164 protein-coding genes and 5 pseudogenes (1 of these 169 cut by a window edge) are annotated in these 219,098 nt (G+C 47.3%); 81 read left to right on the forward strand and 88 right to left on the reverse strand.

Annotated features, from left to right (window positions below):
- On the reverse strand, window positions 1-627 hold the 5' portion of the coding sequence (locus NDI33_RS04900) for an MFS transporter (protein ID WP_190414658.1). 555 nt of this gene lie to the left of the window's left edge; only the first 627 of its 1,182 coding nucleotides appear in the window; the start codon lies at window positions 625-627; the stop codon falls past the left edge of the window.
- Between the two features lie 188 nt (window positions 628-815).
- On the opposite strand from NDI33_RS04900, the gene NDI33_RS04905 reads away from it, so the two are divergent.
- The 5 genes from NDI33_RS04905 to NDI33_RS04925 all read left to right on the forward strand — a co-directional run bounded on the left by NDI33_RS04905 (window position 816) and on the right by NDI33_RS04925 (window position 7,334).
- A complete protein-coding gene (locus tag NDI33_RS04905) occupies window positions 816-1,919 on the forward strand; it encodes an aromatic ring-hydroxylating dioxygenase subunit alpha (RefSeq protein ID WP_190676950.1) in 1,104 nt (367 codons plus the stop codon).
- A 285-nt stretch (window positions 1,920-2,204) separates the two neighbouring features.
- A complete protein-coding gene (locus NDI33_RS04910; protein ID WP_190676952.1) occupies window positions 2,205-3,485 on the forward strand; it encodes an aminotransferase class I/II-fold pyridoxal phosphate-dependent enzyme in 1,281 nt (426 codons plus the stop codon).
- Window positions 3,486-3,554: 69 nt separating this feature from the next.
- Entirely contained in the window at window positions 3,555-5,132 is a 1,578-nt protein-coding gene (locus tag NDI33_RS04915) for a B12-binding domain-containing radical SAM protein (protein WP_190676954.1), read from the forward strand.
- An 82-nt stretch (window positions 5,133-5,214) separates the two neighbouring features.
- Entirely contained in the window at window positions 5,215-6,366 is a 1,152-nt protein-coding gene (locus NDI33_RS04920; protein WP_190676956.1) for a hypothetical protein, read from the forward strand.
- On the forward strand, window positions 6,363-7,334 hold the full coding sequence (locus tag NDI33_RS04925; protein WP_190676958.1) for an NAD-dependent epimerase/dehydratase family protein: 972 nt from the start codon (window positions 6,363-6,365) through the stop codon (window positions 7,332-7,334). Before NDI33_RS04920 ends, NDI33_RS04925 begins: the two co-directional genes overlap by 4 nt.
- Window positions 7,335-7,351: 17 nt before the next feature.
- On the opposite strand, the gene NDI33_RS04930 is transcribed toward NDI33_RS04925, so the two are convergent.
- A complete protein-coding gene (locus NDI33_RS04930; protein WP_190677103.1) occupies window positions 7,352-8,026 on the reverse strand; it encodes an ABC transporter ATP-binding protein in 675 nt (224 codons plus the stop codon).
- Window positions 8,027-8,173: 147 nt separating this feature from the next.
- Between NDI33_RS04930 and NDI33_RS04935 the strand changes: the two genes are divergently transcribed.
- A complete protein-coding gene (locus tag NDI33_RS04935; protein WP_190676960.1) occupies window positions 8,174-9,415 on the forward strand; it encodes an FtsX-like permease family protein in 1,242 nt (413 codons plus the stop codon).
- Window positions 9,416-9,483: 68 nt separating this feature from the next.
- Here NDI33_RS04935 and dnaG read toward each other — a convergent pair whose 3' ends face one another.
- A complete protein-coding gene (gene dnaG, locus NDI33_RS04940) occupies window positions 9,484-11,493 on the reverse strand; it encodes a DNA primase (RefSeq protein ID WP_190528154.1) in 2,010 nt (669 codons plus the stop codon).
- A gap of 227 nt (window positions 11,494-11,720) precedes the next feature.
- On the opposite strand from dnaG, the gene NDI33_RS04945 reads away from it, so the two are divergent.
- The 6 genes from NDI33_RS04945 to ftsY all read left to right on the forward strand — a co-directional run bounded on the left by NDI33_RS04945 (window position 11,721) and on the right by ftsY (window position 19,158).
- Window positions 11,721-12,827, forward strand: a complete 1,107-nt coding sequence (locus NDI33_RS04945) for an adenylate/guanylate cyclase domain-containing protein (RefSeq protein WP_190676962.1) — start codon at window positions 11,721-11,723, stop codon at window positions 12,825-12,827.
- A gap of 587 nt (window positions 12,828-13,414) precedes the next feature.
- Window positions 13,415-14,221: an HpsJ family protein gene (locus NDI33_RS04950; RefSeq protein WP_206753522.1), complete on the forward strand. Its 807-nt coding sequence runs from the start codon at window positions 13,415-13,417 to the stop codon at window positions 14,219-14,221.
- A gap of 272 nt (window positions 14,222-14,493) precedes the next feature.
- On the forward strand, window positions 14,494-15,393 hold the full coding sequence (locus NDI33_RS04955; RefSeq protein WP_190676964.1) for a glycosyltransferase family 2 protein: 900 nt from the start codon (window positions 14,494-14,496) through the stop codon (window positions 15,391-15,393).
- A gap of 305 nt (window positions 15,394-15,698) precedes the next feature.
- Window positions 15,699-16,421: a DUF502 domain-containing protein gene (locus NDI33_RS04960; RefSeq protein WP_190414695.1), complete on the forward strand. Its 723-nt coding sequence runs from the start codon at window positions 15,699-15,701 to the stop codon at window positions 16,419-16,421.
- A gap of 154 nt (window positions 16,422-16,575) precedes the next feature.
- Window positions 16,576-17,214 carry a transcription antitermination factor NusB gene (nusB, locus tag NDI33_RS04965; RefSeq protein WP_190434112.1) on the forward strand — a complete coding sequence of 213 codons (639 nt, stop codon included), beginning with the start codon at window positions 16,576-16,578 and terminating at the stop codon, window positions 17,212-17,214.
- Window positions 17,215-17,277: 63 nt separating this feature from the next.
- Window positions 17,278-19,158, forward strand: coding sequence for a signal recognition particle-docking protein FtsY (gene ftsY / locus NDI33_RS04970; RefSeq protein ID WP_190676966.1), 1,881 nt, complete (start codon window positions 17,278-17,280; stop codon window positions 19,156-19,158).
- A 122-nt stretch (window positions 19,159-19,280) separates the two neighbouring features.
- Here the strand turns inward: ftsY and NDI33_RS04975 are convergent, their stop codons facing one another.
- Window positions 19,281-19,778, reverse strand: coding sequence for a pentapeptide repeat-containing protein (locus NDI33_RS04975; protein ID WP_190536536.1), 498 nt, complete (start codon window positions 19,776-19,778; stop codon window positions 19,281-19,283).
- A 276-nt stretch (window positions 19,779-20,054) separates the two neighbouring features.
- Here NDI33_RS04975 and NDI33_RS04980 point away from each other — a divergent pair, with 276 nt between their 5' ends.
- The 3 genes from NDI33_RS04980 to NDI33_RS04990 all read left to right on the forward strand — a co-directional run bounded on the left by NDI33_RS04980 (window position 20,055) and on the right by NDI33_RS04990 (window position 22,628).
- Window positions 20,055-21,410, forward strand: a complete 1,356-nt coding sequence (locus tag NDI33_RS04980; RefSeq protein ID WP_347275922.1) for a glycoside hydrolase family 10 protein — start codon at window positions 20,055-20,057, stop codon at window positions 21,408-21,410.
- A gap of 34 nt (window positions 21,411-21,444) precedes the next feature.
- On the forward strand, window positions 21,445-22,059 hold the full coding sequence (locus NDI33_RS04985) for a hypothetical protein (protein WP_190676968.1): 615 nt from the start codon (window positions 21,445-21,447) through the stop codon (window positions 22,057-22,059).
- Between the two features lie 278 nt (window positions 22,060-22,337).
- Window positions 22,338-22,628 (forward strand): glutathione binding-like protein, encoded by a 291-nt coding sequence (locus NDI33_RS04990; protein ID WP_199291947.1) that lies wholly within the window; start codon window positions 22,338-22,340, stop codon window positions 22,626-22,628.
- 73 nt (window positions 22,629-22,701) lie between these two features.
- Here NDI33_RS04990 and NDI33_RS04995 read toward each other — a convergent pair whose 3' ends face one another.
- The 4 genes from NDI33_RS04995 to tig form a co-directional block, all read right to left on the reverse strand.
- Entirely contained in the window at window positions 22,702-23,619 is a 918-nt protein-coding gene (locus NDI33_RS04995) for an alpha/beta hydrolase (protein WP_190676970.1), read from the reverse strand.
- Window positions 23,620-23,733: 114 nt separating this feature from the next.
- Window positions 23,734-25,074, reverse strand: coding sequence for an ATP-dependent protease ATP-binding subunit ClpX (gene clpX / locus NDI33_RS05000; RefSeq protein WP_190414672.1), 1,341 nt, complete (start codon window positions 25,072-25,074; stop codon window positions 23,734-23,736).
- A gap of 9 nt (window positions 25,075-25,083) precedes the next feature.
- The gene (gene clpP, locus NDI33_RS05005; RefSeq protein ID WP_190414673.1) at window positions 25,084-25,776 is read right to left on the reverse strand and encodes an ATP-dependent Clp endopeptidase proteolytic subunit ClpP; all 693 of its coding nucleotides are present in this window, start codon (window positions 25,774-25,776) and stop codon (window positions 25,084-25,086) included.
- Window positions 25,777-25,933: 157 nt separating this feature from the next.
- Window positions 25,934-27,388: a trigger factor gene (gene tig, locus NDI33_RS05010; RefSeq protein ID WP_190676972.1), complete on the reverse strand. Its 1,455-nt coding sequence runs from the start codon at window positions 27,386-27,388 to the stop codon at window positions 25,934-25,936.
- Between the two features lie 467 nt (window positions 27,389-27,855).
- On the opposite strand from tig, the gene NDI33_RS05015 reads away from it, so the two are divergent.
- The 3 genes from NDI33_RS05015 (at window position 27,856) to NDI33_RS05025 (ending at window position 31,924) form a co-directional block, all read left to right on the forward strand.
- Window positions 27,856-28,899 carry an aspartate-semialdehyde dehydrogenase gene (locus NDI33_RS05015; RefSeq protein WP_190414675.1) on the forward strand — a complete coding sequence of 348 codons (1,044 nt, stop codon included), beginning with the start codon at window positions 27,856-27,858 and terminating at the stop codon, window positions 28,897-28,899.
- Between the two features lie 106 nt (window positions 28,900-29,005).
- Window positions 29,006-29,890, forward strand: a complete 885-nt coding sequence (gene dapA, locus NDI33_RS05020) for a 4-hydroxy-tetrahydrodipicolinate synthase (RefSeq protein ID WP_190414676.1) — start codon at window positions 29,006-29,008, stop codon at window positions 29,888-29,890.
- A gap of 204 nt (window positions 29,891-30,094) precedes the next feature.
- Window positions 30,095-31,924, forward strand: a complete 1,830-nt coding sequence (locus NDI33_RS05025) for a ribonuclease J (RefSeq protein WP_190429051.1) — start codon at window positions 30,095-30,097, stop codon at window positions 31,922-31,924.
- A gap of 154 nt (window positions 31,925-32,078) precedes the next feature.
- On the opposite strand, the gene NDI33_RS05030 is transcribed toward NDI33_RS05025, so the two are convergent.
- Entirely contained in the window at window positions 32,079-35,276 is a 3,198-nt protein-coding gene (locus tag NDI33_RS05030; protein ID WP_190676974.1) for an efflux RND transporter permease subunit, read from the reverse strand.
- A gap of 109 nt (window positions 35,277-35,385) precedes the next feature.
- Window positions 35,386-36,777: an efflux RND transporter periplasmic adaptor subunit gene (locus NDI33_RS05035; RefSeq protein WP_190676976.1), complete on the reverse strand. Its 1,392-nt coding sequence runs from the start codon at window positions 36,775-36,777 to the stop codon at window positions 35,386-35,388.
- 228 nt (window positions 36,778-37,005) lie between these two features.
- Here NDI33_RS05035 and NDI33_RS05040 point away from each other — a divergent pair, with 228 nt between their 5' ends.
- The 5 genes from NDI33_RS05040 (at window position 37,006) to psbM (ending at window position 40,792) form a co-directional block, all read left to right on the forward strand.
- Window positions 37,006-37,572, forward strand: coding sequence for a PadR family transcriptional regulator (locus NDI33_RS05040; protein WP_190676978.1), 567 nt, complete (start codon window positions 37,006-37,008; stop codon window positions 37,570-37,572).
- 259 nt (window positions 37,573-37,831) lie between these two features.
- Window positions 37,832-39,523 (forward strand): TolC family protein, encoded by a 1,692-nt coding sequence (locus NDI33_RS05045; protein WP_242033193.1) that lies wholly within the window; start codon window positions 37,832-37,834, stop codon window positions 39,521-39,523.
- 127 nt (window positions 39,524-39,650) lie between these two features.
- Entirely contained in the window at window positions 39,651-39,950 is a 300-nt protein-coding gene (locus NDI33_RS05050; RefSeq protein ID WP_190676980.1) for a 2Fe-2S iron-sulfur cluster-binding protein, read from the forward strand.
- Window positions 39,951-40,277: 327 nt separating this feature from the next.
- Window positions 40,278-40,418: a hypothetical protein gene (locus NDI33_RS05055; RefSeq protein WP_190414682.1), complete on the forward strand. Its 141-nt coding sequence runs from the start codon at window positions 40,278-40,280 to the stop codon at window positions 40,416-40,418.
- A 257-nt stretch (window positions 40,419-40,675) separates the two neighbouring features.
- Window positions 40,676-40,792: a photosystem II reaction center protein PsbM gene (psbM, locus tag NDI33_RS05060; protein ID WP_190414683.1), complete on the forward strand. Its 117-nt coding sequence runs from the start codon at window positions 40,676-40,678 to the stop codon at window positions 40,790-40,792.
- 111 nt (window positions 40,793-40,903) lie between these two features.
- Here psbM and NDI33_RS05065 read toward each other — a convergent pair whose 3' ends face one another.
- A complete protein-coding gene (locus tag NDI33_RS05065) occupies window positions 40,904-41,749 on the reverse strand; it encodes a universal stress protein (RefSeq protein WP_190414684.1) in 846 nt (281 codons plus the stop codon).
- A 292-nt stretch (window positions 41,750-42,041) separates the two neighbouring features.
- The gene (locus NDI33_RS05070) at window positions 42,042-44,012 is read right to left on the reverse strand and encodes an adenylate/guanylate cyclase domain-containing protein (RefSeq protein WP_242033194.1); all 1,971 of its coding nucleotides are present in this window, start codon (window positions 44,010-44,012) and stop codon (window positions 42,042-42,044) included.
- A 514-nt stretch (window positions 44,013-44,526) separates the two neighbouring features.
- Between NDI33_RS05070 and NDI33_RS05075 the strand changes: the two genes are divergently transcribed.
- The 7 genes and pseudogenes from NDI33_RS05075 to coaE all read left to right on the forward strand — a co-directional run bounded on the left by NDI33_RS05075 (window position 44,527) and on the right by coaE (window position 57,144).
- Window positions 44,527-45,975, forward strand: coding sequence for a folate/biopterin family MFS transporter (locus NDI33_RS05075; protein ID WP_190676982.1), 1,449 nt, complete (start codon window positions 44,527-44,529; stop codon window positions 45,973-45,975).
- Window positions 45,976-46,248: 273 nt separating this feature from the next.
- The gene (locus NDI33_RS05080; RefSeq protein WP_190676984.1) at window positions 46,249-47,769 is read left to right on the forward strand and encodes a carotenoid oxygenase family protein; all 1,521 of its coding nucleotides are present in this window, start codon (window positions 46,249-46,251) and stop codon (window positions 47,767-47,769) included.
- A 175-nt stretch (window positions 47,770-47,944) separates the two neighbouring features.
- A pseudogene (locus tag NDI33_RS05085) lies at window positions 47,945-48,838 on the forward strand (glycosyltransferase family A protein); the annotation flags it as partial.
- A gap of 941 nt (window positions 48,839-49,779) precedes the next feature.
- Window positions 49,780-53,772 carry a PAS domain S-box protein gene (locus tag NDI33_RS05090; protein ID WP_199302509.1) on the forward strand — a complete coding sequence of 1,331 codons (3,993 nt, stop codon included), beginning with the start codon at window positions 49,780-49,782 and terminating at the stop codon, window positions 53,770-53,772.
- Entirely contained in the window at window positions 53,765-54,208 is a 444-nt protein-coding gene (locus NDI33_RS05095; protein WP_190413703.1) for a response regulator, read from the forward strand. Before NDI33_RS05090 ends, NDI33_RS05095 begins: the two co-directional genes overlap by 8 nt.
- 147 nt (window positions 54,209-54,355) lie before the next feature.
- On the forward strand, window positions 54,356-56,557 hold the full coding sequence (locus NDI33_RS05100) for an EAL domain-containing protein (RefSeq protein WP_190676988.1): 2,202 nt from the start codon (window positions 54,356-54,358) through the stop codon (window positions 56,555-56,557).
- Window positions 56,554-57,144, forward strand: coding sequence for a dephospho-CoA kinase (gene coaE, locus NDI33_RS05105; RefSeq protein WP_190676990.1), 591 nt, complete (start codon window positions 56,554-56,556; stop codon window positions 57,142-57,144). The genes NDI33_RS05100 and coaE overlap by 4 nt, the downstream gene beginning before the upstream one ends.
- A gap of 142 nt (window positions 57,145-57,286) precedes the next feature.
- Here coaE and NDI33_RS05110 read toward each other — a convergent pair whose 3' ends face one another.
- From NDI33_RS05110 to NDI33_RS05125, 4 genes are all read right to left on the reverse strand, one after another.
- Window positions 57,287-58,684, reverse strand: coding sequence for a TldD/PmbA family protein (locus NDI33_RS05110; RefSeq protein WP_190434077.1), 1,398 nt, complete (start codon window positions 58,682-58,684; stop codon window positions 57,287-57,289).
- Window positions 58,685-58,882: 198 nt separating this feature from the next.
- Complete coding sequence (locus tag NDI33_RS05115; protein WP_190676992.1) at window positions 58,883-59,443, reverse strand: DUF1269 domain-containing protein; 561 nt, start codon at window positions 59,441-59,443, stop codon at window positions 58,883-58,885.
- A gap of 248 nt (window positions 59,444-59,691) precedes the next feature.
- Window positions 59,692-60,210 carry a BON domain-containing protein gene (locus NDI33_RS05120; RefSeq protein ID WP_190425946.1) on the reverse strand — a complete coding sequence of 173 codons (519 nt, stop codon included), beginning with the start codon at window positions 60,208-60,210 and terminating at the stop codon, window positions 59,692-59,694.
- 78 nt (window positions 60,211-60,288) lie between these two features.
- On the reverse strand, window positions 60,289-60,972 hold the full coding sequence (locus NDI33_RS05125; protein WP_242028870.1) for a general stress protein: 684 nt from the start codon (window positions 60,970-60,972) through the stop codon (window positions 60,289-60,291).
- A gap of 519 nt (window positions 60,973-61,491) precedes the next feature.
- On the opposite strand from NDI33_RS05125, the gene NDI33_RS05130 reads away from it, so the two are divergent.
- The gene (locus NDI33_RS05130) at window positions 61,492-63,054 is read left to right on the forward strand and encodes a hypothetical protein (protein WP_190676994.1); all 1,563 of its coding nucleotides are present in this window, start codon (window positions 61,492-61,494) and stop codon (window positions 63,052-63,054) included.
- A 67-nt stretch (window positions 63,055-63,121) separates the two neighbouring features.
- Here the strand turns inward: NDI33_RS05130 and NDI33_RS05135 are convergent, their stop codons facing one another.
- Entirely contained in the window at window positions 63,122-64,771 is a 1,650-nt protein-coding gene (locus NDI33_RS05135; protein WP_190676996.1) for an alpha/beta hydrolase, read from the reverse strand.
- Between the two features lie 210 nt (window positions 64,772-64,981).
- Window positions 64,982-65,194 (reverse strand): annotated as a pseudogene (locus tag NDI33_RS05140) (phytochelatin synthase family protein); the annotation flags it as partial.
- 138 nt (window positions 65,195-65,332) lie between these two features.
- Here NDI33_RS05140 and NDI33_RS05145 point away from each other — a divergent pair.
- Both NDI33_RS05145 and NDI33_RS05150 read left to right on the forward strand, forming a co-directional pair.
- The gene (locus NDI33_RS05145) at window positions 65,333-66,130 is read left to right on the forward strand and encodes an Rpn family recombination-promoting nuclease/putative transposase (protein ID WP_190676998.1); all 798 of its coding nucleotides are present in this window, start codon (window positions 65,333-65,335) and stop codon (window positions 66,128-66,130) included.
- Window positions 66,131-66,311: 181 nt separating this feature from the next.
- The gene (locus NDI33_RS05150; RefSeq protein ID WP_199302510.1) at window positions 66,312-66,614 is read left to right on the forward strand and encodes a Dabb family protein; all 303 of its coding nucleotides are present in this window, start codon (window positions 66,312-66,314) and stop codon (window positions 66,612-66,614) included.
- A gap of 132 nt (window positions 66,615-66,746) precedes the next feature.
- On the opposite strand, the gene aspS is transcribed toward NDI33_RS05150, so the two are convergent.
- Together aspS and NDI33_RS05160 are read right to left on the reverse strand one after the other, a co-directional pair.
- Complete coding sequence (gene aspS / locus NDI33_RS05155; protein ID WP_190667424.1) at window positions 66,747-68,552, reverse strand: aspartate--tRNA ligase; 1,806 nt, start codon at window positions 68,550-68,552, stop codon at window positions 66,747-66,749.
- 373 nt (window positions 68,553-68,925) lie between these two features.
- Window positions 68,926-69,231, reverse strand: coding sequence for a hypothetical protein (locus tag NDI33_RS05160; protein WP_190528200.1), 306 nt, complete (start codon window positions 69,229-69,231; stop codon window positions 68,926-68,928).
- A gap of 207 nt (window positions 69,232-69,438) precedes the next feature.
- On the opposite strand from NDI33_RS05160, the gene NDI33_RS05165 reads away from it, so the two are divergent.
- Window positions 69,439-69,960 carry an orange carotenoid protein N-terminal domain-containing protein gene (locus NDI33_RS05165; RefSeq protein ID WP_190413679.1) on the forward strand — a complete coding sequence of 174 codons (522 nt, stop codon included), beginning with the start codon at window positions 69,439-69,441 and terminating at the stop codon, window positions 69,958-69,960.
- A 107-nt stretch (window positions 69,961-70,067) separates the two neighbouring features.
- On the opposite strand, the gene NDI33_RS05170 is transcribed toward NDI33_RS05165, so the two are convergent.
- The 3 genes from NDI33_RS05170 to NDI33_RS05180 form a co-directional block, all read right to left on the reverse strand.
- The gene (locus NDI33_RS05170; RefSeq protein ID WP_190434062.1) at window positions 70,068-70,832 is read right to left on the reverse strand and encodes an ABC transporter ATP-binding protein; all 765 of its coding nucleotides are present in this window, start codon (window positions 70,830-70,832) and stop codon (window positions 70,068-70,070) included.
- Window positions 70,833-70,907: 75 nt separating this feature from the next.
- Window positions 70,908-72,125, reverse strand: coding sequence for an ABC transporter permease (locus tag NDI33_RS05175; RefSeq protein WP_190676999.1), 1,218 nt, complete (start codon window positions 72,123-72,125; stop codon window positions 70,908-70,910).
- A gap of 87 nt (window positions 72,126-72,212) precedes the next feature.
- Window positions 72,213-73,799 (reverse strand): efflux RND transporter periplasmic adaptor subunit, encoded by a 1,587-nt coding sequence (locus NDI33_RS05180; RefSeq protein WP_190413673.1) that lies wholly within the window; start codon window positions 73,797-73,799, stop codon window positions 72,213-72,215.
- A gap of 404 nt (window positions 73,800-74,203) precedes the next feature.
- Between NDI33_RS05180 and NDI33_RS05185 the strand changes: the two genes are divergently transcribed.
- Complete coding sequence (locus NDI33_RS05185; RefSeq protein WP_348245621.1) at window positions 74,204-75,004, forward strand: tetratricopeptide repeat protein; 801 nt, start codon at window positions 74,204-74,206, stop codon at window positions 75,002-75,004.
- Between the two features lie 242 nt (window positions 75,005-75,246).
- Here the strand turns inward: NDI33_RS05185 and NDI33_RS05190 are convergent, their stop codons facing one another.
- Window positions 75,247-75,480 (reverse strand): Nif11-like leader peptide family natural product precursor, encoded by a 234-nt coding sequence (locus NDI33_RS05190; protein WP_190677001.1) that lies wholly within the window; start codon window positions 75,478-75,480, stop codon window positions 75,247-75,249.
- 95 nt (window positions 75,481-75,575) lie between these two features.
- Between NDI33_RS05190 and NDI33_RS05195 the strand changes: the two genes are divergently transcribed.
- A complete protein-coding gene (locus NDI33_RS05195; protein ID WP_190677002.1) occupies window positions 75,576-76,109 on the forward strand; it encodes a hypothetical protein in 534 nt (177 codons plus the stop codon).
- A gap of 451 nt (window positions 76,110-76,560) precedes the next feature.
- Here NDI33_RS05195 and NDI33_RS05200 read toward each other — a convergent pair whose 3' ends face one another.
- Together NDI33_RS05200 and NDI33_RS05205 are read right to left on the reverse strand one after the other, a co-directional pair.
- A complete protein-coding gene (locus NDI33_RS05200; protein ID WP_190536968.1) occupies window positions 76,561-76,779 on the reverse strand; it encodes a hypothetical protein in 219 nt (72 codons plus the stop codon).
- A 162-nt stretch (window positions 76,780-76,941) separates the two neighbouring features.
- On the reverse strand, window positions 76,942-77,373 hold the full coding sequence (locus NDI33_RS05205) for a nuclear transport factor 2 family protein (protein WP_190677003.1): 432 nt from the start codon (window positions 77,371-77,373) through the stop codon (window positions 76,942-76,944).
- 277 nt (window positions 77,374-77,650) lie between these two features.
- Between NDI33_RS05205 and NDI33_RS05210 the strand changes: the two genes are divergently transcribed.
- Window positions 77,651-77,980, forward strand: a complete 330-nt coding sequence (locus tag NDI33_RS05210; protein ID WP_190413787.1) for a phosphomannose isomerase type II C-terminal cupin domain — start codon at window positions 77,651-77,653, stop codon at window positions 77,978-77,980.
- A gap of 420 nt (window positions 77,981-78,400) precedes the next feature.
- On the opposite strand, the gene NDI33_RS05215 is transcribed toward NDI33_RS05210, so the two are convergent.
- From NDI33_RS05215 to NDI33_RS05225, 3 genes are all read right to left on the reverse strand, one after another.
- On the reverse strand, window positions 78,401-79,048 hold the full coding sequence (locus tag NDI33_RS05215; RefSeq protein ID WP_190677004.1) for a Uma2 family endonuclease: 648 nt from the start codon (window positions 79,046-79,048) through the stop codon (window positions 78,401-78,403).
- A gap of 66 nt (window positions 79,049-79,114) precedes the next feature.
- Window positions 79,115-81,724, reverse strand: coding sequence for a bifunctional aconitate hydratase 2/2-methylisocitrate dehydratase (gene acnB / locus NDI33_RS05220; protein ID WP_190677005.1), 2,610 nt, complete (start codon window positions 81,722-81,724; stop codon window positions 79,115-79,117).
- Window positions 81,725-82,172: 448 nt separating this feature from the next.
- The gene (locus NDI33_RS05225) at window positions 82,173-82,598 is read right to left on the reverse strand and encodes a DUF4278 domain-containing protein (RefSeq protein ID WP_190439948.1); all 426 of its coding nucleotides are present in this window, start codon (window positions 82,596-82,598) and stop codon (window positions 82,173-82,175) included.
- A 434-nt stretch (window positions 82,599-83,032) separates the two neighbouring features.
- On the opposite strand from NDI33_RS05225, the gene NDI33_RS05230 reads away from it, so the two are divergent.
- The 4 genes from NDI33_RS05230 to NDI33_RS05245 all read left to right on the forward strand — a co-directional run bounded on the left by NDI33_RS05230 (window position 83,033) and on the right by NDI33_RS05245 (window position 88,429).
- Window positions 83,033-83,677, forward strand: a complete 645-nt coding sequence (locus NDI33_RS05230; RefSeq protein WP_190677006.1) for a hypothetical protein — start codon at window positions 83,033-83,035, stop codon at window positions 83,675-83,677.
- A gap of 201 nt (window positions 83,678-83,878) precedes the next feature.
- Complete coding sequence (locus tag NDI33_RS05235) at window positions 83,879-85,786, forward strand: DNA cytosine methyltransferase (RefSeq protein WP_242028949.1); 1,908 nt, start codon at window positions 83,879-83,881, stop codon at window positions 85,784-85,786.
- Window positions 85,787-85,790: 4 nt separating this feature from the next.
- Window positions 85,791-87,104 carry a hypothetical protein gene (locus tag NDI33_RS05240; RefSeq protein WP_190677007.1) on the forward strand — a complete coding sequence of 438 codons (1,314 nt, stop codon included), beginning with the start codon at window positions 85,791-85,793 and terminating at the stop codon, window positions 87,102-87,104.
- Window positions 87,105-87,151: 47 nt separating this feature from the next.
- The gene (locus tag NDI33_RS05245; RefSeq protein ID WP_190677008.1) at window positions 87,152-88,429 is read left to right on the forward strand and encodes a Mur ligase family protein; all 1,278 of its coding nucleotides are present in this window, start codon (window positions 87,152-87,154) and stop codon (window positions 88,427-88,429) included.
- Window positions 88,430-88,497: 68 nt separating this feature from the next.
- Here NDI33_RS05245 and NDI33_RS05250 read toward each other — a convergent pair whose 3' ends face one another.
- Window positions 88,498-89,061 (reverse strand): adenylate kinase, encoded by a 564-nt coding sequence (locus tag NDI33_RS05250; protein ID WP_190677009.1) that lies wholly within the window; start codon window positions 89,059-89,061, stop codon window positions 88,498-88,500.
- Between the two features lie 303 nt (window positions 89,062-89,364).
- Here NDI33_RS05250 and NDI33_RS05255 point away from each other — a divergent pair, with 303 nt between their 5' ends.
- The 3 genes from NDI33_RS05255 to thyX are packed head-to-tail and all read left to right on the forward strand — an operon-like array spanning window position 89,365 to window position 91,274.
- Window positions 89,365-89,901, forward strand: a complete 537-nt coding sequence (locus NDI33_RS05255; protein ID WP_190413785.1) for a P-loop NTPase family protein — start codon at window positions 89,365-89,367, stop codon at window positions 89,899-89,901.
- A gap of 56 nt (window positions 89,902-89,957) precedes the next feature.
- Window positions 89,958-90,539 carry a dCTP deaminase gene (dcd, locus tag NDI33_RS05260; RefSeq protein WP_190537077.1) on the forward strand — a complete coding sequence of 194 codons (582 nt, stop codon included), beginning with the start codon at window positions 89,958-89,960 and terminating at the stop codon, window positions 90,537-90,539.
- Between the two features lie 12 nt (window positions 90,540-90,551).
- Window positions 90,552-91,274, forward strand: coding sequence for an FAD-dependent thymidylate synthase (gene thyX, locus NDI33_RS05265; protein ID WP_190439963.1), 723 nt, complete (start codon window positions 90,552-90,554; stop codon window positions 91,272-91,274).
- A gap of 24 nt (window positions 91,275-91,298) precedes the next feature.
- On the opposite strand, the gene NDI33_RS05270 is transcribed toward thyX, so the two are convergent.
- The 7 genes from NDI33_RS05270 to NDI33_RS05300 all read right to left on the reverse strand — a co-directional run bounded on the left by NDI33_RS05270 (window position 91,299) and on the right by NDI33_RS05300 (window position 100,043).
- Window positions 91,299-92,798, reverse strand: coding sequence for an NAD(P)/FAD-dependent oxidoreductase (locus NDI33_RS05270; RefSeq protein ID WP_190677010.1), 1,500 nt, complete (start codon window positions 92,796-92,798; stop codon window positions 91,299-91,301).
- A 97-nt stretch (window positions 92,799-92,895) separates the two neighbouring features.
- Complete coding sequence (gene cobD / locus NDI33_RS05275) at window positions 92,896-93,972, reverse strand: threonine-phosphate decarboxylase CobD (protein ID WP_190677011.1); 1,077 nt, start codon at window positions 93,970-93,972, stop codon at window positions 92,896-92,898.
- Window positions 93,973-93,998: 26 nt separating this feature from the next.
- Window positions 93,999-94,280 carry an HU family DNA-binding protein gene (locus NDI33_RS05280; RefSeq protein ID WP_190413637.1) on the reverse strand — a complete coding sequence of 94 codons (282 nt, stop codon included), beginning with the start codon at window positions 94,278-94,280 and terminating at the stop codon, window positions 93,999-94,001.
- 372 nt (window positions 94,281-94,652) lie between these two features.
- Complete coding sequence (locus NDI33_RS05285) at window positions 94,653-97,301, reverse strand: AMIN domain-containing protein (RefSeq protein ID WP_348245622.1); 2,649 nt, start codon at window positions 97,299-97,301, stop codon at window positions 94,653-94,655.
- A 45-nt stretch (window positions 97,302-97,346) separates the two neighbouring features.
- A complete protein-coding gene (locus tag NDI33_RS05290) occupies window positions 97,347-98,138 on the reverse strand; it encodes a hypothetical protein (RefSeq protein WP_190677013.1) in 792 nt (263 codons plus the stop codon).
- Entirely contained in the window at window positions 98,135-98,935 is an 801-nt protein-coding gene (locus NDI33_RS05295) for a PilN domain-containing protein (protein ID WP_190413631.1), read from the reverse strand. The genes NDI33_RS05290 and NDI33_RS05295 overlap by 4 nt, the downstream gene beginning before the upstream one ends.
- Before the next feature lie 4 nt (window positions 98,936-98,939).
- Window positions 98,940-100,043, reverse strand: coding sequence for a type IV pilus biogenesis protein PilM (locus NDI33_RS05300; protein WP_190413781.1), 1,104 nt, complete (start codon window positions 100,041-100,043; stop codon window positions 98,940-98,942).
- A gap of 229 nt (window positions 100,044-100,272) precedes the next feature.
- On the opposite strand from NDI33_RS05300, the gene NDI33_RS05305 reads away from it, so the two are divergent.
- The gene (locus NDI33_RS05305; RefSeq protein WP_190677014.1) at window positions 100,273-101,553 is read left to right on the forward strand and encodes a sugar ABC transporter substrate-binding protein; all 1,281 of its coding nucleotides are present in this window, start codon (window positions 100,273-100,275) and stop codon (window positions 101,551-101,553) included.
- Between the two features lie 157 nt (window positions 101,554-101,710).
- Here the strand turns inward: NDI33_RS05305 and NDI33_RS05310 are convergent, their stop codons facing one another.
- From NDI33_RS05310 to NDI33_RS05345, 8 genes are all read right to left on the reverse strand, one after another.
- Complete coding sequence (locus NDI33_RS05310; RefSeq protein ID WP_190677015.1) at window positions 101,711-103,069, reverse strand: ATP-binding protein; 1,359 nt, start codon at window positions 103,067-103,069, stop codon at window positions 101,711-101,713.
- Between the two features lie 579 nt (window positions 103,070-103,648).
- Window positions 103,649-104,563 carry a PAS domain S-box protein gene (locus NDI33_RS05315; protein WP_190677016.1) on the reverse strand — a complete coding sequence of 305 codons (915 nt, stop codon included), beginning with the start codon at window positions 104,561-104,563 and terminating at the stop codon, window positions 103,649-103,651.
- A complete protein-coding gene (locus NDI33_RS05320; protein WP_190677017.1) occupies window positions 104,560-106,419 on the reverse strand; it encodes a CheR family methyltransferase in 1,860 nt (619 codons plus the stop codon). Before NDI33_RS05320 ends, NDI33_RS05315 begins: the two co-directional genes overlap by 4 nt.
- 461 nt (window positions 106,420-106,880) lie before the next feature.
- Window positions 106,881-108,545: a chemotaxis protein CheB gene (locus NDI33_RS05325; RefSeq protein WP_190677018.1), complete on the reverse strand. Its 1,665-nt coding sequence runs from the start codon at window positions 108,543-108,545 to the stop codon at window positions 106,881-106,883.
- A 270-nt stretch (window positions 108,546-108,815) separates the two neighbouring features.
- Complete coding sequence (locus tag NDI33_RS05330) at window positions 108,816-111,512, reverse strand: ATP-binding protein (RefSeq protein ID WP_190677115.1); 2,697 nt, start codon at window positions 111,510-111,512, stop codon at window positions 108,816-108,818.
- A gap of 127 nt (window positions 111,513-111,639) precedes the next feature.
- A complete protein-coding gene (locus NDI33_RS05335) occupies window positions 111,640-112,068 on the reverse strand; it encodes a response regulator (protein ID WP_190413616.1) in 429 nt (142 codons plus the stop codon).
- 60 nt (window positions 112,069-112,128) lie between these two features.
- Window positions 112,129-115,020, reverse strand: a complete 2,892-nt coding sequence (locus tag NDI33_RS05340) for a PAS domain-containing protein (RefSeq protein ID WP_190677020.1) — start codon at window positions 115,018-115,020, stop codon at window positions 112,129-112,131.
- 629 nt (window positions 115,021-115,649) lie between these two features.
- Complete coding sequence (locus tag NDI33_RS05345; protein ID WP_190677021.1) at window positions 115,650-117,833, reverse strand: PAS domain S-box protein; 2,184 nt, start codon at window positions 117,831-117,833, stop codon at window positions 115,650-115,652.
- A gap of 748 nt (window positions 117,834-118,581) precedes the next feature.
- Between NDI33_RS05345 and NDI33_RS05350 the strand changes: the two genes are divergently transcribed.
- From NDI33_RS05350 to NDI33_RS05360, 3 genes are all read left to right on the forward strand, one after another.
- Window positions 118,582-119,304: a response regulator transcription factor gene (locus NDI33_RS05350; protein WP_190413611.1), complete on the forward strand. Its 723-nt coding sequence runs from the start codon at window positions 118,582-118,584 to the stop codon at window positions 119,302-119,304.
- 347 nt (window positions 119,305-119,651) lie between these two features.
- The gene (locus tag NDI33_RS05355; protein ID WP_190427441.1) at window positions 119,652-121,400 is read left to right on the forward strand and encodes a SpoIIE family protein phosphatase; all 1,749 of its coding nucleotides are present in this window, start codon (window positions 119,652-119,654) and stop codon (window positions 121,398-121,400) included.
- 4 nt (window positions 121,401-121,404) lie between these two features.
- Complete coding sequence (locus tag NDI33_RS05360) at window positions 121,405-121,833, forward strand: anti-sigma regulatory factor (RefSeq protein ID WP_190413607.1); 429 nt, start codon at window positions 121,405-121,407, stop codon at window positions 121,831-121,833.
- Between the two features lie 320 nt (window positions 121,834-122,153).
- Here NDI33_RS05360 and NDI33_RS05365 read toward each other — a convergent pair whose 3' ends face one another.
- The gene (locus NDI33_RS05365; protein ID WP_190677023.1) at window positions 122,154-122,588 is read right to left on the reverse strand and encodes a ketosteroid isomerase family protein; all 435 of its coding nucleotides are present in this window, start codon (window positions 122,586-122,588) and stop codon (window positions 122,154-122,156) included.
- A 167-nt stretch (window positions 122,589-122,755) separates the two neighbouring features.
- Between NDI33_RS05365 and queG the strand changes: the two genes are divergently transcribed.
- A complete protein-coding gene (queG, locus tag NDI33_RS05370; protein ID WP_190677025.1) occupies window positions 122,756-123,769 on the forward strand; it encodes a tRNA epoxyqueuosine(34) reductase QueG in 1,014 nt (337 codons plus the stop codon).
- A 67-nt stretch (window positions 123,770-123,836) separates the two neighbouring features.
- Complete coding sequence (locus NDI33_RS05375; protein WP_190413601.1) at window positions 123,837-124,487, forward strand: HAD-IA family hydrolase; 651 nt, start codon at window positions 123,837-123,839, stop codon at window positions 124,485-124,487.
- A 72-nt stretch (window positions 124,488-124,559) separates the two neighbouring features.
- On the opposite strand, the gene NDI33_RS05380 is transcribed toward NDI33_RS05375, so the two are convergent.
- The 3 genes from NDI33_RS05380 to gyrA all read right to left on the reverse strand — a co-directional run bounded on the left by NDI33_RS05380 (window position 124,560) and on the right by gyrA (window position 129,403).
- Window positions 124,560-125,201: a restriction endonuclease subunit R gene (locus NDI33_RS05380; protein ID WP_190677027.1), complete on the reverse strand. Its 642-nt coding sequence runs from the start codon at window positions 125,199-125,201 to the stop codon at window positions 124,560-124,562.
- 176 nt (window positions 125,202-125,377) lie between these two features.
- Window positions 125,378-126,709 carry an ATP-binding cassette domain-containing protein gene (locus tag NDI33_RS05385; RefSeq protein WP_190677029.1) on the reverse strand — a complete coding sequence of 444 codons (1,332 nt, stop codon included), beginning with the start codon at window positions 126,707-126,709 and terminating at the stop codon, window positions 125,378-125,380.
- Between the two features lie 162 nt (window positions 126,710-126,871).
- Window positions 126,872-129,403 (reverse strand): DNA topoisomerase (ATP-hydrolyzing) subunit A, encoded by a 2,532-nt coding sequence (gene gyrA, locus NDI33_RS05390; RefSeq protein WP_190677031.1) that lies wholly within the window; start codon window positions 129,401-129,403, stop codon window positions 126,872-126,874.
- 165 nt (window positions 129,404-129,568) lie between these two features.
- On the opposite strand from gyrA, the gene NDI33_RS05395 reads away from it, so the two are divergent.
- Entirely contained in the window at window positions 129,569-129,964 is a 396-nt protein-coding gene (locus NDI33_RS05395) for a response regulator (protein WP_190413592.1), read from the forward strand.
- Between the two features lie 576 nt (window positions 129,965-130,540).
- A complete protein-coding gene (locus NDI33_RS05400) occupies window positions 130,541-130,939 on the forward strand; it encodes a response regulator (RefSeq protein ID WP_190413779.1) in 399 nt (132 codons plus the stop codon).
- A gap of 362 nt (window positions 130,940-131,301) precedes the next feature.
- On the opposite strand, the gene NDI33_RS05405 is transcribed toward NDI33_RS05400, so the two are convergent.
- A complete protein-coding gene (locus NDI33_RS05405; RefSeq protein ID WP_190677033.1) occupies window positions 131,302-131,649 on the reverse strand; it encodes a hypothetical protein in 348 nt (115 codons plus the stop codon).
- 213 nt (window positions 131,650-131,862) lie between these two features.
- Between NDI33_RS05405 and NDI33_RS05410 the strand changes: the two genes are divergently transcribed.
- Window positions 131,863-132,792 carry a DMT family transporter gene (locus tag NDI33_RS05410; protein WP_190677035.1) on the forward strand — a complete coding sequence of 310 codons (930 nt, stop codon included), beginning with the start codon at window positions 131,863-131,865 and terminating at the stop codon, window positions 132,790-132,792.
- A gap of 221 nt (window positions 132,793-133,013) precedes the next feature.
- Here the strand turns inward: NDI33_RS05410 and NDI33_RS05415 are convergent, their stop codons facing one another.
- Window positions 133,014-133,196: a hypothetical protein gene (locus tag NDI33_RS05415; RefSeq protein WP_190413584.1), complete on the reverse strand. Its 183-nt coding sequence runs from the start codon at window positions 133,194-133,196 to the stop codon at window positions 133,014-133,016.
- 142 nt (window positions 133,197-133,338) lie between these two features.
- Entirely contained in the window at window positions 133,339-134,253 is a 915-nt protein-coding gene (locus tag NDI33_RS05420) for a LysR family transcriptional regulator (protein ID WP_190438908.1), read from the reverse strand.
- 400 nt (window positions 134,254-134,653) lie between these two features.
- Between NDI33_RS05420 and NDI33_RS05425 the strand changes: the two genes are divergently transcribed.
- Window positions 134,654-134,956 (forward strand): hypothetical protein, encoded by a 303-nt coding sequence (locus tag NDI33_RS05425; RefSeq protein ID WP_190677037.1) that lies wholly within the window; start codon window positions 134,654-134,656, stop codon window positions 134,954-134,956.
- A gap of 196 nt (window positions 134,957-135,152) precedes the next feature.
- On the opposite strand, the gene NDI33_RS05430 is transcribed toward NDI33_RS05425, so the two are convergent.
- On the reverse strand, window positions 135,153-135,359 hold the full coding sequence (locus NDI33_RS05430) for a hypothetical protein (protein ID WP_190677039.1): 207 nt from the start codon (window positions 135,357-135,359) through the stop codon (window positions 135,153-135,155).
- Window positions 135,360-135,392: 33 nt separating this feature from the next.
- A complete protein-coding gene (locus NDI33_RS05435; protein WP_190677041.1) occupies window positions 135,393-136,055 on the reverse strand; it encodes a class I SAM-dependent methyltransferase in 663 nt (220 codons plus the stop codon).
- A gap of 86 nt (window positions 136,056-136,141) precedes the next feature.
- Here NDI33_RS05435 and NDI33_RS05440 point away from each other — a divergent pair, with 86 nt between their 5' ends.
- Both NDI33_RS05440 and NDI33_RS05445 read left to right on the forward strand, forming a co-directional pair.
- Window positions 136,142-136,549 carry a hypothetical protein gene (locus NDI33_RS05440; protein WP_190525017.1) on the forward strand — a complete coding sequence of 136 codons (408 nt, stop codon included), beginning with the start codon at window positions 136,142-136,144 and terminating at the stop codon, window positions 136,547-136,549.
- A gap of 211 nt (window positions 136,550-136,760) precedes the next feature.
- A complete protein-coding gene (locus NDI33_RS05445) occupies window positions 136,761-137,531 on the forward strand; it encodes a hypothetical protein (protein WP_190677118.1) in 771 nt (256 codons plus the stop codon).
- Between the two features lie 370 nt (window positions 137,532-137,901).
- On the opposite strand, the gene NDI33_RS05450 is transcribed toward NDI33_RS05445, so the two are convergent.
- Complete coding sequence (locus NDI33_RS05450; protein WP_190532952.1) at window positions 137,902-139,239, reverse strand: N-acetylmuramoyl-L-alanine amidase; 1,338 nt, start codon at window positions 139,237-139,239, stop codon at window positions 137,902-137,904.
- 208 nt (window positions 139,240-139,447) lie between these two features.
- Between NDI33_RS05450 and pgl the strand changes: the two genes are divergently transcribed.
- The 6 genes from pgl (at window position 139,448) to trpA (ending at window position 144,411) form a co-directional block, all read left to right on the forward strand.
- Window positions 139,448-140,173 carry a 6-phosphogluconolactonase gene (pgl, locus tag NDI33_RS05455; protein WP_190428697.1) on the forward strand — a complete coding sequence of 242 codons (726 nt, stop codon included), beginning with the start codon at window positions 139,448-139,450 and terminating at the stop codon, window positions 140,171-140,173.
- Window positions 140,174-140,283: 110 nt separating this feature from the next.
- On the forward strand, window positions 140,284-141,063 hold the full coding sequence (locus NDI33_RS05460; RefSeq protein ID WP_190677043.1) for an FHA domain-containing protein: 780 nt from the start codon (window positions 140,284-140,286) through the stop codon (window positions 141,061-141,063).
- Between the two features lie 464 nt (window positions 141,064-141,527).
- A complete protein-coding gene (locus NDI33_RS05465; RefSeq protein WP_190677047.1) occupies window positions 141,528-142,019 on the forward strand; it encodes an FHA domain-containing protein in 492 nt (163 codons plus the stop codon).
- Between the two features lie 897 nt (window positions 142,020-142,916).
- On the forward strand, window positions 142,917-143,129 hold the full coding sequence (gene ndhL, locus NDI33_RS05470; RefSeq protein ID WP_190413562.1) for an NAD(P)H-quinone oxidoreductase subunit L: 213 nt from the start codon (window positions 142,917-142,919) through the stop codon (window positions 143,127-143,129).
- A 24-nt stretch (window positions 143,130-143,153) separates the two neighbouring features.
- A complete protein-coding gene (locus NDI33_RS05475; RefSeq protein WP_190413560.1) occupies window positions 143,154-143,465 on the forward strand; it encodes a DUF3007 family protein in 312 nt (103 codons plus the stop codon).
- Window positions 143,466-143,613: 148 nt separating this feature from the next.
- Entirely contained in the window at window positions 143,614-144,411 is a 798-nt protein-coding gene (trpA, locus tag NDI33_RS05480) for a tryptophan synthase subunit alpha (RefSeq protein ID WP_190428699.1), read from the forward strand.
- A gap of 94 nt (window positions 144,412-144,505) precedes the next feature.
- Here trpA and cheB read toward each other — a convergent pair whose 3' ends face one another.
- The 6 genes from cheB to NDI33_RS05510 all read right to left on the reverse strand — a co-directional run bounded on the left by cheB (window position 144,506) and on the right by NDI33_RS05510 (window position 158,701).
- Entirely contained in the window at window positions 144,506-145,558 is a 1,053-nt protein-coding gene (cheB, locus tag NDI33_RS05485; RefSeq protein WP_190677120.1) for a chemotaxis-specific protein-glutamate methyltransferase CheB, read from the reverse strand.
- Window positions 145,559-145,612: 54 nt separating this feature from the next.
- A complete protein-coding gene (locus tag NDI33_RS05490; protein WP_190677122.1) occupies window positions 145,613-148,168 on the reverse strand; it encodes a hybrid sensor histidine kinase/response regulator in 2,556 nt (851 codons plus the stop codon).
- 259 nt (window positions 148,169-148,427) lie between these two features.
- Complete coding sequence (locus NDI33_RS05495; protein WP_190428700.1) at window positions 148,428-150,008, reverse strand: methyl-accepting chemotaxis protein; 1,581 nt, start codon at window positions 150,006-150,008, stop codon at window positions 148,428-148,430.
- Between the two features lie 797 nt (window positions 150,009-150,805).
- Complete coding sequence (locus NDI33_RS05500) at window positions 150,806-151,864, reverse strand: chemotaxis protein CheW (RefSeq protein ID WP_190677049.1); 1,059 nt, start codon at window positions 151,862-151,864, stop codon at window positions 150,806-150,808.
- A 5-nt stretch (window positions 151,865-151,869) separates the two neighbouring features.
- Window positions 151,870-153,450 (reverse strand): CheR family methyltransferase, encoded by a 1,581-nt coding sequence (locus NDI33_RS05505; RefSeq protein ID WP_190677050.1) that lies wholly within the window; start codon window positions 153,448-153,450, stop codon window positions 151,870-151,872.
- A gap of 124 nt (window positions 153,451-153,574) precedes the next feature.
- Entirely contained in the window at window positions 153,575-158,701 is a 5,127-nt protein-coding gene (locus NDI33_RS05510; protein ID WP_190677052.1) for a PAS domain S-box protein, read from the reverse strand.
- 887 nt (window positions 158,702-159,588) lie between these two features.
- Here NDI33_RS05510 and NDI33_RS05515 point away from each other — a divergent pair.
- Window positions 159,589-159,990 (forward strand): response regulator, encoded by a 402-nt coding sequence (locus tag NDI33_RS05515; protein ID WP_190437667.1) that lies wholly within the window; start codon window positions 159,589-159,591, stop codon window positions 159,988-159,990.
- A 222-nt stretch (window positions 159,991-160,212) separates the two neighbouring features.
- Here NDI33_RS05515 and NDI33_RS05520 read toward each other — a convergent pair whose 3' ends face one another.
- Window positions 160,213-162,831, reverse strand: coding sequence for an adenylate/guanylate cyclase domain-containing protein (locus NDI33_RS05520; RefSeq protein WP_242033197.1), 2,619 nt, complete (start codon window positions 162,829-162,831; stop codon window positions 160,213-160,215).
- Window positions 162,832-162,986: 155 nt separating this feature from the next.
- Window positions 162,987-164,861, reverse strand: coding sequence for a DNA repair protein RecN (gene recN / locus NDI33_RS05525; protein ID WP_190677054.1), 1,875 nt, complete (start codon window positions 164,859-164,861; stop codon window positions 162,987-162,989).
- Window positions 164,862-165,140: 279 nt separating this feature from the next.
- Between recN and NDI33_RS05530 the strand changes: the two genes are divergently transcribed.
- Window positions 165,141-167,234 (forward strand): AarF/ABC1/UbiB kinase family protein, encoded by a 2,094-nt coding sequence (locus NDI33_RS05530; RefSeq protein WP_190532972.1) that lies wholly within the window; start codon window positions 165,141-165,143, stop codon window positions 167,232-167,234.
- 301 nt (window positions 167,235-167,535) lie between these two features.
- Entirely contained in the window at window positions 167,536-168,315 is a 780-nt protein-coding gene (locus tag NDI33_RS05535; protein WP_190677056.1) for a PRC-barrel domain-containing protein, read from the forward strand.
- Between the two features lie 48 nt (window positions 168,316-168,363).
- Here the strand turns inward: NDI33_RS05535 and NDI33_RS05540 are convergent, their stop codons facing one another.
- The 7 genes and pseudogenes from NDI33_RS05540 to NDI33_RS05570 all read right to left on the reverse strand — a co-directional run bounded on the left by NDI33_RS05540 (window position 168,364) and on the right by NDI33_RS05570 (window position 176,459).
- Window positions 168,364-169,686 (reverse strand): ATP-binding protein, encoded by a 1,323-nt coding sequence (locus NDI33_RS05540; RefSeq protein WP_190677058.1) that lies wholly within the window; start codon window positions 169,684-169,686, stop codon window positions 168,364-168,366.
- Window positions 169,687-170,945: 1,259 nt separating this feature from the next.
- Complete coding sequence (locus tag NDI33_RS05545) at window positions 170,946-171,599, reverse strand: hypothetical protein (RefSeq protein WP_190677061.1); 654 nt, start codon at window positions 171,597-171,599, stop codon at window positions 170,946-170,948.
- A gap of 12 nt (window positions 171,600-171,611) precedes the next feature.
- Window positions 171,612-171,743 (reverse strand): annotated as a pseudogene (locus tag NDI33_RS05550) (DUF4351 domain-containing protein); the annotation flags it as partial.
- Between the two features lie 69 nt (window positions 171,744-171,812).
- Window positions 171,813-173,339 (reverse strand): ferredoxin:protochlorophyllide reductase (ATP-dependent) subunit B, encoded by a 1,527-nt coding sequence (gene bchB, locus NDI33_RS05555; RefSeq protein ID WP_190526583.1) that lies wholly within the window; start codon window positions 173,337-173,339, stop codon window positions 171,813-171,815.
- A gap of 247 nt (window positions 173,340-173,586) precedes the next feature.
- The gene (gene rph, locus NDI33_RS05560; protein WP_277878912.1) at window positions 173,587-174,315 is read right to left on the reverse strand and encodes a ribonuclease PH; all 729 of its coding nucleotides are present in this window, start codon (window positions 174,313-174,315) and stop codon (window positions 173,587-173,589) included.
- Window positions 174,316-174,463: 148 nt separating this feature from the next.
- Window positions 174,464-175,360: a 16S rRNA (cytosine(1402)-N(4))-methyltransferase RsmH gene (rsmH, locus tag NDI33_RS05565; protein WP_190677062.1), complete on the reverse strand. Its 897-nt coding sequence runs from the start codon at window positions 175,358-175,360 to the stop codon at window positions 174,464-174,466.
- A gap of 436 nt (window positions 175,361-175,796) precedes the next feature.
- On the reverse strand, window positions 175,797-176,459 hold the full coding sequence (locus NDI33_RS05570) for a DJ-1/PfpI family protein (RefSeq protein ID WP_190677064.1): 663 nt from the start codon (window positions 176,457-176,459) through the stop codon (window positions 175,797-175,799).
- Between the two features lie 114 nt (window positions 176,460-176,573).
- Here NDI33_RS05570 and NDI33_RS05575 point away from each other — a divergent pair, with 114 nt between their 5' ends.
- From NDI33_RS05575 to NDI33_RS05590, 4 genes are all read left to right on the forward strand, one after another.
- Window positions 176,574-177,347, forward strand: coding sequence for a LuxR C-terminal-related transcriptional regulator (locus NDI33_RS05575; RefSeq protein ID WP_190677066.1), 774 nt, complete (start codon window positions 176,574-176,576; stop codon window positions 177,345-177,347).
- A gap of 253 nt (window positions 177,348-177,600) precedes the next feature.
- Window positions 177,601-178,785 (forward strand): NAD(P)H-quinone oxidoreductase subunit H, encoded by a 1,185-nt coding sequence (locus NDI33_RS05580; RefSeq protein WP_190413521.1) that lies wholly within the window; start codon window positions 177,601-177,603, stop codon window positions 178,783-178,785.
- 201 nt (window positions 178,786-178,986) lie between these two features.
- Entirely contained in the window at window positions 178,987-179,427 is a 441-nt protein-coding gene (cynS, locus tag NDI33_RS05585) for a cyanase (RefSeq protein WP_190677068.1), read from the forward strand.
- 122 nt (window positions 179,428-179,549) lie between these two features.
- Complete coding sequence (locus NDI33_RS05590) at window positions 179,550-179,729, forward strand: PCP reductase family protein (RefSeq protein ID WP_190413517.1); 180 nt, start codon at window positions 179,550-179,552, stop codon at window positions 179,727-179,729.
- A gap of 207 nt (window positions 179,730-179,936) precedes the next feature.
- On the opposite strand, the gene NDI33_RS05595 is transcribed toward NDI33_RS05590, so the two are convergent.
- Complete coding sequence (locus tag NDI33_RS05595; RefSeq protein WP_190677070.1) at window positions 179,937-180,581, reverse strand: hypothetical protein; 645 nt, start codon at window positions 180,579-180,581, stop codon at window positions 179,937-179,939.
- 395 nt (window positions 180,582-180,976) lie between these two features.
- Window positions 180,977-183,808, reverse strand: a complete 2,832-nt coding sequence (locus tag NDI33_RS05600; RefSeq protein WP_190677126.1) for an NACHT domain-containing protein — start codon at window positions 183,806-183,808, stop codon at window positions 180,977-180,979.
- Window positions 183,809-183,954: 146 nt separating this feature from the next.
- Between NDI33_RS05600 and NDI33_RS05605 the strand changes: the two genes are divergently transcribed.
- Window positions 183,955-184,212, forward strand: a complete 258-nt coding sequence (locus tag NDI33_RS05605; RefSeq protein WP_190430305.1) for a hypothetical protein — start codon at window positions 183,955-183,957, stop codon at window positions 184,210-184,212.
- Between the two features lie 142 nt (window positions 184,213-184,354).
- On the opposite strand, the gene NDI33_RS05610 is transcribed toward NDI33_RS05605, so the two are convergent.
- The 10 genes from NDI33_RS05610 to NDI33_RS05655 form a co-directional block, all read right to left on the reverse strand.
- Window positions 184,355-185,674, reverse strand: a complete 1,320-nt coding sequence (locus NDI33_RS05610) for a 3-isopropylmalate dehydratase large subunit (RefSeq protein WP_190677072.1) — start codon at window positions 185,672-185,674, stop codon at window positions 184,355-184,357.
- Window positions 185,675-186,122: 448 nt separating this feature from the next.
- A complete protein-coding gene (gene nuoK / locus NDI33_RS05615) occupies window positions 186,123-186,434 on the reverse strand; it encodes an NADH-quinone oxidoreductase subunit NuoK (RefSeq protein ID WP_190413505.1) in 312 nt (103 codons plus the stop codon).
- Between the two features lie 15 nt (window positions 186,435-186,449).
- On the reverse strand, window positions 186,450-187,082 hold the full coding sequence (locus tag NDI33_RS05620; protein WP_190413503.1) for an NADH-quinone oxidoreductase subunit J: 633 nt from the start codon (window positions 187,080-187,082) through the stop codon (window positions 186,450-186,452).
- A gap of 93 nt (window positions 187,083-187,175) precedes the next feature.
- A complete protein-coding gene (ndhI, locus tag NDI33_RS05625) occupies window positions 187,176-187,760 on the reverse strand; it encodes an NAD(P)H-quinone oxidoreductase subunit I (protein WP_190435723.1) in 585 nt (194 codons plus the stop codon).
- A gap of 95 nt (window positions 187,761-187,855) precedes the next feature.
- On the reverse strand, window positions 187,856-188,974 hold the full coding sequence (gene nuoH, locus NDI33_RS05630; protein ID WP_190430307.1) for an NADH-quinone oxidoreductase subunit NuoH: 1,119 nt from the start codon (window positions 188,972-188,974) through the stop codon (window positions 187,856-187,858).
- A gap of 240 nt (window positions 188,975-189,214) precedes the next feature.
- Window positions 189,215-189,340, reverse strand: a complete 126-nt coding sequence (locus NDI33_RS05635; RefSeq protein ID WP_199292304.1) for a DUF4351 domain-containing protein — start codon at window positions 189,338-189,340, stop codon at window positions 189,215-189,217.
- Window positions 189,341-189,510: 170 nt separating this feature from the next.
- Window positions 189,511-190,647 (reverse strand): citrate synthase, encoded by a 1,137-nt coding sequence (locus NDI33_RS05640; protein ID WP_190430309.1) that lies wholly within the window; start codon window positions 190,645-190,647, stop codon window positions 189,511-189,513.
- Between the two features lie 94 nt (window positions 190,648-190,741).
- On the reverse strand, window positions 190,742-191,233 hold the full coding sequence (gene sixA / locus NDI33_RS05645) for a phosphohistidine phosphatase SixA (RefSeq protein WP_190677074.1): 492 nt from the start codon (window positions 191,231-191,233) through the stop codon (window positions 190,742-190,744).
- Window positions 191,234-191,290: 57 nt separating this feature from the next.
- The gene (locus NDI33_RS05650; RefSeq protein ID WP_190413491.1) at window positions 191,291-192,583 is read right to left on the reverse strand and encodes a bifunctional oligoribonuclease/PAP phosphatase NrnA; all 1,293 of its coding nucleotides are present in this window, start codon (window positions 192,581-192,583) and stop codon (window positions 191,291-191,293) included.
- Between the two features lie 465 nt (window positions 192,584-193,048).
- The gene (locus NDI33_RS05655; protein WP_190413489.1) at window positions 193,049-193,546 is read right to left on the reverse strand and encodes an HNH endonuclease; all 498 of its coding nucleotides are present in this window, start codon (window positions 193,544-193,546) and stop codon (window positions 193,049-193,051) included.
- Window positions 193,547-194,438: 892 nt separating this feature from the next.
- Between NDI33_RS05655 and NDI33_RS05660 the strand changes: the two genes are divergently transcribed.
- Entirely contained in the window at window positions 194,439-195,797 is a 1,359-nt protein-coding gene (locus NDI33_RS05660) for a hypothetical protein (protein ID WP_190435712.1), read from the forward strand.
- 405 nt (window positions 195,798-196,202) lie between these two features.
- Here the strand turns inward: NDI33_RS05660 and NDI33_RS05665 are convergent, their stop codons facing one another.
- Both NDI33_RS05665 and NDI33_RS05670 read right to left on the reverse strand, forming a co-directional pair.
- Window positions 196,203-197,876 (reverse strand): sodium:solute symporter family protein, encoded by a 1,674-nt coding sequence (locus NDI33_RS05665; protein ID WP_190413485.1) that lies wholly within the window; start codon window positions 197,874-197,876, stop codon window positions 196,203-196,205.
- Window positions 197,877-197,884: 8 nt separating this feature from the next.
- Window positions 197,885-198,139, reverse strand: a complete 255-nt coding sequence (locus tag NDI33_RS05670) for a DUF4212 domain-containing protein (protein WP_190677076.1) — start codon at window positions 198,137-198,139, stop codon at window positions 197,885-197,887.
- A 395-nt stretch (window positions 198,140-198,534) separates the two neighbouring features.
- On the opposite strand from NDI33_RS05670, the gene NDI33_RS05675 reads away from it, so the two are divergent.
- On the forward strand, window positions 198,535-200,613 hold the full coding sequence (locus NDI33_RS05675; protein WP_190677077.1) for a PAS domain-containing sensor histidine kinase: 2,079 nt from the start codon (window positions 198,535-198,537) through the stop codon (window positions 200,611-200,613).
- A 62-nt stretch (window positions 200,614-200,675) separates the two neighbouring features.
- On the opposite strand, the gene NDI33_RS05680 is transcribed toward NDI33_RS05675, so the two are convergent.
- Complete coding sequence (locus NDI33_RS05680) at window positions 200,676-201,110, reverse strand: DUF2358 domain-containing protein (RefSeq protein ID WP_190677128.1); 435 nt, start codon at window positions 201,108-201,110, stop codon at window positions 200,676-200,678.
- A gap of 457 nt (window positions 201,111-201,567) precedes the next feature.
- On the opposite strand from NDI33_RS05680, the pseudogene NDI33_RS05685 reads away from it, so the two are divergent.
- The 7 genes and pseudogenes from NDI33_RS05685 to lysS all read left to right on the forward strand — a co-directional run bounded on the left by NDI33_RS05685 (window position 201,568) and on the right by lysS (window position 215,713).
- A pseudogene (locus tag NDI33_RS05685) lies at window positions 201,568-203,506 on the forward strand (PAS domain S-box protein).
- Between the two features lie 469 nt (window positions 203,507-203,975).
- Window positions 203,976-207,230: an EAL domain-containing protein gene (locus tag NDI33_RS05690; protein WP_190677079.1), complete on the forward strand. Its 3,255-nt coding sequence runs from the start codon at window positions 203,976-203,978 to the stop codon at window positions 207,228-207,230.
- Window positions 207,231-207,448: 218 nt separating this feature from the next.
- On the forward strand, window positions 207,449-208,069 hold the full coding sequence (locus tag NDI33_RS05695) for a cytochrome b N-terminal domain-containing protein (RefSeq protein ID WP_190677081.1): 621 nt from the start codon (window positions 207,449-207,451) through the stop codon (window positions 208,067-208,069).
- A gap of 36 nt (window positions 208,070-208,105) precedes the next feature.
- A complete protein-coding gene (locus NDI33_RS05700; protein ID WP_190677083.1) occupies window positions 208,106-209,587 on the forward strand; it encodes an FAD-dependent monooxygenase in 1,482 nt (493 codons plus the stop codon).
- Between the two features lie 58 nt (window positions 209,588-209,645).
- Window positions 209,646-210,518: an alpha/beta hydrolase gene (locus NDI33_RS05705; protein ID WP_190677085.1), complete on the forward strand. Its 873-nt coding sequence runs from the start codon at window positions 209,646-209,648 to the stop codon at window positions 210,516-210,518.
- A gap of 507 nt (window positions 210,519-211,025) precedes the next feature.
- Complete coding sequence (locus tag NDI33_RS05710; protein ID WP_190677087.1) at window positions 211,026-214,049, forward strand: DUF4365 domain-containing protein; 3,024 nt, start codon at window positions 211,026-211,028, stop codon at window positions 214,047-214,049.
- A 143-nt stretch (window positions 214,050-214,192) separates the two neighbouring features.
- On the forward strand, window positions 214,193-215,713 hold the full coding sequence (gene lysS / locus NDI33_RS05715; RefSeq protein ID WP_190677089.1) for a lysine--tRNA ligase: 1,521 nt from the start codon (window positions 214,193-214,195) through the stop codon (window positions 215,711-215,713).
- Between the two features lie 162 nt (window positions 215,714-215,875).
- Here the strand turns inward: lysS and NDI33_RS05720 are convergent, their stop codons facing one another.
- The gene (locus NDI33_RS05720) at window positions 215,876-216,478 is read right to left on the reverse strand and encodes a glyoxalase-like domain protein (protein WP_190413462.1); all 603 of its coding nucleotides are present in this window, start codon (window positions 216,476-216,478) and stop codon (window positions 215,876-215,878) included.
- A gap of 461 nt (window positions 216,479-216,939) precedes the next feature.
- Here NDI33_RS05720 and NDI33_RS05725 point away from each other — a divergent pair, with 461 nt between their 5' ends.
- The gene (locus NDI33_RS05725; protein WP_190677092.1) at window positions 216,940-217,611 is read left to right on the forward strand and encodes a sigma-70 family RNA polymerase sigma factor; all 672 of its coding nucleotides are present in this window, start codon (window positions 216,940-216,942) and stop codon (window positions 217,609-217,611) included.
- On the forward strand, window positions 217,601-218,710 hold the full coding sequence (locus NDI33_RS05730; protein WP_190677094.1) for a tetratricopeptide repeat protein: 1,110 nt from the start codon (window positions 217,601-217,603) through the stop codon (window positions 218,708-218,710). Before NDI33_RS05725 ends, NDI33_RS05730 begins: the two co-directional genes overlap by 11 nt.
- A gap of 79 nt (window positions 218,711-218,789) precedes the next feature.
- On the opposite strand, the gene NDI33_RS05735 is transcribed toward NDI33_RS05730, so the two are convergent.
- The gene (locus NDI33_RS05735) at window positions 218,790-218,918 is read right to left on the reverse strand and encodes a hypothetical protein (protein WP_347275924.1); all 129 of its coding nucleotides are present in this window, start codon (window positions 218,916-218,918) and stop codon (window positions 218,790-218,792) included.
- Window positions 218,919-218,998: 80 nt separating this feature from the next.
- Window positions 218,999-219,098, reverse strand: a pseudogene (locus NDI33_RS05740) (IS982 family transposase); the annotation flags it as partial.

Consider the following 219,098-nt stretch of genomic DNA (forward strand, 5'->3'; position numbering starts at 1 on the left):
CTGCAAGGCGTGGGGCTGTCCGATGATTTTACCCAGCTTTTGGTTGGAATCGGTGGCGCGTTCTTTAACCCGAAGCTTCGGTGGCTTTTCTTTCAAAATTAAAGCAACCAAAAACGCTAGCGGCAACCCTAGCCCATACAGATAAAAAGCATATTGCCAGTGAGTGGCACCAACCCAGCCCCCTAAAAGCGGAAAAGCAATACCAGTCAGAGTTAGGGTACTGGTTGCGTAACCTAAAGCTTGCGATCGCGCTTCGCCTTCATACAGATTCCCCAGCAAGCCCAGACTCGCCGCGGCAATCCCCCCACTCGCGATACCCAGCAACCCCCGCATCACTAACAGCGGCGTCAGCGTTTGCATGAAAGCTCCTGCCGTGCCTAACACTGCGTAGAGAATTAGGGAAGGAATTAGCACCCGTAACCGACCAACTCGATCTGCCAAAATCCCTAGCAGTGGGCTGAATAGGGCAATCGTCAGGCAATGAAGGCTCACCAAATTACCGGCAAATGCAGGATCGAGGTGAAGTTGTTGTACCATTTCTGGCAAAATTGGCGCAATGACTCCCCCCGTCATGGTAGTCAGGGAGCCTGCTGCCAGCAGCACTAACAGTCTGCGATCGCCCAACATAAGCCAGAAACCTGCAATTTTTGGTCATCATAACCTAGATAGGTGGAAATCAACTTATTTTGGGCTGTTCTGGGTGATGGGTGATTCATCATTTGAAAAATCCCAAAAGACAAAACAAATTGATATTGACTTATCGGCGACTAGGAAGCTAAATATTGTCACAGAAACAGGCAACAGAGGCACAATTCATGGAACTGGCTACAACGCTAACCAGCCAGACCGTTCAGAATGCTGTTCGAGAGGTGGGCATCAATGGGAATCACTGGTATCCGGTGGGTTGGGCAGACCAACTGAAGCCCGGTGATATCATGCCTGTCGTCATTTGGCAGCAAGCGATCGCAATTTTTCGCGATACTCAAGGGAATCTCCATGCCTTAGAGGATGCTTGCCCTCACAAAGGCATCGCACTGCACAAGGGCACCGTCCAAGGGTGTAACTTGGCGTGTGCTTATCATGGCTGGGAATTTGACGGTGAAGGTCATTGTGTCAGCATTCCCTATCTTCCCGACACCCAAAAACTTCCCCGCGCCCAAGCCCGCAGTTATCCAGTGCAAGAAAAATATAATCTTATCTGGATCTTCCCTGGCGATCGCGCCCTTGCCACCACCTGTCAGCCACCGGATATCCCTGAATTTGATGAGCCAGATTGGTTAATGGTGCCCGTGAATGCCCACTTCCAAGCCCATTTTTCCATCTGTAATGAGAACACGATGGATGTTTTTCATGGTTTTCTGCACCAAAAATTGCAGGGTTGGTTCGATCCGGTGCTAACGAGTCTGCGGGAGACAGACGCGGCAGTCTGCGCCGAATACAATGTTTCCTACAAAGGTCGTATGGCTCAGTTTCTCGGATTGAGCGATCGCGCTGACCAAGTTACCACCTTGCCGATCTCAATTCAGTATCGCTACCCTCATTTTTATACCGTTCTCCAGGGAGTTTCCGCCCTATACTTGATGCGATTGCCCGTCGGCTTAACCGAGAGCCGCTCTTTTGCCTTCTTCTTTTTCAAAGTCCGCCTGCCCAAATGGGTACTCAACCCGCTCAAGCCTTTGTTACAAAACCTGCTGCCGCGCTTTGTGTTGTTGAAATTTCTCGCCCAAGATATCGAGATGATCGAAAGCGAGCAGCGAACCTACTTAGCCGATCCCCAGCGACGTTATGTAGAAATTAACCCAGCAATTATTGCTATCCAGCGGCTAATTGTCCGGCAATATGAGAAATTTGTGCAAGAATCTAGTCAATCGCAAAACAATCATCAGGGGAAGTCAGAAAAGTCTATTTCTCTCTCGTGAGGCGAACTGACTTGTCAGCGCTAGGCTAACGCGATCGCAAGAGAGCCATCTGAACTAACCCAAGAAAATTCAACTCGGATGAAGGCAATTTCAGCAGCGGCGTATCCTCTAGCCCTTTTTCAGTCCTACGGTCAAGTGAGCTGGAGCAATATATTTATAAACACTATTAGGTCTTCTTCCTTCGGGCGTTTCGTCAGACCTGGATAGCAGAAACCGAGTCTGGCAAATATTACTGTTGAGCCAGAGGCGATCGCCGATCTGGTAAAAGCTGAGAGGAGTCAACTTGTGCAAATTGTCAAAGAATATGTCCAGCATTGGTACGAGAGCGGACTTGACCCCGATGAATATATCTGTCATCAGAAGCAGGGGAATACCGTCGAGATTGAAGACACGGCGACGGGTGAGCGTCAAACCGTTCTCAGCTTCTGCACCAATGATGTCTTAGGGTTAGTTCACGAAGAAGCCGTTAAGCAAGGTGCCATTGATGCCATCTTGAAATACGGAACGTCAAACAGCTCCTGCTCCGTCTTGAGCGGTCGAATCGATCTGCATCGACAGCTAGAGGACGAGATTTCAGCCTTTAAGCATCTGCCCCATACCCAGCTATTTCTGAACGCTTGGATGGCGATGCAAGCCTTAATGGATGCCTTCTGCCACCTGGCAATTCCCGTGCCGGGATTTCAGAACACCCGCGAAACTTTAATTCTCACCGATGTCCTCAATCATGGCTGCATTGTCTCAGCCGTCGTCAATGCGGGGACTCGTTCTGGAAAAGTGTTTGGCAATAGCCCCCGCACCCGTGTAAAAGCTTACCGCCATTGTAATGTGGAGGATTTAGCGCGGAAACTCCATCGATATGCCCGACCTGGCGATCGCATTCTGGTTGTATCCGATGCCGTATTCTCAATGGATGGGGATATCGCGCCGCTGCTCGACATGATCGGTGTCCTGCAAAAATACGAGGGCAGCGTGCTGGTAATGGATGAAGCTCATGCCAGCGGTGCCATTGGAGCCACGGGAAGAGGGATCTACGAGCATTTTGGCATTTTGCCCAGTTATGCGATTGAGCGGGGCGTCGTGCCGCTGATTATGACGACTTTCTCTAAGTTTGCCGCCTCAGCCGGAGCCGCCATTAGCAGCCACGTCGCAGAGTTAAAACCTCTGTTGAATGTTTCTCCCACCTCAATTGGAACCATTTCTTTACCGCCCCCAACCACGGCTGCTGCCTTAGAAAGCATCCGTATCGTTCGCCAACAGCCAGAACGAGTCCAAAAGCTACAGGAAAATACCCGATACTTGCGATCGCGCTTAGCTGAAAATGATTTTGCCGCAATTGGCGAGACCAACGTTGTCCCAGTCATTTTACAGTCGGAGATTAATCCCAAGGTCTTTGGCAGACAACTTTTGCAAGAGCGCGGTCTTTGGGTCTCTCCGATTTGGTTTATTGCCAAACCCCGCCTCCGCATTACCGTCAACGCTCTCCACACTCACGAGGAAATGGATCGTTTGGTGGCAGGAATGGTAGCCGTTCGGGACTTATTGTATAAACCAACGATTAGTGCATAGCAATACCAGGCTTAAGCTGAGATTGCCCTATGACTAGCCGTTTGCTTAACCCCTTTTTTGGAGTGCGTGATGCGTGTACTGCTCCTCTATCCACAATTTCCCAAATCGTTCTGGTCTTTTGACAAAGCGCTAGAACTAATCGGACGGAAGGTATCGCTTCCTCCGCTGGGAATGATTACAGTCGCAGCGATTCTGCCCCAAACTTGGGAGTTCCGCTTAATAGACCGCAATGTTCGATGTGAGACTGAAGCAGACTGGGCTTGGGCAGACCTCGTCATCATCTCCGGGATGATTGTCCAGAAACCCGATATGCTACACCTGATCCGCGAAGCGAAGCAGCGCGGCAAATTGGTAGCGGTCGGTGGTCCCTACGTTACCTCAGTTCCAAATGCGGCACAGGAAGCCGGAGTAGACTTTCTGGTTTTAGACGAAGGCGAGATTACCCTGCCGCTCTTAGTCGAGGCTTTAGAACGGGGTGAAACCGAGGGGGTATTCCGTTCCAATGGCGAAAAGCCGGATGTCACGAACACACCCATTCCCAGATTCGACCTGCTGGATCTAACTGCCTACAACGATATGTCGGTGCAGTTTTCGCGGGGTTGCCCGTTCCAGTGCGAGTTCTGCGACATCATTGTTCTCTATGGGCGCAAGCCACGCACGAAAACCCCCGCGCAACTGCTCGCTGAGTTACAAGCTCTGTATGATTTAGGCTGGCGGCGCTCTATTTTTGTGGTTGATGACAACTTCATCGGCAACAAGCGCAACGTCAAGCTCTTGCTGCGCGAACTCGGTCCCTGGATGGCAGCTCGCGGCTACCCCTTCCGCCTTTCGACGGAAGCCTCGGTAGACTTAGCACAGGATGAGGAATTGCTGGATTTGATGGTCGCTGCCAACTTCAGTGCAGTGTTTTTGGGCATCGAAACACCGGACACAGAGAGTCTGGCTCTGACTCAAAAATTCCAAAATACGCGCAATTCCCTGATGGAATCGGTTCAGAAAATCAATCGGGCGGGTTTGCGCGTGATGGCTGGTTTCATCATTGGTTTTGATGGTGAAAAGGCTGGAGCAGGTCGTCGGATTATTGATTTTGTGGAAGCGACAGCAATTCCTCAAGCACTGTTCAGTATGCTTCAGGCTTTGCCCAATACAGCGCTGTGGCATCGACTTCAAAAAGAGGGTCGTTTGCTGGAGGGGAGTGAAGAGGCGAATATCCACCAGACAACGCTTACCAATTTTATCCCCAGTCGTCCTTTAGAAGAATTGGCTCGTGAATACGTCAGTTGCTTCTGGGAACTGTATGAACCAGCTCGCTATCTGGCACGAGTCCATCGACACTTCCTAGAAATGAAGCCGACTCCTCACAAGAAGAAGTTCCGAATGCCGGGATTCACAGATATCAAGGCATTATTTATTATTTGTTGGCGACAGGGGCTGAAGCGCAATACACGCTTCCAGTTTTGGCGTCAGATGTTCTCTATCATCCAGCACAATCCGGGTGTATTTGAGTCTTATTTAATTAATTGCGCCCATATTGAGCATTTCATCGAGTACCGTCAAATTGTGCGCGACGAAATCGAAGCTCAGCTTACCGAATATCTAGCGAACAAAGGAACAGAAACTCCTCAAGAAAAGGTTCTGGCAAGCTAAGTTATTTAATGAATTGACTTTATCAAGGAATTCGGAAAGCTAAATAAAAGTTGTTTCATTAGACACTTTTACAACTATAAAAATGGTGGGAGAGCAAACAACAAAGGTTAAAATTCAAGCGGTAACAACTCCGGAAGAAACCAAAATGTTTCTGGATGTTCCGGAGCGGGTTTATGCGAATGACCCTCACTGGGTAGCGCCAATTCGCAGCAGTATTGCTAAGCAGTTCACTCCTAGTAATCCGTTCCTTCAGTACGGGAAACTACAACAGTTTATTGCTATCTCTGAGGGAGCAAATAGTTCTCAGGCGGTAGGACGTATTGTTGCCGCAGTCAATCATCGGTTGATTGAACGAGAAGGGCAAAATGTTGGGTTATTCGGTTTTTTTGAGTGTGTCCAAGATTTTGCGATCGCGCAATCCTTATTTGAGACTGCCTGCAACTGGTTGCGGGAGCAAGGCATGACGGTTGTTCGGGGTCCAATCGACCTCTCAACTCACAATAATTGTTTATTTTTAGTAGACGGATTTGACTCGCCACCAATGGTGATGATGCCCTATAATCCGTCCTACTATCCAGAATTTATAGAGAAAGATGGCTGGCATAAAGCTAAGGATGCTTACGCCTATAATTTTTCTTTAGATAAACCCTTATCAGCAGAATTTGAGAAAGCTTATCGGATTGCTTGTAAATCAGGTGTTACCTTTCGTCCGTTAAGAACAAAAGGAGAAGGATTTGAGCAAGATTGCATCAGCCTTTATCATCTTTTTAACCGCGCTTTCGCTAATAACTGGAGTTCAACCCCGCGCAGCCAGGAAGAATTTTTAGAAGAAGCGAAAGAACTACAGACTTTAGTAGATCCGGATGTCTTTCCAATTGCCGAATATAACGGGGAAATGATTGGGTTTTGGATGGGATTACCCGACTACAATATCCCTCTAAAACACGTCAATGGAAAGTTAAATTGGCTGGGAATTCTTAAGTTCCTTTGGTATCGCCGTCAAATTGATCGAGGACGAGTAATTGCCATTTGTTCGCTGCCGGAATATCGCCGAAAAATGGTGCCTCTCGCCTTGATTTATTTGGGAATGCAAGGGGGAATTCAAAAAGGTAAACCCTATAAGCAAGCGGAACTTTCCTGGGTCTATGAAGATAATTTTCCCTCCCGCAAGCTAATTGAAGCAGCGGGGGGCAAGATTTATAAAACTTACCGCATTTACGAAAAAGCATTATGAAGGCGCTAGTTACTGGAGCCAGCGGATTTACAGGTTCTCACTTAGTGCAGGCTTTAGAGCAGCAGGGTGACTTTGTGGTGGGGCTAGTCCGAAAATCGAGCAATCTAGCGCGTCTTTCTAATTGCAACGTGCAGTTGGTTTACGGAGATATCACCGACCGGGATGCCCTACGAAGGGCAATGACTGGGGTAGATACAGTTTTTCACACGGCGGCTTATGTAGAACTGGGCATCGTTGATGAGGCAGAAATGGAGCGGGTAAATGTGGAAGGAACCCGTTCGGTTTTAGAAATTGCCCAAGCCGCTGGCGTCTCCAAAGTCGTCTATTGCAGCACCATTGGCGTGTTTGGCGATACGGGGGGCAAACTTGTAAATGAAACTTTTAAGCGGACACAGACTAACTTTTCCTCTGCCTACGATCGCACCAAATACCAAGCGCAAGAATGGGTGGATCGATTTGCGACGCAAGGGCTTCCGGTTGTGAGTCTTCTGCCTTCTGGGATTTTTGGGGCGGACGATCCCCATTTTGGCCCCGTGATGCAACAATTTCTCAAAGGACGGCTAAAGGTGTGGGCAGGAGGCGATCGCATTACTGGCATTGTCCATGTGGATGACTTAGCTGCGGCGATGATTCTAGCAGCAGCAAAAAGCCAACCTGGAGAACACTACATTATTTCTGCTGGTGAGCTGACTACCCGCGAAATGTTCGAGATCTTCAGTCAGGAAACCAATATTCCTGTCCCCGCCGAAGCTCCTAAGCCGGTCGTGAGATTTTTGGGAAATTTACTCGATCCAGTCGGACGCCTTTTCAAATGGCAGCCACCCCTCAGTCGGGAGCGCGTTCACTACATTTACGACCGCTGCGTCCGGGTAGATGCCACCAAAGCTTGTCAGGAACTCGGTTGGCATCCCCGCTCAGTATCACAAACCTTGAGTGAGATTGTCCGAACCATGCAAGCTGCATCGTGAATGTTGCCCGATTTACACTATTCTTTCTTGAGAACCCCATCTTCCAGATAAGCGACTCGGTCGGCAACATCGACAATCCGAGGATCGTGCGTCACCATCAGTACCGTGCAGCCGCCTTCCTTCGCTAACTGACGCAGTAACTCAATCACAGTATGCCCACTATGGGAGTCTAAGGCAGCGGTTGGCTCATCTGCCATAATCAATTGGGGATTGCCTGCTAAAGCCCGCGCGATCGCTACCCGCTGTTTTTGTCCGCCAGACAAATCACCCGGCTTCTGGTTCGCTTTATCCCCTAATCCCACCTGTTCCAACAAAACTTTTGCTTGCTGTCGGGCGACCCTATCCCAAATGCCTTTAACATTCAGCACGATTTCAATATTTTCAGATGCTGTCAGTGCCCCGAACAGGTTGAAACCCTGAAAAATAAAGCCGATATTGTGTAGTCGGAACCGTGCTAGCTTTGCCCTAGACATTCCTGTAATCTCGTCTCCGAGTAAGTACACCTTTCCAGCAGAGGGTGTCAGCAGCCCAGCTAAGATTGACAGCAGAGTGGTTTTTCCCGATCCAGACGGCCCCATCAAGAGTTGGATATCGCCCCTACAGATTTCTAAGTCAATCCCTTTAAGAACTTGATAAGACTGTTGCCCTGAAGGGAATGCCATCTCTACCCCTTTGGCAACAATCGCTCCCATTTGACGATTATTAAATTCTCTTGCGGTAGAATCATCCTGGATTCGGCTCTTTTTAAACACAGTAGAGTTAATTTGAGAAGCACTTATCCGTTTAAGTCTTTAGCCTAACTTTCGGTCAAACTTGCAGGTAATCGTCAATCTTTTCTTATGGTTTCACTGGCTCGGAAGCACTTGCTCGAAGACATTCCTCGTTTACTTGTGGCTCAGGCAGGGATTATGTTTGCCGTTAGCCTGGTAACAATTCAAACGGGTATCTTCAATGGCTTTAGTCGCTCCGCTGCTAAATTAATTGACAATTCCCAAGCCGATATTTGGGTGGCATCAAAGAGTATGGTGTACCTTGACTTGACGTTGCCCATCCCCCAAGCGCACGTCGTTCTGGCTCAAGAGGTGGCAGGCGTAGAGCGAGCTGAAGCACTCATTGCTAGGGGTTCCGTATGGCGTCATCCCTCAGGTGAGATTGCTCCAGTGAGAGTCATCGGATTTAACCCAAACGGACAATTGTTTGTACCAACAAATATCACCCAAGGAAGTGTGAGTGCCCTAAAAGAACCTTACACCGTAATGGTGGATGTAACGAACCTAGATGCCTTAAAGGTACGAAAGATCGGTGATGTCGCTGAAGTGGGTACTTTACCGGCACGGTTAGTTGGCTTTACCCAAAGAAATCGCTCAATTGCATCGAATGCTTATATGTTTACCTCCTTGGAGAGTGCCAACGCTTACTTAAGTTCCGGTCAGACTTCTAATTTGTCTTGTCGATTGCAATCAGGATCGAGGGGAATCCAATGTACCAACACTTATGAGAAGCTCGATCCCACTGCTACTTCTGTACCCAAACCGTTAGCCGCATCAGACCCCATCACTTATGTGTTGATTCAAGCCAAGCCGGGTCAGGATTTAGAGGCACTTAAGCAGAAGTTAGAAGCCACTTTACCAGATACCCGTGCGTACACTCACGCCGAAATGATTGAAATGACTCAGACTTACTGGCAAAAGCGAACTGGAATTGGGTTCCTTCTGGGTCTTGGTGCAGCGGTGGGTATCATTGTTGGGGCGATCGTTGTCGGTCAGATCCTCTACTCGTCAGTATCCGATCACATCAAGGAATTTGGCACTCTCAAAGCGATGGGCGCGTCCGATTGGGTTATCTACTGTGCAATCATCGAACAGGCGCTGTGGATGGCAATTCTAGGCTATATTCCCAGCATGGTTCTTTGCTTAGGAGTGGTAGCCTGGACATTTTCCAGTCAGGGAATCATTATTTTAATCACTCCGGCGACTGCGATCGCTGCCTTGGGAATCACGGTTGTCATGTGCGTCGGTTCTGCCATCTTTGCCATTCAAAAAGTCACTCGCGTTGATCCCGCGATCGTCTTCAAGGCGTAATTCCTAGAACCGTTAACCTGACCATAGCAGCTACGCCGTCTGTTGCCGTCCTCGCTTCGCACGCTTAATTAACGATAAAAATACGAAAATTGCAGTTGCCCATCTAACTCTTTGATCCGCTGTTTAGCCTTATAAAATTCTTGGCAGTAATATTCTCTTTTTTTAGGGTCGATAGAGGTGTCGGGGTTTTTCCATAAATCCAAAAAGCGGCGGGCGATGTTTTCACACATTACCCGTTCCATACAAGCGGCAGCTGATTTAATCAATTCAGGAGAAAGAATATCTTGCTGTGTATTCTCGTCGAGATGAAACAGTGGAGATACCTGAGCCAAATCGTCAGGAAATTCAATCAACAAGTTTTGTAGGGAAGATATCAGTTCTGGCGCTTCTATTCTAGATGCCTCAGAATGCCTTTGTATATCTAAAATTTTTAGCCATAAAAATCGGTAGTGGGGAAGGCTAAAGAACAAATCTCGTTCTTCTAACACATCAATAACTGCCTGCCGATATTCGGGGCAATGGACGTAAAAGCGCAGGAGTAAAGCTTCTGATCGTTCTAAAAGACTGCGTTCCGAAGAACCCGGTACAGATGACTGTTGGAGTTTATTATTGCTACCAGTACGGCGCGGCTGGAAACGTTTATTCTGATTAGGCTTGGTTTGCTTGAGAAGATTGTTAATTAGCAGCGGCACCTGTAGGGAATTATCTTGATTGAGGAGTTCTTCCCAGTGACGAACAACTTTATTGAGAAGATTATCTGATAGCAACCCTACCCGCCGAGAATCCCCCTGACTCAGGATTTCCGCACAGTGATTGATGTAATAAGTAATTTGATCGTCGTTGGTGAGGTTGTTGAGTAACTTCACCAACTCTCCCGTAACTTGCTGAAATTGATCTGCTTGTTTGAGGCTTTTTCCGACTAAGATTTGCTGAATCTGCCAATCAAGCCACAGCGGGGCATTGAGCAGCAGTTCCCGATAGGTTTGAGTGCCGCCTTTGCGGATAAATTCATCAGCATCTTTCCCATCTGGAAGGTTGAGAATTCGGAGATTAACTTGTCCTTGGTAAGCGAGATTGGCAATTTCTCCAATCGCTCGTTGAGTTGCTTTTGTCCCCGCGGCGTCGGCGTCGAAGTTAAAGATAATCTGCTTGGATTCGGTGTACCGCAGCAACAAGCGCACCTGTTCTATGCTGAGGGCGGTGCCAAGAGAAGCGACGACGTTAGAAATGCCTGCTGCATGGAGAGCGATCGCATCAAAATATCCCTCTACCACGACGGCTTGATCCTGCTTGCCAATCGCGTCGCGAGCTTTATCCAACGCAAATAAAGTTTTGCCTTTATGAAATAACTCAGTTTCGGGGGAGTTGAGATACTTGGGTTGCTCATCCCCCAAGGTTCTGCCACCAAAGGCAATGACGCGCCCTTGGCTGTCGTGGATCGGAATCATCAAGCGATCGCGGAATCGATCTACATAACCGCCGCCCGTCTTCCGAGGAACAATCAACCCCGCTTGTTCTACCAACTGCACCGGGTGGTGTTTCTGTTCCACCAAGTAGCGATAGAGGGTTTCCCAACCCGCTGGTGCATAGCCTAGATGAAATTGTTGGATGGTTTCTTCCGAGAGTTGCCGCTTCGAGCGTAAATACTCTAAAGCCACCTCTCCTTGAGCTTGCCGGAGGGCGTGCTGATAAAAGCTTGCAGTCACTGCCAAAATCTCATGCAGCTGCTCTCGCAGCGTAATTTGGCGCTGCAATTCCTGTCGCTGTTCTGGTTCCAGCATCTGCACCGGCACTTGGTAGCGCCGCGCCAAATCCAGCACGACTTCGCCCAGAGAACGCTTAGAATGTTCCTTCAGGAAGGTAATTACATTTCCCCCAGCTTGACAGCCAAAGCAGTAATACATCTGCTTGCTGGAACTGACGCTAAAACTAGGGCTTTTTTCCTCATGAAAAGGGCACAAACCCACAAAATCTTTGCCCTGTTTCCGCAATAGGACGTATTCCGAGATGACATCTACAATGTCAGCCCGTTGCTTTACTTCCTCAATCGTGTCTGGATGCAGCCGGGGAATTTGCACAGCTTAGTTTTTTGTATTGAGAGAACCAATTGTGATTGGTGTTTTTTTCTAAACAAAGACAAAGGGGTCTTCCTAGTAATGTTCTAAGCTGGTACTAAGATAACTCTTGGCACCCATTCATCTTGCTAAAACTGAATCGCTAATCATCATTGTATTGGGATTACACTCAGGGTCGCACGCTACCAAAATTCTCAATCAACCTAGCGATATAGAGGATAAACCGGGCAGTGCTTAACTTTTTTCCTAGACGCCAAAGCGCGATCGCCAAAGCTGCCGCTACATTGGAAGCTTATGGGGTTAAACCAGCAGTACGGCAGCATCTGACGGCATTTTTGCAGGAAAGCGACAGCCGAGAACTCTACCATGCTAACCCCCGCCGAATTGCCGAACGATTGCACTTAAGCGAACGGGAGGCGCTGCGAGTTTTAGTCACTGCTCTGAAAGAAGGCATCCTATCTCTCAACTGGGACATTCAATGTCCCATGTGTCGGGGCATCGACTTCAAGCCGAAAAGTCTGTACGATCTGCGGACAAACCATACCTGCCCACAGTGTCACACTGTCCACGCCACTGATGCTGATGAGCAGGTGCGGATTACGTTTAGTATTGATGAACGATTGCGCCGCTTGGGAAGGGACGCGGACGATCCGAATTTCCGCGCTAAAGTCGATGCTCAATATGGGGTAGTTTCCGGACACCAGATGCTGACGCTGCAAACTTTCCGCGACTTTTTTCCCCGCGAGACGATTCCGCCTAATGAGAGTTTGACGATCCGGCGGGTAGCAATTTTATTTTCGGATCTGGCTGGTTCGACAGCACTCTACGCAAGGCGAGGAGATTCGCGGGCTTATCATCTAGTACGCCGACACTTCGAGCTGCTGTTTCAGGTAGTAGATTCCCACAATGGTGTGTTTGTCAAGACCATTGGGGATGCGGTGATGGCAGCATTCACTGCGCCTGCTGATGCGACGAGAAGCGCGATCGCCATGCATCAGCAGATGGAAGCTTTGAATCAACAGTTGCAACTAACCGCAGAAGATCGGCTCATCCTCAAAATTGGCATTGATGTCGGCCCTTGTATTAGTGTCACCCTAAACGAGCGGCTTGACTACTTCGGCACGACGGTGAATACAGCAGCACGGGTGCAGGCGACAAGCCAAGGCAACGACATTGCTTTTACCGAAACTGTACTCATGGACGCAGACACTGCCAGTGCTGTCAAGGATTGCCCCCGGCTGGGTAACGCAATGAATCTTAAAGGATTGGATGCACCGATTCTGGTTTATCGGATTGAGTTAATGAAGGCAATTTGCAGCAAAGCAAGTGATGTCTGAACTTTTCTCTCTCCGAACTCAAAGGAGTAGCGGGAGCAATTTTTACATTGACATCGTCAATGTATTTTTCTTATAAATTTTATTTTTCTGTTAACTCGCTTTCCGGAAATATTATTATTTTTTTTAGCCTTGCATTCTTCGATAGCCATCTTTAAAAAAAACGGCTAAGATTTATTAGAGCAAAAGCAAAACAACTGATTTTTAACAGTTCCTCACGCTCTGGACGCGAATTTTTTGGACGATGAACATAAAGATTGCGATGCTTACAAAATTTTATAATTTTAGTTGCAAATTGTGATTATTTAACACTGATAGACCCAGTTGATGTAAGATATGGAACTTGCTAAGAAAGTCTCTGGAAAATCAGCAGCTTTAAACTGAAGATAATCACGGCGTACCAACAACTGAGTAGAAGTCCTCTGGGTTAACTTCCCTGAAGCCAACGGGTGAATCTAAGAAAACTTCCCTTCCTTTACTGAGTCTTCTAAACCTTGATAAATGCGTAATTATCCGGTGGGCAGATAGGTCACTCAGTATGTTATTCAGTTAAGTTTGAAGTAAAAAATTCATAACTCACGACGAAAACCATGAAAGCAGCTAATAGCCGTCAACCTTCCTCCGTTGCCTCCAAAATCCTCAAGTTGGTCGGAGTGATCCTAATTGTGTCCTCACTGGTTGACTATGCGGTTTTTCTAATTCCGCCAAATAGACCTAGTGGCGTGGACGATCCACAGTGGCGGCTGAACTTCCTACAGTGGCAACAGGGCGTGACAGGGCAGCTAATTGACAGAGGGGTGATTCCAATGGTAGGTCTGGCGCTGCTGTTCGCTGGATATTGGATTGACAATAACTCTGGAGTAGCTCGAAAAGGGTGGGAAGATATAGTAAGAATCGGAGCGTTGATACTCTCTGTTATTTTAGGTTTGAGCTTCCTGCTGCCAGTTCCCTTACTGAACATCAATAGCCTGCGTCTGCTGAACCAGGAAGCGCTCGCCCGAATTAACCAAAGAGCCACTCAAGTTGAAACTCAAATCGCCAGCCAGTCAGCCCAAGTTACCGCCTTGCTTGAAGATAGTAAGAAGCTTGCGGAACTAGATCAGGCGCTCAAGAGCGGTCAAGTTCAAGGGGAGCAACAGGCGAGATTGCAAGCACTCAAAGATCAACTACAAAAGTTAAAGCAAGACCCAAAAGCTTTGAACGCACAAGTCGATGCAGCTAAAACCCAAGTTCGAGGCGGCAAACTAGAAGCCCAAAAACAAGCTCAAGGCGAGTTATTGAAGACGAGTATCCGGAATGGTCTGAGCAGTTTACTCTTAGCGATTGGCTACCTTAGCATTGCGGCACTGGGGTTGACAGGTTCGGGAGGAAGCCGTCGGAAAGCTCAGGCGCGGTAAGAAATCGCGAGTTGTGAGGGGTTAGGGGTTCAGTTGCCGAAAAAGCTGTAGGCTTTCCCCTCGGCGAAGTGGTGGCGAAGCAGCTGCCTGTTGAGTAGGCTAGGATGAAGGCTGCGATTTCTCATCCTTCATCCGGCGAAGAAAGCATCCACGAACAGACTTCTACTCTTTGAAGTCACAACGCCCCAAGGAACCCAACGCGATTGGGATTTCCCTTTCTGAAGTGCATCCTAAAGCAGGGATTGGTTATTTCCTCTCACGAACGGCATCGCATGTTTTCAATTTACATCCTGACCTATAACGAAGAAATTGATATTGCCGCTTGTATTGAGTCGGCAATGTTATCGGATGATGTGATTGTGGTGGATTCGTACAGTAGCGATCGCACCCTCGAAATCGCCAGTCGCTACGATGTGCGCATTGTGAAGCATCGGTTTGAAAGTCACGGACGACAAAGAACCTGGATGCTTCAAGAAGTCCCCGCCAAACACGAATGGATTTATATCCTCGAAGCTGATGAGCGGATGACAAAAGAGCTGTTTCAGGAATGCCTGGAAGCAATTAAAACGACTGAATATATCGGCTACTATGCAGCAGAGCGCGTCATGTTCATGGGCAGTTGGATTCGCCGCAGCACCCAGTATCCCCGCTACCAGATGCGTCTGTTAAAACCGGGCAAAGTCTGGTTTAGCGACTACGGTCATACCGAACGGGAAGTTTGCGAAGGAGCTACCAGCTTCTTGAAAGAAACCTATCCCCACTACACCTGTAGTAAGGGATTGAGTCGCTGGATCGACAAGCACAACCGCTATTCTACAGACGAAGCCGTTGAAACCCTGCGTCAGTTAGACAAAGGAATTGTCAACTGGCGAGAATTATTCTTGGGTCGTTCGGAAGTAGAAAAACGCCGCGCCCTCAAAGATTTGTCTTTAAGGCTGCCCTTCCGTCCGCTCGTGCGCTTCGTATATATGTATTTCTTTCTGGGTGGCTTTCTGGACGGGCGAGGAGGATTTGCCTGGTGTACTTTGCAGGCATTCTATGAATATCTCATCTTACTCAAGGTCTGGGAGCTTAAGCATCTTCCCCAGTCCCCGCTGGATGACCCAAGTCAGCCAATTCCTCCAGACGATACGAATGTGGATGCGACGACAGTCAGTTCCTCTCCTCGATAAAGGTAACGGACTTGTAAATGCTAAAGTGTAAAGTGTGATACTAGATCCCTGGGGAGTTGCAACAATTCTTCACAAGTCTTACAAATAAAGATAGAAAAGAAACAATTCCAGAATCAAACCTACGCTGTTGCGGCAGGTAAGTCATGCATGAAGGAGCAGCAATCTTTTAGAGAATGCCCGGTTCCAATTTTGCAGGCGTGTCTTCTGGGGTTGATTGACGAACTTTTTCAGCCAACACTCACCGAGTGAGATTGGTATCCCGATATAAAGAAAGCACCGCCAGTTGTAAGGAGATTGGGCAATCTGTGATCCAACGCTTCAAGCAGGACTTAAAGAATGACCTGATTGCAGGTCTCCTGGTTGTCATTCCTTTGGCTACCACAATCTGGCTGACAATTACAATTGCCAGCTGGGTGATCAACTTTTTGACCCGCATTCCAAAGCAGGTAAATCCCTTCGATGGCCTGCATCCCATCCTGGTGAATGTCCTAAATCTGCTGGTGGGACTGGCAGTTCCATTGCTGTGTATTATGCTGATTGGCTTAATGGCACGCAATATTGCGGGACGGTGGCTTCTAGATTTTGGGGAGCGACTGTTGCAAGCGATTCCATTAGCCGGATCGGTTTATAAAACGCTCAAACAATTACTAGAAACGATTCTAAGGGATACAAACGGCAAGTTTCGCCGCGTCGTTTTGGTAGAGTATCCTCGTCGAGGAGTCTGGGCGATCGCTTTTGTTACAGGTGTGATGAGCAGCGAAATTCAATGTCAGATGACTCGTCCCATGCTCAGCGTTTTTATTCCAACCACGCCCAACCCAACCACTGGCTGGTATGCGGTTGTCCCGGAAGAAGAAGTGCTGAACCTCTCCATGTCGATTGAAGATGCCTTCAAGGTCGTGGTTTCAGGAGGAATTGTCAGTCCCAATCCCTTACCCTTAGTGCCGGTTCCGACTGGTAGCGATCGCCAACTAGAACCCCTGGTTTCTGAAGGAAGATGGCAGGTTTTACCTACAGAGGAAGATTAAAAAATCACGAGGGAATGAGTAATCGGTAATTGTTAGTAGTTATTAGTCCTTAGTCCTTGTTTCGTTACTACTGGCTAATGACCAATGACGAATGAGCTTTTGACCAACGACCGATTACCGATTACCCATTCCCGATTACCCATTAGAATTTGTCATGCAAAACCGCCAACCCCGCCGAATTGCCCGTGAATTAGCTCTCCTCAGCCTTAGCCAGCTTAGTGGGACTGTAGAACGACTGGCGACCCAGCAAATATCCAGCTTAGTCACTGCTGCCATCCGCGCCCTCAGCTCTGAAGTTCAAGAGACTTTAGAAGTTGCCGCAGCAGAAGTTCAACGCTCCAGCGAGCGCTTGCTCAGTAGCGAAACCCGCGCCTCGGATGTTCAGAGTGCAAAGGCGATGATCAACGAAGCCATTGAGCTAACTCAGGCAGCCATCAACCGTGTGGGAACTGCGCTAGAACTGCCAGAATTTATTCAACTGTCAAACCAGCAGGAAGTTCGCGCCTACGCCTTAGAAATTATTACCAAAGTCAACGCCAAGCGGGAAGAGATCGATCAACAGCTCGACGAAGCAATGGTGAATTGGCAGTTAAACCGCCTGCCTCGGATTGACCGAGATATCTTGCGGGTGGCAGTGGTAGAAATTATGTATATTGGCGTGCCAGACAGAGTTGCCGTCAATGAAGCGATAGAGTTAGCTAAACGGTACAGTGATGAAGAAGGGCATCGGTTTATTCAAGGCGTCCTGCGCCGAGTCACTGACCAGCTTAAGGCTCAATCGCCCACGACGTAGAAAAGTTCTCTATAGTTAGTAGCAGTAATAGCTCCTGAATTGCTGCTGAGTTTTGTAGGTGCAATGGTTTTTAATTGGTTCCGTCGTCAGTTTAGCGATAAAACAAGTGATTCCCAAGTTGAACGGGAAAAAACCGATGTAGAGACGCCAGATATTGCGTCTCTACAACCGGAAGCCGAAACCCAAACGTCAGAATCAACAACAGAGGCTCAGTCACAGCAGGTTGCTGAAGACCTGCTCAGCTACGCTAAGGCAGCCTACAAAAATATTCAGCAAAAACAGCAACAATCCCAGGTGGAAACGGCTCCAGCGGTAACTGAGTCACCCGCCACTTCGGCAGCGGAACCCAGCAAATTAGAGACTGTTGCAGAAACGGCAGAAGTAGAAACGACAGAAGTCAGCGTGGAGGCTGAAACGGCTCAATCAGTTGAAGCACCCGCGACAACGACGGTTGAAGCTGAGGCACCAGAAACTTCTGAAACTCCGACACTAGCGGAAGCATCCCCGGTAGAAACAGCCCAAGAAACAGAAGCAGAACCGACTCAAACGCCTGAACCTGTAGTCGAGGCAGAAGCACCGACAACAGATGAGTTTGGGGAGCCAGAAGTCGCGACAGCGATCGCCCAAACCGGGATTGATTTAGAAGCCGCCCCCCCAGAATTAGAGTCAGCGCAACCAGAGGTCAAGACAGCGATCGCCGAAACCGGCGTCGATTTAGAAGCTGTACCCTCAGAGGCATCACCAGAGCCAGCAGCGACTGAATCCCAGACAGATGAGACTGCCACTGCCCCGGTGCCTTTCTGGGCACGGGAAGACCGACAGGCGCGGCTAGAACGCCTCAAGGCAACAGCGATAGAGACGCAAGAACCAGACCCTGCCAGGGCACCCGTGCAGCCAGCAGCGGCAACCGTAGAGACTGGATCGATACCCGGACTTACCTTCGATGAGGGCTTCATGTGGTCAGCGCAAGTGCTGGCAGCTCAAGGGCGTCGGGTGGAGGATGTTTCAATTGAAGAAATTACTTGGCTGAAGCGACTGCGGCAAGGCTTGGATAAAACTCGTCGCAGCTTGATCAACCGGCTGAAGGCAATTGTCGGTCAAGGGCCGTTGAATCAAGACGCGGTGATGGAGATTGAGGCGCTGCTGTTGCAGGCAGATGCTGGCGTTGAGGCGACAGACTCTATCATCAATACGCTCCAAAAGAGGCTGCGAGATGAGGTGTTACCGCCAGAACAAGCGATCGCCTACCTCAAGCAAATCCTGCGCGACTTACTCGACCAACCCATTCAGGAATCCTACAGCCCCACCTTTGTCCCGACAAAAGACACCCTGAATATCTGGCTGATGACTGGGGTGAATGGTGCAGGTAAAACAACCACGATTGGTAAAATTTCCCATTTAGCCCAAAAATCCGGCTATAAGTGCTTAATTGGCGCTGCCGATACGTTCCGGGCTGCTGCGGTAGAACAGGTCAAGATTTGGGGACAGCGTAGTGGTGTTGAGGTAATTGCCAACCCAGGGCAGAATACCGATCCGGCTGCTGTTGTGTTTGACGCGATCGCAGCAGCCCAGGCACGGGGTACAGAATTACTCCTCATCGACACCGCAGGGCGTCTCCAGAACAAGAAAAATCTGATGGACGAACTGAGCAAAATCCGCCGCATTGTCGATAAAAAAGCTCCCGACGCCCAAGTAGAAGCCCTCCTGGTGCTTGATGCTACCCTCGGACAAAATGGCTTACGTCAAGCACAAGTCTTCTCAGAAGCCGCAAAACTCAGCGGCGTCGTCTTGACAAAACTAGATGGAACTGCGAAGGGAGGCGTGGCTCTAGCGGTAGTGCAACAGCTTGGCTTGCCCATCCGCTTCATCGGTGCAGGGGAAGGTATAGAAGATTTACGTCCCTTTTCTAGCTACGAATTTGTAGAAGCCCTGCTGAGTGGCTGATAGTCTGCTAACCTAATTTTTTAGCTTGAAAGACCCGTTTTCTTTAAGAAAACGGGTTTTTGATTTGTCAGCAAATTTGTGTATGAAAACCGATAGCCCCGAATATCTAGATAAACAGGTTTTTACCGACAGCCTAAAGATTCGCGAGTTACCACTTTCGTCTTTGAATTAACACCTGTTGCTCTGGCACACAGTTTTTTTACTTGGACACCATCTAAAATCGCATTAGAAAAATCGGCACCTGTGATGTCCGCATCGTTAAAGCGCGATCGCAACATCATCGCGTCTTCAAACACTGCATCAGTTAAATCTGCATTCGTGAAGTCAGCTAAATAGGCGATTCCATTGGTAAAGTCTGCTCCATGTAGATTCGCCTTGCTCAACACTGAACCATTAAACACCACACCCCGTAAGTCGGCATTGCTAAAGTTAATATTTTCCAGGTTGGCGTTGGAAAACTCAATTGCTTGTAAGTTTTGACCGGAGAAATCCTTACCCGTAAGTTCCCCTTGACTAGCTGAACGGGAAATGGAAGAAGAGCTAGCGGCGAGTGCTGAAGGGGAAAAACAGATAAGCACGAGTGCCAAAACCAATGCTGTTAGTCGGAGAAAATGCTTCATACTAGATCGATTTTTCACGAGCCGCTTGAAAAACTACAACGCTGTTTCGAGAACAGTCAAGTTCGCGATAATTAGATTAATCATGCCATGACTGGCTCAATGCTAGGTGATTGGATATTAGAGTTCCCGATCAGGCATTTTAAATTCGGATTTACTCAGCAAATGGCAGCGTTGCGGTTCAATTTCAAATTTTTGAACAAAAATTCAGATGAGGTGGACTTAACTTATGCCATTTTGGATGTTGGATTGACCGAAGCAATCTAGCAGGTATTTTTCGTGGTTAGAAATTATGCAAGTTCAAAGCCCAATGGTTTAAGGAGGTCGCGCCGCCGACAAAGGAAGGGGATTCATACCTGGTTCATTTCTTTGCTCTGTTTGGGGCTAGCGATCGCGTTCTCCATTTATTCTCCCCAGTTTAGAGCCAATTCCCCGCCTTCTGTAGCTTCCACTGAATTGCGGGGCGTTTGGTTGACCAATGTTGCGAGTTCCGTGCTATTTATGCCCTGGGGAGTCAACCGGGCGATGCACCAGCTATCTCAACTACATTTCAATACCGTCTACCCTGTAGTCTGGAATCGGGGACACACTTTTTACCCCAGCACTGTGGCAAGACGGAAGACGGGTCGCCCTCAAGACCAAGGGTTAGAGCTTCTGGGGCTGGGGCGAGATGTCCTCGCTGAGATAATCAAGCAGGGAAATCGACAGCAAATTCGAGTGATTCCTTGGTTTGAGTATGGGTTTATGGCTCCTGCGAGTTCAGAACTGGCGAAGCGCCACCCAGACTGGATCTCGCTTCGTCAAGACGGTACCAAGAATATCTTGCCGGAGATTTTGGAACAGGGCTTGCGCGACCCGGCAAAGCCAAATGTTCAGCCTGCTTCTCGAAAAGTAGAACAATTTATCCGCAACCAGTTTGCCAGGAAAGTCGTATGGCTTAACCCCCTGCATCCAGAAGTGCAGCAGTTTATCCTAAATCTGATGGTTGAAGTCGTCACTGAGTATGATGTAGCTGGCATTCAGATGGACGATCACTTTGGCTTGCCGGTTGAGTTTGGCTACGACCCTTTTACAGTCGAGCTTTATCGGCAAGAACACCAGGGTAAAAGCCCTCCCACCAACCCCAAAGATGCTGAGTGGATGAGCTGGAGAGCAAACAAGATTACTGATTTTATGCAGCGCCTCTTTCAGTCTATTAAGTCTGTCAAACCTGGCTGCTTGGTGTCTTTGTCTCCTAACCCCTACTCTTTTGCCTACAGATTCTATCTTCAAGATTGGCAGACTTGGGTACAACGGGGTTTGGTGGAGGAGTTGGTACTGCAAGTGTATCGAGATGACCTAAAAAGTTTTTTGGCTGAATTGTCGCAACCCTCTGTGCAGATGGCGCGTCGTCAGATTCCAGTGGGTGTCGGGATCTTATCAGGCTTAGTGAGTCGTCCGGTTGACATGAAGCAGATTCAGCAGCAAGTTCAGGCGGTGCGCGATCGCGGTTTTAGTGGGGTATCCTTCTTCTACTGGGAAAGCTTGTGGGGTTATATGTCTCCAGAGCCACCAAAGCGACGCCGAGAGGCATTCCGGGCACTTTTTCCTGCCAGCGCTACACGACCCCAGGTTTTGCCATCCGGTAATCGGTGATGAACAATTAGCAATTAGCCATCCGCAATTAGCAATGACCAATGACCAATCGCCGATTACCAATTACTACATTTTTTGGTTCCAGTGGGTATCTGTCACCCTCGTAGGATTTTTAGTCAGTTTGTTGTGGATTGAGGTGGGTGAAAGACCCGATATTGGCGTTGTAGAGGGTGCAATCGGCGGGGTTGCGGTTGGTTTGGCACAAGCGTTAGTTCTCAGACAACGAGTTGAGGTGGGCAAAGGGATGCCAAATGCGATCGCGGGTTGGTGGGTACTCACTAGCGTACTGAGTTGGGGCTTCATTGGCGGCAGTGGTATCGGAGCCATCGGCTGGGTGGCACCCAAAACCTTACTATTTGAAGCCAGGATAATCTTTGGAATCCTAAATGGGGCACTGGCAGGCGCTTTGCTGGGACTGCTGCAAGGGCTTGTCCTGTTTGAGCAGGCGCAAAAAGCTTGGATATGGATCTTGGTCAGTTCTGTCAGCTGGGCGATGGGGCTAGGAATGGGTTGGGCTGTTGGCGGACTATTGCGCGAAGCGACGCGCTTATTCGTTAGTGAGGTAGTCGGTTTAGCCGTGGCATGGCTTGTTGTCGCTGCCATTACAGGCGTTGCCCTAATTGGCTTGCTGCGCTTTAAACCTGGCTGAGTTTTCTAGAATCTGTATCCGTAGATTAAATAATTAAAAGCGGTTAACTTAACTTTTTTTGCTTTCTTTCGTTTCTCAAAAGTGCCTACTAAATGTTGGTAATCTAATACTAGGAAGAAAGTAGTTTTTATCAGCAACTACAGCAGGTTGCGACGTAATGAAGTACAACCTGCTGTGAATTTTCAACCTACACACGCGCTCTTTCAACTGGCACAGGCAATAATTTTGGCTCTCCTGAATTGAAACGTCAGTGTTGAGACACTTTTATAACAATTCAATTGAGTATAGGGTGTAAGATTGGCAATGCCAGCCCTACTCATAAAGCTGTGAGGTTTTCTCATGCTGGCGATCGCTCTTACTTTGGTAGTCCAAACCTAACTTTAGCCGAGGTTGTTGCTGGAAGTGTAATACCCTGGTTGCCGAGAGGGGGCGTATCCTTGAGTGACTATCCAAAGCTGAGTGCTTGGTGCGATCGCCTAATCGCACGAGAGACGTGGCAAGCGACTGAGGCTACACCAGAGCTAATGGAAGCGTTCAAGTCTCGCATGGCAGAGCGAATGGCACAGTAGAATGCAGTTTGAAAATTAAGGTAAACTGTTCAAAATCATCTCCTGCGATCGCCAAAAAGACAGAATGCGTGTTCTATTCATTTAAAGCTGGGGTTCCCAGAAACTCTCGCACTACCTTCAGGTAAGCTTCCGGTGCCTCTAGCATGGGGAAGTGAGCGGTATCGGGAATCTCAACATACTCGACTTTCTCACTTAATCCTGCTGCTTGTCGCCCCATTGCTGCGGGAATGATAATGTCGTATTCGCCAGCAACTAAAAGTGTTGGAACGGTAAGCTTGACGAACTCATTAGGCATCACTTCAGAAGCTTTTTCGCTAACTGAGGTAATCATGGTGCCTACAGCAGCTTGGTAATCTGCCATGAGAAAATCGTCTAAGAAAGCACGACTGATAGCACTAGGTAGAGGGCGATGCAAGAATCGCGCCATAAACATTCGGTCAACAAACGGAAGTTGATACAGCCAACGGGGACGGAATTTAACGACGTAACCGCCAAATTTATGAAAGGCTTTAAATGATTTTTCGTCGTATTCAAAAACGCCGCTACAGGTTAAGATTGCCTTGAATACTCGTTCTGGGTAGCTGTTTAGAAAAAAGACGCCGACAGATGCGCCCATAGAATGAGCATTGATGTATACGCGCTCCAGTTCTAAGGCATCTAATAAGCTTGCTAGGTCATCTGCGTATTCTTCCATTTCGTAAGTAAACTCTTCCGCTGTCGCAGGTTCGTCTGCTAGTGGAGACGAGATTTCTTCTGCTAAGGCGCTACCGTTCCCCACAGGCGAAAGTTTACGCGATCGCCCGAATCCTCGCATATCGTACAGCAAACAGTCAAACGTATCTGAAAGGCCTTTTGCAGGACTTTCCCAGTATCGAGAAGACCCCCCCCAGCCGTGTACGAAGACCATCACCGGCTTATTTTTACCTTCCTCGCTGGGTGTCTTAATCCACTCGTAATAATGGGCGATGCCGCGAACTTGAATATGAGCCATGTTGAAATTTTTGAGTTTTGAGTGATGCTTATTATGTAAAAAACCCGTCTTCGAGAAAGAAAACGGGTTTCTATATTATTTTCAGCTTTTTTGTCCCTAGGGCGAATACAAGCTTTAGGCAGATTCGGGCTTTGGCATCGAGGAGGGATGTACGATGAGTTCGGCAGTCGATCGCTTCTCGACCATTTCCCGCGTAATCATGCAGCGAGTCACATCCTTGCGGGACGGCAACTCGTACATCACATCCAACATCAGTTCTTCAACAATGCCTCGCAGCGCTCGTGCGCCTGTTTTCCGCCGATACGCTTCTTGCGCGATCGCTCGCAGCGCATCCGGCTTGAACTCCAGTTGCACGTTATCCATCTTCAGCAGCTTCTGATACTGCTTCGCCAAAGCATTCCGAGGCTCTGTCAGAATTGCCATTAGCGCCTCTTCATCCAGCGGATCGACGACCGCCACCACAGGCACCCGACCGATAAACTCTGGGATCATCCCAAACTTCACCAAGTCGTCCGGCTCCAGGTTCCTCACAATATCTGCTGTCCGCTTTTCTCGCGGTTGACCTTCGCCACCTTGGACAAAGCCTATTGACTTTTTACCAGTTCTCTGCTCTACTACTTTTTCCAGACCGACAAAAGCACCACCACAAATAAACATGATGTTGCTGGTGTCAATCTGGATGCAGTCCTGGTAGGGATGCTTGCGTCCACCCTGCGGCGGCACATTCGCAATCGTCCCTTCCAACATTTTCAGCAAAGCTTGCTGAACGCCCTCACCGGAAACATCTCGCGTAATTGAGGGGTTCTCGCTCTTTCGGGCAATCTTATCAATTTCATCTATGTAAATAATCCCCCGTTGGGCTTCCTCAACGTCGAGGTCTGCCACCTGTAGCAGTCGCAGTAGGATATTTTCTACATCCTCCCCCACATACCCCGCTTCTGTAAGCGTGGTAGCATCTGCTACTGCAAAGGGCACATCCAGAATACTCGCCAGCGTTTGCGCCAGCAGAGTTTTCCCGCATCCCGTCGGCCCAATCAGAAGAATGTTAGATTTTTGCAGCTCTACTTGATCTTCCTGCCCACCTTTGCCACTGCCTTTAGACTGGATAAAACTCAGGCGCTTGTAGTGGTTGTACACCGCTACAGAAAGCACTTTTTTGGCTTCATCCTGACCAATGACGTGTTCATCGAGATACTTTTTCAGTTCTCTCGGTTTGGGAATTTGACTTAAAGAAATATTCCCCGAACGGGTTCGACGCTTCTGGGGAGGTTCGGCGCGAGGTACTGGTTGGGGTGCGGGTGCCCCAGAGTCCAGCAACTCCTCATCTAAAATTTCATTACATAGGTCAACGCATTCATCACAGATGTAGACTCCCGGCCCTGCAATTAACTTGCGTACCTGTTCTTGGGACTTGCCGCAAAATGAGCATTTTAGATGGGAGTCGTACTTAGACATACTTGCCTCTTACCTGAGTGAAGTAACAGTTGCTTCCGAGTGGGGAAGGTTCTGTCTGGAGATGACCTGATCGATCAAACCGTAATCTTTTGCTTCAGCAGATGACATGAAGAAGTCGCGTTCGGTATCTGCCGAAATTTTATCAAACGGCTGACCAGTATTTTGAGCTAGTAGCTCGTTCAGCTTTTGCTTATGATAGAGAATTTCTCTTGCTTGAATTTCTATATCAACCGCTTGTCCCTGAGCGCCTCCCAGGGGCTGGTGAATCATAATCCTGGAACTGGGCAAAGCCATACGCTTACCCTGCGCTCCACCTGCTAGCAAAAACGCACCCATACTGGCTGCTAAACCATAGCATATGGTAGCAACATCAGGGCGTATTTGTTGCATCGTGTCATAGATCGCCATCCCAGCGGTCACTGACCCTCCGGGGGAGTTGATGTATAGCTGAATATCTTTTTCTGGGTCTTCGGCGTCTAAAAAGAGCATCTGAGCCACAATCGAGTCAGCCACATTATCATCAACCGGCGTCCCCAAGAAAACGATGCGCTCTCGCAATAGCCGCGAGTAGATATCAAACGCCCGTTCCCCCATTCCGGACTGTTCCACCACCATAGGGACGACGTTGCTGGGGAGTTGCGAGTAAATATTACTCTTCCTCAGGTTTGTGATTTCGTAATTCCGGGACAGAGATAAATCCATAACGAGCGAAACTTATATTTAAACGCTGCACTATCAGGTGAACTGGCGAGTGGCTTGTCACCACATACTTCCGTTATATCCGAATCCGCTGTATTTGACCATTCAGGACTGCGTGTGCAGATGTTGGGGCAATTTTTAAATTGCCCCGACACAAGGTTTATTCAACCTCAGACACCTCAGCTTCTAGTACGGATTCAGTAGCGGTTACTTCTACTTCCGAATCTTCCGCTTGCGCCGCTTCTAGTGCTTCTGGAGTGTTTGTTTCAGCCTGTTCCTCCGTCTCCTCAGGTGCGAGAGAGCCTTGGGGAACCAGTTCAATCGTGGCGTGTTCTTCCAGCCACTTAATCGCTTTTTCTTTGAGAAGATCGCCTTCGACAATGGTACGCAACCGTTCTAGGTCGATCTCTTGATCGGGGAACTGCTGGAGTAGCTCATTGACTCTGTCTGTCACCTCTTGCGGCTCGGTTTTGAGGGATTCGCGCTGAGCAATCTCCTCAAGTGCCAGAGTTTGTTTGATCCGCTCGATGGCTTCCGGACGCGATCGCACGCCCATTTGTTTTACCATGTCGGGAGTAAACACTTTCTTGACATCCATCCCCATCTGCCCCATCTGGATGATGGTTTGACGAAGCATGGTTTCAACTTCCCGCTGAATCAGGGTTTCCGGCAGGTCAATTTCAACTCTTTTCAAAAGTTCCTTGACAAGTGCTTGCTCTTTATTGGCTGACATTTCTTGATCGGCCTTCTCTCGGAATTTCTTCTCTAAGTCAGCTTGCAATTCAGCCAGGGTTTCAAACTCGCTGACTTCTTGGGCAAAGTCATCATCCACCGCCGGTAACTCTTTTTCCTTGAGGTCTTTGAGCGTGATGGTAAACATCGCTGTGCGACCGGCTAAATCTTGGCGATAATCTTCCGGAAACTTTACTTCTACTTCTTTGCTGTCTCCGGGATTCATTCCCACAATCCCATCGATAAATTCCCTCAAGAACCGCCCTTCTAACAGCTCTATTTGAGCGTCTTCTGCCTGACCCCCACTAATTTCTTCCTGTGCTTCATCTTCTTGTTCGCTGACAAAGCGGCTGGTATAATCGACTACCGCAACATCCCCCATCTGTGCCGGACGACCTGCCACTGGAATTAACGTAGCTTGCTCGACGCGACGCTCTTCTAAAAACTTCTCTATCGCACTGGAGTCATAGGGGACTTCTTCGGCTGTGATAGAGAGGTTGTTGTAATCGCTTAGCTGCACCTGCGGTTGGACATCTACCGCAGCTAAGAAAGTGATAGGTTCTCCAGGTTTAAACTGGCTGACTAATTCCTCGAAGTCAGAACGCAGCTCATAGTTACCAAGCGCCTCAATTGCTTCTTGCTTGAGAGCCTGCTGGAGACCATCTTGAATCAGTTCTTCCAAAGCAGTTGCTTTAATTCGGGTCGTTCCCAGTTGCTGTAGCAGGATCTGGCGAGGCACCTTTCCTTTGCGAAACCCAGGAATATTGGCTGAGCGTGCGAGCTTTTGAATCACCTGCTCGTAGGCATTTTTTGACATATCGGCTGGAATTTCAATTTCCAAGCCAATCTTGCTGGCGGGAAGCTTTTCCTGGGTAACTTTCATCAGTTAACTTCTCTCAAAACTCAGAGCGACAAGGTTGATAACAATTCGAGAGGGCGGGTATTGCAGACGTTTTCGGACGGTCGGTTCAAGCCAAATGGATACAATTTCTGTCTCAACCCCGTGATATCCTAGTTTTGCAACAGTTGGAGCTTTGGTAAATAAAACCTTACCTATCCCTCTCGTTGACATATTTGATGATAGTACATTGACTAAGCCATCGCTCTGTTGCGAATTCAATTTAGCTTGTTCGGGACTGGAAACTTCGACAAAGTCGGTGCTAAGCTGTGTAAAATTTCTTTAGAGATATTCGTTATATAACAAGCAACAGTCCATAAAAAGCGTCTTCCCGTACAAGCTCAAATTTCACGAAAAAAAATATTTAACTGTTTTGGCTCACTCTCATTAAAGCTTTTGACACCTACTATAGCTTTTGACACCTACTATGTATTCAAGAGGAGGAACCATCTTTGTCTGATTCCTATCGCGTTGCCATTCTGGGAGCAACGGGTGCGGTGGGTACGGAGTTGCTAGAACTCCTAGAATCCCGTAACTTTCCGGTTGCTGAGTTGAAACTCTTGGCTTCTCCCCGTTCCGCCGGTCGAACTTTGCAATTTTTAGGCGAAGATTTGCCTGTAGAAGCAGTGGGCGATCGCTCGTTTGATAATGTGGATGTCGTGCTAGCTTCTGCCGGTGGCTCTACTTCTAAAGCTTGGGCATCGAAAGCAGTAGACGCTGGGGCAGTGGTGATTGATAACTCCAGCGCCTTTCGACTCGATCCTGGGGTGCCTCTCGTGGTTCCAGAGGTAAATCCAGAAGCAGCAGCAACTCATCAAGGAATCATTGCCAATCCCAACTGCACGACGATTTTGTTGGCAGTGGCGGTTTGGCCCCTGCATCAAGTGCAGCCAGTCAAACGCATTGTTGCCGCTACGTACCAATCGGCAAGCGGTGCGGGGGCGAGGGCAATGGAAGAAGTAAAAACCCACACTTCAGCAATTTTACGGGGAGAAGACCCGAAACCAGGCATTTTTCCCTACACCTTAGCGTTTAATTTGTTTCCCCATAATTCCCCGATGACCGATCTGGGTTATTGTGAGGAAGAGCTGAAAATGCTTAACGAGACGCGCAAAATTTTCGGTGCGCCCGATCTGCGAGTGACAGCAACCTGCGTGCGGGTTCCCGTACTCCGCGCCCATTCAGAAGCGATTAACCTAGAATTTGAACAACCCTTCCCGGTAGCAAAGGCAAAGGAAGTGTTAGCGAATGCTCCTGGCGTTAAGTTGGTCGAAAACTGGCAGACCAATTATTTCCCGATGCCCATTGAAGCCAGCGGTCGGGATGAAGTGTTAGTGGGTCGGATTCGGCAAGATATTTCTCATCCTTGTGGGTTAGAACTGTGGCTGAGTGGAGACCAAATTCGCAAGGGAGCGGCTCTTAATGCCATCCAGATTGCCGAATTATTGGTAGAACGGCATCTACTGAAACCAACAACCCCAGCTTTTTCTAAATAGTTTTTTAAGCGATTTACAACAGTAGGGGGCACAGTCGTTGTGTACCCCTACCAACAAACAACCCATCACAAAACTAATCACGAAAACAGGGAGGAGTTCAAAGAGTGTGGTAAATTTTGGGCGCGTTCTCACCGCAATGGTGACGCCGTTTAAAGAAGATGGCAGTGTGAATTACGCTGTTGCAGAGCAACTGGCGGCTCATTTGGCTCAAAATGGCAGCGATGCCTTAGTAGTATGCGGCACGACGGGGGAATCTCCGACGCTAACTTGGGATGAGGAATACGAGTTATTTCAGGTAGTGCAGCGGGCGGTAGCTGGCAAAGCGAAGGTAATCGCAGGTACGGGGTCAAATTCAACCAAAGAAGCGATCGCAGCCACCGAAAAAGCCGCTAAACTAGGATTAGATGGATCTTTACAAGTTGTTCCCTACTACAACAAGCCCCCGCAAGAAGGGTTGTATCAGCACTTCCTCCGCGTCGCCCAATCCTGCCCAGACCTGCCCCTGATCCTCTACAACATACCCGGTCGCACCGGACAGAATCTCCAGCCAGAAACCGTGACTCGTTTAGCAGAGATTCCGAATATTGTGGCAATCAAGGAGGCCAGTGGCAACTTAGACCAAGCGAGTCAAATTCGACGCACTACCCCCGCAGAGTTTCAGATATACGCTGGGGATGATTCCCTGACGCTGCCTTTATTAGCCATTGGGGCTGCGGGAGTTATTAGCGTTGCCAGCCATCTGGTAGGGACTCAGCTCCAACAGATGATCCAAGCCTTTGAAAACGGTCAACCTCTGGTAGCAACCGAGATTCACCTGAAACTTTTTCCCTTATTTAAAGTTTTGTTTTGTTCAACCAATCCTATTCCCGTCAAAGCGGCTCTACAACTGCAAGGTTGGGATGTAGGGGCCACTCGTCCACCACTGTGCCATCTCTCAGAGTCAGATAGGCAAATGGTAGAGGCTGTAATGACTCAGATGGCTTTGATGTAAGGCGACGGTTTTTTGGAAAACTGAATACGTCCACAAAGGCAAGAGTAAAAAGGCAAGCGGCAAAAAAAGACAAAGTAAAAAGACCAAAGACACAACCTTCTCTTTTTACTTGGGGCTTTTTACGTGCCAAAGCTGCCCTATCTTATGCAAATTTTCAACGATTTTGTATTGATTGACATTGATTGACTTAATAGAAGGAAACAAATGACTAAGAACGAAGTATCTGCACCCATCCTGAATAAGAACGAATCATCCGCACCCATCCTAAATAAGAACGAATCATCCGCACCCGCCCTGAAAGTGATTCCCCTGGGCGGGCTGCATGAAATTGGAAAGAATACTTGTGTTTTTGAATACAACGACGAAATTGTTCTATTAGATGCTGGATTGGCTTTCCCTAGCGATTCAATGCACGGCGTCAATATCGTCCTGCCCGATATGACTTATCTGCGAGAAAATCGCCACAAGATTAAGGGCATGATCGTCACCCACGGTCATGAAGACCACATTGGGGGAATTGCATATCACCTCAAACAATTTGATATTCCAGTAATCTATGGTCCCCGCCTTGCAATGGCGTTGCTAGAAGGCAAGTTAGAAGAAGCGGGCGTTTTAAACCGCACCACGCTCAAACGGGTAGGGCCCCGCGACATGGTGCGAATAGGCGCTTCCTTCTTCGTCGAATTTATCCGCAACACTCACTCCATCGCGGATAGCTTCACCGTCGCTATCCATACTCCAGCTGGCGTCGTCATCCATACGGGTGACTTTAAGATTGACCACACACCCGTAGATGGCGAGTTTTTTGATTTACAGAGGCTGGCTGAATACGGCGAAAAAGGCGTTTTATGCCTGATTAGCGACTCTACAAACTCGGAAGTACCAGGGTTCACCCCTTCTGAGCGCTCAGTTTATCCCAATCTTGAGCGCTTTATCAGTCAAGCAAAGGGACGGGTGCTATTGACGACTTTCGCTTCGTCCGTCCACCGGATCAATATGGTTTTGGAAATCGCCCAAAAACACGGACGGGTGGTATCCGTTGTGGGTCGTTCGATGCTGAATGTGATTGCCCAAGCACGCAATTTGGGTTATATCAAGTGTTCGGACAATCTCTTCCAACCTTTGCAGTCGATTCATCAGCTGCCTGAAGACAAAGTGCTCGTTCTAACTACAGGTTCGCAGGGGGAGCCAATGTCAGCAATGACGCGGATTGCCAACGGCGAACACCGACAAATTAAAGTCCGTAAGGGTGATACGGTGATCTTCTCGGCAAACCCGATTCCGGGAAATACCGTTGCAGTGGTTAACACCATTGATAAGCTGATGATGCAAGGTGCGAATGTCATCTATGGTCGTGATAAGGGGATTCACGTTTCCGGTCACGGCTGTCAGGAAGACCAAAAGCTGATGATTGCTTTGACTCGTCCGAAATTCTTCTTGCCAGTTCACGGCGAGCATCGGATGTTGATTCAGCACTCCAAGACTGCCCAGAGCATGAGCATCCCTGCGGAAAATATGGTGATTATTGACAATGGGGATGTCGTGGAGGTGTCGGAAGATGGCATCCGCGTCAAAGGTAAAGTTCCTTCTGGCATTGAGCTGGTAGATAATTCTGGCGTAGTGAAAGCCAATGTGCTGAAGGAACGGCAGCAGTTGGCTGAGGATGGAATTGTCACGATTGCAGCAGCAGTGAACTGGGAAGGCAAACTGAGTGCTAAGCCGGAAGTTCACCTGCGCGGTGTTGTGACATCAATGGAACGCGATCGCCTACAGGGAATTGTCCGCGAAACCCTAGAATCTCTTTTGAGCGATCGCTGGTCAGAATTCGCCCGCACCTTGGATGATGAACTTTTAGAAGTTGACTGGATAGGGCTGCAAACTCAAATGGAGTCTGCCCTCCAGCGATTGATCCGCCGCGAATTCCAGTCTTCTCGCCCGTTGCTCGTCTTCTTACTGCAAACTCCGGAAGAAGAGCCACCTGCGAAGGCTGCCGGAAGACGCCGCCGCCGTTCGACTGCGAAGGTCGCATCCTAATCAGGCAGATAGGGAGCTTGAGGATCGTTAATGTAGGGCGATCGCGCAGAGCTTCCCTAACGCTAGAAAAGATAACAGTGCAAAATTGTAGTTGGGAATAAAATTCCCTTAGAACTGGCGATCCTTTCTGGATCGCCAGTTTGAATTTGTGCGCTTAGTGATGGTGCAAAATATCAGCTTCTCGACTCGGTTCTGGTTTTTTAGTTAGTTTAGACTTTCCACCGGGTTTTTTTCCACCACCTTTTAAGCGATCGCGTGCCGTCACAATTACGATATACAGAACTGGCACAATGAATAAACTTAAGACAGTGGAGACAATGGTACCGCCTGCGATCGCAGTTCCTAGAGAACGTCGGCTGGCGGCTCCTGCTCCTTCGGGATTTACCAGAGGAGCAATACCCAAGACAAAGGCGAAAGTAGTCATCAGAATTGGTCGCAAACGCTCTTGGGAAGCTTCAACCACCGCCTTGGTTGCTGACATCCCGCTTTCTCGGAGTTGGTTGGCAAATTCTACAATTAAAATTGCATTTTTACTCGCCAAACCAATCAACATTACTAGACCAATTTGGCAATAAACATCATTAGACAATCCGCGCAATGATTGAGCTGACAATGCCCCTAGAATGGCCAGCGGAACTGAAAGCAGAATAATGAAGGGGTCAACATAATTTTCATACTGAGCAGCCAGCACCAAGAACACAAAAATAAGTCCCAAACCAAAAATTATTGGTGCTTGACCGCCAGACTCAATTTCTTCTAGTGAAGTCCCCGACCATTCATAACCTAAACCAGCTGGTAAAACCTCTTTGGATACCCGATCCATTGTCTTAATTGCTTGTCCTGAGCTATAGCCAGGAGCAGCAGAACCAGTGATTTCAATCGAGCGATATAGATTGTAGTGATTAATAGTTTGCGCTCCAGTCGTTGGAGTAACTTTTACCAAATTGCTCAAAGGAATCATCTGATTTTGTTGGGAGCGGACGTAGAGATTGCCAATATTTTCCGGGTTAGAGCGAAACTGTTTGTCTGCTTGCACGTACACTCGATAATTTCGCTGCTGTAAATTGAAATCGTTTACATATTGCGAACCCAACGATGTTTGCAGTGTATTAAAAATATCGTCTACCGAAACTTGCAACGCTTTAGCTTTGTTGCGGTCAACTTCGATTAGTAGCTGTGGCGTATTTGCGGCAAAAGTGCTAAATACTTGTTGCAATCCAGGTGTCTGGTTAGCACGACCTAATAGTTGACCCATTGACTGAACTAAAGACTCTAGGGGACTATTCCCGCGTTGGTCTTGCAACTGATATTGGAAGCCGCCAAAACTGCCCAAACCTTGAATTGATGGAGGATTAACGGGTAAGACTCTGGCTTCGGTGATACCTGATAGCGTCCCGAACAAACTGCCAATAATCGCTTGCACTGACTGCTCTTTTTTATGGCGTTCCTCCCAAGGCTTGAGAGTAGTAAATATAATCCCATTGTTAGAAGTATTACCGCTAAAACTAAAGCCACCTACTACGAAAGTTCCGACTACTTCGGGGTTTTTAAGAATTTCTTTTTCTACCTTGTCCATAACTTCGCCTGTATATTGCAGGGAAACGCCTTCTGGCCCTTGGACAAGCGTGATGAAATAACCCTGATCTTCTTCGGGAAGAAACGCTGTAGGTACGCTCAGATAAAGCCAAGCAGTTATTCCCAAAGAAACGATAAACAACCCGACTACAAAGCCTCGAAAGCGTGTAAGGAAGTTAAGCGATCGCTTGTATCCTCTCTGCGTCCAGTCGAGTGCTCCATTAATTCGGTCAAAAATCCAGCCAAGCCATCCTCCCGGCTTTTGTCCCTGACGCAATAACAAAGCTGAAAGAGATGGAGTCAATGTAATAGCAATAAAGGTAGAAATACCAACTGAAAAAGCAATTGTTAAGGCAAATTGTTTGTACAGCGCTCCCGTTGTTCCAGGAAAAAATGCAACTGGAACAAACACCGCCATTAGCACCAGTGAAGTTGCAATTAAGGCGCTAAAAAGTTCCCGCATCGCTTCACTTGCAGCTGCACGAGGGTTCATCCCCTTTTGCTGGATCAAGCGATCGATATCCTCAACTACAACGATCGCATCATCAACCACCAAGCCAGTAGCTAATGTAATACCAAACAGCGACAAGCTATTAATCGAAAACCCAAACACCTTGATAAAAGCAAAAGTTCCTATCAAGGAGATGGGAATTGTCACCGCTGGAATCAGAGTTGTTCGCCAATCTTGTAAGAAAACAAAGATAACCAAGACAACCAAAGCAATCGCTTCAAATAGTGTTTTAACTACTTCTCTGAGCGATTGTTCAACATACAAAGTTGTGTCAAACGCCACCCGATATTGCAAACCAGGCGGAAAGCGAGTAGCCAGTTTTGCCATTTCTGCTTTCACTGCTCTGGCAACATCCAAAGCATTACTACCGGGAAGCTGAAAGATACCCAAACCTACAGCATCATTGCCTCGGAATCGCAGAAAAGAGCTGTAATTTTCCGCTCCTAATTCTGCTCTTCCGACATCCTTAAGTTTGACAAGCGTGCCATCAGTATCCGTATCCGTTTTTAAGACAATTTCCTCAAATTCAGAAGCTTCTGTCAGCCGACTGACTGCACGCAGGTCAATTTGATACATTTGCCCTTCTGGAGCAGGTTCCTGACCGATTCGCCCAGCACCGACTTGTAAGTTCTGTTCTTGGAGTGCGTTGACTACATCTTGAGACGTTAAACCGCGACTAGCAAGCCGATTTGGGTCTAGCCATAAACGCATAGAATATCGGCGTTCGCCGAAAATTTGCACGTCACCAACGCCCTTTAATCTTTTCAGAGCATCTGTTAAATAAAGGTCTGCGTAATTGCTTAAAAATATGTTGTCGTACTCTTTATTTTCGGCGTACAAACCAATTGCTAAGAGGATGTTGCTGGACTGTTTCGTTACCGTGACCCCAGTTTGTTGTACGGCTTGTGGTAGCTGCGGTTGGGCGACGGAAACTCTATTTTGAATATCGACTGCGGCGATATCTTTGTTTCGGGATGAGTCAAAGGTAGCTGTAATTGTACTGGTGCCATCGTTACTGCTGCTCGAACTCAGATATTTTAATCCCTCGACTCCATTTATTTGCCTTTCTAAGATGTTGGTGACAGCGTTTTCTACGACTTCAGCACTAGCTCCGCTGTAGTTAGCAGTAACGTTGATTTGAGTCGGGCTAATCTCTGGAAACTGCGCGATAGGTAGAGTGGGAATACTAATTCCTCCCACTAGCAAAATAACTATGGCGCAGACTGTAGCAAAGACTGGTCGCTTAATGAAGAAATCTGCAAACATATTGTTAGTAATTTGTAATTGGTAATCGGTGGGTATTAAGTATTAGATATTAGGGATTAGTGAAGAAAATTCTCCATTATCTTACCCATTACCTATTACCCATTACTGATTACTTAGACTCAGGAAGAATGGGAGCGCCATCAGATAAATTCTGAAGGCCTGAGACAATAACTTTTTCTCCGGGTTGTAATCCTTCTAACACTTGATAATTATTTTTCTGGATCGCGCCCAACTTCACGGGTTTTTGCTTAGCCACAAGTTTGGGTTGTCCTGGTGGTTCTGGTTGCCCTGGTTGAGGTTGTTGTGTTTGCGCCACAAACACAAAAGTTGCTCCACCCAAGCGAGAAATAGCGCTAGTGGGGATTAAAACTCCCGGACGTTCTTGCCAAATCAGATTAGCTTTGATAAATTGTCCATCTCGCAGTTGTCCTTGTGAATTGTCAAAGCTAGCTTTTGCTTGGATGCTTTGAGAATTGCTCGTTACTCTAGGCGAAATGAAGCTAATTTGACCTGTACCTAGCACCTTTCCTTGAGAATCCTTCCCTTCAACTCTCTGCCCCAAGCGTATATCTGGCCCTCGTTCTAGCGGGATAGATAACCGCAGGTCTAGCGCTTGGTTTTGAGTAACCGTGGCAATCGTATCGCCACTCCTAACGTAGTCTCCTAACTTGACTGGGATAAGTCCGACAACGCCAGCGATGGGGGCGACAATTGTGGCATCTTTCAGTTCTTCATTGGAAAGATTGGCGTTGGCTTCAGCTTGCCGTACCCCGGCTTGCGCTTCAGAAAGGCTGGCTTGAGCTGCCTGAATGCCTTGGTTGCTAGCATTTAAGGCGGCTTGGGCGGCGCGGATATCGCGGGTAACTTGGTCTAGTTGCGCTCTGGGCAACGCGCCTTGCTGTACGAGGGTGGAAGTGCGGCGGAGGTTTTCCTGTTGTAGTTCCACTTCAGCGACACGAGAAGCCCGTTCTGCTTCTAAGGCTTTAATTTGCGAGGCGGCATTGGCACGGGTGGCGCGGGCGGCATTAACAGCCTGGAGGACGCCAGCTAATTCTGCTTGTCTCTTTTCGCGGCTGAGTTGGACTAAGGGCTTCCCAGCCGGAACGCGATCGCCTTCAGCAACAAAAATCTGACTCACTCGCCCGTCAATTTCAGGCTTTAGTACCACTGAACGTTGCGCTTCTAACGCACCGACAAACTCGGAACTTTCCTGAACCGTCGCTGTCTCTATCGTTGATAGCTTGACGGGAACTCCTTGAGGTTGACCCGCCGCCGCCGCATTTGGTGCATCACTAGTACGGCTATGCCACCACCGCCAACCAAAACCTGCACCAACGATTAAAAGGATAATTCCCAGCGCCATAGACCAACGCTGTTTTTTCCGTGGTTGATACCGCTCATTTGCCGCAGACTCATCGTATTCTAGAGCCTGACCGTCGGCTGCGATCGCAGACTGTTCTGTGTCAATTGGAACTGGAGACGGGGAATCAGGATCGGGCATTGTCGTTTCCTCTCCTTTTACTTAAGTTTGATAGCAAACCGCTCTACGCATACAAAGCGGTACTTAAACGACTTTTAACAATGTCGCGATTGGCTTATATAGTTTTCTTAATCGGCTTGCGCTCATCGCCACCCCATCTCAGCTAGAGGATTGCGAGAGAGAAACAGCAGATAACATCTACATATATTAAAATCAAATGCAACAATTAATTGTATCAGATTGATATAGATGCTGGAATTAGCTACTTTAGGTCTACTACAGTGCGAACCGCTACATGGGTACCGCTTAAAACAGCAATTAGAGCTGTTCATGAGTGGTTGTATCAGCGTCAACTATGGAGCTATTTATCCGCTCTTGAAGCGCCTGGAAGAACGGGGTGCAATATCAGTGCTGGTAGAGGAGGAAGGAGAAGCGGGTTCGTTCCGCAAGATTTACAGCATTACGGATCGAGGGCGGGAGCGATGGATGCAAAAGATGATGGAATATCCCCATGAAAGCTGGGTGAATGCTCGCTCTCGCTTTACGATCAAGTTTTTCTTTTTCGGTCACTTAGAACCCGCCAAACGGATTAAGCTGCTGGAGCATCGCCTGATGGTTTGTCGGCTGCGCCTAGAAAGCCAAGAACGAGAACTGCTGCCAGCAGAACCCTACCAGGCAGAAGTTTGGCACAGATGTAAGGCAGTGATTCAAAGCGAAATCGAATGGTTGAACGAACGGCTGGCATCTGAGCGAACCGAACCCTCTCTAAAAAGTTCGGGGCAAAGCGAGGTAGAGACGGGAATCGTTGCCACTTGAAAGACATCGAATACTGCAATCGAACAATGGCAAAGCCATGTTAAGGGAAATACAGGAGCTATCTGCTTTAGGGCTAAGGAAATCAATTATTTCTGGCAGAATGCACCAATATCAGACTTAGGGTTCTGCATTTTCAGATTCTTGCCCTAATTCACAAAAATTCGTTTGCCAAGCACATTCGCAACCCAGTATCCTTCTTAAGGTGCTTGAGCTAAAGAAAAGAAGTTTTTCTAACAGCGCAGACCAAATTCAAAAACTTATGCCAAATTCTAGTCATCCGTTTCACTGGGTAGGAACTGGTTTCATGGCTGCGGGTGCGAGTGCAGCGATCGCCATGAGCTGTGCCAAACTGAGTGTTGCACAAGAAAAGCCTCCTCTAACTCAGCCAAATCGTAATTCAGTTGAAAGTAAGGGAACCCCGTCGGGTGACCCAACCCCAACGCTTCCCGCAATCTCTTCCCAGACGCTAAAGGAAGCCGTTAGCCGAGATGGAGCTAACTCTCCAGACTCAACGGGAGCCAAAACAAGTGTTTCTCAGTCGGCTCCAGCTCAATCGCCACAGGCACCCGCCTCTCTGGATAGCCTACCCCCTGAATACCTTAACCCCAGCGCTAATCCCCTACAATTTCCCACCAAATCTGAGGAAGTGCAAATCCAAAACTTCCAACGAATTACCCTACAACAAGCTTTGGAGCTGGCACGGCGCAACAATCGGGATTTACAAGTAGCGATTCTGACCCTAGAGCGATCGCGGGCATCCGTGCGAGAATTTCGGGCGGCTGAGTTTCCAACAATCGGCGTAGAATCAAATTTTACTAGGTCAGATTCCCCGAATGCTGAGCTACAAAATCGGCGACAACAGTCATCCCCATTAAACCCATTCTTGGGGAATGACGACGATAATACTGTTTCGACATCCTTTGACACCGGCCTGCAAGTGAGTTACGAACTCTACACCTCCGGGCGGCGCGGGGCACGTATCCGGGCGGCAGAAGAACAGCTGCGATTCGATCAGTTAGAAGTAGAACGCCAGTCCGAGCAACTACGCCTGGATGTCAGCAATGCTTACTACGATCTGCAAGAAGCCGACTCCCAAACTGAGATTTCCCAAGCAGCAGTGACAGATGCCGCCAGGAGTCTCCGGGATGCTCAATTGCTAGAACAAGCTGGACTTGGAACGCGATTTGACGTACTGCGGGCGCAGGTGCAGCTGGCAAATGCCGTGCAGGATCTCACTCGCAGCCGGAGTCAGCAGAGCATTGCCCGCAGGCAATTAACGAGGCTGTTGAGTCTAGGGGAAACCGTTGAGGTGGCGGCAGCAGATGAAATTGAGGTCGCTGGTGAATGGAATCTAACACTAGAACAGAGTATTATCCTCGCCGTGAAGAATCGTGCTGAGCTAGAACAGCTCTTGGCTCGACGGAACATCAGCCAAGAGCAAAGGCGCATTGCCCTGGCGGCAACCAGACCGCAAGTCAACCTCGTTGCCAACTACAGCGTTTTAGGGGTATTAAATGACGATATCGGGCCAGCCGATGGTTTAACCCTGGGGGCGCAATTCCGATGGGATTTTTACGATGGGGGAGCCGCCAGAGCGAGAGCCAGTCAGGAAGAAACGAACATAGCGATCGCTGAAACTCAATTTGCCGACCAGCGCAACCAAATCCGCTTGGAGGTGGAACAAGCTTATTTCAACTTAAGGTCGAATGCCGAGAATATTCAAACTGCCTTTTTTGCCGTTACCCAGGCAGAAGAAAGCTTGCGTCTGGCAGAGTTACGATTTAGATCTGGCGTTGGTACCCAGACAGATGTCATTAGCGCTCAAACCGAGCTAACTCGTGCTAGAGTAAACCGTCTTACAGCGGTTCTGGATTACAATCGCTCTCTGGCAGCTCTCGAACGGGCGATCAGCAATCTCCCAGATAGTCAACTTTTCGATCAGCCCCAATAGGGTGAGCGAAGCAAAGCGAGCCTACGGTGTCTCAAAACACCACTGGCATTTCAGTAGAGATCGGCTTTGCTAAATTTGTATAATTTTTTAAGATTTGTTAATAGAAGCGAGGTGAGTTAAAAGGCGGATGGCTAATATTACATTTGTCAATGAAAATCAAGAAGCGATCGCAGCGGATGGGGCTAACTTAAGAGAAAAAGCCCTCCAGAACGGCATTGATATCTATACCTTTAGGGGAAAGATGATGAACTGCGGGGGCTACGGTCAATGCGGTACCTGCATTGTGGAAATTGTGGCAGGTATGGAAAATCTTTCGCCTCGCACTGAGGTGGAAAATCGCAAACTGAAGAAAAAGCCAGAAACCTATCGCTTAGCTTGTCAAACTCTTGTAAATGGCCCAACAAGTGTGAAAACAAAGCCGCGATAAAAAATTGAAGGTTTATTAACGCAAAGATCGCAAGGATTTCGCAAAGTTACGCAAAGGCAATGATAAATTCTCTGCCGGACTCTGCGATTCCTTTGCATCCTCTGCGTTTAAGTTTTCTCGCTCTACTGCCTAGAACAATCCTCCTAGCGGCACTAGCTTGAAAAATTCTTGCTTGACCTTTTGATAAATTGGAATCTTCCCGGTTGGATGTGAGCATACCCGGTCGTACCTAAAAAGTCGTACCTAAAAATAAGGGAACATCTTGAGATCGCATCGCATCGTTTCAGAACTTTACCCAACCGATGCACAGCAGCACCAGAAGCGCCGATGATTGGTCGTGAAATTCGGCAATTATGGGTCGGAAAACCAAGGAAATACCGCATTCTATTTGTGGTCGAACAAGATGTCGTAGCCGTTCTTCATGTTCGGCACAGTCGCCAAGCTTATTTGGGTGACGAGTCTGAGTAAGGTTGTTGCGTAAAATATGCGATCGCTTTTCTCTTTCCTTTAAGAATAAAGCGCGATCGCGAAGGGCCGACCTGTCGGTTCGCTTTTTATATTGGTGAGAGCGCGATCGCCTCAATGTCTGCTCCAGGAGAGCGATCGGGCTTGCATGGGAAAATGCGATCGCTATTTTGGCTTCTTGGGATCGCACTCTCCTCAAGACAGACACCGGATGATATGCTTAAGGGTGGTGCTTTAAAGTTAATTAGAGGCTGGGTTCAATGCAAGTTAACGATCTTGGTTTTGTCGCCAGCATCCTGTTTGTGCTGGTTCCCACAGTTTTCTTGTTGATTCTGTACATCCAAACTGCTAGCCGCGAAAGCAACAAGAATCCTTAATCATCTGTATCAAACAAAATCCCCCCGCTGTAGTATGGACAAGGCTCTTGCCATGTCCTTCTGGCGAGGGGAATTTTTTTACGGTTAGGTTTGGCTTAGGTTTGGCGTTTCTTAGGTAGTCGCCGTGCGTCCTAAGAGAACGGGACAATTTGCATAAACTCGCACGTAGTCGGATAGCGAGGTTCCCAGCAAGCGATCCAAATCTGGTAAACCTTTGGCAATCGAAGGACGGCGATCGGGAGAACCCAACATCAACAAATCAACATTTGATTCCTCTGCCAAACGACAGATTTCTGGGCCTGCCTTCCCATTTCCGGTGACACACTTATAAGAGATGCCTTGTTTTTTAGCGGCAGCGATCGCAGGAGCAAGTACAGGATCTTTTTCAGCGTTAGCGGCTTCTTCAAAACCTGTCCGAGCTTTGTTGACGTGAACCAGAACCAACTGCCCACCCTTTTTATCTCGCAACAGAAACAAAGCCAGATTTAAGCATTGTTGTGCCGATTCTGAGCCGTCCATTGCAACCATGATGCGGTTAATTTTCTTGACGTAAATATCGTCTTTCACCAACAACATCGGGCGGGAAGACAATTGGAAAACATATTGGCTGACCGAGTTTTCTAAAATGGATTCTAGGCGCTTCAACCCCCGCGAACCCATAATGATCAAATCAGCATTTATTTCTTCTGCTACCTGGCAAACCGTATCCTTCGGATCGCCCTGCCTCAGCATGGTGTTAACGTGATTTGGGTCTAGGTTCAGAGTCTGGATGGCTGTAGCGAGAATCCTGCCTCCCTCTTCCCACTTTGAAGTCATGGACTCAGTGGTAATTTGAGAAGGAACGACGTGCAAGATAGTGACTGCTGCCCGTTGGATCGAAGGCAGTTCTATCAAAGCCTTGAGCATCTCTTCAGAATGTCCAGTTCCAGAGTCTGCTAACAAAATTTTTTCAATCATCGAAATGCCTCTTTATCAGAAAAAATCGCTCTGTTTTTATTGCTTTCTGACCCAATGAATCGGGAAGTAGATGTTGATGAAAGTGTGATAACTGCTAACAACAGTAACCGATTTATCTGGGAAGTGAGTTTTTCATCATTCAGCATACTTCTGATAGTGCCGTTAATTTTTAACGATTTATGACACTGCTTTAATAAGCGCAAAAAATATTCATTAATTTTTGTAACCTAATTAATCGGAACACGTCAAAGGAGCATCTACACTCGCTGTTTCTTAGAAAATTTGCTATTCATCAAACTTCTGACGCTTTTTCTCTTTGACGCCCTACAACAAGATAGACATCAACCATTTGCTGTTTGCCCTTCAGTGGCAATGGTCCCCAAGATTCAACCAGAAACTGGTTATCAAGATGAACCAGGGTTTCCTTGCCGATCAGGACGCGGCAGTTGCTTGGTTGGCGGTGTTTCTCGCAACTTTCCAAGCGAGCGGCAGTATTAACGCTGTCCCCAATGACGCCATATTCTAGGCGGTCTTTGCCTCCTAAACTGCCAACGACGACGGGACCCGTAAAAATTCCAATTCGCATCTGGATGACTGGCAAGCCACGAGTTTTCCAGTTTTGGTTCAATTCCTCCAGAATTTCGCCGATTGCTAGAGCGCATTCTATCGAGCGCTGGGCATCAAGAGCGACTTCCTCCTTGTGGATGCGATCCATCGGCACACCAAACACAGCCATGAAGCCATCCCCGGTAAATTTGTTGATAATGCCTTCATGGTCGATGATTTCGTGGGTGACGACATCCAGCATTTCATTTAACCATTCCAGCAAAGCTTCCGGAGGCATTTGTTCGGCAATGGTACTGAAATCTTTGATATCTGCAAACATCATGGTTGCGATTAGCTTAATTCCTGGTAATTTCCCAGATTTGATCAAGCGATCGCGTCCTTTCCAGAGAGCTTTGGCAACTTCCGGTGAAGTATTCTGTCCCAAAAGCTTCATGATAATTTGTTGCTGCTGCTGTGCATCATAAGAGCGGTAGGTGATAACTACTCCGCTGGTGAGGATAAATCCCAGTACGGGAGCCGACAGAGGCACCCATCCTTGCAGAGTAAACAGATAGAAGCAGGTGCCCAACAAAACCCCCAACCCAACGCCGCAGCCCAAAATTAAGACAACGGGATGTCGCAACCACCAAGCCGCGATCGCACCTAGCAGCGTCCATCCGACAATCCATAACACCTCTATCCGTTCATCCCAGAACCAAAATAGGGGTCGCTCCCCCGTGGCAGCGTCAAGGAATTGGCTGACCATCTGGGCATGAACCAAGACGCCGGGCATCTTGGCGATTGTCTTTTCGGCTGGGCTGTAGGGGGTTGAGAAAGTATCTTTGGCGCTGGGTGCCGTTGTGCCAATCAGCACAATCTTATTTTTCACCCAGTTCGGGTCAATCTGTCCCTTTAACACTTGGGTGAGCGTAACTTGCCGCGCTACGTTTGAGGATCGGTAATTTAGCAGAACTTGGTATCCCCGCGGGTCGATGTTGTGATACCCGCCAGAGTTTTGTTGGAGCGGGACAAATACCGCTTTTGCCAGTTGAATATAATCGGGATTTTGTTGGCTGGACTCTGGTGTGATGCCTACACTTTCTAAGTAAGCGATCGCTAGCCGCAGGGAAAACGAGAAATAAGTGCTTGTATCATCCGAGACAAACAATAGATTGCGACGGACAACGCCATCCGGATCGAGCAGCAAATCGTTAAAACCAACTCGATCCTCTGGAAATCCCGGCGGCGGCGACACCAGTTCCAGCTCCGTATCGCCAAATTTCTTAATGGCAAAGATATTTTTTTCCCGGAGTTGCACCTTAAGTTCGGCATTTCCTGGTTGTTGCGGGATTTCCCGATACACATCTAAGCCAATTACTTGAGGCTGCAATGATTGCAACTTTGCCAATAGCTGCGCCATTGTCCGGTCGGATAAAGGCCATTGTTTCTGAGTGCGAATGTCGCCTTCTGTAATGCCCACAACTAAGAGCCGAGGGTCGGGACCTGGATCGGAATGTAACCGCACCAGTTGGTCTAAAGCGACGAGTTCTAGAAGTTGTAGACCGCCCAAATGACGCACTCCTAAAACGAACCCGCTCACAACAAGACTAGCGATCGCTACCACTCGCACACCCGTGAATTCCGACAACGCAATCTTGAGGCGATCGCTTAGATCTAATAGCGTGGATGTTTGGGACTTAAAAAAGCCTTTCATCATCGCCCTAGCCTTAGCGCAGCTAACATGGGGAGAAACAGAGGCAAAGACAGAGCCATAGCATTTTCTACTGTAGCTTTTGGGCTAATTTCGGGAATTGAAAACTGGTAAATTTACCGACTGCTGATTTGGCATTACCACATTATGGCATTTAGATAATGATGGGCTACACCCCTCATTCTTAGTAAACAGTCAGGAATCATGGAAAAAGAAAAAATCGCTAATTTCTAGAAATAGGTTCGATCGAGAGGGGAAAGCAACTGACAAATATCGCCAACCCTATATAAGTCAATGTTTATAGACGACTTCTTTCCCACAACAAGATTACCGAATGCAGTTATTTCCACATTCTCCCCAGAAGCCTCTGAAGTTCCTATCCTGCCTAATCTGTACTCTCTTGAGAGGAAGGAATTAAGGGCTACCAACCACTGCATCATCCCGGCTTTGGACAGACAACACATCCAAAGTGGGAGGTTATCATAGGGTGAATGTTGATATTTCTTAAAAAAAGTTATCAATGCAGTTTTCCCCCTCTGGTATGTCCGAAATCAAGAACTCCGCGATCAAAAAGGTGTTCTTTGGTCATGAGCCGACTCCTGAGTTATGCGCCATTCTAACGGTCTATTTGGTGCAGGGAATCTTGGGTTTAGCGCGTCTAGCAGTCAGCTTTTTTCTCAAAGATGAACTGTCGCTAAGTCCGGCTCAAGTTTCGGCTTTGATGGGCATTGCTGCCATTCCTTGGGTGGTAAAGCCGTTATTTGGTTTTCTGTCAGATGGTCTACCGTTGTTTGGCTACCGGCGGCGACCCTATCTGATTTTATCTGGACTATTGGGAGCGATTTCCTGGTTTAGTCTGGCAACGATTGTGCATACAGCTTGGGCGGCGACAGTGGCGATCGCGCTTTCGTCCCTCTCGGTAGCGGTTAGCGATGTAATTGTAGACTCGCTGGTGGTAGAACGAGCCAGGGCAGAGTCTCAGAGTGATGCCGGTTCCCTGCAATCCCTCTCCTGGGGTGCCTCATCGCTGGGAGGCTTAGTAACTGCGTATTTTAGCGGTTTCCTTTTGCAACACTTCGGGAGCCATGCTATTTTTGCCATTACCGCTGGTTTCCCCTTAATCGTGTCAGCGGTTGCTTGGTTAATTGCAGAAGAGCCAATTAGCGATCGCCCAGATGTCTCCACCGTTGCCAACCAGATCAAACAACTGGGAAAAGCGGTTAGCCAAAAATCAATCTGGCTACCAACCGCCTTTCTGTTCCTTTTGCAAGCCACACCAACCGCAGATAGTGCCTTTTTCTACTTCACGACCAACGAACTGGGATTTGAGCCAGAATTTTTGGGACGGGTACGTCTCGTCACCAGTCTCGCCTCCCTGATCGGAATTGCAATTTTTCAACGATTTCTCAAAGCTGTCCCCTTTCGCACCATTTTCACCTGGACAACGATCATCGCCGCGGGACTCGGAATGACCACGCTGCTGCTGGTGACTCATACCAACCGCTCTTTAGGCATCGACGATCGCTGGTTCAGCCTGGGAGACAGTCTGATCCTGACGGTGATGGGGCAGATTGCTTATATGCCCTTGTTGGTACTTGCGGCGCGGCTATGTCCGCCTGGAGTAGAAGCAACCTTGTTTGCGCTGCTGATGTCGGTGACCAATATGGCAGGGTTATTGTCCCACGAACTGGGAGCCGTCCTCACCTATTGGCTGGGCATCACCGAAAGGAATTTTGACCATCTCTGGCAGTTGGTCGTGATTACGAATCTATCAACCCTTTTGCCGCTGCCACTGATTGGTTGGCTACCCGCAGGCAAACCGGAAACCGAGCCATCTGGGGAGATGCCAAGCTTGCAACCGTCATCAGCCATACATATTCAGTCAGCCCCCATTCAGCATCGGGAACGGTCTTTTGTTCCTGACTTTCTTCCAGAACTCATCCCCACAGTAGAAGAACCCGCTGACTAAAAGAGGAAGGATCGAGAGTAGGCAGTGCTGATTCCACTTCCAATTTCAGAATGGGAACGAGAATCAGATAGCTGCTGCACTCAGTAGGCGGATGCAATGAAATTGAAGATTTTTGTCGGTTGGGACGCCAGGAAACCTAACACCTGCATCGGGTAGCGATCGCCATCCCATCCGACAAATCATTCATCCGTGCGACTTAACGTGCAGCGGCACTAACACGTCTGTCCTAATTCACGATCGCGTCACGAGTTTTTCTAAGCTGAACCGTTTAATATGCAAATACCCACACCAGAACGCTTTCCGGTGCCCACAGAGGTGCCCGATCAACTTCCCTACCACATTAAAAAGTGGCAAAAGGGCTATGAATCTTTGCCGCAAGAATTCGATTATTGGATTGACGACATTGAAGGGGAGATTCCCGCAGAACTAGAAGGGACACTGTTTCGGAATGGTCCTGGGTTGCTAGATGTCAAGGGTCAGCGCATCCATCACCCATTTGATGGCGATGGCATGATTGCCAGGATTGCCTTTTCAGAGGGTCGCGCCCACTTTCGCAATCGCTATGTCCGCACACAGGGCTATGTAGAAGAACAGCAAGCCGGTAAAATTCTCTATCGCGGCGTCTTTGGCACCCAGAAGCCCGGTGGTTGGTTAGCCAATGCTTTTGATGTGAAACTCAAAAATATTGCCAACACCAACGTTATTTACTGGGGGGGAAAACTCCTGGCGCTTTGGGAAGCTGCCGAACCTCATCGCTTAGATCCCAACACCTTAGAAACTCTGGGGAAAGAATATCTAGACGGGGTTTTGCAAAAGGGTGACGCCTTTGCCGCCCATCCTCGCATTGACCCTAGATGCGATCGCCAGGGTGGTGCCCCTTGCCTGGTGAACTTTGCCATTAAACCGGGTCTTTCCAGCACCATCATCATCTATGAATTAGACGCGGCTGGCAAAGTTGTGCAGCAGAACTCTCACAGCGTTCCTGGCTTCGCCTTCATCCACGATTTTGCGATTACGCCCAATTACTGCATCTTCTTCCAAAATCCGGTTTCCTTCAACCCGGTGCCTTTCCTGCTGGGATTTCGCGGTGCGGGTGAGTGTGTCAAGTTCCAGGCGGAGCAACTCACCCGGATTGTGGTGATTCCCCGCAACCCCCAACCAGGGGAAAAAATGCAAATTTTTGAAACTCAGTCGGGTTTTGTCTTCCACCATGCCAATGCCTTTGAGCAAGGGGACGAAATTTGTATTGACTCAATTTGCTATGAGTCTTTTCCAGAAGTTGAGCCGGAATCAGACTATCGGGAGGTAGACTTTCAGGCGCTATCCCCCGGACAAATGTGGCGGTTCCAGTTTAATTTAAAGGATAAAGATAAAACGGTACGGCGGAGGCTTTTAGAAAGCCGTTGCTGCGAGTTTCCCTTCGTTCATCCCGAACGAGTCGGACGCCCTTATCAGTATCTATATCTGGGTGCAGCCCATGCTACCCAAGGCAATGCGCCTCTCCAAGCTATCCTCAAGGTGGATTTAAAATCAGATCGTCGCCAACTCTGGAGTGCAGCACCCCAAGGCTATGTTAGCGAACCGATCTTTGTCCCTCGTCCGGGTGCTACCCGTGAAGATGAGGGTTGGGTGCTGACGTTAGTTTACGACTCTTCTCACCACCGCTCTGATGTCGTTATTTTAGATGCCGCCCACGTCGATCGAGGTCCGGTGGCGCGATTGCACTTGAAGCATCATATCCCTTATGGGTTGCATGGCAACTTTACGTCCCACTGCTTTGCGCCCAGCCACTAGCTCTCTAGTCAGCCAATTTTGGATTTTAAAGCGGTTATGGAGGAGCGATCGCTGCTCTAAAAGCTAAAATTGGCTGACCGTTGTAGTATAAAGCTTTGCCAACCTAGTAATCTCCACCTTCTCTTTTGCATCAAGATAGGATACCTTTGGCTGAAGTATCCCAAGCGGAGCTGGGATGAAATTCAGCATCGTTATTACGACTTATAATCGCCTTTCCTTGCTAAAACGGGCAATTGACACTTCTCTTGCCCAAACATTCCCCTGTGAAGTCATTGTTGCGGATGACTGCTCCTCGGATGGCACCCAAGCCTATGTAAGCGGTTTAGTGGCAGCGCTTCGTGCCAAAGGTGACGAACGCCTCGTTTATCACCGCAATCAGATTAACCTGGGTCACTCGGCGACGATGAATGCTGGAGTGCAGCTTGCTAAAGGCGAGTGGATTAAGCCGGTTGATGATGATGACTATTTAGCACCGAATTTTCTAGAGGAAATGAATCGGGCGATCGCGCTGTGTCCAAACGCTGTCATTGCCTCTTGTCAGGCGGCGCAGGTTGATGTCAACGAGGTCGAACTTTACAGAACCCGACAAATTGGTCCTGGCAGAGCTTTCTCTATTCCCCAAGAAGACCTTCATTTTGGGATGCTACTAGAACTTATCCCTTTTGGTACTCCGATTCAAGTTGTCTTCGCTCGTTGGGCTTTTCTGAAATCCGGCGGTTGGGATTCTAGCTTAGATGCGAACTTTGATGACATTGATTCTTGGATCAAAATTGCCCAGTTTGGAGATGCTGTTTTTGTAAATCAGTGCCTTGCTTATCGCACAATTTGGCCTGGAGCTTATAATCAAAAATTTTCTCTTAAAATTAGGATGGATACTAATATTTTAATGAAGGAGAAAATTTATGCTTTGGTGAGTGAAACTCACCGTTCTAAAACTCCCCCAATTAAAAATATTCAAGATTATCTTAAACTACATTGGAGTCTGGTGGCACTTAAGCAAGGAAAAATCTTAAGTGCCATAAAAATGGCATTTCCCTCAGTTTTTTCACTGAGTGCATGGAAGCTTTTAGTAATTAATAATCTATCGAATCCTCGGCAAGTCTTCTTGGCTCAAAAGCAAGTTGATACCAATAGTTCGCTGTCTAAATCGATTCCTTATTCGGAATCTATTCATGGCTCTATTGTTCCAAAGAATCGGTTTAAAACAGCACAGCTTCAAGAATTACGCATTTCTCTAAAATTCCGCTGTAGCCGGATTGCTTTCAAGCAAGGAGAATTTTTCAGCGCTACTAAAATGGCTGTAAATGGTGTCGTTTCGCTAGGTGCATGGAAGATTTTCGGGATAACGGATTTTCCTCAATCTCTTAGTAAGAAACCCCCGATTCAAAATCGGCTACTAGATAAAAATATTCTAGTGATGGAAAAAATCTATGCTTTAGTTAGCGAAAAACACCAATCTACTATTTCCAACCTTCAAGACTGGCAAGCTTATTTCAAACTGCGTGCAGGGTTTTTAGCGATTCGGCAAGGAAAATTGGCGATCGCGTCTCAAATGGCATTCCCGGCTATATTTTCCTTTGCTGCCTGGAAGTTATTAGTAAAAGTTATCTTATTGCGGCAGCGTCATCACAAAGAACCCTTGATTCGGCGGTTAGTGCTATACAGATTACCTGAAGGCAAAACTAAGGATTGAATGGGGAAGTAGTGCATTTCAAGATTTGGAAAAATATTTTCCTCTGCCCCTCTGCCTCAATCGCCTTTTTTTACTTCTAAATAATATTGCTTGAATCGCTCTTTGATGTTGATATGTTATCGTCTTAAATAATTTGTGAAGCGAGATACCCGACTTTTGTAAAAAAATTGGGTAGCTGAAACACTAGCATCTCAAAACTAAAATAGGATTGCTATATTATGTTTCATCTCACCCCAAGCTTTAAAAAGCCCTTAGCGAAGCGGCAGCCATTCACCGGGGTATAGCCTTGCTCCTGCACAAAAGGAAATTGTTGAAGAATGGGCTGGCCTAAGCGATCGCAATCAAAATTACCGAACTCTGTTGAACCGGGTTTGCGAAAAGCAAAAACATACGCAGTTTCACTGCGATCGCACCTCACCTACCTAGTACTGCTGGTTGTTGTCCTGTTATTGGCGTTGATGTACACAAACTTTGAGGAACGCCGACACCAAACAACTCAAATTCAGGCAGAGGCGCTACAGATGACTAGGTTGGCTACCGCTAACCAAGAGCGCTTAATTGACAGCAAAGGGATAATTTTAGCTCGCTATCCTAACCGCGAAACTTGGGTGGGGCAAGCAGCACCGGAAGCACCTTTAGTTAAAACGATGCTGACGCAAAAAAGGGCAGGCATGATGGAGGCTTCCGGCGTCGATGGTGTAACGCGCTTGTATGCGATCGCGCCCTTGGAGGGCACTTGTAGGAATCAGGGCGATCGCTGCAACCTCTACGTGTTGGCGGGCAGCCCCAAAACCGTCGCTTTTGCGGCTGCCGATCGGCAGTTGTACCGCAACATAGCAGGCATGGGATTAGTCGCCGTGTTAGCGATCGCTGCCACTTGGGTGGGTAGCGAGGTGTTGATGTTGCGTCGGGTGAAGGCGCTCCTGAAGGCAATGCAGCAGCTCTCAGAAGGCGATTTGAGCGTTCGTAGCGGGGTGACTCACGGTTTCGGAGTCAGGGAATTGGCGGGTGCTTTTGACACGATGGCGGCGTCGCTAGAACGTTCTGAGCGCGATCGCCAGTCGGCAGAAACCTCCTTGCAAGAGCAAGAGAAAAAATATCGCTCCTTGGTGAACAGCCTGCCACAGGTGCTATTCCAGACTGATGAAGCCGGATATTGGACATTTCTTAATCCCGCCTGGAAAGAAATTACCGGCTTCGCCCTCGAAGAAAGTATTGGTAAGAATTTAATCGATTTTGTTCATCCGAGCGATCGCCCACAACACCTGGAAGAATTTCGCTCCCTCATTGAACGCCAGCAAGAATCTTATCGGTATCAGGCTAGATATCTGAGTGCAAATGGCGACTATCGTTGGCTGGAAGGACACGGCAAATTAACATTGGCTTCCGACGGAACGATTATCGGTACGTCCGGCACCCTGAGGGACATTACCGATCAAAAACAGGCACAAGAAGCCCTATTAACCACAAATCAAACGCTGCAAACCCTGATCGAAACTTCACCGTTAGCGATCGTGACGCTCGATGTTAATCGGAACGTCACCCTGTGGAATCCAGAGGCTGAAAGTCTTTTTGACTGGAAATCGCCAGAAGTTGTCGGCTATCCGTTGCCGATTTTCCCCCCGGATCAACAGGAAGCGTTCCATGCCTTGCTTCAGGCTGACTTGCAGGGCGGAGGAGATCGTGGTAGCGGTGGCAGGGAATTCCGCAGCCAAAAGAAAGACGGCACCTTGATTGACGTTAGCCTCTGGACAGCCCTGCTGCAAGATGTCAATGGCAAGATGAGCGGCAGCATTGGCATCTTCGCCAATATTAGCGAAAGCCTGCGGCACGCTACGCTACGCGAACGCACTCTGGAAGCGCTGCGGGAAAGCGAAACCCGTTACCGCCTCGTCGCTAAAGCCAGCAACGATGCAATCTGGGACTGGGATTTACTGACAAACCGCGTAGAGTGGAACGAATCCTTGCAAAAACTCTTCGGCTATGCGGAAACTGAAGTAGGTTTTGATGCCAGTTGGTGGTACGAAAATATACATCCAGAAGACAGAGAGCGGGTTGTCAGTGGGATTCATGCTGCAATTGACAGTGGAAGACAAATCTGGTCGGATGAATACCGCTACCGTCGCGCCGATAACTCTTATGCCTTAGCGAGCGATCGGGGATTTATCGCCCATGACGATAAGGGGAATCCAGTGCGGATGATCGGCGCGATGATAGACATCAGCGAAAGCCTACGGCACGCTACGCTACGCAAGCAAGCTGAGGCGCTGATCGCAGGGCAAAAACAGGTACTCGAAATGATTGCCACCGGCGCAGCACTGGGTGATGTTCTAGATGTTTTGGCTCGGTTTATCGAGACACAATCCGGTGAGAGCTTTTGTTCGATTCTGCTAGTTGACGAAAAAGAGAACAAATTACGGCATGGAGCTGCTCCGAGCCTTCCCGAAAGCTACACTCAGGCGATTGATGGTATCGCGATTGGCCCTGGTTTTGGTTGCTGTAGTAAGGCAGCCTATTTCGGTAAACCCGTGATTGTCTCAGATATTGAGAGCGATCGCCTTTGGGCGGATTTCCGAGATTTGGCATTAAGCCATCAACTACAAAGCTGTTGGTCTACGCCTATTTTTTCCAGTAACGGTAAGGTATTAGGCGTTTTTGTAATGTATCATCCCGACGCGAGGCGACCGAATCAGGATGAGTTATATCTGACCGAGATTGCGACCCAAATTGCGGGAATTGCTCTGGAACGCCAGCAAGCAGAGGCAGCATTGCAACAGAGTGAAGATCAACTGCGCTTGATTACAGATGCTTTGCCAGTGCTGATTGCCTATGTCGATTCGGAACAGTGCTATCACTTTAACAATCGGGCTTACGAACAATGGTTCGGCAAATCTCAGGCGGAAGTCATCGGACAGCCCATTAGAAAAATTTTAGGGGACTCGGCTTATCAGGCAATTCAGCCGTATGTCGAGGCAGCATTGTCCGGGCAGGAAGTAACCTACGAAAGCCCTATATCCTATGAATATGGAGGGATGCGTTGGGTCAATGCTACTTACCTGCCACATTTTGGGGAACACGGTGAAGTCAAAGGATTTATTGCCTTAGTCAGCAACATCACCGAACGAAAAGTGGCTGAGGAAGCGTTGCGGCAGAGTGAGGAACGATATCGTTCTTTGGCACGCGCGACCTCACAGATGGTTTGGACTTCCAACCCCCAAGGTGAGGTTGTGACGGATCAACCGGATTGGAGAGCCTATACGGGTCAAAGCGAGGCAGAAATACTAAGCTGGCACTGGCTAGATGCCATCCATCCAGACGATCGCGATCGCATTGCCGAGCAGTGGTCTAACGCTATCCAAACGAAAAGCCTCTATGACACAGAGTTTCGGCTGCGGCGTGCTGATGGTATTTACCGCTACTTCAATGTCCGTGGGGTTCCAGTATTATCAAAAGACGGCGATGTGCGAGAGTGGATCGGCACCTGCACCGACATTACCGAAAAAGTCCAGGCAGAGGAAGCAATTCGACAGTTGAACGCGGAACTTGAACAACGAGTCATCAAACGAACCGCGCAACTGGAAGCTGCAAATCAAGAGTTAGAAGCTTTCTGTTATTCCATCTCTCACGACTTGCGATCGCCCTTGCGTGCTATCAACGGATTTTCGCGGATTTTGCTGGAAGAATATCTAGAACAACTCGATCCGGAAGCCCAACGCTACCAGAAACTGGTGCGGGATAATGCTCAGCAAATGGGACAGCTGATTGATGACTTGCTGACATTTTCGCGCCTTTCGCGCCAGCCACTGAGAAAACAAACTGTAGCGATCGCTGATTTGGTACGTCAAGTACTAGCAGACTTATGGCACGAACAGCAAAATCGCCAATTTGAAATAAATATCGGCAATTTACCCGCCTGCGAAGGCGATCCTGCTTTACTTAAGCAAGTAGTTGTCAACTTGCTGACAAACGCTCTAAAATTCACGCGCGGTCGGGAAGTCGCCCAGATTGAAATTGGCTATCGTCATCAGTCATTTACGAATGACCCAGAACTAGAGACAAATGACTTTTCAACCACTGTCGTTTATTTCGTCAAAGACAACGGCGCAGGCTTTGATATGCGATACGCTCATAAACTCTTTGGCGTCTTCCAACGGCTGCATCGTGCGGAAGATTACGAAGGAACCGGAGTCGGACTCGCGATCGTGCAGCGCATCATCCATCGCCACGGCGGACGTATTTGGGCTGAGTCAGGCGTTAACCAAGGCACAACATTTTACTTTACCCTGGCAGAGGGAAATATTCATGAGTGAGCGCACAGCAGAATGTTTGCTGGTCGAAGACAATCCCAACGACCTAGAATTAGCACTTTATGCTTTGCGAAAGCACAACCTTGGCGATCGCATTCAAGTTGCCCGCGACGGTGCGGAAGCCTTAGACTACATTTTCCGGACAGGTGCCTATCGCGATCGCTATCCGGAAAACTACCCCAAAGTCATTCTCCTCGACCTCAAACTCCCCAGAGTAGACGGCTTGGAAGTCTTGCAACGCCTCAAATCTGACCCCCAAACCCGCATGATTCCAGTCGTCATCCTCACCTCGTCAAACGAAGAACGCGACATCGTAGAAAGTTACCAGTTGGGCGTCAATAGTTATATCGTTAAGCCGGTGAACTTTGAACAGTTTACCGAAGCAGTGCAGCAATTAGGCTTGTACTGGCTGCTGTTAAACCAGCTGCCAAGCCGCTAGCAGCTAGCATTCTTGAGGCTAAAAATTCTAAAAACCGCAATTAAATTTACGCTCAACACCTCATAATTCAGACTGCACGCTCTCTAAAAGCGAACAGTGGTGTAACCCCGCCCACGGCTCAATTCCCTTGCTTACAAGAAGGTCATCATGTCCGCTCCGCTCCAGATTTTACTGCTTGAGGATTCCCTGGCTGATGCTGAATTAACTTTGCACGAACTACGTTTGGCTGGCTTTAAACCCGACTGGCAGCGTGTAGAGACAGAAGCCGACTACCTCGCCCAACTGCATCCCGGTATCGAGCTAATTTTGGCTGACTATAGCTTGCCTCAGTTTGACGCCCTCAGAGCGCTGCAACTTTTGCAAGAGCGCGGCTTAGATATTCCATTCATCGTGATCACGGGTACGGTGAGCGAAGAAGTGGTAGTGGAGTGCATGAAGCAAGGGGCAGCGGATTATCTACTGAAAGACCGTCTGATGCGGCTAGGCTCGGCAGTAGCGCAAGCCCTACAAGCCAAACAAATGCGCGACCAAAAGCGGCAGACTGAGGTGGAAAAAACCAGATTAATCGCCGCTTCACAAGAGAGTGAGCAACGATTTCGAGCGCTGATCGAAAATGCGACTGACATCATCATCATTGTTAACGCCAGCGGTCAAGTGACTTATGTGAGTCCCTCTGTCAATCGGATTCTAGGATACGCACCCGATGGACTCATAGGCAAAAATGCTTTGACATTTATTCATCCAGAGGATGTGCTACTGGTTAAGCAAAGGCTGAAAAATTCGATTCAAAATCCCAATGTGACTCAGCGACTCGGTGAGTATCGCGTGCAGCATCGCAATGGCTCTTGGGGGATCTTCGAGGCAGTCACCACTAACCTCCTGAACGATCCGGCGGTGCAGGGGATTGTCGTCAACTGCCACGACATTACTGAGCGCAAGCAAGCCGAGGAGCAACTGCGACACCATGCGTTCTACGATTCGCTTTGCGGTTTGCCAAATCGGACCTTATTTCTCGAACGTCTTGCCAGCCAGATTAAGCATTCCCAACGATACAAAGATAGTTTATTTGCTGTTCTGTTTCTGGATTTGGATCGCTTCGAGATGGTCAAATATAGTCTAGGACACTTGGTAAGCGACCAACTGCTCATCGCTACAGCTCGCAAACTAATGACCTGTCTCCGTCCCACGGACACCCTAGCTCGGATTGGCACAGACGAATTTGCAATTCTGCTGGAGGATATTCACGATGTTAGCGATGCGATTCGCGTTGTCGAGCAGATCCAGCGGGAACTCAATTCGCCTTTTAACTTGGATGGGCGCGAAGTATTCACCACGACTAGCATCGGGATTGCCTTTGCGGGAAAGGGACAAGAGGGATGGGAGCCGGTTCGGAAAGAATCTGCCCCTATGCCGCTTTGTCCTTCTGCATCCTCTCACAATAACCTCTTGCCTCGTCCGCAAGACCTGCTACGGGCAGCCGACACGGCTATGTATCATGCCCGGTTAGAGGGTAAAGGTCGCTATGTTGTCTTCCATCGGGCCATGCATACCCTTGCCGTGGCACATTTGCAGTTAGAAACGGATCTGCGACGAGCGATTATCGCTACGGAATTTCAACTTTACTACCAGCCAATCGTCGAGCTGGCGACGGGTAAAATTAAGGCTTTTGAGGCTCTGGTGCGTTGGAATCACCCGACTCGTGGCATGGTTCCCCCAAGCGAGTTTATCCCTGTGGCAGAAGATACGGGTCTGATTATTCCCTTGGGTACTTGGGTATTGAACGAAGCTTGCCGTCAGCTAAAAGTTTGGCAGCAGCAGTATTCTACGACTCAGGGTTTGGCAATTAGCGTGAATCTCTCTGGTAAGCAGTTTTCGCAACCAAATTTGATTGAGCAGATTGACCGAATTTTGAGGAAGACTGGCTTAGATGGACACTATTTAAAGTTGGAAATTACTGAAAGCTGCTTGCTGGAAAATGCTGAAGCTGCCGCCATCCTGCTTTGGCAATTGCGAGATCGAAATATTCAATTATCGATTGATGATTTTGGTACGGGTTATTCATCCTTGAATTATCTGCACCGCTTTCCCGTTAATACATTGAAAATTGACCGTTCTTTTGTGAACCGGATGGGAGCGGGTGGCAAGGATGCAGAGATTGTCAAGGCAATCGTGGCGTTGGCTCATAATTTAGGAATGAGTGTGACGGCGGAGGGGATAGAAACGGCTCAACAGTTGGCACAACTCAAGGCATTGCAATGCGAACGAGGACAGGGATACTTTTTCTCGAAACCTGTAGATAATGGGGCTGCGGGACAGTTAATTTTGGCACAGTTGCAAGTTAATTCATGATGCGCGTTATTGGTCTGACGGGAGGCATTGGTACTGGCAAAACGACTGTCTCAAATTATCTTGCCAATCACTACAATTTGCCGGTTTTGGATGCGGATATATATGCTAGAGAAGCTGTAAGAGTAGGTTCGCCGATTCTTGACGAAATTGTTGAGCGTTACGGAACCGATATTCTGCTACCGGATGGGACGCTTGACCGTCGAAAGCTGGGCAATATTGTCTTTAATTCGCCCGAAGAGCGGCGTTGGCTAGAGCAACAGATTCATCCTTACGTGCGCGATCGCATGATTGAAAAAATGCAAGCACTCAACTCGCATCCGACTGTAGTGTTGGTGGTGCCTTTGCTGTTTGAAGTGGGGATGACGGCTCTGTGTACGGAAACTTGGGTCGTATACTGTTCCGAACAACATCAACTTCAGAGATTAATCAAGCGAGATCGCCTAACTTTAGAACAAGCGCAAGCCAGGATTACTAGCCAAATGCCCATTCAGGCGAAATGCGATCGCGCTGATGTAGTTTTAGATAATTCTTCTACGCTTGAAGATTTGCTCAAACAGGTAGATACGCACTTAAAAATTAAAAATTAAAAATGTGGGAGTTGTTAGTGTCATGAGTTTTTTATCGCCTATATCTTGACTTCTTCTCTGTCTCTTGAAAGGAAGAATGCCGAGGTTTAGGTCATTCCAATCGTGAAAACTTCATGACACTGACGAAATTTCTAATTTTTAACTATTCTGCATCGCCTCCCACAATGACATTGCGAATGCGGAGACTTGGCCCACCACAACCAACTGGCAAGCCGTTCTGACCTCCCTTACCGCAGCCGCCGGATTCATCCCAGTAGAAATCATCCCCAATTGCTTCAATATCCGCCAAGGTGCTGAAAACATTCCCCGAAAGCGTCACATCCCGAACGGGTTCGGCAATCTTGCCGTCGCGGATCATCCAAGCTTCAGCGGCGGAGAAAGTAAACATTTCCCCATTTGTCATACCACCCAGCCAGTTACGAGCGTAGACACCTTCTTTGATCCCTGCAAATAAATCCTCCACGGGCGTTGTACCCCGCTCAATCCAAGTATTCGTCATCCGAACAAGGGGGGGATAGTGGTAATTCAGACAACGGGCGTTGCCAGTGGGGGCTTCGCTCAGCTTTCCAGCAGTTTCGCGGGAGTGGAGGCGTCCAACTAAGATGCCATCCTTAATTAGCTGAGTCGTGGTAGCAGGCGTCCCTTCATCATCGTATAAGTAGCTGCCACGATGACCGGGAGGAGCAGCACCGTCAAAGATTTGCAGTTCTTTGGGTCCAAATCGGCGTCCCAGGGTCATCACTTCTAAGATATCCGGGTTTTCATAAGCCATGTCTGCTTCTGAAAGGTGCCCAAAAGCTTCATGGACAAATAAACCGCTGAGAATGGGGTCGATGACGACCGTGTAGGTATTGCCTTTCACAGGAGGCAGAGAGAGGGCGTTCACGGCACGGAGAGCAGCACTCCGAACCTGATCGTCCAAATTTGTTAAGTCTTCGTAGGCTTTGCGGGAGCCAGTCGTTTCGCGTCCAGTTTGCACGGTTTCGCCATTCCGCGCAGTGGCGGCAAAGCGCATTTCCATATCTACCCAAGACTGCTCAATCAGCGTTCCGTCTGAGGTGGCGAGGATAATTCGCTGGGAACTGTCGCTGTAGCGCACAGAGGTGGTGGTGATTGAAGGGCTAGCGCTTTTGAGGATTTCAGTGTAGCGATCGCACAATTGCTTCTTGGTTTCCAGCGATATCTCTCGCGGATCGCTGCCTTCTAGGGGAAGTTGGCAAGTCGCCTGTACTGGCTCAATCGGAGCCAACAGGGTTTCTTCATCGCCAATAATCCGAGCGGCAGCGATCGCTTCTTCAATTCGGTCTGCTAAGGTAGAAAGCTGATTAAAGCTGGCAAAGCCCCAGCCGCCCTGGTAACAAGCCCGGACTTGTCCACCAATGGAGATGCCTTCAGTGAGGGTTTCGACCTTATCGCCGCGCAAAAAGATATCAGTTCCTTCGGCTTCTTCTATCCGAACTGCCAAATAATCGACTTGAGGTGAGTAACGAGCGATTAAGTCGGCGAGCAAGTTTTTGGCATCAGCCAGTAAGGTCGGCATTTGTCTTGCAGCAACATTGATAAACTGCTTCCATTGTGCAATTATTTGGTCTCACCTTGCCACTGGAAGCAGGAAACGAGGAGCGGGGGAGGTTATGGTAATCAATAGAGATACAAAATACGAAAACCCCTTTTCCCTAGGAAAAGGGGTTTTTAAAGTCAGATGCACCTGTTACTACCTGGACAAGAATCTCTAATATTAAAGAGGCATTTCATTGATGGATGGCGGTGGTGATGCCGCAGCATCGTAAATTCTTAATTCTTGGACGTTCCAACGGTTGAGAATTGCTTCAGCTTGACGCACCTCTGCTTCTGTGCCCTCAACGATCAAGAAATAGTCCCCATGATGAATGCGATCGTTGTAAATTGCGGCTTGCTCATCAGGAATCCCGTAGCCAGTCAAGGCACCTAATAAGCCGCCTGCGGTTGCACCAATCACACCACTGGTTAAAGTAGTCGCTAAAGCCGTGGCTGCCACCCCAATAATGCTAATTGGCCCTAATACGGGAATGGCGGCAATGGTGCCTAGTCCCAGCGCCAAACCCAAGACGCTTCCGGCTGCACCACCCGCGATCACGCCAAGGGTCGTTCCTTCTTGCGCTTTAGAAGTCGGTGGCGGGGATACTTGCTCAGGCTCTTTGTTGATTGCAGAAACCTGATTCATTGGAAACCCACCGGCTTTTAATTCCTGAATTGCGCCTTCTGCATCTTGCAAGCTTGAGAACACGCCAAAAGCTCGTTTTGGCTGAGTAAGCACCATTACCCTTTCCTCTCTAACTCTTTAGGAATCTATTCGTGATTTTGCCACAAGCGAAATCAAATTACAGTTTCACCGTTATTACACAGGACTTATCCAGTTGCCCTGAACTAAAGCCCACTAAAGTTCCGGCTTCATCGCTCAAAGCCATGAAATGGATTGGTTTGAGTTCTTTTAGTCAGTTTAAACTGACTTAGGCTTTCAGCCAGGAAATTGATTTCCTGGTTTCCAGGCCCTAAGTCCTAGTAAAGTTAATTTTTCTGGGCTGGCGCAACTTTCGCTTGAACAGCTACTGTCTTAACCCCCTTGATTTCCTTCGCCAACGGTTCTATTTTTGCCACTTGATCTGGCTTTTCTACAGTTCCTACAACTGTTACAGCTCCGTCTTTAGCATCAATTTCTAATTTGCTGCTGGGCAAGTTCGCTTCTAACTTGCTACGAACCTCGCTTTCCAAGTCGCTATCAGCTCTTTTTAGGGGGTCGCCAGCAGCATTATTACGTTGCTCGCGTGCCCGAATATCAGATTCTAGCTGTCTTTTGCGGACATCACTCGATGCATCATTCTTCGCGCCTTGATCGGGTTGTGCTGAAGCATCAGCCGAAGGTGATGCTGGGGCACTGGCATTTGGACTGGCGGCTCCGGTTGCAGCAGGCGAAGAAGTCTGACTTGAATCAGAATCCGCTCCACCAGCCGTTTTCTCATTGTTGTCGCAAGCAGCAACACTGACTAACAAGACGCCACTAAACAGTAATGTTAAAAACTTGTTCATTTTTCAATTCCTCACTTCGAGCAGATAAGAGGTGGAAGTATTTTTCCTTCCACCCCATTCAATCGTTCTCAAATCAGCCTAAAGAGTCTGTTCCCGACGGTCGATAATTTGAACCGGGGTATCCGTGCGTGGAGTTGTATCAACTACTGGAGTTTGATAGGTACCACTGGGATCGGCAATATCAGATGTGCGAGTTGTCGTTGTAGTGGTTGTATTGGTGGCAGGAGCATCGTAGATACCCCAATCTTGAATTCCCCGATGACTGAGAATCGCTTCGGCACGACGGATATCGTCGTCGCTGCCGTCTACCATTACTAAATAATCCCCACGGGATACTCGATCGCTATAGTGTCTGGCTCTTTCTTCAGGAATTCCCAAACCGATTAATGCACCTAAAAGACTTCCTGCGGCTGCACCAATGGCACCGCCAGAAAGGGTTGTAGCAATAGCGGTGCCTGCTGCTCCCGCTAGCATGACAGGGCCAAGTCCCGGAATTGCCAAGGCTCCCAGACCAACGAGCAAGCCTGTTAGACCGCCCAAAGTACCGCCGGTGACGGCACCTGCTTTCGCACCTTCGTCGGCTTTATTGCCAACGCGATCGCTTACATCGGCACCAGCAATGTCGTTTCCTTTGTCCGCGTCACGAGCTACTACGGACACGTTGTCCATAGAAAAACCAGAATTTTTTAGTTCAGTCAGTGCTACTTCGGCGTCTCGATAGTTTGAAAATACGCCAACAGCACGCTTATGTTGTCCTAACATCAGTGTTTTCTCCGATTGCCACTGAACCTAACCAAATTGTGTTACTAACACAGCAGCATTAGTCTGTCAGTAACAGTTCAATTCTTGCTTTTTATTTGACCAAAGCCATCAATCTTCAGATATAACTTCAATCTCCAATTTTCTGTTTTTTTGCAATTCCCCATCTTCCTTAGGAATTAGATCGTTACTAATTGAGGGAGTTGCACTTTGACCGTCTACTCTTTATTAACAATCTTTTTAGGGGTCTTCAACTAGCAAGCACAGTAAGAGTTTGAGAAACAAAAGCTTATTTTCTTAACAAAAAAACATATATTAGGAAACGCTAGTAAAAAGAAAACAAATAGTTAGAGTTCTGTAGACTGTTAAATAGGAAGCGCAAGAAGTGATAGACAAAAAAATTTTTCTCCTATTCAATGATTTTATTAAAAACAGAGGACTTTAATTTTTGGGTCAAAACAGGGAAGTATAAATAAGGTCTACTGGGTTGTTTTATCAAGTTGTCAGATTGAGGAGTTTCAGATGCGGTACTTATTATTAATTTTTGTGTCTTCCCTACTAAGCTTGGTGTCCGGACAGGCGATCGCGCAGGCAGAGTCCCAAAGGCTGGGTGTAAGCCGCCAAATCCCTTCGAGTTCAGCTTCGGATCAAAGTTTCTGGCCCCAAGCTCAGCGATTGGTACAAACTCAAATCAATTTAATTAATCGAATCGAAAGAGCGAGTGGGTCTCCCGAACCCTACCCGGCTTTTGCGGCGGAGGGGCAAATCCTCCTCCACCAGGGAGAAGTAGACCGCTTTCTCAAGAGCCAATATCCCAATCCTGCTTTGCTGTGTACCCGCACGAACGGCGTTACCCCGGCAGGCTCTAATTTAACCTTAGAGCAGGCGCAGGTGTACTGCGCTCTCTATGCTTCGACGCAGCAATTATTGCCCCTGCGTCCGGTGCTAGAACGGCGACAGTCCATTCTCGCTCCTACCAGAGGAAATCCTTTGGCAATTGGTCAACCGTCGATTTTGACCGTACCTCCTCAGCGTTTGGCGGTTCCAGTGCCCAGATTTCCCGCTCCGGAACCGCCAGTCGTTGGTGTAGCGGCAAAGACACCGATTTCTGGCTATCAGCCGCCAATTCAGCCAGCGATCGCGCCCTCCCAGCAAACAGTGACAACCCTACAAACTGCCAAAAAGTTCTTGGGGCAAGCTGTGGCAGCATTTCCCCCCTCCGCCCGTTTTACTGATATCGCGGAAACGTACCAATTAAACGAACGCAACTCTTACGCCCTATATCGGCAAGAGCCAAGCCTGTATAGCGAATTTCTTTCTCAACCCAACACCGGCATTGCCCGCGTTTTACCCTCTGAGGCTTACCGTCAACAACTGAATCCGCTAGGAAATCGCCTCTCGCCCAGCGTAGCAGAGCGTTTCCCATTTCCAGCCTTGCTGCGGGGAGTTGGCGGCGGTAGCGATGAGGAATCTACTCCCTCATCGGTGCGAATTGGTCCTGGGGAAGAATTTACTCCGCGCTTTGCGGTTCGGATGGAAGGGGGCAACTTTGAGATTGCCCAGCAAGGGCTAGATTATGGCTTTATGGTGGATTTGGGAGAAGTCCCCTTAGAAAACCTCGATCCCACCTTGAAGAAAGTCCGCGCCTTATCGCCGCAAACACGCCAGTTTTTCCTGAATTATCGTCCGCAGAATCAATTGGCATCGATTCAGGTAGATCGACAGCGGTTTATCACGGGAAAGCTGGGTCAGGTGGCTTTCAGCGAACCCGTGCAACAGACGAGAGCGATCGCATCCTCGATCGACCGCCTCTCCCCAAATGCACCAGCGATGCTGAACCACACCTACTTAATGCGATTAGTCCAATTCCAGGTGCCGGAAGTGGTTCAGACGGGAGGTATCGTTTCCAGGGAACAACGCCGCTATCTTGACCAAATTTTAGAATTGCCCAGTAGCGATGTCCTGGTCGCCTTCCGTCCCGTCAGCCGCCGTGCTGATGGCAGTTACACGGTTTTATGGCAAGTGCTAACTCAGTTTCCAGATCCCCAGATTGAAGATGTGGAGAAGTACATCAAGTTGCAGTAGTAAGTAATCGGTGATTTTATTTCGAGCCAAGACGCAAAGAAGTTATTCTTTGCGTCTTGCCTTGACATTATTTTTTCCCTTGATTCTGAAGGAAATCGTCAACTACTGCTTGCGCTTGGGGCGGAATTTCCGTGACGAGACGAATCGGGAAAGCATCGGTTGAAGCCAACTGAGCATATTCTGGGGTGAGGAAAATTGCGTACTTGGCAGCATCATCGGTGAGTTGTCCTGCCATTGCCAGCGCGATCGCTTTCATGTAGCTGCGGATGGCAACTGCTTGTTCGCCGACGATTTCCCCGCCCGTGTAAAGTGTATTTGGTTGTCTCGCTTGATCTTGGGTAGTGCTAGGATCTTTCACACTTAAATGGGTGCTTCCCACTACACCCACCAGCCATTTTGGAGCGGGTATTTTAGAAAATCCAATAATTTGTTCGGTTAAAGCCGGAGTCGTCTTATCGGCGGAAGCGGCTTCAATTAAAGTGGGGACTTGCACAGCGCTTAAACCTGTTTCGCCAAAGAGCAAAGACGTGGTGGGATTGAACGCGATCGCTGCTTTGACTCTGGGATCTCGCAGTTGATAGCGGTCTTCTGGAAGTCCGCTCGCAAAACACTGGGAAGCTTCCCCAAGATTGAAGGAAATTACATTCCCTTTACAGCGCTCTTTTAAAGACGCTAATTGCAACTCGGCACCCGCAACCGATAAAGCGGTACTACCCCCCAGAGAATACCCGATTACCATGACGCGATCGGGTGCCAGTTTCCCCTGAAGTTCCCCGGCTTGATTCAGCTTTTCTAGTTCGTCGATAACAAAACTGATATCCTTGGGACGATTCAAAAACTCCTGAGCATCCAATAAGGGAGCTTTGCCTCTAACTACCTGCTTCACATGACTTTCGTTACTCCCAGGATGTTCTAAGGCTGCCACTACATAGCCATAGGATGCCAAATGCTCTGCCAGGTAGCGCATATCAGTGCGAACCGAACCTAAGCCATGCGATAGAACAATCATCGGCTTGGCAGGAGAAGCCGCTTCCGACCAGTAAACATCAAGGGGAATTTCCCGGCGGCGCTGGGTATCATTGAGTTTCAAGTTCAGCACCTGCACGGATGCAGTTCCCGGTAGCGTCGGATCGAAAGGTAAATTAAGTTGGGGGCGCTTGACAGTCAGTTGGGGGGCAATCTCTGCCATAAACCACTGAGTTTGCCAAAAAGCGCTGTTAAAATTTTCGACAACTTTAAACGCCCGACTTAAGTCTATATCAAGCGTTTGACGGGGATAAGCTTCGATAAAGCTGAGTAAAGACAGTCCTTCTGGTGCCCTAGCCCCTAATACGAGTCCCGATCGTACATCTAGCACCCCGACATTATCCTGACGCGATGTTGTGCTAGCCAAAGAAGATGCGATCGCGCTGCCAATCTGAGTATCGAGTAACCGACTCACTTGCACAACATCAATATCAAATTTTGCCCTCAGCGCTGATAGGATTTGGCTTCGTTGTTGAGAAGACAGGTTTCTTGCAAAACTTCTCAGAGACGATGGGGTCGTTCCCGTTTCCGCAAGCTGGCGGAGATCCCCGATATTAATGGATTCAGTAGAGGAGCCTTTCCGAACCACGATGGTTTGAGCGGCTTGTACAGAAGGGGTCGCGCCGCTGATGTAGGCGCAACCACTGAGGACGCTGATAACTGACAACAGCCATCTCAAGCGCGATCGCATGAATATTTCTCCTTTCTTGTGCTTTTTGGCTATCTGCTTGCAATTATTGTAGGGGCGCGCGGCTGTACGCCCCTATAGATGTATACCGTGCAATTTATCCTTCACAGGCACGAAGCGGATGACGTTAGGTTGTCGCCTTTGTCTGTCTGGGTGTGACTTTATTTGCATCTGTGACGAAGAATCGGCGCAGGATTGACACGAACTTGCCTGCACAAACCCTCGCGTCTTATCAGACTCAGAATCGAGTGTCGCCATTGCCTTCCAGAGGTCTTCTGCTTTCACCCAGACTGGAGAGGATTTGTAGCAGGAGACATCCAAAATCAAAAAGCGATCTGATTTTTCGTTGGAAGCAGCTACCGGAGAAATGCATCCTCCCTTTTCCTAACCGATTGCTTTACGCAGGTAGTTGATTAAAACAAAATTTGCCTTCAATTATAGAAGAATCTCATCCTCACCTTATCAGCCTTTTTTATGAGAGTGTAAAATTTGACCTTATGCGGTACATATACTGGGTAGAAAACGATCGCCTTTGTACCACTTGATGCCTTACGATAAGGGTTGATGAAAACCGATACTCTCTTTTATAGCCTTTTCCAAGAATTTCCCAGCATCTTCTTTGAACTAATTGGTCGTCCCTTTGAGGATGCCAACACTTATCAATTTTCTTCTGTTGAACTCAAGCAAACAGCTTTCCGCATTGATGGATTATTTCTCCCCGTTCCCGATTCTCCAGAACGACCGATCTACTTTGTAGAAGTTCAGTTTCAGAAAGATCCAAAGCTATACTCTCGCCTGTTTTCTGAAATTTTCCTCTACCTCCACCAGTCCGTACTAACTAAAGATTGGTGTGCTGTCGTTGTGTATCCCAGACGCAGCTTAGAACCCACTGAGATAGTGCCGTATCGCACATTGCTAGCCAGCGAGCAAGTGCAGCGAGTCTACTTGGATGAATTAGGAGAAGCCGCCGACGAGTCTCTTGGTATCGGCATTGTGCAATTAGTCGTGGAGAGAAAAGCAAGAACTCTTAACAAAGCTAAGCGGTTACTTGAGCAAGCGAGACAAGGGATTGAAGATGAAAACAGCAGGCAAAAGTTTATAGAATTAATAGAGACGATCCTGTTGTACAAATTTACCCAATTGAGTCGTGAGGAATTGGCACAAATGTTGGGAATAGATGACGAATTCAGACAAACAAGGATGTACCAATCAATTAAGCAGGAAGGCAAGTTAGAGGGCAAGTTAGAAGGCAAGTTAGAATCTGTGCCTCAGTTTTTGGCAATGGGATTGAGTATAGAACAGGTAGCACAGGGATTGGGATTAACAATAGAGCAAGTACAACAAGCGGCTCAGAAGCAGTAAGACAATTAAGAACCATTTAGTCTTGCGAGTGAATTTGCTGAAGACAGCAAGCAGTAAAAGCAGCAGGCTTGAGGGGCGATCGCTTGTGACTGAATTTTATTGAGAGCGATCGCATCTGGCTTTGTGTTCTTTCTGTTCCCAGCTAAGCTTTTAGATACTCTACCATCAGTAACCTAAGCAAATGCCTCAGATTCAACACATGGTTCTGCTCAAATTTAAACCAGAAATAACGTCGGAAAAGATTGCAGATTTGTTAAACAAACTGGGTGAACTTCAGCAATTAATTCCAGGCATTACCTACTATGCTGGGGGAGCCTATTCTAGTCACGAGGGGCTGAACCAGGGCTATAACCACGGATTTTTGATGGCATTTGAGAGCGCGGATGCCCGCGATTTCTATCTGCCGCATCCCGAACACGAACGAGTGAAGTCTGCGATATTAGAATGCTTAGATGATTTCATCATCTTTGATTTTGAAGCTTAATAGTCTTTGAAGAGATTGGGACGATAGGGAAGCGATCGCTATCTTTTCCTCACGCCTCTGTTTCCCTTTCCCAAAATTTTAAAGGCGCACAATTCATTGTGCGCCTCTAAATCTTGATTGCGATCGCGCGAGTTACTGCTTGTCTTTTTCGCTGGATTTCGGCTTGTATGTCGAAGCAACGTGCAATTCCTTCAACTGCTTTCCATCAACACCAGAGGGCGCATCTGTCAATAAACAACGAGCCTGCTGTGTTTTCGGGAAAGCAATCACATCCCGAATCGATTCTTCCCCTGCTAAGAGCATCACCAAGCGGTCTAAACCGTAGGCAATTCCCCCGTGTGGCGGCGTGCCGTATTCAAACGCCTCTAGGAGAAATCCAAACTTGGCATAAGCTTCCTCTTTCGCCAAGCCAATAGCTTCAAACACTTGCTCTTGAACCTCGCGCTGGTAAATCCGCCGACTTCCACCGCCAACTTCCACGCCGTTGAGAATCAGGTCATAAGCTTGCGCCCGTGCCGTCTTCAGGTCGTGCAAATCATCGGGATGGGGAGCCGTAAACGGATGATGCAGTGCTTCTAGGCGCTTCTCATCCGCATTCCACTCAAACATGGGGAAGTCTGTCACCCAAAGCAGGTTGTTTTTGTCAGGATCGATGAGTCCCAATTCGCGACCAATCACCTGGCGCAATCTGTCGAGGGTTTTATTAACCGTATTCGTATCGCCCGCACCAAATAGCAAAAGATGACCGGATTTTGCACCTGTGCGACTTAGCAATTCTTGTTTTTGCGCTTCGGTGAGGTTGTCTTTAATCGCGCCAATGGTGTCGAGTTCGCCGTCATCTCGCACGCGAATATAGGCAAGACCCTTAGCACCGGCTTCGCTAGCTTCTTTAAATAGGTCACCGCCTGGTTTAATCCGCACGTTGGAGAAGGCGTCGTTTCCGCCAGGAACGGGCAATACTTTGACGATACCGCCAGAGGCGACAGCGCCGGAAAATACCTTAAACCCAGAATCTTTCAGCAAATCGGAAACGTTGACAAGTTCTAAGCCAAAGCGGGTGTCTGGTTTATCGCACCCGTAGCGATCCATCGCGTCTGCATAAGTCAGGCGCGGGAAGGGACGGGGTAAGTCGATGCCTTTGACCGTTTTGAAGATATGGCAAACTAAACTTTCGTTGAGCTGGAGAATCTCTTCTTGAGACATGAAGCTCATCTCCATGTCTAACTGAGTAAATTCTGGCTGTCTGTCTGCGCGTAAATCTTCATCTCGGAAGCAACGAGCAATCTGGTAATAACGGTCATAGCCGGATACCATCAGCATTTGCTTAAATAGCTGCGGCGACTGAGGAAGCGCATACCACTCGCTGGGATTGACGCGGCTGGGTACGAGGTAATCCCGTGCGCCTTCGGGAGTCGATTTGGTGAGAATCGGCGTTTCTATTTCGATGAAGTTTTCGGTATCTTCTAGGTAGCGACGGATGGCTTTGACGACTTGGTGACGCAACTGGAGGTTGCGAGTCATGCGATCGCGTCTTAAGTCTAGATAGCGATACTTCAGGCGCAAGTCTTCGCGCAGGGATTCTGTGTCTCCCGCCCCTACTTGGAAGGGCAGCTGCTTGTATACCTGATTGAGCAGTTCAATTTTGTCTGCGTAAATTTCAATTTCGCCAGTCGGGAGGCGAGGATTGAGCGAGTCTTCGGGACGTTTGCTGACTCGACCTGTAATTCTGAGGACGTATTCGTTGCGCTGATTTGCCGCCTCTGCGTAAGAGTCAGGCGTCCGCACTGGGTCGCTGATAATTTGAACGATGCCAGTGCGATCGCGCAAATCTAAAAATATCACCCCCCCGTGGTCGCGGCGACGGTCTACCCATCCACACAAGGTGACAGTTTGTCCAATATGTTCGCTTCTAGGTTCGCCGCAGTAATGGGTTCGCATGGTTGCCGATCGAATGCTTGCTGAAAGATTGGGATTTAAAGGTAACAAAATGTGAAAGCTTTGCCCATTATCCTGCATTCTTTGTAATTCTGTTCAAACTGCTAGGGGCTGAACCTAGCGAACCTCTAACAATTCCTGACATTGGTACCAAAATAACTAAAGCTCAACCAACGCTTGGTTGAGCCATATTTTTGCATTTTGAGCGATTGGGATACGTCGCAGTGACCCTAAACTAGGCAAGATCCGAATCATTGCGGCATCGTCTACGCGATCGCTATCCTGATTTTTTTTAGTGAATACGGCTTTACTTCCCTGGTTTACCCAGTCCTATCGCTTTTTCCACGATTTATCGCTTTTATTGGCTGTTTTTTTCTTAAGCTCTAGGATTGACATCCTTCGCCATTTCCCGGAAGTCGTCCGGATTGCTATGAGCCTCTGGTGAGGATTTCATCTCTGTTGGCTGGGGCATTTTCCGGGCAGCACCTGTTGCAGCTTCAGCCGCTTGGGCACCAGCACCACTCTGGTCAACTTCACTAACGCTAAATTCTTTTGATGCTGCGTAGTCAGCGTCGAAATCGACACTTTGCGTTGCTTCTTCACCTGCAACCATGCGTTCGGCAGCTAGCTGGGCATCTTGAGTTGTCGCTTGATTCGGATCGGGTTTCACTTCTTCAGTCATAAGTAACTCCTATTTATTTAGACTTTTTTATCTGCAATTTAGATTTTAAAGGAGCGATCCCCGTTCCTCTGACCCTCTTGAGATAGATCCTTAGCCAACTCTCAATCTGCAAAACCGAGTGAGTCAAACTCTCTCTCTTGGAGGGCGATTTTAACCCACCAAGTTTGCAACTCTTGGAAATATTAACCTCATTCTTGGATAAAGTTTATGACTACAAACCAAAAATCTCAAGCTCTTTCCAGTGAAACTCAAAAAGTGGTTGAGGCTTTTGAAGCGTTGAACACGGATGACAAACTAGCATGGTTTTATTACGTTTATGAAAAGATGGGAGATTCGATTACTCCCGCTGCCCCAACTGCAACCGATCCAGAACTAGCTCCGAAGCTGTTAGGAGAATTTTTTGATTTGGATGACGATCGCCAGTTGGCAATTATGCGAGAAATTGTCAATCGCGAAAACACAGAATATTCCCATGCTTATGGGGCTTTGAAAGAGAATAATCAGTTAATGGTTTGGTATGCTTGGGCGCAGGGTATGGGTGATACGGTCGTAGATGTACCCTCGGACTACCAAGCAAATAACCCCGTTAACGACCTGATGGGTCAAATTGAAGGTCTTGACTTTGAGGGACAAATTTCCATGTTCCGGACAATCGTGAGCAACATGGGCTATACGGACGTGAAGCCAATTCCCTCTCAAGCTGAAACTGGTAAGACTGCCAGCCTGTAAATTATTTCCTTGTGCGATCGCAGGGGCGTATAGCCGTGCGTCCCATGATTTGATCCGAAATGCCATAAAAGAAGAGCGTTCTTGGGATTGAACGCTCTTTTTTGAAATTAAGAAACGGCGACTTTTCCAATATCGCCTGGAGTCAGATGGGAATGCAGCACTTGTCCATCACGAAACCAGACGATGCGTTTCGTGAGACGAGCAACTTCGGGTTCGTGCGTAACCATGACCACAGTGATGCCGCTGGTATTCAGTTCTGTGAAGATGTCCATCACTTCTTCGGTCGTTTTGGAATCCAGTGCGCCAGTGGGTTCATCAGCAAGCAGCAAGACGGGTTTGTTGACAATCGCACGCGCGATCGCGACCCGCTGCTGTTGTCCCCCAGACAGTTGATTCGGTCTGTTATTCAGCCGATGCTCTAAACCAACGCGAGTTAGAGCAACTGTTGCACGTTGGCGTCTTTCAGCACTCGGAATACCCGCATAAACCATCGGTAGCATGACATTTTCTAACGCTGTTAGTTGTGGCAAAAGATGGAATTGTTGAAACACAAAACCAATTTTACGATTGCGAATTCCCGCTAAGTCAGCGTCTTCTAGAGACGATACATCCACGTTATCTAAGTAATATCGTCCGTCGGTGGGTCGGTCGAGACAACCGATAATATTCATCGCAGTGGATTTGCCCGATCCAGACGCCCCCATAATCGCGCAATATTCGCCTTCCTCTACAATTAAGCTCACACCAGCCAGGGCGCGAACTTCTGTATCGCCGACGCCGTAAACCTTGGTAACATCCTCTATACGAATGACGACAGGTTTTTTTGAAGGATTGAGGGCTGAGGACTCAGGAGTGAGTTGTTGATTGCTCATTGAAGGATGGAATAATGGCTAATTGTTCAAAAGCTTTAGCGAGGAACGAGGAATCCTAAACATTGTTCGTGCATTTTAAGCACTCCGCAAAGCCACAATTGGATCGAGTTTAGCGGCTCGTCGCGCCGGGACGACGCCAAAGAATAGCCCAATCCCGCCAGAAACACTGACAGCAATAACAATTGCCACGGGTGAAATGCCAGCTTTCAGAGGGGTGAAAGCGCTGACGAGCGAGATCCCGCCAACGCCAATCAGAGTCCCTAATAAGCCACCCGCCGCTGAGAGAATTACTGCTTCGATGATGAATTGAATCAGGATATCTTGCTCCCGTGCGCCAATCGCCTTGCGAAGTCCGATTTCTTGGGTGCGTTCGGTGACGGAGACGAGCATAATGTTCATGACGCCAATGCCTCCGACAAACAGGGAAATAGCAGCGATCGCGGCTAACATGAATGTCAAGCCGCTGGTAATCGTGTTTACAATGCCCAAAAGGTCTTTTTGACTGCGAACTGTAAAGTCATCTTCACCGTTGATTTTGTGCCGTAGCCGCAGCAGATTTGCCACCTGAAACTGAGCGGCTCCAATGCTGGCTTCGTCTTTGGCGGAGATAGAGATTGCTGTCACTTCAAGACCATAGGGAGACGTATTTCCCACGATCCGATTCGCTAGGGTGGTGATGGGTAAATAAGCCGCTTCATCCGGATTATCTCCCAGCGCCGAACCTTTAGGTTTCATCACACCAACAACTTGAAAGCTGATATTTTTAATCCGCAGTTGTTGCCCAATCGGATCTTGATTGTCAAATAATTTATCTGCTAATTCCGACCCCAGGATGACAATTTGATTACTCCGCTTAATATCAAGCTCGGTAATAAATCGTCCTCGATCCACATCAAAACTTCTCGCTGAGAGATACTCTGGTGTTGTACCGAGAATCAATGTAGTCGTATTTTTGCTGCGGTAGGTAACTAATTGTCTGGAATTGATCTGGGGAGCGACATCTTGGATGGAAGGCACCTGAGACGCGATCGCTCTGGCATCTTCAAGAACTAGCGTTTTCGGCACCTCAAAGGTCGTATTCCGAGTTTTCTGGGAACCAGGAACCACAAATAGCACGTTTGGTCCCAACGACTCAAACTGCTCGGCGGCTAGCCTTTGCGCTCCTTGTCCAATTCCCACCATCGCAATCACCGAGGCATTGCCAATCATAATTCCCAGCATGGTGAGACTGCTACGCAGTTTGTTTGCTACCAGCGTCGTGGCAGCCATTTTGACGCTTTCTACAATATCCATATTCGGTAATCGGTAATTGGTAATCGAGAAGGGGTAATCAGAAACCTGACTAATGACTAATTAGCTATTACCCATTACCAACTCTCCTTATTCCTCTGGCTTGGGTTTGCTATCTTTGGGCAAATCGATGAATACGCGATCGCCTTCGTTGATACCATCTAAAATCTGCGTTTGGTTTTCAATCGATGGGCCAATCGTCACCGCTTTAAACTGCGGTTTGTTCTCCTCATCAGGGACTAACACACCCGTCTTTCCTTTCTCGGTGACAATTGCCACGGTGGGAACGACCAAGGCATTATTCGCAGGTTTCCCCAAAAAAGTCAGGTCAACATTCATTCCCGACCGCAGTTGTTCCTTACCCGTTTCCAGAGCGACCCGCACCTGAAAAGACGTGACATTTTGCTCGACCACCGCTTCCGGCGCAATCAGCTTGACCTTGCCTTTAAACACTTGGTCGGGATAGGCATCTGCCACAATCTCAACCGGCTGTCCCTGGGTAATCTGCCCAACATCTACCTCTGGGACTTTCGCCAGAATTTCTAAATCTCTGGCAATAGCAACAATTGAAGTTGAAGTGGCGGAAGCCGTAGTGGAAGCAGAAGTTGTGGGAGTGACGAAAGCGCCTTCTGTGGCGTATTTCTGCGTCACAATCCCCGAAAAGGGAGCGATGATTACCGTGTCGGAGAGCTGGACTTGCACCGCCTGCATCGAAGCTCTGGCGGCGTCAGCGGCTGCTTTTAACCCAGCAATCTCCTCTCGGCGCGTCCCATTTTCTAACTGTCGTAGAGCCGCCTGCGCTTCTGCGACATCCGCTTCTCGCTGAGAAATTTCCTCGCTGCGACCACCCTTTTGGCTTTGCTGTAAGGCAGATCGCGCTTCTGCTACTGCCGCTTGACGCTGCTGGATTTCTTGGCTAGTGCGGTTTTTGAGTTGCTCCAACCGTCGTTGGGCTTCTCTCAGGTTGGCGCTGGCATTGCGGTACTCTGTCAGCACCTCATCCAACTGGTCTTTAGAAATGGCTCCTTGAGAAGCGAGCTGTTGATTGCGATTGGCTCGTTTTTGTGCCAATTCTACCCGCGCTTCCGCGGCAGAGATTTGAGCTTCAGTCTGGGCAATTTCTTCAGGACGACCAATTTGTACCGATGCTAGATTCGCTTCGGCTTGCTCCAGACGAGCTTTGAATTGGGCAATTTCTTCGGGACGACCCACCCGCGCCGCGGCTAAACGAGCTTTCGCTTGCTCTAGACGGGCTTTTGCCTGATTGATTTCTTCAGGACGGCTCCCAGCTTGAGCTTGTTGCAGTTTGGCTTGAGCTTGCTCCAGATTGGCTTTGGCTTGAAAAAATTGAGCCTGAAGCTGGGAATTCTCCATTTGGGCGATTTTTTGCCCTTGCTGGACTCTATCTCCCTGCTCGACGTATAACTTTGCCAAACGCCCAGATGTTGGAGGGCTGAGATTGACGCTTTGAACGGGCACGACGGTACCGCTAGCGATAATCCGTACTTTCAAGGTTTGCGATTTAACAGGTACGGTCAGGCTCTCAATGTCTAGTTTGGGCGTTGCCCGACCCATGATGAAATAAGTGGTAGAGCCAACTACCAAGATGCTAGACGCTATCAGCCCAATGACCCACCGAGAAGGGTTCTTGACTTTGCTTATTAGTGGAAGTTGCATTCGCGTAGTTTTTAAGTCCGGTAGTACGAATGAACAGACTGCTCAATGAGGGTATTTTTAATGACGATGGGATTCAGCTTTAGCACCAAGGAGTCACACTCAACTGCATTTATCTACAGCAAGTTGCTTATTGTTTCCCTATTTTAGCGAGTTTGAACTTCCTGACGGATCGAACCTTGTTTAGTGTTTCCCGTCAATCCGTTATAGCGATCCCCAAATTGACGTGTAGCTTTGCTCTCGATTTCTGCTACGGTCAGTTAAATTATTGGTAAGGTTGCTGAACATTTCTTCTCTTCGCATTATTTCTTTGAGGCTGCACCGTGCCTAAACGTTTCTCGATATTCCCTCTTCTTGTTTTCCTTGGTTTAGGGAGCGTTGCTCTCCCCGCCTCTGGGCAAGCGCTTGTGCCCTATACGCTACAAATGGAGTCAAAAGAGCTAGAGCAGCAGGGCTTGAACCTGGCACAAGATGCGGCTCAGCTAGCGCGATTCCAACAATACGATTTAGCATTGCCCAGAGCGCGATTGGCGACTCAGCTGGCTCCCACCAGTTATCAAACCTGGTTTTTACTGGGGAGTTTGTTTTTGCAAGCGCAGGAGGTAAATAATGCCATTGATGCCTTGCAACGGGCGAGAACCCTTCAACCCAACGAACCGGGGATTCTATTTGCTCTGGGAAGCGGGCACTTTCAGCAGGAAAAGTATCAGGAAGCTGTTAGTGTTTTGCAAGCTGGGTTAAAGATCAAACCCGATGTCCCGGAGGCTTTGTTTGATTTAGGCAATGCCTATTACAAACTGAAACGGTTTCCAGATGCGATCGCTCAGTACCAAAAGGCGGTTGCTAAGGAAAAGAAATTCTGGCCTGCAATTAATAATATTGGGCTAGTTAAGTACGAAATGGGCGATATAGATGGGGCGCTTGGTCACTGGCGTTCCGCTAGCTCTCTCGATAAGGAGGCGGCAGAACCCCGGTTGGCGATGGCGGTGGCGCTGTATGCGAAGGGCGATCGCGAACAGGGTTTGTCTTTGGGAGAGGCTGCGATTCGGTTAGACAGTCGCTACGCCGATGTAAAATTTCTCCAAGAAAATCTTTGGGGCGATCGCTTACTCACAGAAACGAAAAAGTTCCTGTTAACTCCCAGAATTCAGGAAACAATTGCCCAAAATGACAACGAACCTCGACAACCGCAAAACGCCCCTGAGTGAAGCATGAAGAATAAAGGACGAAGGATAAGATTTTATCCTTCGTCCTTTATTTTTTTGCGGGTAGTTTTAAACGTAAAGGCATAGAAGCTCAAGACAAACCCACAGACACTAGATAGGGTGTAGGGTCTACGCCAAATGCATCGAGAGGCTCAACAGCTTGCTGTTTACTGTGAATGCCCGATTGCTTCGCTGTTTTACTTCCACAGTGCGATCGCGCTTAGGAACATCCCTGCGACAATACACTAAATCCAGTTAACCCTCCGCAGCCAAGGCCAAACGCCTGTCTGCCTTCTCAAGATGACACCTTCACTATGTTCTTTGACGACATCCTTCAATTCTTCAGTGGTCAAGGCGTAGCCTAATTCACGAGCAACTTTTACGAATTCCTCTGGACTAGCTACTTCTTGGAATTTTTCGCGTAAACCTGAATCGTAGGCAGCAGCTTCCAGAAATTGACAGGCACTTTCTTTAGACATTTTGACAATCCCCCTACTCTACTGTGTCTTTTTTAGTTCATGCACTATAGCCATTTTAATCGTGCACTATACTGCTGAAATTCTTTTTTAATCCTATGTTACAGACAGCCGCATCTACCAACCTGAATATTCTTTTAGAAAACCTCCTTTTCCTAGCAATTGTTACGTCTTTTCTTGTCTTTGCGGGTTGGCTTTGGAGACATTCACCTCCCTTCACGATTCCTCAACCACTTCCGCCTTGGTTTAGAGCCTGGTTATTTGTTGTACTGCTAGTGGGAGTGGCGCTTCCCCTAGTAGCAATGGTTCTGTGGGGTGTATGGTGGAATCATCCCAGCGTATTTCAGGTACTGGTGCCGTACTTTGTCATTTTGGGGTTACAAATTTTATCCGAAAGCGTGACAACGAGACGGTTTCAATCCTGTACGTTCGTGATGGTTCCTTGCTTATACCTTCCTTATCGCGTTTGGCAATTATATAGTGGATTGACGCTTCTGAATTGTGAGAGTGGGACAATCTGGATACAGAGATTATTAGTGCTGGAAATTGTCCTTTGGATTTTTAATTACGGCGTACACTTGTCGCAGATTCCCCGGCTTCTTAATTGGGAATTAAAACCTCAAAGTGATTAAAATTTAGCGGCAGTTCTTGAAAGGTAAAAGTATGTGAATAGATGAATTATGGCAGCGTATTCACATCTTAATGTAAGGAATTTATATTAATAATACTTAGTAATTATTTTGATTGGTAGATGAAAAGCACAAACTAGAGTACGATAACGGCTATAGCCGTCCTAAATAATTCGTGAATTATGAGACCTCAACTTCTTAGAGAAGCTGGGGATATGAAGGGTAGCATCTCGCAAATCCAATAGGATTACTATGGATTTAATTAGCAGGAGATTTATAGGATAAATATCAAATTATTATTTTTATAGTATTTATTTTTAGTTTATAAAAAATTCTGGTAAAATTTAATGGCTGCTCTAAATATTCAATGTTGTATATTTGTAGAATCAAAGCGCAGCAAAATACTAAAAAAATTAACAATAAAGTAATAGTAAATTTTAATCACCGGCACTATTTATATTAGGGCAGAAATTTCATCTACAACTTTCAGCCGGTTCTTGCGGACAGCGTAAAGTAGCCGATCAATTGCTCGCTGGTCTTCTTCGCTGATTGCATCTTGCAACAGTGCAGCCATCAGCCCATATCGGTCAGCCAGGGTAATGCTACCAGTGTAGGTAGCTTGAGCAAATAGTTCAGCGATCGCAGAGTCGAGAGGGCAGATTTGAACGGGCATTGTTACGGGTATTAACTCGATACTTCTAATATCAAGCTTTTGCCCGTCTTACTGAGTGATAAACCACTGTAAAAAATGTGACGATACCCTAGATGATCATGCGATCGCGGGTTTAAGTAAAGGTGATGAGCAGCTAATTGCTGAGTGATATAAATCACACAACTAGCCCTGCGGCTGAGACCGATCTGGGTGCGATTCTACCTTGGGCTGAACCACGACCGAAAGATACTCGCGGTAACGACAAATCTTGTCGCCACGAACATCGAAAGCGATCGCCCCTCGGTTTTGATAAGGCTTCCCCCGCAGATGCCCTTGAGAGCGAATCTCGAACACAACGGTCGTCTCGTTACTGGTGAAGCCATCTAGCGTCACCACCAGCTCATTGTTGAAAGCTTCAGACGCATACTCAAAGAAAGCAGCTGCCCGTGCTTTACCGACATTTTCCCCCTGATATTGCCCCACTGGAAACCAGAAGCTAAAGTCATCCGCAAGCATTTCCAAAAACGGTTCCCACTTGCCGGTTCCCATCCCCTGAGTGAAGTGCCCAAATGCACGCTGGGCAGTTTCCATCGTGCTTTGTTGTGTTTGTGCCATGTTTGTAAGCTGCTGCAACTAAATCAATTGTGGCAAAAACAAGCGGAGAGAAGCCGTAGAAATCTCATCGGAACCGCAGGATGCCTGCTTGCACGCTTCGGATGCCGCTACCAGCTACTAGCACCCTCGATATATTGTCCCACCGATAATTAGTGCAGAGGAACTTTCAAAAATGCGGCAAAATTGAGATGCGAATCTTCGGAGACAAGCAGGGATGAATAGCAACCAAAATGAGGGGCAGGCTTCGATTCTGCCCTTACCTGAAGATAGTGACACAATGCGGATACGACCTTGGGGCACAGTCACTGTTTTAGAAGAAGGGCAACGCTACCGGATTAATCGCATTGAACTCAACCCAGGTCATCACATTAGTACCCAAATGCACTATCACCGCAGCGAACACTGGATCGTTGTATCTGGCACCGCCAAAGTGATTTGTGATGGTAAAGAGACAACCTTAATTCAAAAACAGTCAACCTACGTGCCGATGTCTACAGCTCATCGGGTTGAAAATCCAGGGTGTATTCCTCTCGTGATGATTGAAGTCCAAAATGGAGAATACCTTGGAGAAGATGACATCATCCGTTTCGACGACGCGGAAACCTAACATCGCAAAATCAAAGGATATCGTGGTTCTCACTTGAATCAAATACAAGAGCGAACCCCTAGCCTATTCTCTATAAGGGAAGGGGCTAGGGGTTTTATACAAACACAGAAATATAGAAATACTTCTTGAAGGTTCTTTAAAATTGACGAAAAATCTGGATGAACATTACCCTTGCAATTGCAGCTTGACAAGAGTGGAATCCCTCCTATAAACCTTGCAATTGCAGCTTGACAAGAGTGGAATCCCTCCTATAAACCAAAAGGTCTATCACAAATCGTAACTTGATTTGATCTAGCCCTGCCGTCCTGCCCTAGTAAAGATAGCCAAAATCTATTAAATTTGAGGCATTCATTTTAACGAAATTCTGGGAATTTAATTTTTGAAAAAGTCAAGTATTTAATTAAAGTAAAACCTGAAATTTTACGATACTGTAATTTGTTCTCGTATCCAAGTTCTAAAAGCTCTCATTGTCTTATTCCTACCAATAGCTTTTACCTGCCTCAAATACTGAGGAATCACCTCAATAAGCGGTAAATTAGGAAAAATCAGACTAAAATCTGACTCGATATACTTACCGTCTCGTATTATATTAATTTGTAACTTCCCTTTTTCAAATCGCCAAAGCTCAGGCACTCCTAATGCTTCATAAATACTCGGATGAGTGCGAGAAGTTATATCTATCTCTAAGGCTAAATCTGGAGGTGGGTCGATGGATAAGTCTAATTTTTCTTTTCCTCGTACTGCTGCTTCATTTTGAATATAAAAACAGTTATCGGGTTCTATCCCTTTCAGCATATCCCGGTTTTTAAAAGTAGTAGAACCAAGAGGATAAAAATCAATATCTAGTTCTTCTAGAATAATTTCAATAAAGTTGCTGATAAACAGTTTATTGGTTTCATGCTCTGACAAGGGTGTCATGATTTCTAATATTCCATTGTCATAAGCTACTCTTGACGCACGATGTTCGCCTAACTCTTCTAAAATGGTTTCAAATTCTTGCCAGGTTATATCTTCTAGAAAAACTTTATGACCAGGCGGGATATTAAATCGCTTTAATTCCAATAGCATCTTTAAGCCTCATCTTCAATATTAGGAAAGTAAGGTGGGGAATGCCCACCCTACTTTAATTATCGACTAGCGCAACGCACCAGAGGGAATACCCAAAATATCCTCAATCTTGGGCATATCTTCCAAGGAAACTACGCGACCTTCATCCTCAAAATTAGCGATTTGGTCGAAGTTGAGATAGCGATACAAATCACCTGCAAAAGGATGAATTTTCTTCGCCACAATGTCCATGTATTCTTGCACTGTGGGAATGCGTCCTAACATCGCACAAACAGCAGCTAATTCAGCCGAACCGAGATAAACTCGCGCATCTTTGCCCATGCGATTATTGAAGTTGCGAGTGGAAGTTGAAAATACGGTTGTACCGTCATCCACACGCGCCTGATTTCCCATGCAGAGACTACATCCCGGCATTTCTGTACGCGCACCTGCGGCATCAAATACGCTATAAACACCTTCTTCCTTGAGTTGGTGTTCATCCATTCGGGTTGGGGGACAAATCCAGAGGCGAGTTTTAACTGCTGCTTCGCCTTCCAACACTTTCGCAGTGGCGCGATAATGACCAATATTCGTCATACAAGAACCGACGAATACTTCTTGTACGGGGTCATTCTGAACCTCGGACAGCAACTTAACATTATCTGGGTCATTGGGTGCGGCGACGATTGGTTCCTTGATTTCGTTCAAGTCAATCTCGATAATTTCCGCATATTCTGCATCTGAATCGGCTTCCATTAATACGGGATTTGCCAACCATTCTTCCATTTTTGCAACGCGGCGCATGATGGTACGGGCATCTTGATAACCCCGCGCTACCATATTTTTCATCAGCGCTACGTTGGAACGCAGATATTCAGAAACTGTCTCGATACTTAACTTAATTGTGCAGCCTGCACAAGAACGTTCGGCACTGGCGTCGGTAAGTTCAAAAGCTTGCTCAACTTTTAAATTTGGCAAGCCTTCAATTTCCATGATTCGCCCGGAGAAGATGTTTTTCTTATTCTGCTTCTCTGCTGTTAGCAAACCTTTTTGAATTGCTACGTAGGGAATCGCGTTCACAATATCCCGAAGCGTCACACCGGGTTGCAACTCGCCTTTGAACCGCACTAAAACGGATTCTGGCATATCCAAAGGCATCACGCCCAAAGCTGCTGCAAAAGCAACTAAGCCGGAACCGGCGGGGAAGGAAATTCCCAAGGGGAAGCGGGTGTGGGAGTCGCCGCCCGTTCCTACGGTATCGGGTAGCAACATCCGGTTTAGCCAAGAATGGATAATGCCATCGCCAGGACGTAAGGCGACGCCACTGCGAGAGGCAAAGAAATCGGGCAGTTCGTGGTGGGTTTTGATGTCAACGGGCTTCGGATAAGCGGCGGTGTGGCAGAAACTCTGCATCACCAAATCTGCACTGAAGCCGAGACAGGCGAGTTCTTTCAACTCGTCGCGGGTCATAGGGCCAGTGGTATCCTGAGAACCAACCGTTGTCATCAGCGGTTCGCAGGAAGTGCCGGGACGCACACCATTGAGTCCGCAAGCTTTCCCGACCATCTTCTGCGCTAGAGTAAATCCCTTGCCGGTATCGATGGGCGGTCGAGGACGGATGAAGATTGGGCTGGGTTCTACTAATCCGAGGGCAATTCTGGTTTTATCGGTGAGGGTGCGTCCAATCAGGAGGGGAATTCGTCCGCCTGCGCGTACTTCGTCGGTGATGGTATCGGGTTTGAGGCTGAAGGTGGATATCACTTCGCCAGATTCGTTGGTAATTTCACCTTTGTAGGGATGAATGGTGATTACCATGCCGGTTTCCATCTGGGTGACATCGCACTGGATGGGTAATGCACCGGCATCTTCGGCGGTGTTGAAGAAAATCGGCGCGATCGCATTCCCTAATATATATCCCCCTGCCCGTTTATTAGGTACGAAGGGTATATCGTGCCCGATGTGCCACAAAACGGAGTTAATCGCAGATTTCCGGGAAGAACCCGTTCCGACGACATCCCCTACATACGCTACGGGATGCCCTTTTTTCTTCAACTCGACAATCGTTTCCAAACTTCCCGGTTGCCGAGATTCCAGCATTGCCAAGGCGTGCAAGGGAATATCCGGGCGGGTTGTGGCATGGGTTGCGGGAGATAAATCGTCGGTGTTCGTCTCTCCGGGCACCTTGAAGACGGTGACGGTAATCGCTTCTGGCAAGGTGGGACGACTGGTAAACCACTCCGCCGCCGCCCAAGCGTCAATGACTTGCTTGGCATAGGAATTCGTCTCGGACAATTCCAAGACATCGTGGAAGGCATCATACACCAGCATGATTTTGCTTAAAGCTGTTGCGGCGGCTGATGCCAATTCATCGTCAGATTTGAGTAAATCTATCAACGATTGCACGTTGTAGCCGCCTACCATTGTTCCCAGCAGTTCTACTGCATAGATGGGAGTCACTAGAGGGCTAATGGTTTCGCCTTTGGCGACAGCGGTGAGAAAGCCAGCTTTCACGTAAGCAGCTAGATCGACGCCTGGAGGAATGCGATCGCGCAGCAATTCCAACAACGTCTCTTCTTCACCCGCTGGAGGATTTTTCAACAAGTCGCACAATTGAGAAGTCTGCTGGGCATCCAACGGCAGTGGTGGAATTCCGAGTGCCGCCCTCTCAGCGACGTGTTGACGATAAGATTCAAGCATTTTCAAGTCTCCTAATCTCAGCAAAATTTGGGGGCGGTAGCGCTTTTATCGCATCGCTTTTGTGTTCTCAATCGGAAGGATGCGATTCACACGCTTTTGCCCTCGATAGTTAGAAGTCAACACAAGGTATGGCGCTACTACTTAAGTCGCAGATCACCTTTATTAATTATTGTGAAAAAATGGAATAAAATTTGTAGGATTCGCTGCAACTACCCTTACCCGTAACGGTTGATCTGGCAGGATACATTCCCATAAAAAAAGGGCGATCGCTCTCTATCGCCCACGTAGCTTTATAAACCAGGAATCCGTCGTCTTCAGCTTTGAAGATTTCGTGCTTAGATAAGATTTTACACCTAAAGGGGGAGGAGTGCGCTCCTTCACTCTTTACGGTTGAGTCAGCAGTAATTGCTGACTCAACCGCAAGCACAGCCAGATATTCTGGAAACTCCTAGAGGCACAATGTCAGTTGCTTCGACTCTGCTTCTAGAAGACGAATTAGATTTTCATCACCTTTGGCTTTAGCAACCTGTATCCGATGTTCCAGGCTGCGGTGGATATTCGCTAAGTGACTTTTAGCCGCGTTATCCAACACTTTTCGACGAGTTGTATCGGTTGGCAATTTCCGATCGCCTAGAGGTGCGATCCCTTCGCATGAGATTTGCCTCTCTAGAGCATCCCTAGTCGTGCCGGTTTTGCCGATAAAGTAGGGGACTCCCCGATAGTTCAAGTTAACAATCGCATCGGGAACTGCAATATGTCTGGGATATGCAACGTTGTAAGTCTGTCCCCGATACTTACCCACAATCTCGCTTTCGGTTACTTCCAGCGTGGGTGAAGTTTTTTCGTAGCTGACGCCGCGATAAGAGAGTTTCATAAGTTTCGCCTCCGATTGAGTTTCCTGAGTATTTGTGACTAAGCAAGGCACGCTGCTTCGCGATCGCGCTCTACTTTTATTCCCCAGAGCCACTGACGGCTATGAATACTCAGTCAGTGGTGAACTAGCTAATTTATTTCTGTATCTATTTTTACATTTTTCCTTTTAAAGTGTCAATTTTTAAGAGATTTTAAGAAAATCTTTTGAGCGATCGCTAGGAAATCGTCCAACTAGACTCTACTGGCTGCTGATGCCTATTGCTTTACCTGATTTAGTTGCCGGGAGAAGCGAAAAGTAGCTGTACAAATCGGGAAACAATCAATGGTTCATCAACGACACTAAAATTAGTCAAGAACCCTCTATCGGAAGTATTAAACTTCGTCTACCTCCTCAGAAGGATAAACAACTCGATTTTAGTGGTGCCAAGAAAAATTATGAAACCCAAAAGCTTTTCTGCGTTACAAATTTTAATCAAAAGAACCGCCATTCTAATCATTGCGGCTTTCGTGCTGGTTGTGGTTTTTGTGAATCGGGCAAATGCAAACGGGGCGGAGTTCCTGGTAAGTAACGGCAATAATTTCGATGTCAATGAAATTCAATTTAAGCGAGTTGAATATGTCGGACAATGTCCGGGAACTGTGATGAATCCGGGCACTAGAAAAGCTCAGTTTGTTTCCAAATCAACTCCACCCGCACCTAAAAGGAAAGTGACAATCCGAAACGTGACTCAGGGCATGAAGAGTAATCCTTATCCCTACACGAGCAGAGGTTACAGTGAAGGGCAATATTCTCAAGGCGTTGATTTGAGTTTGGGAAATAGCCATCAAACTCGTACTTTTGCAGTTTTAGAAGGCGAAAATAAGTTTGAGTATGAAATTAAAGAAGGAGAAAGAATAATTGAACAAGGCACTTTTACAGCGGAAGTTTCTGTCAAAGATGTTGGAGTTTTTCCCCGCGATACCATTTGTGAGGAAAAATTAGAATGTCGGGACGATGGAGACTGTTACGACAGAAACGGCAAGAAGAGAGGAAGTCGTCAAAGATGCTATACAACGAATACCTGCCATTGTCCTGACTGATGAGACTTATGCAGCTGGCAAGTCACGCAGGAAATAGAAGCGATCGCCTCGCCACTGGTAGATTGACGTTTCAACTCAATCCGTGATGAAAATAGGTATGCAGTTCGATAGATACACATTTGCCAGCACATGCAACAGCTGTCTCTCCCTTTGAATCTACCTGGTATTGAGCCAGACAAGGTTGTTTGGTTTAAGGAAATCTTGCGATCGCTCGGCGTCAGCCGTTGCCCAGCTTGGCCCGATCAATTTGGCAAATCTCTTCATAAATGGTTCACTCAACGAGGAGTTTCTCCCATCAGAACCTTGAGCTTGTTCTCTGGTGGTGGTGGCCTAGATATTGCCTTTCATGACGCCGGGTTTGATATTGTTGAGATGGTTGAGCTTGAAGCCAAATATGTACAGACATTAGAAAAGAACTCGAGGTCAGGGAAATGGCTAGAAAATTCCAAACCAATTTGCACTGATATTAAAGAATTTATTCCTAGCCCCGATCTAAAAGTAGATTTCATCATCGGCGGACCACCGTGTCAAACCTTCTCAGCAGCAGGTCGTCGAGCATCTGGCGTCGCCGGAACGAGCGATTCTCGCGGCACTCTTTTTCAAGAATATGTCCGTTTATTAAAGATGCTTCAGCCAAAAGGATTCCTGTATGAAAACGTCTATGGAATCACTGGAGCGCAAAAAGGAGAAGCTTGGAAAGAAATCCAAAATGCTTTTAAGGAAGCAGGCTATATAATTCATTTTCGCGTTCTTGATGCAGCTGATTATGGTGTTCCGCAACATCGAGAGCGTTTGTTTATTGTTGGAATTCGTGAAGGTAATTATTTATTTCCCTATCCAACTCATGGCCCAGATTCTCCCAATCAAGAACCTTTCTACTCAGCAGGAGAGGCAGTTGAAGGCGCTAATAAAACGGATGTAGACTTAGGTATTGGAGGGCGATACGGACACCTTCTTACAAATATACCACCTGGTCTAAATTACAGCTTTTATACAGAGGAAATGGGGCATCCAAACCCAGTGTTTAGCTGGCGATCAAAGTTCTCAGATTTTCTCTATAAAGCTGATCCTCAGATGCCGGTACGGACTATTAAAGCGCAAGGAGGACAATACACTGGCCCCTTTAGCTGGAAAAACCGTAGATTCACACTTGAAGAGCTGAAGCGGCTACAAACGATTCCTGACGATTATGAAATTGTTGGTAATCGTCAAGTTTGTATTGAACAGATTGGAAATTCTGTCCCGCCACAGCTTGGACGGATTTTAGCTCTCAGTATCTTAGATCAAGTCATGGGTATTAATTTACCTTTTCCCATGCACTACTTACTACAAACTAAACAACTGGGATTCAGACAGCGCAAGCGTCAGCTAACCGACATATACGCTCAAAAGGCTAAAGTGGCGCTCGCTAACTTACATATTGCTGGACAAATTACCTCCACATCCCCAAAAAACTATATAAAGGATGAGCAAGCTGTGCGCTTTTTATCAACAGATTTTTCTTGGGATGAAGAAGAAGCCCCTAACAGCATAAGAATTAATCTGCAATATCATCTAGATCCTTCTTCCTGGATAATTACAGCATCAAACAATCAAAAAAATAAAGATGACAATCAATATGTAATTGAAATATATCCAGCTTGGGATAACCAAGATTGGATTTTAAATACGGGGAAGGTTAAACTATGCGCTAAAAATTTAGATAAAGGTATATTTACAGCTTTATGGAAAGCGTTTGAAGAGAAACTTATTGAACTAACAGGCATGGCTGATTTAGTTCAACTTTCTGGGTATTACCAATACGCCGCCCGAATTACTGGAGTTATTACTTTTAATAGTAGTTTAAATATTGAGCCGTTTTGGCGTGTTGTTCAATGCATTGTTAGAGGAATAGGAGTGGCAACTCAATTACCAGCTCAAGGACTAGCTTGCCAATGGGGAGTTAATAAAGATGATGTGTTTTCTTACCTAGAATCTTTACGCAGCATGGGGTATGAAGTTAGGAACTACAACACCAATCCTCAAATCCCTAAAGGAGAATATTTAATTCCCTATGCGTTTCCAACACTGACGCCCAGAAGTGTACAACTCCGCAAGAACTTGAAATAAGGCAATGAGTGAACTACATCTGCGGGTATTCATTGACAAGAGTGAGCTAGTGCTACCTGATGGTACAACACAAGTTTTCTTAGAAGGAGGTATGAGCCAGACAGCCAAGCTGAAATATCAAAAAATAGCGCTAGAACTCTCTCAGGGTTATCTAGAGAAGCAAATTATTCTCTGTAGAGACAATTTAGCTGCTCTTAACTTATCACAACTCAGTCAAACTCATATAGGGATTCTACATAAACTTGTAGAATCAGTAACCAGTGAAGTTGGAAGAGCGCTGGTAGGTTTGACAGTTCTACAGTTATGTGTAAAAGCGGTGGAGCCAATGCAAAGCATAAGGCTGCATAAAGGTAGTGCAGGTACAAGAGATTTTTCATGGCGTGATGGAATATCAATGCGATCCTTGGATAGGCAGTATATAATCCCAGTGCTACGTAAATACGAGCTGCTTAGGCTGAACGCAGATGGATTTATGATGACGCGCAGTTTAGCAGAAAATTATCCTTACTCACCCGTTTATAAAGCTAATCTCAGAGGCGCTCGTCAAGAATGGCTCAGTATTGTTGAAGGAATTGAGACTAACGAAATAAATCCCGAAGCAGCTCTGCATTACTTACTCTCGCAGCTGCTAAATCAGGCAAATTCTTTCATAAACTTATCTTCCCAAACAATAGAAAATCTCAACAATGTTTTTGAGCAAGCTGAAGAGGTGGATAGGGAATATATTACTAACATCATCTTGAGGCATATCAAGGAGTCTGATTATGCAGCACGAATTATGGAGATCAGTATGCATAGTCTTATGCAAGCAATGCAAGAATGTCAGGTTTTTCCAGATGGAGCATTGAAACCTCTATCACAGATGCGTTCAGCCAATAAGAAACACGGGAATATCGGTGATATTGAAATACTACAAGCTAGACAAATTATTGAATCGTGGGATGCAAAGTATGGAAAAGCTTACTTGCGAGATGAACTTGAAGAACTTGCAGATAAGCTTGCAGCACACTCAACTGTTGCCTTAGCTGGTTTTGTAACCAGTGTAGAACCTGAACGGCGACAAGAGATGTTATATCGATGTCAAGAAATAGAAGATTTATTTGGTATATCTATAGAAATACTGACCTTTAGAGAGTGGATTAAAAAACAATTTAATCGAGCAATGGAAGATGGTCTAGTGACAGAGCAAGAATTAGCTCGCGCCTGGATGACAGCATATACCGAATCATTGGCACAAAGACGCCGAGAGATTGCTCCAATTGATGAGCCTTGTCATCAGTGGCTTACCACTTTAAAAGAAATATTGGAAAACTTGTAAATATCTTACATAACAGTCTGAATAGTCAAGTTAGGATCTGGTTGCTTGTGGATATCAACTCAATTCTTCAACCGTTTCAGCGCTTTGGTGTTCATCTGGGTTTAGAGCGCATTCAAAAATTATTGGCAAATTTGGGCAACCCGCACCACAAAGTGCCAGTGATTCATGTTGCTGGAACGAATGGCAAAGGCTCAGTTTGTGCTTATCTTTCCGCAGTGCTGACTGAGGCAGGTTATCGCGTGGGGCGGTATACTTCCCCTCATTTAGTCGATTGGAATGAGCGCATCTGTCTAAACGAACAGCCGATATCGCTAGAAACGCTAGAAAAATTGCTGCTACAAGTCCAAGCGGCTATCCAACCGGAAGAGGAGTCACCGACGCAGTTTGAAGTCATCACCGCCGCCGCTTGGTTGTATTTTGCTCAAGCTCAGGTAGATGTAGCGGTGGTGGAAGTGGGTTTAGGAGGGCGTCTGGATGCGACGAATGTATGCCCTAATCCTCTCGTCACAATTATTACTTCTCTCAGTCGAGAACACTGGCAGAACCTTGGCCCTACTTTAGCGGATATTGCTAGAGAAAAAGCCGGTATCCTCAAGCCGGGATGTCCTGCTGTGGTAGGGCAGTTGCCAGGGGAGGCAAGAGCGGTGGTACAGCAGCGGATTATTGAACTGGGTTGTCCGGTTGTTTGGGCTGAACCGGCGGTGGAGTTAAGAACCGCGAAGACGCCAAGGACGCAAAGAGAAGAAAGAAGGGTGGAGTATCAGGGGATAAAGTATCCTTTGCCGTTATTGGGAGATATTCAGCTGAATAATTCGGCGTTAGCGATCGCATCTTTCCAAATTCTTCAACAGCAAGGTTGGGAAATTTCCGAAGACGCGATCGCTTCTGGTATGGCAAAAACTCAATGGGTTGGGCGTCTTCAGTGGACAAGTTGGCAAAATCATCGGTTATTGATCGATGGTGCCCATAATCCAGCCGCCGCGATCGCATTGCGTCAATATGTCGATACCCTGGAAACATCACCGATCCATTGGGTGATGGGGATGCTTTCTACAAAAGATCATGCGGATATTTTTAGCGCATTACTCAGAAAGGGCGATCGCTTGTATTTAGTCCCCGTCCCGGATCATAGTTCCGCCGATCCAGAATATTTAGCTACCTTGGCTCAAAATATCTGCCCAGAATTAGCCGATTGTCGCACCTACCCGGATCTCACGGCTGGATTAGAAGCTGCGATTTCTCCAGAAAGTTTATTAGTTTTGTGCGGTTCACTTTATTTACTAGGTCATTTTCTGGAACAAAACCGCTCTGCTGCATCCAAATAATCCTTGTATTTTCAAGGCAGAGGAACGCTAAGGTAAACGCAAAGTAACGCAGAGGAAGAATCCCTGGATTACTCAGCACTCGCCGCCAAGTTTTTGCACAAAATATCGTGCTGCACTTGCTCTGGGGTTTGGTTTCCGTTGACAGTCAACAACCGTTGGCGATGTTCGTAGTATTCCAGGATAGGAATCGTGCGTTCTTGGAATAATTCGAGGCGGCGTTGTACGATTTCTGGTTGATCGTCTGGACGCGATCGCTCTAGGGAACGGCTCATCAACACTGATTCTGGCACCTCTAGCCAAATTGCCCAATCTAGATGTTGCCCCAAATCTTCCAACAAAAAATCTAATTCTTCTGCTTGAAAAGCAGTGCGCGGATAGCCATCTAACAGCCATCCACCCTTGATATCCGACTGTTGGAGACGCTGGCGCATGAATTCGATCATCAGGGCATCGGGCACTAACTCACCCTTTTCTACATAGGATTGTGCTTGGATACCGAGGGGAGATTGGGATGCGATCGCTTGCCGCAAAATGTCGCCCGTGCAAATTCCAGGAATCCCCAGGTGACTACATAGCAATGCAGTCTGCGTTCCCTTACCTGCCCCAGGCCCTCCTAGAATGATTAGTCTCACGGCACCTTGCTCCTGCTGTGATTGAATCAAGCATCGCCGGAAGCTGAACTTTGATCCAGCTTTCAACCAAGCCTATGCTGGCTATTTTGCCATTGATCGGTCGCTCAGCGAGACTGACGAAGCCAAGAACTAATACAAGAACTAATACAGGATAGTCAGCACTTAACGGGCTTGACGGATGGATATATCTAGTGTTTGATTATGAGGCAAAATAAAAAAATACACTACATATCGTTTGCCAACCCAACTCTTCTGGGGCAAGCGATTCGCTCTTCAAGATTCCTCACGATTAAACTTCGCCTTATGGTTGCCCAGCTAGAAACCCCAGCGCTTCATTCAGATCGTCGCCTGCTCCCCACTATTGAAGGACTGGTGCAAGTTTTTACCGGCGCTCACCGCAGCTTTTTTACCGGAGTGATGGCGCAAGCGCTGCGAATTGCCGGTCAAGGAACCTCAGTTTTAGTGATTCAGTTCCTCAAAGGCGGAATCAATCAGGGACACGAGCATCCCATGCGCTTAGGGCAAAATCTAGATTGGGTTCGTTGCGACTTACCCCGTTGCATCGATACCCCGCACCTCGACGAGGCGGAAACTCACTCTTTACTCCAGCTTTGGCAGCATACCCAAAAAGTAATATCCGAAGGCAAATATTCCCTCGTTGTTCTGGATGAATTGAGCTTAGCGATTAACTTTGGCTTAATTCCCGAATCCGAGGTATTGGCGCTGCTCGAAAAACGCCCTGCTCATGTAGATATCATTTTGACTGGCCCAGAAATGCCCCAAGCGCTTCTGGATGTTGCCGACCAAATTACTGAAATACGTCGCAGTCACCGACCGTAGGGAATGCACTCACTTCACGCTATCCTAGTATTCCGGTTGGGATTACTTGTGAACCTGTGATTAAGAACGATATCTGGATTACTGAAATGGCTCAAAAGGGTATGATTTCGCCCTTTGAGCCTAAATTAGTTCGTCGTGTGGACGATTTACCTGTTATCTCATTTGGTCTGAGCAGCTTTGGTTACGATATCAGGCTCTCGCCTGTGGAATTCCACATTTTTAGGCATATTCCCGGCACAGTCGTCGATCCCAAAAACTTTAATCCTGAAAATTTAGAGCCGACAAAACTGCATACCGATGCGAATGGTAGCTATTTCATTCTGCCAGCTCATACCTATGGATTAGGTGTGGCATTAGAAAGACTAGAAGTGCCTGAAAATATTACTGTATTGTGCATTGGAAAAAGTACATACGCACGATGCGGGATCATCTGCAATCTAACGCCTGCTGAGGCTGGTTGGAGAGGACATTTAACCCTAGAGGTTTCTAATTCATCAAATGCAGATTGCCGTATTTATCCCAATGAAGGCATTGTGCAACTGCTATTTTTTGAGGGTAAACCTTGTGAGGTGAGCTATGAATCTCGTCAGGGTAAATATCAAGATCAGCCGGAAAAAATTGTTATAGCACGGATATAAGGAAATACTCAGGTGAAATACTTTCGTGTTGAGGTAGTTGCTGCCACGCCGAATCCCCAACAAGTTATCTGGGCAGCAATGCATCAAGATTACTCTGAAGAGTTGGTTTGGAATAGTTGCGATCGCTGGCCTGATGAGGAGCGAAGCGGCGAACTGATTATTAAACATTTATTATCAGGCGATCGCGGACATTACGGCCCTCTAGAACATCCTCAAATTACTGTTAATGTAGGTTATTTCCCGCATTCAATGATGCAGCAACTCCGCACTCATCGCGTGGGCGTGAGCTTTGATGTACAATCCTTCCGTTATACCGGACAGAGAATTGTTGATGTAGTAGAGGGCAAATTAGATATAGAAGAAGCTTTCTATTTACGTCCGGTTGGTAACTATACGAACCGGCAAGGAAAACGCTATTTGTATTCGGAGGAACAACGTCAGGCTGATTTGCAATGGTGCGAAGAAGCCTGCAAACATTATAAAAAACGCATAGATGAAGGACTTTCAGAAGAACACGCTAGAGGAATTATTCCTTTTGATGCCAGACAGCATTTTGTGCTGAGTTGTAATGTGCGATCGCTCATGCATCTTTTAGACTTGAGATGGAAAAAAGATGCCCAACTTGAAGCGCAAAAGTTTTGCGAATTGCTCTGGGTTCATTTTGAACAATGGACACCGGCGATCGCTCAATGGTATTTGGAAAACCGAGCAAAAAAGGCAAAATTAGCTCCATAGCTTGCCAAAATAAACTTTATATGGTTACGAAGACCATGACCGCCTGAAGTTAAAAAAGCCTTCTAAGAAGTCTTGCAAACGGGTATTTTTCTGAAATCGTTGTTGGTGCCACTCGTTAGCAGTTTGGTGAATAATTTCTGATAGGGTGGGAGAAATGGCAGGCAGTTGGCTGAGAGCATCCACTTTTATTTTCTGTCGCATAGCGAGAGCGATCGCCCCCATTAACTCAGCCGCTTCCATCCCCACCAGCGTTGCGCCCAGAATTTCTCCATTGCGACGCACCAGAATTTTACACAATCCCGTGATTTCCCCTAATATCTGGGCTGCTGCTACTGCCTTGAAATATTGCCGCAACACTAAGACATCTTTACCGTACTGGCGTCTCGCTTGCGCCTCGGTTAAGCCAACCCGCGCCAGCATTGGTTCAGAAAAAACGCCTGTAGGAATGCCACGATAGTCTACTTTGAAAATGGGTGCAAACAAAGCATTTTTTAGGGCGATGCTGGCTTCGTACTTGGCAATATGGGCAGCTTGATAACCCCCAGCAACGTCACCACAAGCGTAGATCCGGGGGTTTGTTGTTTGCAGCTTCTCGTTCAACTCCATCCCACGCCGGTTCATCTTGACGCCAACGCCTTCCAAGTTTAAAGCTGTGACATTCGGTTGCGGTCGAGTACATAGCAAAATTTCATCGGCTTCAATCGCTTTGTTGCCAGCTAGAACCCACTTTTTGCCGTCAATTTGTTTAACTTGCGTCACCTCTGTTTGAGTCAGGACGCGGACACCCTCAATTTCTAGCTGTGCTTGCACCACTCTCGCCGCCTCTGGGTCTTCTTTCGGCAGAATGTGGGAACTGCGTACTACCAGCGTGACATCAGCGCCCAACCGAGATAAAGTCTGCGCCAGTTCGGTGCCAGATGCGCCACCGCCAATAACCACCCAGCAGGGGCGAGGAGATGCGTCTACAGCTATCTGTTCGGGGGATTGCTGCCAAATATCTATCGGCGTCTGATAGCCAGTAGCTTCGAGTCCGTCAATTGCTGCAATCCCCGGACGAGAACCCGTGGCAATCAGGTAGGCACGCGATCGCAATCTCCGTCCATTGACGACAAAAGCGAGGTAAGGTTTACGGCAAAATTCACCTTCCCCAACAATGACATCAACACCCAAAGAAGCCAAAATCGCTGGGGAATGTTGTTCTTCTAAGGTGGAGACGACGCCATCCGCCCACTGGATTGCCTCAGTCAATCGCACCCCTGGAACGGGTTGCTGTTCTGTAGAATCAGCCAGATCCCAGGGAATACCGAATCGATTGAAGTCACTTTGCGGGTGAATCACTCGCCTAACCTGAGTCAAAGCTTTGGTATAGAGAGACCCTAACTGTAAGGACGATTGCCAGCGTCCCTCAGGAGGCGGCTGGGGTTCGACTAAGGCGACGCGGGCTTGCAGGTTGGCAGCCGCAATTGCGGCATGACGCCCTGCCTCCGTGCCGCCTATTACGACTAAGTCGTACTCAACTGCCATGATTTGTTCTTTGTCAGTTGTTAATTGCTGATTGCTAATGGTTTATTGCTAATGGCTAATCGGAAAAAATGAACAATTAGCCATTAACGATTAGCCATTACAAAATTGCCGCTAGACCGTCGATTAGGCGCTGGTTATCAACTTCAGAACGCACCGCGACTCGGAAGTAGCGATCGCCTAATTCTGGAAAGCTCAAGCAGTCACGGATCAGAATTTTACTCTGCTTGAGAAGTTTTTCCTGTACTTGCGAACTGGGTTGTTCTGACTCAACCAGCAAAAAGTTAGCAGCACCCGGTAACGGTTGCAATCCCGGTATTTGCGCCAAACCTTGAAACAGGTGGGACTTTGCCGGTTCCAACCAATCCCAGGTTTGCTGTTGAAATTCTGTATCCTTTACCACAGCGACACCAGCGGCTGCGGCTAAGATGTTGACGGGCCAAGGATCTCGCCACTGTTGCCAGCGCCGCAGGCGGTCTGGGTGAGCGATCGCATAACCTAAGCGCAGCCCTGGCAGACTGTAGAACTTGGTGAGCGATCGCAGAATCACCAAATTTGGGTAGTCTTGCACCACTGGAATGAGGCTTTGCTGCTGGGAAGGCGGCAGAAAATCCATAAAGGCTTCATCCATCACCACCAGCGCAAATTTCTCCAGATAAGGTATTAGAGTCTCCCGCAAAAACATCTGACCCGTGGGATTGTGCGGATTATTCACCAGTAGACCAAGGGGATTTTGGATTTTGGATTTTGGATTTTGGATTGGGAATCGTAAATCCAAAATCGAAGATCGAAAATCGGAAAGCGGGCACTCATGTACGTTGGCGCTAAACGTCCGGAGTGCCCGCCAGTAATCGCCGAATGCTGGTGTCACCAGACACGTTCTTGTCAGTTCTGATAAATCCCAACTTGCCCAGGTTAGTAACTCTGCCGAGCCGTTCCCAGGCAGAATCCAGTCTGGCGGGAGTTGGTGCAGCTGACCCAGAGACACCCGCAACTCGGCATAATCTGGGTCAGGATAGGCACGTAAGCGCTCTAGATGTGCCCCAATCGCCGCGAGTGCCGACTGGGGAGGCCCCAACGGGTTAATACTGGCAGAAAAATCAACAATGAGGTCGGGGGAACAGCCTGCCAGTGCAGCTGCCCAGGCTAAGTTACCCCCGTGAACAGGCCGAGTCAAGGATGATTGCCGCTTTGGATGAGTGGTTAATCTTCGGGCGCAACTTTTTCTTTAAACAACTTACCCGCAGAAAATGCAGGAACCTTCGTTGCGGGGATTTCCATTTTGTCCCCAGTTTTAGGGTTGCGACCCTCGCGGGCTTTGCGTTCCCGCGATTCAAAAGAGCCGAAGCCCACCAAAGTCACTTTATCGCCAGAAGAAACAGCTTCCATGATAGCTTCCAAGGCAGCCGTCAAAACAGCATCTGCTTGCTTCTTAGTGACAGAAGCCTTGTCTGCCACTGCATCAACCAATTCACCTTTATTCATGTTTAGTCACTCCAAATGGTTTGTACGGGCGTGATTATGACTAGCTCTAAAGTCCCAATCGGGGCTTTAGACACGAGCCTTTGAGGGCAATTTAGCCTCAAAAAAGCTGAAACTCTCGCTGTCTCGAAGTTTCACTGCATTATTCTAAAGTCTGCGTGCTGGATATGGATCGTCGAAAGCTTTAAGTTATGTAGATTTGAAGAGTTTTTTGATTAATTTTTCGGCAACGGGCACTTTTTAAGAGTTGCACAGCCTAGTTTCCTAGGCAAAAACTCCGTCTAGGGCACAAATAAGCCCCCTGTCGGAAGTCGAACAGGGGGAAGTTGTGTTTTGTCTCCTGAAGGCTCAATAGCTACTTTTTACTTACGCCCCTTACTTACGCTCCAATATCTGACGCGCATTTTGTCCTGGGGTGTAGCTGTAGCCAAACGCGGAACGCGACGAGTCATCGATAATCTGAGGGGTCAGCAACACGATTACCTCTTGCCGTTGATTCACCTTGTTGGTACTTCTAAACAAGGCACCTAGAAGCGGAATATCGCCCAAAATCGGCACTTTGGATACGGTCGTTCGCTCTGAATCTTGAATAATCCCCGACAGAATCAGCGTCTGACCATCTCGCAGGCGAAGTTGTCCAGAGTTCAGGTTACGCACCGTCAGCAAAGCGATTTGGTTGACATCATCACCAACGACTATATTTTGCTGACCCCCAATTGCAGTTACGGTGGGATTTACCGCTAAAGTGACGAAACCATTATCGTCAATCCGCTCGACTCTGATATTGAGGATTAAACCTGCCTGTTTAATTTCTGCGGTGACGGTTGTATTCGTCGTATTTTCAGTTGTTTCCGTTTCCCGCCGAATATTACCCACAACCTCTTGAGTCAAGTTGACGGTAGCCGACTGTCCTTCCTGGACAACCAGAGTCGGGTCAGTCAAAATCTTGGCGTTGCCACTTTGAATCTGCGCCCGCAATGAGGATAAGAACCGGCTGGGGAACTGCAATAGGGAAGGGAGAGCTGCCGTAACCGTCCCAACGGTTCCCGCTGTTGCAGTGGATGTTACCCTTCCAGTAGCGGGGTCAACGGTTTGAGTAATGATATTGTCTGTAGCTGGAGTAATGGTTACGAAACCACCCTGTAGCGGATTATTTAAATTCACAACAGGTCTAGGAAAAAGCCCAGCTCCTGAATTCTGTGCCCTTGTAACACCATTCGGACCCACTATGATGGTACCTGGTACAGTTCCCGGTACGCTGATGGGATTGTTTGGGTCAAGGAAAACATTGGCTCCGCTAAAGGGATTCGGGATGACAGGGGGGCTAACCTGACTCGTATTCACCTGCTGGTTTGTCGGGGGTCTGACACCGCCGTAATTAAAGGCTGCTGCTCCCTGGTCAACACTGAAGAAGCTATCCCCGATCCCGAAGGAGAAGCTAGTGTTAAAGTCCTTGGTGTTCAATAGGTTGACATCAACGACCTTGACATTCACTGCCACCTGGCGACGACGGGCATCTAACTGGGTCAAGAGGTTTGTCGCAATTTCAACTTTGCGAGGAGAACCAACCAGGGTGATGGCATTGAGTCGCTCGTCGGCTGATACTGCTAACCCTTTGAGTAGTAAAGGGGCATTTCCCTCAGTAGCTCTCAGTGCTAAAATGCTTGGCGTTCTGATTTCTACGGTTCGAGCGGCGGCTCCCTCTCCAATGGTCTGAATTTGAATTTGCTCTGTAGGGATTTGCGTCTCTGCCCCTTGGGTCGTCAAGAAGTTTGCCGCTGCCGTGACAGGGACTTGATTGAGTCGCAGGCTGCGCGTGATGATATTTCGAGCATCGTCGGGCAGTCTGGCACCCACAAAAATTGTTCGTCCAACTCGGTTGGCTTCTAAGCCGCTCAGCTGAAGGACGTAGTTGAAGACATCTTGAACTGGCTCATTTTCGATATCCAGGGAAATCGTAGGTCCCCCCTCGGTAGCACCACCTGGGCCTGGAGCGGCTGCTGGTTGCCCCGGAGTCCCACCTGCTGCCGCGCCTCCCGTAAAGGCAAGGTTGAGACCAGCCGAACGGGCAAGTAGCCCTAAAACTTCTCGGACGGGGGCATCCCGCAACACTAAGCGGGGTACGCGCTCAGCCGTACCGAGATCGATAACAGCGGGGGCAGCATTGGTGTTGGAGGTAGTAATATCGCCGACTGGGGGCGCGATCGCTCTCGGCAAGAAAGGCGGTGCCGGACTGACGGGTTGCACTGTCCCCGCCGCTGGAGCCGGAACTCCGTCAATGGTAATGCGCGGGTTTGGCACCAGAACATCTGGGTTTGGCGGGTTGATGACTGGTTGAGGCTGAACCTCTGGTAGACCGGGCGCAGGAGTTATGCCACTGGGTGCTGGAACCTGAGGGATTTGACCGGGTGGCGTCTGGGGGAATACACCGCCCGGAACTGGCGTTTGAGCGAGCCGGGTTGGAGTCGGTGGCGTCTGTGCCGTTGGTGCAGGTGCAGTAGGAGAAGAATTAACAGGTGCTTGGGAGGAGAGTGTCGGCGGTGTTGCTTCAGTCGGCGGTGCAACAGAGTTAACGTTTAAGGTGATTCCCCCTTCCTTGTTCTGGCTAATCTGCCCGGTCGGTTTGCTGTTAGCAGTGCTGACTGTTACTCGGACGCTATTGTCCTCTCGCTGGCTCACAACGATTGACTGAATGCCAGGAGCCGGATTTTCCTGACGGAAGCTGTCTCCCTCAGGTAAGCTCAGTCGGGCATTCAACACGTCTGCCATTAACTCATTGCCACGGCTGAGTGTGAACATCTGAGGGCGTAGGACAGTGTCCTTGCCGGAGCGATCGCCCTCAGATGTTTTTAGCATTACTTCAACACCGTTATCCGTGGGATTGAGTTGCACAGCGGTTACTTGCGTGGCAGCTGCTAAGACCCGTTGTGTTCCGGGTAGAACCAGTGCTGAACCGAGCAAGATTCCACCCAATATTGATAGCTGTTTCACCGTTTCCTCCTCACACAAAAGCAATTTTTGCACCTGAACAGCTTTCAGGTCGAATTCTCGACACCTACTCGCTGTCTCCTACTGGGGTGGTTGAGCTGCTGCTGCCGCTGCTGCTGCCGCTGCTGCCGCCTCTTTCGCTTCCTGCTCCGATAATGGCAGCAGCACCTCTAACCTAAAAGAGGTATTAATCAAGGTTCGCTCTTTTGGTTTGCCAGTGGGGACAATTTGACCCTGCCGGTTTACCGTAATTTTCTGGCTGGTTGCCGCGTCCTTTAAATCTGATTTCAAGTCTTTTACTACTAGCAGTTGCTGGAGTCGCTCTAGACTTCTCAGAATGGATTGGGTTTGTCCGTAGTCGCCTTCAAAGCTTACATTGTATACCTTACGTTTGAGCTTACCATTGACTTCCGGCCCCAAAGACCCATCAGTAATAATGTCACTACTGCTGGCACCAGCGGCATCGTTTCTTCTTGGCTCATACTTGGTCAATTTACCCTGTCTTGCCTTAACAAAACGATTGATATCTAGCATTAAGGTATCCAGGGTTCTGGAGCTACCAAACATGGAAAGGACAGCAGCTCTTTGCTGTTTTGCCTTGTTTAGGTTTACTTTCGCCGCATCAATTTTTTGCTGGAGTTGTGCCTGTTGTTGAATTTGCTGCTCGGTGTTTTCTACATCAGTTTGCAGTTGTTGATAAGAAGTCCACGCAGGCAACAACAGGTTAGCGACCAAATAAGCTGCTCCTGCTAAACCCAACACTGCCAGCAAGGCACCGCTAACTGTTGGCGTGAAAGTAATACCAAAGGCACTGGGATAGGCAGCTTCATCTTGGCCTTCATCGGATGGTATAAAGTCTTGACTTACCGTCATTTTTGCAGCGCTCCTGTGTTCTGAAGGTTTCTAAGCCGAGTCGCTAATCCCACTGCACCTTTGCGCTCCCACTCTCTAAGTAACTGGGAAGCCGGGGCATCGCTCAGGCTCGTTTTAATGGTGTATTCCACCACTTTTGGCAATTTAATTTCTACTCTAGCGTTGGAATTTCCTTGATCCTGGGGCTGTTGCACCTGAGTTTGATTGTCTTTCAACTCAGCCGCCACAATTTGGGTATCTTCGCTATCGAATAACTTAGATCGCTGTAGCGTTAGCAAAAAGTCGTTCACTTCATCAAAGGAGCGAGCGTACCCTTTGATTGACACGTTAGAACTCGGAGGGGCAGCGGCAGCAGTGGGGCTAGGGGCTGCTGCGGCGGTGGCTGGATCTGGAGCGGTTTGCTCAATGCTGGTGATTTGCAGACCTGGGGGGACGCGATCGCGGATATCCTGCAAAATCGCTGACCACGGAGCCAATTGATTGAACACGCTGGCGAGTGCCTGCGTTTCTCCTTTCACTGCCTGAGTTTCGTTGTTGATTGCTTGAATTTGCTGCTCTTTGGCTTTGCCTTCATTGAGCCGCTGTTCCAATTGAGCTTTTTTGGCGGTCAATTGTTCGGTTTGGTTTTGCAGCAACAACCACAACGCCCCAACTCCTGCTGGCAACAGCAGACCGACTGCCAATCCCGCCAACAGCGGCGTCATGTTTTTATTCCCAGAGGGAGCTTTGGCACCGGGGACATCGCGGCGGATGATGTCCGGGCGATCCTTAAGAAAATTAATATCTAGGCTATACATCGCTTTAAACCTCTCGTAGTCCTAATCCCAATACCACTCCCAATCCCGGTCTTTGCACTGGTGAAATTTCCTCTATCACCTCCAAGGAAAGGGCCGCAACTGGGTCTACTTGTGTCGTTGGCAAGCTCAACCGTTGCGTGAAGAATTCATCCAGTTGTCCAATTCCTCCTCCTGGCCCAGCGAGTAGCAGCTGCGCCACTTCTAAATTTTCGCTCTGATTTAGATAAAAATCGATAGAACGACGCAGTTCGTCGGCAAGCTCTCCCAATACTCTAACCAAAGCCGCCATACCGGGATTGATCCCTGTTGCACCTGTGCGGACATTATCGACGGGGGTATTGGGAATTGTCATCCCTTGCAGGATTTCAGTGTTTCTCGATGTCGGTAAATTCATCGCCCGATTGAGGGCACTCTGTAGTTGATATGTCCCAATCGGCACGGTGCGCGAGAATTGTGGCACCCCATCTACGATGATGGCAATCTCGGTGCTGTCGAACTCAATATCTACCAAAACGGCAGCTTCTTGAGGACCAAATTGCCGCAACTGCTCTCGAATCGTCCGAATCAAAGAAAAACTGCTAATCTCTAACACATCGATTTTTAATCCAGCTTCGCGGAAGGTTTCGATATAGGTATCTGTCACATCCTTGCGGGTGGCAACTAGCAGCACCTGCACCTTCTCGATTCCATCCTCATCGGTGAAAAATCCCAGCTTCTGGTAGTCTACATCTGCTTCCTCCCGTGGAAAAGGCAAGTAGAGACCGGCTTCGTGATCCAACACCATTTCCCGCAACTCTTTGTCATCAAGTTCCGCAGGCACTGGGATAACGCGCACTACGGCTTCGCGACCCGATACGGCAGTGGCGACGTTCTGGACTTTTATCTTACTTTCAGCGATCGCTTCCTTAATCAGTTCTGCTAAAGCTGGGGCATCGATAATCTTGCCTTCTTGAAAAACCCCTTCCGGAACTTCTTTCGAGGACAGCATTGTTAATTTGAATCCTTGTCCCTGCTTGCGTAGCTGAGCAATATTAATTCGTTCAGGGGCAATTTCTATACCAATTCCTTTGGTACGTTTCGATAATAATCCTTTAAATCGGGTGAACATATCTTTAGGTTTGCTGAGGGGAGCAGCCATAGAAACTTTAGTTAGGTAAGAGAGATTGCGTATAGGGAAATAGAGACAGATTCATGGTACCCAATCTAGCTGACAAACACATCGGTAGAGACAAAAATACACCCTGATAGATTCCGTACCATTAGATATACCTCATCAGGTAGGATGAGTTACTGCTAGCTGGGTTACTGCTAGCGCTGAAAGTGGAATTGCAATTTACATGATCCGTAGGAAAACCTGGAGACGATTGGGCATCTGTACCCTATTAGGGTTCATTTTCAGCTGGGTTATCAGCTGTAGCCCTGGATCTGCCCCATCCGGAAAAGGGGAAATTGAGTTCTGGACGATGCAGCTGCAACCGCAGTTTACTGAGTATTTCAACAAACTGATTGCCAACTTTGAAGCGGAAAATACCGGCGTCAAAGTCCGCTGGGTAGATGTACCCTGGAGTGCGATGGAAAGCAAAATCCTGACGGCGGTTTCGGCAAAAACAGCACCCGATGTCGCGAACCTCAATCCGGACTTTGCCTCTCAGTTGGCGTCGCGCAATGCTTGGTTAAATTTAGATACTAAAGTTCCCCAGGCGGTGCGTCAGCAATATCTACCTAATATATGGAAGGCTAGCACGCTCAGCGACCAAAGTTTTGGACTTCCCTGGTATTTAACGACGCGGGTGACGATTTACAACCAGGATTTGTTTAAAGCTGCTGGGGTAAGCAAACCTCCGGCGACTTATGCCGAACTGGCACAAGTTGCTCAACAAATTAAGGAAAAAACCGGCAAGTATGCGTTTTTTGCAACCCTAGTTCCAGAAGATTCGGCTGAGGTGCTGGAATCGATGGTGCAGATGGGGGTTCAATTGGTGGATGCCAATGGAGAGGCGGCTTTTAATACACCCGCCGGGAAAGCGGCGTTTCAGTATTGGGTAGACCTTTACCAGAAGAAGCTGTTGCCCCAGGAAGTATTGACACAAGGGCATCGACGTGCAATTGAACTGTACCAAGCAGGTGAGACGGCGGTGCTAGCAACGGGCGCAGAGTTTATGGCGACGATTGAGAAGAACGCCCCAGCGATCGCGCAAGTCTCCGCTGCGGCACCCCAGATTACCGGCGAAACGGGTAAAAAGAATGTAGCGGTGATGAATCTGGTGATTCCCCGCGACACTCCAAATCCGGATGACGCCCTCAAATTTGCTTTATTTGTCACCAACGATCAAAATCAGCTGGCTTTTGCTAAGGCGGCGAACGTGTTGCCGTCTACAGTTCAGGCAGTGCAAGAGTACCAAAGCCAGATAGCCAGTAATCCGAAGGTATCGCCAGTAGAACAAGCTCGCGTCATTAGTGCCAGCCAATTGACATCGGCAGAGGTTTTAGTCCCGGCGATGAAGGATCTCAACAAGTTGCAGAAGGCAATTTATGAGAATTTGCAAGCAGCAATGTTAGGGGAAAAGACGGTAGACAAAGCAGTTGGAGATGCAGCTTTAGCGTGGAATCAACGCTAGGGATTCACGCTAAAGCTGCCAGACCTAACTCCCAACCCCTTCCTGGAATCGGGAAGGGGAGCAATATTCAAGAGAAATATTCAAAACCCCTCTCCGTTTCGGAGAGGGGTTTGGGGAGAGGTTTGGAGAGGCACTTTTTTCTCTAGATGGGGAGTTATCACACGATTACAGCAGTATTAGAGCTTGATGTGACTTCACGGGGCAACTCTAGGCGGAAAGTTGAACCCTCTCCCGGCTGACTTTCCACCTGTATTTTCCCATCCATCATGCGAACTAATCGGTCAGTAATGGCAAGCCCTAAACCCGTACCCCCATGAGTGCGCGTCAGGCTTTGACTGAGTTGTCGAAATTCTTGAAAAATTTGCTGGACTTCCGACTCCTCGATCCCAATGCCCGTATCTTTGACCGCGATCGCAATTTGGTCGGGTGTCGGTTCGCAAGCATCCACAGTAATGCTACCCGAATCGGTAAACTTAATCGCATTGGAAAGAAGATTAACCAACACCTGCCGCACGCGATTACTGTCATTCACAACACAAGGATTATCAAGACTAACGTGAATATGCACTTCCAGGTGCTTCTGCTGAGCCAAGCTCTGGAGTTCTTCCACCGTTTGCGTGACTAGCTCGACTAAGTCAAATTCTTCCAAATTTAATTCCAGCTTTCCCGCCTCTAGCTTAGAGAAGTCCAGAATATCCTCAATCAGTTTGAGTAGGTGTTTGCCACTATTAAAAATGCGCTCCAGCATATGTATTTGGCTTTGGCCCAGCTGATGCTGAGCTTGGCGCATCAGCAATTGCGAAAAGCCTAGAATCGCATTCATCGGAGTCCGCAGTTCGTGGGACATCAGCGCCAAAAACTGCGACTTCAGCCGGACTTCTTCTTGAAGGCGCAAATTTTGTAAATGATAATAGCGAATTTTCTCCTCCGCTTGCTTGCGGGCGGTGATATCACGTAGCATCCAGCGCAGGGAAGACCCCTTACCTTGCTTATCTGGGACGCTGGCGACAGTCAGCGCAGCATTAAAGAGTTTGCCTTGACGCGATTTTAGTCGCACCTCCCACTCCTGAACTAAGCCTAATTTTGGCACCTGAGTCAGTTGGGAACGAAAGGCTCGACGAGCTTCTTCAGGCACAAATATGATTAGCGGTTTGCCCACTAGGTAAGTGGGCAAGATACCGAGAAGCTCAGCGGCGGCGCGGTTGGCTTCCCGAATCGTTCCCGCCGCATCTGTTACCAGGTAGCCGTCTGGAGCAAACTCGAATAGGTCTAGGTAGCGCTGGCGTTCCGATTCCAATGCTCCCCTCGCCCCTAACAACTCCTCATTCTGCTGGCGCAGTTCTTCTTCGGCTACGTGTAATTCTTCCAAAGCGGTTTTTAATTCTTCCAGCGATCCCGCTAGCAGCTCTGGCTGTTGCTGAGGCGATTCGGTGACACGCTGCTGTAACGCCGCTGCGCGTTGGCGTGCCGTCTCTATTTTCTCGGTAAACCGCTCTCCTTTTAGGTGAAAAGTCATGAAATTCTTGATTACTATCTTTTTTTAAACTTTTGTTAAGCTCTTGAATCACCCATTTTGCTTTTTGAGCAATTTGGAAATCAGATTAGCTGTAAGCGCCCTAAGCAACTAGACAAATCACACAAAGTTTTTAGCTTTTGGCAGCAAGTGCCGTTGAACTTAACTTTAATGAATAAATTCCCGTAACACACAAGGTGTGCAAAATCTTAGTAAAGACACTATGTACATACTTTGAGTTAACTGTAAGAAATTTATGTGTAAATCCTCTTTAAGGCTGATAAGTTAGGTGAAATCCATAAGCCGTAACCAGAGCTTTATCCACATACCTTTCCGTTCCTTCTCGAAACCAAACAAACCCGATCCCCCAGCCTTCTGCCCACTTCACGGTAAGCGTTGCCTGGTTAGAAGAAGAAAAAGATAAAACATTCTAGCTTTTTTTAGGGAGAAAGCGGCTAACTTTAACTTTTTTTTATATTGTCGGATCGAGGTTTAGAAAGCGGTTAGTTTTATACCAGTAGGGTTGAGTTTTTACACATACTTAGAAAAGATATTCCAAGACAGACTGTAGCTTTGAGATTTTTATAATATTGGCATAGCGCTGTGCAATTCTTGCATTAATACAATCACTCCCTGAATATCTTTTTTTAAAATAAATAGAGGCATACAGGTGACTTTACACTGAATTGTCCTCCCACGCCGGTTGATAGCATCTAGCGTTTCTTCGTGGTATTCCAAGTCCCCGGTTAAACAGCTTTGAATCGGCTGTCTAAGCTGCTCTACCGGCAAGCCAATCTTTAAATTTAGAAAGGGCTGTCCCTGGACTTCATCGCTTCGTAGTCCCCACAAATCTTCAGCTTGAGGATTCCAGATTTGGATGTTCAGTTGTTGGTTTAATACGGCAATGCCGCCCGGTAGGCTGGTAAAAATAGATTTGAGAAAGGCGTTGGCTTGGTTAACCTGGTTGCTGGACAGCCGCAGTTTTTCTGTTGTTAGGCGTAGCTCTTCGTTACTTGTATCTAATTGTTCTGATTTTATTTGTAAATCTTCGTTACGCGCCTCTAAGCTATCAGCAGTGGTCTTAATTTGGGCGATCGCGCTTTGCAGGTTTTCGTTGACGACAAGCCAGTCGTGGTTTTTATTTTCTAAGGCGCGATCGCTCTTGGCTAATGCTTCGACAGTCGCTCGCAGTTGCTCATTGAGAAGTTGTAGCCTCTGTTTAGAGTATTGCACCTGGAACTGTCGAGATTGGTTCATGTCTTGGCGATCGCTCTCCATCGCTGCCAAACGCTCGTTGGATTGAGATAGCTCCTCGTGCGCCACCAGCAAGTCTTCCAAGACGAAGCAAAAGTCCTCAAACGCTGCCGTCGCCAACACGATTTGCTGCAAGATTAATGCCTGTAGGGGCGATGAATCAATGGCTAATAAATATTTGTGCAGGATTGCCAAGTGTTGTTGTAGAAGGATTATCTGCTGGGAAAACTTGTCCTCATTCATTCAGGAACTCCTTCTTGCTCCTCCATGAATAAAAGCACTTCTCGAATCTCTCCCTCCTTCCCTAACAAAGGTTTACAAGAGACTTTACACTCAATTGCCTTGCCGCGTCGGTTAGTGGCATTGAGGATAATTTCTTGTAAATCGTTCTCCCCAGCTAGACAGTTGCGAATCGGCTGTTTGAGTTGCTCTACTGGCAAGCCAATATCTAAATTTAGAAAGTGTTGTCCTTGGATTTCATCGCTTCCCAGTCCCCACAACTCCTCAGCTTTGCGATCCCAACGCTGGATATGCATATCTCGCCCGACTACGACGATGCCGCCCCGAAGAGTGCCTAAAATCGACTCTAAAAAGGCGTTTGCATCGTTGAGTGCTTCGCTGCGGCGGTGCATTTCATCGTTAAGAGCCTGCAATTCCTCATTCGTGGATTGTAGCTCTTCGTTCATGGTTTCTAGCTCTTCGTTAGAGGATTGGAGTTCCTCATTTGTCGTCTCTAACTCTTCGTTAGAGGATTGGAGTTCCTCGTTCGTCGTTTCCAACTCTTCATTCGTAGACTGGAGTTCCTCATAAGCCATTTCCAGTTCTTGGTTGGATTGTTGCAGATCGTCCTGTAGCCGTTTGTAGCGGCTGACATCAATGAAGGAAATAGTGACGCCTAAAAGATTGTTGGATACCTCTACGAGCGGTACCACCAGCACGTCTAGAGTAATCGTTTCGCCTTTCGGAGTTTGCCACGGCACATCCCTGACAGTAATCTGTCGGCGCTCCGTATAGGCTTGATCGATACAAGAGCGTAATTCCAGGGGACGATAAGAAATTTCTAAATCTTGCAAGGGGCGACCCAGATCCTTCGGACTCAAGGGAAACATTGCCCTAGCACGTTCGTTCACCAGCACTAAAAAGCCATTGACATCTATCACTATCTGGGATGTTGGGCTGCTGTCGAAGGCGACTTCCCGAATGCGGACATGAGTGGCTAGATTGTTCACTGCCTCCTCGCTGCCAGACTGAGCCATAAGCAACAACCGTTCGCGTATTCCTATTTTATGGGCTTTGGTAAAGATACGCCGCTTCAAATCCACAGGTGTGAAAGTGTGGCTGTGGCTGAGCAACATCTCCGCCTTCCCTAAAAAGATAAAGCCACTGTCATTCAGGGCAAAGTGAAAGCGGGAGAGGATTTTAGATTGAGTTTCGGCATTGAAATACATCAAAGTGTTGCGACACACCAGTAAGTCAATGCGGGAGATGGGAGCATCAATCGTCAAGTTGTGACGCCCAAAAATCACCGAGCGACGCAGATCCTTGCGAAAGTTATAGCCGCGAGCGCATTCCTCGAAGTACTTCTCTACCATTTCCGGAGCCAGATCCGCGACATCCTTCGCTGAATAGGTCGCTTGGCGGGCTAGATTGAGGGCTTCCTCGTCTAACTCGGTGGCATAAATTTTCACCCGTTCTTTGAACTGTTCCACTCCCAGCGCTTCAGCGAACGCCATCGCGATAGTATAAGCTTCTTCTCCAGAGGCACAGCCAGCACTCCAGATGCGGATCGGTTCGTTGATTTGTTTGCGGGCGGCAATGGTGGGAACGATTTCTTCAATAATGTAATCCCAGGCTGAGCGATCGCGGAAGAAGGCAGTTACATTAATCAACAACGTGTTAAACAGGTGAATAAATTCTTCTGGATATACTTCTAGGTAATCCATATAATCGTTGTAGCTTTCCAGTCCTACTATCTGCATCCTTTTCAGGACGCGACGCATCAGAGAGGAACGTTTGTAGCCAGTAAAATCAAAGCCACGGCTGCCTTTAAGATACTCTAGCAGCGCTTCAAATTCAGGGTTGAGGATTGAGCGATCCATAAGTAGTTGTTAGTTATACCAGTTTTCCATAAGTGCAATACGGTTTTGACCTCGCTTCCATTCCTCTAGAAGAATCTGAGAGAGGCTTTGAATTGTCCGCCCACAACCGCGTTGGGAAGAGGGTTAGCGCTTAGGTTTTCTCTGTATATCTTACCCGATCGAAAATGACTATAATAGCTACTCGCTTAATCGAATATTTTTTTACACAACATCAATTAAGTATATTAGCGTAATTAGATATCACGCTTTGGGAGTGGTAGAAAGGTTAGTTGTCAATCGCAGCAAGCTGAGGACTTAATGACTACAGAGGATTTCCGATTCCCAGTCTTCAACAAAGTTACATTGATTGCTCACAGTTTGATTAGCGATTCGTGGTAGATCGCTAGCTTTTTGCCCTATTTTTATTAGCAAACTCTATCTATAAATGATTAAAGTTGGTGACAACAATTTGCCATTTGCAATTAGCTATTTACCAGATTCACCAAAGTAGCAGCAATTTCATTTAAGGGGAGTATCCAATCGACTGCTCCAGTTTCAATTGCGGCTCCCGGCATCCCAAAATACTGCGAAGATTCCCGATCTTGCGCGATCGCGATTCCGCCCATTTGTTTAATCGCTCTGATGCCGGTTGCACCATCCTTACCCGTCCCGGTGAGGACAACCGCGATCGCTCGTTCTTTAAAACTCGCCGCGATTGATTCAAAGAGTAGATCAGCGGAGGGACGGACAAAATGCACCAGTTTCGTCTGGGTGAGGGAGAGAGTAGCGTCAGGGTCGATCAGCAGGTGATGATTCGGCGGCGCGATATAGATTGTCCCCGGACGCATTTGCTCTCTTGGTTCTGCCTGCTTGACGGGTAGAGACGTGCGACGATTCAGGATTTCTGCGAGTAGGCTGGGGTGTTTGGGGTCTAGGTGCTGGACGATGGCGATCGCTGCCGGAAAGTCTTTTGGCAAGCCAGAAATCAATTCGGTGATGGCTTTTATCCCACCGGCAGACGCTGCCACTGCCACGATGGGAAAGGTAATCAAAGGGTGAGAATTTTCTTCGGTTTCTGGGTTCGATCCTGCTTTTCTCCGATTCTCCTTTTCTACCTGCTTCCCATTTTCCGGGTGTACCTCGGTATCTTTCTCTTTGTCCCCATTGCCATTTAAAAGCAGTTGCCGGATGATGGTAGCGTTGTGCTGAGCTTCGTGCGCCTGCTCTTCAAAGCGTTTGGCTGACCGAGTTTGGTTACGATCGCGTGCCCCTTGATGCATCCGACGGGACAAAGCGGCACGTTCTTCTAGTGCCCTAAACGCATTCCACAGTGCCGTCTCTAGTGCCTCAGATTGCTCTGCCAGCAGAGTCTCGCCGGAATAGGCGTGACCCGTGCGGCAGCGGAACCGAAGCAACTGACCGTCGTGCAGTTCCCACAGGGCACCCCCGCAATCTGGACAGCCGAAGCCGGAGGGCGTTCCGGGTCTGTCATCTTTGTGTATGGAAGCCATATTTAATTCTGCGCTCTCGGATTCCATTTCCATCTCATCAGTTACAGGCTCTTTTTCCTCGGCTGTCACTGACTCTTGAGCCAAGCTTACCAGGGTAGGAGCGATCGCTGACAAAGGCAAAATATAATCGACTTCTACGTTCTCGATAGCGCTACGGGGCATTCCGGGAAACAAGGCGTCGTTGGGATCTTGAACCACTGCGACACCGCCTCGCTGCTTCACCGCTGCGAGTCCCGCCGTCCCATCGTCAAGATTGCCTGAAAGCACCACACCCACCACTCGCCGTCCATAGAACTGGGCTGCCGTGCGAAATAGGGGATCGATGGCGGGTCTGTGACCGTTCTCCTTAGGACCACGAGCCAGGTGGATGTATCCGCGTTTAACTAATAAATGGTAATTGGGGGGTGCCACATAAATCCGCCCATATTGAATCGCCTCGCCGTCCTTGGGATGAGATGCTTTCAAAGAGCCGCAGCGATTCAGGATACTTGGCATGGCGCTGGTGCTGTGGGCAGGGAAGTGTATGACGACAAAGATTGCAGCTGGCAAATCCGGCGGCAAAGCCTTGACCAGTTGAGTCAGCGCTTCTACCCCGCCGGCAGAGGCACCGAGGACGATAATATCGTGACCAGACATTTATTTTCTCAATGCAGCGGATGAATTAAATTACCCAATCAAGCGAAGACCGAATTCTCAAAACTCTTTTCAATCGAACAAGTAGCTGAATCATCGCCGCAGACGCTTCGAGATCCTGTATTGGTTACTTTAGGCTAACATCTGTCACTCGTCATCAATCCTCGGCATGAAAGCGCTTACTGAGTGTAGAGCAATTCTATTTGAATTGTGAGGGTGTAGGGCACCCTTGATTGAGAACTGCCTCGACACAACTGATTCGATGAAAACAAGCTAAATACTGACTCGGCGGGGAAATTTTACATTGAAGGTAGATCCGTGACCTAAATGACTTTCCACTGATATTTTTCCATGCATTAATTGCACTAATGAGTGAGTGATGGCAAGCCCTAAACCCGTACCCGGATATTTTTTGGCGAGGGACTGATCGACTTGCCGAAATTCTTCAAAAATATGCTTTAAGTTTTCCTCAGCAATTCCAATTCCGGTATCTTGAACGCTTAGTAACACTTGATCCGGGGAAATTTCTTGTACTTTGATGCACACACTTCCGGTGTCAGTGAATTTAATCGCATTGGAGAGAAGATTTACCAAAATCTGCCGCAGCCGAGCGCTATCATTCAATATCTGAGGGTTTTGTAAATTTGCCTCAACTTGCAGCTCCAAATGCTTTTCTGAAGCAAGCGATCGCAATTCTTCTGCGGTTGTTCTCACTAGCACTGGCAGATTAAATTCTTCCAGTTTGAGTTCCAATCTTCCGGCTTCAATTTTTGAGAGGTCAAGGATGTCATTAATCAGCGTTAGCAGGTGTTTCCCATTGCTGAGGATGCGATCCACCATGTCCAATTGTTGCGGGCTAAGCTGATTTTGCCGCTGGCGCAACAGCAGTTGAGAAAAGCCGATCACGGCATTCATCGGCGTCCGCAGTTCGTGGGACATGGTGGCGAGAAACTGCGATTTCAACCGCGCTGCTTCCATCAATTGCAGATTCTGAAGTTGAATTTGCGTGGAAAGATTTTCGAGTTCCTTGTTTTGCTGAGCCAGGATTTCGTTTTGTAAAGCTAAGCGTTCCTCTCGTTCTTCTAAAGCATTGATCAGACGGGCATTATTAATCGCGATCGCGGCTTGTTCTCCCACCGCCGCCAGCAGATATCGGTCTTCTTCGTCAAACGCATGAGAATTTTCCCAATTACCGATTGCCAGCACGCCCAACCGTCCCGCTTGCGCGGACTCAATCGCCACCACATAAAGTGAAGCTGGCAACTCTGAGGGCTTTACGGTGTCGGATGTCGAGTGGAGGAAAGCGGCTTGTTCCCCTTCGATAAGCTGAGAAATCCCAGTCAAAAACACCTGAGAAAGCAATCCTTCCCCCGAACTAAAACCATCTTCCAGGCGCAATTTTTCCGTACCGATTCCCGCCGTCACCGTCAAGACCAGGCGATTGCACTGGGGGTTTTGCAGCATGATAAAGCAAAACTGGGCACCCGCGATCGCATCGCAAACCGCTTGAACCATCACCCGTAACAAACCGGGTAAGTCACTCAGGCGCTGGTTTAGTAAATTCGTCAGCTGCTGGAGTGTCCGGAGTTGTTGCTGTTGTTCGCCCAGAATAATGATCGCCTTGCGTAAGTTCTCGGTCGCCGCTTGCGCTTCTCGGTATAATTTTCCATTTTCGACCGATAAGGCAGCACGACGGGCAAGTTCCTCTGCCAGAGCCAAGTCCATCGCATCGTAGCGGCGTTTCTCTTGAGTGGACACCAAGGAAATTGCCCCCAACGTGCGATCGCGCACCAACAGGGGCACCACCATGTAAGACTGAAAACCCAGCTCCCGAACGATTTGCAGATGTTCGGCATTGCGGGTCGCAGCTACGAGCATTTCGTCGTCAATTTCAACGGCAAATTTTGGTTTGCCCGTGCGTAATACAATGCTTGCGGGGTGTTCTCCATCCGGGTCGGGGGGGAACAGATGCAGCACCTCTTGCACCAACTTCTCTGGAGAGGGGTTTGGATAAGCCGTCCCCATCCGATGAATTGAGCCGTCCGCTGCCAGAATATCTACTATGCACACGTCGGCTAAGTGGGGCACTGCCAATTGAGCCAGATTCTCCAGGGTTGTTTTGTAATCTAGAGAAGCTGAAAGGACAGCACTCGCTTCTGCCAGAAATCGCTGGTTTTCTAATGCCCGCTTGCGCTCTGTAATATCGCTAATAATTCCAGACATCCGGAAAGGCTTGCCGTTCCCATCTCGCTGGGCTTTGCCTCTGGCAATGCAGTAACGATAATGCCCAGAAGCGTGCAACAGCTTAAATTCCACATTACATTCAACTTGATGCTCCAGGTGATCGCGGATGCTCTGGACGATGCGGTATCGATCTTCTGGATGCAAAAGTTGGCACAATGCCTGGTAATTGCCGACAAATTCTTCACGGGACAAGCCGCTGATTTCAAAACAGCGGTCATTCCAATAAACTGTGTTGGTGGTGATATCCCAGTCCCAAATTCCGTCGTTCGATCCCTCTAGAACAAATCGATAGCGTTCTTCGCTTTCTTTGAGTAATTGGTTGGCTTCTGATGCCTGTCTTTCCGCTCGATAGAGGCGAAGCGCATTGTGCAGGCTGCGAGAGAGACTTTCTGGAGAAACTTTGCCTTTAGAAATATAGTCGGATGCTCCGGCTTTCATCAGTTCGACGGCAGTTTGCTCGTCTCCCTGACCCGTCAAGACGACCAAGGGGATTTTAAAACCAGACGAGCGGATATCCTGAACGAGGGTGAGTCCATCCCCGTCAGGCAAGCGATAGTCGAGGAAGACACAGTCAAAATGGTCGCTGTGTAAAGTAGCGATCGCTCCTTGGCAGTCGCTGGTTTCTACTAATTCCATTTGCACGCCAGCCGTTTTGAGCGACCGGCGAACCGCCATCCGGTCTACTTCATCATCATCGACTACCAGGATTTTTAACTTTTCTTCCATAACCATTCAAGGACGGAATTCGTAAAAAGCTTTGAGTTTTAAATTTTAAGTTTTGAATTAAAGAATTCTCTTGTAACTCACCACTCATCACTCATCACTCTTACAATCCATTACCCATTCTCCAAAATTAGGGCATTTCACTAAGCATCCAATATTGATTGAGCGTTGCCACTACCTCCACGAATTTAGCAAATGTTACGGGTTTGACAATATAACCCGCTACATTGAGATTGTAGGCTTCCACCTTGTCTTTATCTTCATTGGAAGTCGTTAGTACAATCACTGGAATTGCTTTGAGTTCTGGGTCTGCCCGCAATTCACGCAAAAATTCAATTCCACCCATTTTGGGCATATTCAAGTCGAGTAAGACCAGCCGCCGCTCTCGCGGAACCTTTGTTGAATCGTCAGTCCCCCGCAACATAGCCAGTGCTTCTAGCCCGTTATTGGCGACATAGAAGGGATTTTGAATATTATTTTTTTTGAATGCCCGTTTTACGGTCATCACATCAACTTCGTCGTCATCAACTAGCAAAAGGTTTGTCATCTTATCTACCATGATTTAAAAAACTATTGATTATTATTTTTTTATTCATTTTTTTATTAGTGATATCCATATCTAGACAAAAAGCGAATTGTTACTACTGGGTTGTTTGGGCCAGGTAAAGTAGAAAGTTGACCCTTGATTGACTTGAGATTCCAGGCGAATGGTTCCTCCTTTGTTTTCGATGATTTTCTTAACGATGGCGAGTCCCACGCCGGTGTTTTCTACCTTATCTCGTGCCTCCAGAGTTTGAAACATGACAAAAATTTTTTCATGATATTCAGGAGCGATCCCACACCCATCATCTGCCACGGCAAATTCATAGAATGTTTCTTTATCTTGTACTGATATAGTCGCGCTTCCATCCAACCGAGGGTGGTGTTTGAAGGAATTGCTGAGCAGATTTGCAAACACTTGTTCTAAGGGCAAGCGCTCGGTGTGGAAGGTAGGCATTCCGGGCTGGATGGTGATAGCGAACGTGGGTGGAGGTGCAAGCGTGTTGATAACTTCTGCCAGTAAGGTGTCAACGTCCACAAGATCCACAAAGGTCTTAACCCGCCCCACACGAGAATACTGCAAAAGACCGTTGATTAGAGCTTCCATCCGATGAACGCGCCCCCGCAGTAAATTCATATTCTGCTGGGTTTCCGGATTTAGAAAGTCGAGTAGGTCTTCTTCAATCCAAGTGGAGAGGTTAGCGATCGCTCTTAGAGGTGCCTTGAGATCGTGGGAAACAATATAAGCGAAGTGGTCGAGTTCGGCGTTGCGTTTTTCTAAAGCGGCGTTAGTTTTGGTGAGGATGTTACTCAGACGGGCTAATTCCGCCGCGCGATCGCGCAAAGCTTCTTCGGCAAATTTTCGCTCAGTAATGTCAATACACGAGCCAATATAACCCGCAAAACTCCCATCCGCCAAAAATCGTGGCGTTCCGGTATCTAAGACCCAGCGATACTGCCCATCTGCCCGCAATAGACGGTACTCCATTTGGAAATTTTTTTGGACATGAGAAGCCGCCCGATAAGTATCCAAACAGCGCGGCAAATCCTCTGGATGCACGCCTTCTGCCCAACCTTTGTCGAGTTCTTCCTCCAAGGTTCGCCCTCGGAAGCTCAGCCAACGCTGATTGAAGAAATGACATCGCCCATCCCGATCTGCCACCCATAACAAGACGGGGGCACTATCTGCCATCGTGCGGAAGCGTTCTTCGCTTTCCCGCAATGCCGCCTCCGTTCGCTGACGCTCTGCGAGTTCTTGTTGCAGCGTTTTAAACAGACCCGCGTTGTCAACAGCTAAAGCGGCGCGACGGGCAAGTTCGCAGGCAAAGGTCAGGTCAGCTTGACCGTAGCGACGACCCGACTCGGCTGAGGTAAAGGTAATTGCCCCCAAGGTGCGTCCGCGAGCTACCAGGGGCACCACCATTGCCGATGTAAAGCCTATCTGTCTCAAGATTTCTAGGTGTTCGGGATCGCGAGCCGCCTCTACCAGGAGGGAGTCGGGAATCTCCGCGTATAACTCCGCCTGACCCGTGCGTAAAACGTTGGGGAGACCATAAGCTTCATCGGGATCGGGCGGGTAGCGCTCCTGCAATTGGTAAGCCCAATCGACCTTCGATGGGTCTTGATGGACAACTGCCAGTCGGCGAATTGTTTGATTTTCGTCGAGCATATCGATAGAACACCAGTCAGCTAGCTGGGGAACTGCTAGATGAGCCAGGGTTTCTAAGGTAGTTTGATAGTCAAGGGAGCTAGTCAGGAGGGTCGTCGCTTCACCCAAAAAGTGCTGTTGTTCGTTAATTCGCTGGCGTAGCGTAGCGTGCCGATGGCTTTCGCTGATGTCCGTACCCACCCCAATCGTGCGTACTGCCTTGCCGGTTTCGTCGCACAAAACCTGACCTTTTCCAGAGATCCAGTGGATGCTACTGTCAGGCCAAACGATGCGAAATTCAAGCTCAAAATCAGTCTTCTGCTCGACTGACTGAGCGATCGCCTTTTTCAAGGAATCCCGATCCTCTGGATGCACTACTTCTAGGAAGGCGGCAAACGTACCGGCAAAAGTTCCGGGAAGTAAACCGTGCATGCGTTCTAGAGTCTCTGACCACGTCAGCTCGCCAGTAAGGATATTCCAGTCCCAGATCCCCATCCGTCCTGCCTCCAGGGACAATCGCAGTCGCTCCTCGCTCGTATGTAGCGCTGCTTGCGTTTGCTGCCGACTGGTAACATCCAGAACCAAAGATAACACTGACATCAAGCGACCCGATTCATCTAGCAAAGCGGAGTTGTACCACTCGCAGTAGACAATCGAGCCATCTTTTGTATAGTTACGGTTTTGGGACACGCTGCGCCCTTCGCTGCCTTTGAGCAACCGTCCGATCTCATCATTGACTACTGCTACATCTTCGGCGTAGATAAATTGCCATTCCTGAGGATGTTTACCCGTTACTTCGGCGCTTCGCCATCCGAAGAGCGCTTCAGCTTCCCGCGACCACCTCGCCACTCGAAAGTTGCTGTCCCACTCGATGAGCGCTAAGGGTGAGTTTTCTAGATGGAAGTTGAGTTTGTGCAGTTCATCTCCCGATGCCGTTGGAGTTGGCTGTAAGAAGCCGCGATCGCTGAGCATTTCCTCCCAGGAGCGATCGCGGCTTCGGTCTGGCGTTTTTAGAGACATCTGAGGATAATTGCTAACAGCACTACTCAGCCTCGTTTCCAAAACGGAATTTTCGCTTGGGCTTCCCGCCTCTGGGTACTTTTTTACATTGGCGAAAGCCGCTAAAACAGCGCTCCACAGACCGAGTTTCGTGCCACCGTACCAGATGCCCACCAATATGGCAGCAAAAAGTATTAGAAAAGGAGTTTCTTTTCCACCAGTTAGAATGTTTAGAATCAGTTTAATTAGCAGTGCTAGTGTCACCGCTAATAGAGCGATACCGTAACGCATTACCTGGAAGCCTACCCCTGGCAAAAGTTTCATCCTTCTAAACACAAATTGCCATAAAACCACTTTCTCAGGCATCAACCACTAGGAAGGTGATCGATTGCCTAGGGTTTTCCGCTGTGTTCAGTCGGATTGCATCCAGTATTATAGAACTCGCTCCAGAAAGTCCGCGCAATTGAGTTGGAGTTGCGATCGCGTGTCTTCGGAGCGAGGCGTTAGCCTAGCCCTGGCTTGTTAATTCGCGCCAGAGTTTTTGTAGTTGCTTTTTAGTAGAATCAACCCTGACGTAGCATCAGCCATAGGGACGATTATAGAGATTCGGCATCTACAATTTGCACCGTTACTCTATCGAATCTAGATTAAGGAATCCTTACTAAAGGCTTGAATTTAAAAAAAAGTTTAAGTTTTAACGAAAGTAAAAAAGTAAGTTTTAGTACCAATCGAAGATTTAAAACTCGCATTAGATGCAGACCAAAAGTTTTTGAATTGGTACTTTTGTACGCCTAAGCAAGGATGGTTTTGTTTATCGCAGTTCTCTCTTGAGTGCAAGAAGGAACCTCACCCCCAGCCCCTCGACCTTCACGGAGAGGGGAGAAGATTGAACGCCTCTGGGATGTTTAGACGCGCTTTCAACCGCCAGCTTAAGACGGGTGCCTGAGATGAGTTTAGGTACTCAGAACCGATTTCGACCAGGTAAAGCGAAAGGTTGCTCCTTTGCCTGCTTGAGATTCTACCCAGATGGTTCCTCCTTGGGTTTCAACAATTTTTTTGACCAGGGTTAGACCGATGCCCGTGTTTTCGACGATATCGCGAGCTTGTAAAGTCTCAAAGATGGCAAAAACCTTCTCGTGATATTCGGGGGCAATTCCTGGCCCGTTATCTGCCACGGCAAACTCATAAAAGTTACTTTGGTCTTGAACAGATATTGTCACTTGTCCCTCTGTTTGGGGGTTGTGTTTAATCGCGTTGCTAATCAGATTGGCAAACACCTGTTGTAGGGGCAAGCGTTCGGTGCGTAGGGTAGGCATTCCAGGGTTTACGGCGATGGTAAAAGCCGGTGGCGGTGCGAGGGTGTCAATGACCTCTGCGAGAAGTTTTTCCACATCCACCAATTCCACAGACGCCTTTATACGCCCAACGCGGGAATATTGAAGGACGCCATTGATCAGCGCTTCCATGCGATGAACGCGCGATCGCATTAAGTCCAGATTGTGCCTAGTTTCTTCAGTCAGTTGGTCGGAGATGTCTTCTTCAATCCAAGTGGAGAGATTAGCGATCGCTCTCAGCGGTGCTTTGAGGTCGTGGGAGACAATATAGGCAAACTGATCGAGTTCTTGGTTGCGTTTCTCTAAAGCAATATTGGTTTGGGCAAGGATGGCGCTTAAGCGGGCTAATTCCCCTGCACGCGATCGCAAATCTTCTTCTGCTTGTTTGCGTTCGGTGATGTCGCTGTTGATTTCCAGGGTCGCTAAGGGTTCGCCCTCATCGTCTGTCTGCAATGTCCATCGGCTAGAAACGCGAATCTGCGTACCATCGCGCTTAGTGTCGAGCAGTTCGCCTTTCCAATACCCGTCGTGAAGAAACATTTCGTCGATTTCTTCGATATTGGGGGGAAATTCGGTTCTCAAGAGTTCGTGGGCGTATTGACCGAGGGCTTCTTTCTTTGTCCAACCGTACAGCCGTTCTGCCCCCAGATTCCAATAAGTAATCCGATCGTCGCGATCGCGCACCAAAATCGCGTCATTTGCCAGATCCAGCAATGTCGCTTGTTTTCGCAGCATTTCCTCAGCTTGCTGGCGATCCGTAATGTCCCGCATAATCCCAATCAGCAAGCGCTGATTGTAAGAATGTATCTCGCTAAACGCTAACTCCATTGGGAACGTGGTGCCATTCTTGCGGCGTCCTACCGTTTCTTGCAGTTGCCGCATTTTGACTGGGTTGTTGCCCACAAAGTGGTTGAGCGCCTGGATGCTATCACCGCTGAAGGGCTGCGCCACCAAGAGTTTCAGGTTTTTGCCAATCGCTTCGGCGGGTTCGTACCCAAACATTAAGGTAGCAGCTTGATTAAAAGACTCAATATGACCTTGATCGTTGATAGTGATAATCCCATCTACCACATTGTCTAAAATGGCACGGATGCGAATGTTACTTTCACGCAAACCCGTTTGTTGTCCTGCCAGTTCCCGGTCGAGCTGATCGAACAGATACACCGCTGCTAGCGATCCCAGAAGACCGAGTGTTGCTGTGGCGCTGAGTACGCCAATGGTAATTCGCTGCTGATGCTTTAAGTCTCGGCTGCGCTGGTCAAGCAAACGAGCTTCCTCGGCGGAGAACAGGGCAATTTGCCGACGAATGGCATCCATCGTGGTTTTGGCTTGAGGCTCCAATCGGAAACTGCCAGCATTTCCCTGCTTGACGACTTTTATCCGAGCCACATTCTGGTTCATTATGCTGACTTTTTGCCGTACCAGCTTTTGAAGCTGCTGGACTCGTTGCAGCTGTTGCGGCTTATCTTTGACGGAATTATCCAGTTCTTGGAGGAATTGAGGAATGCTTGCGATCGCTGCGTTATAAGGTTCCAGATATTCCGGGCGGTAAGTTAAGGCATAACCCCGAACCCCTGTTTCGGCATCCACTATCGCTGTGAGCAAGCGATTGGCTTGTAATAGCACCTTCTGCGTTTTGTCAACATAATTTTGCGCCGTTGCAGTACTGCGTTGCAGCCCAGCAAATACCACCACCGACGTTAAAAGACACATGATCGGGATGGCGATGATCAGGGCACCTCGCCGACGCACGGGAAGATCGGACCAAAGAAGGTGTAGGTATTGAGTTCCAGAAGGAGCCATTGCAAGCTTTGACTTTTAGCTTAAGCTTTTAGCTTAACTAACTTGGGTGCTGTCCCAGTGAAAGTGTAGATGGTGGCTGATAACGAGTGAGTGGCTACTGATGAAGAAAGCGATCGCCCAACTTGCCAAGTCCAAAGCCGACACAATCCGGTTCTGTAACAGGTACAGTCCTGGGATCGGGGTGTAACTGAACGAGCTATCTATGCTCGCTGCTTCGGCTCTAGACGGTTTGGCAAAGAGATTCCTTTAAAGAATTCTCCAGCCCGGATGATTCTCATGCTGCCAACCCGGTATACTCATACCAGCGGTAGTTGAACTCTGGGCTGCTCGTGCTGCCATTGGCAAGTAAAAATCTGAGATTCTGCTGTCTGCCACGTCTGGTGATGTTGAGCAAGGCATTTTCCCAGTTCAGCCACCTGACTCAACCAAAAAAAACCGCATTGTGCGCTCCAGCAGAAAGGTAAAATCCAGATGGTTAGTGGTTTGTTGCAGTTATCGATCGTACACTCGTACTAAAATTGACCAATTGCCAAACTGTCCCCTTTAAAAGACTGCCGCGCTCAAGCTTTGGTTTATGGTTAGGTTTGCCATGTCCCCGCCAGTAAAAATATCACCTCAAACAGATGAGGAGGGTATAAATTACTAATACTAGAACACGCAAAGAATGGCAGTAGATTGACGACTGCAAACTCTTTAGGAAATCTTTATTTTTAGAAAGTCCATAGAATTGCAAAGTGTGGAAGAGAAGATGAGTCAAATTCGCGTCGCTTTAATTGAAGACCACGACCTGACTAGGGTCGGCATCCGGACAGCGCTGCAACAGCGCGGGGAAATTGAATTTGTAGGTGAAGCCGCCAATGCCACTGAAGGTCTGAAATTACTGGAAACGACCAAGCCAGATGTGGCGATTGTCGATATTGGCCTGCCCGATATGGACGGAATTGAATTGACGAGGACGTTTAGGGAATGGCAGGTGGCTTCGGAGGATGGGGGTCATACCAAGATACTGGTGTTGACTTTACAAGATGACGAAGAAGCGGTATTAGCGGCATTTGCAGCAGGTGCAGATTCCTACTGCATGAAAAACATTAGTTTTGATAAGTTGCTCGAAGCGCTGCAAGTGACGCACGAAGGCAACGGCTGGATCGACCCAGCGATCGCCCGGATTGTCTTGCAGCAAACTCGATCTAGTCAGACAGGATTGGATCAAGCAGCCATATCCAAAACGGTGATTATCAATGCCACCGAACCGGAATACAGCCAGCTAATTGAAGCTTATCCGCTGACGGAACGGGAATTAGAAGTTTTGCAGCTGATTGTTGAAGGGTGCAGCAATGCCGCGATCGCGGAAAAGCTCTACATCACTGTCGGAACTGTCAAAACCCACGTCCGGAATATTTTGAACAAGCTGTGTGCCGATGACCGCACCCAAGCGGCGGTGCGTGCTCTACGCTCTGGCTTAGTCGGATAAATACCTTTGCTTGTGGAGGATCGGGCGCTCGGTATGAGTTGACTTCTGCTTGGCTTGACATCGGTGAACCCTCTGTAGCTGCCACAACCTGGCAGCTATGCTCGCCTCTATATCCTGGCAGCGGTATTTAACCCGTAGTCAGTTGGTCGAGTAACAAACCTTAGTCAATGGGCGTCTCAGAATGCCCTCAAAGCTGTTATTCTATCGAATCATCAATCAGCAGCATCACGAGAAATAAAAGCGAGAACCGGATTTTGCTCCGGTTGGCGATATGCAGGCAAGGGATGAGGAGTGAAAATCCCCTCAAGCTGTCGATGATCTAATTAAGCGGGAAGCGGAGTGTGCCGATGAGTCAGGCAGAAGGGAGCAAACTCAAACTGATGGTGGTTGATGACGAGCATGACAACCTAGATTTACTTTATCGGACATTTCGGCGAGATTTTCGCGTCTTCAAAGCCGACAGTGCCTTCAGCGCCATTCAAGTTTTGGACACGGAAGGGGAAATGGCTGTGATTATTTCTGACCAGCGCATGCCCCAAATGAATGGAACCGAATTTTTAAGTAAAACAGTTGAGCGCTTTCCCGACACCATCCGGATTCTCCTAACCGGCTACACGGATGTCGAAGATTTAGTCGATGCGATTAACTCCGGTCAGGTGTTCAAGTACATCACCAAACCCTGGAACCCGGAGAACTTAAAAGCAGTGGTTCAACAAGCCGCGGAAACTTACCGCGTGCTGAAGCAAAGGACGAACGAACTGCGCCGCGCCTTGCGCCGAGAAGAACTCTTGAATGCGGTGACAACGGCAATTCGGGAGTCGCTAGATTACCAGAGTATGCTGCAAACCGTTGCCAATACCATTGGGCAAGCTTTTGAGGCGAGTTATTGCGTTCTGCGACCCGTAGAGAGCGATCGCTTGACCAGCGAAATTTTTTTCTATCCAACTCCAAATGAGCCGAGCGAGGATACAGAACCCCCAGTACCGGAACACGACTCAGACTCCTTACTCCAAGCAGCCCTGGAAAGTCGTAAGATCCAACTTGCCCAAGGCGAACAAGAGGGAAGGCGTTCCACTCAGTTAGGAGTGCCGCTGATCTTCCAGCAGCAGGTGTTAGCGGTTCTCTGCCTCTATCAAGAAAATAGCGATCGCCTCTGGGCACCCGACGAAGTTCAGCTGATAGAAGGCGTCGCGGAACAAGCCGCTTTGGCGCTTTCTCAGGCGAAACTCTACCAGCGCACGCAGCAGCAAGCTCAGCAAATGCGTGCCGAACTAGAAGTCGCTCGTCAAATTCAAAATAACCTCCTCCGCCAAAGTTGGCCTGAAGTAGAAGGGATGCAGGTGCAAGCCTGCTGCGTCGCCGCTAGAGAAGTGGGGGGTGATTTTTTTGAAGTGTATGTCCATCCCCAAGGCGATGTTTGGCTGGCAGTGGGAGATGTCTCTGGGAAAGGCGTCCCCGCGGCTCTATTTATGGCAAGTGCAATTTCTATTCTGCGCCGGGAACTCGCTCAGGAAATTTCTCCGGAGCCAGATGTCGTCATGCGGAATCTTAACAGCATTATGTCCAACGATCTCGTCAGCACCAACTGCTTTATCACGATGGTGCTGGCTCGTTATACCCCAGCCACTCAAGAGCTGGTATATGCCAACGCCGGTCACATCTATCCCTTAGTCTGGTCTAATCGGGAAGTCGTGCAACAAAGAGCGGCACCTACTTCAGACTCGGCGCTGGAACCAAATTTTCTCAAGACTCGCGGCATCCCTTTGGGAATTTTACCCATCTGGAAAGCTAAGCAGGGGCAACTGACCTTAAATTCAGGTGAAATTCTGCTACTGACGAGTGACGGGATTACCGAGGCGACTGTCACCCAAGAAAGTAGCCTTCGACATACTGCTTCGGAGATCGCGCCGACGGCAGAAGTTACCACTGGCAGCTTTGAAGGTACGAGTAGTATGCTGACACAAGATGGGCTTTGGAAACTTGTATGCCTTGAGCCAGTACCTTTCGATTTGAATAACTTACTCGCGCGGATTCGAGAACACACCAATAACGTTCAGGAAGACGACCAAACTATACTCTCTCTGGAGGTTCTTTAAGTACATGAAAACGGAGCTGCACATACCAAGTGATTTGAAGTTTTTAACAATTGTTGAAAGCTGGCTACTGGGATGTTTGGAAGTCGAACTGACCGACTCGGTGGATTGGCCTCGTCAATCGAATCGCTTGCGATTGGCTTTGGTGGAAGCATACTCGAATGTGGTGCGTCATGCTCATAAGGAGCAACCAAATTTGCCCGTGCTAATTCGCCTAGAACTAAAAAATCGGGATATTGCTCTCGAAATTTGGGATCACGGTCAGGGATTTGACTTATCAACTTATCTCCCGCCTACCCCGAATGATAAACAGGAAAGCGGTTATGGGTGGCTGATTATGAATAGGTTAATGGATCGAGTAGAGTATCGCTTACAAGTAAACGGTCGTAACTGTTTGAAGTTAGAAGCGAGTTTGCCAGAAGCGACAAAAGCATAGCATCGTGGGATTGATGGTTTTTTATGCCATCAGGGTGCCCAAAAAATAGACATAATTAGGAACCAAACAGAGCTTTTAACCGGGTATTTTCTGACCTCATGAGCTGGATAGCCTGAGGTTTTTTAATAGGAACCAGCACATCGATCTAGGCGAGCCGGGTCAATGGAGTGGCATCGCCTCTTTTTGTTAAAAAAAGTAAAGCGAATAGCGATCGTTTTACAGGAAATTTATAAGTTTCACAAAGAAGAGTTGACTTATAAAATGACTCGATCCCAGGCTAAACCTGGGATCGAGGTAAAAATCCTTATCTAAGCGCGTAATCAACGGCGTAAGTTCAGTAACTCTTGGGGAGATGCTAATAGTTTGATCCGGGTAAAAATAATTTGACGCTGTGGATTGAGGATAAATATCCAGGAGACATTGACGCCAAAAACGAGAGTTTGTACCTTACCACCAACCTGAATCTGCGTGTTGCCGTCTTCTAGGGTTTCGGAAATTCCTTCACGGGGGGAGAGAGTCATGCCCTTGGCTTCTGCTTGCAGGTAAGATGCGATCGCATCATGTCCCACAATCGGCGACTCAAATGGGGGATTCATTTCCCCATCCTCTGCAAACAAAGCAGCAGTTGCTTCAAAGTCTCCTGCATTCATCGTTTCAAAATAGCGCAGCACGACAGGCTCTGTTATTCCGGCAATTGTCAGCTCAGTGGTAAATTCAGATTCCGAAGTTAAAACTAGATCGTCAGCTGGTGTCATGGCATTTCCTACAAACCACACCGATCAGTATTAAACAAAACAGCAGGTTCGCACCTGCGCTTCTGGAGGGATTGTTCAGAACTTTCCTGCTTTTGCATCTGTGTTGCTGCGGTTTCAACCGCTAGGTGCAAAACCGAAATCCGAGAAACTATAATGATTCGAGTCAGATGCGATCGCCATCAAACCTTGTGAAAGTACCCATCAGTAGTCGCGAAGTGAAGCAAAAAGCCTTGGAGTTGGGATTCCACAAGGCAGGAATCGCGGCTGTAGATGGGGCAGAAGTGGAAGTACAGCCGTTGCAGGCATGGCTGGCACAAGGCTATCAGGCGGACATGGAATGGATGGCGAATCCTAAGCGGCAAGATATCCATCGAGTCATGCCAGAAGTGCGATCGCTAATTTGTGTGGCCCTCAACTATTACACGCCTCACCAGCGTCCCGAAGGTAAGGAATACGCCAAAATCTCCCGCTATGGCTGGGGAAGGGATTATCACAAGATCCTGCATAAAAAGCTGAAAGCACTCACCACTTGGCTGCAAGAGCAGGGAGAAGGCATCTCTGCGCGTTACTATGCTGATACTGGCCCCGTGCAAGATAAAGTTTGGGCACAGCAAGCTGGAATTGGTTGGATTGCCAAGAATGGAAATGTCATTACGCGCGAGTATGGTTCTTGGGTATTTTTAGGGGAAGTATTGACCAACCTCGACTTAACGCCTGACTTGCCCCATACTGAACACTGTGGCACTTGCACTCGTTGTATCGATGCTTGTCCCACGGGTGCAATTACCCAGCCCTTTGTCATAGACGCTAATCGGTGCATCGCTTACCACACAATTGAGAATCGGGCTGAAAAGTTACCAGACGCGCTAAGCGAAGCGAAACCGTTAGCGAAGCAGGACGGAGTGGCAGCGATCGCATCTCCTCTGCAAGGCTGGGTTGCTGGTTGCGATATCTGCCAGGATGTTTGCCCTTGGAATCAGCGTTTTGCTCAGCCTACGGATGTTGCCGATTTTCAGCCGTATTCTGAAAATGTAGCTCCCCTTCTAAGCGAATTAGCGGAAATTTCCGATGAAGAGTGGGATCGTCGGTTTCCCGCCTCAGCGCTGCGGCGGATCAAACCAGAGATGTTGCGGCGCAATGCTAGGGCAAATTTGGAAGCAAAAGCACCACTCGACGTATGACATAGCGCCAGCAAGTAGGCACTACACAAGACAAAATTCAGCCCAAGTTGAGATAACACCCAAAACAATGACCGTAAAAGTCATAATTTTTGATTTCGATGGCACAATTGCTGATAGCCTTGATGCCGTCGTGAATATTACTAATCGTTTAGCCGTAGAATTCGGGCATCAGCCAGTCAGTCTAGAAGATATCGAAAAGATTAAAAATTTAAGTTCTAGCCAAATTATTAAATTTTCTGGGGTTTCTATCTTTAAGTTACCCTTTCTACTTAGGAAAGTTAGAACAAGATTACATAATCAGGTTCAAGATTTAAAACCTTTTCCAGGGATTAAAGAAACTTTTACAGAGTTAAAAAATCTGGGGTACCGATTAGGGATTATAACATCTAATTCCAAGGAAAATGTTTCGATTTTTTTGAAACAGAATGATTTTATAGACTTATTTGATTTTATTTATTCAGCCCCAACGATTTTTGGAAAACACAAAGTAATTAATAGTTTTTCTAAAAAACAAGATATGCAAATTAATGAGATGGTTTATGTTGGAGATGAAACAAGAGATATCGAAGCGGCAAGAAAAAGCCGGATAAAAGTAATTTCAGTTAGTTGGGGTTTTAATTCAAAAGAAGTTTTAGCCAAACATCACCCAGATTTTTTGATTGACAAACCTAGCGAACTATTAGAAGTGATAGGAAGTTTACAAAAACAGCCAGTGTAAAGATGGAAGCCGCTTTCTAAAGTTAATTGAAAGAATACGCGAGCGTGCTGCCATAGCTCAGATAACTACTGACTAGCCTATGACTTTACAGATAGCTTTGAGAACTTGTAGTAATTGGGTTAAACGCTCAGAATCAATCAAGTTTAACTCTGGCATTAGCAGATAAGTCGGGGGATTTCCCCGCTGAATATACACTAATTGATATCGCAGCCCGTTTGTCGTTAGTCCCCAAACGGATGTTTGATGTTCTAAACTTTTATGGGCATAGGTAAGGAGTTGAGGAAGACCCGTGAAAGCTTCAACCTGACTGTTTTTAGCTTCAATGACCAAAACCCAAAAAGACCCGTTAGCTGTTGTCTGGTGAGTTTTCTTGACGGCTAAAATATCCAACCGTCCTGTAATGATGGTGTCTTCATCTGTGATATTGATATCTGCGATACCCTCTTCCAAGCTAATGTGGATAGGGTAGCGGTAAAAGCCAGCTAATCGCAGTAACGGAGCAACGGTAAGAAGCTTTACCTGTCCTTCCAGCACTTTTCCTGCTGTTAAATAGTGGCGAAAGTCATCCCAAATTTGTAATAGTTCTTGCTGTTCAAACTCTGTTAGAGGTTCTAAAGATAACAACGGTGTGAAAGAACCATTGTACTGCTCCTGAAAGTTTAAAAGACGATGAACATCATCTAGAGATAAATTGCGGGCGTTGAGAGTTGTCATGGGGTTATGTGAATTTTGGATTTTGGATTGAATGAGTTCGGTTGTTAGGGGTAAAAATTATTTTCTGAGTTTATGCCTATAGCGGGGGAAGATGCTCTTTTGGTAAGTGGTAGATGAGCGAATAGTACCCAACAGCTTATTGCCGAAAAAAGTCTTGCTAAATCGCAAAAATCCAACTAACGCGAGAGAATTGCGATGCCAGTCTGTGGATCGAAGAAATGAATTTTCTCTGGCATCAGCGATAACCACAAGCGATCGCCAATTCGCACCGCTTTGTCTGGAGGAATGCGTACCTGTAAGGGATATGCGATCGCTGACTCTAGGAGAGTGGCAGATAAATAAGTTTCGTTGCCTAGTGCTTCCACCAAATCTACTCGCACTTGGAGATTTTTGGGGGCGGGAACGCCAACGATCAAGTGTTCGGGACGGATGCCTAAAGTCAGGGATTGCCCATCGTATTTTTGCAGTGCTGACGCCCAAACATCGGGGAGAGTGAGCCGAAATTGAGAATGGGTAATGAGGAGAGGTGCTTTCACTTGCACCGGCAAAAAGTTCATCGGCGGCGAACCAATGAATTCTGCCACGAAGCGGTTGGCTGGCTGGTTGTAAAGTTCCAACGGTGCAGCGATTTGCTGGATTTTTCCGTGATTCATCACCGCGATGCGATCGCCCATCGTCATCGCTTCCGTTTGGTCGTGAGTAACGTAAATGGTTGTTGTGCCAAGCTGTCGCTGCAACTTAACAATTTGGGCGCGAGTTTCTGCCCGAAGTTTGGCATCTAAGTTTGAAAGTGGTTCATCCATCAAAAATACTTGAGGATTGCGCGCGATCGCTCGTCCCAATGCGACTCGCTGCTTTTGCCCTCCTGATAGTTGTTTTGGCAACCTGTTTAGGAGCGGCTCAATTTGCAACAATTGAGCAACCGTCCGCACCTGCTCGTTAATCGCTTTCTCGCGTTCGGGTATGTAGCGAAGATGCTTGGGAAGCGATCGCGTCATTTCCACCAACAGATTTTCCGCCCAGATGGGCATCTTAGAAGTAGGGGCGGGGTCCCCCTGCCCATCCTGAGGACTCTCCCCCGCGCCTCTGCGCCCCGTGCGCCGCAACCCAAAGGCAATATTGTCATACACCGTCATGTGGGGATAGAGGGCATAGTTTTGAAACACCATTGCGATGTCGCGTTCCTTTGGCGGCAAATCGTTCACGAGAGTGTCTCCCACTCGGATATTGCCCCCCGTTAATTCTTCCAGTCCCGCAATCAGCCGCAACAGCGTACTTTTGCCACAGCCAGAAGGGCCTACCAACACCATAAACTCGCCATCTTGCACCGTCAGGTTAATCCGTCGCAAGACATTTGTTGCTCCAGAGGGAGACGAAGGTTTGTCATCTACAACCAGCGATCCCTCATCGACTGGCGTCAGCAGAGGTTCAGGCGCGATCGCTGCGACGACTTCCCCTTGACGACCGGAAAAGCTTTTGTAAACGTTTTCTATAACAACTTGTGCCACGGCTATTAATACCCACTACTGAATCTATTTTCAATCACTTACTCGCAGCACAGAACTCTTAGGAAAATCGGAGAACCAAAGCAGTAGGGAATCTTGTGGCGGAAAAGAATTAATGGCTTTGAGTTCGGGATTCATCGTTCTCAATAAATCCCGAACGCCGAACTACGAACAAAGGACGACAGTAATAATTTTTTCGTCCGGGTTTAATTCGAGGATGCGATCGCCTGTTCCATCTTTCCCTCGCAACTGCACTGAATTTACTGGCATTCGCACGACTCGCTGGGCGCTGGTCAGAAGGACGATCTGAGACTTTGCTGGAGCCGCGACCATCGCTGCCAAAGCATCTGTTTTGCTGGTAAAATGCAGTGCCTGAGTGCCAAGGTCGCCAAGATTTGCCAGTCGGATTGTACTCATCGGCAGGCGTTTGGCATACCCCAACTGGGAAACGATTAAAATATTCTCATCATCCCCCAGCGTTAAGGCTCCTACCAGTTGCTCGGAACGCCGCAGCCGCATTGCCTGCACCCCCATCGTCGTGCGTCCCATCAAGGGTAGATGATCGTCGTTGACTTGAAGCCGCAGCAAACGTCCGCCCCCAGTCGCCAAAACGAGCTGTTCGCCGGTTTTAGCCAGATTGACGTACTTTAACCGATCGTCTTCTTTCAGTTTCATGAGCGTGATGCCGCGACTGGTAAGGTTAGCCAGTTCTACCAGGGGCAGGCGCTTGATTCTCCCCTGTTCGCTAAGCAAAATTAGGTCGGCACTTTGCGGATTTTCAGGCAGAAAAAAGTTGGAGACAATCGTTTCTGCCGCAGTTTGAGCTGAGTTGGACAGCAAGCCGATTAGCGGCGTTCCCCGCGATTGCTTCCCGGTTGGCGGAATCTCACCCACCTTGACGGGGTAAGCTTTGCCGCCGCTGCTGAGTACGACTAACTCGGCTTGGGTGCTAGTTACCTGAGTTTTGACTACAAAATCATCTGGACGACTGCTGCTATCGCCTTTTCCAGACGCGGATTTATTTCCATTTTTAGGGATGCGCCGGACATATCCGCGCTGGGTAAACTCCAGAACTGCCTCTTCTTCCAAGTGTTCAGGAGTTAGGAGTGCGGCTTGAGTAGATTTGGCCTCTGACTTGTGACTTTTGTCTTTTGAGTCGGGTTTTTTCTCTGTTGGCTGAGTCTTTAATTCTTTCGCTTCCGTCAGGATCTTGCTACGGCGCGGATCGGTGAATTTGCGTTTGAGCGATCGCAAATCTTTTTTCAAGGCTTTCAGGAGTTCGCGGCGATCGCTTAGCAACAGTTGCAACAAATGAATTCTCTCTGACAACTCGTTAAACTCACCTTGTAAGTTTTGCCGTTCCAAGCCAGTGAGGCGTCGCAAGGGCATTGATAAAATAGCATCCGCCTGAACTTCACTGATATTCAAGCGTTCTTGTAGCCTTAACTTGGCGGTGCTACCATCGGCAGCATTCCGGAGAATTTCAATCACCGCATCCAACTCGGTTAAAGATGCCAGCAACCCTTCGACAACGTGAATGCGTCTTTCTGCCTCGCCCAATTCGTAGGTATACTGCCGAGTCAGCGTCTGTTCTCGGAACTTGAGAAACTCCTCCAACATCTGGCGCAATGTTAGCTGACGCGGTTGTCCATCTACCAACGCCAACAGAATCGCGCCAAAATTCGTACACAGCGCTGTTTGTCTATAGAGGTGATCGAGAACCTGGTGAGGATTGGTGTCGCGTTTCAGTTCAACCACCACGCGCATTCCTTCGCGATCGCTTTCATCCCGCAGATCCGCAATGCCTTCGATTCGACCCTGATTGACCAGTTCCGCTACCTTCTCAATCCAACCCGCCTTATTCACCTGGAAAGGCAATTCCGTCACCACAATTGCCGCCCGCTTGTGCCGTCCCCGAGTTGCCGCGATTTCCTCAATCTGGGCGACTCCCCGCACGGTGATGCTACCGCGACCCGTGTTGTAAGCTTCCCGAATTCCCTCTGTCCCGACAATTTCGCCCCCCGTCGGGAAATCTGGCCCCGGAACTAGCTTCCATAGCTTCCCGTCTGGGAGATCGGGTTGATCGATTAGGGCAATTAAACCATCCACGACCTCACCCAAGTTGTGCGGCGGCACATTCGTTGCCATGCCGACGGCAATTCCGGCGCACCCGTTGAGTAATAACACCGGCAGCTGAGCTGGCAGTACGGTTGGTTCTTGTTGGGAATTGTCAAAGTTGCCGATGAAGTCAACTGTGGCTTCGCCAATTTCACTCAGAAGCGCTTCATGACTAATTGCAGCCAGTCGCGTTTCCGTGTAACGCATCGCCGCAGGTGGGTCATTATCCACCGAGCCAAAGTTACCATGACCGCCGAGGAGGGGATAGCGGCTGGAAAATTCTTGCACCAGACGCACTAAGGCGTCATAAACCGCCTGGTCGCCATGTGGGTGATATTTGCCCAAAACATCCCCAACCACCCTCGCACACTTGCGGTAGGGGCGGTCTGGCGTCAGTCCGAGTTCGTGCATGGCATACAAAATCCGCCGATGCACCGGCTTTAAACCGTCGCGGACATCGGGTAATGCACGCCCGACGATCACACTCATGGCATATTCAAGGTAAGACCGTTGCATCTCCGCGTGTAAAGGCGTGGGGATGATCTGTCCGGTTGCCAAAAGGTTCAGTTGTTTCGCCATGAGTTTTATTCCCTAGTTCCTGAAAACGTAAAATTTTTTTGCATCTTGAGGTTGATGACCGATCGCGTCACAAATGGCAACGTGACAAAGAACCTTTCACAGTAGTATGGAACCGCAGCTATGACCACGACTCTTCCAAAGAGCGCCATTGAAAGGAAAAACTCGATGAAAACCGTTTTGATTGTAGAAGACGATCCGATTAATGCTCGGGTTTTTTCTAAGATTCTGAGCAAGCGGGGCGGTTTGGCAGTTAAGCATACCGAAAACGTGGAAGAGGTGATGCAAATTGCCCAATCCGGTGAGGCTGACATTATTTTGATGGATGTTTCCCTGGCCCATAGTGTTTACCAGGGTAAGTCTGTTGATGGCATAAAAATCACGCAGATGTTGAAGGCTGACCCGCAAACTGCTAGTTTGCCTATTATCCTGGTTACGGCTCATGCGATGGAGGGCGATCGGGAAAATTTCCTCAAACAGAGTGGTGCCGATGCCTATATTTCTAAACCAGTTGTCGATCATCAACTGTTTGTGGATCAAATTAAGGCATTGTTGCCACAATAATACTTTTATGTTCCAGGGGTAGGGCGGGCATTGACCGCCCTGAGTTGTAAAATTCAATGTCTTCCATTTGGAGTGTGAAGGCACTCTGGTGGCTTTTTACCTTTCAGCCTTTGCCCTCTTCTGTTGCCACCAGTTTAGTACATTTGTATTATTTAAGGAATCCTGGTGGGTGGTTTCTTTACTTCGCGTGACTCGCATCCCCCGACAACTCTGGCAAACTGACATGAGGGGCGTGGCATTAATCCCACAAACTGGGATTTAAACGGTTGCGGACGTTGGGTAAGGCACGTCCGGCGATCGCGCTCATGGCATATTTAATGGCGTATTCAAAATATGATGGTTGCATCTTTGCGTGTAATCCTGTAGGGACAAACCGTCCGGTCGAAGGTCGGTTCAGTTTTTTTTATCATAAGTTTTATTTCCTATTTATTAACAGCAATAAAAAATTTGCATCTTGCGATTGATGGCAAATTAAGCGATAAATTTTAAGGTGACAAAGAAATTTTCATAATCGTATTGAAACAAAAAACAATGACTACGACCCTAGAAAAAAACGCTGTTGAAGGGAAAAATTCGATGAAAACTGTTCTGATTGTAGAAGACGATCCGATTAATGTTCGGGTTTTCTCTAAAATCCTGACAAAGCGAGCCGGTTTGCAAGTGAAACATACTGAAAATGTAGAAGAAGTAATCCAAATTGCCCAAGCTAGGGAGGTTGACATTATTTTGATGGATGTTTCCTTAACAAACAGTTTTTACCAGGGTAAATCGGTTGATGGCATAAAAATCACCCAACTATTAAAAGCTAACCCGCAAACTGCCGCTCTACCGATTATTCTGGTGACAGCTAATGCGATGGAAGGCGATCGCGAAAATTTCCTCCAGCAAAGTGGTGCCGACGAATACATTTCTAAACCAGTTGTCGATCATCAACTGTTCGTGGAGCAAATCATGGCGCTGATACCACAAAAGTAGTTTTGATGCTGATAAGGTGGAGCAAGCTTCATGCAGGCGAGTTGCAAAGCTCTTGTTTCAAAACTATTTGTGACGGCTGTGCCCAAACTTCGGCTCGCAGGTCTTGTATTCAGTTAGGTAAAACCTAGTTTAGTACACTTGTATTTTTTCAGAAATAGTAGAGGCAGAAATAGTAGAGGGGGAGCATTTTTGCGGCTGCCCAATCGTGTCTCATGTTAGAGTGCGATCGCGTAACGTCTAGGCTTTCTTCGCTGTTTCCCCTTAATGCCTCAATGATGCGACCTTTATTGGCGCTGCCGCAAGCAGTTAGCGCGAATAATCCTGACTCGCGCCTACGTCTAGGTGCGATGATGCTGAATCAATTAAAGATTTTGACCCAATAAGGAGTCAAACTCCGCTTTTAATGCCTTTAGATCGGCAACTCTTGCGACTAACAAATTCTCTTTGCCAGCATCCTTAAGACGCTTATTCCAATATTGAATATTGTCAGAATTGTTCAGCCAAAAGTCTACCATTGTATGCAGAATCTCTTCTAAATTCCAGCCTCGTTTGGGTGGAACCGCTTCGACGGATTCCAGAAAAGCATCCAGCGTGCATTTAGGACTTCCTAAGTATTCGGCTCTGTTTGGATCTGTTTGAATAATTTCCTGTTGATGGTTAAAGAAATAAAGAATGGGAGATACCCCTAAAATTTCAAAGGTATAGTTCATCGCAGTCTCCTCAAAATTTTCTTTCTTGCTGAATCCTACCAATTGTTAAAGAATAGTATGGTTACATTGCTAACATCTTTGGCATCCGGCTTAAGTAAATTTATACAATGTTTGATAAGCGAGAAATATCCGCCAAAAGAAGTGTGCAGCCTGAACTGAGGAGTATGCCCTTCGGTAAAATTTACATCAGAATGACCGATTCAAAAAACAAGAATGATCTTTTTAACAAATTTTTTTAATTGGATTACAAATTTTAAAGGAGAACTGGCGGCACTCAGTGCCGCCTTTTTATGGGCGATCGCTTCGCTGGTTTACAGCCGCTTGGGACGGCAAATCCCACCCCTAGAACTGAATTTGTTTAAAGGGATAATTGCGATCGCGTTCCTTGTCCTCACCCTACTTTTGCAAGGACAGCTGCTACCTGAAATCAACCCGACTGCACTGACACTATTGCTACTAAGTGGCGTCCTTGGCATTGGATTGGGAGATACGGCTTATTTTGCAGCCATCAACTGCCTGGGTGCAAGGCGTACCTTGATATTAGAAACCCTAGCACCCCCCTTAACAGCCGTGTTAGCGCTAGTCTTTTTACAAGAACAACTGACGGCTGCTGCTTGGTGCGGAATTTTATTAACCATTCTGGGCGTCGTCTGGGTGGTGACGGAACGGGTGCCTAATTCCACCGCTGAAAGCAAGCATCTGACGATGCGGGGAATTAGTTGGGGTTTACTGGCAGCAGTAGCACAGGCAACAGGTGCCGTCCTCTCGCGGACAGCCCTCATCCAATCGAGTATCAGCCCCTTGTGGAGTACCTTGTTGCGCTTGGGGGCGGGGGTACTGGTGCTACTGCTGTGGAAGTTGCTGGGGCGGCGTCAAGCCAATGACTGGCTTAAACCGTTGCAGTCTTGGCGCATTGTGGGAGTCATTGCCATAACCGCTTTTTTCAGCACCTATCTCGGCATCTGGCTGCAACAAATTTCTCTGAAATTCGCCCCCGCAGGAATTGCCCAAACGCTAAGTTCTACTAGCCCGTTGTTTGTGTTACCCCTAGCGATTTGGATGGGCGATGTTGTCAGTTTTCGAGCTATCTTAGGTGTTTTAGTTGCCTTGGGTGGAGTGGCGGTGCTGTTTAGCCTTCGGTAGGGATTTGGTAGGGAAGTGCCTTGAACAGAAAATTGCGATCGCACTATTACACCAGTAGTTTTAGAAAGGGAGATTGCTTAATTAATAAAGTTTGAGGCTATGCTTAACCCCTAAAAACATAGCGCCTACTTCAGAAGTAGGCGCTCTCAGCTGAGGAATCTTTAACCCAGTTCTATCACTTTGTCAGAAGCCACAATAATTGGCGATCGGCAGTCGATAGACTAAATTGTTGTATTTTCCCGATCCATCTGGCGCTCAATCGTTTCGATCGCAGCGTTAAGTCCTGCCAATCTCGCCTCTAGATCGTTTCGCATCCATTTCAGGAACCGAAGTCTGCGTTCCTGATAATCTCTACCGGAAACTGGTTGAGATCCCCAACAGGTACTACCCCAAAACGGAAACATAGCGTTCATCCTTAATGTAAGTCTACTTTCATCTTGACCAAATTTTTTGGCAGTAAGGTGGCTGAGAGTGCAGTGATTACCGTATCTCCAACCAAAAAGAGCGCCCTTGTGATTTGCGATCGCGCTCTCTCCTGAACTTTAATTAAACCGCTGCTTTAGCCGCAAAGCGTCCTGTATTCCGGATAGCATCTAGAAATGCATAGACGGCTGGAGTATGAAGGGCATTTGCGAGAAGCGCTACCCCAATTACTCGCTCTAGAGGTGCTGGCAAGCTGCACACGCGCACCCCAGTGGGAACAGGTTCGGCAGCCAGACGAGGGAGAATTGCTGCCCCTAAACCCTGTTCCACCATGCTGACGATAGTTGAATCTTCTTTGATTTCATAAGCAATGTTGAGCGCGTATTCTGCGATTACCAAGTATTTGCGAATCCACTCATTGCAGGGAATGCCGGAACTAATAATCAAAGGATAAGTGGCTAACTGCTTCCAAGTGACTTTGGCACTACTTAAATTAGTTGTAGGCGGGAGTAGGAGAACGTAATCATCCCGCAAAATTTCCCAAGTTTCAAATTCATTACCAGCGGGTAAGTAGATAAACCCAATATCGGCATAACCGGCTCGCAATGCATCTCCTACACGCGAGTAATCATCACCATCAACGATGCTTACAGTGATATTCGGGAAGCAAGCGCGAAATCGAGCGATCGCTGTCGGGAGTATGTGAGTCGCCACACTCCGAAAACAGGCAACTCGCACGTTTCCACCCTGTAAGCCTTTTTCTAAATTGGCTTCCTTCTCCATTGCTTCCAAAAGCTGTAGCAATTTACGAGCATGAGCCGTAACCCGCTCTCCGACCGGGGTAAGACGCGCTCCATAACGTCCGCGAGCCAGCAAGACGACTCCCAATTCTTCTTCAAAACTTGCGATCGCATGACTGATTGCTGACTGCGATACCTCCAACTGCAAGGCGGCTTCGCTGAAGTTGCCGTAGTCTGCCACTGCGACTAAAGCACGAATCTGGGAAAGCTTCATCCGGCTTTTATTGATTTCATTCATGGCGGTTATGCAAGCGGTGTATGCATTGTCGCAAACGCAGTCAAATCATGTCTTCTTCTATATATGAATTTTATTCATACTACCTATACAAATATTGCTTTGTCTATCAAATAACCAAAAGTTACATTGAATTTGTCAGCGAATTTAGGTTGTGCAATCTAGATTTCTTGGTTGAATTAGTCGAGATTTTACAAGCTCCTCTCTAGTTCCACATCACCCATTCAGGTGATTCTACTGGAGGAAGTAAACTTCTAATCTTCAACTTTACTCTGTAATTAACCTTCATCAGTTGCGGCGGAATCAATATTGATAACTGCTGCAAGCAAATAAGTTTGTCTATCCTACTTTTTTTGCAGCACAATCTGAAATTTATTCTATCTTGAAGCGGGAGAAAATTATTATGGAAACTTCTGAGAATTGTTTTGAAAAAAAAAGGTTAGAAACTATTTACACCCAGAAGGAGCAGAAGCCTGTTCAGGAGACTAAAGTATTTTCTATTCTGAATAGTGTTTGGCAGCGTTTAGTTACATTCTTGACTCAAGAGCCAGAGATAAAAGTTTGGAAGAAGTCCGACCGCTTTGGAAACATCTGGTGGGAAGGCTACGATCCTTTGAGCGGTAGCTCTGCAACTTTTGGTTGTGAAGTTGATATGCTGGAATGGGTTGAAAGAAGGTACTACGGAAACAATAAGTCAATGTTTTAAAGAAAAGCAAAACATTGGAATCCGGGGACTTTTATCTTCTAGCTAGATTTTCTTGGTAAGCGCTTTTAAAGCGAAACAAAAAGAGTATCACACCAGGGAAATCTTCTCGACGTATTGCACAACCCCCAGCATTAGCTGGGGGTTTTTGATGGAAGCGATCGCTCCCTCTCACCCCAACTGAATTTATTTCTGGCGGTTATGAATCGTCTTCAATTCCCATCGTCAAATCGAGAGTTGCACGAGCAACAGCGGCGTGTTCTTCGGCAATATCGGGAGGAGGAGTGGTGATATTTTCGTTTTGACCTTCGACTAGCAACCTTGATTTATCGTCCTCTTCCGGTTTCAGAGTTGAGTTATCTAGATTAGCTTGCTCATTTTGGGGAGTCAGTTTCTCATCTGTCATAAGCGTTCTTTTTGCGAAGTATCTTCGATTTCCTTATCGCTTAACCGCTAAGGTCAATCCATCTGCTATGGGGACGAGACTGATAGAAACTCGTTCGTCGCGGTGCAATTTTTCGTTCAAAGCTCGGATATTCTGGGTACTATTATCCCGATCTTGAGGATCGGCAACTCGTCCACTCCACAAGACATTATCGATGGCAATTAAACCACCGGGACGCACCAGCTGGAGCGATCGCTCATAATACCCGTCATAATTACTCTTATCAGCATCGATGAACGCAAAATCAAACGTTTGTGCCTCCCCCTGTGCCAATAGCCGATCCAGCGTTTCCAGCGCCGGTGCGATTCGCAGATCGATCTTGTCCGCCACCCCAGCTTCTTGCCAATAGCGCCGCGCTACCGAGGTAAACTCTTCACTGACATCGCAAGCAATAATCTTGCCGTCTGGGGGAAGTGCCAAAGCCACGCACAAAGAACTGTAGCCAGTAAATACGCCCACTTCCAAGGTTTTCTTTGCCCCCATTAGCTGAACCAACAGCGCCATAAATTGCCCTTGTTCTGGGGAAATCTGCATCCTGGCGTAGGGATGATTTGCCGTTTCTTCCCGCAGACGGCGAAGAATCTCTGGTTCTCGCAAGGATGAAGAAAGTAGGTAATCGTAAAGCTGGTCATCTAACCCTAGGGCCTTTTTTGACATGATGGATTTAGAACTCGAAGAACGCACACAGCCTATCCTATCGTTCTGGTTGTGATACGTAGGAAATAGAGGAGAAGTTAAACGCCATGCTGCGAATTATTTTGACAGTGATTTTGCTGGGACTGCTGACAGCTTGCGGCATTGGTGTACCCGCACCAGGTGGTCAACTGGTACAGAAAGCGATCGCGCTTCAAGTCAGCCAAACCCAAAAGCAGCTAAGTCAGCAGTTATTCCAGCAACCCTCCAGCTTTGAAATCGCTCAAATACGAGTGACTCATGAAGAACCTTTGTTGATCCAAAAGTTACCCGCCTATCACATCCAAGGCACCTACAACTTTACTCTGCAACGTCCTAACCATCAGGTAACTCAACAACAAAACCACTTTGATATCTACTTGCAACGCCAAATCGAAGGTAAAACTTGGCGTTTAGCCATTCCTCAATCTACTAGCACAAACACTGAACCGACTTGGCGCACTTGGTTGATTCAATAAACTAATTTTTAACCTTCAATATTTAATAAATTTCTGTCTATCCGATCCCATCGTTTTCTGCGATCGCCAAAAAAAGGTATTCTTTCCTTTACGTCTTGACGGTTAAAAAATCTAACTGATGTGAAAGTTGCCAAACTATCACAAACCGCTCTATTACCACAGCTATCCCCAGCCACGATTGAGGCAATTCCTTCAGGCAGAGATGACTGAGATGTATTTCAACTTTATTGGGTTCAGCGTGGGATTAGTCGTTTTAGTGCTGGTCGCTTTTGGTGTAGTGCAAGGCTTAAATGTGCCAGCAGGTAATTTTATCGATTGGGTAATTGGTGCGGCGAGTTTTTGGTGGCTGCTGGTGATTGTGACAGTTCCGTGGAATATCCACTTTGACGCCAAAGAAGTCATCGCAGAAGCAGCACTGTCAACCGAAAAGGGAATTGCGATTGATGAGAAACAAGTTAAGTATGCCAAAGCGATCGCAAATCGGTCATTTTGGGTAGCGATCGCGCTCCATTTTCTCTCTGCTGCCGGTCTTTATACTCTAGCTGTAACAGGCATCAGTGCCGTTGGATACGTCAGTTCCGGTGCCGCTTTACTATTAACGGCTTTGCGTCCCGCCGTGCGAACCTACGAATATTTAGCCGCCCGGTTGTCGATGATTCGCCAAGAATTTCAGTATCCCCGCCAAGATATTTGGGAACTGCGTAGCCGCTTTGATAATTTAGAGTATGCCGTCAGGCAATTAGAAGCGCAAATGAATCCTGAAGATCCATATTCTTTTGTCGCCACTCAACAGCGAGCGGGCGATGAAACTCGCAAAGAATTAGCCCGCGTGAATGCCACAATCGAAGAACTGCGAGCCACAAACCAAGCCGATCACGAGCGCTTATCCAGAGAAGCGAAAAATGCGATCGCTCAACTCAGCGCAGATGGGCAATTTCTCGACCACGTCCGCGAAATTATCCGCTTTTTCAAAACCGCCTAATCAGAAGAGAGGGCTGAGGACTGAGGACTGAGGGCTGAGGGCTAAGGGTGAGGACTGAGAAGGGGGAGAGATTTGAGGGCGAGTAGAAGCACGCGAGATATGAAACAGTAAGAGAGTTGAAGTTAACTTATTGCGCTCAAGGCTAAAGTGTTGAATCTGGAGTTCTGTTGTCTCTCCCTTATACCTTGTTAATACCTGTCCCTTGTTAATACCTCAGCCCTCGGCTCCTCATTCACGCCCCTATCTAGGGGTTTTTTGTGAACTGGAGCCTCTCCCCTCCTCAGCCCTCAGTCCTCTCCTCTCAGTCCTCAGCCCTCTCCCCTCTTCATACTTCAGTCCTCAGTCCTCAGTCCTCTCCCCTACTCAGTCCTTACAAGAATCCCGCTGACTCATACAGCCTTCTGAGAGTTGCCTCAATCTTAGTACCGTACTGCGGATCTGCTGCCCACCGTCCACTCAACTGAGAAATCAGCGGCGCGACGCCCCGCGTCACAAAGCGAAAGCGCGGATCGACCAGTTCCTGCACCAAAGGCTCTAAACTCGCGTAAGCTTTCAAGTGTTGGATATGGGCGCGGACACCAATTCTGGCGCTGGGGAAGGTCGCGCTCTCAGAAGCTCCGCCGATCGATCCCAAAGCGGCAAAATTATTTTGGCTGGGCTTAATGTCACCCCCAAAGCGCAAAAAGCCGGTTTCTACACACATTTGACAGAAAGCAATGTCATAGTTGACACCCTCAATTGTGGCTTCTTCCCGGTAAAGTTTGGGTAAGTCGGGAAACTGGGCAAGGGCGTTCTCGTTATTGGCTTTGAGGAACATAATCATCTGTACCTCAGACGTATTTCCATATCCCATAATCCGATCTAGTTGACCGGGACAGATGGGTAAAATGGAGCGCAAAGACAGGGTGCGGGTGGCGCTATCCCAACCAACCGAGATATTAAAAGGTCGAAGTTCAATGGCTTTAACATAGACGACACCTCGGTAGGACACTCGGCGGACTGAGGTGTTATTTGTCAAGTCAATTGCGAGCCTGTCCACTAGGTCAATAGGGATGTAGGCGTTGCTATTGATGAGAACACCCTTCTCCCCATAGACCTGGTTATTAATGTTGATATTGATGGAAGGATAGGTGGGGGAAGTGCCAGGATCGGGGGTGGGAGTACCGCCTCGGCTCCAAGATGCCAATCCGTCTGCAATTCCTAGCGCGATGTCGCGGCGGCGATTCTGAATTAAGAATCGGTCATCTGGGTTAGTGAGATAGCCAACTTCCATCAGCAGGGAGGGAATAAAAGTGTCGCGGCAGAAGCTCAAACGTCCAACGCCAGTGGCAGTGTCTGGCTTGACTCCCCGGCTGGGCAGTTGGGGAACGCGGCGCAACAGCGCCAAAAGTAGCAGTTCGGCATTCTGCTTGCGTTCCTCGTTGCTGGAAATGTAGAAGACCGTAGCGCCACGAGTCGCCGGGTTAGAATAGGCATCGGCATGGATTTCTAGCGCCACGTCGCCGCTCCGAGAGCGGGCGTTGATCCAGGAAATCGACTGCGTTGAAGTCTGGTCATCTGGGACAGAAAGAACTTCAAAACCCCGCGATCGCAGTTCGGGTACAATCTGGTCGCGCAGCAGAATCATCTCTTGAGCCTCTGTGGTGCCACCTGCTTGCCCTCCTGGCTCTCCAGCACCATGACCGGCTGAAATAAAAATTCGTCCCATCTTGAAAGATTCCCCCAGCGCTAAAAGTAATCTATATTAATCAACCACGATAAGGATTTCCGGGTGCTACGGCTAGTCCAACTTGACGCTTCCTCTTTGAGAACAGCGAATAAATTGTTCCAGACACATATATTAATGGGTACTAAGAAGAAGAAACTGTAAGATTTTCGGTATGGTAGAGCTGGAAATCATCAATTCATCCCTATAGATGAACAAAATCGTTGAAGTCTTACCAGATAAAACGGCGCTGATTGAGCGATCGCTCCAAGTGTGCGTCGAGCAAATTCACCGGGCAATCGAACAGCGATCGCTCTGTACTATCGCCTTGTCCGGTGGTAGCACCCCCAAGCCGCTGTATGAAGCGATCGCGACCCAAAATCTGCCTTGGGATAAAATTCACATATTTTGGGGCGACGAACGCTACGTGCCGCCAGACCATCCCGATAGTAACCAAGGGATGGCGCGGAGTGCATGGCTGGATAAAGTAAATATCCCAGCCGCCAACATCCACCCCATGCCAACCGATGAAGCCGATCCATCTGTTGCAGCGGATAAGCACGAACAACACATCAGGGAGTTTTTTCAAGTTCAACCCGGTGAATTTCCAGCGTTCGATCTCATTTTGTTAGGTATAGGAGACGACGGACACACAGCTTCTCTGTTTCCCCACACAGAAGCATTGAATGTACGCGATCGCCTGATTACCGTCGGCAACAAAGATGGGCAACCCCGGATCACCTTCACGGCACCCCTAATTAACCATGCTCGGTGTGTCATATTTGTGGTTGCCGGTGCGAGTAAACGACCTGCTCTCGCTCAGGTTTTTGCTCCTACCGCTGACGACCAAACCTATCCCAGTCGGTTAATCCAGCCCCAAGGCGAACTTTGGTGGCTTTTTGATGAGGCTGCCGGTCTTGAATTAAGCCGGTCTTGAACTAGCCGGTCTTAAACTAAAAAGTTAAGACGCCTCGCCATTCAGACTATATTTGAATTTCCACCTTCCACTCCCATCTCTAGGAGGGATACAGCCTGCAAGGAGGTTTTATGATTGTCTGCCCGAATTGCAATCACCAAAATCCTGATGGAGCAGCCCAGTGTGAGGCTTGCTACACCCCCTTACCCGCCACCACCGCTTGTCCCAACTGTGGCGCACCCGTCCAAACCGACGCTACCTTCTGCGGTCAGTGTGGTTCTAACCTGCGACCGAGCAGTCCAGGTGAGGTAGGGGCATCGACAGGACTAGACCCGTTCCCCGGCGTACCGGACTTAATGGCACCCGATCCGCTGGTGGCACCCGATCCTTTAGTGGCTAGCCCTCAATCATCAATGCCCAGCTCTAGCCCGGATGTACCCGCTCCGGTGGCACCCGTTCCAGCTACAGTGGTCAGTCAGCCACCCGCACAGGAGCAAGCAAGCGTTACCCCCCTGGCGGCTTCTAGCAGCACTCCACCCGCGTCCGCAGCAACTTCTGGTAGCTCAAAAACGCAGCTACAGCAGCAGAATGCCCGTTTGCTGCACGTCCAAACGGATACGATGATTGAATTGCCAGCACAACTGTCGGTGATTCACATCGGCAAGCCAAACGACCAGATTCCACCTGATATTGATGTTTCAGGATTCCCCAATTCCGAGATTGTTTCTCGGATTCATGCGGATATCCGCGTGGAGGGAGACGCCTTCTACATAGAAGACGTTGGGAGTGCGAATGGCACCTACATTAACCATAACCCCCTGCCTAGCGGCAATCGGCACCGTTTAAGAACCGGCGATCGCATTGGCCTAGGCAAAGGCGACAAGATGACCTTCTTGTTCCAACTCTCTTAATCCCAGAGGCTGTTCGATGCGATCGCAAAGCCTGAAAAGCCTGCTGCATCGCCTCTTGGGGTGAGGGGTCATGGCAATTGCAGACTGTTTTTTTAAGTGATAGGCTTGAGGGAAACAATTCGGCATCGGACTCAGGTTTATGTAAATTCCACAGTTATATAAACCTGTGATGGGAGAAATTGGGAATCCCGGCGAATCAATTCGGGGGATACACCGACTTGACCCCCTCATGATACGATGCCATTGGTAACACCCGTGGGTGCCTTGGAACTAAAAACGCGAAACCCAGGTGGAACGAGGTCAAAAGGGTTTACAATTCCATCTGCCCACGTTCTACCCATTCGCGGTCTGACTCCAGTCATTGGGGGATTCATTTCAATTCATTGAATGGAGGAAGTCACGTCAGTTGACAGTGTTACGAGTCCCAAGCCTAGAGACGGAAATCTTTAGAATATGTAACATCGGTGATTACCCTGACCCTGCTGCATCCTATCCAATCTATACCAGTTCAGAATTGGACTTTTGAACCCGAATCAGTAGTAATTCGGATTGGACGGTCAACCGAGAATGATGTCATTCTTTACAGTGCGGTTGTTTCTCGACACCACGTCGAGATTCGGCGTAGTGCTTCCGATTGGGAAGTTGTTAGTTTAGGTGCCAACGGCACCTATCTCGATGGAAAACGCATCGACCAAGTGCCGGTGGTCAATGGGATGATTATTCGCCTCGCCAGCTCCGGCCCCCAAATTCAAATTCGGATTGGCTCGGCAGAAACTAAGGCAAGGCTAAATACGGTTGCAGGTAAGCAATCGGTCACTCGAAAGTCTGAAGAGAAATCCAGAGATAGAGAGACTTTCATAGATGCCCGTTCGCTTGAACCAGATGAAAAGAATCAACCAAACGTGAAGCTGGTTGCTGCTTTGGAAAATCTTGGTAAATCTAAAAAATTACCCTAGGGTTGCCAAAATTCTGTCCTGGGTCTTTACCATCGCAATTCAAGGGTTGTGTGGAATATATCCGTAGGGGCATGGCAATTAAAAAGCCCCTACTTAATGGGCGCGGTTAAAACGTAGAGCCGCGATATCTTCCACTCAACTTAAGAAACGCTATAAACGGTATTGAGCTAGCAATAAGCGAAAATACCAGTAAAATGCCTATCTCACCACAATGCTATCTCTCAGACAGCAACGGATTGCCGATCTGGAGATAGCATTGATTTTGGCTTGAATTGAAATGGGGGCAGAGGGACTTGAACCCTCACGACCTTTTACGGTCAACGGATTTTCATTCTCTCGCAGCTTTCGCTACTGTCTTTTACGACTTTGAGAATTGGACTCTCCCTTTACCCTCGGCTTGACGTTAGGGTAGCTCCCGTCGAGTCTCTGCACCTTCCAAAGAGTTTTGAAGTTTGGTTTTTGAGTTTTGAGTTTTAAATTCACTCAGTCCTCAATCTTCAAGCACTGACTTTGGCTTGGCTCAGGATTGCCATGTCTGTTGCCAGATTTAGGTTTCCCTGAATTTGAGAGCCGTCACTTGACAGATTTCTCCATCAAGGCTCAGTTTTCTAAGTCCGTAGCGTCTGCCATTCCGCCATGCCCCCCCGATGGGGAGAAGTGTCGTTACGTATCTTCTACAAAACTAACTTCATTGTCTATTGCACCATTAAATGGGGACTTTATGCAACTATTCCTTTAGTAGTCTCACTAATTAAGCGGCTGATTCCAGCAAACGGTAAAATATGGACAGTTCGTCGGGTGTCTAAACGGATAGTTCTCTGTTGGGAGACTTTTTGTGTTGATGTCCGCGCCGGGACGCCGGTACTCGCGCTCGTTCTTCTACCGCCAGAAAAAATTATGATGGTTGCGATATTGTATCTAGTTTTGAGTGGAGCCTACCTGGTAGTGATTCCCTTCGCCCTGTATGCCTACCTGCAACAGCGTTGGTATGTGGCTAGCTCCTTTGAACGGAGTTTCATGTATTTCCTGGTTTTCTTTTTCTTCCCAGGTTTGTTGCTCCTCAGCCCATTTTTGAATTTTCGACCCAAGCGGCGGCAAGTTCAGAGTTAAGGTTTGTCGTTGGGTAAGCGCTAAATGCGACGAATTGACATCATTGGAATTGGCATCGGCGTCTTTGCCGCCGGTGGAATTGTGTATTTGCTGTTGCTGGTGGCTGGGCTAGATAGCCTGGAAGCGGGGATTTGGAGTCAAGTTTTCCTAGTGGGCGGGTTGGTTGGCTGGCTGCTGACCTACCTGTTCCGAGTCGGAACGAAACGGATGACCTATAACCAGCAGCTCAAAGACTATGAAGAAGCCGTTTTACAAAAGCGACTGGAAGAATTGACGCCAGAAGAACTGGCTCAGCTGCAAGCTGAAATCGAACGGGAAAACAAATTAAAAAAATAGCTGATAGCCGTTAGCGGTCAGGTGTGTAGGGGCACGGTAATGCTGTGCCCGTATAAGAGCCTGTAGTTTCTTGTTTGCCCCTGACTGCTGATCCGTGAATTGCTAACGCCCGAAGTGCCACTGACCACTGACCACTGATTTTTGACAAATGACTTCAATTTCCGAGTGCTTTGAGTCTCTCGCGCGTCGCTCTGAATGTGCCTTAATTCCCTTTATCACAGCGGGAGATCCGGATCTGGAGACCACGGCTAAGGCGTTAAAAGTTCTTGATGCCGCCGGTGCTGACATGATTGAACTGGGCGTTCCCTATTCAGATCCGTTGGCAGATGGACCTACGATTCAAGCTGCCGCGACTCGCGCCTTGCAACGGGGAACCCGCTTGGAACAGGTAATAGAGATGGTATCCGGGGTTAGCAAAGAGGTGCGATCGCCTATCGTCCTATTTACCTACTACAACCCGATTCTAAACCGAGGCATTGAACCGTTCTTCAAGCAGATTGCGAATGCTGGGGTGCGGGGATTGGTCGTGCCAGATTTGCCCTTGGAGGAGTCTTCCAATCTGCTGCAAACTGCTGCCAGTATGGGAATTGATGTAGTTTTATTGGTAGCGCCTACCAGTTCCCCAGAGCGAATAGAAGCGATCGCGCGTCAGTCTCAGGGATTCATTTACTTGGTGAGTGTCACTGGCGTAACGGGAATGCGCTCTGGACTGGACTCGCGGGTGCAAGATATCCTCAAGCAGATCCGAAGCGTTACGGATAAGCCCATTGGCATTGGGTTTGGCATCTCCGAGCCAGAACACGCCCGTCAGGTGAAAGACTGGGGGGCAGATGCTGCAATTGTCGGGAGTGCCTTGGTGAAACGTTTGGCAGAAGGAACACCCGAACAGGGACTCGATGCGATCGCTGAGTTTTGCCGGAGTTTGAAAACGGCGATTACAACCTAACCCCGTTTGTAAAGTAGTGAGTTTTAAGTGATGAGTTTTTTAATTCAAAACTCATCACTTAAAATTTTTGTCCGCCCAATTACCGATTAAATAACTAATCGCCACCCCTGATTTTGGCGAGTAACATGGGCGCGATCTCGGTGACGGGCAAAACATACTGTGCTGCACCGAGGGCGATCGCTTCTTTTGGCATTCCAAACACCACACAGCTTTTCTCATCTTGGGCAATGGTAACGCCACCGGCACGAGCGATCGCTTCCATCCCTTCCGCACCGTCTCTACCCATCCCAGTCAACAATATCCCCACCGCTCCTTGACCGTAGAAACTCGCCACCGACTTAAAAGTAACCGTGACAGAAGGGCGATGTCCCCCCACCGGCGGGGCGGCAGAATGGCAAAATCTGCCTTGAGTATCCAATTCTAAATGCAGCCGTTCCGGTGGAAAATAAATCGTTCCCGCTTTTGGTATTTCCCCAGCACGGGCAATTTTGACCGGCAAACGACATTCTAACCCTAACCAATCCACCATTCCCTGCAAAAAACCCTCGCTGATGTGTTGAATACAAATCACTGGGAGAGGGAAATTCGCTGGCAGATGGATAAGAATGTTGTATAGAGCTTGCGGTCCTCCAGTAGACGCACCAATCACCACGATTTTGGATTTTTGATGGGGGATTTTAGCTTGAGAATTTATCGTCGAAAATTTAAAATCTAAAACTGGCTTCTTTCGATACTGGGTAAAGACACTCACGCCCGCGAGGATTTTAATCTTGCCAATTAACTCCTGTTTTACTAACTCATAATCCGATCCCGCACCACCACGAGGCTTGGGAAAAATATCCACTGCCCCCGCCTCTAAAAGCCGGAAAACATTTTGCCTATCCTCTTCCTGTACCGAAGTGCTAATCACCAGAATCGGACGAGGATAAGTTGCCATAACCTCAGAGATAAATTCCAGACCGTCCATCTGTGGCATATGTAGGTCTGTGCAAATCACCTGTGGCGAACAAGACGGAATCAATGCCAATGCTTCCCGACCCGTTTGAGCCATTCCCACCACTTCAATTTCTGGTGAGGATGACAGAATCCGTTTCAGCACTGCCATTGCGATCGCAGAATCGTCTACTAATAAAACTCGAATTGGCATTTTGTTCATTGCTAATTGCTAATTATTCAAAAGCCATTAGCGATTAGCGATTAACTACACAAGTCTTCTTAAGGTTTCTAATAATATTTCTTGGTTAAAAGTGCCTTTGGTAATGTAAGCATTCGCACCAGCTTCTGCACCTCTGCGTTTATCTTCATCTGAAGCCAGAGATGTCACTAGAATGATTGGAATTTCATTATATTCCTTATTCTGGCGAATCTTCGCAGCAAAACCCAGACCGTCCAAATTCGGCATTTGCACGTCGGAAACCACCGCATCAAAAGAACGAGTTTTAAGTTTGTTGAAACCGTCCAATCCGTCCACTGCTGTTACCACTTCATAACCGGCACCCTCCAGAATGCGTTTTTCTTGAGTGCGAATGGCAATGGAATCTTCTGTCAACAAGATTACGGGTTTTCTGGTCTCTTCTGTAATGGGTGCAAACGATTTCACAAGCGGGTTTCGTTTTCGCACAGATTTAATTAAATCTGAAGGATTTAAAATCATGCAAACTTCCCCGGTACCGAGGATAGTTGCGCTAATCACATTGCGAACTCGTTTGAGCAATTTACTTTGAGATTTGAGTACCACATCCTGTTGATCTACCCAGCCATCAACGAATAGTCCCAGTTGATCATCTCCCACTTTCAAAATAATGCAGGGCAGTTGTTCTAAATCGGTAGAAGTCGTTCGTTGTCCGTTGCTACTGGCGACTGGCAATTCCAGCAAATCTGCCAGTCGCGCAACGGAAACCGGGTGTCCATTTACAACAATGGTTTCTCTGCCTTCAATCGTAAAAATTTGATTCTGGGAAATCAACCGCATTGTTTGCACAAACTCCACTGGAAGGGCGTAAGCTTTTCCGCTCACTTCCACAATCAGTACCGGCGCGGTTGCCAGGGTCGTGCCTAAACAGAGCCGAAGCGTGCAGCCTTTTCCAGGTGTTGATTCAACCTCAATGCTGCCTTTGAGACGTTCTACATTGGTGCGAACCACGTCTAACCCTACGCCTCTGCCTGAAACCTCGGTCACAAAAGTCCGCGTTGAGAAACCAGGGGCAAAAATCAACGAGTGAATTTGAGCCGGTGTCATGGCTGCAAGTTCTTCTTCCCGGCAGAGTCCGCGTTTGAGAGCTGTCTGCTTAATCTTTTCGATGTCTAATCCTTGCCCATCATCCTTAATGGCGATCGCAATATTTGTGGCTGTTTGGTAGCTTTTAATCTGAATAGTGGCGGTACGCGGCTTTCCCTGCGCTTCTCGCTCTGCTGGTGTCTCAATGCCATGATCGACGCAGTTGCGAAGGATATGCATCAAGGGATCTTTCATTTCTTCTAAGATGCGCTTGTCCGCTTTGGTTTCGCCGCCTTCAATGACCAGATTGACTTCTTTATTTTGCTGTCTGGCTAAATCCCGTACCATCCGGGGAAATAACTGAAAAATGGTGGATAGGGGCAACAGGCGGAGAGTGCGAATGCCTTCTTCCAAATCACCGGCAATCGTGTCCAGTCGGGCGGTATCTTCATAGATGGCATCTCTTAACTGGTTGATCAGAACTCCCAGGCGCTCATCGAAGTCCTGTAGAGGCTGCCTTCCCCCGTTCATACTGTACCCGTTCATACTGTAGGAGTGTTCCCCCAACGGTGCTGTAGAGATGGGGTCTCTCCGCCCGTTCTGGGGGGAAGCAGTGAAACTTACCGCTTGCCGCTCACCTGTTATCTTTTCTTTGTGTAGGCTCAGGGCTGAAGTTTTCTGCACGCTTAGACGGCTCGACTCCTCCCACAGCGCCACGATTTCCTCAATTTCAGCTAGTCGATGGGCAATGCGGATTTTGGTAACGGTGAGTTCGCCTGCTTGGGTCAGCAATGCATCAAGATTGCGAGTTTCGACGCGAATCGTTTCGATGCGGTAGGGTTCGCCGAGTGCAACGGGGGGGGAGTTTGGGTGTTGAGAGCCGTTGCGCGAAAAATTGGGTGGACTGTCTTTACCGTTGGGAGCATCAGGGGCAGGATTGACACCCACCTCCACTGGCGTAGGGGATGCGGGTGTTTGTAGCAATGTTGTCTGTGATATTTCTATGTTGGCAGGTGTTTCGGGCAGTTCGGAAGTTATATCCGGGGCAAGGGTTTCTTGCTCAATTGCTTCCTCATGTTCTGGCTGAACTGCTTCCTCATGTTCTGGCTGAACGCCTTCTTGGTCTAAATAATTCTGATTATTCTGATTCGCTGGAGTTGTAAATTCAGCTCCCATCATGTGGGCGAGGACGAGAAAGGTGTTGATACCTGTGGGTTCCCCGGTGACGGCTTCGCAGACCAGTTTGCGAATGGCATCTAAGCCTTGATAGAGGCGATCGCATATTGCAGATACCAGTTGTGTCTCGCCACGTTTGACACCTCCCAAAATATGTTCCAGCTGATGGGTGAGAGTTTCCACATCGCGCACGCCCAGCATTCGAGCATCACCTTTGAGACTGTGGGCTTCCCGCAATAATTCTTCTAGTCGAGCTTCGTCGTTGGGGTACTTTTCTAAATGCAGCAACCCATCATCAAGTTTCTGCAAATGTTCTTCGCTGGCAATTTTGAATAAATCTCGGAGTTCGTCGTCTTCTATCATCATGGTTAACTGAGAAGCTTTTAGCTTTTGATTCTTAGTTTTAGAGATAATTAGCCGTAATTTTTTGGGATATTTTTAAGCGAATATAGCAATCCTGGTTGAATAGTGAAATTTTCTTTTGTTAACGAACCGCGTTGGCGGAGCCTGTGCCTTAGCGCTTAGACGCTCTAGCAAAGCAGGGGGAAGCTCAGGACGCCAAGTAAGAGAGAAAAAGTAGCAGATAATTTTACGACTTTTGCACGGATTGCTATAGGATTCGCTACACCACTGACTTGAGGTTCAGAGCCGCTTCATTCAATCTTTGGATGCCGATTTTAGTTTGAGTAATGCCACTGGCATTTTCTTTAGCTGCGACATTGAGGCTGCTCATTGCATCAACGACTTGTTGAATCGCGATCGCTTGTTGTTTGGCAGAAAGCGAAATTTGTTGACTGTTTATGGCGATATTTTCGATGGCGTCAGCTACGCCGGTGAATGCTTGTGCTGTGCCCTGAGCGGTTTTCACCCCAGCTTCCACCGTTTTCGTCCCTTCATCCGTCACCATCACCGTGACATTGATCGCGTTTTGAATATCGCTAACCAGGACGTTAATCTTTCCGGCAGATTTCTTACTTTGTTCTGCCAGTTTGCGAATTTCTGCCGCCACCACCGCAAAGCCTTTGCCGTGTTCGCCAGCTCGAACAGCTTCAACGGCTGCATTCAGTGCCAGCATATTCGTCTGGTTGGCTAAGTCACTCACCAAGCCAGAAATATTGCCGATTTGATTCGTTTGCTCGGATAGACGGAGAATTTGAGAAGCGATCGCTCCCACTCTATCCTTGAGCAGCGCCATTTCCTCCAAAGTTCGCCCGACGGCTTGGCTTCCACCCTCCGTCAGCGAAAGCACCTGCCGCGATCCAGTTGCTGCTGCCTCGGCTTGCTCTGCTGATTGCTGGGATGAAGCACCCAACTCATCCATCGTGATCGTGGTTTGATTCACAGACGCCGCTTGTTGAGCTGCCGTGCGTTCTTGTTGCTCTACTGTGGCAGCAATTTCTGATGAAGAAGTGACAATCGTGTTGACAATGCCAGATATTTTGGCACCCAGCGGCTTAGCAATCGTGATGCTGAAGAAAACACCAAAAATAATCGCAGTCAGGGGGCCAAGAATCATCCCAACAAACACCCAAAAAGAGGTTTGAGCCACATCTGTTTCTGCTGCCTTCTGGGCTGCTTCCCCAAAGTTCTGGTTGTATTCCACAACTGCTAGCACCGATTCTGTGGCTGTGTTAAATGAGTTTAGTTCTTCATTTGCTGCCAGTTCGCTAAGTTCGTCCAGCAGGGCATCCGCCGCTTTTGCCCGTGCAAATTCTGGTGAAGTCTGCCTCTCCTGACTTACAAGCTCAGCCAGCCGATTCGCAGGATCTAAGACGCCCAGTTTGGCAAATTGTTGATAAATGTCCAGGAATCTTTCATGGTCTTGCTGCCACCTTTTCCAGTCCCCAAGAAATTTTTGATAGAGCTTTTTTTCGTCGGCAGTCTGTGAAATTGACTCATATTGTTTAAACCCTTCATCAATCTGCGCTTTAGCATTTTTAATTCTATTCAATTCAAACTGGCGATTTTCGGTTTTCAAAAATGTATTGAGTAGCGCTCGTTCCGATGACTGGATTTGGGTCTGTCCTTCATTGATTTTCCACAATCCAGTTACGCTAGGCAAAGTATTATTCCCCAGTGTATTAATATGGTCGCCCAGCCGAGTAGCTCCGCTCCAACCTACGAGAGCAATCACTAATACAATTAGACCCATTAGTAAAAATGAGCCGATTAATCGAGATTGTAAAGATAAACTTTTAAACATCAGACTTATCCTGCATTATTAAATTCGATGATTGGGTAAAGATTGAAGGCAGATTTGTTCAGATTTTGGCGCTAAGTTTGATTTTGCTCGTACTAGTATTTTTTTGTTTCCTCAGTCAAGCCACCATGACTAGCTGGATAGCGATCGCTTAGGGCGATACAAGGAGTGAGAGAAAGCCAGTAACTCAAAATACTGTAGCTAATTTACCCGTTTTATGACTTTTCGTTTTTAAATTTAATACACCTAGAGGATTAGTATAAATACTGGTGATAAATTCTTCTTAGGGCAGGTTCTCCTAAAAAATTGAATTGCCAAAGAGAGGATTGTTTAGGAAATGTAAAATTTCTTAGTCAAACCTGCCCCTAACATCTCTATAATCCACCAAGAAAATACTCTTTGGAATTTTTTTAAAAATCTATACATACTTAGTCCTGTGTTAGAACGGCTCTTATTATTAATCCCTCTTCCGCTCTAGGAGTGTTAAGAGTTTAAAAAACTTAAAATATAGAAATGATATTTATTCACGCTGCTAACCAGCCGCATACAGATTAACCAAATGACTGCCTTGAATCTCAACGCAGCTTTGTTGAGGTTTTAAGTGCCAATCGGTTGAGTAATGCCGCAAGCGGTGTCTTTGGCTTGCTGATTGAGAGCCTTCAGCGCTCCAACAACCTGTTAGATAGCGGCTTTCGCTCTTCTCAGCATCGCTGCCCCTTCTAATGTTAACGATGCCGCCTGGGTTGCTTTCTCAACCAGCATTAAATAAAGCTTTCTGGGCAATGGAATGTAACAACTAATCACACTTCTTCATCAACCATCAACCCTGCTTGCATCAGGATTTTGGGTAAATCTAAAATAGCTATCATCTTTTCGCCGTAAGCAACCGTTCCTCGGAGGTATTCATCATTAACAGAACGAGCTGCGGCAGGTACTGGCATCATCTCCGACAGGTGCAAATACATCACATCCAATACCTCATCAACTATCAAACCAGCCACCAGCTCGTCGATGCAAGCAACCATCGCCTTCGCTGTATTCTCTAAATTACCCAATGGTAAATTTAATACCCCACGAATATCGATTAATGTCAAAATCTCACCCCGCAAATTCATATTGCCGACAATATAAGCTGGGCAACAAGGAATCGGAGTAACTTTGCGAATATCAGTAAATTCGCGCACGTTCCCCAAATCCACCCCAAAATATTCACCATTTAAATTAATCACTGCCATCGGGCGGCTTCCCGTAAAATCTTGGTTCTCCGCTTGTCGCCTTAAATTTTCTGCCCGTTCCTGGAAAATCGCTATTTCTTCTGAGGTTTTATTGGAGAAAAATAGGCATCTCTCTTTGTGAAAACCAAGGGCAACATCAGCTTTTGTTTCTGAATTTAGCGATGTTTTTCCTGTAATTAATGTTTCAATTTTTTCTGAAAATTGGAGGAGCTTTTCCGGGTTTAGTAACATCACGATATCTGCCTCTAACTTGGCAATCCCCGTAACAAAATGAGGTTGATTCGCGATCTCTCGTTTATAGGAAAAATCTGCCGCGATCGCATTACTGTAAATCTTCTGCACGTCATGAACTTCATTGACAATAATGCCAAATCTAAATCCCTGACACACCAGAACAATTACACTATCCGTAAGGCGATATTCTGGGAATCCGTACCCCAGGCGAAAATGAAGATCCATGACTGGTAAGATTTCACCCCGGAGATTAAGCACTCCTACCATTTCAGGCGGTGCTTCTACGATTGGCGTTAACTCTGGGAGAAAGAAAATCTCTTGTACTGAAAATGCTTCTACTCCATAAAGGGAAGCATTCAAGCTGAAAATAATATATTGTTTATATTCCATAGAGATTATAACTGTGGTTGTAACATTTTTTGGATGTGTACGATCAATTCTCCAACGGTCATTTTTTCTTGGGATTCAACTATCGATTCTTGAGGTAATTTTTTTAAAATTCCTAAAGCAACTGTTCGCATTTTTAAAGCTCTAGAAAGATTTCCTTCTAGTTCGTAAATGCCGCTAATTTCCAGATATGCCAAGATAGAGGAAGGCACTAAGTAAATAATTTTTTTCAATAAACTTTTAGCTTCTTCAACATCCCCTCGTTCTTCCGCAATATGGGCGAGTAGGTATAAAGGTTTTTCAGAAAGAGAATCGATTTTAAGTGCTTGTTGGCAGTAGTGAACTGCCTTGCCATATTCACCTAAGTTGGCATAGATTTGAGCCATCAGATAGTAAGAGTCAAAGTTTTTGGGTGCCAAAGCGATCGCTTGCTCTGTTTTTTGAATTGCTGAGGGATAATACTTCTGTTTAAAAAGGGTTTTAGCTTCACAGATAAGTGTCTGAAAGCTTGAAGTAGTCGCCGGTTTTTCGCTGAATTCAAGATTAGATAAGCGTTCGCATTCATTGACTTCGTTACTATTTTTTTCTCTTACTTGTACCGGAAAATAATTTTTAGGAACTAATTGTGCAAGTTCTATTTTTACCTTATTTGCCGCTGGGGAAGATGGGCAAAGTATTGGTTCTTCAGTGTCAGAATAAACTTTTACTTTCTTCCTTGAAAGCTTCCCTCCAAACGTCTCCTTAGGGCGTTGATAGATTGTTGATTCGGGAAACGACTCCGTGTGAAGTAAGCTGATATCTATCCCCTGAAGTTCAGCATGAGCCGTCAAAAGATATCCTTCTGGTTGTAAAGTATTGTAAAATTTATTGACAACAAGTGAAATAGCAGGTTTATCAAAATAAACAAAGACATTTCGACAAAGAATTAAATCAATATTTTGAACATCTAACAATAAATTAGGAAAGGGCGTTTTAATTAAATTGACAGTTTTGAAATTCACTATGTTTTGAATGTTGTTGTTGATTCTCCATTCCGTCCCATGTGGCTCAAAGTAGCAGCTTTGTAGTTTCTGGTCTAACAATCGAAATGACCAAGAACTATAAACTCCTTGTTTTGCTTTATTGATAGACTCTTGATTGATATCTGTTCCTAAAATATAGAGATTCCAGCTTTCCCAATCTGGAATCAGTTCGGTGAGGAGAATAGCTAGAGAATAAGGTTCTTCGCCAGTTGAGCATCCGGCACTCCAAATCCGCAGAGTTTTTGTTTGCTTCTTAGCGGCTATCAATTGCGGTAAAATTTGATATTTTAATAGAGAAAACTGACCTTTATCTCGAAAGAAGTAACTTTCGCCAATTGTTAACAAATTCGCTAGTTCTTGCCATTCGCCCTGACTTTGATAAGTATCGGTTTCTAATAATTGGTAATAAGCCTCAGGAAGATAGATAGAAATGACGTTCATCCGGAAGCAAATTTTTTCACATAAAGCTTCTCGCTCTTGCGGACGAATCTGTAAGCCTATATGAGTCCCAATGAGTTGTATAAAACGCTGTATGAGAGCTTCATTAAATTGTCTTTGAAATGACACGGAATCTCCTTCTCATTAAACTTCCCTGGTAGGACGAGTAAATAGCTTACTGAATACAAGAGGGCGATCGCTTTAGCGGCAGACGCATTCCTCGGCAAGGGCAACGCTTAGTCGTGTTGAGTGGTTACAGGCAAGGAATCATAGGAATTTCAATCCAAAACTCTGCTCCCTGTCCTGGTTCTGACACGCACTTGAGCATTCCGCCATGTTTCTCCACCACAATTTGGTAGCTAATGGATAGCCCCAAACCAGTTCCCTTGCCGACTGGCTTGGTGGTAAAGAAGGGGTCAAACAGACGCTTGATAACGTTCTCTGGCATTCCTGGGCCATTGTCTCGAATCCGAATCACAACGACTTGGTTCTTGGTCATTGGTAATGGATCTTCGGTGATTGGCGTCAGCGACGTGTTAGGGCTTCCAGTCTCTTCCTCATTACCCGTTAGACGATTACGGATTTCGGTGGCGATAGTAATTTTCCTTGGTTCGGGTTGGCTGTCGAGGGCATCAATCGCATTGCTGAGAATGTTCATGAACACTTGATTGAGCTGACCGGCGTAGCAATCGACTAAGGGAAGATTGCCGTACTCCTTCAAGACTTGAATCCCGCCGTAAGCGCCATTGGGTTTCAGACGGCTATGGAGAATTAGCAAACTATTGTCGATTCCCTCGTGGATATCGACCGGCTTCATTTCAGCTTCATCCAGACGAGAGAAGTTCCGCAATGACAAGACAATCTGACGGATGCGGTCAGCGCCCATTTGCATGGAAGATAGCATTTTGGGCAAGTCATCAATGATGAACTCTAAATCAATCTCTTCCTCCTGCGCTTGAATTGCGGGAACGGGATTGGTGTAGTGCTGTTGATAGAGGTGTACGAGATCGAGTAGGTCTTGAATGTAGTCGCTGGTGTGGCTGAGGTTGCCGGTGATGAAATTGACTGGGTTGTTGATTTCGTGAGCAATTCCAGCGACCATTTGACCCAAGCTGGACATTTTTTCGGTCTGAATCAGCTGAGATTGAGCTTGTTTGAGATTGTGCAATGCTTGCTCTAGTTGTTGCGTCTGGGTTTGCGCGGCACGGGCGGCGGCACGACTTTGGGCGTAGAGTTCTGCTTGGTCAATGGCGATCGCTAGCTGATCCACGACGCCTTGCAGTAGCTCAATTTCGCTGTCAAGCCAGGGACGAGATCCACTGCTATGACTACAGACAATCGCGCCTAAATGACCGGCGTGGGTTTTCAAAGGTAGCAGCAGCACCGAACGAACGCCCAAATTGCTCAGTAGAGGTGCGATTTGCATTTCTCCATCCTCGGCATTTAGGCTGCGATCGCTTGTCAGATCGTCAACCCGCAACGTCTGAAGTTTGCGGATTTTGTCGCTTAGGGGATCGAGTTTTTCTGGGGGACACTCGGAGAGCAAACTCGGTCTACTCGCGTCTGTTGTCGCTTCGTGAGTTACGGTCAGACTCGCCTGATTGGACTGCGCCCAGCACCACAAATACTGACATTGGTCAACTTGCAACAAACCGCGAATCTCATTGACGGCGGTTCCCAGGATGGTATCTAGGTCGAGGGAATCTCGAATCTGGCTTGCTAAGCGAAACAGCAAGGCTTCCCGACGTGCTGAGAGGGCTTCTTTCGCCCAAGACCGATCGATGGCGATCGCGATCGCGTTGACGACCCACCCTAAGACTTGATGAACGGCTTCGGTAAAGCGTTGGCTGCTGCATACAGCCATGACGCCCACCAGTCGCTCTTCGACAATCAGGGGATAGGTTGCTAAATAGCTTTCGGGAATTCGCAAACAGCTTTCAGCAACAAAATCATCGTACAAGCGGGCTTCCAACCCGCCCCCAGACCGATAATTACTATCCTGAGTCAGGTAGGGTTGACGAGTTTGAGCGACGAAGCCGACGAGGGTACCGTCTAGAACCTGGTGACGCTGAGCCAACAAATCTTGCCAATACAATTCGCTGTCTCGATCAACCCTTGTCGTTGCTTGCAATTCCAAGCGATTGAGTTTTTGGTTAAATGTCCAGATACAAGCAAAAGTTGCATCGAGATGCTGCACCATTGCTTCCGTACAGTGATTGAGACTTTCCGATAAAGACCCAGCCGCACCCAAAGCAGTACCGATTTCTGCTTCTAGGGTCGAGAGGCGCGATCGCTCCATCAGTGCTGCTTCTGACTGTTTGCGACCTGTAACATCCCGGAAATAAACCGATAGACCATCTTGATAGGGATAGCCCCGCACTTCAAACCACGACTCCAGCGGCTCGTAGAACACCTCAAAGTGAACCGTTACTTGATTGGCAACTGCCCGCTGGTACTCCTGATAAAAATTAGAAGTGACTGCTTCTGGAAACTCATCCCAAATACACTGATTAATCAACTCATCTTTGCTTCTAAATAAAAGCTGCTCTGCCCGCGAGTTCAAATAGGTGAATCGCCACTCGGTATCTAAAGTAAAGAAAGCATCGGTAATACTTTCCAAAATGCTCCGAGTGCGGTTCTCGCTGTTGACAGCCGCCTCGCGTGCCGCCTGTTCTCTCGCCAAAAGCTGGATGCGCTCCTCCTCTTGCCGCTTGCGCTCGTCGATATCCGTGTTCGTCCCAAACCAACTAACGATCCTGCCTTCGTTATCATGCACGGGTACCGCCCGTCCCAAGTGCCAGCGATAGTTTCCCTCAGCCGCATTCAGCAGGCGAAATTCAACTTCGTAAGGCTCTCCCGTAGAGAGAGAATGACTCCAGCGGGCAATACACCCCGGCACATCCTCCGGATGCAGCACATCTTGCCATCCCCAGCCCACCATTTCCTCAAAGGTGCGTCCGAAATATTCTAGAACGCGCTGGTTCACATAATCGAGTGCGCCATCTGGCTGTGCCGTCCATACCTGTTGCGGAATCACTTCAGCTAAAGCGCGAAAGCGCTGTTCGCTCTGCCGTCGTAATTCTTCTGCCCTTTTGCGCTCAGTGATGTCTTGACGGATTGCTACATATTCAACGGGTTTTCCATCGGAATTTAAGACGGGCACAATGGTGGTATCTACCCAGTAACAAGTTTTGTCTTTGGCTCGATTTCTGATTTCGCCATGCCAGACGCTGCCACTACTGATGGTTGCCCACATCTGCTGAAAAAATTCCTTGGGGTGATAGTCAGAATTGACGATGCGGTGATTTTGTCCGAGCAGTTCCTCTTTGGAGTATTGAGAAATTTCGCAGAATTTATCGTTTACATAGTTAATCTTTCCGGTGGAGTCAGTGACTGCCACGATTGAAGATTGAGCGAGTGCAAACTTGATGTCTGCCACTTCTTTGAGAGATTCAGACAGTGCAAATTCAGCTCGCTGACGCTCTTGTTGTGCATGAGCGTCTTTGATGGTAATCATCAAGTATCCGGCAATATCAGTTAAGGTGGCTAGCTCATGTTCGCTCCATTTGTATGGTTGCGGCGAGTCAAAGCACAGCAAGCCTACTAACTGGTCGGAATACGGAAACGGTACGTCAAGCATAGACTGGGTTTGGACTGCCAGCAGGACATCAGCGAGAGGTGCTAGCCGGAAGTCTTGGGTAACATCGTTACAGATGAATGATTCGCCCATCTGCAAGGCATTGAGATACTCCGGAGCCGCAGTGAGGTCAACCACCGCTCCTGAGAGTTTCGGCATTCCTGGCGGCTCGATGGAGGAAATTACCGTCAAGATACCTTGGTGATTAATCGTTGAGTAAGCTATTCGCAGATAAGGGAAATATTCGCTAATTTGTTTGAGCGTGCGCTCAATTATTTGCTCTATCGACAAACCAGATCGGGTTTTAGTCGAGATGCTGTTAAGCAACTGAAGACGAGTTTTGCTCTTCAGAAGCGCTGTCTCGGCTCGCTTGGAGAGCGTGATGTCTGTCTGAATGCCAACCAAGTAAAGTAAATCGCCATTATCTGAGAACACGGGCGAAATTTTTAATTGGTTCCAGAAAGGTTGACCATCTTTGCGATAGTTTAGCAGCGTGACTTTAACTTCTTTCGCTTGAGCGATCGCATTCCTAATTTTTGCGATCGCTTCTGGATCGGTATCGGCACCTTGCAAAAACCGGCAGTTACGACCAATCGCTTCCTCTGGCTGATACCCAGTAATTCGGGTGAAAGCTGGGTTCGCGTAAACAATCGGGCAATTTGGTTGATGGGGATCGACGATGACAACTCCATCTGAAACTGACTTTACAGCTTGTGCCAGTTTCAGATTTTCTGCGGCGGCTCGACGCAAGGCATCTTCAGTTTGCTGACGTTTGGTAATATCCATAACTGTGCCGATCGTGCGAACCGTTGTTGCCGTTTCGCTGTAAAGAACTTTGCCTTTTCCCGCTAGCCAGCGGATACTGCCATCAGGACAGACAATGCGGAATTCAATCTCGTGGTCTGTTTTACCCTGAATAGAGTCAGCGATCGCCCCGCCGACAAGTTCCCGATCTTCAGGATGAACCCATTTTAGGAAGCATTCCTGAGTTCCGGGCACTGACGGAACTAAACCCAATAGCCCCTCTAAATTATCAGCTCCTGTTGGAGCGATTCCTTCACCTGTCAAAAGATTAAAATCCTCAATGTTAGTGCCAGAAGCTGCTCGCCCCAACTGAAATCGGGTTTCTTTCTCCTGAAGTGCTGCTTCAGTTTGCTGTTGATTGATGATAATTTGTTCGAGGTTTGTTAAGTTTTTTCCCAGTTGTAAGTGAGCGATCGCTTGCCTTCCTAATGTTCCCAGTGCTTGCTGCTGTTCCTTGCTTAAATCTCGCGGCACATCATCGAGGGCAGATAGCACCCCTACCATCACGCCCTCAGACGTGACTAAGGGCACACCCGCATAAAATCGGATTTTTGGATCGAATTTCACCAAGGCATGGCTAGCAAACCGTTTATCAGACAGGGTATCCCGAACGAGCATCAACTCGCATTCGCAGATTTCTGGTTGCAGGATGGCATAAGTGCAGAAAGCAACATAGGCGTCAGTGTCTGGGGTAGAAATGCCCAATTTTGACTGAAGCCAATGTTGTTTGCCATCCATAAAGCTGAGCAAAGCCAGCTTTGTCTGGCAAATATAGGCTGCTAAACGGGTCAGATCGTCGAAAGCAGCTCCAGATATTTGAAGATACGCTAGCTCCGGAGGAGCTGTAACGCTGATGCGATCGGGGATAGAGTTGAGTAGCGGACACCATCCCAGAGCATCGAGCGGGATTGCTCCGTTTCCAGGTATTCTTGCGTTCATGTTAAGCGCCCTTTTCTGCGAATGCTGCACTTTTTAGGAGCTAGCTGTATAAATGTTTACTTTTATTAAAACCGGATGATGAAGGCACTCTTTGAGACTTACTTTCCCTTTGCCTCTATGAGAAGCTTTATTGAAAGTTATATGATGTAGATGTTCCCTTATTTAGTTACTGAACTTAATCTTTGATACTGCATCGCTCAAGTTAGGTTAGTTGATGCCAGCCACAGACTAAAAGAAACAACAGTGTAAAGTTTAGGTAGGCAATACCCTCTTCACCGCAATTGCCAAGCCACCATCCGTCTTTAGGGAAAGCTAGGTTTTTGGCTGCAAGCAGAAATGCGATCGCGCTTCTGCTTGCAGCCTGCTAACGAAGCCTTTCTAGAGCAACTTGGCAGAACCTTCTCTATCTAGGATTCCCGTCGAGGATATATTTCTATCACAGACTGATATTTTTTGATTAACAAACACCCCATCCGCTCTTTTAGTATTTTTATCTTTACAAAACAAATGCAGCTTCAGTTTGTTTTCTTGTTACAATTATTTAACTATATTCCCGTAATTCTTCTATTCACTGAGCAATAATCCTCAAGCTATAGTGCATATAGTAGAATGTTTATTTTAATAAAATTCAATTTTTGTAAAGCATTTTGAGATAGACAAACATTGAACAAACATTTATTAATAAGGAGTCCTAAAAAACTCAACGAAACTAGAAAAGCCTTAAATTAAGAATAGCTGGACAGGATAGATGTATTCTGACAAAGGAAAGCGATGCTCTCTTAGCTACTGGGGCTGACGTTAAAATAATTTGGATTGGGCTTTTTAATCGCCTTTGAACCAAATTCAACGATTGTAGGTTTTTGTATACTAAAAATTGGGTAAAGAAGATGTCTTCAACTTTAAGTGATATACCGACTATCCTAGCAGTGGATGATAGTAGCGTCATGCAGACGCTGATCAAACGTGCCCTAGAAAGAGACTACAGAGTTTTGGTGGCAGATAATGCAGTGGATGCCTTATCGGTGATTTACCACCAGCAGATTTCAATTTTATTACTGGATGTTTCCATGCCAGGGGTAGACGGCTTAGAACTCTGCCGCACAGTCCGGAGTTTACCGCAATTTAGCGAGCTACCCATCATCATGCTGACAGCCCGAGACGGAGTTTTTGATAAAGTACAGGGGCGTCTGGCGGGTGCAACTGAATATTTGACAAAACCCTTTGAGGCTGAGCAACTGCGCCAGATTGTTGGCAGTTTTATTAATTCAAATTGTTCAACTGAAATTTAATTTCCACTCCCTCAAACTAGAAGTGTTAGCGTAGCGAATAATTGTTGGTTAAAATTAGTTACCAACACGATGCCATTGGTTCACATCCCCAACTTCTCTCTCGAAGTCGGGGATCTCGCCTTCAGGAATCATTTAAGACGGAATACAGTTATCCTATTCCTGGGTTATTTTGCTGATAGCTAATCGCAAAAATAAAGGTTTGAGATTAGCCATTAGCCATTCCTACTTTTCCGTCAGCGTGAAAACTCCATCCCAGTTATCAGGAGGCGGTTCTTGGAGAAACAACTGACAGCGTTTTAGGTGCAAAGCAGCCGCTTTGTCGTTTTTGTCAATTTCTTCCAGAATGGTACCAAACTCACCCATTGCGCGAGTAAACTTGCGATTTAGGTAATACTCGCGTCCTTTATGGTAAAGCTCGATCGTCATTTGCTTTTGATCTGAGATTTTCTCTTCCCGCAGTCCCACCAGTTCATAGATATTCACTGGCGTAGTCTTACCTTTGACTCGAATACAATCAAGTTCTCTTGCCCAAATTAGATTCTTGCAAGGCTGATAAGTGCTTTCGCTAATCACAATATCGCAACCATATTGTTTGCTCGCACCTTCTAAGCGAGATCCCAAATTCACTTCGTCACCAATTGCGGTGAACTCCATGCGCTTACTGGAGCCAATATTACCGCTAATTACCGTACCGGAATTAATCCCAATCCCAATCTTAAACGTTGGGAATCCGATGTCTTGGCGACAGGCATTAAATTCTGTCAAACGATGACGCATTTCGACGGCTGTTTGTACCGACATCCAGGCATGATCCGGCAAGGGTAAGGGAGAACCAAAGACTGCCATAATGGCATCGCCAATATATTTATCGAGGGTGCCTTTGTGTGTAAAAACAGCGTCTACCATCGACTCAAAATATTCATTGAGCATCTGCACCACGTCTTCTGCATTCATACTTTCAGTTAAGGTGGTGTAGCTGCGAATATCTGAGAACAAGATGGAAACTTCTTTTTTATCGCCCCCTAGTTTGGCATCACCGCTATTGATTAACTGTTCTGCCAATTCTTGAGTCATATAGCGGTACATCGTACTCTTGAGCCGTTTCTCCTGAGAGATGTCATCCATCACTACCAAGGCACCGTAAACGTTGTTATTGTCGCTGGCATCTGCAATGGAGTTAATTGACAGGTGAACGCTATGTTGTTCTTCTTCTGTAGAGAGCAGAGTTTGATCGGGGTAGTATTGCTGGCGGCTTTTTTCTTCAGCGGCGTCTATCGCAGCTTTAAACCATTTAGAAAAGTCACCTTCTTTGATGCGGATTAGATCGGCAATTTTTCTACCTTCTATATGGTCTTCATTTTTAAATCCTAAGAGTCGCTTGGCGCTTTCATTCGCTGCAATAATCTGACCGGATTTATCAGTAGAGAGAACTCCATTAGAAAGGCTGCGGAGAATATCACGCTGCATTTGTTCTTGCTGTTTGACCGTAGCAAACAATTTGGCATTTTGCAGCGCTACACCGGCTTGAATATTAAATGCTTCCATGAAAGCTTCATCACTTTGATTAAAGCTTGCCTTCCAGCATTCGGGAGGTTCGGGCCAAGTTTCCGGATTATAAGGGGGAAATTCTCCCTGTTTTTTCTTATTTACAAGTTGGGTGACACCAATCAACGCTTTGTCAGCGTTAAAGATTGGCATACATAATAAGCTACAAGTACGATAGCCATTTGCCTGATCGACTTGTTTAGACACTTCAGAATCTGGATCGGCATAGAGGTCAAAGGAGATATTCAGGGGTTTGCCGGATTCAGCAACTTTCCCGACATAACCTTTTCCGACTGGCACTCGCAGTTCTCGCATGGAACCGTCGGAAAGAGGGATTCTTGTCCACAAGTCATGGCGATCGCTATCTAACAGCCACAGGGTGCTACGATCTGCATTCATCAGCTCCTGGGCTTCATGCATCACCCGTTTCAGGGTATCTTCTAAGTCGAGATTGCTTTGGCTTAAGGATCGAGTCGCCTTCATCAAGGCATCAGAAGCCCGCTGTCTCTGCGTTGCCATGTAAAAAGAGCGGGAACTTTCTAGAATCAGGCGAATGGAAGGCGCAAATTCTGCAAAAATTCTTTCATCTTTTGAAGTAAAACCATTAAGATCGATTCTTTCCCCTAACGGCTTTCCTGGCTGATTTGGTAAATTTAATTTATTAATTAATTGAACGACAGCGACTAAATTTCCCTCTTCGTTTACCAGAGGTAAAGTCAACATCGTATAGGTGCGATAGCCATTTTCTTGGTCTTTCTTTTTGGCGAACGCAGAGCGCGGATCTTCGTAAAAATCAAAGGGAATATTAATACTTTTCTTATGGGTTGCCACCTCACCGGCAATGCCTTTATCGGCCGGAATCCGCAACTCTAAAGGTCGCCCCTCTGCGCCTTCAGCAAGAATTGACCAGAGTTGGTTCTTTTCTTCATCCAGTAAATAGATGGTTGTGCGATCTGCGCCGAGTAATTCTCCGGTTTTTAAGGTAATGGCATTCAACATTTCTTGAAGAATGGCATCAAACCCCTGACTATCAGTCAACATCGACAGGGTTTGATTGACTACCTGAAGTTTTTCTTCGACACCTGTGACGACTTCTTTGAAAGTTTCCTTATTCAGTGGGGCAAGAAGTGCCGTAAAACTTCCTTCTTTTGTGGCTAATGCACCACCCGTACCAGTAGGAATATTTGTAGGGGTTTGGGGAATTTGATTTCCTGTTTGATTTTCATCGTGGGGAACAACATCAATCACCCTGTCTGTATCGTTCCAACCATGCATTTTGGTAGATGAAGGTGTCATAGATTTTTTCAGATGCCTGAATTTGAGCGAGGTACGAGGCGGTGGAATTATCCTACAAATTTAACAGCCAAACTTTTTGTGCCTAGTGAGCAAATGCCATACTACTTACTCAACAGTTTACTCTTTGTTTTGGGGTTGGATAGAGGGCAGGTTATTTATTTGTTGTTCTTGGTCTTGCGTCCATTATGTTTGACTGCGGCTTGAGCTAGCAAGGACTCTGCAAAAGCGATCGCATCTTTGGCAGAATGTCCCCCAGCTAGTGTTGCTAATTCTTGGCGGCGCGTCTGGTGATTGTCAAGCACGCTGACTCGGACAACCGTGCGTTCGGAAGCCTGAAGGATGTAAGATGCCGGGTCTTCTTCCCGGAGTCCTTGAATTGCTCTCTCTAAGGGGAGGGTTGGATGAATTGCTTCGGCGTTGGTTGTCGAGACTTCGCTCTTTTTCCCAGCCTTCTTGGAGGGATCTGGCTTCTGGCTTCCTTCAACGACGTGTTTATCGACGCGGAAATGGCGGTCAGCCATTGCGGCGACGAGGGGTTGGTGAGTAACGCAAAGAACTTGGTGTCCCTGAGAAAGTTGGTGGAGTTTCTCTGCGATCGCTTGGGCAACCCGTCCGGACACCCCGACATCGATTTCGTCAAAAATTAGGGTTCCGGCAGCTTCCAGTTGCGAGAAACAAGCTTTCAGCGCCAGCAGGAAGCGGCTCATTTCCCCCCCAGAGGCAGTAGCAGACAGCGGTTGCAGGGGTTCACCTGGGTTGGGACTAAAATAAAAGGCGATCGCGTCGGCACCTGTTGCGGTTGGGGGACAAGGGGTAATTTTGACTTGAAACTGCACCTTTTCCATCGCTAAAGGCTTGAGTTCTGCCACAAGCCTGCTTTCTAGTTCGTTAGCAGCAACGCCGCGCAAAGCGGTCAACTGGTCAGCCGTGGATGTCAAAGTTTCATGACATCGAGAATAGATTTTTTCCAGTTCTTCGAGGGAGTGACCGCTATCGGTGAGGAGAGCGAGTTCAGCTTGAATGCTCTGACTGTAAGCGATCGCTTCCCCTAACGTCGGCCCATACTTGCGGCAAATCTGCTTCAGAGTGCGGATGCGCTCTTCCACTTCCGCCAGTCGCTGAGGATCGGCTTCTAAAGAAGCACCGTAAGCATTAATTTGCTGTCCGGCTTCCACCACTTGCGCCAGAGCCGTACTCACCATATCCAGAACGGGTTGCAGCGTGGCATCATAAGTTACCATATCAATCAGCGTGGCTTCAGCTTGACCTAATAAGTCTGCACCCGCTGACTCCCCCGCATCATTTTGATAAAGAGCTTGATAAACCTGATAACTCAGCTGTTGTAACTCCACCACATGACTTAAGCGCTGGCGTTCTTGTTCGAGCTGTTCTGGCTCATCCGGTTCGCTCAAATTAGCGGCAGTTAATTCTTGGGCTTGATACTGTAGCAAATCGAGCCGTTGCAAGCGTTGCTGCTCGGACTGACGGCGTTTGTCTAGGCGATCTCGTGCTTGTTGGCAGTCGAGATAGGCAGCTTGAACGACTGAGCGTTGCTGTAGCACCGCCTCGCCGCCATAGACATCCAGTAGCTCTCGCTGAAGCGCAGGTGCCACGAGTTGCACGGTTTGACCTTGGGCAGTAATTTCTACTAAGCGATCGCGCAGGCGATCCATTAATTGCCGATTGACCAGAACGCCATTGACGCGAGAGCGGCTGCGGAGGCTTCCTTGCAGACAGGCAATCTCCCGACAACAAACCACGGCTGTATCATCCAGCAGCTCGATCTCTTGTTCGGAGAGCCACTCGGTCACAACTCGGTCAACCTTGAAGGTGGCTTCCACCAAAGCGCGATCGCTACCCGTGCGAATCGACCATTTGCTGACTTTTCCGCCCAAGGCGGCGTCAATCGCATCCAGGATAATCGACTTTCCCGCGCCGGTTTCGCCGGTCAGGACATTCAATCCAGAGCCAAATTCAAGCTCCAGATGGTCAATCAAGGCAAAGTTTTCAATCCGTAGGGACAGGAGCATGGAGCAAAATTCACCTTGAGGGAAGAGGGCAGGCAGTGGCAACCCAATGAACAATGGCAAGTGCGAAGCATTTGATGCTGTGCGAGTTATTTAAAAAAGGTACTGGGCTACCAAACTTAGTTTAGTGTTTAGTTTTAAGTCCCGAAACTTTTTCAGGGTAGCGGGAAATTGACCGAACTGGCATTGTCCCCAGCTAGAGCCGGAATACCTTGTCCTGGCGCTTCCCCTACTTATTGTTACAATACTTAACAGAGTTGCTCTGAGTCGGTTCCCAAGCTTATGAATGTTAAAAGAGTCTCCCCTATGTCACATCGGACAGACGCAAGCGATCGCATTTCTACAACAGGTGTGATGAAACCTGCCCAGACAGCGTCCGCCGCGCCAGGAGAGGCGGTCGTGGTGGAGTATGAGCTGACGCCGACAGCAGAGCAATATCCAGCAGCCGTAGATGCCCAAACCGCCTATATCCAAGCAGAAGAACTGCGCTACGACCCCGTCGCCATTACCGATTACTACCGGAGGCGTCCATTCCAAGTTTGGGGGCGATTGTTCAATATTCTGGTGCCGATACTCCGCTTTGGACTGAGTTTGTGGTGGGACAAGCAAACAGGTAGCGTTCCCAAGAACGAGCGGAAACGGGCAATTCGATTGCGGACAATCATCACGAGACTGGGACCCGCCTATATTAAGGTGGGGCAAGCGCTCTCGACCCGACCAGACTTAGTTCCGACGACGTATTTAGACGAACTAAGTCACCTGCAAGACCAACTCCCACCTTTTCCCAATGAATTAGCTTATCGGTTTATTGAGGAAGAATTAGGCGATCGCCCCGAACAAATTTACGCCGAACTCTCCCCCACCCCGGTAGCCGCTGCCTCCTTGGGACAAGTCTACAAAGGCAAGCTCAAGACTGGCGAAACCGTTGCTGTGAAGGTGCAGCGTCCGGGTTTAAGAGAAAACATTGCCCTAGATATTTACATCCTGCGTACCCTTGCCGGGTGGGCGCAGAGAAATCTCAAACAGGTGCGGAGCGACCTCGTCTCCATCATGGATGAATTTGGCACCCGCATCTATGAAGAGATGGACTATACCCAAGAGGGTCACAACGCCGAGCGCTTTGCCTCTCTATACGGTCACTTACAAGATATTTACATTCCCAAAATTTACTGGGAATACACCCAGCGTCGCGTCCTGACAATGGAGTGGATTAACGGCACCAAATTGACCCAGCCAGAGGCACTCCGCGCTCAGGGAATTGATGCCGTTCATTTAATCGAGGTGGGCGTTCAGTGTTCGTTGCGGCAATTGCTAGAACATGGCTTTTTCCACGCTGACCCCCATCCAGGTAACTTGTTAGCGACGACTGACGGTCAACTTGCTTATCTGGATTTTGGCATGATGAGCGATGTCAAACCTTATCAGCGGTATGGCTTAATTGAAGCCGTGGTTCACATGGTCAACCGGGACTTTGAGGGCTTAGCTCGCGACTACGTGAATCTAGAGTTTTTAACCCCAGACACTGACCTGGCTCCCATCATCCCAGCCCTTTCCAAGGTCTTCAGCAACGCGCTGGGAGCTAGTGTCGCGGAGATGAACTTTAAGAGCATCACCGATGATATGTCGGCGTTGATGTATGAGTATCCCTTCCGCGTTCCAGCCTACTACGCGCTGATTATCCGGTCTCTGGTCACGTTAGAGGGGATTGCGATTAATGTCGATCCCAATTTTAAAGTTCTCAGTAAAGCGTATCCCTACGTTGCCAAGCGCCTCTTGACAGACCCTTCCCCGGAATTGCGGGCATCTCTGCGCGACCTCCTGTTCAAAGACGGCAGTTTCCGCTGGAATCGTCTGGAAAATCTGTTAAAAAATGCCCGTTTCAGTGACGATTATGACCTGACTCAGGTACTGAACCAGACTCTAGATTTTCTGTTCTCAGAGCGGGGTGCATTTATCCGGGAACACCTAACGGATGAAATTGTGAAGGGTATCGATTCGCTGGGACGCCGCACCTTCCAAAATGTCACGTATTCGCTACGCGAACGGGTGGGGATGACGGTGAATGAGGCACCGCCGTCGGCAGAAACGCCCGCCAGTCTGGAGCATATTAAACGGATCTGGGATATTCTCCAGGAAACGAGCGGATTTGACGCGATGCAACTGTTGCCTGTGATTCCCCAATTGCTGATGAAGCCAGAAACTCAGCGCATGGGTCAAAAAATTGCCGGGGGTTTGGTGCAGCGAGTGGCGGCGCGGTTGATTCGGGACGTTTTACTTCAGGATGCGCCCCCAAAAGCCTCCCAGAACGGTCACACGCCACGCACTTATCCCCCGACATCACCACGCTTAGCGTTGCCGCCTGCTGCCGCGAGATAAGGCTGTAGAGACCATAGGGGAAGGCGAAAACTAGCTGGGTTTATTGAAGAGCGATCGCTTTGGTGAGAATAATATCGTTCAATTGAACGCCATCTAAAGTTGGGTGTCGCTGATGCTTCACCCAACTTTTGCTTTATTCGGTTGAATTTCTTGGCTCAACCTCAACTTATCCCGGCAGAGGAACTTGAAGTTTGATTGGGAACATTGCAAGAAAGCTAAGTTTGAGGCGATCGCTTCCCGACTCTTGTTAATCTAAAGCAGCATAGATTGCCAACTGGATTAATCTCTAAGGATTTTGGTCATGAACGCGCAACCACAGATAATTAGACAAAGTGACTTACTCAATCGGCTGGTATTGGATCGCAGTACAGCAGAAGAAGTCGGTCGGGTAGAGCAATTATGGCTAAATACTCAATCTCACCAAGTCGTAGGGTTTAGCTGCAAGTCAGGATTTTTGGGTAGTCTGAAACAGGTGTTTAGGTGGGAGCAAATTACTACGATTGGCACTGATAGTATTATCGTCAACAACACTCCAGAAGTTATTGAACCCGAAACGCCAATTCAAAAAATTTCTTTAATTGGACATGAGGTGTGGACTGATGCTGGCAACAAAGCTGGCAAAATTATCGACTATCTATTCAATCTTAAAACCGGCGCTGTTGTTAATTACTTATTTGTTTCTAGTGGTTGGCGTGGTGTTTTGAATGGTGTTTACTTGCTCCCGGTAGAAGCTATCTCTAGCACGGGTAGTAAACGAGCGCTTGTCGCGGATGCCATTGTCCAAACTCCGCAACAGTACACCCAGGGACTTAATCAAAAAATGAGTCAAGCCGCAGAGTTACTGAGAGAAGACTATAAAAAAACTCAGGATGATTTAGAAGCGCTAAAGCGCAGCGCTCAAAATATTGCTGAGCAAGTCAAAGACACAACTGAAACGGTGACTGGGATTGCTAAAGAAAAGTTTTCTGAGGCGACGCAGCGACAAGACACTTCTCAACCAAATGAGACGATAAAAACAATTGATACGACGGCTCAGTCTTTACCAAACGAGCCTCCAGAGCTACCTGGAAACACTAATTAAGCTAATAGGATAAAAAATCGATGATGAAGCACATCAAATAATCTTTACTTATCGGTTTTGATTCAGGTGATTGAGGGGCAACTTAACAGTAAAAGTCGTGCCGCTGCCAACTTCACTTTCGACAGCGATCGCACCATCGTGTAAATCAACACACTCTTTAACGATTGTCAATCCCAGCCCTGTACCAGAGATTGTGCCGACATTCGTTCCTCGATGGAATCGCTCAAACAAGCGTCGTTGGTCCTCTTTTGGGATTCCTATTCCCTCGTCCTGAATTTGGAAGATTGCCTCACGATCCTGACAGATAAGTTCAAAATGAACTTTGCCACCTCTAGGAGAATATTTAATTGCATTTGAAAGCAAATGGTCAATAATTTGTCGCAGCAGCTTTTTATCCAGGTAGGCGTTAGCACACTGCCCTTGATGAATAAAAGTAATCGCGTGTTGGGAGCCTATGCTAAGTTGCAATTCTTCCACCAACTCGCGGCTAAACTCTACTAAATCTAGCGGTATGGGATTAATCTCTAACTTACCAGCCTCTGTTTTATCCAGAAGGAGGATGTCGTTTAACAACCGAGCCATTTGTTTGCTAGCAGCTCTTATTTTCTGGAAATGCGAGTCTTTTTGTACGTCAGATAATTTGTGTTTGTAGCGTTCCAGTAATTCAGCAGACATAGAGATAATTGTCAGCGGCGTGCGGAATTCATGAGATGCAGCCCTGATGAAGCGAGATTTGAGATTGCTAAGTTCTTTTTCTTGTTCTAGTGCTTTTCGGGTTTGTTCCGCCTGTTTGTGGCGTTCGGTGATGTCACGCACTAGCCAGCGCAAACCGATTAAGTTGCCGGAGCGATCGCGTATCGCAGCCACGTTCAGTGCAGCTGGGAACGACTGACCTTTTGAGGGTTGTACGCGCACTTCCCAGTCGTGCAACTGCGGGAAGTGATTCAATTCGGTCAATATATCCCTAAAGGTTTTGCGATCTTCCTTAGCCACAAAAATCGCCATCGGTTTGCCGATTAGAGAATTTTGGGATCGGTTCAGCAAAGACGCCGCCGTGCGGTTAGCCTCCTGAACGATTCCAGAGGTATTCGTCACGATGTACCCGTCTGGGGCAAACTCAAATAGCTCTTGGTAGCGCTGGCGTTCTGCTTTTACAGTCTCGCAGGCGATCGCCAGTTGTTCGTTGCGTTGCTGCAACTCCTCTGTAGCCACCTGCAACTCTTCCAAAACCGTGGAGAGTTCCTGCAAAGCCTCCATTGTCAGTGTTTCCTGCGGATGCGGAAGGGATGGGGATTCCCTAGTACGCTGCCACAGCTCGTGCAGGCGCTGTTGTGCCGCCTCAATCTGTTGGTTAAAAATTTCCTCTTCCATCACGTACTTGTTCTGTGAGAATTAAGCTTAAGGGTTGATGCGCTTGCAGGAGTTTTCCTAAATTCACGAGCGATCGCTTCCTTCATACTCACAGATTTATGAATTTAGTATAAAAGCAAATCCTCTCACAAAAGATGCAAGCTTAGGAACAGCGCTATTACTTACCACCAGAATAATATTTGTAAATACAGGAAGCGGCAAACTATAAAATTGAATATTACTATCGTAATATCCTGTCATTGCTAAGTCTCTCTACTAATCATAATTGCTTAGTACTTAATTTGAGAATTCTTAAGCATTTTTTTCACAAGAATAAGGCAATGAACTTTTAATTAACAATTTATGCTTACTAATACTCAGAAATTAACTTAACCCTATCTTCGATTATAAGTATTAGAATATGATTCTGTGCAACTATGATTTTAAACTACTCATAACTTTACCGTAATACAATTATCAACTTTTAAATTAATGTTGAGTTTACTTATAAAAATATAGGATTAAAATTAAATTGCAAATTTTATTGGTAGATTAAAATTATTTTTTATCAGTAAAATTAGTTATTTAATATAAAACTTATTTAAAAAGCCACCCAAACTTTCAAGAAATAGTTTTTTCATAAATATAAAAATAAAAAGGCAGTGCTAGCTTTAACTTATTCCAATTCCAATTTCCATCATCTGAGGTTCTACGATAAACTTAACTTCAAGGTTAGTGAGTAAGAGTGCAGTAGCGATCGCGTCTATCCTTACTCTAATTGCAAACTGATACAAAAGCCTAGGAGTGCAGTTAATAAAAGTAACGATGTCATGCGATCGCGCTCATCTCCACCAAAGCAAACGCAAACATCTATACATGAAGGGGAAGCGATCGCACTTTTAATTAAATAATGCAACCGCTCTTCTCCTCAAAAACTACACTCGCAAATAACTACATCCTAAAATTAACTGACAACTATTAGCTCAAACAAATTTCCATTGTTTTATTCACTTAAGTATAACGCTATTGTCATGTACTAATTTGATTTGATAATAGCCATGAAATCCCTTATTTTTTAGGCTATGACTTAGATATTAATACAACCTAATAAAACCAAATTTTCAAATAACTAAACGGCTGGCAAAAAAGTTTCTTTTACACCCAAACTCTAGTATGTATTTAATACAGCATTAACAAAAAAATCTAGGTGACTGGATTAATTTTCTTGTATTTCTAGTTTAGTGTCAATATGGAAGTAAATACTCACAAATTTATATCACTCAATCCTCTAATAAACTTATCCCAAAGTGCTTGCTCACTTTAATACCTAAACAAATAATTAATAAAGAAACTAAAATATTAATTAGAATTTCTCTTGTTGAACCAAAGGGTAAGGATTGTAGATACATAGTACATTTTGATAAGTCATTTCCTACGCATAATGCTAAAGGAAATAAGAGGAATACTCCGTTTACAATTAAGATCCATAAAGATATTTTAAAACTAACTTTTAACCAATATACAGCAACATCCTGTGCAATTTTATTTAAGACTATCACTCGCAAGCGCCTTCCTTTTGCGCTCTTCATGTTTTTTTCATTAAGAAGGTTCCATGTCCGTACACAAAAAGTAATTAGGCGTGGAATTATTAGAATAGCTAATATTATTAATCCTGCTCTACTTGTAGCAAAACCTTGCAATACTTCCCAATAACTAGAATAACATCTTCTGCTAGGCAACAAATAGGTGGGAAATGTTGACCCATTTCTACAAGAAATTACTTCAAAAGTGACCAGGCATAAAACTATTATTGTTACCGTACCAGAAACTATTCCTGTGACAGCAACAGACAAAGAATAAGAAATTCTGGTAAGTATCTTAAAAAAATTCATTGCTTCCAGAATACTTTTCAGTAAAGGGGCGATCGCTCTCAAAATCCAAAACGTTTATGCTTGATGCTGTGCTAGGCAAGTCGCTAGCTCGATTTCATCCGAAAAGTCTAATAAAGTTTCGCTTAATTCATCGAGAGCAGTTGCGGATAAGCTGTTGATTATTGATTGTAAATTGGGGGCGATCGCTCCTGATTTTTGAGACTAGCAGCCAGCTTTTAGGGCTGGCTGCTAACTGGTTAATGACTAACTGCTGAATTACGCACCGACTGCTTCTTTAGCTGCATACATCACTTCTAAAGTGATGACGTTGAAACCGCGATCGCGTGCAAATTTCTCGGTGTTGCGCTTCACTTTGCCGCGCACAAAACCGGGAACTTTGTTGAGTTCTGCTTGCGCTTCCTTGTTCCAACCGAGGTCAGAATCAGCCGAAATCCCCTTGGTAATCACTTCCTTGGTGTCGTGTCCGCCGAAAATTTCTAAGAGGTGATCTTCCATTCCCAAAGTGAAGGAATTGTAGATCAAATCTGTGATTTGATTCGTGCCTTCGTAGCCGCAGAATGGCTTGTAACCAATGGGGAAATTCTGAACGTGAATCGGTGCTGCAATGACGCCGCAGGGAATATTTAGACGCTTACCGACGTGACGTTCCATTTGGGTACCGAAGATGGCAGAGGGTTCCACACGAGCGATCGCATCCCCAATTTGACCGTGGTCTTCGGTGACGATCACTTCATCGCAGTATTCGCCTACCTGCTCTTTGAACCACTCAGCGTCGTACTTGCAGTATGTTCCCGCCCAAACAACGTGAATCCCCATTTCTCTTGACAGAATTTTTGTGATGGCGGCGGCGTGAGTGCTGTCGCCAAACACCACAGCTTTCTTCCCTGTCAAGTTTTGGCAGTCAATAGAACGGGAGAACCAAGCGGCTTGAGAAACGTGCAAAGTTTGCTCGTTGATGTAGTCTTCGTAGTTAACATCTGCGCCTTGAGCGTTAATGATTTCCTGAATTTTGCGGATGCAACGCGCAGTTTCCACCACACCCATCGGCGTAATGTCTACAAAAGGCATCCCAAATTCTTTCTCCAGATACTGAGCTGCCATTGGCCCGATTTCGCGGTAAGGAACCAGGTTAAACCAAGCCTTTGGCAAATTCTTGAGGTTGTGAACTGATGCACCTTCGGGAATTACTTCGTTGACTTGAATCCCCAAGTCAGCCATCAACCGCTTCAACTCGGTGCAGTCGTGGTGATTGTGAAATCCGAGGCTGGAAATTCCGAGAATGTTAACCGAAGGCTTTTCGGTTTTGCCTTCGGGTAAATCGCCTTTTTTCCGGGCTTTCTCGATGTAAAGCTGGACAATTTGCCGCAGGGTAATGTCGGCTGCTTGCAGTTCATTGACGCGGTAGTGGTTCACGTCCGCCAGCATTACGTCTGACTTGGTTTCTATGGAAGCTCGTTCTACGAAGTTTTCCAGGTCTTCTTGGAGAATGCTGCTGGTACAGGTAGGAGTTAAAACAATTAGGTCTGGATGTTCCTCAACGTCTTTGCGGGTGATATTGTCCACCACCTTTTCTTGGGAACCACGCGCCAAAACGTTCCGGTCAACGGAACTGATGGTAACTGGGGTGAAGTTGCGATCGCGCTCTAGCATCGAGCGCATGACGTTGAAGTAGTCATCGCCAATTGGCGCGTGCATAATGGCGTGGACGTTCTTAAAGGAACTGGAGACCCGCAGAGTACCAATGTGCGCGGGACCTGCATACATCCAGTAAGCCAATTTCATAGAGTTCTCCCTTCGTGCTGATGACTATCTATCTATCTGGAATGAGCTGAAACAGTTGATTTCAAAGGCTAATTGTCTCAGATTGCCTCAAACATCCACCAACCCCGATCTCATGAGCGGTTAGGGTTCTGGTGAACTGGCAAAAGTGCCTGGAATGCCCTTCATCTATATAATCCAGGCTGGTATAAGAGCGATCGCACTCTCGTCGATCTGAAACGATTCTTAATTTTTAGGGATATTCCTTTATTTAATGGGTCGAGGAACTCAATGCTTTGCGCTGTGCATCTAGCAGTTCTTGAATCCCTTTTTCGGCTAAATCTAAGATTTGATTGAGCTGAGTCCGGTTAAAGGTGCCTTCCTCAGCCGTTCCTTGAACTTCAATGATGTTCAATTGGTCATCCATCACTACGTTGAAATCCACCTCAGCCGCGACATCCTCAACGTAATTCAAATCTAAAACTGGCTCTCCCTGCAACAGTCCTACCGAAACTGCGGCAATTTGATGGCGAATTGGCGATCGCTCTAACTCTCCCTGCTGTATCAGCTTTTCTATCGCATCTGCAAGTGCCACAAACCCGCCGAAAATCGAGGTTGTGCGGGTTCCCGCATCCGCTTGTAAAACATCGGCATCTATCGTTATCGTGCGTTCTCCGAGTACCTCTAAATCTAGCGACGCCCGCAAGCTGCGCCCAATCAATCGCTGAATCTCTTGAGTGCGTCCAGACAGCTTCATAAATTCCCGTGCTTGGCGTTGGGGTGTCGCACCCGGTAGCATCCGATATTCAGCCGTTAGCCACCCTTTGCCGGTGCCTTCTAAAAACTTGGGGACACCTTTTTGAATCGTCGCACTACACAGAACATGAGTGTCGCCGCAGCTCGTTAAAACCGAACCCGCTGCAAATCGGGTGAACATTCGTTCAAACCGAACCGGACGCAGTTGGTAAAATTGCCGACCATCAGGACGCAACCAAGACATCGCACTTGCCTCAAAATTCTTGATTAGGATACAGCAGTTACCAGTCAATTTAAGTTAATTAATCTGTTGAACTTTAACAATCTACGATGATTTATTTAGGAACGACTCACTGCTATAGCTTTCGGCTAAGGCGGCGAGTCGTTTGCTATCATTTTCGTTCTGCGATTCGCAGTTTAGCGGAGCGAGAGCGAGGATTATTTTCCAGTTCATCGTCTTGCGGTGTAATCGGTTTTTTGGTTAACACCTGCAATATCGGCGATTCTCTGAAACCATGCTTTACCAAGCGATCTTCTAAACTGTGAAAACTGATGATGCCAATCCTACCGCCTGGTTTAAGCCAGTTGGGTGCTTGATTCAGGAAGGTTTCTAGAGACTTTAACTCATCGTTGACGACAATTCGGAGCGCTTGAAATACTCGTGTGGCAGGGTGAATTCTGCCGTAGCGGTACTGACGGGGAACGCTATAGGCGATCGCCTCTGCTAACTCGGTTGTTGTCTGAAACGGACGCTTTTCCACAATCGCTCTAGCAATTCGCCGCGACAGCCGCTCTTCCCCGTATTTAAAGAAAATATCCGCCAGTTCCGCTTCTTTCCAGTGATTAATGACTTCTGCGGCAGTCAGCGATTCCTGCTGATTCATTCGCATATCTAAGTCAGCTTGGTGGCGAAAACTAAAGCCTCGCTCTGGAACATCGAACTGAGCAGAACTCACGCCTAAATCCGCAATAATTCCGTCAAATATTAGACCATTCGGTTGATATTTGGTGAAATTGCCATGCCAAAATTGGATGCGTTCCCTAAAATTGTGCAATTGGGTTTTAGCCGCAGCGATCGCTTGTTCATCCTGGTCAATCGCCGTCACCCTCACATCCAGTGCCGCTTCCAGAATTAACTGACTGTGTCCGCCACCCCCCACCGTCGCATCCAGGTAGTGTCCCCCCGGACGGATTTCCAACCCGGCAATTAACTCCCGACTCAGCACTGACAGATGAAAAAATGCCGGTGCTTCCGTCTGATTCGTCAAACTCTTGTCAATTTCATCCATCAAAAAAACTTAGCGACGATAAATAGGCGCACCCTCTATTTTGCCTATAATTTTTCCGATTTTCTGGTTGTACCCATGCTTATCGTTACAGGAGCAGGACATAAGCTTGAGCTGGAAGCTGGATTTCCAAGACCAGTTTATTCAGAGTGGAAATTTATCGCCGTTGCTAATTGTCGAGCGCTCTTGCCTTGCTCTCAATAGTAGCTGGTAGTGATTTTGGGCACGCTTTTGGTAAACGTTTGCCGCCTGGATTTGTCCTTGTTTGAGAAAAGCGCCAATTAACTCGCCCCCTGAAATAAGGTGGTCTGGATTGATAGCGATCGCCTTCTCAATTGAATACCTGAGTAATCAAGCTCTTTTTGAAGACGATCGAAGTCGCAGAAAAACCAAGCTGTACCGCCGTCAATTTCCGAATTGGCTAGTCATGTCAAGCTGCCTATTCTACTTGTAAACCCAATGTCCCCATCGCGTATGACGTCGCCTTGTTCACTAAATCAGGTCCCGCTTTTTCGGGTGAACCAGCATCGAAGGGTGGGGCTGGATTGTACTCCATCAAGAGTTGAGCGATCTTGGCGGCTTCCTCACCACAAAGCGCTTTAGCAACCACGAGACCAAAATCAATGCCTGCTGTCACCCCTCCCCCCGTCATGCGATTGCGGTCAATGACGACTCGCTCTGTCCCGACTTCAACGCCCAACCCGGTTAGGTGTTCCCGCATCATCCAGTGAGTCGCCGCTCGATAGCCTTGCAGCAGTCCTGCCTTCGCCAAAAACATAGACCCGCCGCACACAGAGGTAATAAACTTTGCAGTGCTTCCTTCCCGACGCAGAAATCCAAGGATCTCTGGATCGTCTATGAGTGCCATCTGTTTTAAGCCGCCGCCCACACAGAGCACATCCAAGGGCGGGCAACGGTCAAAGGTGGTATCTGGCAAAATCATCATGCCGTCATCGGTTTCGATCGGGTCTAGCGTTTTCCAGATTCGATGAATCTGGACATTGGGAAGCGCACTAAAAACTTGCTGGGGTCCCACAATATCAAGTGCGGTCATGCCGGGATAAATAACCAAACCAATAATGTGCTTTTGCGAGTCAGTCATACATCAATCCTACTAATAGGGCTTGCAATGAAATCTATCCTTATACTAAGAATGGCAAACCACCGCGCCTAGTCCTCGATTGAGTACTCTTTAAGGCACAACACCCAATCCAAGATGATTTCCTTGCAGCTTTTATTTGAAGCCATCAGTCAGGTAAAAGATGAACAAGACCTGCGATCGCAACTTGTGCCAAAAATTGGTGAGTACTTTGCTGCTAAGCGTTCGGGAATTTTTTTCTTCGACCAGCTTTTAGGCGTTGGCACAGCCTCTCCTTTGGAGAATCGCAAGTTTCAAAAAGTGTTGAATGTTGTCTTATCCATTGAACATAATCCTGTGGCGCGTTACATAGCAGAGCGCCATACGCCTGTCCATGAAGGATTAGTGACATCCCCAAAAGCCTGGGCAATCATTTGTCCTCGTCCCGATCATTGGCACGTGATGGCAGGACCCATTATCGATCGGGGTCAATTAATCGGCTCAGTGGGTTGCACCCGTGAAAAATCCATGCCTGCTTTTGATGCCCAAGATATCGCTGATTTGAGTGCCATTTGTTTACACCTATCGGTTTGGATCGCCAGCGTGCGATTCGCGCCAAGCACAGTTAAAGACCCGATTTTGGAACCTCAGCACCAACCGTTGAACACCCATCGCTTAACGTCTCGTGAGTTGGAAATTGCCAACTTGGTGGCGCTGGGTCGAACCAACACAGAAATCGGAACTGAACTCTGGATTACCGAGAATTCTGTCAAGCAGGCTTTGAAGCGAATGTTCCGTAAGCTTGAGGTTTCGTCTCGTACAGAAATGGTTGCACAGCTTTTTGCGACACAACACCATTTTCCGAGTGCAAAGCCATCTCCATCCAACTTGGCGCTGAACGCTCACCAATAACCTTTGGCGGCGTTGCCTAAATGATTACGATTTCAGCAACGCCGGATTCTCTACGTTGTGCCAAAATTCCCCTTGGTTAAATGCAGCTCGAATTCCGACGTATCCTGCGGACAAAGCTCCATATAATTAAGGAAGCGAAACAAAAATCAACACTCAGTAGTAAACAGACAGTGCCAGTCGGAGTGATTTTGGCGTGTTTACGAAATTTCAGGTGCGGCTGCCCAAATCGGCTTCAAGGAGAGATGGCTGAACTATGGCAAAGATAGAAACTAGAACAGAACCGATGGTGCTGAACATGGGTCCGCACCATCCCTCCATGCACGGAGTGCTGCGACTCATCGTTACCCTGGATGGGGAAGATGTCGTGGATTGCGAGCCGGTTATCGGCTACCTGCATCGCGGCATGGAAAAAATTGCCGAAAACCGCACCAACATCATGTACGTCCCCTACGTCAGCCGGTGGGACTATGCAGCGGGAATGTTTAACGAGGCTGTCACCGTTAATGCGCCGGAAAAACTAGCCGGTATCTCAGTTCCCAAACGCGCCAGCTACATCCGCGTCATCATGCTGGAATTGAACCGTATCGCCAATCACCTGCTGTGGTTGGGACCATTTTTGGCTGATACGGGCGCTCAGACTCCCTTCTTTTATATCTTCCGCGAACGGGAGATGATTTATGACCTGTGGGAAGCCGCCACTGGTTATCGGATGGTGAATAACAACTACTTCCGCATTGGGGGAGTTGCCGTTGATTTGCCCTACGGGTGGGTTGATAAGTGCTTAGACTTTTGCGACTATTTCCTGCCAAAAGTTGACGAATACGAGCGCTTGATTACAGACAACCCCATCTTCCGCCGTCGCGTGGAAGGCGTGGGCACCATCAGCCGCGAAGAAGCGATCAACTGGGGACTTTCTGGCCCGATGCTGCGGGGTTCTGGTGTCAAGTGGGACTTGCGGAAAGTTGACCACTACGAATGTTACGACGACTTCGACTGGCAAGTGCATACGGAAACTGGCGGTGATTGTTTTGCCCGCTACTTGGTGCGGATTCGGGAGATGCGCGAATCTGTCAAGATTATTTACCAAGCTATCAAAGCACTTCCCGGTGGTCCCTACGAGAACTTGGAAGCCAAGCGTATGGCAGAAGGGCCAAAATCCGAATGGAATGGCTTCGACTACCAGTACATTGGTAAGAAAATCGCTCCCACTTTTAAAATTCCTAAGGGCGAACATTACGTCCGTGTCGAGAGTGGGAAAGGTGAGCTAGGAATCTATATTATTGGCGATGATAATGTCTTCCCTTGGCGTTGGAAGATTCGTGCAGCCGATTTCAACAACCTGCAAATCCTCCCTAGTCTTCTCAAGGGTGTAAAACTCGCTGATATTGTGGTGATTTTGGGTAGCATCGATATCATCATGGGTTCTGTAGACCGCTAAAAAAGCAAAAGGCAAAAGGCAAAATTAGGGTAGGAAATCCCTGCCTAAAACGTCTGAAACTTAAAAAGTAGCAGCGGATAGGTAGCGAATGTAACTGAATCGATTGTCGGTTAAAGGAGATAGTTTAACTGTTTCTCAAACTGAGCAAATATTCATTACAGTTGTTACATTTCGTTGCTACTTTTTTGTTGAGGTTTGTTAATGACTATTCCTGAAATTACTCAAATACTTTTGGCTGCTAAAAAAGAAAAAGGGCTAAGTTTTGCTGATTTAGAAAAGGTTGTTGGACGCGACGAAGTCTGGATTGCAGCAGTAATTTATCGTCAAGCAAGTGCTTCTGAAGACGAGGCAAGTAAGCTAGTCTTTGCCTTAGGAGTTGACCCGATATATGCTAAAGAACTAACAGAATGCCCGTTAAAAGGATTGGGACCAGTTGTTCCTACTGACCCTCTGATTTATCGCTTTTATGAAATCATGCAAGTGTATGGAATGCCGCTAAAAAGCGTCATTCACGATAAGTTTGGGGACGGGATTATGAGCGCGATTGACTTTACTCTGGATGTGGAAAAAGAAGAAGATCCCAAAGGCGATCGCGTAAAAATTATTATGTCGGGTAAGTTCCTCTCCTATAAAAAGTGGTAGCTCGTTGGTAGGGTTGGGAAAGGCGATCGCTCTCAGGATGAGATCGCCTTCTTGATGAGACGCTGGAAAGCGCGATCGCTTCCCTGTTAAACTCCTGTTTTAAGGATTTTTTGGAGAAAACTGTGGCGAACCAACCCAATGCCGTAGAGTGGACACCCGAAGCTGAAGCCAAGTTGAAAGAAATTCCCTTTTTTGTCCGTCCTGCCGCTCGGAAAAAAATCGAAAAATTTGCACAAGAAGCAGGGCAAAAAATAATAACGGTGGAAGTTTATCAGCAAGCTAAACAACAGTTTGGGCAGTAGCAGAATTCGCCCGGAAGTTTAAGGGCGATCGTATTTTCGGTTGAGAGCGCGATCGCGTTTTGTCTCAGTTTTGCCTCAAGTATCGCAGTCGTAAATGATTCGTGAAGGCGAGATCCCCGACTTCGAGAGAGAAGTCGGGGATCTGAAGAGCCGAAACGCAACTCAAATAGGATTGCTATATCAGACGACACACACCCAGTTGAACGTTTAAAACCCGCTATAGTTGATCGTTGGATTGGGTGTAGTTGAAAATCCTGTGTTCGGCAAGCTGGTGGTGCCAGGAGTCGCGATTAACCCGCCAGAATTGCTTGTACTGGGAGTGATGGGATAGCTACTCGGCAAGCTGGTGGTGCCGGGAGTCGTGATTAACCCGCCAGAATTGCTTGTACTGGGAGTGATGGGATAGCTACTCGGCAAGCTGGTGGTGCCGGGAGTCGTGATTAACCCGCCAGAATTGCTTGTACTGGGAGTGGTGGGATAGCTACTCGGCAAGCTGGTGGTGCCGGGAGCCGTTATCGTCCCATCTGGCAAGGTTGTATTACCCAAGGGGGCGGGAGACTGATTTGGTTGGGTTGTAGCATCCGGCTGGGTTGTATAGACTCCGAACATGGTTGTCGGATCGGCGGTCGTTGTAGACTGTTTTGCCTTGGTCTTTTTGGGTGAAGAACGCCTAGTCGTGCCAGTCTCCTCAGAAGCAGTTTCCTTGAGAGTAGAGTTTTGATTGAGTTGGGACATGACTGGAATACTGACCAAATAACAGATTCCAAGAAATCCAGCGATGCCAACAAAACCTTTGACTAAATTTTGCCCCGCCGATGACTTTTCTGATTTTGATCTTGTTCGTGGATTCATGGGTGCTTCCTAAATTGAGTAGAGTACCCGCATGGTGAACAAACCTCTCACAACCCCGTAAATATACTTATAGGCTCCCCCTACACTTTAAGGAGTCTCCAAGGAGAAGTGCTATAAAATCAGAGCTATCTTTATCAATCCTTTAAATAAATCGGTTATTCTCGCCCGATCGTAAAGCTTCTGTGAAGTGCCTGTGAAGCGATCGCAGCACGTAAAAAGCCGGGAAATTTATTTCCGGCTTAAAGCTAAAGTAAGCTAAAGCTTACTGGTCAGCCGTTGGTTGACTGACAAAATTCAAGAAGCAAAACTTGCAAGACTCTCCAAAACTCTCGAAACCCAATCTACACGGAAAGATTTGTCAATCAGATAGCGATCGCCTCCTCAGCGCGATCGGTTTACTCGCAACTTTTACTCCAATTCTTTAGTTTCTCTGTTGCGAACTCGCGCACCTTCTGGTCTGGGTCATTAAGAGAGCGATCGCGCAACAGCGGTAGAATCTGGGGATGGTCAGGATATTGCTCAATGATTCCCTCAACTGCTGTTTGCCGAGGGTTGTCTTGGTAGTCATTCTCGCGTTCAAAGGGGTCATTGATAGCGCGATCGGACAAAAATTCAAAGACACCAGGCTCATCTTTCCAACCCTTGGCTAACTCTTGCACTGCTATTCGTCGAACACTCCAACTGTTAGCCGCTTGAGCGCAAGTTTTGAGAATAGGTAAGGTGTCAGGGTCGTTTCTCCAACCTCTGGCTAACTCTCGCACTGCTCCAAACTGTACACCCCAATCGTCAGCCGCTTGAGCGTAGGTTTTGAGAAGAGATAAGGTGTTGGGATCGTTTTTCCAACCTTTAGCTATTTCCTCCAATGCTGCCTGCCCCTCATACCCAGTTTTATCCGATTGGATACAAGTTTTGAGCCACGATAAGGTATCAGGGTCATCTGTCCAAACTGTTGCAATCTTTGCAACAGCCTGAGTGCGAATTCTATGGATTAGTTTGTATTCTTCTTCATTCAACTTGTAATCTTCTTCACTTGACGCTCGCTCTTTATCTCCGTATTTTGTTAATCCTTTTAAGTAATTGAGTAACTTAGTAACAGTTACGGCAATCGTAGAGCGATTTCTCACGTCTGAGAGGCACTTCGCCGCCAGAAATAGATTGATAAACTTTTGGGCTTCACCATCTTGAGCCATCAGATAATCAATAATTTCACCAGCAAAGCTCGTATCAATCATTCCCGCAATCAGCCGCAGCACTTCATGCCAAGACTCATCCTCCCAGTGCTTAGCAAAAACCTCCGTTTTGAGTTCTTCAATCGTCAAACCCCCTTCAAGTCCCCGTTTCCCAAACCGCTCAACAAACTCACTGGCACAGAAGTATTCTAAAAATGTCCGATGCACAAAGGCATAGGAATCGGCACCCAGGTAACACAAAATAAAGTTGCGACTCCGCAATTGTTCAATCAGCGATCTGGCAACAGTTCTCGGCTGATTGACTTCTGTGCTTTTCAAAAAGCTAGTTAGAATCCTTTCTAAATCATCCCCGCTAATTAGATTACCAGCTAAACCTTTATCAGATGCTTGCATAAAGTAGGCAACCTGACGCAGTATCGCCTGCTTATCTTTATAGTCAATCGTTACCGAATCGATCCTCGGATTCTCTAGCAATTTCTGCTCTACATCCCATTGATGCAGCAGTAATCGCGAGGCTTGGTTGTAGAGTTCTGGTCTATCTCTGGGCAATTCTTGATTGCGGTTCAAAATTGCCATCATTGTCAGCAGGAGAGGATTTCCCGCCAGTTCTCCAATCGCTGAAGAAGTCTCGATTGCCCTTTGCAGTCGCTCCCGCTTTCTAACTTTATCTGCCTCATCCGTAAACGTTAACTCATGCCATCGGTCGATAAAATCCTTAATTTGATCTGACTCTAAATCTTGCAGCATGAAGTGACGAAACTGGGCATTTCGCAGCCGTTGCGGTTTGTAGCCAATAATACGAGAAGTGACAATTACCCGCACATTGGGATATTCATTCGTGAAACGATGGATATCAGTAATCACTTCCTCCCGTTTCAGCGGATCGAACACCTCATCCAACCCATCAAACATCACCAAAACCTTGCCAGCTTTCAGGCGTTCGTGGAGTTCGTGCTGATTGAGGCGACAGATAATGCTGCCTTTGTGGAAGAATTCCAGAAAATCTTTGCATTGTCCAGAGTCGCGATTGCGAATGTAAGTCCGCAATTCAATCAGCAACGGAATCGACTCTTCAATAACATTATTCAGGGGCGTTCTTGCCCAATTCAAAGCGATGTATTGCAACAATGTGGACTTTCCCGAACCCGGATCGCCCAAAATTACAACATAAGGATAGGTTTGATAATCATTAACAATATCCAAAACTGAGCGAATTGGCTGTTGATAATAAACTTCTTTGTATCGTTCCCTCTCCTCCGGGTTGACGTCTGCTTCAAGTTGGTTACTCTCTCTCAGTCGTTTTTGATGCTCTTTAGGAATCTCGTAAACTTGGGGTAAATATTCCTGGCATTCTCGCATATCCTGTGCTATGAAAACTTGCCATACCTTGAGTTTTTCTCGATAGTCGTAAACACTCGTATCTACACTATCTAAATTAAGACTGCTGTATTGCTCTTGCAGTCCTTCCTGATATCGCCTCAAGTCAAATTTAGTAGGAATTCCAGCTAGTTCTTTAGTATTTTTTTGAATAGCTTCTAAATTTTGAGAGTCAAGTATAGCGCGTAATTCAGGCAATTCTCGGATAATCGCTTTAACTTTTTTCCGGTACAGCTTGCCTACCAAATCCCAATCAAATTCTTCAGGTGGCAAAGGTAATAAATTAAGCTGATTCCAAGTTTGAGCTAAGGTTTTTGTATCTAAAGCCTGACAGTCATCTTTAAAAGCACTTCCCAGAATCTCTTTAACCGATTTGTCTTTAATAAATTCCTTTAACGGTTTGGTATATTGCTGCAATTGCTCATCAGTAACGCCTGTATCTTTTAATTCATCCTGTACCAGTTGCAGAAATTCTTTGATAGCCTTACCAGCCGCAACCTGACGAGGGTCTTTTTCCCGTAGCAAAACGTGTTTCAGCGAATCTTTGAAGAAATCTTTAGCAAAGTCTTTTGCTCCCTCCTTTGCCAAATCTTGCACAATGGGGTACACCAGACCCCCAACAGCTTGAGAAACTCCCCAGACCAATAACCAATCCACCATAATACTCGCATCTGCTGAATTCCGTAGACTACGAGTATAGCGAGTGCTTTGGGGCGATCGCCTTCTGTGTACAATCGAAAGCGCGATCGCGACAACCAATTAGTATGGAGTTGATATCAGATAATTTTGATGCCCAGAGGTTTTTTATGAAAGAAAGCACCATCAACAAGCAAGCGAATATCTCTGCTGAGTCCCCGTTATGGGAAGAACTTGCCGATGAAGCCGCCGCTACCTGCGTCGGGGGAACTACGCTGACGGATCTTTTCGGCGAATTGGATAATGCGATCGCATCATCGCCTTTTTCAGAAGAAGGTAGCCAGTTTGTTGAGGAAAATAGCGGGACTATTCAAGACATCTTTCAAGGTTGGATCAATTATATTGACCTGATTAACAGCCTGGGTTAAAGTCTCTAGCAATTCTCTATGGGATGCCGTAAATAACCCCACTCCCGCCACTCCCCGCAAAGGTCGAGCCATTCAATACTGCCCCTCTCCGTTCACGGAGAGGGGTTGGGGGTGAGGTTCCGAATTCCCCTCTACTACTGCTTTACATAAAATCGCGGGGGTCAGTCACATATCCAGTCAACGCCGAAGCCGCAGCCGTATAAGGCGAAGCTAAATAAATCCCCGCCTCTTTATTGCCCATCCGACCGGGGAAATTGCGGTTAGTCGTAGAAACGCAAATTTCCGGCTCATTCACACGACCGAAAGTATCCTTGGGACCACCCAAACAAGCCGCGCAGGAAGGTGCCGCAGGCTCAATGCAACCAGCCGCCAAGAAAATCTCAGACAGAGTTTGCCCTTCGTATTTCTGGGTGAACAAGTCTTCGTAGACTTTCTGCGTTGCCGGTACTAAATAAGTAGGAACCTTCACCTGCTGTCCCTTAAGAATGCGGGCAGCGTACATAAAATCTGAGGTTTTGCCGCCAGTGCAGGAACCGATATAAACTCGGTCAATCTTGACATCCCGGCATTCCCGCGCCAAGGCACGATTATCTGGAGAATGGGGCTTAGCGACAACTGGCTCTAATTTGGAAACATCATAATGCCGATCCGAGTAGAAACGAGCATCAACATCCGTATAAACTGGCTCGAAAGGCTTATCCGTCCGGGCGCGCACGTACTCAAACGTCGTCTCATCCGGGGCGACAGTGCCATTTTTGCCACCCGCCTCAATCGCCATATTACACAGCGTCATCCGGTCTTCCATCGACAGACCGTTAATGGTAGTACCGGCAAATTCCAGCGCCCGATACGTGGCTCCAGCAACACCAATATCTCCAATGATTTGCAAGATCAGGTCTTTTGCCAACAGGTAATTCGGCATCTCGCGCTCAAAGACAAAGCGCATCGTCGCCGGGACTTTGATTAGCAGCTTGCCGGTTCCCATAATGAAGCCAGCGTCTGTGTTGCCGATGCCGGTGGCGAACTGACCAAAAGCGCCCGCGTTGCAGGTGTGGGAATCGGTACCAAACAGCACTTCCCCCGGACGGGTGTGACCTTCTTGTGCCAGGGCAATGTGACAAACACCTTTGTAATCGGGATTGGCTTTAAAGTCGGCTCGGTCGGTGATGTCGTAGAAATATTTAATGTCTTGCTCTTTGGCAAAGTCGCGCAGAATATCAACGTTGCGGTTAGCGCGTTCGTCGGCAGTAAAAATGTAATGGTCTGGAATCAAAACAATCTTTTCTTTGTCCCAGACTTTGGCATCTGCGCCAAATTCGCGCTTGAATACCCCGATTGTACCGGGGCCACAAACGTCATGGGTCATTAACAAATCAACGTTAACCCAAATATTCTCCGCCGGTTCGACAATAGCCCGACCGGAGGCACGAGCCAAGATTTTTTCGGTGAGAGTCATCCCCATAGCTATTTTCCTCTTCCTTGCAAAGACGCGATCGCTTTTATTTGATAATGCTTATTTTCTCTAGCCCTCTGTCATTCTATAACAATGTATTTCAGACAACTAATACTAAGGATAGATGTGGGCTGGATACCTGAAATGTTTGACTCTCAACCTTGTCCACGATTTAACTACTCAAATTTATCAGGCAAAACTAAAAATAAGGGTTCAACGTTACTAGAGATAAATCTGAAGATAAATATAAATATCAAAAACGCTTGTAGATTCATCAATCTACATTTATATCCTTAAATATTAATCAATGATTTTTCTGACGTTGCGAGTAAGGAATAATGGGTAATTGGTATAGGTAAAAACTTTTCAGTTTTAGAGACGCCATTACCGCGTCTAAATTTTGAATTCAAGAGCTTTCTTCAACTCAAAATACTCATTACCTATTACCCATTAACCATTACCACTTCAACAGATTAAACTGCTCCATGTCTACCGTCTCGCGGTTGCGATAGATTGACAGCACAATCGCCAAACCCACAGCGGCTTCAGCAGCTGCAACAGTAATCACAAAGACGGAAAAAACCTGACCTTTAATTTCTTGAGGATCGAGAAAATTAGAAAAGGCCATTAAATTCAGGTTGACAGAATTCAGCAGCAATTCAATCGACATCAGCACGCGAACAGCATTACGGCTGGTAATCAAGCCATAGATACCGATGCAGAAGAGGGCAGCGGCTAGCAGTAGAAAATACTGAAGTTCTAGGTGCATGAGTTTTCTTGGTTTCTAGGTGTTGGTATCTGCGGGGAGTTTACCGCTTTCGGAGCCGACCGTCAAAAGTTCGCGAGGACGTTCCGGCAACGTTAACGAGGTTGGTTGAGTTAGCTGAGGTGAAATTTCTTCTGGAATATACTCACGACGTGCCAGAACAATTGCGCCCACCATTGCCATCAACAACAACACAGATGCCAACTCAAAGGGTAGCAAAAAGTCACTGAAGAAATGCAGACCAATCTGCACAATGCTACTTTCAATGGGAGTGGTCAAGACCGCTAAAGTCCAGGGAGTTCTGATCACCATCGTACCCAGAAGCCCAAACAAGCCGATACAGACCAAAGCCGTTGATGCTTGGCGAATCCAGCGATTGCGAATGGGTGCAAAATCTTCCCGCTTGTTTACCAGCATGATGGCAAACAAAATCAGGACGTTAATCGCTCCAACATAAATGAGAACCTGCGCCGCCGCTACAAAGTCTGCATTGAGAAGAAGATACAGCCCAGCGATGCTGACAAAAACTCCACCCAGTAAGAAGGCTGAGTAGACAATATTAGTAAACAGCACCACTCCTAAAGCTGAGCCAATCATCATCAGCGACAGCAGGCCAAACGAAACAATCTGAACGCCTTCAGCTAGATTCATTTTTGTCCTTTGTCAGTAGTCAATCGTTTATTTGTCATTCGTCATTCATCATTAGTTTTTTACAAGTGACTAATGACGAATGACAAATCACTTTTATTTTTCCGTTTGTTCCAGAATTTCCGCTGGAAGCTGACCGGGGCGACGGGAACCTTCTGGCAGGTCGTGCGGGTCCATGACGCCCTTGGGTAGGTAGACAAGTTCGCGCAGCGGCGTCACCATTGGGTCTTGCGTGACTTTGTACGGTAAACGACCCAGTGCCACGTTGTCAAAATTCAATTCGTGACGGTCGTAGGTGCTAAGCTCGTACTCTTCGGTCATTGACAGGCAATTGGTCGGGCAGTATTCCACGCAGTTGCCGCAAAAGATACAAACTCCGAAGTCGATGCTGTAGTGCTTGAGGAGTTTCTTTTTGCTTGCTTTGTCAAACTCCCAATCTACTACTGGCAGGTTGATGGGACAAACCCGCACGCAGACTTCGCAGGAAATGCACTTATCAAATTCAAAGTGAATTCGACCCCGGAAACGCTCGGAAGGAATGAGTTTTTCGTAGGGGTACTGCACGGTAATCGGACGCCGCCGCATATGGTCGAAGGTTACAGACAACCCTTGACCAATATATCGAGCCGCTTGGACGGTTTCTTTGGCGTAATCGCCAACTTGTTTGAGGAACTTAAGCATTGTTCTGTGTCTCTCTCTGATTAGAGAATCGGTTATTGGTGATTGTAGAAAAAGGTAATTTTTCCCACGACTTATTACCGATTACCGATTACCAATTACCCGCCAAAAGCAACGGGAAATGCTAATTTTAGGGCTGCGGTCAGTAGCAGGTTGACTAAAGACACTGGGAGCAGAAACTTCCACCCTAGATCGAGCAGTTGGTCAATGCGAACCCGTGGTACAGTCCAGCGCAGCAGAATCGCTATGAAAACGAGGAAGTAGGCTTTTAGGAGGGTCATGGTGATCCCCAGTGATGCATCAATCACCTGCAACCAGGGACTGGTTTCATTAACTCCTAGCCAGCCGCCTAACATTGAGAGGGGAATCGGAAATTCCCATCCGCCTAGATACAAGATTGCAACTAGCAGGGCAGAGAGGACGAGGTTGACGTAAGAGCCGATATAAAATAGACCGAATTTCATCCCGGCGTATTCGGTCTGATAACCGGCAACCAGTTCTTCTTCTGCTTCTGGCAGGTCAAAAGGGAGTCTTTCGCACTCTGCCAAAGCGGCAATCCAAAAGATGAGGAAACCTACGGGTTGCCGCCAGACGTTCCAGCTGAGGACGCCGTAGCCAGATTGCTGTTCTACGATGTCGATGGTGCTAAGACTGTTGGACATCATCGCGATCGCAAGTACGGAAAGCGCTAGGGGAATTTCGTAACTAATCGACTGCGCTGCCGCCCTTAAACCCCCTAGTAGGGAATACTTGTTGTTTGAAGAATAGCCGGACATCAGCAAGCCAATCGGCTGAATGCTGGAGAGGGCAATCCACAAAAAGACGCCCATTCCGACGTTAGAGATTACCAGGTTTTGCCCAAACGGCACAATCAGGAAGGACAAAAACACTGGGATGACAACGATGATTGGGCCTAGCGTGAATAGCAAGCGGTCGGTCTTGGCTGGGACAATATCTTCTTTGAAAACCAGCTTTAGACCATCGGCGACCGGCTGCAAAACACCCAGTGGTCCGGCGAATTCTGGTCCAATTCGCTGCTGAGCCGCAGCAGAAATCTTCCGCTCCAGCCAGACGACCACTAGCACCCCTACGGTAGCACCAATAATCATCAGAAACATCGGCAGCGGCATCCAAATGGCTTTGGCGGCACCTGCTGGGATGCCCAGATCCCTGAGGGATTGGATAAAAGTTCCTTGTAGGTCAATACCTGGGTTCATGTTTCCCGAACGAAGTAATTACTAGGACAATTCGAGACAAGATGTATCGAATCAATCTATCTGTTCTTTTGTGAAGATTTTTTTCAGCTACACAGCCTAGTATATCGTTGGAGCGCATCCAGCCCAGCGCAGCAAATAAGAAATTCTACTTATCCTTAAGTTAAAGTTTTCTGTGGTCAGGAAGAAGGGAGGCGCGATCGCTTGTTGTGGCGGGTGAAAGTGCGATCGCCTGTGTAATTATCACTGATACTGCTCGAACCAGACGGCTAAATCCGTCGGTGCCGTAAAATCCAACAGCGCCTCACCCAACTCCTCTAATTGAGCGATGGGTATCTGTTGAATCCGGCTCTTGCATCTGTTGGTCAACTGAGGCAACTAATCCCTACGAAGGTCAACCAATTAACAGTAAGCTTCCCCATCTACCCCGATTTTCGGAACCAGCGATCGCTCCTCCCATCTCTGCCACAAAAAAAGCGCGATCGCTTCTCTATACAATTTTTGTCGGAAGCGATCGCGTTTTTTCGGGTTCTAGATGACTATCGTTGTTCTATAGAAATGTAGCCAGCTTCGCGAGAACCTTTATAAATTTGAGTCGGACGATAGATGCGGTTTTCTCCTAACTGTTCCTTCCAGTGAGCCAACCAACCAGCAACACGAGCGATCGCAAACACGGGTGTAAACAAATCTGTAGGAATGCCCATCTTTCGGTAAACCAGACCCGAATAGAAATCCACGTTTGGATAAATTCCTTTTTCGCCTAATTTTTCCTCAAGTACCCTTTCCAACTCCACAGCAATGTCGTAATACTTATCGTGACCAAATTTCTCAAACAGTTGTTCTGCCAAGTTTTGGAGAATTGTCGCTCGCGGGTCTTTCACTTTGTAGACGCGATGACCGAAGCCCATAATTTTCGCTTTGCGCTGTAAGGCATCCTCTAGCCACGCACCAACATTTTCCACTGAGCCAATTTCTTCTAACATGGTGATGACTTCTTCATTCGCCCCTCCATGCAATGGCCCTGCCAAAGTTCCCACCGCTGAGGCAACGACTGCGTAGGGGTCGGTCAGGGTTGAAGCCGTCACCCGTGCCGAGAAGGTAGAAGCGTTCATCGTATGTTCTGCATGAAGCGTCAAGCAGACATCGAAAATCCGCGCCGCGAGGGGGTCGGGTTCCCGCTCGTTCAGCATATACAAGAAGTTGGCAGAATAGTCCAAGTCATCGCGAGGGCGCACGGGGTCGTTGCCTTTCCGCATCAGTTGGAACGCTGCCACCATTGTGGGAATTTTTGCTAGGAGGCGCACCACCGCTTCCCGAATGTAAGCAGGGTTATCTAAAGCGCGACGGGAGTAAAACAAACCCAAAGCAGCGGCAGAAGCTTGCAGCGCATCCATTGGATGCCCGGTTTCCGGAAAACACTTCATCATGTCCCGGATGCGATATTTGATCCGCCGATGATAGCGAATTTCACTTTCAAAGGCTTCAAGTTCTTCCTTCGTGGGGAGCGTACCCCAAATTAATAAATACGACGTTTCTAGGAAGGTACTCTTTTCTGCGAGGTCTTCGATGCGAATGCCGCGATATTCTAGTATTCCCTGTTTTCCATCGACATAGCTGATACTGGATTGGGCAGCGGGAATGCCTTCTAAACCTGGTTTATACTCGCAGACAGTCATGTTGCTACGGATTGGGTGAGGGGAACATACTCAAGTTACCTTACCAGAAACCGTTTTTGTAGTCGCTAGTTTTACCAGAATTTCTAAACGGGGATTACAACAGCCACTTGGGTGAGGAAAGCAAAAACATCTGGCTATGACCCACGGCAGGCTGGGTTTCTGGAAGGCTTAATCCAATCATGCCTGCTTTTTTCAAAATTAGCGCTTCTTGGGTATCGCCCCACACCAAAATTTCTGCCCAATTTCCCAAGTTAGGTTGATGACCTACTAGGGCTAATTGAGATCCACCCGCTCGCCGCCATTCCTCTAACCATCTCAGCCAAGCTTGGATGCCACCCCCAGGAGCTAGGTCGATTGATTCTTCTAGATGGGGACACAAACCGGCGGCGACGAGAATTTTGGCGGTTTGGCGTGCCCTCACCAAGGGACTGGTGAGGATCAGGTCGAAGCGCACACCGATTTCATCCAGTCGTTTTGCTACTTTAGCGGTTTTCTTGCGTCCCTCATGGGTCAGCGATCGCGCTTCATCTTTGACGTCCTCAGATGGCTCGGCGGCGATTCCGTGGCGGATCAAATAAAGTTTCATAGGTTAATTGCTGATGGAAGAATGGAAGAGTCGCAATTTCCATTCTTCCACTCGCTTTTACTCCCCATGAAGCAGATGGTCTTTTGGGTTGACCAACCGAAGCAGCTTTTGCTTGATTTGGGTGTCAAAAACTTCCCATTTCATCTTGGCGTACTCAGAATTTTCATTGAAGCCGCCCAAGAACCCCATCGGAATTTCAAAGCCACCCGCGGAAAGTCGTCCGCCGCCAAAAAAGCGTCCTTGATTGTCTTGCCCAAAGGCTTCTTTGATAAACTCGTCAGGGTCGAGAGTCAGCTTGCTGGTTCTCAGGGAGCCAATTACGACTTCCAATTCTTCGTCTTCGTCGTGGACGATTCCGTAGACGACAGCCGTGTGGACGTTTTCTTCTGTCACGAGAAAGTCTGCCGCTTGGGGGATGGCATCCCGGTCTTCATAGCGAAGATAACCAACACCAGCGATAGAGAAGTTATTTTGGACAGTGCGGTTGGTTAGCGATCGCTCGATTACATCCATCACCCGTTTTGAGCGATACGCCTGCAAGACTGCATTCAGCAGCTGGGCGTCATAAAAACGGCTGAGATACCCCGCAGCTAGAAAATCCTCTTCCTGAGCTTGCATCAGCCGGTTCGTGTCTGACCTCAGACCATGCATCAGTGCTGTCGCACATTTTACGTGTTCGCCAATACCGCTATCCAGCTTGAGCAACCCTCCTTGGAGGTACTGGGTTAAAATCGTCGCCGTTGCTCGTGTAGAAGGGCGAATATCCGTAAATTCAGCATGAAGTTCCGTCTGTATACTGTGATGGTCAATCACCACCGTAATCGGGATTCCTGCCTTTTGTACCCAAGGCAGCAATTGACAGGTAGTGCCCTGGTTATCAATCAGAACACAGCCCTGATACACCGACAAGTCCTTCTCCTTTTCCTTCAGGCACTGGACGCCCAAGCGTTTTGCGGGTAAGCCTGTAAGTTTAACCAGAGCAATATTTTCTTGGTGGCTGAGAGTGCCAGCGTACACAATTTCGCATTGGATGTTGTACTGCTTGGCAATCAGTTGATACGCCCAAGCGCCCGAAAGGGCATCCGGGTCGGGAAAATCTTGCAAAATTACCAGATGGCGATCGCCCCGGTGACGCTCTAAAGTCTGTCGTAGCGATTCCACGATTCTTTCCAGTGGGGGTTCGCTAGACCCTCTAGCTGAATAATTACCAGATCCATTCACTGTCTGTGTGGGAGCCGCCTCTGTTAGTTGAATTTCAACCACAGATTCCGAATCTGGCTTGGTGTCTATAGGCTTTGACTCGGCGGCGATTGGAGAACCATTGAGAGGCTTGAGCAAATTAGATCGCATATTATGGATAATGCAGGTGTGCAAAGCTATAAAATTAGTATTCCAGTTGCTGCAACAGTCTCTCTCCTCACGCTTCCTGCCAAGTATTTGACAGATTCAGTCAATCGCCCAAAGGGCAAAAAAAGCGCAGTACAGAAACCCTTGTAAATGCCGCGAAAGCTCGCCTCTTTACTGCGAAAACAGGTTTCCAGAGACGCCGTGATTACGCTTGTCTTGATATAGAGCTACCTATTCATAGATCTTGACAAAAAAACTGGTAAACGACACTCCCCCTGCGGTCGCGTTTTCCGGTCTTGACCTTTTACAGTGGCGCTCTTGCTCTTTCATGGCTACCGATTGGCAATGAGGGGTTAAGGAAGAGTGCAATGTTCCTCAGCCCCCAGTCCTAGGGGCACCACCCGTACTTGCCAGTCTCTTGACTAGCCAAATTTTAAAACCCCCCGCAGTTGATTTAAATGCAGGGGGCTAAAGGCCGATCACATATTTTTTCCACTCCTGATGCGTACCACTTTTGAGGTGTTTCGCAACTTCAAAGTGCAGACTACTGTAAGGCTTGCGAGGCGGCTGCCGCAAAATCATGTTGGCTTCCTTGGGGGTGCGGCTGCCTTTATTAACATTGCAGCGCACGCAGGCGGTGACAATGTTTTCCCAGGTATCGCCGCCGCCACGAGAGCGGGGAATTACATGATCGAGCGTTAAATCGTCCCCGGTATAACCGCAATATTGACAAGAATGACTATCGCGGTGGAGGATATTTCGACGAGTCAGGGGAATTTCCTTATAAGGAACCCGGACATAGTAGCGCAGCCGAATAACCGTTGGGAGTGGAAACTCTGAGTAGACGTATTTGCCGTTGTGTTCAACCCGCTCTGCTTTCCCTTTGATCAACAAGACAGCAGCCCGCCGCCAGCTGGTGATGTTGAGCGGTTCATAAGAGGCGTTTAACACCAGAACCTTGCCCATAGGGTGATTGAGATATTGAGAAGATTTTTCCAGATGGTAACACAGTTAACCCAAACGCTGTCAGGGTCAAGAGATAGAGAGGGAGTAGGAGAGCATTCCTGTTTTCATTCAAACCTCAGACCTCACTCCTCAGCCTGCCGATTTCAGACCTCAACACTGCTATACGACAGCTTCTAACAGTTCTCTTAAGAGAAAACTATAGTTGAATAACACTTAAATTTTGTCTTTGAGTCCCGAAAATGCTTCTTCAACATTCCGTCTTTACATTAACTTTTTCTAATCGTTGCTATAAACGTGACTTATCCTTTAAATTAATTTTTTTTAAAGATAAAAAATCAATTTAAAAATATAAAAACTAATAACTGTATCAATAGATTTTTCAAGCGTTCTCTTATCGCAATCCTAATTTCAGTTGGAAGATGCCAGCCTTTCAGAACTCCGGCTGCTATAGGAAGTCGGGATTTTTTTTGCTTTGACGTTGCATGAAATTAGGCGAGCAATGCCTACCTGCCATACTTTTCGGGCACCCTGTTAAGATAGTACGGTTTCTAGGGGTAAAGAGATTGGTAGTTCTATGGTCATTGCCTTTGACATACTTTGACATAGATGATACCCCGCGCCTTAATCAGATGAAAGAGCATACTACTCAGCATTCACCCGCTTCTTGATGTAGGCTGAGAAGTCCTGTACGGGCGGCAATCATGCTAAAAAGCGCGCTGTGTACAAACTTGCTACCCGCATGAATGTGACGTCTGCGTGACAGGCGTCACATTCATGCGGTATCCAGCCTCACTAAGTCATGAGGCGACTATCATACGCTATCAAGGTTTTCAATCACCAAATCCTCTAAAGAAAAAGTTTACATTTAGAATAAAGAATTCTCGATAGCGCAATGCAAGTTCAAGCAACCAGTAAGCACTCAAGAGTTCTTAAGACATCCACACTTAAGGATGTCTTATTAGATACTCATCAGACTGAACCACTCATTAATTCAAACAAGCTGGTGCCGAAGATTCCAGATCCTCAGGAAATAATTTGTCAGTTTTTTTTGGACATTGTTAAACAATGGGCACCAGATTTAGTTCTGTATGAGTTTAAAACTTTATTTATTAATCCAGTCAAGGCGATTGGTTCAGCACATCTGCAAGCACTTAAAACAATTGTTGATTCTAAAAGTGAAGAAGAATTTAAAAATACATTAAAGCGTTCTTGTTATATTCTTCTCAATAACTGGATATTGGCTCGCCACTACCAAGCCTTAAAAGATTTAATTCAATTAATTTCTAATTCTGCTAACTGCGATAGCATCTCATCTCCAAGTGTAAAATGTCTAAAAGCTTGGCTTGCAGATTTCGTGAATAGCCAAGATTACGAGGAACTTAAGCTATTTGTTTCTAGATATGAAAATCGAGAGCAAGACCATTGGAAGAGCCGTTATACATCTTATTTGTTAGCGCCTCAGTATGTTAATAAGAAAAATTCTGAAGAACAGCGCCAAGCTGCTAAAGGCTTATCAAAGCAGTTGAAAGACCAGTTTAAGTTTGATCTGGCAATGTACACAGCTCATTCTGAGTCTAGGGGATTTAACAATAAGAAAAACCAAAATCCTACGGCTTTGGGCGATCAAGCACTCCGTTTAGTTAAAAAAGTTATCGCTAGACGCGGAATGTTTAGCTATGAAAACATTGCAAATATTTTTTTAAAACAAACCAAAGAATTGAAATACAAGCATTTTAAACAAGGCTTGCTAAAATATTTATTTTATTCGACTGAAAGTCAAGGTCAGGTAGAGACTTTAAAAACTAATTTGTGGAAAATATTAGAATTTATCTATAAAGAGGCTGATGAAGAAGAGATCAATAGCCTTCTGCTGATTAAAACCTGTAAACGGGTAATTGAATGTTTAACGATCAAGAATAATGGAGAACCTTCTTCTCTGTTCGTTTCATTAGCTTCTGAAGGAAAATCGGTTACTCTAGCAATCCTACTGCTGAAAATTATTCTAATTTGTCCTCCCACTCGGACTCATTTAGAAGTTTGTTTGGCTAAATTGATTCAATACTATGAAGAATATTCGCAAGAAGAATGTTCTTGGGTAATTAACTTTTTAGAAGTAATCAGAATTACTTTAACAATTTATACAGAAAATGTTCAATTCGATTTAGTCAATATGGAGGAAGATAGTCTCTCTCCGTCGGATAGTATGGATGGGAAGGGTTATCGAGTTTTTTCTCGGAAGTATCGGAAATAAACGGAAACTTGGTAGTGCCTCTAGAGGGCTACCTGTTTAAAGCGGGATGGTGGAACTTACTTCAATACTAATTTTTCCTTGTGATGCTAGCCATCAGAAATCCCAACCTTCTTCACAAGGGAGCAAAAAGAAAATCGTAAGTGTAGCGCCAGTAGAATGAATGGGTATAAGTTGGTAAACCTTTAGAGCTAGAGTTAGTAGACCTGTAAAGCGATCGCATCTACGTAGCGAGTCTCAAAAAATTACTCCACTAGCCTACAAAAAAGGGGCGATTGATGAATCACCCCTACCTGTGTGTTGATTTATACCATTTTGTTGTAGATCTGCCGCTTGTGCCAATTTTGAAGTTATGTTGCGGCGCTTGTTTGGTCGTCCAAACCCCCAAATCTAAAATCCAAACGAGGATCAATGGCTTGACGAAGCGACTGGTTCCCCACCCGGCGTGCGTAACTCTTCCACCATTTCCTGTATTTCCAGCGGCGGTGGCGGAGTTAGACGCGAAACAACCCAGGTGACAACAAAGTTGATCGCCATGCCCAAGGTGCCAATTCCCTCAGCAGAAACGCCGAAAAACCAGGGTGACATTCCATAAAATTTGACACCCGCAATGTATGAGATGGTAAAGATAAGACCAGCTAACATCCCGGCGATCGCGCCTTCCCGATTTGTCCGTTTGTCGAAGATACCTAAAATGATGACTGGGAAAAAGCTGGCTGCTGCCAAACCAAAGGCAAAAGCCACCACCTGCGCCACAAAACCGGGGGGATTGATGCCGAAGTATCCGGCAATTGCGATCGCAAACCCGACCATAATTCGACCCACCATCACTCGCAGCGATTCTGACGCACCTGGATTAATGATGCGGTAGTAGATATCGTGAGCAACTGCACTAGAGATTACCAAAAGCAAGCCGGATGCGGTAGACAGCGCCGCCGCTAATCCTCCCGTCGCCACCAAGCCGATCACCCAAGGAGCGAGTTTTGCCACTTCTGGCGTCGAGAGAACGATAATATCCGGATCGATGCCGATCTCGCTAGTAGCTTTATCGGGCGTTAGCTGAATCCGCCCATCCCCGTTCTTATCTTCAAAGGTAAGCAGCTTGGTGTTTTCCCACTTGTTCACCCAGTCGAGTTGATGAATTTCCTGAATCGTCTGGTTGTGCAAACTGTCGATCAGGTTATAACGGGCAAACGTTGCGAGCGCGGGGGCGCTAGTGTAGAGTATCGCGATAAATAGCAGCGCCCAACCCGCTGAGTAACGCGCCGCACGAACATCAGGAACTGTGTAAAAGCGCACGATGACATGGGGAAGTCCCGCCGTTCCCACCATCAAAGCAATGGTAGTAAACAAAACATCCAGCATCGACTTGTTGACAAACGGTTTGGTGTATTCCTGAAAACCGAGGTCAACCTGGATTTGGTTTAATTTAGGGACAATATCGCTAAAAGGGAACGCCAGTTGGGGGATCGGGTTGCCGGTAAGCAGCATGGCGATCGCGATCGCGGGAATCAAGTAGGCAATAATCAACACGCCGTACTGTGCCACCTGAGTCCAGGTAATCCCCTTCATTCCCCCTAAAACGGAGAAAAAGCCGACAATCACCATCCCAATGATCACGCCAGTGCTTACATCCACTTGCAAGAAGCGGCTGAACACAATTCCCACACCCCGCATCTGTCCCGCGACGTAGGTCATGGAAACAAAAACTGCCGCCACAACTGCCACTAAACGGGCGACATTGGAGTAATAGCGATCGCCCACAAAGTCCGGCACCGTATATTTACCGAACTTCCGCAAATAGGGAGCCAGCAACAACGCTAGCAGAACATAGCCACCCGTCCAACCCATCAGATAGATCGAGCCGTCGTAACCCAAGAAGGAAATCAACCCTGCCATTGAGATAAACGACGCCGCCGACATCCAATCTGCTGCTGTTGCTGCACCGTTGGCGATGGGTGGAACTCCACGTCCCGCCACGAAAAAGCCTGCACTTTCTTTAACGCGCGACTGCCAACCGATGTAGAGGTACCCAATGAAAGAAAGACTAACCAATAAAATAGTCCAGATTTCAACTGACATTCTTTCTCTCACTCATCGATATCGTATTTGCGATCGAGCTTGTCCATCTGCACGGCGTAGATGAAAATCAGCCCTACAAAGACAAAAATAGAACCCTGCTGTGCCATCCAAAAGCCGAGGGGAACGTTACCAAAACGCACCGCATTCAATGGCTCAACTAACAGAATGCTAAAAACGAGGGATACTAGCGCCCAAACGCTCAAAAGATTCCGAATTAAAGCAGTATTGGCTCGCCAGTAAGCCTGACGTTTATCTTGATGCATAGATTTTTGCGGTTGCCAGAACCTCAAAAGAGAATAACTTGATTAGATTATCAGGAGTGGACGCGATCGCGCTCTTTTGATGCAGCCACCTAGCAGCGAAACATCTCGTAAAACTAAACGTAAAATCCCGGAGGGAGATAACTTCAGTTCCTACAAAATCCGGGTTTTTGAAGATTTACACTTACCTGCTCAGCGTATACCGCAATACTCCAGCTTCTTAAACTTAGGAAGTGGCAGAAAATCTGCGATCGCTTCCGAGTAAATACATAAATTGGGATTCTAAAAACAAAATGCAAAATTTTGTAAGAATTGGGATGAATACTCTGCATTATTTGTCGGAAGCGATGGGAATACTAATAAAAGATAACGGGGAGTAAACATCCAAGAGGGCTACTGTGAACAATCCCAAGCATCCAAGCGAACCGACTGAGCCGCTGGCGAAAGCAGAGTCCGAACTCAATGCATTTTTTAACCTGTCCCTCGATCTCTTAGGCATTTGCGGGCAAGATAGGTACTTCCAGAAACTCAACCCCGCCTGGGAGAGCGTTTTGGGCTGGACGCTGGAAGAATTGATGTCGCGCCCTTGGATTGAATTTGTCCATCCAGATGATGTTAATGCAACGCTAACCGCATCCGGAGAATCTGCTGACAATGCGATCGCTCATTTTGAAAATCGCTATCTCTGCCAGGATGGCAGCTATCGATGGCTGTCTTGGAGAACGTTACCGCATCAAAATGGATGCTTCTATGCAGTTGCCAAAGATATCACCGAGCATAAAGCCGTTGAGTTAGAACTACAACAACTCACCGCCCAAGTTAAGCAACAATCCACAAACCTCGACCAAATTCTCTCAGCTTCTCCAGATCGGATTTATCTGATCGATAGAGCGGGAAAATATGCCGATACTAGCGTTGCAGGTGCCAAGGCACTGGGGTTCCAGCGTAGTGACATAGTGGGGAAGACATGGCAAGAACTCGGCTTGCAACCGGAAAATATGGGGTCAATTGAAGCGCACCATCAGACAGTATTTTCTACCGGGCAACCGATGACTGGCGAAGCTTACCTTCCCGCCATCGAGGGTTTCAGGCACTACGAGTACAATATCACCCCCATCCATAATCCAGATGCCAGTGTGGATGCAATCCTCAGCACTGTCAGAGATATTACCAGTCAAAAGTGGGCAGCCGCCGCCCTAAAAGAAGCCAACGAAGAACTAGAAAAGAGAGTAGATGAGCGTACAGCAGAATTACAACAGGTCAACGAGCAACTCCGGGACGAAATTAGCCAAAGCCTGCGACACGCTGCGCTAAGCCAGCGTGCAGAAGCAGCACGGCGCGAGAGCGAAGAAAGATTTCGTCGAGTTTTTGATGATGCTCCTATCGGTATCACCTTAGTCAGAAAACCTGACTATCGGTTTTTCATGGTAAATCGAGCCTTTTGTGAAATTTTGGGTTACACGGATTCAGAACTGACAACCCTTGACCTTTTTGATATTAACCATCCTGAAGATTTGGAAACAGAAACACCTTATCTCAAGCAAATCATTCAGGGAGACATAGACAGCTATCAGCTTGAGAAACGTTATATCAAGAAAAACCAAGAAATTTGCTGGGTGAAGTTAACGGTAACGGTAATCCGAAATGAAATTGGAGAAATCCTCTATGAATTAGGCATGGTTGAAGACATCACCGAGCGGAAACGAGCCGATGCTGAAATTCGGAATGCGATGGAAAAAGAACGGGAACTCTGCGAACTGCGTTCTCGCTTTGTTACCACCGTATCCCACGAATTTCGCACCCCGTTGAGCATCATCATTCTATCTGCCAGATTACTAGAACGTTTCCCACATCAAGCAAGTGAAGAAAAAAAACGCGAGTATTTTGCTCGTATTCAAGCAGCTGCCAAAAATATGACTCATCTATTAGATGATGTGTTGTTTATTGGGAAAGCCGAAGCCAAGAAGCTTGCCTTTAATCCAGCACCTTTAGATTTAGAAAAATTCTGCCGCGCCCTGGTGGAAGATATCCAAGTGACAATTAGCAAGCAACACGCGATCGCTTTCGCTTGTCAAGGTCAAAGTACGCATTTTTGTATGGATGAAAAGTTGCTTCGGCAAATTTTTACGAATTTGCTTTCAAATGCCATCAAGTATTCCCCGAAAGGCGGCAATATTCAGTTCGACTTAGTTTGCGAACAAGGAACAGCACTTTTTTTCATCCGAGATAAAGGAATCGGCATTCCTCCCGAAGCCAGAACGCGGTTATTTGAATCTTTTCATCGAGCTGATAATGTGGGGACGATTCCGGGTACTGGATTAGGACTTTCTATCGTAAAAAATTGTGTAGATTTACACGGTGGAAAAATTGCAGTAAACAGTGAAATTGGAGTGGGAACGACCTTTGCTGTTACCCTTTATTCAAGTAATTGTGGGTCTAAAGTAGAGGCAATTAATCCTCTGGTTCGAGCTTCATAAATTCTAGGAATTATTTTTATCAAAATAATTCCTAAAATCAAGGCATTCATTTAAATTTGAGCTTAGATATTCCCTCCCTTTTTCAGGAACTGCTTCAAGATTTCGCTGGGTTTGCGATCCCATGTATCGATGTGATTGTAAATTAACCCATCTTTATTGAGTTTATAAGTAGAGTAGCCATTAAAAAATAGGCGAGGTTTCCAGGGAAGGCGCAAAACACCGCGTACAGTCCAATTCGCCCTAATGGTGTCTTCATCTGTCTGCTCCACATCATGAAGATCGAAAAATATTTCTGTAAAAAATAGCTGCGCGTGAAATCGCAGCGTCCAAAAGATAATCCGATAGTTGAATTTCCATTTAAATTTATTCACTGGATCTTCAAAATAGATATCCTGTGTATAAATGTCGTAGGAAATATCTCTTTCAAAAAGCATGGGTAGATCATTTTTAAGCGTTTCCACCACTTGTTCTACTTGTAATTGATATTCCACCCGCATTCTCTCCTCAACCAGCGGCACAGTGATGATTTTAGCGGCTTTTTAACTTCTTTTTTTGCAGAAAACCGGATTCTAGACCATCTGCGATTTTACATCGATTTTCATCGATTGCTTCTTGTCTATGGATGCGATCGCTTACAAAGTAATAAAAGATCCGAAATTCTACAGTAGACGGTATCTCCAGCTAATGCTGTGTCAGGGCGTTAGCGACAAAGATTTCTAGTCAAAAGTCTTCTGCCTAAAAATAAACTGATAGTTGCTGTCTAGATGACCTGCTAGCTATCCGTAATTTCTCTGAAATCTGTCGATTAACACATAAATAGTCAAAGTCGATTGTTTGCACAAATTGTAAGCAAATTGTTACCTTATTCATGAAAATCAACAAATATATGAAATATTCCAAGATAAGATACAAATTGAATATTAAATGTAAAAACTATTACAGCCATAAATCTTGATGCTAAAATTTGTGCAAAATTTTTTGTCAAAAGATTTTATTCCCCACGGGCATTGTTACCTGTGGAAGCCTGGATTAGTGTGGCTGCACATTACATCTGATATTTTGATCGCAGTCGCTTATTATTCGATTCCAATCATGCTGGTATATTTTGTCTCCAAAAGGCGAGATATGCCCTTTTATGGGATATTCCTGTTGTTTGGAACATTCATTGTTGCGTGCGGTACGACGCATCTAGCAGAGGTGGCGACGCTGTGGCATCCGTATTATTGGTTATCAGGATTCTTGAAAGCCTTTACGGCTGGGGTTTCTGTGTATACGGCGTTGATGCTAATGCCCTTAATTCCTCAAGCACTTGCATTTCCTAGTCCAGCGCTATTGGAAACTGCCAACAACACACTAGAAAAGGAAATTGCCGAGCGCCAAGCCACTGAAGAAGAACTACGAAAACTCACATTAGAGTTAGAAAGACGAGTTGAAGAAAGGACTGCGGCGCTACAATCTGCCAACATCTTGTTACAACAGGAAATTGTCGAACGCCAGCAGACAGAAGCGGCGTTACGGGAAAGCGAAGCGCAATATCGTCGCATTGTCGAAACCACGACTGAGGGAATCTGGGTTCTCGACACCGCAGGCAATACATCTTTTGCGAACAATCAGATGGCCCAAATGCTAGGCTATACCATCCCTGAGATGCTAGGTCAGACTTTATTTGCATTCATGGATGAAGAAGGTCAGGCGATCGCGATCGCTCAGATGGAACGTCGCCGCCAAGGAATTAAAGAACAACATGACTTTAAATTCACCCGTAAAGATGGCTGTAACTTGTGGGCGATTGTTGCTACAAATCCCATCTTCGATCAAACAGGGCAATACATCGGTGTCTTAGGAATGATTACCGACATTACCGAACGTAAAGCCGCCGAGGAAGCCTTACGGCAATCGGAAGCGCAATTGAGACAACAAACAAACCAGCTAGAACAAGCTTTTCGAGAACTTCAACAAACCCAAGCGAAGCTCGTTCAGAGCGAAAAAATGTCCAGTTTGGGGCAGTTAGTCGCCGGAGTTGCTCACGAAATTAATAACCCAGTCAACTTCATCTACGGCAATATCACCCACATCAGCGACTATACTCAGGAACTGCTCAACCTGCTGTCCCTCTACGAGAAACACTATCCTCATCCGGTTCCTGAAATTCAAGCCTATGTAGAGATGAGCGACTTCCAATTTATGAAGAACGATCTCCCAAAGCTGCTGGCGTCGATCAAGGTGGGGGCAGAACGCATCCGCCAAATTGTCTTGTCGCTGCGTAACTTCTCCCGACTGGATGAAGCGGAAATGAAAGTCGTTGATATTCATGAGGGAATTGAAAACACTTTGCTGATTTTGCAGCATCGCTTGAAACAAGTCGGAGGCACTTTAGGCATTCAACTGGTCAAAGAGTATGGCAAGTTGCCGCTAGTCGAGTGCTACCCAGGTCAGCTCAACCAAGTGTTTATGAATATTCTCAGCAATGCAATTGATGCCCTCGAAGAGGCAATCGGGAATGGGTCACGGGTTGTGAATCATGGGGAAGAAAGTACCCCGGGTTGTGAATCATGGGGAAGAAAGTACCCATGAACAATTACCTACGATTCGGATTCATACTCAAATGCTAAACACCAATCAGGTAGCAATCTACATCGCTGATAACGGCCCTGGTATGAGTCAAGAGGTGCAGCAACGAGTGTTCGATCCGTTCTTTACCACAAAAAGCATCGGCAAAGGCACGGGGTTGGGGTTATCCATTAGTTATCAGATTGTGGAAAAACACGGTGGTCAATTAAAATGTATTTCCGCAGCGGGACAAGGGGTAGAATTTACCATCGAAATTCCAATTCACCAGACCAGTCGGCAGCCTGCTTTTGTGAAGCCATCTGCCCTGTGTTTAGATCCGTAGAAATCCTGAAGAAATAGGAAACTCTCTGCTGGAAACAAGAGAACACCCGTATTTTCCCGGTTCCCAAATTTTGTAATTGCTCCAGATGTAATGAAAAAACTTAAATGATGGGCATTTTTTATATCGATAAAATTGTAAATAAATTAATTTCATCCAGAATCTCTGTAATCTCATATACAGACTAACTTTCTACGTCTAAAAATTAATAAGATTAAAAACTTCTTAAGGTAATTTGTGACAGACAAACGAATTGTTTGTGACTTAGATCCCTAAAGAACCTATGTAAATTAAGGTAAAAGTAAAAGTTACGAATATAAATATAACTAACCTAGCTGAGGAAAAACAGAATATGGTAAATCTGAGCCGGATAGGTATATTTGAAGCTATATCCCAAAAAATAACCAAAGCTAGTGCCAGCAAAAATGTCGCAAGCATCGAATCTGGAGAAATATCCTGCGTGAAAGCGCCTATGCCTAGCCATGAAGCAGGAAGGCTGAAAGCCCTCCAGCAGTATGAGATTCTTGATACGTCTCCCGAACAGGCTTTCGACGATCTAGCTCGTGTGGCTGCACATATTTGCGGAACACCGATTGCGCTAATCAGCCTCGTCGATGCGAATCGGCAGTGGTTCAAGTCAAAAGTCGGTGTGGAAGTATCAGAAACACCGCGAGATATCGCCTTTTGCTCCCATGCTATTCTGCAATCCGATTTGTTTATCGTCTCAGATGCATTAGCCGACCAACGGTTTGCCACGAACCCTTTGGTAACGACTGACCCCAATATCCGCTTTTATGCAGGTGCGCCTTTAATCACACCCGCCGGTTATGCGCTGGGAACGCTGTGCGCGATCGACTTTGTGCCGCGTCAACTCAAGCCTGAGCAGCAAGAAGCCCTCTTATCACTGAGTCGTCAGGTCGTAGCGCAACTAGAACTAAGACGTAATTTAGTAAATATGCGACAAGCGATCGCTGAGCGCTTGCAAGCAGAAAGTCTCTTAGCTAGTCAGAAGCGTGTACTGGAAATGATTGCTAGAGGAGACTCTCTCAATAGCGTCCTGAACGTCTTATGCCGCAATATTGAGAAACATTCCAGTAAAATGCGATGTTCCGTTCTACTTCTGGATGAAAATGGGCGCAATCTCCGCCATGCCGCAGCACCTAGTCTTCCAGAAAGCTATAATCGTGCCCTTGACGGAATCGCCATTGGGTCGCGTGTTGTTTCTTGCGGGACAGCTGCCTATTGGAAGGAGCCTGTAATTGTCTCAGATATTGCCATCGATCCGTTGTGGCAAGATTACCGCGAGTTAGCGTTGAGCAACGAACTGCGAGCTTGTTGGTCTACACCAATTCTTAATTCGGATGGCAAGGTGTTGGGTACTTTTGCCATGTACGACTCCCAGCCTTGCACCCCTAATTCTTATGATTTACAACTGATTGAAATAGCGACAAACTTAGCAGGAATTGCCATTGAGCGCCAGCGGACAGAAACCGCACTCCAGAAAGCGCACGAAAAGCTAGAAAATCGGGTTTGGGAACGAACCCAAGAGCTAGAAAAAGCGAATCAGACATTACAAGCCGAAATGGAAGAGCGCCAGCGAGCAGAAGCGGCGCGGCGGGCATCAGAAGAGAGATTCTTTAAAGCCTTCCGTTCCACTCCTGACGCAATCACTATCAGTACGGTGGCAGAGGGACGCCTTGTTGAAGTCAACGATAGCTTGCTAAACATTACTGGTTATACCCGCGAAGAAATCATCGGTCGCACCACAGTTGAGCTGAAGATTTGGGCAAATCAGGAGCAGCGCGATCGCATGAAGCAGATATTGCTAGAGGAAGGGTCTGTTCGCAACATAGAATTTACCTTCCTTACAAAATCAGGTGAGGCGCGTGTGGCATTACTATCAGCAGAGATTATTGACTTTGACAATCAGCAATGTCTCCTCGCTGTGAGCCGAGATATTACCAGCCGCAAGCAAGCAGAAGAAGCACTTAGAGTACAACAAGAGTTTCTTCGCAATGTGATTGACTCCACCCCAAATTTAATTTTTGTCAAAGACTGGGACGGAAAATTTACTCTGGTTAACAAAGCATTAGCAAGTATTTATGGAACAACCGTTGAAAATTTGCTTGGCAAAACCGATGCAGATTTCAATCCGAATTTTGAGGAAGTAGAACGGTTTCTCTCTGATGACAGAGAAGTGATAATAGGAGAAACGGAAAAAATCATTTCTGAGGAGACCCTCACCGACTCTACAGGCAACGTGCGTTGGTTTCAAACCACTAAGAAATCTCTAGTCTCACCAGATGGAAAAGCCCGACAAGTGCTGGGTGTTGCTACAGATATTAGCGATCGCAAACTGGTAGAGGATCTATTAATCCACGATGCCTTTCACGATAAGCTGACAGGTTTAGCCAACCGCGCTCTATTCATGGAGCGGCTCGGACATTTGGTTGAGCTGACAAAACGGCGTCAAGATTACTTGTTTGCTGTACTGTTTCTGGATCTCGATCGCTTTAAGGTGATTAATGACAGCCTTGGACATACAATCGGCGATCAACTACTTGTCGAAATCGCTTACAGGCTCCAGAGGTGTCTGCGTCCTGGAGATATGGTTGCCCGTCTTGGGGGAGATGAGTTCACGATTCTTCTAGAAGATATTCAAGATGTGAGTGACGCCACCCGCATTGCGAACCAAATTCAAAATGAACTCGCTTTACCTTTTAACCTAAACGGGCAGGAAGTCTTTACCAGTGCCAGTATTGGCATTGCCTTTAACACTACAGATTCTCACCAGCCGCAAGACCTCCTACGCGATGCCGACATTGCCATGTATCGTGCTAAGGCATTGGGTAGAGCGCGTCATGAGGTCTTCGACATGACGATGCACACTCGCGCTGTGGAACTTTTGCAGTTAGTAACTGACTTGAGGCAGGCTGTTAATCGCCAAGAGTTTCTACTTCACTACCAGCCCATTGTTTCGCTCTCCACAGGTCAAATTACTGGATTTGAAGCTCTAGTGCGCTGGCAGCATCCAGAACGCGGTTTGATTTCTCCAGCTGAGTTTATTCCAGTAGCAGAAGAAACTGGACTAATCGTTCCTATCGGTTGGTGGGTATTACAGGAAGCGTGCCGTCAGATGTATGTATGGCAAAAACAACTTGTTAATGATTCATCATCCGGCGTTCCTGGCAACAAACCATTAACCATCAACCATCAACCATTAACTATTAGCGTAAATCTATCGAGCAAACAGTTTACGCAACCTCATCTCGCTCAAGCAATCCATCAAATTTTAGAAGAAACAGGTTTAGATGCTGGCTGTTTGCGGTTAGAAATCACTGAAAGCGCGGTGATGGAAAATGCTGAATCTGCGATCGCTACCCTCTTACAATTGAAAAAACTAGGCGTCCAGATATATATTGATGACTTCGGCACGGGTTATTCATCTTTAAGTTATCTGCACCGATTTCCGATTGATACGTTGAAAATTGACCGCTCTTTCGTCGGGAGAATGAGCAGTGATAGCGAGAATTGGGAGATTGTCCGTACCATTATCACACTGGCTCACAACTTGGGTTTGGATGTGGTGGCAGAAGGAGTAGAAACAGCAGAGCAACTTGCCCAACTCAGAACCCTGCAATGCGAGTATGGACAAGGTTACTTTTTCTCTCGACCTCTGGATGTTGCATCTGTCGAGACATTCATGGCGGCAGAGCATCAGTGGTGAGGAAAATCGGCTGTTTTGTTCTGAGAATGTGGATTTTCCTAACACCCTATAGAGACAGTAACGAGAGCATCCCCTGAATTGCGTTCCGGGTCTTGGCGTATGCGTTCTCTTTGCTGCTCGTTTTCCTCACAAATTTAATAATTTCTTGGGTTCAAATCAGAAAAAATAAATACAATAAGTATAAATACATATTCAACCGCAAAAGGTTGGAGTTAGCCATGAACAATGTGCAGTACGCTTTTGTACTTCGACGACTGGCTACTATTTTGGCTGTAGCAATTTTGTCTTTGAGCCTGACAGCAGCCGTCACCGGAATTCTTCTATCTTTCTATTACGAACCGACCGCAGGTGGAGCCTATAATTCCTTGAGGGAAATCAAATCAGAGATTCCCAACGGTTGGCTAATTCAGCGTCTCCATGAGATTGCTGGAAATGGATTGATCGGGGCTTCTCTGATAGCGATTGTTGTGATGTTTCTCGGTGAAAAATTTCGCCGAAGCTGGCTGACCGCTTGGATTAGCGGAATTTTATTAACTTTGGTAGCGATCGCGCTTGGTTGGACTGCCATGCTTCTCGATTGGACACAGTTAGGGTACTGGCGTTTCACCATCGAATTAGGCACAGTAGAAGCCGTCCCTGGAATTGGTTCCCTACTCCGAGAAATCCTCACGGGGGGTGGAGCCATCAATACGGTAACAGTTGCCCATTTGTACACGTTGCATAGTTACATTCTTTCAATTGGGGCGCTGATTCTGGCAGTGATTCATCTCGGAGGACTATTGCTACAAGAAAAAGAAGAGAAGCAGACGCTGATAGAATCAGAAGCAAAATTCAGCTGACATACATCTAAATCACCCAAAAAAACTCAAACGTCTATGTCCGTCCCTCACCAACTGGCGGTTGGCAGCAATAGACAAGCCATTGTCATCGGTGGCAGTATGGCTGGGCTACTGGCAGCGCGAGTGCTTGCCGAACGCTTTGATCAAGTGACGATTATTGAACGCGATCGCATCGCAGACAAACCGGAGACGCGCCGAGGCGTACTCCAAGCCCACCAAGCTCACGTTCTGCTGTTGCGGGGGCAGCAGATTTTAGAGCAACTGTTTCCTGGGTTAGGTACTGAATTAGCGGCTGCTGGCGCTACTGCTTTGGACTGGACGTTAGACTGTCCCATGCTAGATTTTGGCGGCTGGGCACCCCGCTTTCCCTCCGGTCTGGTGACTCGTGCCTGTAGTCGGAACCTGCTGGAGTGGATGATTCGCCGCCGACTGGCTGCTTACAGCAATGTACGCATTCTGGAAGAAAGCCAAGCAACCGAGTTGTTGTCCGACACCAGCAAAACTAAGGTAACGGGCGTACAGGTGCAATTTCACAACCACGGGCAAAACACTAGCGCCGCAGATGTAGAGACGCAAAATTCCGCGTCTCTACCAGCCGATCTGGTCGTGGATGCAACTGGACGGAATTCCAAAACCCCTGAGTGGATAAAGGCATTAGGTTACACACCGCCTCAAGAAACAGTCATTAACTCCTTTTTAGGCTACGCCAGCCGTTGGTATCAACGTCCAGCGGATTTCCAAAGCGATTGGAAATCCATCGTGGTGTGGTCTAAACCAGGGGAAAACTCTCGCGGTGGGCTGCTTTATCCCTGTGAGGGTGACGCTTTTGTGATCACCCTGGCTGGTTTGGGTCGAGACTATCCACCCAGCGATGAAGCTGGCTATTTGGAATTTGCCCGCAGCTTGCGATCGCCCATTCTCTACGAAGTGGTCAAACAAGCCCAACCGATTTCACCCATCTACTGTCATCGCGGCACAGAAAACCGCCTGCGTCACTACGAACAATCCAGATTGCCAGAAAACTTTGTCGTCTTAGGTGATGCCGTCTGTTCCTTCAATCCTATCTACGGTCAAGGTATGACCGCGGCGGCGATGGCTGCGTTAACGCTGGAGGAGTGCTTGAAAGAGCAATTTCAGCGTCACTCTCAAGACGATTTAACGGGTTTAACGCGGCGCTTTCAAAAGCAACTGGCAAAAGTGAATCATATCCCTTGGCTGATGGCGACAGGCGAGGATTTCCGCTGGCCTACGACCGAGGGCGGTCAACCCGATCTGAAGACCCGATTGATGCAACGGTATCTGGATCGTGTGAGGTTAATCACGATTGAGAGTCCCGTAGCGTTCCAAGTTTTCATAGAAGTTTTGCACCTGCTGAAACCACCCACGGCGTTGTTTCAGCCTCGTATCTTAGTGCAAGTGCTAAAGCAGTTCATCAATCGGCGTCAGCAAGATCAACCGAATGCTGATGAACTATCTCTTCCGAAGCTGCCGTCTTCTGCTGTTGATTCGTTAATCTGAATAGTGTCCGCATCGGCGATGAATTGCCGCCATGACTACAACAGCAAAGGAGGTATCTATGTCTGTGCTAGAGGGTTCTTGGAAGCACGAATATATCACCAGCAACGGAATTAAGCTGCACTACGTCACCCAGGGAGAAGGCCCTTTGATGCTGATGCTGCATGGGTTCCCGGAATTTTGGTACTCCTGGCGGCATCTAATCCCCGAATTTGCCAAAGATTATAAAGTCGTCGCCCTTGACTTGCGCGGCTATAACGACAGCGATAAGCCAGCAGCTCAATCGGCTTATGTGATGGATGAATTTATTAAAGATGTTGAAGGGGTAATTCAGGGACTCGGATACTCTAGCTGCGTGCTGGTGGGTCATGACTGGGGGGGCGCGATCGCTTGGAATTTTGCCTACGCATACCCCACGATGGTGGACACGTTGATTGTGCTAAATCTGCCTCACCCTGCCAAATTTGCCGAAAATATGCGTAATCCCCAACAACTGTTACGCAGTTCCTATATCTTCTTTTTTCAGCTACCGTGGCTACCAGAATTTCTCTTACAATCCTTCGATTACCAATCGATTGAAACGGCTATCGCGGGTATGGCTGTTGATAAGAATGCTTTCACTAAAGCCGATCTGGATGCCTACAAACAAGCTGCTGCAAAACCCGGTGCCCTGACAGCCAGCCTGAACTATTATCGCAATCTTTTTCAGCAGAGAATGCTCAGTCAAGATTGGAGTATTCTCCAGGTTCCTACCCTAATGATTTGGGGAGAGCAAGATACTGCACTTGGTAAAGAACTGACTTACGGAACTGAAGCGTATGTCAAAGACTTGACGATTAAATACATTCCCGACTCTAGCCATTGGGTACAGCAAGAGAAACCGCAACTGGTCACTCAATATATGCGAGAGTTCCTTGCCGCTACCAACAGCTGATCGATAGTTGATTCTGTAACTTTTTCAATTAGCTCACTTTGCTGCTGAGATTAACACTTTTGAGCCAATTAGAGATTGGGAAAAGTCTAACCATCTTGCTATTAGCTTTCAAAGTGTCAATCAAGAGGCTGAAGCTGCTTTTTCAATTTTAGACAGCTCCAGCCTCAAACCGACAGATTGCCAATCTATTAAAATCTTACCAAGCATCTGTCTGAATGCAACTCAGACAGCGAATCTACTTGCTTCCACATCTACAACAAATAGCGATGCTGTTGGCGCAGCCGCAACGATTAACTCACAATTTTTGTGATGTGGGGAAAATGCGATCGCTCTCTTTTTTATCCAGTCACCTCACTCCATGTACCCAAGCCTACACAAAGCAGAGTCTAACATAGCATTGCCTATAAACAAGCGCGATCGCAGTGGCAACGGCTATTCTAGGTTTTAAGATACAGCCGCTCAACGCCGCCGAGAACCTACTGATCGCTAACCAGTGAAGAATCGCCCATGTCGAACAAGATCGTGAAAGAAACAATCCCAGTTGGATTCACACTTCGATATCCGATCGAAAAACAAACCGGCTTGATAACTGATATGGCGTGGTCGCCAGACGGTCAGATGATCGCCATAGTTTCCAGTAACGATACTATCGACATCTGTGACACACAGAGAGGAAAAAGAATCTGGAAGCTAGAAGGACGACATTCCGGTAATATCAACTCCATAGCTTGGTCACCCGATGGCATGATGCTGGCGTCAGGTTCTAGTGATACAACTGTTGGAATCTGGAACATCAAGACTGGTAAATTTTATCGGAGACTAAAAGGACATTCTAACTGGGTTTGGGAGTTGAAATGGTCGCCGGATGGACAACTCCTTGCTTCAAGATCCAATGACTCAACAATTAGACTCTGGAACACAAAAACTGGGAAACTTAAACATACGCTTTCAGCGCTTAGCTTGAGCATAGTATGGTCTCCAGATGGGCAGATACTTGCCTCAGCTCACGGCGATACACTCTTATTCTGGGATTCAAAAACTGGAGAAGCTATCCACAGGCTTGAAGGAGAGTTTGGTTTAGTGTCTAGCATGGCATTATCTTCAGACAAGCGAAATCTTGCTTTAGTATCTGATACCACCGTGTTGCTATGGGACTTCACTACTGGGCAACCAACAGCTAAGCTTGAAAGTCATAGTAACAAAGTTACCTGCATTTCTTTCTCTTGTGATGGTCGTCTCTTAGCATCTAAGTCAACGGATGGGACTGTTAGACTGTGGCGTTGTGACACATGGGAACAAGTCGCAGTTTTCCATGAGCGGACTAATCACGTCGGTGATAGTGATATAGCCTTCCATCCGACAGCACCAATTTTTGCCACACTCAGTGAGTCACAAAAGATAATTAATGTCTGGAATCTAGACATTAACATCCTGTTTAACGCCGCTCTGGGGTTTGAATCAGTTCGTTATCGCAATGCCAAAGTTGTTTTGGTTGGAGACACCGGAGTAGGGAAATCTGGACTAGGCACAGTCTTAGCAGGGGAGGAATTCAAACCCACAGCATCGACTCACGGACGCCATGTGTGGAGCTTGGGAGACACGCCTCACAAGTTAAAAAACTGTCTTGAAGAGACTCGTGAAATTCTACTTTGGGACTTAGCGGGACAGGTGGAATTCCGGCTTATTCATCAGTTATCTCTCGATCAAACCAGCGTAGCACTTGTTCTTTTCGATGGTTCTAGTCCTACTGATCCCTTCAAAGGTGTTGCTTTTTGGAATAAAGCACTGCGACAAGCTAAGGGCAGCGAACATCTAGTGAAATACCTCGTAGCAGCAAGAACGGATGTTAGTACGCTAACTGTAACTGACGAAAGGATGAATACCTTTGCTTTGGAGTTGGGCTTTCAAGGAGCCTTCCGGACATCAGCTTTCACTGGCGAGGGTGTTAAGGAGTTACTGCAACAAATTGAAAATGCAATTGATTGGGAAAAACTCCCGTTAACTGTTTCTGAGCGTCTTTTCAAGCAGATGAAGGACTTTATTTTTAATCAGAAACAGAATGGTCATGTCTTGAAAACAGCTACAGATATTATGCGACAGTTTCGGATAATGTATCCCGAAGCAAGCTTTAATGACGATGATTTTCGCGCTGCAATTGAAGGTGTAGAATCGCACGATCTTGTGAAGACTCTATCATTCGGTGACTATGTTTTATTTCAATCAGAACTGCTAGACAATTACGCCTCGGCAATGGCACGTGCTGCACGCGAACAACCTGACGGTCTCGGATGTTTAGAGGAACAGGCAGCACGCGAAGGAAAATTCAATTTTGGCTCACTAGAACGGATAACTGAGAATGAAGAGCGTATCATCCTTCAATCGGTTGTTGAACTTTTTATCACAAAAGAACTTGCCATTCTTGATGAAAGAAAGCTAGTACTTCCGTCTCAGTTCAACCGAGAGCTACCTGAATATCCCGATGTGGAAGGTTCAACCGTTACTTACCAATTCGAGGGCGCACTATTAAATGTATATGCAACACTAGTTGTGCGTCTGTACTACAGTGAAGCATTCAAAAAGGAATCCCTATGGAAGAATGCAGCAATATTTCTGCCTTACGGTTTAGAAGGCGATGTGAATAGGTGTGGTTTTATCTTAAAGGAACTTGCTGAAGGAACTGGACAGCTCACAGCCTTTTTCGGAATAGATGTGCCTGATGCTACAAAAATTTTGTTTCTTAAGTACCTTCACGAACATCTACGCCGCAGAGCGCTTAACGGCAGTATTAAGAGAGAACGGATATATTGCTGCCCAAATCCAAAATGTCAGGAAGAATTTGTAGATAGAAAAGCAGTTAAGGTTCGTCTTGAGAGGGGACTTCTCACGATTGGTTGTAACTACTGCGATACAGTGATTGCTCTATCTGATTTAATCGAAGAAACCTTTGGCAAGGATGATAAATTTCTCACTGACGTTCGTCAAATGGATAAGCAGATTGATGCTAATCTCGACAACGCTAGCAAGAGAATTATCCTAGAAGGTGAATTTATGGCTCTTGTTGGTAAAGCTGGGCAGATTCCGCGTCTCATACCAAACGACGATAACGGCATTGATGGAGAAATAGAATTTAGAAACCACAAAGGTGAGGCTTCCGGCGAAAAAATTTATGTACAGCTAAAATCCGGCAATTCTTACTTGAAAAAACGCAAAAAAGATGGAGCATATACTTTTCAAATTGAAAAGGAACGACATATAGAGTATTGGCAGTCACATCGATATGACGTATACCTTATAGTTCGCGATAGTGACGAAAAGCTTTATTGGATGAACGTTACACAATATCTCAAAAAAATGGAAGATAAAAAAACACGCACTATCGTCTTCAATCGAGAGGAACTAACCGTGAACGCGCTCAGAGACCTCAGAGGAGCTAAACTCGCTCAAGCTCCCAAGGCATTGAAACCAGCTACTATGAGACAGGAAGAGACGGCAGGAAACTCAGCGGAAAGCACTAACAAAGTAGACAAGTAGCCAATTCACCATGAGCTTTTCTAAGTGCTATCCTCCTCAAGCGCCCCCTCTTCCCCCTGCCATCCCGCAAAACAAGACACAATAGTTAACAGACTCGCCCAGAGCATCCTAAAATCAAAGACTGCCCCTAAAAGTTCCTTACCATGTCCTCAGATGATATCCGCGCCACGCGGTTAGAGAAAGTCGAACAGCTCAAGCAGATGGGAATGAATCCCTATGCTTACCAGTGGGAATCCAGCCACCATGCGGCGCAATTGCAGGAAAAATACGCAGATTTGCCAAGTGGTGAAGAAGTAGAAGTAGAAGTCACCATTGCTGGACGCATTATGGCGCGTCGCGTCTTCGGCAAACTCGCCTTCTTTACCTTGCAAGACGAAACTGGCTCGATTCAGCTGTATCTGGAGAAGAAAAGAATCGATGAAGGGATGGCGGATGTCCCGGATGCCTTTAAACACCTAAAGGATCTAACAGATGCCGGGGATATTCTGGGAGCCAAGGGGACAGTTAAACGCACGGAAAAGGGTGAGCTATCGGTTTACGTCAAGCAGTACGCGATTCTCACCAAGTCGCTGCTGCCTTTACCGGATAAGTGGCATGGATTGACGGATGTAGCTAAGCGCTACCGTCAGCGTTATGTGGATTTGATTGTCAATCCGGAAGTGCGAGAAACTTTCCGACGCCGCGCTCTCATTACCGCCGGAATTCGCCGCTATTTGGATAAACTCGGCTTTATTGAAATTGAAACGCCAGTGTTACAAGGAGAAGCTGGCGGTGCGGATGCGCGTCCCTTCATCACCTATCACAACACGCTGGATATGGAGTTGTATCTGCGGATTGCCACAGAACTCCATCTAAAGCGGCTAATTGTAGGTGGATTTGAGAAGGTGTTTGAATTGGGGCGGATTTTCCGGAATGAGGGGATTTCCACTCGCCACAATCCCGAATTCACCACGATTGAGGTTTATCAAGCCTACGCCGACTATCAGGACATGATGGCGCTGACGGAGGGAATTATTACCACTGTGGCGCAAGAGGTGCTGGGGACGTTGGAAATTACTTATCAAGGCGAGCCGATTAATTTAACACCGCCTTGGCGTCGCGTTACCATGCACGACTTAGTGAAGGAGCAAACTGGCTTAGATTTTACTGCTTTCCCTACGCTGGAAGCCGCGAAAGCAGCAGCAAGTCAGGCAGGTATCGGAGGCGCACAAGAATGCGAATCGATTGGGAAAATTCTTAACGAAGCCTTTGAGCAAAAATGCGAACCGAATCTGATTCAGCCGACGTTTGTGCTGGATTATCCGGTGGAAATTTCTCCCCTGGCTAAGCCGCACCGCTCGAAACCAGGATTGGTAGAGCGATTTGAGCTATTTATCGTCGGACGGGAGACGGCAAATAGTTTCTCAGAATTAACCGATCCTATCGATCAGCGGCAACGACTGGAAGCGCAAGCGGCGCGAAAGGCGGCGGGAGATTTGGAAGCGCAAGGCGTGGATGAAGATTTCCTGACAGCGCTGGAGTATGGAATGCCGCCGACAGGTGGTTTAGGGATTGGAATTGACCGCTTAGTGATGCTGCTAACCGATTGTGCCAGCATTCGGGATGCGATCGCTTTCCCTCTCCTCAAACCCGAAAAATCCGACGCTACCCCAGAATCAACCTAACCCCTGCCCCTTCCCTAGTAGGGAAGGGGAGAATTAAAAAGAACCCAACAACCCAAAAATTTCTTCCTTTTCCCTCCCATTAACAAACATTTCTCCCTAAACCTCCCCTTGTAGAGTAGGGTTAGGGAGAAATAGGGAGGGGTTAAGGAAAGGTGAATATCGCTAATTCGACACTTCTGCCATTTCAATCACGCGACCGTCCAAATCTTTTACCAAAAAATTCAATGGTTTGTCGCGGCGAATTTTGTGCTTGACGCCCCGCATTTGCACCCGCATCAGCACCATCTCTAGGCAATCGTGGTCAAAACAAACGTGGCGCTGCTGGTTTTTCTTCCCCAAACTGGCTCCAGAAATTACGTGCAGTTGGGTGTTCTTCTTGAGTTGATACCATAAACCTTCCGTACCATTCAGCTTTTGGGTAGCAGTGCTTCCTCCCAACGTGGGTGAGAGATAAAGCGGATCGATGGCAGTAGCTCCCAATGTTTGCTCATAGTTGTAGTAGTAGTGTAGCGGCACTTCTGCGACTGGCAAATCTAGCAAGCCTTCATAGAACTGTCGCGCTGTGTCTAAATCGGACACCATGACGGTATGGACTTTTGGGGCGCTGGTGAGAAACATCCACATAGCACCAGCGTAGGCTGCCAAGAGCATCACCATGATGCCTTGAGTAGACAAGAGACCATCTAGAGGTAATTCAGGGAAAAAAGCACCTAAATGAACGAGCTGAGGCAGAAGAGAAATCGTATCAATTGCTGCTAGAACCATGAACCTACAAGGCTTGAAGAACTCTATTGAAAACTAAACTTACGGTTGCACATAACACTTTGACTGTAAAGCAGTCAAGAGCGCTATTTAATTCTATCAAGCTTAAACGAGTCTCTAAAATACTCTGTAAGTCTGCCGAAGTTAATAAAACTGACGCTGCAAGTCATCCAGCTCGATACTGAGACAAGGCGATCGCTACGATTTCAGATACCCCACTTCTTTAAGAAGTGGGGTATCTTGCCTTCACAAAATGAGAAAGATAATCAGAAGGATGCGAGTTTGTTGAGCGCGATCGCTACTCCATTCATCGCACTGAAGCGATCGCAGCAGCTAAAAAAATAAAGGGCGATTGGCACTCTTCCCACCGACTAAAAATACAAGTATCATTTCCATTCCTGAAAACACTAGATATATTAGGGATCGTTCCTGGATAGAATGACTCCAGTAAGTGATTCAAAATCGTGCAAATTCCTCATTTCCCTGAAAGCAATCATCCGATTGTCAAATCGCTGTTTCATTACAGCGATCAGGAATTACTGACTTTGTTTCAGCGCCATCCGGAGCAGGGGCGCTTCTTCGTAGCGCTTTTCAGTCGCTATAGTCCGATTGTTTATACCCTGATTCAGCATTTGGCGCGATCGCCTGTACAAGCAGACTACCTCTTCGCCCTCACCTGGCGGCACATCTACTTTGAGCTAGGCGGACTGGATTTGCGCGATGTTAGCGGGACTGGGATGCTAACGTTCCAGAACTGGCTGATCAACATTACTGCTGTATGTATCAACCAGGCAGAATTGCCACCCGTGGAGTCAATTCATTACAACCTACAAGCGGCTTCCCCGCCCCTGTGGTGTTATGTCGAACAAGCGTTGGAGCGATTCCCGCCGATGCTGCGATTGATGGTGCTGATGGCGCAGACCTTTAACTGGAGTCATACGCGGATTGCCGCTTATCTCCAGGCAGAGGGAGAAACAATTTCTCCCACACAGGTTCAAGTCAAGCTCCAAGAAGGGTATCAACTGTTAGAAGCTTCTTTACCAGAGGATATTCGCACAATTTATCTGGTAGGAGCAGCTAAGCAACAAAAAGGTGAGAAGCAAGAGGCAAGTGGAGCGATTAGCTATGAGTTATGAGGAGCGAGGGTGGTTGTTTGCAGCATTCGCCAAACTAGGCAAAAATAGGGCACAAAAAATAAAAGAGAACAATGCTAATAAATTGAGATTCTTTTCTGTTTCTTTTATCTTTTTACTGTTTACTTTTTACTTGCCGAGCAGTGCCAAAGCCGTTAGTATTGACCAACAACTCAGTATCCCCTTGAACAATGGCACCCAAGGATATGCGAGGGAAGATGCTGACCGACTGCTGCGATTGGGCGCACAGGAGGAGCAGAGAGGGAACCTGGCAAAAGCAATTCCCTACTGGATACAAGCACTGGATATTTACCAACAAATAGGCGATCGGCGGGCAATCGGTCAGACATACGATTATTTAGGCCTTACTTACGCCCGCTTGGGACGCTACTTTGAGGCGGAAGATGCCTTGCGACGCCGGTTGGCGGTTGCCCGCGACGAACCAGACTTCCAGGGGCAGATTTATGGCTTAAATAACGTCGGCACCGTTTTGCTGCAACGAGGTGCCGTGCAGGCGGCTTCAGCAAGCTTTTCTGAAGCACTGGCAATTGCCCAAAGCATCAACAGCCAAGCCGGGGAAGGACTGTCGCTAAGTAATCTAGGATTGGCGGCGGCAAATAGCGGCGATTATTTGCAAGCGATTAAACGTTACGAAGAAGCCTTGATTTTTCGGCGTCGGGGGAAAGACCCGCTGGGCGAGGCGAATACAGTGAATAATTTGGGAGATGCTTATCTGGCACTCAATCAATATCGGGATGCTCAGATTTCATACCGTGGGGCGCTGAGATTGGGTCGGCAAATACGCGATCGCTCAACTCAATATCGAGCGATTGATGGTTTGCTGGTCGTCTACAGCAAGCTTAGGCAGTATCAGGAGGGTTTTGAACTGCTCGATCGCCGCTTAACCTTGGCTCAGGAATCGCAAAACTTGCGGCAAGAACTAGAATCGCTCAGGTTATTTGCCCAACTTTATCAGGTCAGCGGCAACCCAGTAACGGCGCGGACCTTCTACCAACGAGCGATCGTTTTGGCGCGTACCCTTGGGGATGAGCAGGAAGAAGCACTTTTGCTCAACAATTTGGCTCAAATTCGGATTAGATAAAGCGTTTGAATCAAAAGAGAAATGTAGGGATGCAAAGCTTTGCATCCCTACATTTCTAATTATGGAAATATTAAAACGGTTAGTTCAGCAAGACATTCCCGTTTTCCTGGATAGTCATGGCATTTTTGTCAACACTGAGATCCGTTGTTTCCTCTAAAACCACCTCTAACATTCCCTGTTCGCCTGATGTTTGCGGAACGACTCTCAACAGTGCGCCATTCGGACGTTGGAAAGTCAGATTTACAGGGGTTTTTAAGCCTTGGAGCGTAATATTAACGTGAGTTCGGGTTAAGCAGGCAAGGCAGCATCGTTGATCAGGGAGGGCTTCTTGGGCTGGTGGCAGTAGGCAATTAAGCCGGCTATCAAATTGACGGCAAAGTTGACAGGA

Source organism: Trichocoleus sp. DQ-A1, assembly GCF_039961955.1.
Taxonomy (GTDB): Bacteria; Cyanobacteriota; Cyanobacteriia; order Cyanobacteriales; family FACHB-T130; genus FACHB-T130.

What these genes read in the sequence shown, in the direction of transcription:
- NDI33_RS04905 (WP_190676950.1), top strand. Translation starts at nt 816, where the DNA reads ATGGAACTGGCTACAACGCTAACCAGCCAGACCGTTCAGAATGCTGTT.
- NDI33_RS05070 (WP_242033194.1), bottom strand. Translation starts at nt 44,012, where the DNA reads ATGATGAAAGGCTTTTTTAAGTCCCAAACATCCACGCTATTAGATCTA.
- NDI33_RS05075 (WP_190676982.1), top strand. Translation starts at nt 44,527, where the DNA reads ATGCAGTTTTCCCCCTCTGGTATGTCCGAAATCAAGAACTCCGCGATC.
- NDI33_RS05290 (WP_190677013.1), bottom strand. Translation starts at nt 98,138, where the DNA reads ATGACGGTAAGTCAAGACTTTATACCATCCGATGAAGGCCAAGATGAA.
- NDI33_RS05040 (WP_190676978.1), top strand. Translation starts at nt 37,006, where the DNA reads ATGCTGGAATTAGCTACTTTAGGTCTACTACAGTGCGAACCGCTACAT.
- NDI33_RS05030 (WP_190676974.1), bottom strand. Translation starts at nt 35,276, where the DNA reads ATGTTTGCAGATTTCTTCATTAAGCGACCAGTCTTTGCTACAGTCTGC.
- NDI33_RS05610 (WP_190677072.1), bottom strand. Translation starts at nt 185,674, where the DNA reads ATGGGGATGACTCTCACCGAAAAAATCTTGGCTCGTGCCTCCGGTCGG.
- NDI33_RS04975 (WP_190536536.1), bottom strand. Translation starts at nt 19,778, where the DNA reads ATGAAGCATTTTCTCCGACTAACAGCATTGGTTTTGGCACTCGTGCTT.
- NDI33_RS05295 (WP_190413631.1), bottom strand. Translation starts at nt 98,935, where the DNA reads ATGTATAGCCTAGATATTAATTTTCTTAAGGATCGCCCGGACATCATC.
- nuoK (WP_190413505.1), bottom strand. Translation starts at nt 186,434, where the DNA reads ATGCACCTAGAACTTCAGTATTTTCTACTGCTAGCCGCTGCCCTCTTC.
- NDI33_RS05225 (WP_190439948.1), bottom strand. Translation starts at nt 82,598, where the DNA reads ATGAAACTCTCTTATCGCGGCGTCAGCTACGAAAAAACTTCACCCACG.
- NDI33_RS05125 (WP_242028870.1), bottom strand. Translation starts at nt 60,972, where the DNA reads ATGTTAGGACAACATAAGCGTGCTGTTGGCGTATTTTCAAACTATCGA.
- nusB (WP_190434112.1), top strand. Translation starts at nt 16,576, where the DNA reads ATGCAAAACCGCCAACCCCGCCGAATTGCCCGTGAATTAGCTCTCCTC.
- NDI33_RS05180 (WP_190413673.1), bottom strand. Translation starts at nt 73,799, where the DNA reads ATGCAACTTCCACTAATAAGCAAAGTCAAGAACCCTTCTCGGTGGGTC.
- ndhL (WP_190413562.1), top strand. Translation starts at nt 142,917, where the DNA reads ATGATGGTTGCGATATTGTATCTAGTTTTGAGTGGAGCCTACCTGGTA.
- NDI33_RS05095 (WP_190413703.1), top strand. Translation starts at nt 53,765, where the DNA reads ATGAGTGAGCGCACAGCAGAATGTTTGCTGGTCGAAGACAATCCCAAC.
- NDI33_RS05130 (WP_190676994.1), top strand. Translation starts at nt 61,492, where the DNA reads ATGCGGTACTTATTATTAATTTTTGTGTCTTCCCTACTAAGCTTGGTG.
- NDI33_RS05695 (WP_190677081.1), top strand. Translation starts at nt 207,449, where the DNA reads ATGAACAATGTGCAGTACGCTTTTGTACTTCGACGACTGGCTACTATT.
- NDI33_RS05450 (WP_190532952.1), bottom strand. Translation starts at nt 139,239, where the DNA reads ATGGGACGAATTTTTATTTCAGCCGGTCATGGTGCTGGAGAGCCAGGA.
- NDI33_RS05230 (WP_190677006.1), top strand. Translation starts at nt 83,033, where the DNA reads ATGAAACCCAAAAGCTTTTCTGCGTTACAAATTTTAATCAAAAGAACC.
- recN (WP_190677054.1), bottom strand. Translation starts at nt 164,861, where the DNA reads ATGCTCCTGTCCCTACGGATTGAAAACTTTGCCTTGATTGACCATCTG.
- NDI33_RS05150 (WP_199302510.1), top strand. Translation starts at nt 66,312, where the DNA reads ATGCCTCAGATTCAACACATGGTTCTGCTCAAATTTAAACCAGAAATA.
- NDI33_RS05520 (WP_242033197.1), bottom strand. Translation starts at nt 162,831, where the DNA reads ATGACACCTTCATCTACCAAAATGCATGGTTGGAACGATACAGACAGG.
- NDI33_RS05680 (WP_190677128.1), bottom strand. Translation starts at nt 201,110, where the DNA reads ATGCGGGTGGAATATCAATTACAAGTAGAACAAGTGGTGGAAACGCTT.
- psbM (WP_190414683.1), top strand. Translation starts at nt 40,676, where the DNA reads ATGCAAGTTAACGATCTTGGTTTTGTCGCCAGCATCCTGTTTGTGCTG.
- rsmH (WP_190677062.1), bottom strand. Translation starts at nt 175,360, where the DNA reads ATGGATGAAATTGACAAGAGTTTGACGAATCAGACGGAAGCACCGGCA.
- NDI33_RS05460 (WP_190677043.1), top strand. Translation starts at nt 140,284, where the DNA reads ATGATTGTCTGCCCGAATTGCAATCACCAAAATCCTGATGGAGCAGCC.
- NDI33_RS05215 (WP_190677004.1), bottom strand. Translation starts at nt 79,048, where the DNA reads ATGCTATTGGAATTAAAGCGATTTAATATCCCGCCTGGTCATAAAGTT.
- NDI33_RS05660 (WP_190435712.1), top strand. Translation starts at nt 194,439, where the DNA reads ATGCAAGTTCAAGCAACCAGTAAGCACTCAAGAGTTCTTAAGACATCC.
- aspS (WP_190667424.1), bottom strand. Translation starts at nt 68,552, where the DNA reads ATGCGAACCCATTACTGCGGCGAACCTAGAAGCGAACATATTGGACAA.
- NDI33_RS05530 (WP_190532972.1), top strand. Translation starts at nt 165,141, where the DNA reads ATGAATGTTAAAAGAGTCTCCCCTATGTCACATCGGACAGACGCAAGC.
- NDI33_RS05115 (WP_190676992.1), bottom strand. Translation starts at nt 59,443, where the DNA reads ATGGTGCTTACTCAGCCAAAACGAGCTTTTGGCGTGTTCTCAAGCTTG.
- NDI33_RS05175 (WP_190676999.1), bottom strand. Translation starts at nt 72,125, where the DNA reads ATGGATATTGTAGAAAGCGTCAAAATGGCTGCCACGACGCTGGTAGCA.
- NDI33_RS04950 (WP_206753522.1), top strand. Translation starts at nt 13,415, where the DNA reads ATGAAAGCAGCTAATAGCCGTCAACCTTCCTCCGTTGCCTCCAAAATC.
- NDI33_RS05500 (WP_190677049.1), bottom strand. Translation starts at nt 151,864, where the DNA reads ATGGAATATAAACAATATATTATTTTCAGCTTGAATGCTTCCCTTTAT.
- NDI33_RS05345 (WP_190677021.1), bottom strand. Translation starts at nt 117,833, where the DNA reads ATGGCTCCTTCTGGAACTCAATACCTACACCTTCTTTGGTCCGATCTT.
- NDI33_RS05190 (WP_190677001.1), bottom strand. Translation starts at nt 75,480, where the DNA reads ATGTCTAAAGAAAGTGCCTGTCAATTTCTGGAAGCTGCTGCCTACGAT.
- NDI33_RS05310 (WP_190677015.1), bottom strand. Translation starts at nt 103,069, where the DNA reads ATGACTTTTCACCTAAAAGGAGAGCGGTTTACCGAGAAAATAGAGACG.
- NDI33_RS05025 (WP_190429051.1), top strand. Translation starts at nt 30,095, where the DNA reads ATGACTAAGAACGAAGTATCTGCACCCATCCTGAATAAGAACGAATCA.
- NDI33_RS05195 (WP_190677002.1), top strand. Translation starts at nt 75,576, where the DNA reads ATGTTACAGACAGCCGCATCTACCAACCTGAATATTCTTTTAGAAAAC.
- NDI33_RS05580 (WP_190413521.1), top strand. Translation starts at nt 177,601, where the DNA reads ATGGCAAAGATAGAAACTAGAACAGAACCGATGGTGCTGAACATGGGT.
- pgl (WP_190428697.1), top strand. Translation starts at nt 139,448, where the DNA reads ATGAACAAAATCGTTGAAGTCTTACCAGATAAAACGGCGCTGATTGAG.
- NDI33_RS05120 (WP_190425946.1), bottom strand. Translation starts at nt 60,210, where the DNA reads ATGAACAAGTTTTTAACATTACTGTTTAGTGGCGTCTTGTTAGTCAGT.
- NDI33_RS05665 (WP_190413485.1), bottom strand. Translation starts at nt 197,876, where the DNA reads ATGTCAGTTGAAATCTGGACTATTTTATTGGTTAGTCTTTCTTTCATT.
- NDI33_RS05570 (WP_190677064.1), bottom strand. Translation starts at nt 176,459, where the DNA reads ATGACTGACTCGCAAAAGCACATTATTGGTTTGGTTATTTATCCCGGC.
- lysS (WP_190677089.1), top strand. Translation starts at nt 214,193, where the DNA reads ATGTCCTCAGATGATATCCGCGCCACGCGGTTAGAGAAAGTCGAACAG.
- NDI33_RS05305 (WP_190677014.1), top strand. Translation starts at nt 100,273, where the DNA reads ATGATCCGTAGGAAAACCTGGAGACGATTGGGCATCTGTACCCTATTA.
- NDI33_RS04995 (WP_190676970.1), bottom strand. Translation starts at nt 23,619, where the DNA reads ATGGCTCATATTCAAGTTCGCGGCATCGCCCATTATTACGAGTGGATT.
- trpA (WP_190428699.1), top strand. Translation starts at nt 143,614, where the DNA reads ATGACTTCAATTTCCGAGTGCTTTGAGTCTCTCGCGCGTCGCTCTGAA.
- NDI33_RS05575 (WP_190677066.1), top strand. Translation starts at nt 176,574, where the DNA reads ATGATTTCCTTGCAGCTTTTATTTGAAGCCATCAGTCAGGTAAAAGAT.
- NDI33_RS04955 (WP_190676964.1), top strand. Translation starts at nt 14,494, where the DNA reads ATGTTTTCAATTTACATCCTGACCTATAACGAAGAAATTGATATTGCC.
- NDI33_RS05640 (WP_190430309.1), bottom strand. Translation starts at nt 190,647, where the DNA reads ATGACTGTCTGCGAGTATAAACCAGGTTTAGAAGGCATTCCCGCTGCC.
- NDI33_RS05605 (WP_190430305.1), top strand. Translation starts at nt 183,955, where the DNA reads ATGAAAGAAAGCACCATCAACAAGCAAGCGAATATCTCTGCTGAGTCC.
- NDI33_RS05540 (WP_190677058.1), bottom strand. Translation starts at nt 169,686, where the DNA reads ATGGAAGAGGAAATTTTTAACCAACAGATTGAGGCGGCACAACAGCGC.
- NDI33_RS04930 (WP_190677103.1), bottom strand. Translation starts at nt 8,026, where the DNA reads ATGGGAGCGATTGTTGCCAAAGGGGTAGAGATGGCATTCCCTTCAGGG.
- NDI33_RS05160 (WP_190528200.1), bottom strand. Translation starts at nt 69,231, where the DNA reads ATGACTGAAGAAGTGAAACCCGATCCGAATCAAGCGACAACTCAAGAT.
- NDI33_RS05330 (WP_190677115.1), bottom strand. Translation starts at nt 111,512, where the DNA reads ATGGAAGAAAAGTTAAAAATCCTGGTAGTCGATGATGATGAAGTAGAC.
- rph (WP_277878912.1), bottom strand. Translation starts at nt 174,315, where the DNA reads ATGTCTTGGTTGCGTCCTGATGGTCGGCAATTTTACCAACTGCGTCCG.
- queG (WP_190677025.1), top strand. Translation starts at nt 122,756, where the DNA reads ATGCGATCGCCATCAAACCTTGTGAAAGTACCCATCAGTAGTCGCGAA.
- NDI33_RS05065 (WP_190414684.1), bottom strand. Translation starts at nt 41,749, where the DNA reads ATGATTGAAAAAATTTTGTTAGCAGACTCTGGAACTGGACATTCTGAA.
- NDI33_RS05600 (WP_190677126.1), bottom strand. Translation starts at nt 183,808, where the DNA reads ATGGTGGATTGGTTATTGGTCTGGGGAGTTTCTCAAGCTGTTGGGGGT.
- NDI33_RS05365 (WP_190677023.1), bottom strand. Translation starts at nt 122,588, where the DNA reads ATGACACCAGCTGACGATCTAGTTTTAACTTCGGAATCTGAATTTACC.
- NDI33_RS05425 (WP_190677037.1), top strand. Translation starts at nt 134,654, where the DNA reads ATGGAAACTTCTGAGAATTGTTTTGAAAAAAAAAGGTTAGAAACTATT.
- NDI33_RS05300 (WP_190413781.1), bottom strand. Translation starts at nt 100,043, where the DNA reads ATGTTCACCCGATTTAAAGGATTATTATCGAAACGTACCAAAGGAATT.
- NDI33_RS05315 (WP_190677016.1), bottom strand. Translation starts at nt 104,563, where the DNA reads ATGAATGAGGACAAGTTTTCCCAGCAGATAATCCTTCTACAACAACAC.
- NDI33_RS05045 (WP_242033193.1), top strand. Translation starts at nt 37,832, where the DNA reads ATGCCAAATTCTAGTCATCCGTTTCACTGGGTAGGAACTGGTTTCATG.
- NDI33_RS05595 (WP_190677070.1), bottom strand. Translation starts at nt 180,581, where the DNA reads ATGAATCCACGAACAAGATCAAAATCAGAAAAGTCATCGGCGGGGCAA.
- NDI33_RS05410 (WP_190677035.1), top strand. Translation starts at nt 131,863, where the DNA reads ATGATCTTTTTAACAAATTTTTTTAATTGGATTACAAATTTTAAAGGA.
- acnB (WP_190677005.1), bottom strand. Translation starts at nt 81,724, where the DNA reads ATGCTTGAATCTTATCGTCAACACGTCGCTGAGAGGGCGGCACTCGGA.
- NDI33_RS05240 (WP_190677007.1), top strand. Translation starts at nt 85,791, where the DNA reads ATGAGTGAACTACATCTGCGGGTATTCATTGACAAGAGTGAGCTAGTG.
- sixA (WP_190677074.1), bottom strand. Translation starts at nt 191,233, where the DNA reads ATGAAACTTTATTTGATCCGCCACGGAATCGCCGCCGAGCCATCTGAG.
- NDI33_RS05335 (WP_190413616.1), bottom strand. Translation starts at nt 112,068, where the DNA reads ATGGTAGATAAGATGACAAACCTTTTGCTAGTTGATGACGACGAAGTT.
- NDI33_RS05200 (WP_190536968.1), bottom strand. Translation starts at nt 76,779, where the DNA reads ATGCCCGTTCAAATCTGCCCTCTCGACTCTGCGATCGCTGAACTATTT.
- NDI33_RS05700 (WP_190677083.1), top strand. Translation starts at nt 208,106, where the DNA reads ATGTCCGTCCCTCACCAACTGGCGGTTGGCAGCAATAGACAAGCCATT.
- NDI33_RS05205 (WP_190677003.1), bottom strand. Translation starts at nt 77,373, where the DNA reads ATGGCACAAACACAACAAAGCACGATGGAAACTGCCCAGCGTGCATTT.
- gyrA (WP_190677031.1), bottom strand. Translation starts at nt 129,403, where the DNA reads ATGGCGAAACAACTGAACCTTTTGGCAACCGGACAGATCATCCCCACG.
- NDI33_RS05090 (WP_199302509.1), top strand. Translation starts at nt 49,780, where the DNA reads ATGGGCTGGCCTAAGCGATCGCAATCAAAATTACCGAACTCTGTTGAA.
- NDI33_RS05255 (WP_190413785.1), top strand. Translation starts at nt 89,365, where the DNA reads ATGGTTGCCCAGCTAGAAACCCCAGCGCTTCATTCAGATCGTCGCCTG.
- ftsY (WP_190676966.1), top strand. Translation starts at nt 17,278, where the DNA reads ATGGTTTTTAATTGGTTCCGTCGTCAGTTTAGCGATAAAACAAGTGAT.
- NDI33_RS05035 (WP_190676976.1), bottom strand. Translation starts at nt 36,777, where the DNA reads ATGCCCGATCCTGATTCCCCGTCTCCAGTTCCAATTGACACAGAACAG.
- NDI33_RS05510 (WP_190677052.1), bottom strand. Translation starts at nt 158,701, where the DNA reads ATGAACGCAAGAATACCTGGAAACGGAGCAATCCCGCTCGATGCTCTG.
- NDI33_RS05110 (WP_190434077.1), bottom strand. Translation starts at nt 58,684, where the DNA reads ATGCCGACCTTACTGGCTGATGCCAAAAACTTGCTCGCCGACTTAATC.
- tig (WP_190676972.1), bottom strand. Translation starts at nt 27,388, where the DNA reads ATGAAAGTTACCCAGGAAAAGCTTCCCGCCAGCAAGATTGGCTTGGAA.
- NDI33_RS05490 (WP_190677122.1), bottom strand. Translation starts at nt 148,168, where the DNA reads ATGATAGAAGACGACGAACTCCGAGATTTATTCAAAATTGCCAGCGAA.
- NDI33_RS05210 (WP_190413787.1), top strand. Translation starts at nt 77,651, where the DNA reads ATGCGGATACGACCTTGGGGCACAGTCACTGTTTTAGAAGAAGGGCAA.
- NDI33_RS05420 (WP_190438908.1), bottom strand. Translation starts at nt 134,253, where the DNA reads ATGAATGAAATCAATAAAAGCCGGATGAAGCTTTCCCAGATTCGTGCT.
- NDI33_RS05325 (WP_190677018.1), bottom strand. Translation starts at nt 108,545, where the DNA reads ATGTCTGGTCACGATATTATCGTCCTCGGTGCCTCTGCCGGCGGGGTA.
- NDI33_RS05670 (WP_190677076.1), bottom strand. Translation starts at nt 198,139, where the DNA reads ATGCATCAAGATAAACGTCAGGCTTACTGGCGAGCCAATACTGCTTTA.
- cheB (WP_190677120.1), bottom strand. Translation starts at nt 145,558, where the DNA reads ATGCCAATTCGAGTTTTATTAGTAGACGATTCTGCGATCGCAATGGCA.
- NDI33_RS04925 (WP_190676958.1), top strand. Translation starts at nt 6,363, where the DNA reads ATGAAGGCGCTAGTTACTGGAGCCAGCGGATTTACAGGTTCTCACTTA.
- NDI33_RS05320 (WP_190677017.1), bottom strand. Translation starts at nt 106,419, where the DNA reads ATGGATCGCTCAATCCTCAACCCTGAATTTGAAGCGCTGCTAGAGTAT.
- NDI33_RS05720 (WP_190413462.1), bottom strand. Translation starts at nt 216,478, where the DNA reads ATGGTTCTAGCAGCAATTGATACGATTTCTCTTCTGCCTCAGCTCGTT.
- NDI33_RS04920 (WP_190676956.1), top strand. Translation starts at nt 5,215, where the DNA reads ATGGTGGGAGAGCAAACAACAAAGGTTAAAATTCAAGCGGTAACAACT.
- NDI33_RS05165 (WP_190413679.1), top strand. Translation starts at nt 69,439, where the DNA reads ATGACTACAAACCAAAAATCTCAAGCTCTTTCCAGTGAAACTCAAAAA.
- NDI33_RS05430 (WP_190677039.1), bottom strand. Translation starts at nt 135,359, where the DNA reads ATGACAGATGAGAAACTGACTCCCCAAAATGAGCAAGCTAATCTAGAT.
- NDI33_RS04985 (WP_190676968.1), top strand. Translation starts at nt 21,445, where the DNA reads ATGACCAATGACCAATCGCCGATTACCAATTACTACATTTTTTGGTTC.
- NDI33_RS05270 (WP_190677010.1), bottom strand. Translation starts at nt 92,798, where the DNA reads ATGGCAGTTGAGTACGACTTAGTCGTAATAGGCGGCACGGAGGCAGGG.
- NDI33_RS05440 (WP_190525017.1), top strand. Translation starts at nt 136,142, where the DNA reads ATGCTGCGAATTATTTTGACAGTGATTTTGCTGGGACTGCTGACAGCT.
- NDI33_RS05350 (WP_190413611.1), top strand. Translation starts at nt 118,582, where the DNA reads ATGAGTCAAATTCGCGTCGCTTTAATTGAAGACCACGACCTGACTAGG.
- NDI33_RS05080 (WP_190676984.1), top strand. Translation starts at nt 46,249, where the DNA reads ATGCAAATACCCACACCAGAACGCTTTCCGGTGCCCACAGAGGTGCCC.
- NDI33_RS05340 (WP_190677020.1), bottom strand. Translation starts at nt 115,020, where the DNA reads ATGAAACTTTTGCCAGGGGTAGGCTTCCAGGTAATGCGTTACGGTATC.
- NDI33_RS05475 (WP_190413560.1), top strand. Translation starts at nt 143,154, where the DNA reads ATGCGACGAATTGACATCATTGGAATTGGCATCGGCGTCTTTGCCGCC.
- NDI33_RS05100 (WP_190676988.1), top strand. Translation starts at nt 54,356, where the DNA reads ATGTCCGCTCCGCTCCAGATTTTACTGCTTGAGGATTCCCTGGCTGAT.
- clpP (WP_190414673.1), bottom strand. Translation starts at nt 25,776, where the DNA reads ATGGATTTATCTCTGTCCCGGAATTACGAAATCACAAACCTGAGGAAG.
- cynS (WP_190677068.1), top strand. Translation starts at nt 178,987, where the DNA reads ATGACTATTCCTGAAATTACTCAAATACTTTTGGCTGCTAAAAAAGAA.
- NDI33_RS05515 (WP_190437667.1), top strand. Translation starts at nt 159,589, where the DNA reads ATGTCTTCAACTTTAAGTGATATACCGACTATCCTAGCAGTGGATGAT.
- NDI33_RS04915 (WP_190676954.1), top strand. Translation starts at nt 3,555, where the DNA reads ATGCGTGTACTGCTCCTCTATCCACAATTTCCCAAATCGTTCTGGTCT.
- NDI33_RS05495 (WP_190428700.1), bottom strand. Translation starts at nt 150,008, where the DNA reads ATGTTTAAAAGTTTATCTTTACAATCTCGATTAATCGGCTCATTTTTA.
- coaE (WP_190676990.1), top strand. Translation starts at nt 56,554, where the DNA reads ATGATGCGCGTTATTGGTCTGACGGGAGGCATTGGTACTGGCAAAACG.
- NDI33_RS05445 (WP_190677118.1), top strand. Translation starts at nt 136,761, where the DNA reads ATGTATTTCAACTTTATTGGGTTCAGCGTGGGATTAGTCGTTTTAGTG.
- NDI33_RS05650 (WP_190413491.1), bottom strand. Translation starts at nt 192,583, where the DNA reads ATGCGATCTAATTTGCTCAAGCCTCTCAATGGTTCTCCAATCGCCGCC.
- NDI33_RS05055 (WP_190414682.1), top strand. Translation starts at nt 40,278, where the DNA reads ATGATTGGTCGTGAAATTCGGCAATTATGGGTCGGAAAACCAAGGAAA.
- NDI33_RS05400 (WP_190413779.1), top strand. Translation starts at nt 130,541, where the DNA reads ATGAAAACTGTTCTGATTGTAGAAGACGATCCGATTAATGTTCGGGTT.
- NDI33_RS05690 (WP_190677079.1), top strand. Translation starts at nt 203,976, where the DNA reads ATGCCTAGCCATGAAGCAGGAAGGCTGAAAGCCCTCCAGCAGTATGAG.
- NDI33_RS05380 (WP_190677027.1), bottom strand. Translation starts at nt 125,201, where the DNA reads ATGACAACTCTCAACGCCCGCAATTTATCTCTAGATGATGTTCATCGT.
- NDI33_RS05535 (WP_190677056.1), top strand. Translation starts at nt 167,536, where the DNA reads ATGAACGCGCAACCACAGATAATTAGACAAAGTGACTTACTCAATCGG.
- NDI33_RS05395 (WP_190413592.1), top strand. Translation starts at nt 129,569, where the DNA reads ATGAAAACCGTTTTGATTGTAGAAGACGATCCGATTAATGCTCGGGTT.
- NDI33_RS05435 (WP_190677041.1), bottom strand. Translation starts at nt 136,055, where the DNA reads ATGTCAAAAAAGGCCCTAGGGTTAGATGACCAGCTTTACGATTACCTA.
- NDI33_RS05705 (WP_190677085.1), top strand. Translation starts at nt 209,646, where the DNA reads ATGTCTGTGCTAGAGGGTTCTTGGAAGCACGAATATATCACCAGCAAC.
- NDI33_RS05050 (WP_190676980.1), top strand. Translation starts at nt 39,651, where the DNA reads ATGGCTAATATTACATTTGTCAATGAAAATCAAGAAGCGATCGCAGCG.
- NDI33_RS05405 (WP_190677033.1), bottom strand. Translation starts at nt 131,649, where the DNA reads ATGAACTATACCTTTGAAATTTTAGGGGTATCTCCCATTCTTTATTTC.
- NDI33_RS05730 (WP_190677094.1), top strand. Translation starts at nt 217,601, where the DNA reads ATGAGTTATGAGGAGCGAGGGTGGTTGTTTGCAGCATTCGCCAAACTA.
- NDI33_RS05415 (WP_190413584.1), bottom strand. Translation starts at nt 133,196, where the DNA reads ATGTTTCCGTTTTGGGGTAGTACCTGTTGGGGATCTCAACCAGTTTCC.
- NDI33_RS05710 (WP_190677087.1), top strand. Translation starts at nt 211,026, where the DNA reads ATGTCGAACAAGATCGTGAAAGAAACAATCCCAGTTGGATTCACACTT.
- NDI33_RS04935 (WP_190676960.1), top strand. Translation starts at nt 8,174, where the DNA reads ATGGTTTCACTGGCTCGGAAGCACTTGCTCGAAGACATTCCTCGTTTA.
- NDI33_RS05355 (WP_190427441.1), top strand. Translation starts at nt 119,652, where the DNA reads ATGAGTCAGGCAGAAGGGAGCAAACTCAAACTGATGGTGGTTGATGAC.
- nuoH (WP_190430307.1), bottom strand. Translation starts at nt 188,974, where the DNA reads ATGAACCCAGGTATTGACCTACAAGGAACTTTTATCCAATCCCTCAGG.
- bchB (WP_190526583.1), bottom strand. Translation starts at nt 173,339, where the DNA reads ATGAAATTGGCTTACTGGATGTATGCAGGTCCCGCGCACATTGGTACT.
- NDI33_RS05620 (WP_190413503.1), bottom strand. Translation starts at nt 187,082, where the DNA reads ATGAATCTAGCTGAAGGCGTTCAGATTGTTTCGTTTGGCCTGCTGTCG.
- NDI33_RS05280 (WP_190413637.1), bottom strand. Translation starts at nt 94,280, where the DNA reads ATGAATAAAGGTGAATTGGTTGATGCAGTGGCAGACAAGGCTTCTGTC.
- NDI33_RS05170 (WP_190434062.1), bottom strand. Translation starts at nt 70,832, where the DNA reads ATGAGCAATCAACAACTCACTCCTGAGTCCTCAGCCCTCAATCCTTCA.
- NDI33_RS05655 (WP_190413489.1), bottom strand. Translation starts at nt 193,546, where the DNA reads ATGGGCAAGGTTCTGGTGTTAAACGCCTCTTATGAACCGCTCAACATC.
- NDI33_RS05135 (WP_190676996.1), bottom strand. Translation starts at nt 64,771, where the DNA reads ATGCGATCGCGCTTGAGATGGCTGTTGTCAGTTATCAGCGTCCTCAGT.
- clpX (WP_190414672.1), bottom strand. Translation starts at nt 25,074, where the DNA reads ATGTCTAAGTACGACTCCCATCTAAAATGCTCATTTTGCGGCAAGTCC.
- ndhI (WP_190435723.1), bottom strand. Translation starts at nt 187,760, where the DNA reads ATGCTTAAGTTCCTCAAACAAGTTGGCGATTACGCCAAAGAAACCGTC.
- NDI33_RS05145 (WP_190676998.1), top strand. Translation starts at nt 65,333, where the DNA reads ATGAAAACCGATACTCTCTTTTATAGCCTTTTCCAAGAATTTCCCAGC.
- NDI33_RS05360 (WP_190413607.1), top strand. Translation starts at nt 121,405, where the DNA reads ATGAAAACGGAGCTGCACATACCAAGTGATTTGAAGTTTTTAACAATT.
- NDI33_RS05375 (WP_190413601.1), top strand. Translation starts at nt 123,837, where the DNA reads ATGACCGTAAAAGTCATAATTTTTGATTTCGATGGCACAATTGCTGAT.